Origin of the sequence: Erwinia magellanica (assembly GCF_039023495.1) — a bacterium.
In the GTDB taxonomy this organism is placed as follows: Bacteria; Pseudomonadota; Gammaproteobacteria; order Enterobacterales; family Enterobacteriaceae; genus Erwinia.
Window position 1 is genome coordinate 276,532 of record NZ_JBCHVC010000002.1, and the last position, 226,523, is coordinate 503,054.

218 protein-coding genes, 8 tRNA genes and 6 pseudogenes (2 of these 232 only partly in view) are annotated in these 226,523 nt (G+C 53.6%); 108 read left to right on the forward strand and 124 right to left on the reverse strand.

Annotated elements, in window-relative coordinates; genetic code table 11:
- From AAH450_RS08520 to AAH450_RS08540, 5 genes are all read left to right on the forward strand, one after another.
- Window positions 1-226: the 3' portion of a DUF6024 family protein gene (locus AAH450_RS08520; protein ID WP_342909845.1), read on the forward strand. The gene continues 650 nt to the left of window position 1, outside the view; the window shows 226 of its 876 coding nt (coding positions 651-876); the start codon falls outside the window, past its left edge; its stop codon occupies window positions 224-226.
- On the forward strand, window positions 223-1,125 hold the full coding sequence (locus tag AAH450_RS08525) for a DMT family transporter (protein WP_342909846.1): 903 nt from the start codon (window positions 223-225) through the stop codon (window positions 1,123-1,125). Before AAH450_RS08520 ends, AAH450_RS08525 begins: the two co-directional genes overlap by 4 nt.
- A gap of 93 nt (window positions 1,126-1,218) precedes the next feature.
- The gene (gene adk, locus AAH450_RS08530) at window positions 1,219-1,863 is read left to right on the forward strand and encodes an adenylate kinase (RefSeq protein ID WP_342909847.1); all 645 of its coding nucleotides are present in this window, start codon (window positions 1,219-1,221) and stop codon (window positions 1,861-1,863) included.
- Window positions 1,864-1,978: 115 nt separating this feature from the next.
- The gene (gene hemH / locus AAH450_RS08535) at window positions 1,979-2,938 is read left to right on the forward strand and encodes a ferrochelatase (RefSeq protein WP_342909848.1); all 960 of its coding nucleotides are present in this window, start codon (window positions 1,979-1,981) and stop codon (window positions 2,936-2,938) included.
- Window positions 2,939-2,942: 4 nt separating this feature from the next.
- Complete coding sequence (locus AAH450_RS08540) at window positions 2,943-4,247, forward strand: inosine/guanosine kinase (RefSeq protein ID WP_342909849.1); 1,305 nt, start codon at window positions 2,943-2,945, stop codon at window positions 4,245-4,247.
- A 45-nt stretch (window positions 4,248-4,292) separates the two neighbouring features.
- Here AAH450_RS08540 and ybaL read toward each other — a convergent pair whose 3' ends face one another.
- The gene (gene ybaL / locus AAH450_RS08545; protein WP_342909850.1) at window positions 4,293-5,975 is read right to left on the reverse strand and encodes a YbaL family putative K(+) efflux transporter; all 1,683 of its coding nucleotides are present in this window, start codon (window positions 5,973-5,975) and stop codon (window positions 4,293-4,295) included.
- 217 nt (window positions 5,976-6,192) lie between these two features.
- Window positions 6,193-7,395, reverse strand: a complete 1,203-nt coding sequence (locus tag AAH450_RS08550; RefSeq protein ID WP_342909851.1) for an MFS transporter — start codon at window positions 7,393-7,395, stop codon at window positions 6,193-6,195.
- Between the two features lie 216 nt (window positions 7,396-7,611).
- On the opposite strand from AAH450_RS08550, the pseudogene ushA reads away from it, so the two are divergent.
- A pseudogene (gene ushA / locus AAH450_RS08555) lies at window positions 7,612-9,288 on the forward strand (bifunctional UDP-sugar hydrolase/5'-nucleotidase UshA); the annotation flags it as partial.
- A 156-nt stretch (window positions 9,289-9,444) separates the two neighbouring features.
- Here the strand turns inward: ushA and AAH450_RS08560 are convergent.
- Window positions 9,445-9,876: a multidrug/biocide efflux PACE transporter gene (locus AAH450_RS08560; protein ID WP_342909852.1), complete on the reverse strand. Its 432-nt coding sequence runs from the start codon at window positions 9,874-9,876 to the stop codon at window positions 9,445-9,447.
- A gap of 88 nt (window positions 9,877-9,964) precedes the next feature.
- On the opposite strand from AAH450_RS08560, the gene AAH450_RS08565 reads away from it, so the two are divergent.
- A complete protein-coding gene (locus tag AAH450_RS08565; RefSeq protein WP_342909853.1) occupies window positions 9,965-10,834 on the forward strand; it encodes a LysR family transcriptional regulator in 870 nt (289 codons plus the stop codon).
- A 78-nt stretch (window positions 10,835-10,912) separates the two neighbouring features.
- On the opposite strand, the gene ybaK is transcribed toward AAH450_RS08565, so the two are convergent.
- The 3 genes from ybaK to copA all read right to left on the reverse strand — a co-directional run bounded on the left by ybaK (window position 10,913) and on the right by copA (window position 14,963).
- Complete coding sequence (gene ybaK / locus AAH450_RS08570) at window positions 10,913-11,392, reverse strand: Cys-tRNA(Pro)/Cys-tRNA(Cys) deacylase YbaK (protein ID WP_342909854.1); 480 nt, start codon at window positions 11,390-11,392, stop codon at window positions 10,913-10,915.
- A 173-nt stretch (window positions 11,393-11,565) separates the two neighbouring features.
- The gene (locus tag AAH450_RS08575) at window positions 11,566-12,366 is read right to left on the reverse strand and encodes a TraB/GumN family protein (RefSeq protein ID WP_342909855.1); all 801 of its coding nucleotides are present in this window, start codon (window positions 12,364-12,366) and stop codon (window positions 11,566-11,568) included.
- Between the two features lie 92 nt (window positions 12,367-12,458).
- A complete protein-coding gene (copA, locus tag AAH450_RS08580) occupies window positions 12,459-14,963 on the reverse strand; it encodes a copper-exporting P-type ATPase CopA (protein ID WP_342909856.1) in 2,505 nt (834 codons plus the stop codon).
- Between the two features lie 96 nt (window positions 14,964-15,059).
- Between copA and cueR the strand changes: the two genes are divergently transcribed.
- Window positions 15,060-15,470, forward strand: a complete 411-nt coding sequence (gene cueR / locus AAH450_RS08585; protein WP_342909857.1) for a Cu(I)-responsive transcriptional regulator — start codon at window positions 15,060-15,062, stop codon at window positions 15,468-15,470.
- Window positions 15,471-15,481: 11 nt separating this feature from the next.
- On the opposite strand, the gene AAH450_RS08590 is transcribed toward cueR, so the two are convergent.
- A complete protein-coding gene (locus tag AAH450_RS08590) occupies window positions 15,482-16,489 on the reverse strand; it encodes a GntR family transcriptional regulator (protein ID WP_342909858.1) in 1,008 nt (335 codons plus the stop codon).
- 230 nt (window positions 16,490-16,719) lie between these two features.
- On the opposite strand from AAH450_RS08590, the gene AAH450_RS08595 reads away from it, so the two are divergent.
- Window positions 16,720-17,910, forward strand: coding sequence for an ABC transporter substrate-binding protein (locus tag AAH450_RS08595; RefSeq protein WP_342909859.1), 1,191 nt, complete (start codon window positions 16,720-16,722; stop codon window positions 17,908-17,910).
- Here AAH450_RS08595 and AAH450_RS08600 read toward each other — a convergent pair.
- The 5 genes from AAH450_RS08600 to tesA all read right to left on the reverse strand — a co-directional run bounded on the left by AAH450_RS08600 (window position 17,879) and on the right by tesA (window position 21,705).
- Window positions 17,879-18,346: an NfeD family protein gene (locus AAH450_RS08600; protein WP_342909860.1), complete on the reverse strand. Its 468-nt coding sequence runs from the start codon at window positions 18,344-18,346 to the stop codon at window positions 17,879-17,881. The genes AAH450_RS08595 and AAH450_RS08600 overlap by 32 nt on opposite strands.
- Entirely contained in the window at window positions 18,343-19,260 is a 918-nt protein-coding gene (locus AAH450_RS08605) for an SPFH domain-containing protein (protein WP_318789970.1), read from the reverse strand. Before AAH450_RS08605 ends, AAH450_RS08600 begins: the two co-directional genes overlap by 4 nt.
- A gap of 81 nt (window positions 19,261-19,341) precedes the next feature.
- The gene (locus AAH450_RS08610; protein WP_318789971.1) at window positions 19,342-20,199 is read right to left on the reverse strand and encodes a co-chaperone YbbN; all 858 of its coding nucleotides are present in this window, start codon (window positions 20,197-20,199) and stop codon (window positions 19,342-19,344) included.
- Between the two features lie 71 nt (window positions 20,200-20,270).
- Complete coding sequence (locus tag AAH450_RS08615) at window positions 20,271-21,050, reverse strand: SDR family oxidoreductase (protein WP_342909861.1); 780 nt, start codon at window positions 21,048-21,050, stop codon at window positions 20,271-20,273.
- 31 nt (window positions 21,051-21,081) lie between these two features.
- Window positions 21,082-21,705: a multifunctional acyl-CoA thioesterase I/protease I/lysophospholipase L1 gene (tesA, locus tag AAH450_RS08620; protein WP_342909862.1), complete on the reverse strand. Its 624-nt coding sequence runs from the start codon at window positions 21,703-21,705 to the stop codon at window positions 21,082-21,084.
- Between tesA and ybbA the strand changes: the two genes are divergently transcribed.
- The 3 genes from ybbA (at window position 21,676) to AAH450_RS08635 (ending at window position 25,622) form a co-directional block, all read left to right on the forward strand.
- Window positions 21,676-22,362, forward strand: coding sequence for a putative ABC transporter ATP-binding protein YbbA (ybbA, locus tag AAH450_RS08625; protein ID WP_318789974.1), 687 nt, complete (start codon window positions 21,676-21,678; stop codon window positions 22,360-22,362). The two genes, tesA and ybbA, sit on opposite strands and share 30 nt — an antisense overlap.
- Window positions 22,359-24,776: a putative ABC transporter permease subunit YbbP gene (gene ybbP / locus AAH450_RS08630; RefSeq protein ID WP_342909863.1), complete on the forward strand. Its 2,418-nt coding sequence runs from the start codon at window positions 22,359-22,361 to the stop codon at window positions 24,774-24,776. The genes ybbA and ybbP overlap by 4 nt, the downstream gene beginning before the upstream one ends.
- 186 nt (window positions 24,777-24,962) lie before the next feature.
- Window positions 24,963-25,622: an acyl-homoserine-lactone synthase gene (locus AAH450_RS08635; RefSeq protein WP_342909864.1), complete on the forward strand. Its 660-nt coding sequence runs from the start codon at window positions 24,963-24,965 to the stop codon at window positions 25,620-25,622.
- Here the strand turns inward: AAH450_RS08635 and AAH450_RS08640 are convergent.
- The 5 genes from AAH450_RS08640 to ppiB all read right to left on the reverse strand — a co-directional run bounded on the left by AAH450_RS08640 (window position 25,581) and on the right by ppiB (window position 29,703).
- Window positions 25,581-26,327, reverse strand: a complete 747-nt coding sequence (locus AAH450_RS08640) for a helix-turn-helix transcriptional regulator (RefSeq protein ID WP_342909865.1) — start codon at window positions 26,325-26,327, stop codon at window positions 25,581-25,583. The genes AAH450_RS08635 and AAH450_RS08640 overlap by 42 nt on opposite strands.
- A gap of 435 nt (window positions 26,328-26,762) precedes the next feature.
- Entirely contained in the window at window positions 26,763-27,833 is a 1,071-nt protein-coding gene (gene purK, locus AAH450_RS08645) for a 5-(carboxyamino)imidazole ribonucleotide synthase (protein ID WP_342909866.1), read from the reverse strand.
- Window positions 27,830-28,339 (reverse strand): 5-(carboxyamino)imidazole ribonucleotide mutase, encoded by a 510-nt coding sequence (gene purE / locus AAH450_RS08650; protein WP_342909867.1) that lies wholly within the window; start codon window positions 28,337-28,339, stop codon window positions 27,830-27,832. The genes purK and purE overlap by 4 nt, the downstream gene beginning before the upstream one ends.
- A 144-nt stretch (window positions 28,340-28,483) precedes the next feature.
- Window positions 28,484-29,209: a UDP-2,3-diacylglucosamine diphosphatase gene (gene lpxH / locus AAH450_RS08655; RefSeq protein ID WP_342909868.1), complete on the reverse strand. Its 726-nt coding sequence runs from the start codon at window positions 29,207-29,209 to the stop codon at window positions 28,484-28,486.
- The gene (ppiB, locus tag AAH450_RS08660; RefSeq protein WP_342909869.1) at window positions 29,209-29,703 is read right to left on the reverse strand and encodes a peptidylprolyl isomerase B; all 495 of its coding nucleotides are present in this window, start codon (window positions 29,701-29,703) and stop codon (window positions 29,209-29,211) included. The genes lpxH and ppiB overlap by 1 nt, the downstream gene beginning before the upstream one ends.
- Before the next feature lie 458 nt (window positions 29,704-30,161).
- Between ppiB and cysS the strand changes: the two genes are divergently transcribed.
- Complete coding sequence (gene cysS, locus AAH450_RS08665; protein WP_342909870.1) at window positions 30,162-31,550, forward strand: cysteine--tRNA ligase; 1,389 nt, start codon at window positions 30,162-30,164, stop codon at window positions 31,548-31,550.
- Window positions 31,551-31,641: 91 nt separating this feature from the next.
- On the opposite strand, the gene malI is transcribed toward cysS, so the two are convergent.
- The 4 genes from malI to folD form a co-directional block, all read right to left on the reverse strand.
- Window positions 31,642-32,658 (reverse strand): Mal regulon transcriptional regulator MalI, encoded by a 1,017-nt coding sequence (gene malI, locus AAH450_RS08670; RefSeq protein ID WP_342909871.1) that lies wholly within the window; start codon window positions 32,656-32,658, stop codon window positions 31,642-31,644.
- A gap of 81 nt (window positions 32,659-32,739) precedes the next feature.
- Window positions 32,740-34,242, reverse strand: a complete 1,503-nt coding sequence (locus AAH450_RS08675; protein WP_342909872.1) for a PTS transporter subunit EIIC — start codon at window positions 34,240-34,242, stop codon at window positions 32,740-32,742.
- A 270-nt stretch (window positions 34,243-34,512) separates the two neighbouring features.
- A complete protein-coding gene (gene ybcJ / locus AAH450_RS08680) occupies window positions 34,513-34,725 on the reverse strand; it encodes a ribosome-associated protein YbcJ (RefSeq protein ID WP_342909873.1) in 213 nt (70 codons plus the stop codon).
- The gene (folD, locus tag AAH450_RS08685) at window positions 34,725-35,591 is read right to left on the reverse strand and encodes a bifunctional methylenetetrahydrofolate dehydrogenase/methenyltetrahydrofolate cyclohydrolase FolD (protein WP_342909874.1); all 867 of its coding nucleotides are present in this window, start codon (window positions 35,589-35,591) and stop codon (window positions 34,725-34,727) included. The genes ybcJ and folD overlap by 1 nt, the downstream gene beginning before the upstream one ends.
- A 183-nt stretch (window positions 35,592-35,774) precedes the next feature.
- Between folD and AAH450_RS08690 the strand changes: the two genes are divergently transcribed.
- From AAH450_RS08690 to AAH450_RS08705, 4 genes are all read left to right on the forward strand, one after another.
- Window positions 35,775-35,851: transfer RNA gene (locus AAH450_RS08690), tRNA-Arg, on the forward strand.
- A 165-nt stretch (window positions 35,852-36,016) separates the two neighbouring features.
- The gene (locus AAH450_RS08695; RefSeq protein WP_342909875.1) at window positions 36,017-37,198 is read left to right on the forward strand and encodes a tyrosine-type recombinase/integrase; all 1,182 of its coding nucleotides are present in this window, start codon (window positions 36,017-36,019) and stop codon (window positions 37,196-37,198) included.
- A gap of 19 nt (window positions 37,199-37,217) precedes the next feature.
- The gene (locus AAH450_RS08700; protein WP_342909876.1) at window positions 37,218-37,457 is read left to right on the forward strand and encodes a DUF2442 domain-containing protein; all 240 of its coding nucleotides are present in this window, start codon (window positions 37,218-37,220) and stop codon (window positions 37,455-37,457) included.
- Window positions 37,458-37,616: 159 nt separating this feature from the next.
- Window positions 37,617-42,464 carry a DEAD/DEAH box helicase gene (locus AAH450_RS08705; protein WP_342909877.1) on the forward strand — a complete coding sequence of 1,616 codons (4,848 nt, stop codon included), beginning with the start codon at window positions 37,617-37,619 and terminating at the stop codon, window positions 42,462-42,464.
- A 254-nt stretch (window positions 42,465-42,718) separates the two neighbouring features.
- Here AAH450_RS08705 and AAH450_RS08710 read toward each other — a convergent pair whose 3' ends face one another.
- The 9 genes and pseudogenes from AAH450_RS08710 to AAH450_RS08750 all read right to left on the reverse strand — a co-directional run bounded on the left by AAH450_RS08710 (window position 42,719) and on the right by AAH450_RS08750 (window position 49,710).
- The gene (locus tag AAH450_RS08710; protein WP_342910370.1) at window positions 42,719-43,816 is read right to left on the reverse strand and encodes a helicase RepA family protein; all 1,098 of its coding nucleotides are present in this window, start codon (window positions 43,814-43,816) and stop codon (window positions 42,719-42,721) included.
- A 51-nt stretch (window positions 43,817-43,867) separates the two neighbouring features.
- A pseudogene (locus AAH450_RS08715) lies at window positions 43,868-44,737 on the reverse strand (primase-helicase zinc-binding domain-containing protein); the annotation flags it as partial.
- Window positions 44,734-45,240, reverse strand: coding sequence for an ash family protein (locus AAH450_RS08720; protein ID WP_342909878.1), 507 nt, complete (start codon window positions 45,238-45,240; stop codon window positions 44,734-44,736). The pseudogene AAH450_RS08715 and the gene AAH450_RS08720, both read right to left, overlap by 4 nt.
- Entirely contained in the window at window positions 45,240-45,437 is a 198-nt protein-coding gene (locus AAH450_RS08725; protein ID WP_089561175.1) for a helix-turn-helix transcriptional regulator, read from the reverse strand. The genes AAH450_RS08720 and AAH450_RS08725 overlap by 1 nt, the downstream gene beginning before the upstream one ends.
- A complete protein-coding gene (locus AAH450_RS08730) occupies window positions 45,434-46,318 on the reverse strand; it encodes an integrase domain-containing protein (RefSeq protein ID WP_342909879.1) in 885 nt (294 codons plus the stop codon). Before AAH450_RS08730 ends, AAH450_RS08725 begins: the two co-directional genes overlap by 4 nt.
- A gap of 1,027 nt (window positions 46,319-47,345) precedes the next feature.
- A pseudogene (locus AAH450_RS08735) lies at window positions 47,346-47,706 on the reverse strand (tyrosine-type recombinase/integrase); the annotation flags it as partial.
- A gap of 12 nt (window positions 47,707-47,718) precedes the next feature.
- Complete coding sequence (gene mdtI / locus AAH450_RS08740) at window positions 47,719-48,048, reverse strand: multidrug/spermidine efflux SMR transporter subunit MdtI (RefSeq protein ID WP_342909880.1); 330 nt, start codon at window positions 48,046-48,048, stop codon at window positions 47,719-47,721.
- The gene (mdtJ, locus tag AAH450_RS08745; protein WP_342909881.1) at window positions 48,035-48,379 is read right to left on the reverse strand and encodes a multidrug/spermidine efflux SMR transporter subunit MdtJ; all 345 of its coding nucleotides are present in this window, start codon (window positions 48,377-48,379) and stop codon (window positions 48,035-48,037) included. Before mdtJ ends, mdtI begins: the two co-directional genes overlap by 14 nt.
- A 1,121-nt stretch (window positions 48,380-49,500) precedes the next feature.
- The gene (locus tag AAH450_RS08750; protein ID WP_318789987.1) at window positions 49,501-49,710 is read right to left on the reverse strand and encodes a hypothetical protein; all 210 of its coding nucleotides are present in this window, start codon (window positions 49,708-49,710) and stop codon (window positions 49,501-49,503) included.
- Window positions 49,711-50,561: 851 nt separating this feature from the next.
- On the opposite strand from AAH450_RS08750, the gene AAH450_RS08755 reads away from it, so the two are divergent.
- The 3 genes from AAH450_RS08755 to AAH450_RS08765 all read left to right on the forward strand — a co-directional run bounded on the left by AAH450_RS08755 (window position 50,562) and on the right by AAH450_RS08765 (window position 52,819).
- Window positions 50,562-50,798 carry a hypothetical protein gene (locus AAH450_RS08755; protein ID WP_463322724.1) on the forward strand — a complete coding sequence of 79 codons (237 nt, stop codon included), beginning with the start codon at window positions 50,562-50,564 and terminating at the stop codon, window positions 50,796-50,798.
- A 341-nt stretch (window positions 50,799-51,139) separates the two neighbouring features.
- Window positions 51,140-51,559 (forward strand): translesion error-prone DNA polymerase V autoproteolytic subunit, encoded by a 420-nt coding sequence (umuD, locus tag AAH450_RS08760; protein WP_342909882.1) that lies wholly within the window; start codon window positions 51,140-51,142, stop codon window positions 51,557-51,559.
- Between the two features lie 1,080 nt (window positions 51,560-52,639).
- Window positions 52,640-52,819 (forward strand): con-10 family general stress protein, encoded by a 180-nt coding sequence (locus tag AAH450_RS08765; protein ID WP_342909883.1) that lies wholly within the window; start codon window positions 52,640-52,642, stop codon window positions 52,817-52,819.
- Window positions 52,820-53,414: 595 nt separating this feature from the next.
- Here AAH450_RS08765 and AAH450_RS08770 read toward each other — a convergent pair.
- Complete coding sequence (locus tag AAH450_RS08770; protein WP_342909884.1) at window positions 53,415-53,981, reverse strand: diguanylate cyclase; 567 nt, start codon at window positions 53,979-53,981, stop codon at window positions 53,415-53,417.
- A 409-nt stretch (window positions 53,982-54,390) separates the two neighbouring features.
- Between AAH450_RS08770 and AAH450_RS08775 the strand changes: the two genes are divergently transcribed.
- A complete protein-coding gene (locus AAH450_RS08775) occupies window positions 54,391-54,561 on the forward strand; it encodes a hypothetical protein (protein WP_342909885.1) in 171 nt (56 codons plus the stop codon).
- A gap of 654 nt (window positions 54,562-55,215) precedes the next feature.
- Here AAH450_RS08775 and AAH450_RS08780 read toward each other — a convergent pair.
- The 3 genes from AAH450_RS08780 to AAH450_RS08790 all read right to left on the reverse strand — a co-directional run bounded on the left by AAH450_RS08780 (window position 55,216) and on the right by AAH450_RS08790 (window position 57,546).
- Window positions 55,216-55,542 carry a four-helix bundle copper-binding protein gene (locus AAH450_RS08780; protein WP_342909886.1) on the reverse strand — a complete coding sequence of 109 codons (327 nt, stop codon included), beginning with the start codon at window positions 55,540-55,542 and terminating at the stop codon, window positions 55,216-55,218.
- Window positions 55,543-55,631: 89 nt separating this feature from the next.
- Window positions 55,632-55,919 (reverse strand): hypothetical protein, encoded by a 288-nt coding sequence (locus AAH450_RS08785; RefSeq protein WP_342909887.1) that lies wholly within the window; start codon window positions 55,917-55,919, stop codon window positions 55,632-55,634.
- Window positions 55,920-56,460: 541 nt separating this feature from the next.
- Window positions 56,461-57,546, reverse strand: a complete 1,086-nt coding sequence (locus tag AAH450_RS08790) for an aldo/keto reductase (protein ID WP_342909888.1) — start codon at window positions 57,544-57,546, stop codon at window positions 56,461-56,463.
- Between the two features lie 403 nt (window positions 57,547-57,949).
- Here AAH450_RS08790 and AAH450_RS08795 point away from each other — a divergent pair, with 403 nt between their 5' ends.
- From AAH450_RS08795 to AAH450_RS08805, 3 genes are all read left to right on the forward strand, one after another.
- The gene (locus AAH450_RS08795) at window positions 57,950-58,354 is read left to right on the forward strand and encodes a DUF2382 domain-containing protein (protein WP_342909889.1); all 405 of its coding nucleotides are present in this window, start codon (window positions 57,950-57,952) and stop codon (window positions 58,352-58,354) included.
- A gap of 26 nt (window positions 58,355-58,380) precedes the next feature.
- Window positions 58,381-59,277, forward strand: a complete 897-nt coding sequence (locus AAH450_RS08800; RefSeq protein ID WP_342909890.1) for a YsnF/AvaK domain-containing protein — start codon at window positions 58,381-58,383, stop codon at window positions 59,275-59,277.
- A 167-nt stretch (window positions 59,278-59,444) separates the two neighbouring features.
- Complete coding sequence (locus AAH450_RS08805) at window positions 59,445-59,963, forward strand: sterol desaturase family protein (protein WP_342909891.1); 519 nt, start codon at window positions 59,445-59,447, stop codon at window positions 59,961-59,963.
- Here AAH450_RS08805 and crtB read toward each other — a convergent pair.
- The 16 genes from crtB to AAH450_RS08885 all read right to left on the reverse strand — a co-directional run bounded on the left by crtB (window position 59,917) and on the right by AAH450_RS08885 (window position 73,768).
- Window positions 59,917-60,873: a 15-cis-phytoene synthase CrtB gene (gene crtB, locus AAH450_RS08810; protein WP_342909892.1), complete on the reverse strand. Its 957-nt coding sequence runs from the start codon at window positions 60,871-60,873 to the stop codon at window positions 59,917-59,919. The two genes, AAH450_RS08805 and crtB, sit on opposite strands and share 47 nt — an antisense overlap.
- Window positions 60,870-62,351: a phytoene desaturase gene (locus tag AAH450_RS08815; protein ID WP_342909893.1), complete on the reverse strand. Its 1,482-nt coding sequence runs from the start codon at window positions 62,349-62,351 to the stop codon at window positions 60,870-60,872. The genes crtB and AAH450_RS08815 overlap by 4 nt, the downstream gene beginning before the upstream one ends.
- Window positions 62,351-63,517 carry a lycopene beta-cyclase CrtY gene (gene crtY / locus AAH450_RS08820; protein ID WP_342909894.1) on the reverse strand — a complete coding sequence of 389 codons (1,167 nt, stop codon included), beginning with the start codon at window positions 63,515-63,517 and terminating at the stop codon, window positions 62,351-62,353. The genes AAH450_RS08815 and crtY overlap by 1 nt, the downstream gene beginning before the upstream one ends.
- Complete coding sequence (locus AAH450_RS08825; RefSeq protein WP_342909895.1) at window positions 63,511-64,779, reverse strand: glycosyltransferase; 1,269 nt, start codon at window positions 64,777-64,779, stop codon at window positions 63,511-63,513. Before AAH450_RS08825 ends, crtY begins: the two co-directional genes overlap by 7 nt.
- A complete protein-coding gene (gene fni, locus AAH450_RS08830) occupies window positions 64,776-65,819 on the reverse strand; it encodes a type 2 isopentenyl-diphosphate Delta-isomerase (RefSeq protein WP_342909896.1) in 1,044 nt (347 codons plus the stop codon). Before fni ends, AAH450_RS08825 begins: the two co-directional genes overlap by 4 nt.
- 40 nt (window positions 65,820-65,859) lie before the next feature.
- Entirely contained in the window at window positions 65,860-66,759 is a 900-nt protein-coding gene (locus AAH450_RS08835; RefSeq protein WP_342909897.1) for a polyprenyl synthetase family protein, read from the reverse strand.
- A 183-nt stretch (window positions 66,760-66,942) separates the two neighbouring features.
- Window positions 66,943-67,497 carry a YtfJ family protein gene (locus AAH450_RS08840; protein WP_342909898.1) on the reverse strand — a complete coding sequence of 185 codons (555 nt, stop codon included), beginning with the start codon at window positions 67,495-67,497 and terminating at the stop codon, window positions 66,943-66,945.
- 143 nt (window positions 67,498-67,640) lie between these two features.
- Window positions 67,641-67,907: a hypothetical protein gene (locus AAH450_RS08845; RefSeq protein WP_463322717.1), complete on the reverse strand. Its 267-nt coding sequence runs from the start codon at window positions 67,905-67,907 to the stop codon at window positions 67,641-67,643.
- Between the two features lie 55 nt (window positions 67,908-67,962).
- Window positions 67,963-68,865 carry a manganese catalase family protein gene (locus AAH450_RS08850; protein WP_342909899.1) on the reverse strand — a complete coding sequence of 301 codons (903 nt, stop codon included), beginning with the start codon at window positions 68,863-68,865 and terminating at the stop codon, window positions 67,963-67,965.
- 68 nt (window positions 68,866-68,933) lie between these two features.
- A complete protein-coding gene (locus AAH450_RS08855) occupies window positions 68,934-69,440 on the reverse strand; it encodes a ferritin-like domain-containing protein (protein ID WP_342909900.1) in 507 nt (168 codons plus the stop codon).
- A gap of 14 nt (window positions 69,441-69,454) precedes the next feature.
- A complete protein-coding gene (locus AAH450_RS08860; protein WP_306207246.1) occupies window positions 69,455-69,931 on the reverse strand; it encodes a YciE/YciF ferroxidase family protein in 477 nt (158 codons plus the stop codon).
- 397 nt (window positions 69,932-70,328) lie between these two features.
- Complete coding sequence (locus AAH450_RS08865) at window positions 70,329-70,493, reverse strand: con-10 family general stress protein (protein WP_342909901.1); 165 nt, start codon at window positions 70,491-70,493, stop codon at window positions 70,329-70,331.
- A 56-nt stretch (window positions 70,494-70,549) separates the two neighbouring features.
- A complete protein-coding gene (locus AAH450_RS08870) occupies window positions 70,550-70,804 on the reverse strand; it encodes a hypothetical protein (protein ID WP_342909902.1) in 255 nt (84 codons plus the stop codon).
- Between the two features lie 21 nt (window positions 70,805-70,825).
- On the reverse strand, window positions 70,826-72,019 hold the full coding sequence (locus tag AAH450_RS08875) for a zinc-dependent alcohol dehydrogenase (RefSeq protein WP_342909903.1): 1,194 nt from the start codon (window positions 72,017-72,019) through the stop codon (window positions 70,826-70,828).
- Between the two features lie 197 nt (window positions 72,020-72,216).
- Window positions 72,217-73,125: an SDR family oxidoreductase gene (locus AAH450_RS08880; RefSeq protein ID WP_342909904.1), complete on the reverse strand. Its 909-nt coding sequence runs from the start codon at window positions 73,123-73,125 to the stop codon at window positions 72,217-72,219.
- Window positions 73,126-73,270: 145 nt separating this feature from the next.
- Window positions 73,271-73,768, reverse strand: coding sequence for a CinA family protein (locus AAH450_RS08885; protein WP_342909905.1), 498 nt, complete (start codon window positions 73,766-73,768; stop codon window positions 73,271-73,273).
- 196 nt (window positions 73,769-73,964) lie between these two features.
- On the opposite strand from AAH450_RS08885, the gene AAH450_RS08890 reads away from it, so the two are divergent.
- Window positions 73,965-74,216 carry a two-component-system connector protein YcgZ gene (locus AAH450_RS08890; RefSeq protein ID WP_342909906.1) on the forward strand — a complete coding sequence of 84 codons (252 nt, stop codon included), beginning with the start codon at window positions 73,965-73,967 and terminating at the stop codon, window positions 74,214-74,216.
- Between the two features lie 137 nt (window positions 74,217-74,353).
- Complete coding sequence (locus tag AAH450_RS08895; RefSeq protein ID WP_342909907.1) at window positions 74,354-74,608, forward strand: hypothetical protein; 255 nt, start codon at window positions 74,354-74,356, stop codon at window positions 74,606-74,608.
- A gap of 124 nt (window positions 74,609-74,732) precedes the next feature.
- Here the strand turns inward: AAH450_RS08895 and AAH450_RS08900 are convergent, their stop codons facing one another.
- Both AAH450_RS08900 and AAH450_RS08905 read right to left on the reverse strand, forming a co-directional pair.
- Window positions 74,733-75,491 carry a DUF977 family protein gene (locus AAH450_RS08900; RefSeq protein ID WP_342910372.1) on the reverse strand — a complete coding sequence of 253 codons (759 nt, stop codon included), beginning with the start codon at window positions 75,489-75,491 and terminating at the stop codon, window positions 74,733-74,735.
- Between the two features lie 149 nt (window positions 75,492-75,640).
- A complete protein-coding gene (locus AAH450_RS08905) occupies window positions 75,641-76,906 on the reverse strand; it encodes a YbiU family protein (protein WP_342909908.1) in 1,266 nt (421 codons plus the stop codon).
- Window positions 76,907-77,210: 304 nt separating this feature from the next.
- On the opposite strand from AAH450_RS08905, the gene AAH450_RS08910 reads away from it, so the two are divergent.
- Both AAH450_RS08910 and mqo read left to right on the forward strand, forming a co-directional pair.
- Window positions 77,211-77,339, forward strand: a complete 129-nt coding sequence (locus AAH450_RS08910) for a hypothetical protein (protein ID WP_342909909.1) — start codon at window positions 77,211-77,213, stop codon at window positions 77,337-77,339.
- A 386-nt stretch (window positions 77,340-77,725) separates the two neighbouring features.
- The gene (gene mqo, locus AAH450_RS08915; protein WP_342909910.1) at window positions 77,726-79,375 is read left to right on the forward strand and encodes a malate dehydrogenase (quinone); all 1,650 of its coding nucleotides are present in this window, start codon (window positions 77,726-77,728) and stop codon (window positions 79,373-79,375) included.
- Window positions 79,376-79,471: 96 nt separating this feature from the next.
- On the opposite strand, the gene AAH450_RS08920 is transcribed toward mqo, so the two are convergent.
- Window positions 79,472-79,720, reverse strand: coding sequence for a hypothetical protein (locus tag AAH450_RS08920; RefSeq protein ID WP_342909911.1), 249 nt, complete (start codon window positions 79,718-79,720; stop codon window positions 79,472-79,474).
- 592 nt (window positions 79,721-80,312) lie between these two features.
- Between AAH450_RS08920 and AAH450_RS08925 the strand changes: the two genes are divergently transcribed.
- On the forward strand, window positions 80,313-80,411 hold the full coding sequence (locus AAH450_RS08925) for a YoaK family small membrane protein (RefSeq protein ID WP_342909912.1): 99 nt from the start codon (window positions 80,313-80,315) through the stop codon (window positions 80,409-80,411).
- Between the two features lie 266 nt (window positions 80,412-80,677).
- Window positions 80,678-81,040, forward strand: coding sequence for a hypothetical protein (locus AAH450_RS08930; protein WP_342909913.1), 363 nt, complete (start codon window positions 80,678-80,680; stop codon window positions 81,038-81,040).
- Between the two features lie 137 nt (window positions 81,041-81,177).
- Here AAH450_RS08930 and budC read toward each other — a convergent pair whose 3' ends face one another.
- Window positions 81,178-81,942, reverse strand: coding sequence for a meso-2,3-butanediol dehydrogenase (budC, locus tag AAH450_RS08935; protein ID WP_342909914.1), 765 nt, complete (start codon window positions 81,940-81,942; stop codon window positions 81,178-81,180).
- Between the two features lie 249 nt (window positions 81,943-82,191).
- Here budC and AAH450_RS08940 point away from each other — a divergent pair, with 249 nt between their 5' ends.
- From AAH450_RS08940 to AAH450_RS09000, 13 genes are all read left to right on the forward strand, one after another.
- Window positions 82,192-82,329: a hypothetical protein gene (locus AAH450_RS08940; RefSeq protein ID WP_342909915.1), complete on the forward strand. Its 138-nt coding sequence runs from the start codon at window positions 82,192-82,194 to the stop codon at window positions 82,327-82,329.
- A 115-nt stretch (window positions 82,330-82,444) separates the two neighbouring features.
- Window positions 82,445-82,879 carry a 6,7-dimethyl-8-ribityllumazine synthase gene (locus tag AAH450_RS08945; protein WP_318790032.1) on the forward strand — a complete coding sequence of 145 codons (435 nt, stop codon included), beginning with the start codon at window positions 82,445-82,447 and terminating at the stop codon, window positions 82,877-82,879.
- A gap of 232 nt (window positions 82,880-83,111) precedes the next feature.
- The gene (lldR, locus tag AAH450_RS08950; RefSeq protein ID WP_342909916.1) at window positions 83,112-83,867 is read left to right on the forward strand and encodes a transcriptional regulator LldR; all 756 of its coding nucleotides are present in this window, start codon (window positions 83,112-83,114) and stop codon (window positions 83,865-83,867) included.
- 9 nt (window positions 83,868-83,876) lie between these two features.
- The gene (lldD, locus tag AAH450_RS08955; protein ID WP_342909917.1) at window positions 83,877-85,022 is read left to right on the forward strand and encodes an FMN-dependent L-lactate dehydrogenase LldD; all 1,146 of its coding nucleotides are present in this window, start codon (window positions 83,877-83,879) and stop codon (window positions 85,020-85,022) included.
- A 193-nt stretch (window positions 85,023-85,215) separates the two neighbouring features.
- Window positions 85,216-86,181: a chemotaxis protein gene (locus AAH450_RS08960; RefSeq protein WP_342909918.1), complete on the forward strand. Its 966-nt coding sequence runs from the start codon at window positions 85,216-85,218 to the stop codon at window positions 86,179-86,181.
- Window positions 86,182-86,812: 631 nt separating this feature from the next.
- The gene (locus AAH450_RS08965) at window positions 86,813-87,301 is read left to right on the forward strand and encodes a DUF1198 family protein (RefSeq protein ID WP_342909919.1); all 489 of its coding nucleotides are present in this window, start codon (window positions 86,813-86,815) and stop codon (window positions 87,299-87,301) included.
- A 414-nt stretch (window positions 87,302-87,715) separates the two neighbouring features.
- On the forward strand, window positions 87,716-88,441 hold the full coding sequence (locus AAH450_RS08970; protein WP_342909920.1) for a gluconate 2-dehydrogenase subunit 3 family protein: 726 nt from the start codon (window positions 87,716-87,718) through the stop codon (window positions 88,439-88,441).
- A gap of 40 nt (window positions 88,442-88,481) precedes the next feature.
- Complete coding sequence (locus AAH450_RS08975; RefSeq protein ID WP_342909921.1) at window positions 88,482-90,251, forward strand: GMC family oxidoreductase; 1,770 nt, start codon at window positions 88,482-88,484, stop codon at window positions 90,249-90,251.
- 11 nt (window positions 90,252-90,262) lie between these two features.
- Complete coding sequence (locus AAH450_RS08980; protein ID WP_342910373.1) at window positions 90,263-91,516, forward strand: c-type cytochrome; 1,254 nt, start codon at window positions 90,263-90,265, stop codon at window positions 91,514-91,516.
- 322 nt (window positions 91,517-91,838) lie between these two features.
- A complete protein-coding gene (locus AAH450_RS08985; RefSeq protein WP_342909922.1) occupies window positions 91,839-97,169 on the forward strand; it encodes an AvrE-family type 3 secretion system effector in 5,331 nt (1,776 codons plus the stop codon).
- Between the two features lie 2 nt (window positions 97,170-97,171).
- Window positions 97,172-97,582: a type III secretion system chaperone gene (locus tag AAH450_RS08990; protein ID WP_342909923.1), complete on the forward strand. Its 411-nt coding sequence runs from the start codon at window positions 97,172-97,174 to the stop codon at window positions 97,580-97,582.
- A 193-nt stretch (window positions 97,583-97,775) separates the two neighbouring features.
- Window positions 97,776-98,237 carry an RcnB family protein gene (locus tag AAH450_RS08995; RefSeq protein ID WP_342909924.1) on the forward strand — a complete coding sequence of 154 codons (462 nt, stop codon included), beginning with the start codon at window positions 97,776-97,778 and terminating at the stop codon, window positions 98,235-98,237.
- A gap of 257 nt (window positions 98,238-98,494) precedes the next feature.
- Entirely contained in the window at window positions 98,495-100,141 is a 1,647-nt protein-coding gene (locus tag AAH450_RS09000) for a methyl-accepting chemotaxis protein (protein WP_342909925.1), read from the forward strand.
- A gap of 159 nt (window positions 100,142-100,300) precedes the next feature.
- Here the strand turns inward: AAH450_RS09000 and AAH450_RS09005 are convergent, their stop codons facing one another.
- Both AAH450_RS09005 and AAH450_RS09010 read right to left on the reverse strand, forming a co-directional pair.
- A complete protein-coding gene (locus AAH450_RS09005; RefSeq protein ID WP_342909926.1) occupies window positions 100,301-100,708 on the reverse strand; it encodes an RcnB family protein in 408 nt (135 codons plus the stop codon).
- A gap of 149 nt (window positions 100,709-100,857) precedes the next feature.
- Entirely contained in the window at window positions 100,858-101,760 is a 903-nt protein-coding gene (locus tag AAH450_RS09010) for a LysR family transcriptional regulator (RefSeq protein WP_342909927.1), read from the reverse strand.
- Between the two features lie 97 nt (window positions 101,761-101,857).
- Here AAH450_RS09010 and AAH450_RS09015 point away from each other — a divergent pair, with 97 nt between their 5' ends.
- Window positions 101,858-102,712 carry an aldo/keto reductase family oxidoreductase gene (locus AAH450_RS09015; RefSeq protein ID WP_342909928.1) on the forward strand — a complete coding sequence of 285 codons (855 nt, stop codon included), beginning with the start codon at window positions 101,858-101,860 and terminating at the stop codon, window positions 102,710-102,712.
- Window positions 102,713-102,879: 167 nt separating this feature from the next.
- Here AAH450_RS09015 and AAH450_RS09020 read toward each other — a convergent pair whose 3' ends face one another.
- Entirely contained in the window at window positions 102,880-104,019 is a 1,140-nt protein-coding gene (locus tag AAH450_RS09020) for an iron-containing alcohol dehydrogenase (protein ID WP_342909929.1), read from the reverse strand.
- Window positions 104,020-104,078: 59 nt separating this feature from the next.
- Window positions 104,079-104,417, reverse strand: a complete 339-nt coding sequence (locus AAH450_RS09025; protein WP_342909930.1) for a hypothetical protein — start codon at window positions 104,415-104,417, stop codon at window positions 104,079-104,081.
- A 501-nt stretch (window positions 104,418-104,918) separates the two neighbouring features.
- Here AAH450_RS09025 and pqqU point away from each other — a divergent pair.
- The 4 genes and pseudogenes from pqqU (at window position 104,919) to fetB (ending at window position 111,184) form a co-directional block, all read left to right on the forward strand.
- Window positions 104,919-107,073, forward strand: a pseudogene (pqqU, locus tag AAH450_RS09030) (TonB-dependent receptor PqqU).
- Between the two features lie 147 nt (window positions 107,074-107,220).
- Entirely contained in the window at window positions 107,221-109,611 is a 2,391-nt protein-coding gene (locus tag AAH450_RS09035) for a glucose/quinate/shikimate family membrane-bound PQQ-dependent dehydrogenase (RefSeq protein ID WP_342909931.1), read from the forward strand.
- Window positions 109,612-109,770: 159 nt separating this feature from the next.
- Entirely contained in the window at window positions 109,771-110,439 is a 669-nt protein-coding gene (gene fetA, locus AAH450_RS09040) for an iron efflux ABC transporter ATP-binding subunit FetA (RefSeq protein WP_342909932.1), read from the forward strand.
- Entirely contained in the window at window positions 110,426-111,184 is a 759-nt protein-coding gene (gene fetB / locus AAH450_RS09045) for an iron efflux ABC transporter permease subunit FetB (protein ID WP_342909933.1), read from the forward strand. Before fetA ends, fetB begins: the two co-directional genes overlap by 14 nt.
- 44 nt (window positions 111,185-111,228) lie before the next feature.
- On the opposite strand, the gene AAH450_RS09050 is transcribed toward fetB, so the two are convergent.
- The gene (locus AAH450_RS09050) at window positions 111,229-112,569 is read right to left on the reverse strand and encodes a carbohydrate porin (protein WP_463322718.1); all 1,341 of its coding nucleotides are present in this window, start codon (window positions 112,567-112,569) and stop codon (window positions 111,229-111,231) included.
- A gap of 512 nt (window positions 112,570-113,081) precedes the next feature.
- On the opposite strand from AAH450_RS09050, the pseudogene AAH450_RS09055 reads away from it, so the two are divergent.
- The 6 genes and pseudogenes from AAH450_RS09055 to AAH450_RS09080 form a co-directional block, all read left to right on the forward strand.
- Window positions 113,082-113,779 (forward strand): annotated as a pseudogene (locus AAH450_RS09055) (IS6 family transposase); the annotation flags it as partial.
- Between the two features lie 497 nt (window positions 113,780-114,276).
- Window positions 114,277-115,614: a fructoselysine/psicoselysine transporter FrlA gene (gene frlA, locus AAH450_RS09060; protein ID WP_342909934.1), complete on the forward strand. Its 1,338-nt coding sequence runs from the start codon at window positions 114,277-114,279 to the stop codon at window positions 115,612-115,614.
- A 21-nt stretch (window positions 115,615-115,635) separates the two neighbouring features.
- On the forward strand, window positions 115,636-116,658 hold the full coding sequence (gene frlB, locus AAH450_RS09065) for a fructoselysine 6-phosphate deglycase (protein WP_342909935.1): 1,023 nt from the start codon (window positions 115,636-115,638) through the stop codon (window positions 116,656-116,658).
- A 52-nt stretch (window positions 116,659-116,710) separates the two neighbouring features.
- A complete protein-coding gene (gene frlC / locus AAH450_RS09070; protein WP_342909936.1) occupies window positions 116,711-117,541 on the forward strand; it encodes a fructoselysine 3-epimerase in 831 nt (276 codons plus the stop codon).
- On the forward strand, window positions 117,538-118,323 hold the full coding sequence (gene frlD, locus AAH450_RS09075; protein ID WP_342909937.1) for a fructoselysine 6-kinase: 786 nt from the start codon (window positions 117,538-117,540) through the stop codon (window positions 118,321-118,323). The genes frlC and frlD overlap by 4 nt, the downstream gene beginning before the upstream one ends.
- Before the next feature lie 107 nt (window positions 118,324-118,430).
- Entirely contained in the window at window positions 118,431-119,165 is a 735-nt protein-coding gene (locus AAH450_RS09080; RefSeq protein ID WP_342909938.1) for a GntR family transcriptional regulator, read from the forward strand.
- A 334-nt stretch (window positions 119,166-119,499) separates the two neighbouring features.
- Here AAH450_RS09080 and AAH450_RS09085 read toward each other — a convergent pair whose 3' ends face one another.
- Entirely contained in the window at window positions 119,500-120,246 is a 747-nt protein-coding gene (locus AAH450_RS09085; RefSeq protein WP_342909939.1) for an SDR family NAD(P)-dependent oxidoreductase, read from the reverse strand.
- A 137-nt stretch (window positions 120,247-120,383) separates the two neighbouring features.
- Between AAH450_RS09085 and AAH450_RS09090 the strand changes: the two genes are divergently transcribed.
- Both AAH450_RS09090 and AAH450_RS09095 read left to right on the forward strand, forming a co-directional pair.
- Window positions 120,384-120,983 carry a TetR/AcrR family transcriptional regulator gene (locus AAH450_RS09090; RefSeq protein ID WP_342909940.1) on the forward strand — a complete coding sequence of 200 codons (600 nt, stop codon included), beginning with the start codon at window positions 120,384-120,386 and terminating at the stop codon, window positions 120,981-120,983.
- Window positions 120,984-120,999: 16 nt separating this feature from the next.
- A complete protein-coding gene (locus tag AAH450_RS09095) occupies window positions 121,000-121,392 on the forward strand; it encodes a VOC family protein (protein WP_342909941.1) in 393 nt (130 codons plus the stop codon).
- 139 nt (window positions 121,393-121,531) lie between these two features.
- On the opposite strand, the gene AAH450_RS09100 is transcribed toward AAH450_RS09095, so the two are convergent.
- Window positions 121,532-122,482, reverse strand: a complete 951-nt coding sequence (locus AAH450_RS09100; RefSeq protein ID WP_342910375.1) for an AraC family transcriptional regulator — start codon at window positions 122,480-122,482, stop codon at window positions 121,532-121,534.
- Between the two features lie 96 nt (window positions 122,483-122,578).
- Between AAH450_RS09100 and AAH450_RS09105 the strand changes: the two genes are divergently transcribed.
- From AAH450_RS09105 to AAH450_RS09120, 4 genes are all read left to right on the forward strand, one after another.
- Window positions 122,579-123,322: an SDR family NAD(P)-dependent oxidoreductase gene (locus AAH450_RS09105; RefSeq protein ID WP_342909942.1), complete on the forward strand. Its 744-nt coding sequence runs from the start codon at window positions 122,579-122,581 to the stop codon at window positions 123,320-123,322.
- A gap of 17 nt (window positions 123,323-123,339) precedes the next feature.
- Entirely contained in the window at window positions 123,340-123,744 is a 405-nt protein-coding gene (locus AAH450_RS09110; protein WP_342909943.1) for a VOC family protein, read from the forward strand.
- Window positions 123,741-124,724 (forward strand): saccharopine dehydrogenase family protein, encoded by a 984-nt coding sequence (locus tag AAH450_RS09115; protein ID WP_342909944.1) that lies wholly within the window; start codon window positions 123,741-123,743, stop codon window positions 124,722-124,724. The genes AAH450_RS09110 and AAH450_RS09115 overlap by 4 nt, the downstream gene beginning before the upstream one ends.
- A gap of 92 nt (window positions 124,725-124,816) precedes the next feature.
- Complete coding sequence (locus tag AAH450_RS09120) at window positions 124,817-125,515, forward strand: EamA family transporter (RefSeq protein ID WP_342909945.1); 699 nt, start codon at window positions 124,817-124,819, stop codon at window positions 125,513-125,515.
- 78 nt (window positions 125,516-125,593) lie between these two features.
- Here the strand turns inward: AAH450_RS09120 and AAH450_RS09125 are convergent, their stop codons facing one another.
- From AAH450_RS09125 to AAH450_RS09155, 7 genes and pseudogenes are all read right to left on the reverse strand, one after another.
- The gene (locus tag AAH450_RS09125; RefSeq protein ID WP_342909946.1) at window positions 125,594-126,085 is read right to left on the reverse strand and encodes a nuclear transport factor 2 family protein; all 492 of its coding nucleotides are present in this window, start codon (window positions 126,083-126,085) and stop codon (window positions 125,594-125,596) included.
- A gap of 208 nt (window positions 126,086-126,293) precedes the next feature.
- Window positions 126,294-127,040 carry an SDR family NAD(P)-dependent oxidoreductase gene (locus tag AAH450_RS09130; RefSeq protein WP_342909947.1) on the reverse strand — a complete coding sequence of 249 codons (747 nt, stop codon included), beginning with the start codon at window positions 127,038-127,040 and terminating at the stop codon, window positions 126,294-126,296.
- A gap of 259 nt (window positions 127,041-127,299) precedes the next feature.
- Window positions 127,300-128,459 (reverse strand): annotated as a pseudogene (locus tag AAH450_RS09135) (IS30 family transposase).
- Between the two features lie 446 nt (window positions 128,460-128,905).
- Window positions 128,906-129,160, reverse strand: a complete 255-nt coding sequence (locus tag AAH450_RS09140; protein WP_318790056.1) for a CsbD family protein — start codon at window positions 129,158-129,160, stop codon at window positions 128,906-128,908.
- A gap of 157 nt (window positions 129,161-129,317) precedes the next feature.
- Window positions 129,318-129,476 (reverse strand): DUF2474 domain-containing protein, encoded by a 159-nt coding sequence (locus AAH450_RS09145; protein ID WP_318790057.1) that lies wholly within the window; start codon window positions 129,474-129,476, stop codon window positions 129,318-129,320.
- A gap of 51 nt (window positions 129,477-129,527) precedes the next feature.
- Complete coding sequence (cydB, locus tag AAH450_RS09150; protein WP_342909948.1) at window positions 129,528-130,535, reverse strand: cytochrome d ubiquinol oxidase subunit II; 1,008 nt, start codon at window positions 130,533-130,535, stop codon at window positions 129,528-129,530.
- A gap of 1 nt (window position 130,536) precedes the next feature.
- Entirely contained in the window at window positions 130,537-131,961 is a 1,425-nt protein-coding gene (locus tag AAH450_RS09155) for a cytochrome ubiquinol oxidase subunit I (RefSeq protein ID WP_342909949.1), read from the reverse strand.
- 720 nt (window positions 131,962-132,681) lie between these two features.
- On the opposite strand from AAH450_RS09155, the gene AAH450_RS09160 reads away from it, so the two are divergent.
- Both AAH450_RS09160 and gntT read left to right on the forward strand, forming a co-directional pair.
- Window positions 132,682-133,311, forward strand: a complete 630-nt coding sequence (locus AAH450_RS09160) for a LysE family translocator (protein WP_342909950.1) — start codon at window positions 132,682-132,684, stop codon at window positions 133,309-133,311.
- A 230-nt stretch (window positions 133,312-133,541) separates the two neighbouring features.
- Window positions 133,542-134,858 (forward strand): gluconate transporter, encoded by a 1,317-nt coding sequence (gntT, locus tag AAH450_RS09165; protein ID WP_342909951.1) that lies wholly within the window; start codon window positions 133,542-133,544, stop codon window positions 134,856-134,858.
- A 109-nt stretch (window positions 134,859-134,967) separates the two neighbouring features.
- On the opposite strand, the gene AAH450_RS09170 is transcribed toward gntT, so the two are convergent.
- Window positions 134,968-136,041, reverse strand: a complete 1,074-nt coding sequence (locus AAH450_RS09170; protein WP_342910376.1) for a malate/lactate/ureidoglycolate dehydrogenase — start codon at window positions 136,039-136,041, stop codon at window positions 134,968-134,970.
- A 340-nt stretch (window positions 136,042-136,381) separates the two neighbouring features.
- Between AAH450_RS09170 and AAH450_RS09175 the strand changes: the two genes are divergently transcribed.
- Window positions 136,382-137,485 (forward strand): hypothetical protein, encoded by a 1,104-nt coding sequence (locus AAH450_RS09175; RefSeq protein WP_342909952.1) that lies wholly within the window; start codon window positions 136,382-136,384, stop codon window positions 137,483-137,485.
- Here AAH450_RS09175 and AAH450_RS09180 read toward each other — a convergent pair.
- The 3 genes from AAH450_RS09180 to AAH450_RS09190 form a co-directional block, all read right to left on the reverse strand.
- Window positions 137,463-138,104 carry a response regulator transcription factor gene (locus AAH450_RS09180; RefSeq protein ID WP_342909953.1) on the reverse strand — a complete coding sequence of 214 codons (642 nt, stop codon included), beginning with the start codon at window positions 138,102-138,104 and terminating at the stop codon, window positions 137,463-137,465. The two genes, AAH450_RS09175 and AAH450_RS09180, sit on opposite strands and share 23 nt — an antisense overlap.
- Window positions 138,105-138,162: 58 nt before the next feature.
- Window positions 138,163-139,620, reverse strand: a complete 1,458-nt coding sequence (locus AAH450_RS09185; RefSeq protein ID WP_342909954.1) for a PAS domain-containing sensor histidine kinase — start codon at window positions 139,618-139,620, stop codon at window positions 138,163-138,165.
- A gap of 200 nt (window positions 139,621-139,820) precedes the next feature.
- The gene (locus AAH450_RS09190; protein ID WP_342909955.1) at window positions 139,821-140,354 is read right to left on the reverse strand and encodes an RNA polymerase sigma factor; all 534 of its coding nucleotides are present in this window, start codon (window positions 140,352-140,354) and stop codon (window positions 139,821-139,823) included.
- Between the two features lie 300 nt (window positions 140,355-140,654).
- Here AAH450_RS09190 and sctW point away from each other — a divergent pair, with 300 nt between their 5' ends.
- The 13 genes from sctW to AAH450_RS09255 all read left to right on the forward strand — a co-directional run bounded on the left by sctW (window position 140,655) and on the right by AAH450_RS09255 (window position 151,789).
- On the forward strand, window positions 140,655-141,800 hold the full coding sequence (gene sctW, locus AAH450_RS09195; protein ID WP_342909956.1) for a type III secretion system gatekeeper subunit SctW: 1,146 nt from the start codon (window positions 140,655-140,657) through the stop codon (window positions 141,798-141,800).
- Window positions 141,801-141,810: 10 nt separating this feature from the next.
- Complete coding sequence (sctV, locus tag AAH450_RS09200) at window positions 141,811-143,919, forward strand: type III secretion system export apparatus subunit SctV (RefSeq protein ID WP_342909957.1); 2,109 nt, start codon at window positions 141,811-141,813, stop codon at window positions 143,917-143,919.
- Window positions 143,920-143,929: 10 nt separating this feature from the next.
- Window positions 143,930-144,829 (forward strand): FHA domain-containing protein, encoded by a 900-nt coding sequence (locus AAH450_RS09205; RefSeq protein ID WP_342909958.1) that lies wholly within the window; start codon window positions 143,930-143,932, stop codon window positions 144,827-144,829.
- The gene (sctN, locus tag AAH450_RS09210; RefSeq protein ID WP_342909959.1) at window positions 144,829-146,187 is read left to right on the forward strand and encodes a type III secretion system ATPase SctN; all 1,359 of its coding nucleotides are present in this window, start codon (window positions 144,829-144,831) and stop codon (window positions 146,185-146,187) included. The genes AAH450_RS09205 and sctN overlap by 1 nt, the downstream gene beginning before the upstream one ends.
- Window positions 146,165-146,629: a type III secretion protein gene (locus AAH450_RS09215; RefSeq protein ID WP_342909960.1), complete on the forward strand. Its 465-nt coding sequence runs from the start codon at window positions 146,165-146,167 to the stop codon at window positions 146,627-146,629. Before sctN ends, AAH450_RS09215 begins: the two co-directional genes overlap by 23 nt.
- On the forward strand, window positions 146,626-147,279 hold the full coding sequence (locus tag AAH450_RS09220) for a type III secretion system HrpP C-terminal domain-containing protein (RefSeq protein ID WP_342909961.1): 654 nt from the start codon (window positions 146,626-146,628) through the stop codon (window positions 147,277-147,279). Before AAH450_RS09215 ends, AAH450_RS09220 begins: the two co-directional genes overlap by 4 nt.
- Window positions 147,276-148,316 carry a type III secretion system cytoplasmic ring protein SctQ gene (gene sctQ / locus AAH450_RS09225; RefSeq protein ID WP_342909962.1) on the forward strand — a complete coding sequence of 347 codons (1,041 nt, stop codon included), beginning with the start codon at window positions 147,276-147,278 and terminating at the stop codon, window positions 148,314-148,316. Before AAH450_RS09220 ends, sctQ begins: the two co-directional genes overlap by 4 nt.
- Before the next feature lie 3 nt (window positions 148,317-148,319).
- A complete protein-coding gene (gene sctR / locus AAH450_RS09230; RefSeq protein ID WP_318790073.1) occupies window positions 148,320-148,973 on the forward strand; it encodes a type III secretion system export apparatus subunit SctR in 654 nt (217 codons plus the stop codon).
- Between the two features lie 7 nt (window positions 148,974-148,980).
- Complete coding sequence (sctS, locus tag AAH450_RS09235) at window positions 148,981-149,241, forward strand: type III secretion system export apparatus subunit SctS (RefSeq protein WP_342909963.1); 261 nt, start codon at window positions 148,981-148,983, stop codon at window positions 149,239-149,241.
- 1 nt (window position 149,242) lies between these two features.
- Window positions 149,243-150,046, forward strand: coding sequence for a type III secretion system export apparatus subunit SctT (gene sctT, locus AAH450_RS09240; protein ID WP_342909964.1), 804 nt, complete (start codon window positions 149,243-149,245; stop codon window positions 150,044-150,046).
- Window positions 150,046-151,131 (forward strand): type III secretion system export apparatus subunit SctU, encoded by a 1,086-nt coding sequence (gene sctU, locus AAH450_RS09245; RefSeq protein ID WP_342909965.1) that lies wholly within the window; start codon window positions 150,046-150,048, stop codon window positions 151,129-151,131. Before sctT ends, sctU begins: the two co-directional genes overlap by 1 nt.
- A 131-nt stretch (window positions 151,132-151,262) precedes the next feature.
- The gene (locus AAH450_RS09250; RefSeq protein WP_306207136.1) at window positions 151,263-151,505 is read left to right on the forward strand and encodes a hypothetical protein; all 243 of its coding nucleotides are present in this window, start codon (window positions 151,263-151,265) and stop codon (window positions 151,503-151,505) included.
- Window positions 151,506-151,591: 86 nt separating this feature from the next.
- Window positions 151,592-151,789, forward strand: a complete 198-nt coding sequence (locus tag AAH450_RS09255; protein WP_342909966.1) for a hypothetical protein — start codon at window positions 151,592-151,594, stop codon at window positions 151,787-151,789.
- 274 nt (window positions 151,790-152,063) lie between these two features.
- On the opposite strand, the gene AAH450_RS09260 is transcribed toward AAH450_RS09255, so the two are convergent.
- From AAH450_RS09260 to AAH450_RS09305, 10 genes are all read right to left on the reverse strand, one after another.
- Complete coding sequence (locus AAH450_RS09260) at window positions 152,064-152,369, reverse strand: hypothetical protein (RefSeq protein WP_318790078.1); 306 nt, start codon at window positions 152,367-152,369, stop codon at window positions 152,064-152,066.
- 8 nt (window positions 152,370-152,377) lie between these two features.
- Window positions 152,378-152,563 carry an HrpT family type III secretion system protein gene (hrpT, locus tag AAH450_RS09265; protein ID WP_318790079.1) on the reverse strand — a complete coding sequence of 62 codons (186 nt, stop codon included), beginning with the start codon at window positions 152,561-152,563 and terminating at the stop codon, window positions 152,378-152,380.
- Between the two features lie 17 nt (window positions 152,564-152,580).
- On the reverse strand, window positions 152,581-154,644 hold the full coding sequence (gene sctC, locus AAH450_RS09270; RefSeq protein ID WP_463322725.1) for a type III secretion system outer membrane ring subunit SctC: 2,064 nt from the start codon (window positions 154,642-154,644) through the stop codon (window positions 152,581-152,583).
- Between the two features lie 70 nt (window positions 154,645-154,714).
- Entirely contained in the window at window positions 154,715-155,110 is a 396-nt protein-coding gene (locus tag AAH450_RS09275) for a hypothetical protein (protein WP_342909968.1), read from the reverse strand.
- Window positions 155,097-155,324 (reverse strand): HrpF protein, encoded by a 228-nt coding sequence (locus tag AAH450_RS09280; protein ID WP_318790082.1) that lies wholly within the window; start codon window positions 155,322-155,324, stop codon window positions 155,097-155,099. Before AAH450_RS09280 ends, AAH450_RS09275 begins: the two co-directional genes overlap by 14 nt.
- A gap of 105 nt (window positions 155,325-155,429) precedes the next feature.
- Window positions 155,430-156,047: a type III secretion system stator protein SctL gene (gene sctL, locus AAH450_RS09285; RefSeq protein ID WP_342909969.1), complete on the reverse strand. Its 618-nt coding sequence runs from the start codon at window positions 156,045-156,047 to the stop codon at window positions 155,430-155,432.
- Window positions 156,013-156,621, reverse strand: coding sequence for a hypothetical protein (locus AAH450_RS09290; RefSeq protein WP_342909970.1), 609 nt, complete (start codon window positions 156,619-156,621; stop codon window positions 156,013-156,015). Before AAH450_RS09290 ends, sctL begins: the two co-directional genes overlap by 35 nt.
- A gap of 3 nt (window positions 156,622-156,624) precedes the next feature.
- Window positions 156,625-157,407 (reverse strand): type III secretion system inner membrane ring lipoprotein SctJ, encoded by a 783-nt coding sequence (gene sctJ / locus AAH450_RS09295; RefSeq protein ID WP_342910377.1) that lies wholly within the window; start codon window positions 157,405-157,407, stop codon window positions 156,625-156,627.
- Between the two features lie 8 nt (window positions 157,408-157,415).
- Window positions 157,416-157,787, reverse strand: a complete 372-nt coding sequence (locus tag AAH450_RS09300) for an EscI/YscI/HrpB family type III secretion system inner rod protein (RefSeq protein ID WP_342909971.1) — start codon at window positions 157,785-157,787, stop codon at window positions 157,416-157,418.
- Between the two features lie 211 nt (window positions 157,788-157,998).
- On the reverse strand, window positions 157,999-158,919 hold the full coding sequence (locus tag AAH450_RS09305; protein WP_342909972.1) for a sigma 54-interacting transcriptional regulator: 921 nt from the start codon (window positions 158,917-158,919) through the stop codon (window positions 157,999-158,001).
- Window positions 158,920-159,354: 435 nt separating this feature from the next.
- Here AAH450_RS09305 and AAH450_RS09310 point away from each other — a divergent pair, with 435 nt between their 5' ends.
- Window positions 159,355-160,173 carry a hypothetical protein gene (locus AAH450_RS09310; RefSeq protein ID WP_342909973.1) on the forward strand — a complete coding sequence of 273 codons (819 nt, stop codon included), beginning with the start codon at window positions 159,355-159,357 and terminating at the stop codon, window positions 160,171-160,173.
- 137 nt (window positions 160,174-160,310) lie between these two features.
- Here AAH450_RS09310 and AAH450_RS09315 read toward each other — a convergent pair whose 3' ends face one another.
- Window positions 160,311-160,556: a hypothetical protein gene (locus AAH450_RS09315; protein ID WP_342909974.1), complete on the reverse strand. Its 246-nt coding sequence runs from the start codon at window positions 160,554-160,556 to the stop codon at window positions 160,311-160,313.
- Between the two features lie 333 nt (window positions 160,557-160,889).
- Here AAH450_RS09315 and AAH450_RS21120 point away from each other — a divergent pair, with 333 nt between their 5' ends.
- The 4 genes from AAH450_RS21120 (at window position 160,890) to AAH450_RS09330 (ending at window position 163,408) form a co-directional block, all read left to right on the forward strand.
- Entirely contained in the window at window positions 160,890-160,973 is an 84-nt protein-coding gene (locus tag AAH450_RS21120) for a small membrane protein YohP (RefSeq protein WP_445084017.1), read from the forward strand.
- A gap of 662 nt (window positions 160,974-161,635) precedes the next feature.
- On the forward strand, window positions 161,636-162,208 hold the full coding sequence (gene pagP / locus AAH450_RS09320; RefSeq protein ID WP_463322719.1) for a lipid IV(A) palmitoyltransferase PagP: 573 nt from the start codon (window positions 161,636-161,638) through the stop codon (window positions 162,206-162,208).
- A 151-nt stretch (window positions 162,209-162,359) separates the two neighbouring features.
- Entirely contained in the window at window positions 162,360-162,569 is a 210-nt protein-coding gene (gene cspE / locus AAH450_RS09325; RefSeq protein WP_004156612.1) for a transcription antiterminator/RNA stability regulator CspE, read from the forward strand.
- A 410-nt stretch (window positions 162,570-162,979) separates the two neighbouring features.
- A complete protein-coding gene (locus AAH450_RS09330) occupies window positions 162,980-163,408 on the forward strand; it encodes a GNAT family N-acetyltransferase (protein WP_342909975.1) in 429 nt (142 codons plus the stop codon).
- Here AAH450_RS09330 and AAH450_RS09335 read toward each other — a convergent pair.
- Window positions 163,389-164,747, reverse strand: coding sequence for an aminotransferase class I/II-fold pyridoxal phosphate-dependent enzyme (locus AAH450_RS09335; protein WP_342909976.1), 1,359 nt, complete (start codon window positions 164,745-164,747; stop codon window positions 163,389-163,391). The two genes, AAH450_RS09330 and AAH450_RS09335, sit on opposite strands and share 20 nt — an antisense overlap.
- A gap of 136 nt (window positions 164,748-164,883) precedes the next feature.
- On the opposite strand from AAH450_RS09335, the gene AAH450_RS09340 reads away from it, so the two are divergent.
- The 6 genes from AAH450_RS09340 to tatE all read left to right on the forward strand — a co-directional run bounded on the left by AAH450_RS09340 (window position 164,884) and on the right by tatE (window position 169,604).
- The gene (locus AAH450_RS09340; protein WP_342909977.1) at window positions 164,884-165,840 is read left to right on the forward strand and encodes a substrate-binding domain-containing protein; all 957 of its coding nucleotides are present in this window, start codon (window positions 164,884-164,886) and stop codon (window positions 165,838-165,840) included.
- 2 nt (window positions 165,841-165,842) lie between these two features.
- Window positions 165,843-166,631 (forward strand): deaminated glutathione amidase, encoded by a 789-nt coding sequence (locus AAH450_RS09345; protein WP_342909978.1) that lies wholly within the window; start codon window positions 165,843-165,845, stop codon window positions 166,629-166,631.
- 23 nt (window positions 166,632-166,654) lie between these two features.
- Window positions 166,655-167,542 (forward strand): ABC transporter substrate-binding protein, encoded by an 888-nt coding sequence (locus AAH450_RS09350; protein ID WP_342909979.1) that lies wholly within the window; start codon window positions 166,655-166,657, stop codon window positions 167,540-167,542.
- Window positions 167,539-168,510, forward strand: a complete 972-nt coding sequence (locus AAH450_RS09355) for an amino acid ABC transporter permease (RefSeq protein WP_342909980.1) — start codon at window positions 167,539-167,541, stop codon at window positions 168,508-168,510. Before AAH450_RS09350 ends, AAH450_RS09355 begins: the two co-directional genes overlap by 4 nt.
- Window positions 168,507-169,277, forward strand: coding sequence for an amino acid ABC transporter ATP-binding protein (locus tag AAH450_RS09360; RefSeq protein WP_342909981.1), 771 nt, complete (start codon window positions 168,507-168,509; stop codon window positions 169,275-169,277). Before AAH450_RS09355 ends, AAH450_RS09360 begins: the two co-directional genes overlap by 4 nt.
- A gap of 120 nt (window positions 169,278-169,397) precedes the next feature.
- Window positions 169,398-169,604, forward strand: coding sequence for a twin-arginine translocase subunit TatE (gene tatE / locus AAH450_RS09365; protein ID WP_342909982.1), 207 nt, complete (start codon window positions 169,398-169,400; stop codon window positions 169,602-169,604).
- Window positions 169,605-169,705: 101 nt separating this feature from the next.
- On the opposite strand, the gene lipA is transcribed toward tatE, so the two are convergent.
- The 13 genes from lipA to leuS form a co-directional block, all read right to left on the reverse strand.
- Window positions 169,706-170,671, reverse strand: a complete 966-nt coding sequence (lipA, locus tag AAH450_RS09370; protein ID WP_318790098.1) for a lipoyl synthase — start codon at window positions 170,669-170,671, stop codon at window positions 169,706-169,708.
- Window positions 170,672-170,830: 159 nt separating this feature from the next.
- The gene (gene lipB, locus AAH450_RS09375; RefSeq protein ID WP_342909983.1) at window positions 170,831-171,490 is read right to left on the reverse strand and encodes a lipoyl(octanoyl) transferase LipB; all 660 of its coding nucleotides are present in this window, start codon (window positions 171,488-171,490) and stop codon (window positions 170,831-170,833) included.
- Window positions 171,491-171,569: 79 nt separating this feature from the next.
- Window positions 171,570-171,833: a DUF493 family protein YbeD gene (gene ybeD / locus AAH450_RS09380; protein WP_342909984.1), complete on the reverse strand. Its 264-nt coding sequence runs from the start codon at window positions 171,831-171,833 to the stop codon at window positions 171,570-171,572.
- A 129-nt stretch (window positions 171,834-171,962) separates the two neighbouring features.
- A complete protein-coding gene (gene dacA, locus AAH450_RS09385) occupies window positions 171,963-173,171 on the reverse strand; it encodes a D-alanyl-D-alanine carboxypeptidase DacA (protein WP_318790100.1) in 1,209 nt (402 codons plus the stop codon).
- A 129-nt stretch (window positions 173,172-173,300) separates the two neighbouring features.
- Complete coding sequence (rlpA, locus tag AAH450_RS09390) at window positions 173,301-174,431, reverse strand: endolytic peptidoglycan transglycosylase RlpA (RefSeq protein ID WP_342909985.1); 1,131 nt, start codon at window positions 174,429-174,431, stop codon at window positions 173,301-173,303.
- Window positions 174,432-174,442: 11 nt separating this feature from the next.
- A complete protein-coding gene (gene mrdB, locus AAH450_RS09395) occupies window positions 174,443-175,555 on the reverse strand; it encodes a peptidoglycan glycosyltransferase MrdB (protein ID WP_318790102.1) in 1,113 nt (370 codons plus the stop codon).
- A 2-nt stretch (window positions 175,556-175,557) separates the two neighbouring features.
- Window positions 175,558-177,462: a peptidoglycan DD-transpeptidase MrdA gene (mrdA, locus tag AAH450_RS09400; protein ID WP_342909986.1), complete on the reverse strand. Its 1,905-nt coding sequence runs from the start codon at window positions 177,460-177,462 to the stop codon at window positions 175,558-175,560.
- 34 nt (window positions 177,463-177,496) lie between these two features.
- The gene (rlmH, locus tag AAH450_RS09405; RefSeq protein WP_318790104.1) at window positions 177,497-177,967 is read right to left on the reverse strand and encodes a 23S rRNA (pseudouridine(1915)-N(3))-methyltransferase RlmH; all 471 of its coding nucleotides are present in this window, start codon (window positions 177,965-177,967) and stop codon (window positions 177,497-177,499) included.
- A 3-nt stretch (window positions 177,968-177,970) separates the two neighbouring features.
- Window positions 177,971-178,288, reverse strand: a complete 318-nt coding sequence (rsfS, locus tag AAH450_RS09410; protein ID WP_306207024.1) for a ribosome silencing factor — start codon at window positions 178,286-178,288, stop codon at window positions 177,971-177,973.
- Between the two features lie 116 nt (window positions 178,289-178,404).
- Complete coding sequence (gene nadD / locus AAH450_RS09415; protein ID WP_342909987.1) at window positions 178,405-179,061, reverse strand: nicotinate-nucleotide adenylyltransferase; 657 nt, start codon at window positions 179,059-179,061, stop codon at window positions 178,405-178,407.
- Entirely contained in the window at window positions 179,054-180,085 is a 1,032-nt protein-coding gene (holA, locus tag AAH450_RS09420) for a DNA polymerase III subunit delta (protein WP_342909988.1), read from the reverse strand. The genes nadD and holA overlap by 8 nt, the downstream gene beginning before the upstream one ends.
- Window positions 180,082-180,678: an LPS assembly lipoprotein LptE gene (lptE, locus tag AAH450_RS09425; protein WP_342909989.1), complete on the reverse strand. Its 597-nt coding sequence runs from the start codon at window positions 180,676-180,678 to the stop codon at window positions 180,082-180,084. The genes holA and lptE overlap by 4 nt, the downstream gene beginning before the upstream one ends.
- 14 nt (window positions 180,679-180,692) lie before the next feature.
- Window positions 180,693-183,275, reverse strand: coding sequence for a leucine--tRNA ligase (gene leuS, locus AAH450_RS09430; RefSeq protein WP_342909990.1), 2,583 nt, complete (start codon window positions 183,273-183,275; stop codon window positions 180,693-180,695).
- Between the two features lie 213 nt (window positions 183,276-183,488).
- On the opposite strand from leuS, the gene AAH450_RS09435 reads away from it, so the two are divergent.
- Window positions 183,489-183,971, forward strand: coding sequence for a zinc ribbon-containing protein (locus AAH450_RS09435; protein ID WP_342909991.1), 483 nt, complete (start codon window positions 183,489-183,491; stop codon window positions 183,969-183,971).
- A 35-nt stretch (window positions 183,972-184,006) separates the two neighbouring features.
- Here the strand turns inward: AAH450_RS09435 and AAH450_RS09440 are convergent, their stop codons facing one another.
- The 9 genes from AAH450_RS09440 to miaB all read right to left on the reverse strand — a co-directional run bounded on the left by AAH450_RS09440 (window position 184,007) and on the right by miaB (window position 193,342).
- Complete coding sequence (locus AAH450_RS09440; RefSeq protein WP_342909992.1) at window positions 184,007-184,732, reverse strand: amino acid ABC transporter ATP-binding protein; 726 nt, start codon at window positions 184,730-184,732, stop codon at window positions 184,007-184,009.
- Window positions 184,733-185,410, reverse strand: coding sequence for a glutamate/aspartate ABC transporter permease GltK (gltK, locus tag AAH450_RS09445; RefSeq protein WP_342909993.1), 678 nt, complete (start codon window positions 185,408-185,410; stop codon window positions 184,733-184,735).
- Window positions 185,410-186,150, reverse strand: coding sequence for an amino acid ABC transporter permease (locus AAH450_RS09450; RefSeq protein ID WP_342909994.1), 741 nt, complete (start codon window positions 186,148-186,150; stop codon window positions 185,410-185,412). The genes gltK and AAH450_RS09450 overlap by 1 nt, the downstream gene beginning before the upstream one ends.
- A 194-nt stretch (window positions 186,151-186,344) precedes the next feature.
- On the reverse strand, window positions 186,345-187,247 hold the full coding sequence (locus AAH450_RS09455) for an amino acid ABC transporter substrate-binding protein (protein ID WP_342909995.1): 903 nt from the start codon (window positions 187,245-187,247) through the stop codon (window positions 186,345-186,347).
- A gap of 419 nt (window positions 187,248-187,666) precedes the next feature.
- Window positions 187,667-189,202: an apolipoprotein N-acyltransferase gene (gene lnt, locus AAH450_RS09460; protein ID WP_342909996.1), complete on the reverse strand. Its 1,536-nt coding sequence runs from the start codon at window positions 189,200-189,202 to the stop codon at window positions 187,667-187,669.
- Between the two features lie 6 nt (window positions 189,203-189,208).
- Complete coding sequence (corC, locus tag AAH450_RS09465) at window positions 189,209-190,087, reverse strand: CNNM family magnesium/cobalt transport protein CorC (protein WP_306207003.1); 879 nt, start codon at window positions 190,085-190,087, stop codon at window positions 189,209-189,211.
- Between the two features lie 87 nt (window positions 190,088-190,174).
- Complete coding sequence (ybeY, locus tag AAH450_RS09470) at window positions 190,175-190,648, reverse strand: rRNA maturation RNase YbeY (RefSeq protein WP_342909997.1); 474 nt, start codon at window positions 190,646-190,648, stop codon at window positions 190,175-190,177.
- Window positions 190,645-191,706 carry a PhoH family protein gene (locus AAH450_RS09475; protein ID WP_318790116.1) on the reverse strand — a complete coding sequence of 354 codons (1,062 nt, stop codon included), beginning with the start codon at window positions 191,704-191,706 and terminating at the stop codon, window positions 190,645-190,647. Before AAH450_RS09475 ends, ybeY begins: the two co-directional genes overlap by 4 nt.
- Window positions 191,707-191,917: 211 nt before the next feature.
- Window positions 191,918-193,342, reverse strand: coding sequence for a tRNA (N6-isopentenyl adenosine(37)-C2)-methylthiotransferase MiaB (gene miaB / locus AAH450_RS09480; RefSeq protein WP_342909998.1), 1,425 nt, complete (start codon window positions 193,340-193,342; stop codon window positions 191,918-191,920).
- Between the two features lie 197 nt (window positions 193,343-193,539).
- Between miaB and ubiF the strand changes: the two genes are divergently transcribed.
- On the forward strand, window positions 193,540-194,718 hold the full coding sequence (gene ubiF, locus AAH450_RS09485) for a 3-demethoxyubiquinol 3-hydroxylase (RefSeq protein WP_342909999.1): 1,179 nt from the start codon (window positions 193,540-193,542) through the stop codon (window positions 194,716-194,718).
- 223 nt (window positions 194,719-194,941) lie between these two features.
- Here the strand turns inward: ubiF and AAH450_RS09490 are convergent.
- The 12 genes from AAH450_RS09490 to nagB form a co-directional block, all read right to left on the reverse strand.
- Window positions 194,942-195,016 (reverse strand) — tRNA-Gln (locus AAH450_RS09490).
- A 40-nt stretch (window positions 195,017-195,056) separates the two neighbouring features.
- A tRNA-Gln gene (locus AAH450_RS09495) sits at window positions 195,057-195,131 on the reverse strand.
- A 7-nt stretch (window positions 195,132-195,138) separates the two neighbouring features.
- Window positions 195,139-195,215 (reverse strand) — tRNA-Met (locus AAH450_RS09500).
- Between the two features lie 38 nt (window positions 195,216-195,253).
- Window positions 195,254-195,328 (reverse strand) — tRNA-Gln (locus tag AAH450_RS09505).
- Between the two features lie 37 nt (window positions 195,329-195,365).
- A tRNA-Gln gene (locus tag AAH450_RS09510) sits at window positions 195,366-195,440 on the reverse strand.
- Between the two features lie 24 nt (window positions 195,441-195,464).
- Window positions 195,465-195,549 (reverse strand) — tRNA-Leu (locus AAH450_RS09515).
- Window positions 195,550-195,557: 8 nt separating this feature from the next.
- A tRNA-Met gene (locus tag AAH450_RS09520) sits at window positions 195,558-195,634 on the reverse strand.
- Window positions 195,635-195,854: 220 nt separating this feature from the next.
- Window positions 195,855-197,522, reverse strand: a complete 1,668-nt coding sequence (asnB, locus tag AAH450_RS09525; protein ID WP_342910000.1) for an asparagine synthase B — start codon at window positions 197,520-197,522, stop codon at window positions 195,855-195,857.
- 277 nt (window positions 197,523-197,799) lie between these two features.
- On the reverse strand, window positions 197,800-198,585 hold the full coding sequence (locus AAH450_RS09530; RefSeq protein ID WP_342910001.1) for an HAD-IIA family hydrolase: 786 nt from the start codon (window positions 198,583-198,585) through the stop codon (window positions 197,800-197,802).
- A complete protein-coding gene (nagC, locus tag AAH450_RS09535) occupies window positions 198,585-199,805 on the reverse strand; it encodes a DNA-binding transcriptional regulator NagC (protein WP_342910002.1) in 1,221 nt (406 codons plus the stop codon). Before nagC ends, AAH450_RS09530 begins: the two co-directional genes overlap by 1 nt.
- A gap of 7 nt (window positions 199,806-199,812) precedes the next feature.
- Entirely contained in the window at window positions 199,813-200,961 is a 1,149-nt protein-coding gene (nagA, locus tag AAH450_RS09540; RefSeq protein WP_342910003.1) for an N-acetylglucosamine-6-phosphate deacetylase, read from the reverse strand.
- Between the two features lie 29 nt (window positions 200,962-200,990).
- The gene (nagB, locus tag AAH450_RS09545; protein ID WP_342910004.1) at window positions 200,991-201,791 is read right to left on the reverse strand and encodes a glucosamine-6-phosphate deaminase; all 801 of its coding nucleotides are present in this window, start codon (window positions 201,789-201,791) and stop codon (window positions 200,991-200,993) included.
- 337 nt (window positions 201,792-202,128) lie between these two features.
- Between nagB and nagE the strand changes: the two genes are divergently transcribed.
- Together nagE and glnS are read left to right on the forward strand one after the other, a co-directional pair.
- Complete coding sequence (gene nagE, locus AAH450_RS09550) at window positions 202,129-204,153, forward strand: N-acetylglucosamine-specific PTS transporter subunit IIBC (RefSeq protein WP_342910005.1); 2,025 nt, start codon at window positions 202,129-202,131, stop codon at window positions 204,151-204,153.
- 152 nt (window positions 204,154-204,305) lie between these two features.
- Window positions 204,306-205,973: a glutamine--tRNA ligase gene (glnS, locus tag AAH450_RS09555; RefSeq protein WP_342910006.1), complete on the forward strand. Its 1,668-nt coding sequence runs from the start codon at window positions 204,306-204,308 to the stop codon at window positions 205,971-205,973.
- A gap of 288 nt (window positions 205,974-206,261) precedes the next feature.
- Here glnS and fur read toward each other — a convergent pair whose 3' ends face one another.
- The 4 genes from fur to ybfF form a co-directional block, all read right to left on the reverse strand.
- Window positions 206,262-206,705, reverse strand: a complete 444-nt coding sequence (fur, locus tag AAH450_RS09560; protein WP_318790126.1) for a ferric iron uptake transcriptional regulator — start codon at window positions 206,703-206,705, stop codon at window positions 206,262-206,264.
- Between the two features lie 339 nt (window positions 206,706-207,044).
- Window positions 207,045-207,575 carry a flavodoxin FldA gene (gene fldA / locus AAH450_RS09565; RefSeq protein ID WP_342910007.1) on the reverse strand — a complete coding sequence of 177 codons (531 nt, stop codon included), beginning with the start codon at window positions 207,573-207,575 and terminating at the stop codon, window positions 207,045-207,047.
- 161 nt (window positions 207,576-207,736) lie between these two features.
- Window positions 207,737-208,018, reverse strand: a complete 282-nt coding sequence (gene ybfE, locus AAH450_RS09570; RefSeq protein WP_306206974.1) for a LexA regulated protein — start codon at window positions 208,016-208,018, stop codon at window positions 207,737-207,739.
- A 147-nt stretch (window positions 208,019-208,165) separates the two neighbouring features.
- Window positions 208,166-208,927 (reverse strand): esterase, encoded by a 762-nt coding sequence (ybfF, locus tag AAH450_RS09575; RefSeq protein WP_342910008.1) that lies wholly within the window; start codon window positions 208,925-208,927, stop codon window positions 208,166-208,168.
- 247 nt (window positions 208,928-209,174) lie between these two features.
- On the opposite strand from ybfF, the gene seqA reads away from it, so the two are divergent.
- Window positions 209,175-209,723, forward strand: coding sequence for a replication initiation negative regulator SeqA (seqA, locus tag AAH450_RS09580; protein WP_342910009.1), 549 nt, complete (start codon window positions 209,175-209,177; stop codon window positions 209,721-209,723).
- A gap of 30 nt (window positions 209,724-209,753) precedes the next feature.
- A complete protein-coding gene (gene pgm / locus AAH450_RS09585) occupies window positions 209,754-211,394 on the forward strand; it encodes a phosphoglucomutase (alpha-D-glucose-1,6-bisphosphate-dependent) (RefSeq protein ID WP_342910010.1) in 1,641 nt (546 codons plus the stop codon).
- A gap of 60 nt (window positions 211,395-211,454) precedes the next feature.
- Here the strand turns inward: pgm and kdpE are convergent, their stop codons facing one another.
- Entirely contained in the window at window positions 211,455-212,135 is a 681-nt protein-coding gene (kdpE, locus tag AAH450_RS09590; RefSeq protein ID WP_342910011.1) for a two-component system response regulator KdpE, read from the reverse strand.
- A 320-nt stretch (window positions 212,136-212,455) separates the two neighbouring features.
- Between kdpE and AAH450_RS09595 the strand changes: the two genes are divergently transcribed.
- The 11 genes from AAH450_RS09595 to nei all read left to right on the forward strand — a co-directional run bounded on the left by AAH450_RS09595 (window position 212,456) and on the right by nei (window position 221,693).
- On the forward strand, window positions 212,456-212,662 hold the full coding sequence (locus tag AAH450_RS09595) for a YbfA family protein (RefSeq protein ID WP_342910012.1): 207 nt from the start codon (window positions 212,456-212,458) through the stop codon (window positions 212,660-212,662).
- Between the two features lie 121 nt (window positions 212,663-212,783).
- On the forward strand, window positions 212,784-213,740 hold the full coding sequence (locus tag AAH450_RS09600) for a YbgA family protein (protein WP_342910013.1): 957 nt from the start codon (window positions 212,784-212,786) through the stop codon (window positions 213,738-213,740).
- A gap of 17 nt (window positions 213,741-213,757) precedes the next feature.
- Entirely contained in the window at window positions 213,758-215,179 is a 1,422-nt protein-coding gene (gene phrB / locus AAH450_RS09605; RefSeq protein ID WP_342910014.1) for a deoxyribodipyrimidine photo-lyase, read from the forward strand.
- A gap of 90 nt (window positions 215,180-215,269) precedes the next feature.
- On the forward strand, window positions 215,270-216,013 hold the full coding sequence (locus AAH450_RS09610) for a type 2 GTP cyclohydrolase I (protein WP_342910015.1): 744 nt from the start codon (window positions 215,270-215,272) through the stop codon (window positions 216,011-216,013).
- Window positions 216,014-216,133: 120 nt separating this feature from the next.
- Window positions 216,134-216,790, forward strand: coding sequence for a 5-oxoprolinase subunit PxpB (gene pxpB, locus AAH450_RS09615; protein ID WP_342910016.1), 657 nt, complete (start codon window positions 216,134-216,136; stop codon window positions 216,788-216,790).
- Window positions 216,784-217,716, forward strand: a complete 933-nt coding sequence (gene pxpC / locus AAH450_RS09620) for a 5-oxoprolinase subunit PxpC (RefSeq protein WP_342910017.1) — start codon at window positions 216,784-216,786, stop codon at window positions 217,714-217,716. The genes pxpB and pxpC overlap by 7 nt, the downstream gene beginning before the upstream one ends.
- Window positions 217,706-218,443 carry a 5-oxoprolinase subunit PxpA gene (pxpA, locus tag AAH450_RS09625; RefSeq protein ID WP_342910018.1) on the forward strand — a complete coding sequence of 246 codons (738 nt, stop codon included), beginning with the start codon at window positions 217,706-217,708 and terminating at the stop codon, window positions 218,441-218,443. The genes pxpC and pxpA overlap by 11 nt, the downstream gene beginning before the upstream one ends.
- A 72-nt stretch (window positions 218,444-218,515) precedes the next feature.
- Complete coding sequence (locus AAH450_RS09630) at window positions 218,516-219,244, forward strand: DUF969 domain-containing protein (RefSeq protein ID WP_342910019.1); 729 nt, start codon at window positions 218,516-218,518, stop codon at window positions 219,242-219,244.
- A complete protein-coding gene (locus AAH450_RS09635) occupies window positions 219,244-220,233 on the forward strand; it encodes a DUF979 domain-containing protein (protein ID WP_342910020.1) in 990 nt (329 codons plus the stop codon). Before AAH450_RS09630 ends, AAH450_RS09635 begins: the two co-directional genes overlap by 1 nt.
- Window positions 220,234-220,240: 7 nt before the next feature.
- Complete coding sequence (pcp, locus tag AAH450_RS09640) at window positions 220,241-220,888, forward strand: pyroglutamyl-peptidase I (RefSeq protein WP_342910021.1); 648 nt, start codon at window positions 220,241-220,243, stop codon at window positions 220,886-220,888.
- Window positions 220,889-220,901: 13 nt separating this feature from the next.
- Window positions 220,902-221,693 (forward strand): endonuclease VIII, encoded by a 792-nt coding sequence (nei, locus tag AAH450_RS09645; protein WP_342910022.1) that lies wholly within the window; start codon window positions 220,902-220,904, stop codon window positions 221,691-221,693.
- 197 nt (window positions 221,694-221,890) lie between these two features.
- Here nei and AAH450_RS09650 read toward each other — a convergent pair whose 3' ends face one another.
- Entirely contained in the window at window positions 221,891-223,171 is a 1,281-nt protein-coding gene (locus AAH450_RS09650) for a citrate synthase (protein ID WP_318790143.1), read from the reverse strand.
- Window positions 223,172-223,799: 628 nt separating this feature from the next.
- On the opposite strand from AAH450_RS09650, the gene sdhC reads away from it, so the two are divergent.
- The 4 genes in view from sdhC to AAH450_RS09670 are tightly spaced (at most 16 nt apart) and all read left to right on the forward strand, a layout consistent with a single transcriptional unit that may run on beyond the window.
- Window positions 223,800-224,189, forward strand: coding sequence for a succinate dehydrogenase cytochrome b556 subunit (sdhC, locus tag AAH450_RS09655; RefSeq protein ID WP_342910023.1), 390 nt, complete (start codon window positions 223,800-223,802; stop codon window positions 224,187-224,189).
- Window positions 224,183-224,530, forward strand: coding sequence for a succinate dehydrogenase membrane anchor subunit (gene sdhD, locus AAH450_RS09660; RefSeq protein ID WP_342910024.1), 348 nt, complete (start codon window positions 224,183-224,185; stop codon window positions 224,528-224,530). The genes sdhC and sdhD overlap by 7 nt, the downstream gene beginning before the upstream one ends.
- Window positions 224,530-226,296, forward strand: a complete 1,767-nt coding sequence (gene sdhA / locus AAH450_RS09665) for a succinate dehydrogenase flavoprotein subunit (protein WP_342910025.1) — start codon at window positions 224,530-224,532, stop codon at window positions 226,294-226,296. The genes sdhD and sdhA overlap by 1 nt, the downstream gene beginning before the upstream one ends.
- Window positions 226,297-226,312: 16 nt before the next feature.
- On the forward strand, window positions 226,313-226,523 hold the 5' portion of the coding sequence (locus AAH450_RS09670) for a succinate dehydrogenase iron-sulfur subunit (RefSeq protein WP_318790146.1). 506 nt of this gene lie beyond the right edge of the window; only the first 211 of its 717 coding nucleotides appear in the window; its start codon is at window positions 226,313-226,315; its stop codon lies beyond the right edge, outside the window.

A 226,523-nucleotide genomic window follows, 5' to 3' on the forward strand; every position in this document is an offset into this window, starting at 1 on the left:
CATGGATTTCACTTCAGTCAGCCATCCCGGTTTGCCGTTCAGCTGCTTTAACGTACCGCGCTTAAGCGAGACGCTACAGCAGAAGGTGAAAGCTGCGGGGGCCAGTTATTTCCCCCACTCCGGTACCCTTCGCCTCTCTTGCTGGGCAAGAGGAGACGGCAGAAAAGCTGTTGATATGACCGAACAAGTCGAACAACAACTCACAGAGTTATGGGAGCGCGAATGAAACCGAACTCGCCTGTTAACGGCAATATGATTGGTATCCTGGGCGGCATTATCCTCAGTACCGACTCCCTGTTCATCCGGATGATGAATATCGAAAACTCATGGACGATTGTGGCGCTGCGCGGCTTTTTTATGTGGGCAGTCTGCCTGCTGGTTTGGGCCTGTTGGCGCAAAAGTCGTCGCACGCTGGGTCAGCCATGGCTCACCAGGGAGAATGCGCTCTCCACGCTCTTTTTCTGCATCGCTTCAGCCTGCTTCGTTAATGCACTGAACCGGGGAAATGTGGCTACCGTGCTGGTAATCATCTCCTCAACACCCTTTATCTCTGCGCTGATATCGCGGCTGTTTTTCCACATCAAAAGCGACCGAAGCGTGATGATTGCCGCTTTAGCCGGCATTGTGGGGGTGATCATCGTTATGTCCGGACGAAGTGAGGAGCATTCTGCCCTGGCCAACCTCTATGCGCTGGTGACGGCTGTTTCCATGGCGCTGGCCTTTATATTCACCTCCAGGGTGAAAGGGGGCACGGTGGGGCTGCCTTCGCTGGGAGGGCTGCTGGCTTCCATTGCAATCCTGGTTTGTATGGGGCCGGAGCTGGGCGCCAGTCTGAAAATGCTGACTTTTGCGCAATATGGCTGGTCACTGGCCGAAGGGGCGCTGATTATGCCGCTGGCTATGGGGTTGATCGCCTTATCCACCCGTTACGTTTCCCCTGCCAGTGCCGGGCTGTTTCTGCTGCTGGAAACCGCGCTGGCACCCTTATGGATGGCGCTTTTCCTGGGCGAAAAGCCTACAATTCAGGCAGTTATTGGCGGCGCGGTGATTATCAGCGCGGTGATTGCGCAAACGCTCTATGCACGTCGTCAAATCGCGCATTCCCGCTATGCCGATGCAGGATAGACGCTGCGTTCCTTGTGGATAAAGAACCATAATGGTATGGTTCCGGGTTAGGATAAACAGTTAATTTAAGCGATTCGCAAGGGGATTTACGCAATGCGTATTATTCTGCTCGGTGCACCGGGTGCAGGTAAAGGGACTCAGGCTCAGTTTATTATGGAGAAATACGGTATTCCGCAGATCTCCACGGGCGATATGCTGCGCGCAGCGGTAAAAGCTGACAGCGAGCTGGGTAAACAAGCCAAAGAGATCATGGACGCCGGTAAACTGGTTACCGACGAACTGGTTATTGCGCTGGTCAAAGAGCGTATCGCTCAGGAAGACTGCCGTAACGGTTTTCTGTTGGACGGCTTCCCGCGTACCATTCCTCAGGCTGATGCCATGAAGGAAGCGGGGATCAAAGTGGATAACGTGCTTGAGTTTGCCGTACCTGATGAACTGATCGTTGAGCGCATCGTGGGCCGCCGCGTGCACGCGCCTTCGGGCCGTGTGTATCATGTCACCTTCAATCCACCTAAGGTGGAAGGTAAAGACGACGTGACCGGCGAAGAGCTGACCACCCGTAAAGACGATCAGGAAGAGACCGTCCGTAAACGTCTGGTGGAATATCATCAGATGACCGCACCGCTGATTGCTTACTACAGCAAAGAAGCCGAAGCCGGTAACACCGCGTATCACAAAATCGACGGCACCCGTAAAGTGGCTGAAGTCAGCGCTGAGCTGGCAAAAATCCTCGGTTAAGTTGTCAGGGGCCAGGTTTTCCTGGCCCCTACTACAGCAATTGGTTTTTCCCCCGCCTTTTTCCGCTAGAATGAGTCTCGTTTTCATCATCCGAAATGCCCGATAAGGAACAGTAATGAGGCAAGACAAACCCGGTGTGCTGTTGGTGAACTTAGGCACACCAGACGCGCCTACCACGCCTGCCGTTAAACGCTACCTGAAACAGTTTCTCAGCGATCCTCGCGTCGTGGATACCCCGCGCTGGTTATGGTGGCCACTCCTTAATGGTGCGATCCTGCCGATCCGCTCTCCGCGCGTTTCAAAGCTTTATGCTTCCGTGTGGATGGAGGAGGGGTCTCCGCTGATGGTCTACAGCAAGCGGCAGCGTGATGCGCTGGCGGCTCGTGTGGATATGCCGGTTGCACTGGGCATGAGCTATGGCAACCCCAGCCTGGAAAGCGCGCTGGACAGTCTGATGGCGCAAGGTGTGACCCGCCTGATCGTGCTGCCGCTTTATCCTCAGTTTTCCTGCTCCACCGTGGGCGCCGTCTGGGATGGCATTACCCGCGTCTTCTCCGGCTATCGCAGCCTGCCATCGGTCGACTTTATCCGCGATTATGCAGAACATCCTGCCTATATTGCCGCGCTGAAAGCTTCTGTAGAACGCTCTTTCGCCACGCACGGTAAGCCGGATTTGCTGGTGATGTCCTTCCACGGTATCCCGCAGCGTTTCGCCGATCAGGGCGACGATTATCCGCAGCGCTGCTACGACACGGCTGAGGCGCTTAAGACCTCGCTGGGGCTGACCAGCCAGAATGCGTTGTTGACCTTCCAGTCCCGCTTTGGCCGCGAGCCATGGCTGATGCCCTATACCGACGAAACCATGAAGGCGCTGCCGGCAAAAGGGATTAAGCATGTGCAGATCATGAGTCCGGGGTTTTCGGCCGACTGTCTGGAAACGCTGGAAGAGATCAGCGAACAAAACCGCGAGTTCTTCCTGCATGCGGGCGGCAGCAAATTTGAGTACATTCCTGCCCTGAATGATGATGCATTGCATATCGATATGATGGTCGAGTTGGTTAACGGGCGGAGATAGCCAGATGAAATTTCCCGGTAAGCGCAAATCCAAGCACTATTTTCCGGTAAGCGCCCGCGATCCGCTGCTGCAACAGGCGCTGCCTGAGCAGGAAGTGACCGGCAGTTGGATCGTGGGGATCGACCAGACGCTGGTGGATATTGAAGCCAAAGTCGATGATGCCTTTGTAGCCCGTTACGGCCTGAGCAGCGGTCATTCACTGGTGATCACTGATGAGGTGGCGGAAGCGCTCTATGCTGAGCTGGTCCGGGAAAATCTTATCACCCACCAGTTTGCCGGTGGCACCATCGGCAACACGCTGCATAACTATTCGGTGCTGGCCGACGACCGGTCGGTACTGCTTGGCGTGATGTGCAGCAGCGTGCAGATTGGCAGTTACGCCTATCGTTATCTCTGTAACACCTCCAGCCGGACCGATCTCAACTATCTGCAAGGTGTGGATGGCGCTATTGGTCGCTGCTTTACGCTGATTGGCGAGAATGGCGAGCGAACCTTTGCTATCAGTCCCGGACTGATGAACCAGCTGAAGAAAGAGAGCATCCCGGAAGAGGTGATTGCGGGCGCATCGGCGCTGGTGCTGACCTCCTATCTGGTGCGCTGCGCGCCAGGCGAGCCGATGCCGGATGCGACAATGGAAGCGATCGGTTTTGCTAAAAAGCATAACGTCCCGGTGGTGCTGACGCTGGGCACGAAATATGTGATTGGGGATAATCCCCAGTTCTGGCGTGAATTTCTGCATGAGCACGTTTCGATCCTCGCGATGAACGAAGATGAAGCGGAAGCGCTGACAGGGCTGAGCGACCCGTTAATGGCGGCAAACATGGCGCTCGACTGGGTAGATTTAGTGCTCTGCACCGCCGGCCCCAACGGTTTATTTATGGCGGGCTTCACGGAAGAACAGGGCAAGCGCGTTACGCAGCATCCTCTGCTGCCGGGCACGATACCGGAGTTCAACCAGTACGAATTCAGCCGGGCGATGCGTCACCAGGATTGCCAGCAGCCGCTGCGCATTTTCTCGCACATCGCGCCCTACATGGGCGGCCCGGAAAAAATCATGAACACCAACGGCGCGGGCGACGGGGCGCTGGCGGCGCTGCTACATGACATTACGGCGAATAATTATCACCGTCTGAATGTCCCTAACTCCAGCAAGCATGGGCGCAATTACCTGACCTACTCTTCGCTGGCGCAGGTCTGCAAATATGCCAACCGCGTCAGCTACCAGGTGTTAAACCAGCATTCGCCGCGGCTGACGCGAGGTCTGCCGGAGCGGGAAGACAGTCTGGAAGAGTCTTACTGGGAGCGGTAATCTCCCGCCTCCGGTCTTCGCATGGCGGACGCCGGAGGCAGCTGTTCAGACCGGACAGTGGCCGCTTACCTCCTCTGCATCCGTCTGCATTAACAGATGCATGCTTTGCGCAATTTCCCGTTCCCCCATCACCACCCGATCGGCTCCACGCTCGGTAATATAATCCACCTCTGCGTCATAGTGCGCGCGAGCAATAATCTCAATAGTGGGGCGCTGTTCCCGCGCGGCGGTAACAATTTCTCCCGCTTCATACCCGTTAGGAATGGTAAGCAGCAGCCAGCGGGCGCAGTCCAGACGCGCCAGATCCATTGTTTCTGCACGTGCGGCGTTGCCCAGAACGGCATGGATCCCTCGCTCCCGCAGCGCCTCTACCCGGTTACGGCTGTTCTCCACCACCACAATGGGAACACCTTCTTCCATCAGTTTCTTGCCAAGCAGGCTGCCAACCCGGCCAAATCCCACCACAATGGCGTGATTGCAAAGGTTCACCGGGATCTGCTTCTCTTCCTCTATCGCCTCTTCAAGAAGACGATCGTCCAGGGCGCCGGTTTTATCCAGATAACGCTGCAACAGCGCAAACAGAACCGGGTTAATCATGATTGAGAGGATCGCGCCCGCCAGCACCAGATTACGGCCTTCCGCCGGGAGCAGATTAAGCGAAACACCCAGCCCGGCGAGGATAAAGGCGAATTCGCCAATCTGGGCCAGGCTGACGGAAATAGTCAGCGCTGTACGGCTTGAATGGCCGAACAGCCGCACCAGCAGCAGCGCCACCAGGGATTTTCCCAGGACAATAATCGCCAGTACGCCCAGCACCGCCAGCGGCTCATTGAGCAGGATCATCGGGTCGAACAGCATGCCTACCGAGACAAAGAACAGCACGGCGAACGCATCGCGAAGCGGCAGCGTGTCATGGGCGGCGCGGTGGCTTAGCTCAGATTCATTCAGCACCATACCGGCAAAGAAGGCACCCAGCGCAAAGGAGACGTCAAAGAACTCGACGGCGCCAAAGGCGATCCCTAACGCCAGGGCAAGCACCGAGAGGGTAAACAGCTCGCGCGAGCCGGTTGCCGCACTGCGGGCGAGGATCCACGGCACCACGCGTTTCCCTACCACCATCATCAGTACCATAAAGGCCACGACTTTCCCGATGGTGATCAGCAAGTCGAGCAGCACCATGCTGAGGCTGGCATTGCCCTCTTCAAACATGCCGGCAATGGCAGGCAACAGCACCAACGCCAGCACCATCACTAAATCTTCCACAATCAGCCAGCCGATGGCGATCTGCCCACGCTGGCTGTCGATAAGCTGCCGCTCTTCCAGCGCGCGCAGCAGCACCACCGTACTCGCCGTTGAGAGACACAATCCGAACACCAGACCCGTGAGCCAGGGCCAGCCCATCGCCCAGGAAAGCCCCATTCCCAGCAGCGTCGCCACCGCAATCTGCGCAACAGCGCCGGGAATGGCAATCGCCTTTACCGCCATCAGGTCCTTCAGAGAAAAATGCAGACCAACACCAAACATCAGCAGGATCACCCCCAGTTCGGCCAGCTCAGGAGCCAGATTGGTATCCGCTACAAAGCCTGGTGTAAAAGGGCCAGCCAGAACGCCCGCTATCAAGTACCCCACCAGGGGAGAAATACGCAGACGGTTGGCCAGCATACCCAGGAGGAAGGCAAGAACAAGGCCTCCAACCAGGGTGGTGATAAGCGGGGTGGTGTGGTGCATGCTCTCTCCTTTGTGTGCAAATGTATCCGGTTGTAATTTTTAAGTGTATGGCATAATTCGCCTCAGTGCCTGATATAAAGGGTAATAACAAGGATAAAAAGAGGGTATGTGGTAAAAAAGAGAGGTAATCGACTTTTCGCAATGTTTAACGCTGGGGGGCCAGATGCCTTGCAGAAAATACACGGCGCGGATCGCAATTATCCCGCGCCGGCAGCGGCTATTTCTGGCGATTATCAGGCAGGAACAGGGTAAGAATGCCTAATAGCGGAAGATAAGCACAAATTTGATAAACCATATCAATACTGCTGTGGTCGGCCACTACGCCTAAAACCGCAGCGCCAAGACCGCCCATGCCGAAAGCAAAGCCAAAGAACAGCCCCGATACCATGCCGATACGGCCAGGCATCAGCTCCTGGGCATATACCAGGATGGCGGAAAAAGCGGAGGCCAGTATAAAACCGATAATGACCGACAGCACGCCTGTCCACGCCAGCGAAGCATGCGGCAGCAGCAGAGTGAAGGGCGCAACGCCAAGAATAGAAACCCAGATAACCCGCTTACGGCCAACTTTGTCGCCAATCGGCCCGCCAATCACCGTTCCCGCCGCTACGGCAAACAGAAAGGCAAACAGGTGAAACTGGGCGTTTTGCACGGAAAGGCCGAACTTCTGCATCAGATAAAAGGTGTAGTAGCTACTGAGGCTGGTGAGATAAAAGTATTTTGAAAAAATCAGCACCAGCAGAATTGAGATGGCGAAGGCAACTTTACGGCGGGGTAAAGTAGTTATCTCCTGAGGCGCTGCGCTGCTTTTAGCGACCCGTTGCTGAGCCTGATACCAGCGGCTGATTTGCAGCAGCACCACAATGGCCAGCAGGGCAGCCAGGGTAAACCAGGCGACGTTGCCGCGGCCATAAGGCGCAATAATCAGTGCGGCCAGCAGCGGCCCCAGCGAACTGCCAAAGTTACCGCCTACCTGAAACAGGGACTGCGCCAGACCATGCCGTCCCCCGGAGGCCATACGCGCCACACGGGAAGATTCGGGATGGAACACTGAGGAGCCGGTACCCACTAACGCAGCAGCCACCAGAATGGTGGGAAAGTTGCCCGCCATTGCTAACAGAACCAGTCCGCCAAGCGTAAACCCCATGCCAATCGGCAGCGACCAGGGCTGAGGATGCTTATCGGTGTAGTAACCGATCACTGGCTGAAGCAGCGAAGCGGTCACCTGGAAAGTCAGGGTGATCAGTCCTACCTGCACAAAACTCAGCGTGAATTCACTCTGCAATAGCGGATAGATAGCCAGAATCAACGACTGGATCATATCGTTCAGCAGATGGGCAACGCTGATTGCGCCCAGGATGCCAAAGGCTGTTCGCCTGGCGGGAAGAGAAGAAGAGGATAAAGTACGTTCGCTTGCCATGAGAAACCTGTGTATCCAGACATTTAAGAGGATAATGACGTTTATTTTGCTGGCGGGCCGTTAAAACCAGCAGAGATAAGAGATCAGCATTAGCCCGCCCGATTATCCTGCGGCATAATCGACGAATAGTCACAAATTAATGAGATTAAAGCCGTAAATTTTGACAAATGCTTTACGCTTGCGCGATTCATAACAAGGAGATTCGTTGTGCTTTCAATGAAAAAAAAGCTTGCCCTGACGCTGGTCCTGCTTACTACGCCACTGCTGGCTCAGGCCTGGGTTAAAGATCGGGTCTACAAATTTACGGTGCTTCACACCAACGATCATCACGGCCACTTCTGGCAAAACGATCGTGACGAATATGGTCTGGCCGCACAGAAAACCATGATGGATCAGATCCGTTATGACGTTCAGGCGCACGGCGGGCAGGTGCTGATCCTGTCGGGTGGAGATATCAATACCGGCGTGCCGGAATCCGATCTCCAGGATGCCGAACCCGATTTTCGCGGCATGAATCTGGTGGGATACGATGCGATGGCTATCGGTAACCATGAATTTGATAATCCGCTCTCCGTGCTGCGCCAGCAGCAAAAATGGGCGAAGTTTCCGCTGCTTTCGGCCAACATTTATCAGAAAAGCACCGGCAAGCGCCTGTTCCAGCCCTACGCCTTGTTTAACCGCGTCGGGCTGAAAATTGCGGTTATCGGCCTGACTACCGACGACACGGCAAAGATCGGCAATCCTGAATTCTTTACCGATATGGTATTTCATAAACCTGCCGCTGAAGCCAAAGCGGTGGTGGAAGAATTACGTAAAAAAGAGAAGCCGGACGTGATTATTGCGGCGACCCACATGGGTCACTACGATAACGGCAATCATGGCTCCAACGCACCGGGCGATGTCGAGATGGCGCGTGAGCTGCCCGCCGGCTATCTGGATATGATTGTTGGCGGCCATTCGCAGGACCCGGTCTGCATGGCAAAAGAGAATGTCAAACAGGCTGACTATGTTCCCGGCACCCCGTGCCAGCCCGATCGCCAGAATGGCACCTGGATTGTTCAGGCCCATGAGTGGGGCAAATATATCGGCCGCGCCGATTTCACTTTCCTTAACGGTAAGCTGACTCTGGAACATTACGAGCTGGTACCCATCAACCTGCGGCATAAAGTAAAAAATGCAGACGGCAGCGAAACCTGGATCAATTACACCCAGGAGATTGCCAAAAATACGGCGATGATGAAGCTGCTGACGCCCTTCCAGAAAAAAGGGGAGGCGCAGCTGGGGGTGAAAATTGGCAGCGTCAACGGCCATCTTGAGGGCGACCGCAGCAAAGTGCGCTTTGTTCAGACCAATCTTGCCAGAGTGATCCTTGCCTCGCAGATAGAAAGGACTAAAGCTGATTTCGCCGTGATGAGCGGCGGCGGCGTCCGGGACTCGATTGAGTCCGGTACCATTACCTATAAAGATGTGCTTAAGGTACAGCCCTTTGGTAACACGCTGACCTATGTAGAGATGAAAGGCAGCGAGGTAGAGAAATATCTCGCGGTGGTGGCGAACAAGCAGGTGGATTCGGGTGCCTATGCCCAGTTTGCCAACGTCAGCCTGATTGCTTATGGCAGCGGCGTGAGCGATATCAAAATCAAGGGCGAGCCTTTAGATCCAGAGAAAACTTACCGCATGGCGACGCTGAGCTTCAATGCCACAGGGGGCGATGGTTACCCGCCTGTTAACCAGTTGCCCAGCTATGTGAATACCGGCTTTATTGATGCGGAAGTGCTGAAGCAATATATTCAGAACCATTCACCGCTGGAAGCCGCAGCCTATGCGCCGAAAGGAGAGATTGTTTATCAGGAAAAAGCGCCTGAGCCGGTAAAAGAAAAACCGACGAAGCCGAAAATCTGGCGGCTGTTCAGAATCGATACGGCAATGAATCAGCGTCTGGAGAAAGAGGGAAAACCTCGTCCGGGGCTGCCGTCTGAACTCCATACGGCTTTAAGATAGCGGATAAGCAAAACGGCACCTGTCACGGTGCCGTTTTTGTTCTGAGGATTAAACCTCACACTCTTTTCGTTCTGTCAGTCTGGCGCGCAGGGCGTCATACACCCAGTTATAGGCTACCGTGTAGGGCAGGAAGAAGAGGAAGAAAGAGACCTCCAGTAAAAAAGCCTGCCACAATCCAGTGCCCAGCATCCAGGCAGCAATCGGCAGGCCGATGACGATAAAGCCACCTTCAAAGCCCACGGCATGCAGGATACGCAGCTTCAGCCCACGCTTTACCGTAGGGGGCACCAGCCGATCGAAACCTGCGTTATAAAGCATGTTCCAGCCCATCGCTACCGTCGAGAGCATAATGGCTAACGCACCCATCTGAAACAGCGGCTTCTCCATGATCCAGGCGGCAAGCGGGGAAACCAGCAGGATCGCCAGCACCTCGAAGCCTGCGGCATGACAAAAACGTTCTTTCAGCGTTCTGGTACGCATAAACCCTCCTTAATGGTGACTGAATGCTATTTTCCCTGTTTTCTTTGCTAAGATAAAATGATGTTCTATCGAAAAAAGCGATACTTCATTGCGATACTCACCGGAATCTTTACTGGCCTTTGTGCAGACTGTGGAAAGCGGTTCATTTTCTGCCGCCGCCAGGGCGCTGCGCAAAAGTCAGTCCACCATCAGCACCGCCGTGGCGAATCTGGAAACCGATTTAGGCTTCGCCCTGTTCAGCCGGGAGGCCCGTTCGCCAGTTCTTACTGACAACGGACGACGGGCGCTGGTTCAGGTACGGGAAATTTTACGGGCAAGCGCGCAGCTTGATGAGCTGGCTGTCAGGCTGGCGGGAGAAGTGGAGCCTTGCCTGAGCCTCGCTATTTCTGACTTCTGGCAGGCGGATTACCATGAATCCTTGCTGAAGCGTTTTGATGCCCGCTATCCGGAGATAGAGTTTGAATGCATGATCGCTGAAGATGCCGATGTGATCGATCTGCTACAGGCGGGAAGGGCGCATATAGGGGTGATCCGCGTGCAGCCTGATTATCCGGAAGAGATCGCCACGGCGAGGTTGCAGGTGGAAGCGCAGATGGCGATCTATCTTCATCAGGATCATCCGCTGGCGCAGGAGCAAAGTGTCAGCGAGCAAAAGCTGAAGCATGTGCGGCAGCTCTGCCTTAATACCTGGACCGAGAGCGAACGCTATCAGTCAGGAAAAGGGATCTGGTCTGCGCCGTCCTATCTGCTGCTGCTGGAGATGGCGGAGCAGGGGTTTGGCTGGAGCATTCTGCCGCGCTGGCTGGTGGAGCAGTTTGGTCATCAGCTTCTGCGTGAGCTTCCCGTGACCGGCTGGCCGCAAAAAATTTCGGTGGATGTGGCCTGGTCACGAAGATCGCCGCCTGGCCCCGCCGGGCGCTGGATGATTGACCAACTGCTGGCCCAAAGGGCGGAGTGACTCATCTCTCCCGACCTGCTGGTTTCCCAGAGGCTACCCACTCTGTTCAGCGGCAAATATGGGAAGCTTCCAAGGTCGTTATGGTTTGCGGGCAATATCCGCAAAGCGGGCATTCAGCAGGCGCGCTAAATCCGCAGGAGAGAGTTCAATTTCCAGACCGCGCTTGCCGCCAGAGACAAAAATGGTCGGGAACTGCTGCGCCAGACTGTCTACCACCGTGGGCAGCCGCTTTTTTTGCCCCAGCGGGCTGATGCCGCCAAGCAGATAGCCGGTGGTGCGCTGGGCAATCTGCGGATCGGCCATATCTGCTTTCTTCGCCCCCAGCGCTTTCGCCACCTGTTTTAAATCGAGCTGGCTGGCAACGGGCGTCACTGCCACCGCCAGGGTTTTATTGTCCCCGTTCAGCGTCACCAACAGCGTTTTATAGACCTGTTGCGCATTCTGGTTGAGTTTACGCACCGCTTCATCACCAAAATGAGTGTCATTATTGTCATGCTCGTAGGCGTGCAGTTCAAAGCTGACCTGCTGTTTTTCGAGAAGTTTTACGGCGGGCGTCATAGCTGCTCTCCTTCTGCGGCGATAGTAGTGACCCTTTCAGGGTGAAAAATAGTGGCGAAAATCCAGGCTTTAGGCGACAATCTGCACCCCGTCAGCAACCTGATTGCTGGCGGATAACTAAAATCATAAAAAAATTCTTTTTTGACGGGCCGATAGCGATATTGGCCTTTTTTTTATCTGCCGTTCAGTAAATCGGGCAGATTGCCGTCGCCATAGAGATGTAGCGCGCCTACGGCCACCACGTATTTTCCCTGGGGTAACGCCGCTAATACCTCCGCCCAGCGCTGGTTTCTTTGCAGCATCAGAACGTCGTTCAGCGTGCTGTTAAAGGTTGTGGGAAGCGCCGTTTGCTTCTCTCCCGGTGGGCTTTCCAGCCACCAGCCAATCATAGTCTGGAGCAGCCTGGCATTGGTATGCCAGTGGATCAGCGTGTCCTGAAGCAGCGTCAGTCCGTTATCCGGCAGCGCTTTCAACAGGGCCAGCTGGGTTTCGGGGCCTTCCAGCTCAATCACCGGTTTTTGCAACGTCCTGGCTGCCTTCAGTAACTGGAAGTCGATACCATACTCCGCCCGTAAGCCCAGACGCTGTGCCTGCTGCGCCTGGAGCATCAGCGCAACCTGCCAGGCGGGCAGCGTGTCGATCGCTTCCGGGCTGACAGCTACCTCATGGCAGAAATGTTGCAGGCGGGCCAGCTCATCAGCCGTTAAACGCTCCGCCAGCGGCGCGCAGATCTCACTCTCTCCGAAGGGAGAGGCGCTGGCCGTGATATCGGCTTCAACAATTAGCGCATCTGCCTGCGCTAACCGCGTTTGCAGTAAAGCAGGCAGGGGCATCATCTCCTGGGTGCCCATATGGATACTGCCGACCAGGTGCAGCTGGCTCTGGCCGCTGGTGGCATCCTGTGCCGGATAGACGTAGCGCGTTGGCGACAGTTTCTGCCAGAGCGCAGCCACCTTTCGCAAGAATTTTCCCATACTTTCCGCCTTCTCAGTGTTCAGCCCATGCTAACGGTTTAACTGACTGAGGAACAGGTAAAAAAGGCGCAGAGGTGCGGGATAAACCGCCGCTATTCCGCTGGTGGTTTATACCGCACCAGGCGATTTGCGTTGCTGACGACAGTAATCGACGAGAGGGCCATCGCCGCCCCGGCCACCACCGGATTCAGCAAGGTGCCAGTCAGCGGATAGAGAACCCCGGCAGCAATCGGGATCCCCAGTGCGTTATAAATAAACGCGCCCAGCAGGTTTTGTTTCATATTGCGTAAGGTCGCTTTGGCTATTGCCAGGCCATCCACCACAGCATTTAAATCCTGACGCATCAGCGTCATTCCGGCGGTTTCAATCGCCACATCGCTGCCGCTGCCCATGGCAATCCCCACATCTGCCTGGGCCAGAGCAGGGGCATCATTGATGCCGTCGCCCACCATCGCTACCCGGTGGCCCTGCTTTTGCAGATCGCGTATGGCCTCCGCTTTGCCCTCTGGCAACACACCCGCGATGACCTTATCCACGCCCGCTTCTTTCGCGATGGCCTGCGCGGTGATTTTGTTATCACCGGTCAGCATCACCAGCTGGTAACCGCGCTGGCGGAGGCGTTTCAGCGCAGAGACGCTCTCGCTACGCAGCGGATCGCGAACAGAGAACAGAGCCACTATCTCGCCCGCTGCCGCCAGCATCACCGGGGTGATGCCTTTGGCCGCCTGGGTGTAAATTTGCAGGCGCAGCTCGTCTGTCAGTGTATGATTCTGTTCCATTAACGCGCTGTTCCCCAGCCACAGCTCACTGCCGTTAACATTACCGCTCACGCCCATTCCCGGTATTGTACGAAATTGCTCAATTGCAGGCAGAGAAGCGTCACCTGCTTTTTCCAGCAGGGCACGGGCCAAGGGATGGGAAGAACCCTGCTCCAGCGCGGCTGCCCAGGCGATCGCCTGTTGTTCATCAGCGCCGTTAAACAGAGTGATATCCACCACGCGCGGCGTTCCCTCTGTCAGCGTTCCGGTTTTATCAAATACCAGCGTGGAGAGGGTACTGGCCCGCTGCAACGCATCGGCATCACGCACCAGCACGCCATACTCAGCAGCACGTCCGACGCCAGAAATGATCGACATCGGTGTCGCCAGCCCTAAGGCGCAGGGACAGGCAATAATCAGCACGGTGGTGGCGATCACCAGGGTGTAGACCAGCTGCGGTGCCGGCCCCACAAAGAACCAAACCGCCGCGCTAAGCAGGGCAACAGCCACTACGGCAGGAACAAAGACCGCGGAAATTCTGTCGGCCAGCCTGCCAATCTCTGGCTTGCTGCTTTGCGCCTGACGCACGCTGTTAATAATGCGCGAAAGGGTGGTGTTCTTACCCACCGCACTGGCGGTAAACAGCACGCTACCATCCTGTAACACCGTTCCGGCATGAATATCGTCGCCGATCTGCTTCTGCTGCGGCATCGCTTCACCGGTCAGCATCGCCTCATCCAGCCAGGCTTCACCCTGAGTGATGCTGCCATCAACAGGCACCCGGTCGCCGGTGGTCAGGCGCAGGGTCATACCGGGCTGAACGTCGCTGAGCGGCAGGACTCTTTCGCCCTCATCGGTGATAACGCGGGCTGTTGGCGGCGTTAAATCGAGTAATTTTTCCAGCGCCTTTGATGCCCGCTGGCGACCACGCTGTTCCAGCATATGGCCAAGATTGATCAGGCCGATAATCATGGCGCTGGCTTCATAGTAAAGATGGCGCGCCTCAGCAGGAAAGGCGTCAGGCCACAGGTTCACGGTGATGGAGTAGAGCCAGGCCGCTGCGGTGCCCAGCGCCACCAGCGTGTCCATTGTCGCCGTGCCTTTCATCAGGCTGCGCCAGGCGCTGCGATAAAAATGGCCGCCAGCCACTATCATCACCAGCAGGGTAACAATCCCTACGGCCAGCCAGCCTGCGCGGTTGCTCTGGGTGAGCATCATGTTGTCGCCCGCCATTCCCCAGAGCATCAGAGGGATACCCAGCGTCAGCGCAACGGCCGCCTGCCAGCGAAAGCGGCGTACAGCCTGTTGGGCTGTTTTTTGCTGCTTCTCACGGCGCTCAACGTCATCTTCAATCACCTCCGCGCCATAGCCCGCCTCCTGTACGGCGCTAACCAGTGACGCAGGCGAGGCATCGCCCATCACCAGCGCGCTGCGCTCGGCAAGGTTAACTCGCGCCTGGCTGACGCCGCTTACCTTCTGCAATGCATTCTGGACACGGCTGACACAGCTGGCGCAGCTCATGCCATCAATCAGCAGATGAAAGCTCTGGGTTGCCGGAAGCTGTTGAGGGGCCGCTGCCAGCGCTTCCGGCTCAGATTCTGTTTCTGCCAGCGGTTCACACTTTGGGAAAGCAGAGGCCTCTGCCAGGCTGGCGTGATAGCCCGCCTGCTCAACCGCAGCAATCAGATCGCTCGCCTGGGCGCTGCCGCTGACCCGGGCTTCAGTAATGGAGACTTCTGCCTGTTCCACATCCGCACGCTGTTCCAGCGTCTCTTTCACGCGTTTTACACAGTGGCCGCAGGACAAGCCTTCCAGCGCCAGTATCGTAGTGTGTGACATGATTTAAACTCCCGTTTATCTGGTTTGACCCCACTGGGGTTTTACAGTAGTAATAAAGAATAAACCTTCCATCAAGGTTAAGGTCAAGGAGTGAAGATGAATATCAGCGAGGTGGCAAAAAAAACCGGTTTAACCAGTAAGGCTATCCGTTTTTATGAAGAGAAAGGGCTGGTTACGCCGCCGTTGCGCAGTGAAAACGGCTACCGCAGCTATAGCGCGAAGCATCTGGAAGAGCTGATGCTGTTACGCCAGGCGCGGCAGGTTGGGTTCAACCTGGAAGAGTGTCGCGAAATGGTCCAGCTGTTTAACAATCCTCAGCGCCACAGCGCCGATGTTAAAGCGCGCACGCTGGATAAAGTAGCGGAGATCGAAGCGCATATTCAGGAGCTGACGCTGATGCGCGAACGCCTGCTGGCGCTGGCGGCCAGCTGCCCTGGCGATGAGAGCGCCGATTGCCCGATCATTAATGATCTGGCGGGTTGCTGCCACACCACTAAAAGGGTGTGAGTGATGTTTGATCAGCTAAGCCGTATCAGGTAGGGCGGCAGCTCCGGCACGGGAAGGATCGAAAGCACCTTCAGCTTTTGCAGCGTCCTGATCTGCGAGCGTTCCAGATGTTCCCGCAGCGCCTGAGCGGCTGGATCCCATTTCTCCTGTAACAACAACTCATACACCCTGCGGTGCTCGCTGATAATGGCGTCATCTATCGGGATGGCCAGCCTTTCGTAAAAGATCAGCGTCACAATCAGGGGCGACTGGCTCTGGCGGAGGATCTGCATCATCGTGCGGTTTCCCGCAGGTGCCAGGCAGAACAGGTGCAGATCGTCTTCAATCTGCTCAAGCTCTGCGGAAGTGACCCGTTTTCCTTCAAGCTGATCCAGACGCGCAAGGTTTTGCAGGATCTGCTGCTGCGATAGTTGCGGTGCCGCTTTACGCAACGCTGCTGATTCAAGGCTGGCGCGGATCTCGTAATGGTCACTGATTTCTCTGGCGGTCAGCGGGCCTGCCAGCCATTGCGCATAAGGCTCTTTTTCCACTAATCCTTTATCGCGCAGGCGCATCAGGCTTTCGCGGATGCTGTTTCTGCTGACGTTGTAAAAGTTGGCGGCCCTGGCTTCATTCAGCTGGTAATGACCAAAGACCATACAGGTTGCAAGCGCCTCCTGTAGGCTTTGCAGCACTTTTTCGCCTGTGCTGCGGGTATCAACCAGTTCACTTTGCTGATCCAGCCCCAGCACGCTGCGGGTCAGCGTGATACGTTGCGGATCAACCGCTTCATTCTGGCGGGCAGCAATATAGCCCCGGCCTTCAAACCGGGTAATCAGCCCCTGTTCATGCAACAGGCTCAGCGCCTGCCGCACCGGCACGCGGCTGGTGCCAAACAAAGTTGCCAGCGGCCCTTCAAGCAGAACCAGCCCGTGGGGAACCTGCTGGGAAGTGATGGCATCATGCAGGATCTGGCGGATCGTTTCATAACGCGCCGCTCCCCTGGCCGCAATATTCACTTTTTCGCTGTCGTTGACCATGCCGAATCTTGTTCTCCCGCTGCCGAAAAAAACATTATGCCACAGGAGTATCGGGACGTTGAGCAGCGCGCCGCAGCGTTTCTGTTAATCAAACCTGCACTTAACCCCGTAAGACAATAGTTGCTGGCCTTTGCCGTCTGGCCGTTGCTGCTATTACACTGTCATGGCAGTTTATTACTGCACGTGCGCCGTGATGCGTTTCTGCTCTCCTTTCCTGATGGTGAAATGTCATGAACTCCGCTGTTATGGCGACAAACCAGCTCACACTGCGCGTACTGGGAACTTCTGTCACTCTGCTGGAGCAGCTCCGGTTGCGTGCAGAGCAGGATCTGGGCATCAAAATAACGTATCAGATCCACAGCGTGGCCGATGCCCAGCGTATCGCGGTCATGGAGCCAGAAAGCTACGATCTCTACGATCAGTGGTTCCACAATATCGATTTTGTCTGGCCCGGCCGCGCTATCCAGCCGCTTGAGATTAGCCGTCTGGAATTCTGGGATGAAATTAACGCCCTGCCCAAGTTGGGTACGCTTATTCCGGGCGGAAAACCGGGCAAGGGCAGCATTCCGGTGAACCGGCTCTATGTGCAGCAGGATGGCACTCTGTCCGGGCAGCCCAGCGGGCTTATCAGCATGCTGCCGCTGACTCATAACGCTGACAGCTTTGCCTGGCGACCAGACCGGCTGCCCGCCGCGCTGAGCCGCGAAGAGGAGAGCTGGAGCTGGCTGCTGCATCCCGCTTTCTCCGGACAGGCCGCGCTACAGGATGATGCGGCAATTGGCGCGCTGGACGCGGTGCTGGCCGTGCAGGGAGCGGGGCTGGCTGAGTTTGCTGACGTTGGTAATCTGAGTCTGGAAGAGATCGATCGCCTGACCAGCGTGCTGGTGCGTTTACAGCGGCAGGGGCATTTTGCTTTCTGGTCTACGCCGGAGCAGGCTTTTGAACTGGCTGAGCACCATCAGATCGGTATACAGAGTCTGTGGGCGCCCACCTGGTTTCGCCACCATTTTCGGCAGAGCGGCTACCGGCTGGCTACGCCGCGTGAGGGCTATCGCGCCTGGTACGGGGGGCTTTCTCTGTCGCGCTGCGCCACGGGAAAAAACAAAGATGCGGCTTATGCTTACCTGAACTGGTGGCAATCGGGCTGGCCCGGCGCGGTGATGGCGCGACAGGGCTATTACATCTCAAATCCACAGCGATCCCGTGCGCATCTCTCCGCCGCAGAATGGGACTTTTGGTATGAGGGGAAACCGGCCCCTGAAGACCTGCCTGATGCCGACGGAAAACCGCTTATCACCAAAGGTGAACGCCGCGACGGCGGTAGCTACCACCAGAGGATGAGCCATATTGGCGTCTGGAACTCGGTAATGGATGAGCATAACTATCTGGTCAGACGCTGGCACGATTTCCTGCGCGCCTGACTATTCTCAGGGTTACGCCTTCCACGGCCACCACCCTGACCGGCGTGCCGGCCGGCAGGTTTTCTGTCGCCTGTACGCGCCAGCCGCTGTCGCCAATTCTCACATGGCCAACGCCATCAATCAGCGTCTCCTCCAGCGTCAGCTCGCGACCAATCAGCTGATTGCCGCGCTGATTCAGCGAGGAGGGCGGCTGCTGACGATCGCGCCCTTTCAGCCATCTGTACCACCAGAGCGCGGAAAGGATGGTCAGCAGGGCAAAGCTCAGCCCCTGCCACTCCCAGGGTAGCGGCACCAGCCACACCAGCAGGCTGACCAGTACCGCCGCCACGCCGCTCCAGAGCAGATAGCCGCTGGCACCCAGCATTTCGGCTGCCAGAAGAATGCCGCCCACCGACAGCCAGAGCCACCACGGGTTCGCTATCAGCTCGGCGATCATTTTACGCCCCGATCTTTTTTAGTTTCGCTTAGTAGTTCCGAAATTCCGGCAATGGACCCCATCAGACTGCTCGCTTCCAGCGGCATCAGCACCATTTTGCTGCTGTTGGATGTGCCGATTTTTTGCAGAGCATCGGTGTACTTCTGTGCCACGAAGTAGTTGATGGCCTGGATGTCGCCAGCGGCAATCGCTTCAGAGACCATTTTGGTGGCGCGCGCTTCCGCTTCGGCGCTTCGCTCACGGGCTTCAGCCTGTAGGAACGCGGACTGACGTTCCCCCTCGGCTTTAAGGATCTGTGACTGCTTTTCACCTTCTGCCCGCAGGATTGCCGCCTGACGTACGCCCTCGGCTTCCAGAATGTCGGCGCGCTTGGTGCGTTCCGCTTTCATCTGCGCATTCATTGAGGCTATCAGCTCCGCCGGTGGCCGGACGTCACGTATCTCGATGCGGGTAATTTTTACCCCCCAGGGATTGGTCGCTTCATCCACGATCCGCAGCAGCCGGGTGTTGATGTTATCGCGCTGCGAGAGCATCTCATCCAGCTCCATTGAGCCGAGCACGGTACGCATATTGGTCATGGTGAGGTTAACGATAGCCAGCTCAAGATTGCTGACCTCATAAGCGGCGCGCGGCGCATCCACCACCTGTGTAAAGCAGACGGCATCAATGGTCACGCTGGCGTTGTCTTTGGAGATGATCTCCTGAGAGGGGATATCCAGCACCTGCTCCATCATGCTGATCTTGCGACCCACACGATCCATAAAAGGCACCAGCAAATTCAGGCCGGGTTGCAGCGTTTTGGTATAGCGGCCAAAGCGCTCCACCGTCCACTGATAGCCCTGCGGAACAATTTTGATCCCTGACCAGACAACGATCAGGGCCAGTACAATAATAACGGGGATTACAGTCAGCATATAACCGCCGGATTGATGTTATAGGGGCCGATTCATTCGGCCCGGTTCCGCCCGGCAGGAGGCTGAGCGGTGGATGACGTTTTAGTAGAGCAGGGCGTAGAGTTGACGACGGTATTTCGCCGCCAGTGCATCGCCTGTCCCCAATGCTGCCAGAATTTCCTGCAACATTTTGCGCGCATGACCATCAGCTGCGCTTAAATCTTTTTTCAGGAAGCTGAACAGCAGCTCCAGCGCCTCTTCATTACGCCCCACATGGTGCAGCTGTAACGCCAGCTTGGTCGCCAGCTCGGCATTCTCTGGCTCTTGTTCCATCTGCTGCTGCAACTGCTGAATTTCTGGGGTGTCTGCGGCCTGTTTCAGCAGGTCGATCTGCGCCATCAGCCCCTGATAGCGGGTATCTTTATCCTGTAGCGGCACCACGGCCAGCACGGCTTCAGCTTCTTCGCTGCGGTTCAGCGCAATCAGCGCTTCTGCCAGCAGGAACCCCATTTCACTGTTCTGATTGCTCAGCTGCCAGGCCTCTTTCAACAGCGGCAGCGCATCCAGCACTTTGCCCTCTTCCATCAGCTGCATCCCTTCCTGCGCCTTCAGCTCCTCTTCCTTCGGCAGCACTTTTTGCAGCAGGGCGCGGATCGCCTCTTCAGGCTGTGGCCCCTGGAAGCCGTCAACCGGCTGGCCATTCTGGAACAGATAGACGGTAGGAATAGAACGCAGGCCAAACTGCTGCGCTACCGCAGGCTCTGCATCGCAATCCAGCTCTGCCAGTACAAACTGCCCGGCATACTCCTGCGCAAGTCGCTCCAGAACGGGCGTCAGCTCCTGGCAGTGCTGGCTGCGGGCAGACCAGAAATAGAACAGCACCGGTACCTGCATTGACTGCTCAAGCGTCTGTTGCAGGTTGGTTTCGTTAATTGTAACTATTGCAGCTTGTGGTGACATGAATTCGTCTCTTTAACAGGGTTTCTTACTTTATTGGGGCACACCGCAGCGCTTCAAGGTTTATTGCCGCTTTATGCCTGTTTCCCGCGCAGAATGCGATCCAGCATCCAGCCCGGCAGCAAACGGCGTAACACCGTCATAGCATGCGCGACCAGGGTCACCGGGTAGCGCAGGCGGGGATGCCTGCTCTCTAAAGCATGGCGTAATTTCGGTAAAATTGCCTCGGGAGGCAGCGTGAAACGGGCGGCGATGCCGGGATTTTTAACCGGTTTATCCTGCTGAGCCTGGCTGACATTATCGGTAAAGCGGGTGCTGACAGGGCCAGGCTCAATCAGACTGACGCGGATACCGCTGCCGTGCAGCTCCATGCGTAGCGCATCTGACCAGGCTTCCAGCGCATATTTACTGGCCGCATAAGCGCCCCGTCCCGGCGTGGAAATAAGCCCCAGAACGGAGCTGGTGTTAATAATCCGCGCCTCGCCGCTGGCACGCAAAGCGGGCAACAGCAAGGTTGTTAGCTGGTGCGTGCCAAAAAGGTTAGTGGCAAATTGCTGTTCCATCTGCTGGCGGCTGACAGATTCCAGCGGACCATAAACGCCAAAGCCGCCATTGTTGAATAAGCCATAAAGACGGTTCCCGCTCAGCTCGATAATTTTCGCGGCAGCCTGTTCCACGCTCTGGCTGCTATTCAGATCCAGTTCTATGCCGGTAAAGCCGAGATCGTTCATGCGCAGCACATCTTCCGGCTTGCGGCAGGCGGCCAAAATCTGGTAGCCCCGGCGTAATAAATCGTTGGCAGCCACCAGCCCAATACCGCTGGAACAGCCGGTTATTACTATGATTTTTTGCATAACTTTACCTGTAAACCGTCTGAAAACCCCGTTACTCGTGCTTAACTAAGGGAGCCAGTTCTTTTGCCATCAGACCAGCAATAAAGGGCTGCGCATCGGGATTAGGGTGGATCCCATCCTGTTGCATCCATTCCGGCTTCAGGTAGACCTGCTCCATAAAGAAGGGCACCAGCGGAACAGAAAACTCTTTCGCCAGCTTCGGGTAAATGTCACTGAAAGATTCGGTATAGCGGCGGCCATAATTGGCCGGTAAACGGATTTGCATCAGCAGCGGCTGGGCATTGGCAGCCTTGATCTGAGCAATAATTTTACTGAGATCCTGCTCAATATTTTGCGGTGGGAAGCCGCGTAATCCATCGTTTCCACCCAGTTCAATCAGTACCCAGCGCGGCTGATGCTGCTTCAGCAAAGAGGGCAGGCGCGCCAGCCCCTGGGTGGCGGTATCGCCACTTATGCTACCGTTAATAATGGCCGGGGATTTCTGCCATTTATCATTGAGTAACGCAGGCCACGCGGTGGTGGCAGACATGCGGTAACCGGCACTTAAACTGTCGCCCAGTACCAGCAGCTTGTCTGCCGCCGTCGCCATATGCGTCATTAAAGCCAATAATAACAGGACAGAGTAATGCCAGCGGAAAACATTCTTGAAGTTCATCGTCTTAGTAAGTCCGTCGGTCAGGGTGATCATCACCTTTCCATCCTTACCGGAGTTGAGCTGGTTGTCAAACCGGCTGAAACCATTGCGCTGATCGGCGAGTCCGGCTCCGGGAAGTCCACTCTGCTGGGGATCCTGGCTGGTCTGGATGACGGGTCTGAAGGCGAGGTGTTTCTGCTTGGCTCGCCGCTGCATCAGATGGATGAAGAGCAGCGCGCTGAACTGCGAGCAAAGAGCGTCGGGTTTGTTTTCCAGTCCTTTATGCTGGTGCCGACGCTAAATGCGCTGGAAAACGTTCAGCTTCCTGCCTTGCTACGAGGCGAGAGCGATCGCCAGAGCCGTGAGCAGGCTCAGGCGCTGCTGGCCCAGCTTGGCCTGGCTGAGCGACTGACGCATTTGCCGTCGCAGCTTTCCGGCGGGGAGCAGCAGCGTGTCGCACTGGCCAGAGCTTTTAACGGGCGGCCCGCACTGCTGTTTGCCGATGAGCCAACGGGCAACCTGGACCGCAAAACGGGCGATCGCATCGCCGATTTACTCTTCTCCCTTAACCGCGATTTTGCCACCACGCTGATCCTGGTGACCCATGATGAGCAGCTTGCCGCCCGCTGCGACCGGCGGCTGCGGGTGCGTGACGGCAAGCTGTGGGAGGAAGCATGATCTGGCGCTGGTTCTGGCGTGAATGGAAATCACCTTCGCTGCTGATAGTCTGGCTGGCGCTGACCCTGGCTGTCGCCTGCGTGCTGGCTTTAGGTTCGCTCAGCGACAGGATGGAGAAGGGGCTGACCCAGCAAAGCCGCGACTTTATGGCCGGTGACAGGACGCTGCAAAGTTCACGCGAAGTGCCACAGGAATGGCTGGATGCGGCACGAAAAGAGGGGTTGCAGGTGGGGCGTCAGCTCACCTTTATGACCATGACCTTTGCTGCTGACACGCCGCAGCTGGCGTCGGTCAAAGCGGTGGACGATCTCTATCCAATGTTCGGTAAGCTGACAACGGAACCGGCAGGAGTGAAGCCCGCTGCGGGAACGGTGCTCGCGGCTCCGCGCCTGCTGGCGCTGTTAAACCTGAAAACAGGGGCGAACCTTGATGTGGGCGACACCACGCTGCGGGTGGCCGGCGAGGTGATTCAGGAGCCTGATTCGGGCTTCAACCCTTTCCAGACCGCGCCAAGGCTGCTAATGAATCTGGCCGACGTGGGCAAAACCGGGGCGATACAGCCCGGCAGCCGTGTCACCTGGCGCTATAAATTCGCCGGTACGCCAGCGCAGCTCAGCGCCTATGACCGCTATATCGAAACCCGCATCAAGCCGGAACAGCGCTGGATAAGCGTTGAGAACTCGGAAGATGCGCTGGGGAAATCGATGCAGCGGGCGCAGCAATTTCTGCTGCTTTCGGCGCTGCTGACGCTGATGCTGGCAATAGCTGCCGTGGCGGTGGCTATGAGTCACTATTGCCGCAGCCGCTACGATCTGGTGGCGGTGCTGAAAACGCTGGGAGCAAATCGTGCAGCGTTAAGAAAACTTATTGTCGGCCAGTGGCTGGCGGTATTGCTGCTGGCAGCCGTCTGCGGTGGCGCGATTGGCATGGGCTTTGAAGTATTGCTGCTGCGGATGCTGAAGCCTGTTTTACCGGGTGAGTTACCGCCAGCCAGCGCATGGCCCTGGCTGTGGGCCATTGGCTCGCTGTTTATTATCTCTCTGCTGGTGGGGCTGCGGCCTTACCGTTTACTGCTGGCGACGCAGCCCTTACGCGTGCTGCGGCGCGATGCGATTGCCAACGTCTGGCCGCTGAAATATTACCTGCCAGCGATGGCGCTGGTAGTGATTGGGCTGCTGGCGATGCTGGTGGGCGGCAGCAAGTTACTCTGGGCACTGGTCGCAGGCATCGTATTGCTGTCGCTGTTGCTGGGCGCTATCGGTTGGGGAGGATTACTGCTGCTGCGTCGTCTTAGCGTCCGTAATCTGGCGTTCCGGCTGGCAATCAACCGCTTACTGCGTCAGCCCTGGACCACGCTCAGCCAGCTGGCGGCTTTTTCGCTGTCGTTTATGCTGCTGGCGCTGCTGCTGGTCATGCGGGGCGATTTGCTCGATCGCTGGCAGCAACAGCTTCCGCCAGGAAGTCCGAACTATTTCCTGCTCAATATGACCCAGGAGCAGGTGCCGCAGGTCAAAACGTTCCTGGAACAGCATCAGGTCAGGCCGCAAACCTTTTATCCGATTATCCGGGCCAGGCTGACCATGCTGAATGGCAAGCCAACCGATCCGGCGATGGATAATGCACTTAACCGGGAACTGAATCTGACCTGGCAGGCGCAATTACCGGATCACAATCCGCTGACGGCAGGAAGCTGGCCGCCGAAAAAAGGTGAAGTTTCAGTGGAGGAGGAGTTAGCAGGCAGGCTGGGGGTGAAGCTGGGCGACACGCTGACGTTTACTGGCGATACTCAGGAGTTCTCTGCCAGGATTACCAGCCTGCGTAAAGTGGACTGGGAGAGCCTGAAACCCAACTTCTTCTTTATCTTCCCTGTGGGTGCGCTGGAGGATCAACCAGCCACCTGGCTGACCAGTTTCCATCTTGCTGGGAATAATGCATTGCTGGCCCAGCTAAACCGGGAGTTCCCGACGCTGAGCTTACTCGATATTGGCTCTATTCTGCGCCAGATTGGTCAGGTGCTGGCGCAGGTCAGTCAGGCGCTGGAAATTATGGTGGTGCTGGTTACCGCCTGCGGTGTTCTGCTGCTGCTGGCACAGATTCAGGTCGGTATGCGCCAGCGCCGGCAGGAGCTGGTGGTATATCGCACGCTGGGGGCCAGCAAAAAGCTGCTGCGCGGGACGCTGTGGTGCGAATTTGCGCTACTGGGCGCAGTGGCAGGAATGGCCGCCGCAACGGGTGCGGAAGCGGCATTATGGGGATTACAACGAAAGGTGTTCGACTTCCCCTGGGAGCCAGACTTCCTGCTGTGGTTAGCGCTGCCGCTAACCGGCGCGATCCTGCTCTCCCTGTGCGGCGGCTGGCTTGGCGTCCGGCTGTTGAAAGGCAAAGCGCTGTTCCGCGGCTTTAACGGGGCTTAGCCTGCAAAGAGCCATTCCTTCTTGTAAAGGCCGGTGCAAACCGGCCTTTTGCTTTTCAGCCGGGCGCACTTCCTCTGACCCACCTCTTTTTACCTGCTCAGGGAGGAAAGACAAAAGATAAACTCTGGTGACTGATGAATGATAAGGGTATTATCGACAGCAAGCTAAGCTAAGGATAGAATGATCATGTTGCATTTGCTTGATGTGAATTATAGTTTTCTTTCTGAATTAAAATCAAAAGAGCTGTTCACCCTGAGGAAGAAGGTGTTTAAAGATCGGCTTAACTGGCTGGTCAATGCTGAAAATAATATGGAGTCGGATGAATATGATAATTCCCGCACGACCTATATCTTCGGTGTCTATAAAGAGATCTGCATCTGTAGTCTGCGCTTTATAGAAATTAAATACCCTAATATGATTACCGGCACATTTAAGAGCTGGTTTAAAAATGTTGAGCTGCCGCAAGGGAATTATGTGGAAGCCAGCCGTTTGTTTATCGACAAAGAACGTGTCCAGGCTCTGGAGCTTCGCCAGCAGCCGGTGAGTGCTCTGCTGTTTCTTTCGATGATTAATTATGCCCGCCACTATGGCTATGCAGGAATTTACGCCATTGTGAGTCATCCCATGTACCTGATCTTCAGAAAATCAGGCTGGGCTGTTTCGGTAGTAGAGCAGAGCAAGTCAGAGAAAAATGAAAATATCTATCTGATTTTTATGCCGGTAGATGAAGACAACCAAAAAACCCTGATTTCGCTGGTGGAATCCAGGGCTCCTTCACTCCGCTGTCAACTGGATAGCTGGCCGCTAACTTTCCCCGTCAGGAAGAACAGGCCTGATCAGATTTAGTTCAATACCAAGCCGGATGGCGTGTCTTGCATTGGTCACGCCCAGCTTCTTCACCGCGTTGCCCATGTGATACTTCACCGTGGTCAGCTTGATACCCAGGATCAGGGCGATCTCCTGATAGGATTTTCCCACGCTTGCCCAGTAGATGATCTCATTTTCCCGGTTAGAAAAAATCTCACGGGTATTCATCTCTTCAAAATCGGCTTTTCTGGCCTGCTCCTGATAAAGCTGAGTCAGTTTTTCATGGGTGGTGAGTAATAGCATCTGCAACTTGTTTTTATTAATCTGAATCAACTCTTCAATATTATCGTCGCAATCTTTATCCAACATGATCGATAACACCACCAGGTTATTGTTATGATCATGCAGCACAAATGTATAACCATTGATAATATCGTGGTTACGCGCCATATCAAAAAGTTTTGGCACCTTCACTCCCTGATTCAGCATCAGGTTTTCATCCCAGGAGAAAGGCGTCAGTCGGTAAAGGGCGGTCATTAACACTGGATCGATAAACTGGAAGTTATTGTCTATATAAACCTTAAACCACTCTTGCCGGTTAGAGATAATGCTGAAATCCGCAGGATTCCTTTTACTCATAATGGCATAAGCGTATTTGATATTATTGAACTGAACAAGCTTCCTTTCCAGATAATCCTTTATTGACGTGTTAATAGCGTGATTATTAAAAAATAATTTAGCCATGTCATTATCTCCCTGGGAAAATAGTGCTTCCATCGATGATTCGGGACTTTAACATATATTTAATTTTTCGCATAACCCTAAGGGCAGCAAACAGGGGGCAACAGCACGGGCTGATCAAGCGTCAGCAAGGAGGAACAACAGTGAGGAAAAACGCGGTGTCACGGGCAGATTTAGAGGGTGAACCAGTCCGCGCTCGTGAAGCAAAAGGAAAGATTACTTTACCTTTTGTAACGCTTCTGGCTTGGTACTGGTTCCCTTGGTGTTGGCAAATTAAATCTAATGTACTAATAATCAAGAATATTTATATTTTTGGTTCGCTTATAGAATACGATTTTCAGAAACGAATAGATAGCCATACTTAAGTACAGTAGCGCACTGTCCTTTATCTGCCCTGGCAGGAAAATCGCTCCTGAGAGCGATTTATCGAGATCAGATTCAGGCTTCCAGCTTCTCTACTGCCCAGGCGATGCCGCTGGCATACTCTTCCGGCAGCTGAGTAACCAGGCTGTTCAACGCGCTTTGCAGAGAAGGTTTACTGCTATCCGAAAGGTTCAGGTGGCCCACTTTACGCCCCGGACGCACCTCTTTTTCATACCAGTGCAGATGCACCAGCGGCTGCTGCAACCAGGCCAGATTCAGCGCGGTGCCAATCAGGTTCACCATCACCGAAGGGGTACTGACAACCGGCGTGGGCAACGGCAGGTCCAGGATAGCCCGCAGATGCAGCTCGAACTGGCTGATGGAGGCGCCATTTTGAGTCCAGTGGCCGCTGTTATGAACGCGGGGAGCGAGTTCATTAATCAACAACCCTTCCGGCACCACGAAACACTCCATCGCCATCACGCCGACATACTGCAACTCCTGCATAATGGCTGACAGCATAGTCTCTGCCTGTTTTTGCAGGGCAGCATCGGGTTCAGGCAACACAACGCTGGTGCGCAGGATCCCCTCCTGATGCAAATTGTGGGTCAGCGGATAAAACACGGTGCTGCCATCGTGGGCGCGGGCGCCAACCAGAGAAACTTCACCTGAGAAGTTAATACCCTGTTCAACAATGCACTCGCCGTAACAGTCAGCTGGCAGGCTGTCTGTTTCACCGGCCCGTAAACGCCACTGTCCCCGCCCATCGTAACCCCCTGTACGGCGCTTAACGATCGCCAGTTCGCCCAGGGAGGCAAAGAGCTGCGGCCATTGCGCCTTCTCTGCCAGCAGCTGCCAGGGCGCTGTCGCCAGGCCCAGCTGATCAAGCAGCTGCTTTTGCGTCAGACGGTCGGCTAAACGTGGGAAAATGTCGCGGTTCACAAACGCCGAATGGTTCGCCAGTTCGCGCGTCAGGGCAGTTTCGGGCCAGCGCTCAATTTCTGCGGTAATCACGCTTTGATGGATCGGCAGCGCTTCTGGCTCCGCGTCCAGCCCGACAGGATAAACAGCGATACCCAGCGGTTCACCCGCCTGGCGCAGCATACGGCCAAGCTGACCATTTCCTAATACGCAAACCGGCTTCATGCTTCCTCCCGCGGGTCCGGGTTATTCAACACTTCATCCGTCTGCGTCTGACGCCAGATGGCCAGGCGCGCAGAGAGATCGGCATCATGGATAGCCAGAATTTGCGCCGCCAGTAAAGCAGCATTGGCCGCCCCGGCTTTACCGATTGCCAGTGTGCCCACCGGAATGCCGCGTGGCATCTGTACAATAGAGTAGAGGCTGTCCACGCCGCTCAGTGCAGCACTCTGCACCGGCACGCCCAGTACCGGCACCAGCGTTTTTGCTGCCAGCATTCCCGGTAAATGCGCTGCCCCGCCTGCGCCCGCGATAATCACCTGAATACCGTTATCCGCAGCCTGTTCGGCAAAGCTGAACAGCTTGTCCGGGGTACGGTGCGCGGAAACCACTTCACACTGGAAGGGCACGGCCAGGCTGGTGAGAATATCGGCGGCAAATTGCATGGTTGCCCAGTCACTTTTGGAACCCATAACAATAGCAATGCGGGCCGGTGCGGCGTTGGATGACATGCGGGTCTGACTCCTGTGATTTGACATACGTCATCTGACTGCCCAGGCACTCAGATGGGAAGGGCAAAGAGGATAGCATGACTGTGCAGCAAGGAAAACGTTTGCCCAGGCTTCAGGCGGGCATTTGCCCCATTTTTTTGCGGGTCAGAAAGGGAAGGAAATGAGCGTGGTTTCATGCTCGCTGACGCGGATCATTGAGCCTTCACTATGCCATGCGCCCAGCACCAGATGTTCAGCAAGCTGACCGTTTACCTCAAGCTGATGCACAGCGGGGCGATGAGTGTGTCCGTGGATTAAAACATTCACCCGATGTCGGGCCATCGTCTCTGCTACAGCCTGAGCATTCACATCCATGATGGCACTCTCTTTACTGCTGTTAGCCTGTTTACTGCCTGCACGCATTTTTATCGCAATACGCTGGCGGACAAACAACGGCAGAGCCAGAAACAGCCTTTGCAGCCAGCGCTGCTGCACCTTGCGCCGGAAGCGCTGATAACCTTCATCATCGGTACACAACGTATCGCCGTGCATAATCAGGATCTGTTTATTGTAGATCGTCACTACCTGCTCTTCCGGCAGCAACGTCATGCCGCTGGCAGCCGCAAAGCGCTGGCCTATCAGGAAGTCACGATTACCGTGGATAAAGTAGCAGGGGATATTGTGCTGCTGAAGCCCAAGCAGCGCGGCTGCGATTTCAGCGTGCAGCGGGTCAGGATCGTCATCACCAATCCAGGCCTCAAACAGGTCGCCGAGAATATAGAGCGCGTCAGCTTTCAGCGCATCACGGCGTAAAAAAGCAAGAAAACCGGCAGTAATTGCCGGTTCTTCTTTGCACAGATGCAAATCTGCAATAAACAGCGTGTGAGGCATTATTCGCTGACGATGACTTTCTGGATCACAACGTCATCTTTAGGCACATCCTGATGCATGCCGCTACGGCCAGTAGCCACCGCTTTGATTTTCTCTACAACATCCATGCCTTCAACAACTTCAGCAAACACGCAGTAACCCCAGCCTTGCAGGCTTTCGTCACGGAAGTTCAGGAAGTCGTTGTCTGCCACGTTAATGAAGAACTGGGCGGTAGCAGAGTGAGGTGCCTGAGTACGCGCCATAGCCAGCGTACCTTTGGTATTTTTCAGGCCGTTGTTGGCTTCGTTGCGGATCTCGTCTTTGGTTGCTTTCTGGATCATGCCCGGCTCGAAGCCGCCGCCCTGAACCATAAAGCCATTGATAACACGGTGGAAAATGGTGTTGTCGTAGAAACCTTCACGGCAGTAATCCAGGAAGTTTGCAACGGTAGCTGGCGCTTTGTCATCGAAGGTTTTGATAACGATATCGCCATGATTTGTCTGGAAAGTGACCATATTCTCATCCTGTAAAGGTTGGAGTGGTGAATGGGAAGGCGGTGCCGGTGACCCTGTGAGCCGGGCACGCTATTAACAGAGGGCTTTTATATCACAAAATGTGATGACGAGTCAGCATCACTGCATAAACCTGGCGGGGCCAAAAGTGACGTCATTCGCTACAGAATAAAGCGTATATCAGGCTTTATTCGGTTATCAGCGCCTGAACGGCAGCGCTTTTTTAAATCCAGGCTACCGACAGGTGCAGGCCTCTGAGCGTGCGAATGGCAGAGCAGGCAGAAAAGGATAAGGTTAACCGATGGCTCCTCTGGGGATCATGCTTATTCAGAACCTGGCCCGGCGTCAGGCGTTCAACACCTTGCGGTCTGGAGCAGCTTGCTTTGCGTGGCGCTTACGATAACAATACGGCAGAATATGCCACTGGTTTTAACCCGCACACGTCAAAACGGAATGTCTCAATGCTAAAGATTTTTAATACCCTGAGTCGTCAAAAAGAGGAATTTAAACCTATTCATGCTGGTCAGATCGGCATGTACGTGTGCGGCATTACCGTTTACGACTTGTGTCACATTGGCCATGGCAGAACCTTCGTCGCGTTTGATGTGGTGGCTCGCTACCTGCGCTATCTCGGTTACTCGCTGAAATATGTGCGTAATATCACCGATATCGATGACAAGATCATCAAACGTGCGAATGAAAACGGCGAAACGGTGGAAGTGCTCACTAACCGGATGATCGCAGAGATGCATAAGGATTTCGCTGCGCTGAATATCCTGCCACCGGATCAGGAACCCCGCGCCACGCGCCATATCGCAGAGATCATCGAGATCGTCACTAAACTGATCGATCGCGATCACGCTTATGTTGCCAGCAATGGTGATGTGATGTTCTCTGTCACCAGCGATGCCGATTACGGCCTGTTATCCCGCCAGGATCTGGAGCAGCTCCAGGCTGGCGCCCGCGTGGAAGTGGAGGCCAACGTCAAGCGTAATCCCATGGACTTCGTATTGTGGAAAATGTCCAAAGCTGACGAGCCAAGCTGGCCTTCTCCGTGGGGCGCAGGCCGTCCGGGCTGGCATATCGAGTGTTCAGCCATGAACTGCAAACAGTTGGGCGAGCATTTTGATATTCACGGCGGCGGCTCCGATCTGATGTTCCCGCATCACGAGAACGAAATTGCCCAATCTTCCTGCGCCCATGATGGCCCGTACGTGAACTACTGGATGCACTCCGGCATGGTGATGGTAGACCGTGAAAAGATGTCCAAGTCGCTGAATAACTTCTTCACGGTGCGTGACGTGCTGGAATATTTTGATGCAGAGACCGTGCGCTACTTCCTGATGTCCGGCCACTATCGCAGCCAGCTGAACTATGGCGAAGAGAACCTGAAGCAGGCCCGTTCTGCGCTGGAGCGTCTCTATACCGCAGTACGTAACACCGACGTTCAGGCACTGCCAGCAGGCGGCGAACTCTTTGAAGCCCGTTTCCGTGAGGCGATGGATGATGACTTCAACACGCCGGAAGCCTATTCCGTGCTGTTTGATATGGCGCGTGAAGTCAACCGCCTGAAAGCGGAAGATATGACGGCGGCTAACGGTCTTGCGGCAAAATTGCGCGAGCTGGCTGGCGTGCTGGGGCTGCTGGAGCAGGATCCGGAACTGTTCCTGCAAAACGGCGCGCAGAGTAATGATGACGAAGTGGCCGAGATCGAAGCGTTGATCAGAATGCGGCTGGACGCCCGCAGAGATAAAAACTGGGCGCAGGCAGATATGGCCCGCGATAAGCTGGTGGCGATGGGCATCGTGCTGGAAGATGGCCCGCAGGGAACCAGCTGGCGCCGCAAGTAATCTCAGCGCAAATCACTGTCAGGGGCGAAAGCCCCTTTTTTATTTCAGCCTGATTAGCCCATTTACCCTTGTTACCTGAGAATGCTGCGGCTTAGGCCGATTCCCGTGCAATCAGTTGCCCGGAAAGCGTAATCCGTTGCGTTTGCAGTTGCGGATCCTGTAGCTTGCGGATCATCAGCGCGGCAGCCTGGCGTCCGGACTCCTCACTGGCAGAAGAAACATAGGTAAACGACGGCGAAGTCAGATTAACGTGCAGCATATCCTCAAAGCCGATCAGCGCCACCTGCTGGGTTAAAAACACATCTTTGCCTACGGTGCGCCCCACATAATGAATACCGGCAATTGAGCCAATCATGGCATCGGGAGAATGGCAGAGCAGGGCGGTGAGAGTGTTATGTTTTTCCAGCAGCTGCCGGGTGACGATGCCCGCTGCACGGGTATCATCGCTACAGGCGGGGGTCGCGTCCTCTCTCAACACCAGACCATACTGGTTCATGGCGCTGCGGAATCCTGCAAGCCGCTGCTGGCGTATCAGATCGCCTTCGGTACCGCCAATATAGGCGATCTGACGATGGCCGCGCTCTATCAGGTAGCGTGCAGCCAGATTCGCCGCCTGCCGGTTGTCGCGCATCACCAGATTGCACTCTTCTTCCAGCTTCAGTTGAGAAACCACAACCAGCGGTAGCGAGCAGTCGCGAAGTTGTGCGGGCAAATGTGATGACCGCACGTCACAGGAGAGATAAATCACTCCGGCAACGCCCTGCTGCCTGAAGGAAAGCAGGCAGCGCTCAAGATGTTCATCCTCGTTAAGCGGCTGGCCGAGAAAAACCATATAACCCTGTTTCTCCAGCTCCTGCACCAGGCTTGCCATCACTTTAATTGAAAAGCTGTCGCTGAAATCCCGCAGGATCAGGCCGATAAGATTGGAGGTATTGGAACGCAGGTTTGCGGCGGCAACGTTGTGAACATAGCCAATATCGTTAATGACGGCCTGAACTTTCTCTATCGTCGCATCCGAAATTTTCCCTTTGCGGCGCAGCACCAGCGAGACGGTCGAAACCGATACGCCCGCGCGTTTTGCGACATCTGTGATACTGACTTTCTTCAAATCCCCTCCCTGAAATCGCGCCCCTGTCCGCCTGAGATGAAAACGTCCCCGGCATTACCGGGGACGTATCAGGGTGACATCTTATATTTTGCCTGTCCTTTCAGACATGCTTTGGGCAATAAACTGTGCTCTCGCGCCGAAAATCACCTGAATGCCATTGTCACCGACAAACACCACGCCGCGCGCCCCAAGACTGTTCAGCCCGTCTTTGTCTACCTTCTCGCTCTGTGCGACTTCAAGGCGCAGACGCGTGATACAGGCACCCACGGAGTCGATGTTTTTCGCGCCGCCCAGCAGCGTAATGATTTCGGTAGCCAGTTCGTCATCGGTTTTATCATCTGTTGTGGCGGTCACTTCTGAACGTCCCGGTGTTTTAACATCTAAGCGACGGATAACAAACCGGAAAGTGAAGTAATAGATCAGCGCCATTGGCACGCCGACAATCACGGCGTCCAGATAGTTGGTCTGATAGCCGTTAAACGAAGGCAGAATGCCGAAGGAGATATAGTCAATCAGGCCTGCGGAGAACGATTTAGCGATATGTGCATGCAGCAGATACATAGACATATAAGCCACGCCAGCCATGATGGCGTTAAAGACATAAAGGACTGGTGCAACAAAAATAAAGGTAAATTCTACCGGCTCGGTGATCCCCGTCAGGAAGCAGGTGAGGGCCGCGGAGAAGAGAATACCGGAAGCGATTTTCTTATTTTTGGTGTGCGCCTCATGATACATCGCCAGACAGGCGGCAGGCAGCGCGAACAGCATCAGCGGGAACTCGCCCTGCATAAACTTACCGGCATTCTGGTAGGTATCACTACTGAAGGTTTTACTTCCCTCTTCCAGCATTTTGAACCAGATAGTTTGATCGCCGTGGATCACCTGGCCGCTCAGGGTTGTATAGTCGCCAAACGAGTACCAGAAAGAGGGATACCAGATATGGTGCAGGCCGAGCGGGATAAGCGCACGTTCAACCAGGCCAAAAATAAAGGTTGAGGCGGCCTGGTTATTGCCATTAACGACCACGGAGAGCGCATCGATTCCGTTCTGAACATGTTCCCAGACATAGGGCAGCAGCAGCCCCAGAATGGAGGAGAGAAAGGCCGTTGCAATGGCGACGAAGCGCTTACCGGAGAAGAAGCCAAGGAATTCCGGCAGTTGCAGGGTGTGGAAACGGTTATAGCACCAGGCAGCAAGGATGCCGCAGATTAACCCGCCAAACACGCCCATTTGCAGTGTCGGAATGCCCACCACCATGGCGTATTTCCCGCCCTGGGAAGCCATCTCTGGCGTTATGCCTAACAGCGTCCCGATGGTGATATTGGTGATAAATACCGATACGGCGGCCGAAAGGGCGGCGATACCCGATTCAGAAGCCAGACCTACAGCGGAACCGATAGCAAACAGTAGCGGCAGGTTATCGAAAATCACTCCCCCTGCGTTCATCATTAGCGGCAGGTGAAACTTGTCGCCGAAGGCCAGTAGCAGCCCTGCGGCCGGAAGCAAAGAGATTGGCAGCATTAACGCGCGACCAATCATGGATAATTTTGATAACGATCTCACAAACCCTGATATCAGACTCATGCTGCCTTCCCCCGGTGGTGCTTTCCACACCCTGTTATTGTAAGTAGAACGTTTTAGTAGAACGTTCTACCTATCGTGAGAGAAGCGTGATTTTGCTGCAACAAGATTTTCATCTTCAGCAAGAGGAAATAGTGATACTTTGAAGTCGATCGGCTATTGCCCTACGAGCTGTAAGGGTTAGCAAGTGAAGAGGGGAAGAGACTGTACCGGATTCGGTCTGAGAAGGTTAAGAGAAAACCGGCAGCGAAACGCCGCCGGTAACGGGCAGGCTTATGCTGTAACCGCTATGCTTTGACCCGCAAATACCACGGTCTGGCCCGCTACGATCTTGCAGCGCTTGCGGGTTTCCACCACGCCATCGACGGTGACATTGCCTTCTGCAATCAGCGTCTTGGCGCGCGCGCCGCTTTCCACCAGCCCTTCGAGCTTCAGCAGATCGCACAGATCGACATGGGGATGTTTACCTAAAGAGAACGTTGCCATTATTTTACTGCTCCATCATGAGATTCTTCGCAGGCTTGCAGGGTATTCTGAATCAGCGTTGCCACTGTCATCGGGCCTACGCCGCCCGGAACTGGGGTGATATAAGAGGCGCGCGCTGAAGCCGCCGCAAAATCGACATCACCCACCACTTTGCCGCTTTCAAGGCGATTAATACCCACGTCAATCACCACCGCCCCTGGCTTGATCCAGTCACCCGGAATAAAGCCAGGTTTACCAACCGCGACCACCAGCAGATCGGCGTGCTCCACATGGAAGCGCAGATCTTTGGTAAAGCGATGGGTAACGGTTGTGGTGCAGCCAGCCAGCAGCAGCTCCATGCTCATCGGCCGTCCGACAATGTTAGAGGCGCCAACCACCACGGCATTCATGCCAAAGGTATCGATGTTGTAGCGCTCCAGCAGCGTCACGATGCCGCGGGGCGTACAGGGACGCAGCTTGGGCGCACGCTGGCACAGGCGACCAACGTTATAGGGGTGGAAACCATCCACATCTTTCGAAGGCGAGATGCTTTCCAGCACTTTTACGTTATCGATGCCTGCCGGCAAAGGTAACTGCACCAGGATCCCATCAATTTCGCTATCCTTGTTCAGCTTGTCGATCAGCTCTAACAGATCCGCTTCGCTGGTGGAGGCGGGCAGATCGTAAGAGCGGGAGAGGAACCCGACTTCTTCACAGGCGCGGCGTTTACTGCCGACATAAATCTGCGAAGCGGGGTTCTCACCAACCAGAACAACTGCCAGGCCCGGCGCGCGCTTTCCGGCTGCCAGACGCTGCCGGACTTTTTCCGCAACCTCTTGACGCACCTGCTGCGCAATCGTTTTACCGTCAATAATCTTTGCTACCATCAGAGAGGGGATCCATCTGTGTTGAGTTAATACGGGGATTGGTGCCTATTTTGTCAGAAGCGGGCGCTGCTGTCAGGCACAGTTTCAGGCAAGACTGTTCAATAGTGCAGCAACAGACCGCTTCCGCCCGATAAATCGTTGACTCAGCAGGTTCGCACCGTATAATTCGCCTCAGTTCTCCATGCGCCCTTAGCTCAGTTGGATAGAGCACCGGCCTTCTAAGCCGTAGGTCACAGGTTCGAATCCTGTAGGGCGTACCATCTCTTCTTCTGCTAGTGTCTCCTAAAGTCTACAAATACCTCCTAACCCCTTGCCAATACTGGTTACTACATCCAAGGTTGTATCTGTTTGTCTATTGAAAGCTACACTCGATTGGGGGCATCATAGGGGGCATTGTCCCGTTCAATAGATCACGATGCCCCCACATGAAGCTAAATGCCCGTCAAATTGACTCTGCTAAGCCGAAAGAGAAAGCCTATAAACTGGCTGATGGAGCTGGCTTGTATCTCGAAATTTTCCCCAGTGGTAGCAAAAGCTGGCGATTAAAGTACCGCTTTGCAGGGAAAGAAAAGCGCGTGGTGTTCGGGCTTTATCCCGCCATATCACTTGCCGAGGCGAGGGGTAAGCGCGAAGAGGCCAAAAAGATACTGGCAGCGGGCGGAGATCCAGGCCTTGCCAAACAAGAAGCCAAGCAGGCTAAAATCCTCGCCATCAACAACAGTTTTGAATCACTGGCGCAAGAGTGGCACGAACACAAACGACCCAACTGGTCTCAAGGCTATGCAGACGACATCCTTGAATACTTACGCAAAGATGTTTTCCCCGCGCTAGGTAAACGCCCGATTGCTGAGATTAAAGTGGCTGAGATGCTAGCCGTGCTGCGTAAAATGGAACAGCGAGGTGTGCTGGATAAGCTAAAGAAAACGCGCCAGGCATGTCGGCAGATATTTACCTATGCCATCATCACCGGCAGGGCAGAGCATAATCCAGTAACTGATCTCGCGGGGGCATTGAAAGCACCCAAGCAAAAACACTTTCCGCATCTATTAAGTCATGAAATCGGTGGTTTCTTGCGTGCGTTAAGTGGCTACAGCGGCAGCCGTATCACACATCACGCAACACACTTGCTTATGCTAACTGGTACTCGGACCATCGAATTACGTGCCGCTGAGTGGTGTGAGTTCGATTTGAAGAAGGGAACCTGGCAGATTCCAGCAGAACGCATGAAGATGCGGCGTCCGCATGTTGTACCACTATCTAGCCAGGCACTTTCACTACTTGAAGAAATGCACGAGCTTAGCGGTCGGGGTAAATTTGTGTTTCCAGGCCGAAATCATGCAGGTAAGCCCATGAGCGAGGCGAGTATTAACCAAGTGATCAAACGTATTGGATTCGATGGGAAAGCGACAGGGCACGGCTTCCGACATACAATGAGCACCATCTTGCATGAGCAGGGCTACAACACGGCTTGGATCGAGACTCAACTGGCGCATGCGGATAAAAACACCATTCGCGGGACTTACAACCATGCTCAGTACCTCGATGGGCGGCGTGAAATGCTTCAATGGTATGCCGATTATCTCGGTACGCTTCATGACAATGCTTGATAGTAATAAGGAATAAGGCATGACAGCACCTAAAGTGACTCTCTGCTTCTCTGATGAATTTATGCATGTGCAACTAGAGGGGAAAGAGCAATTGGACATCCCATTGCAAAATTTCCCAAGATTGCTGCTCGGTACACCTGAGCAGCGGAATCAGTGGGAGCTGACTGGATCGGGGCCGGGGATTCATTGGGATGAATTGGATGAAGATATTTATGTGCCTGCTCTATATGCAGGATCCATCAAAGGCATAACTAACTAAACATTTGATGGTGCAAGAGTCGATGATCTGACGTTCTATGGGATGAAATATTGTGTGCCGATTGCATTCCCTCCGATGTAATGGTGTATGCGGAGATAGTATGTTTTATAAACAAAATAAACTAATTAAATAAGTGAATGATTCAAAAGGACATAAGTAATGAATGCGCTTTCTCAGCTGTTAACTAAAATTGAAAATGCTTCCCCCACTCAAAGGGATAAAGGAACCACTTTTGAAAACCTTTGTGTTCAATATTTCCTTAACGAGCCCAAGTACGCCGAACTATATACTTACGTGCTGAGCTATGCTGCATGGGTCGAGCAGTATGGTAATTCAGTTGGAATCACGCATAAAAAAGATGCAGGCATCGATTTAGTTGCTGTCACAAAAACCGGCGAGTTTCATGCAGTTCAGTGTAAAAACTATAATCAAACAAAAATATCTAAAAAAGACATTGATAGTTTTCTCGCGGCATCTGATAAAACATATTTTACCCTTCGCTATATTGTGGCATCCACGGATAACTGGACAGAAGAAGCGAAGGATATGCTCAAGGATAAGGCTACCCCTGTAACGGCATTAAGTTTAACTGACCTTGAACAAAGTGCTCTAGACTGGTCTCAGTTTGATTTTGACTTAGCACACCGGCCTGCAATGAAGGCTAAGAAGCAGCTCCGTCCCCATCAAGTGCCGGCGCTTAATGCAGTGAAAAATGGCTTAAGAACTGCAGATCGCGGAAAGCTCATAATGGCATGCGGAACGGGAAAAACCTTTACCTCGTTGCGAATTGCTGAAGCTGTTGCAGGTCGCGGTAAAACCGTCCTGTTTCTTGTGCCGAGTCTGGCATTGCTGAGTCAGACGCTGGATGAATGGACACAGGATACGCTGATTGACCTACGCTGTTTTGCTGTCTGCTCTGACAGTGATGTCGGCAAGAAAAACCATGATGACAATGTTGTCGTCGGCATCAGTGACCTGAAATATCCGGCGACCACGAATGCGAACAGTCTCGTAAAAGCCTTTAATCAGCCGGATATTTTCGGCAGTGGCAAGCCGCCTTACATGAACGTGGTGCTTTCTACCTATCATTCTGTTGAGGTTATTCATCAGGCGCAAAAACTGGGCTTCCCTGCGTTTGATTTCATCATTTGCGATGAAGCGCACCGTACAACGGGCGCGACTTTTGAAGGTGATGATGAATCTGCTTTTGTGCGTATTCATGACAACGCGTATATCGCCGGTCACAAACGGCTGTATATGACAGCAACGCCGCGTATTTTCGGGGACGATGCGAAAGAGACTGAAGGTGTCACCTTATGCTCAATGGATGATAAAAGCCTTTATGGAGATGACCTGTATGTCATTACGTTCTCAAAAGCTGTACAGCTTGGCATTTTGTGTGATTACAAAGTCATTGTGCTTGCCGTGGAAGAAAAGCATATCAGCCGCCGCATTCAGTCTCTGTTGAAGGACGAAAATAATCAGCTCAAAGTGGACGATGCGGCAAAAATTGTGGGTTGCTGGAAAGCACTGGCAAAACAGGGACTGGCGGGTTCTGATGGTGTTCATCCTGATGCGATGAAGCGGGCAGTAGCGTTCTGTCAGGTAATCGAAGAGAGCAAAGGTAAAGTCCATAAAGTCAGCTCTAAACTCATCACGGAAATGTTCGGAGCCGTTGTTGAAGCCTATCAGGCATCGGAGATTGAATATCTCAGTGAAACGGCACCGGATAAGGCGATTGATCCGTCATTAAAACTTCAGTGTCAGGTTAAGCACGTTGACGGCAGCATGAATGCCACTGAGAAAAAATCTAAAATTGAATGGCTGAAAGCAGATACGGATGACAATGTCTGCCGGATATTGTCTAACGTCCGTTGTTTATCGGAAGGCGTGGATGTGCCTTCACTGGATGCCGTGCTGTTTCTCACCCCGAGAAGCTCTCAGGTGGATGTTGTGCAGTCTGTCGGACGTGTTATGCGCCGTGCTGAAGGTAAAGAGCTGGGCTATGTCATTCTTCCGGTGGTGATCCCTGCCGGTGAAGAGCCGGAAAATGCCTTAAACAATAATCAGGCATACCGCGTTGTCTGGCAGGTGTTGAATGCACTCAGGGCGCATGATGACCGCTTTGATGCCATGATCAACAAACTGGAATTTAACGGGAAAGACAACGCCAGAATGGAAGTGATTGCCGTTGCCGATAAAGTGGTGAAGAAAACCAAACGGCAGACGAAAAAATCGGAGCTGGCAGGGAAAGCGCGCAAAAGTAATGGCATTGGTTCAGCTGTAACCCCACCACCTGAACAATTGGATATTGAATTTTCCGTCGGAGAAATTGAACGGGCACTGTACGCTAAAATCGTCAAAAAATGCGGCAACCGGCATCACTGGGAAGACTGGGCGAACGATATTGCTAAAATTGCCCGTACCCATATCGACCGTATTCGCGGGATCCTCGAAAATCCGGAGAATAAAATAGAGATCAGTGCCTTTAGGGCATTTGCAGATGAACTGCGTGACGACTTGAATAACAGCGTTTCCGACGATGAAATCACCGAAATGCTGGCACAGCATCTGATAACCAAACCTGTCTTTGATGCCCTGTTTGCGGACTACAATTTTACCGACCATAACCCGATGAGTATGGCGATGCAGAATGTCCTGAACACGTTGCAGGAGCATCATCTCGAAAAAGAGGCGAGCACGCTGAACAGCTTCTATGAGTCGGTAAAAATGCGCGCTGACGGCATTACTACGGCAGAAGGTAAGCAGCAGATTATCGTGCAGTTATACGATAAGTTTTTCAGAAACGCGTTTCCGAGAATGACGGAGCGTCTGGGGATAGTGTATACCCCTGTCGAGGTGGTAGATTTTATTATTCACAGCGTGAATGACGTGCTTAAACAGGAGTTCGGACAAACACTGGCAGATAAAGGCGTCCATATTCTTGACCCGTTCACCGGAACCGGTACGTTCATCACCCGCCTGCTGCAAAGTGGTCTGATCCCGTCAGATAAACTGGCTTACAAGTTTAAAAATGAAATTCATGCCAACGAAATTGTCCTGTTAGCCTATTACATTGCAGCCATTAATATTGAAGCCGTATATCACGGTATCACTGAAGAATCAGAGTACACGCCGTTTGAGGGTATCTGTCTGACAGATACCTTTGAAATGTATGAGAAGGATGATCTGGTCAGTGCTGTGCTGGTTGATAACAGTGAGCGCCGTAAGCGTCAAAAAGCATTAGATATTCGGGTTATTATCGGTAACCCACCGTATTCCTCCGGTCAGGAATCAGCAAACGACAATAATCAGAATGTAAAATATCCGCTTCTCGATAAGCGCATATCGGAAACGTATGCTGCCCATACAACGGCGACAAATAAAAATGCACTATACGACTCCTATATACGGGCAATTCGTTGGGCGAGTGACCGTATCGGTGAGCAAGGTGTTATCGGTTTTGTGACTAATGGCGGATATATCGACTCTAACTCAGCTGATGGTCTGCGTAAGTGTCTGGCAGATGAGTTCAGTAGTCTGTATTTCTTCCATCTGAGAGGTAATCAGAGAACATCAGGTGAAAAATCACGGCAAGAAGGTGGTAAAATTTTTGGCAGTGGGAGCCGAGCTCCGATTGTCATTGCGATTCTTGTGAAGAATCCTGCTGCAACTCAGACGGGTAAGATTTATTTCCATGATATTGGTGACTATCTGACTCGTGAGGAAAAACTGGAAACGATTTCTGACTTTGTCAGTATAAGCGGCATTAAAAAAGCACATGGCTGGCAGTCAATTACACCAGATGCCTACAATGACTGGCTGAATCAGCGTGATGACAGTTTTTATGACTTTATCGAAATTGGGAATAAAAAATCTAAAGACGGAAATGTTCTTTTTTCTAATTATTCCAGAGGTGCTGAATCAGGTCGTGATGCATGGGTCTATCAAAGTAGCAAAAGAAAATTATCTGAAAATGTAAATGGTCTTTTGGATTTCTATAAATCATCGCTAGGTTTAGATCTTGATGGTCGAATGGATCCAACTAAAATTAGTTGGACAAGTAGTTTGATTTCCAGTCATCAAAAAATGATTGAGTTAAATTTTGATCAATCATATATGCGTAAATCAGTATATAGACCATATCAAAAGCAATGGTTATATTTTGGTAGTGGGTTAATTCATCGTGTTGGGCAAATTCCAAAAATGTATCCAGCCATAGATACTGATAACATAACGATATCATTAACTGGTGTAGGTACATCAAAGGGTTTTTCTTGTATTGTTACAAATGTAATGCCTGATATTCAGTTGCATGGTAATGGTCAATGCTTCCCTCTTTATTTGTATGAAGAGATTTCTGATGGGAAATATGAGAAGAAAAGTGCTATCAGTGATTTTGGACTAAATTTATTTAACTCTTTCTATTCATTATCTAGCATTAGCAAAGAAGATATTTTTTATTATGTATATGGGGTGCTACATAGTAATGATTATTTGTCATTTTATGCTGATAACCTCGCTAAAGAGTTACCGAGGATTCCATGCGTCAAAAATATAGAGGGTTTTTTGGCCTTTTCTAAGGCTGGGCGTGAGTTGGCTGAAATTCATTTAAACTATGAAGCCGTTGAGCCATATAAAGCTACTATTGATACTGGTACTCTTGGTTATTCTCAGTTAGGTAAAGATGATTTTTATGTTGAGAAGATGAAGTTTGCCAAAAAAGGTGAAAAAGATACTGTTATTTACAATAATAAAATTCGGATAAAAAATATTCCTGTTGAAGCCTATGACTACATTGTTAATGGTAAACCTGCTCTTGAGTGGGTGATGGAACGACAAGGTGTATCTATCCATAAAGACAGCGGGATTGTGAATGATGCTAATGACTGGGCAATTGAAACAATGGATAACCCTCGATACCCGTTAGAATTGTTCCTGCGTGTTATTACGGTCAGTCTTGAGACTCAGAAAATCGTCAACAACTTGCCTAAACTTGATATATAAGTCACTCAAAATACAGGATGGTGTTATTACCATCCTGTATATAAATTATCATACGCCCGCAATGATTTCCCCCATATTACCCCCACCGCATCAATCTAAGTTAGCATCCATTTTCAGATTGTTAAAAACGCATAACTTATTGTTTGCTAATGGGTAAACTAGCTTCCCCCATTTGCCGGGTATATACAGACTGCAAGTGGGGGAGTTAGTCCTAGAAGTAGCATCAAAAAAATCTTCCCCCACATCTTCCCCATTCAATCCCCCATCTTAAACTCTAAAAGAACCGGCCTAATATGTTCACCGTCACAAATGACACGGCCTTCCTTTTCCAGCTTATCCAGCCAGCGAGTGAATTTCTTAGAAACATCGAATCCCATCGCTCGCATGTCATCTCTAACTAGCGCGCGAGTACAAGCGTCACCGTTGGCGGTTCGGGAGCGAATGGCTTGCCAAAGGGCAACGTGATTGTCGGTAAGACGTGTAATGCCGGTTAGCTCGGGATCGGTATCATCCATAACAGGTCGTCCTTCATCATTCAAAACTAGCGAAGTAATTTGGTCACCATCATTATCAGTGTAGAGATCTACCGGCACCAAGTCATAAGCCTGCCGTGGTGGCTCCTCGGCATCCTTCATTTTGGTACAGCTAAGAATCAGCGCTCCGCCTTCACCTTCGCGGCGGACGTTAAATTCAACATCAAGGGCAGCACGGAATGCACTGGAACCTCGCGCACCCTTGTCCTGATCTTTACCAGAGTGATGAATGACTAAGACACTAGCTTCGGTAGCTGCCTTAATAACGTCGCAACCCTGAATAAATGCACCCATATCTTTGGCAGCATTCTCATCAGAGCCACCAAAGCAGCGTGCGAGAGTATCTAAAATAATCAATCTGACAGGCATGCCTGAAGCTGCTTTAACATCATTGGCTGCCCTGATAACTTGCTGCACGCTTTCGGAGCTAGCAGGAAAAATGGGACAGTCGATGCGGTAAAGTGTTTCGATTGGCGAGCCGTTATTGAGAGTTTCTTCCCAAGCACGAATTCGGCGTGGAACCCCAATTCCGCCTTCGCCAACGACATAAATTACAGCACCCTGCGTAACCGGCCTGCCTGCCCAAGGTTTGCCAGTGGCAATGTGGCATCCCCAAGAGACCGCCAGAAATGACTTATAAGAACCACTTGCGCCGTATGCGCTGGTTACTGACGCGCTGGGGAGGTAGCCTTTGATAAGGTAATCCTGTCGGGTATCAAAACCATCGGAGCCCTTGCGTAAGGGAAGGGAGGTGCTGAGGTCTGGATTGCGTTCTCGAATGCGCGAGATGAATGAGAGCTTTGAGCCTGGCTGATACATTTGCTGATGAAATGCTTCGTTAACCGCTGCCTCATTATGGATTTGGCGGTAATCATCCCAATCGCTAACGTTTCCATCCGGGGGTAAAGAAACCCAGCCATTCACGGTTACTGCCGCTTTTTCTGCTTGAACCAAACCAACGTTATTTGCCTCAATAGAATCATTTTCAGCAGCAATAATGATGTTGCTGTTCGGATATTTATGCCTCGCAGTGACAGCAGTATTCAGTAAGTTATTTGCAGACATCGCGGCTAAAGCCAAATGACCTGTTGCAAGGTTGACCGTTAATGCAGTGGCATAGCCTTCTGTGATGATGATATTTGCTGTATTACTCGAATCGCCAACCTTGATGAATCCACCATTTTGACGAGTACCTGGCAAGTATCGTTTCTCACCGTCGGCGTTGATCAATTGTGCGCTAATCAACGTCCCATCAATATCTTGAATTGGTAGGACAATTGAGTCGTTATCAAAACTGACCCCGCCTATTGTTAGTGCTTTCTGAATGCTGAGCATTTGCACAGATGCGGATAACCCTTTGTTTTTCAGGTACGGGCTTGTAGCAAAGTGCGATGAGTTAAGCAGTCTCATTGCTTCAATTGATGCACAGGGCTTTGATGCTTTTTCCCTGGCAGGCGCAGTTTGGCAGGTCAGACTGAGTTCTGAAATGAATTTTGTCGCCTGTAGTGGGTTGCACTTTTTTACCTTAGCAATCAAATCTAAACCATCGCCATTTCCACATTGATTGCAGAACCATGTACCACGGCCATCTTTATCATCAAAGCGAAAGCGGTCTGTTCCTCCGCAGCATGGGCAAGGGCCATGTTTGTTCAGCCCGGGTAAGTCGATACCTAGTTGAAGAAGGATTTCCTCCCAACGATGACGAGATGCGGAAATGGTCTCAGTTACGCAACAACTCATAATTTGCCTCCTGCTTTCATCTTTTCATTCAGTAGGCTAAGGCGTTCACATAGAACATTGGCGAGCAATTCATCGGCAATAGCATTACCTATTTCAATGATCGCAAAGGCTAACGCACGGCAGTGGTCGAGAACTGATTTGCCAGAAAGTGATTCTGGTTCATACATATAGCACCCCCATAGGCACAGGGATGGATTGCGGGTGCAAACAAGGAAGGGTAGTAGCCATAGGGCCGCCTCCAAGAAGTAGTTGTGTTGACTACCACCAGAGACGCTAACCCCTTGGGTGGTAGCCCAGGCGGAGTTAGCGTTACCGGCCTTCTTGGAAACCGGCGCTTCTTGCGAAGCCCCCGCCTGAGCCACCATTGACAGGCGAGCGCAAGCATTGCCCAAATATTTGGGCATCAAGAAGAATTTCGGAACGCTAATTCCGACTACGGATTTTGCCGCAGTGCGCGGATTATACTCAAAATCGCCTACCAGGGAAAAAATTGAATTCAACATTACTGTGCTCCATCACGTTGGTTGATTTTACTTGAGATCCATTCATCAACTTCGCTCTCTACCCATGCCACTGAGCGCGAACCAAGCTTGACGGCTTGAGGAAATTCATTTTTTTTCATTAGCTTGTAAATCCAGGCTCTTTTGACACCGGTTTTATTCATCACATCGCAAAGTCGGATTAAGGTGAGGGTGCTCATGCTTGATCCTCCTGAAGGCCATAGACACGTTCGACATAGCGACCACGCCCATCGCCGTGACCGAGATCCATTGAAGTGAGGGCATTAGCTTCTTTGCGGCTAAAACCTTGCTCCTGATAAAAGCGAATAGCATCTTGTGCCCAGGCATAGCGGAGGCTGTGTGGCGAGTAGGACCCGACCAAACCAATACGTGTTGTAGCTGAGCGCCAGTAATTCATAGCCGTTTTGAGATCAGCGCGGTCAATAAGTTTGCCACTGCGCTGTTTAGCAATAACCAAAGCTTGAGCGATTACATTGCTAACTGCTGCGCGATCCAAAATGCGTGTTTCGCGCGGCCTACCGCCTTTGGTGCCGAAGACAATACTTAGTCTTTCAGCTCTTTGGGCGAGTTGCTTTTGCCAGGTCTTAAGGGAGGCGCTGCATTGGACAGCCTCTTGTGAACGCAAGCCCAGTAAGCGTGATAGCTGAAGGGCAATTGCTAATCCTTCATCAAGCTGTCGTGCTTGATTAATGGTTTGCTGATATTTTTCTATTGGGATAGCGAATTTAGTGCCAGCTCGGCTACTACCACCGAGCCCCAGCGCTCGATTAGTTAATCGTTCTGAAACTACTAATTTTTCCCGTCCAGCCTGATGTAAAACTGAGCGCAGAGCAGCCATCTCATTTTGCAACGTGCGCAAGGCGATACCTTGCCCCCGACGTGCAGCGATGTAACTTTCGATATGCCTCGCTTTCAAATACTGGACGCTGCGAATTTGAATATTCAACGCCAGCAAGTGATTACAAAATCTGTCAGCAATACGAATGCGATCATGTACCGTCTTGTGACTGCCGCCAGCCTGTTTCGCTAGCTGCTTCATTTCTCTACCTGTTCGACTCATCTGATACTCCAATCTGCTTCTCTGGCGCATGGCTAATAACGGAAACAGCGCTGCCGTTCCGTACTGAAAGTTGCCTGTGCGCCAGAGCGGGTGCAGTTGAGGTATTACGGGGTGTCAGTGATGCACTCAGTGCAACTGCCTGCTATTGCAGGTAATCCCCAGGCTTATGCCTGCCTCGGCAACAATTCAGATCTCCTTAAAAAATGGATATTTGGTGTATGAAAACGTGGTGTCAGATTCAGATACCCGTTTGAAACGGGCGCAGGTAGAGGATGGGCAGCGGTTTACGCTATGGCGTCACTTTCAGGCGTTGGCACGCAAAAAGTGACGCCATGTATTGCACGCAGCACGACTGCCGTTTGCCCATGCCTAACGGCATAAGCAAAGCGCAGCCTGCAGCGTTTAATACGCGCCATGATTTTTTCAGAGAGGATGGAGCTAACTCTGTATGGTCAAATAGTACATAACGTGTCAGTAGTGGCACATTAGTATAGGGAAATGATTAAAGGTGCTGGCAGCAAATTGCTGACAGCTTAGTTAATAATCGAAATATTCCCGTTCAGGAATGGTTTCGATGTGGAAGCACCTTGTTAATAAGGCGTTCGTTTGTTTAATGTACCCTCATCGTCACGCAGTAGGAGCGGTTCTATTGACGATATTTGCTTCCAAGGGCGAGCAAATGTACCGCTATTTAGCTTTACCTTTCAGGCTACAGTAATTTTGGGTGATCACCCGAAGGCGTTTCTCTCAGATCACTGGCATCTATTCGATGCTCGAAACATTGGTGGCTGTCTTAGACAGCAGAGTTACAAAATTGAATCTACGTTAATGAAATTGATTTTTCAAGGCATCGGAAGATGAATTAGGCGAATCATGCTCAGGATTGGCTATGATTTGAGCGCCAGAAAAAATTTTGGGGGCATTAATGGGGGCATGGTAGTAAATTGAATGAAAATTAATACTATTTAATCATGTGGTTAGGTTTTTAAGTTGAATCCTGTAGGGCGTACCATTACTTTTCAAGCAGTTACGCTAGTTCCAATCCCCCCTGATTTCCCCCTGTGTCGTATTTGTGTCGTTGTCACCCAAAAGTGAGTCAGTTTTGCGCGCATGCTCAGTCAGATGATTGGATGCGAGGTGTGCGTACCGGCGAACCATCTCTATCGATTCCCAGCGCGCATTTCCTGTAGCGCGGATAACGGCACCCCAGCCTGAATCAGCCAGCTTGCCCACGTATGTCGCAAGTCATGAAAACGGAAGTCTTCTATTCCTGCCCGAACGAGTGCCGCCCGCCAGGTAGTATTTGAATCAACCCGCATTTTGCGAATTGCCGGTGTCTTTGTTCCGTCAGCTCGCGTTCTCGTCCTGGTATGGGCAAACACCCCTCTTACAGCGATAACTCAGGAAAACTTGATCATCACCATGCCTGCGAGAAGCAGAACCACGCCCAGCCAGCCTTTATGATCCAGACGCTGGTCGAACATGATCCACCCTGCGGCGATGGTCGCGGCCAGCCCGAACCCGCCCCACAGGGCATAGGCAACGGACAGATCAATGCCTTTTACCGCCTGAGAAAGGGCGCTGAAGGCGGCCAGCACTGCCAGTAATGACAGTAGCCCGTAAGCCTTACGCCTGAATCCATCTGATAGCTTAAGGAAAATATTGGCGGTGATTTCCAGCAGCGTCGCCGCAGACAGCCAGGCGGCATGAACCCATTCAAAGGACTGCATGAGGCCTCCTGCTGCAAGTGCCTGACTTAATCAGGGCGATCCCAGCGACCAGCGTGACCAGACCGGCTATTTTTGCCAGCGAGACGGACTCATCGAACAGCAGCACGCTGAAGAGCGTAATAAACAAAATGCCAAAGCCTTCCCACATTGCATAGGCAACGCCGAGAGCAATTTTTTTGATGGAAACAGACAGGGCTATATAGGAGAGGGCGATCATCACCAGCATCAGGACATAGCCTGTTTGATTGCCGCTGATACCCGACCATTTCATTAATAGCGTACCGGTGATCTCAAGCACGATCGCCAGGGCAAGTAACATCCAGTAAAGCATGATTTTTTTCTTCCAGATAATACGTCTACGCGCCAGCCTGAAGCGATATGAGACGGCAATAATTAAAAACAGACAGTATGTGGAAGAAACTAAAGCGCGTTGCGCCAGTGTTGTTCGCCAGAGAGGCAATAAGCAGGAGAGAGCAGAGGAGAGCGGTTTTTCCAGATCTTACAGCTATTATCCATAATATTTACAACTTATCCGCGTTGTTGCTTCTCGTCAGTGCGGAAAGAAAATTGTCCTCAGTAGTGGTACACGCCTCTTTTTTACCCGAGCACTGGCGGTTAAGCCCGCTTATTTTCACTTCTTTACGGTGAAAAGAGAAAAATATGGCCTGCAAAGCGGTGATACGCCAGGGTTCTGCTCCGCAGCGAAGCAGCAAGAGCGGGGGCTTATACTGGTCAGGCAGAGTATAAGACGACTGTTTTATGTTTGAACAGGAAAGCCCCCGGTGGCCTTCGCTATCTGCTGACCCTACTTTGCGCCTCCAGTTCTCCAATACGCAGCTGTACCGCTTTAGCTCTCAGCCTGATCCGTTCGCCTCGACAACAACACTTCCTGTATTTCCAGGATCATAATTGCTCTCCTGCGCCTAACCGAGCGGCGAACTCTTCCGCTACATCGCATGGGTGCCAAAGCTCACTGGCTCCCTTTAAGCTGGATACAAACTCATCCCCACCTTTAGCCTGCATCTCGCGCATAGCGGCGTCAGTGGCGAATGAGTCTGGTTCGGTCGCTGGTCCTCCCAATGCTTGAGGCTGGAGTTTGAGCGTCCGGCTTTATTACGTGAATGGCTTCATTATCTGCTCGCGCTGGAAAAGCTCTGGGGCAAAGAGAGCGACTTTGATAAGGACTTCACGCTGGAGTGATTCGTAAGTGACAGGTTCTAATCCTGTAGCGCGTACCATTATTTTTCAGTGAATTACCCGACTTAGCCAGACTTCATTTTTTCCGTGGGGAGGAGTTTGGGAGGGATTTATTAAAAAATAACGGCAGTTTCTGCTCTTCACCGCCACGCCGCTCTCTAAGTTCAAAAGCTTTCTGCGATATTGCACAGGATCCCCCCTGAATCCCGACAATAAAAAACCCCGCCAGGGCGAGGTCGGACGCTATTTAACACGCTACTGAAGAGTAAAATGCCATGAGCCAATCGGGCTTCTGGTGAGCACCATAATTCTCTCCTCGCCGTCAATAACGACATAAAACTGATCTTTTACTTTAAGACGCTTAGGGAAGTCTTCATTTTCATCGTATCGCACCTTTATTTTATCCCCAACGATATGCGCCTCAGCTTTTTTATCGTATTGAGGTAGATATATTGTCTTCTTCACGTTTAGCCTCCTTCTGATAAACCGGGATTACCCTGCGGATTGTCATCAACTCGTTGCGGTAGTAGGGGAACCGCTCTGAAAAGTCATCATGCAGTTGCGCCAGCTTGCACTTCATGTGTTCTACGGGTTTATACGCCGCTGTAAGCATCTTCTGGCGCAGCCAGACTGACACTAATCTTTCCCCGCACTTCTTTGCTATGTACTGCTTCGGTGTAGGGCACAGGTTACCCTCCTGATTGGAGTATATCGCGGGGGCGCTGTTCTGGTAGCTCTGATTTGCGACAGGGGGAAGGGGCGTTGAGTTTTTTATACGCCTTATGGTCATCACCAGCAGAGGCCGGTTGTTTCAGAAACACGCACAAAAAACCCGACCATGATGGTCGGGAAAGGAATCAATATTACTCTTGTATCACACACGCATTCATCCGCATGTGTAGTTTATTTAGCCTACCAGGCAGCCACGATGATTACTGTAGGGACATTCTTAGGTTTGAAACTTCGGAATTTTCTGGTGATTGAGTTTACTCCTGATGAAGAGCCAGGAGCCGGATAACAGGCACAATAAAAATAACGCGATGACCGCCAGGTAGACCTGCTGATTACTTTTACAGTAGGCGTTAGAAGGATCCTTCACGATCGCAGGCGCTGACAATCGCTACAACCCCTCTACACATTTGAGCGGGTGCCAGGATGCAAGTGAACGGTAAACAGGCATGAAATCATGCTTGATTCACCCATTGGATCGTAACGCCACCGGTTACCTTTTAGCCTCCACTCTGGAGGAAACGGTCATGCTTCTCAGAACTGTCTCGCTGACGGTAATTATCTTATACGGACTCATTTCTTCCGAAATGGTGCTGGCTAAAACTGCTCATCTGAGTGACGATCAGATTAAACAGCAGCTTATTGATCAATCCATTGCATCGTATCCAGGCGTATGCGCTTGTCCATTCAACTCAGCAAGAAATGGCAGCAGCTGCGGCAGACGAAGCGCATGGAGCAAAGCTGGTGGCTATGCGCCACTTTGCTATAAAAAGGAAGTTACCAGAGAGATGATCCTGCAATGGCGGCAAAGCAACGATGCCTGACTGTCCCTCTCTGCGGGTATTTATTTTCAGGCTTATTCACTAGTTACAGCGTTGTGGGGTTACCTGCATATAGGCGCCATGGCTATATAGTGCAAAGCTTGCTGGCGCATCCGGGCGTTATAAATATTTTTAATCACAGGCTTTCCCCCCTTCAGCAGTACTGTGGCTTATGTTCTTTAGTTTAATCATCCGTTCAGCAATGATCATGATTATTAAGCAATAATGGCTGCAATGCCATCCGGGGCAACCGCGCAAAGTGCACGAGCGCTAAAATTTTCCTTGATAGCCAGTACCAACCGATATTACTGTATATATATACAGTAATTAACCGGGGGCTTGTTATGGAATTTTTAAAACCTGCTGAAATCAGAGCTGTCATTACTCTGCCATTGTTCATCGACCGCGTACCCTGCGGTTTACCCAGCCCCGCCCAGGACTATGTTGAGCAACGCATTGACCTGAATAATCTGCTTATACAGAAGCCCAGCGCGGCATACTTTGTTCGCGTAAGCGGGGATTCGATGATTGATGTCGGGATAACCGACGGCGATATGCTGGTGGTAGACAGCTCTCTTACCGCCACGCATGGCGATTTTGTAGTGGCTTCCGTTTCAGGCGAGTTCACCGTTAAGGAATTACGTACACGCCCCTTTCTGCATCTTCTGCCGCACAATAGCCGATACTCCCCAATCACCTTTAAATCTGAGGATGAGCTGGAGATATTTGGTGTGGTGACCTTTACCATAAAAGCGTGCCGATAAGATGCCTTTAATGATGTCTACGGCGAATCGTTACTCCGTTCGGGCCTCTCGGGTGCGGCATATCCCGGATCTGTCTGGGCGGCATATCCCGGATCTGTCTGGGCGGTGTATCACCCGTTGTTCAGGAGAGAGTAGTAGTTCGCCGCCTGACCATTACGGGGTTTGATGTTAACCCGCTTAAGAGAGCAGAGGCTGTGGTCGGAACCCATTGCCCCGTGGCGAAAGTCAGTATCAGTTCACTTGCCTGCTTCCGGCCTTAACGGAGTATGGGTGCAGCGATTGTCTGATGCACCTTTTTCCATCGTCACGGTAATGTCATCTGCCTGACACCTGACACCTGACACCTGACACCTGACACCTGACACCTGACACCTGACACCTGACACCTGAAACCTGAAACCTGAAACCTGAAACCTGAAACCTGAAACCTGAAACCTGAAACCTGAAACCTGAAACCTGAAACCTGAAACCTGAAACTGAGCTTTTAGCGCGTCCGGAACGTTCCTGCTCCCCCGCGACTGGCGGTGAAGGTTTTGTTACTCACAAATCCCTTAGTGGGAAGCCCACGGATAGCCAGAGGCACAATCAGGAACAGCACTATCGTTCCGGCACATACACTCCCCGGTATTGCCAGCGCATCTGATTAGCAACCGGCTGCTCACTCCTTGAGGTACGTTTTTTCCTTCGTTCTCTGCATTGATAAAGAACGCCTTAACAGGTTTTATATTTTTTTGATTTATAAGGCCTTTAACAGAATGACTTCTTACCTTGCTGCGATTAATACTTCAGGTAATAACTTTTTTCATCTTAATACATTTGTCAGCTTCTGTTTAAACGCTGCTATCAGGTAGAACGTAAATATTTAATTTAAGTGATAATTATTCCCAGGTCGCAGTAATAAGCATGGTCGCCACGCTATTTATTCGATGATTATTCAGCGCTTCGCTTATAAATTTTTTTTTGCATAAAAAAGCAGAGTGGCTAAGCTTAATAACTGAGTGACGGCACACAGGATAACTCCCTGATAACCTGCCGTTGGTCTGGAAGTTAAAACTAGTACATTCAAAATGAGAGGTATTTATGACTGAACATCGCGGTGGATCCGGTAACTTCGCAGAAAATCCTGAAAAAGCTTCTGAAGCGGGCAAAAAAGGCGGCAAGAATAGCGGTGGTAACTTCGCAAACGATCGTGAAAAAGCCTCCGAAGCCGGTAAAAAAGGTGGTGAACACAGCCACGGTGGCGGACGCAAAGAAAAGTGACAGCTTGTCACTTCTTAATATGAAACAGCCAGCCCGTAATTAAATCAGGTATACTCAGGCTCTCTGTTTCTCATTAAGCCGACCGTATGTGTATAACTGCCTGGGGCGTATAAATAAAATTATACGTTCCGGGCAGTTTTGTTTTAATGCGCAATAGCCCGCCTCCCTGTTTTATCGTCTTAATCAAAAGCCTGCTCCTCAACGATATATTATTAAATGCTCACAATGCTGCGTTCTGCTTATGCTTTTATTTGCCGGGCATGATTTTAATTAATGATGTAAGTGCCATCATGGGGTAAATTTTTAGCGCAATTGTTGCCAGCGTTATTATTTTAACCCGCTGAAACTATTCGCGCAGCGCGTTACAGATGAATTGTCGTTTTATAAGTGGGTAATTATCCTGATGCCGAATTAGTCGGCTGGCGCTTCCTTAGGTTGAGGGGCAGTCAGGCCCGTATTTTTAGCCCATGCCGTTGTGCGGCGCGGCGCGTCAGGAGGTCGCTGAAGCGCGCGGCTTCGCAGCATGTAATCAGGGTAACAGAGTCAGGCTGTAAAACGGTGAGAGCCTGAATCGCCCGCTGGCTTTGCCTTCTTTTTAACCTCTTCCCGATCCGCCTTTCCTGGCTTTTTTCCCACGCCAGTATTCCTCCAGATAAGGCAGCACCTCCAGAAAAAAGATGCCCGAAAGCACGGCAGTAATGTAACCAGCAGGCAACGGGTCATCCCTTTGTTTCAGCTCAAATCGTGCAGGTTCATCCCCCAAACCGAATAATGCCAGGAACTGTGGCCAGTGACGTGAAATGACCAGCAGTAGCGCCATAAGAGGGACCATTTCCAGGAAGCTGTGCACATGTTGCTCAATGGGGGAAACCCGCCTTGCTGTCACGGCATAGCTGACATCCCATAAGGCGGTCGCCTCATGACAGAAAAACAGCACAATCATAAAGGCGATAACCAGCGAGTTGACGTCCAGAAACAGAGCCGCAAGTAATGGCAGGCCCATCTCTAGAAACATCAGAATATGTATGTAAGTTTCTTTAAGCCCCGTTGTCGTTTCAATATCCGTTGCCCTGTGGCAAAGCCAGTCGGCAAAACCGGCAATAAGCCAGACGGGCAGAACAAAGTACAGCAGCAGAAGCATCTGTGGGTCGGAATGATACATTCTGTTTCCCCTTTTTTGACGGCAGGAGATAAAGCTTAGACTCGGGCAGACCATATGCAAGAAATCAGCGAATGACCCTGACCCGAACTCTGGCTCCCTGCAAAACAGAACGCCGGCACGCTCACCCCTCTGAGCGGAGATTGTGCCAATGAAAAATCACGATTTACCGAAGAGCGGCTTGTCCTGACCTTAAGCTGGGCGGGCACGCCGATGGCGGATCCCCTGCCGCAAGCTGGGTTTCTCTGATACCCCTTTCGGAAATGGGCGTAAGAAACAGGGCGGGATTACTCTGGCTGCCCTTAAGTTTTAATCTCAGTATGTGAGGCTCTACCTGTTGATATTTAAGGGTATTTATTTTTCGCCTGGTTTGCTTTATGGTTATAACTCAACCAGAGGAGGATTGACGGAGATGGCTAACGCGCAAGATGATGTAGTGAAAGTACTGGGCGAGGCCGTGTATCAGGTTCTGGCAGAGGGCAGGGAACTGTCAAACGATAGCGTGCGTGAGATGGCACTCTTGTTAAGTGAGGTTGATGAAGATGTGTCAGTGGAATCCGCAGTGGGTGAGCTGCGGCTCTAGCCACAAAAAACCCGACCATAAAGGTCGGGAAAGGAGTGATTATTACTCTTGAACCACACCCGCAATTCTCTGCGTGCGTAGATTATCCAGCCTACACGCCAGCCCAGGGGATTACTCCAGGGGCATTCTTAGGTTTGAAAGTTCAGAGTTATCTGACACCTGCTTCAACTCTTGCAGATAAAAACGGGTGCTGTGACAGCGACAAAAAAGCCCGCAACAAGGCGGGCTAAGTTTTGCTGTGGTTCGTCTTTTTTAGTTTTCATCCGTCAGCTTGCAGCATCAGGTGAACACATTATCGACAATTCCCCGTAAAACTTTAGGGATAAAACACGCGCCTCTGAGATCGTCACTTATTTGATATGAAATTCACTATCTGACGAAGAGGGTTAATAGCACGCAAGAGATTGTTTTGCGTGTCGCCGCGGGATTCAGGCAATTTTTTCTGCTTACAGCTATCTGATCCAAACAGCTATCTCAGTCATTTCATCATCTGCATCTTTAGCCGCTGTGCGCTGGCGCGGGCGAAAGAGCAAGTCACAGGCCTCATAGAAGGAGAACGCTATCTGATCTCTGAGGCGGCCCACAACGGTACTCCAGGCGATTTTCGCGCAGAAAAAAGCCCGCATCTGGCGGGCTGTATCGGCTGGCGGCTGGTCAGGCGGCCATTTTTCGGCAGGCTTCAGCACAGTTATGGCACGCTTTGGCGCATTGCTGGCAGTGATCATGCTGATGCTTACCGCATTCATCACCGCATTGCTGGCAAATCTCTGCGCAGAGAGCGCACAGTTTTTTGGCTGAGTCGCTCTCAAGCGCCATAAATTGTGCCGAAAGACGACAAATATTGGCGCACTGCATATCCAGCCGTATGCAGTCGCGCATCATTTCAAGGTTCTCCTCATTAAGGCATGAGGCCGCGCAGTTATCGCATGCCGCAGCACACAGGTAACAGGCATCAATACACTCCTGATATTGCGTAAGCATAATTTCTCCTCAGTTAAAAAGTACTTTTTAAGCCTGGAAGAAAATTATGATTATTCAAATATCGCAGGTCTTATAACTGTTTTTGATAACTAACCATGAGGCTGTAGCCCGGCCGCAATAGCCTGCTGCAACGCAAGATGCTGGGACTCGATGCGGTCGCTTTGCGTACCCAGAAAATAGGTTTTACCCTGATCGTGGACGGCGAGGGTATTGTATTCCGGCACTGTGGGATGCTGCCCCGGCGGTCTTCTGCCACCCAGACTTTGTATCTCTGATTCAACCGGCGAAACTTTTCCGCCATCGCTGAGGGGAGTAGGGAAGGCTCTTACCTCGCCTTTATTTTGCCCATCCAGAAAGTAACACTGATAATTGCTCATCACGCCTCCAAAATCGTTAGTCAGGTAATGATTATAGCGTGCTATTTCAGGGCCGGGCGGGTGACGCACAGGGGCCGGCCTTCCGCATCTTTTTACAGGCAAAGCAGTGTAAAGGAGCTGAAAGAGATAATTTCTGTTCATCTTAAACAGGCAAAATCGCAGGCGCTATGATGTGGAAAGCCGCTATTGCTGCACTGAAAACAGTCGTGGATGGTTCAAATTTCTGGCTACTGTTACACCCATTCCTGCAAGTATTCACCGCAACGCTTTCTGAAAGACGAAAAAAAGCCTGCTCAAAAGCAGGCTTCTTCTCACTCGCAGGATAGTAGGAGTATCCTGCTTGTTCATAAATTCTGTATGTACAAAAAAACCTGCGTTACACAGGTATATAATCGGTACAAGGGGTTATCAAATTCTCAACTCATCTGAGATGAGAGGCCCCACCATACAGTGATATAACCAGATAGATACAGCAAATTAACAACCAGCCAGCAATGCGCACGATAGGTATCTTTTAGCATTTATCGCGCGCAGTAGATTGCTACTTAGCTTCCAGATCTTTCCTGTTATCCAGCGTCTCTTTATATTCATCCAGGAACACTTTTTCAGCGGGATCGATTCGATCCATACCGCTGGTAAAGCGATGCCAATAGGGATAGCGGGGCGCCGGGCGCGTAACCTGTTCGATCCGTTTACGCTGCGCTTCGCTCAGCGTCAGGTTGGCAGCGGCGAGGTTATCCTGGAGATGTTTTTCGGTGCGGTTGCCCACAATCAGTGAACTGATGCTTGGACGGGTCAGCAGCCAGGCCAGGCAGACCTGCGCCGTAGAGGCGTTCAGCTCTTTCCCCACCTCACCCAACACCTCAATCACGTTCCAGGCATGCTCCATGTCGTGAACATAGGGTTCAGGCCAGCCGTTGCCCTGGCGCGAGCTGTCCGGCGTTTTTTGATGACGCTGTACGGTGCCTGTCAGCAAACCTTCGCCCATGGGACCCCAAATCAGCGTACCGATATTCTGGTCCAGCGCCATAGGCAGCAGCTCAAATTCTGCCTCACGTGATTCCGGTGTGTAGTAGATCTGTTGGCTGACAGGGCTGTTAAGATGGTTGCGTTCAGCGCTGCCCAGCGTTTTCATCATCTGCCAGGCGCTATAGTTAGAGGTGCCAAAATAACGGATTTTACCGCTCTGGATCAGCTCTTCAAGCGCCCGCAACGTCTCTTCAACCGGCGTCACGCCATCCCAGTTATGGATCTGGTAGAGATCGATATGGTCTGTTTTAAGACGGCGCAGGCTGTTTTCGCACGCTTTGATCAGATGAAAGCGACTGGCACCGCTGTTATTCGGGTCATCACTTAACGGGCTACGCGCTTTGGTGGCAAGAATGACGCGATCGCGCACTCCTGCCAGCGCTTCACCGACCACTTCTTCAGCACCGCCCAGCGAGTAGAGATCGGCAGTGTCTACAGTATTGACCCCCTGTTCCAGCGCGATATCCAGGAAACGTCGTGCCTGACGGGCATCGACGTTGCCCGTTTTCTCAAAACCCGATTTCCCGCAAAAGGTGAGCGTGCCCAGCGTCAGTTCTGACACCAGTAAACCGGAACGGCCAAGTTGCCTGTATTTCATTGCTTTCTCCTGTTTTTTAAGTCAGGAAAAAAGCATAGTTCATTCAGCGTACCTGTCAGACCAAAGCAGCAGAATAATTCTGGTGGCAGCTATGAGTAGCGCCAGTAATTTTATCATTTATCTGACTTACTAATATCTGTTGCTGTCATGCGGTATCAATTTCTCGCGACAATAAGACGAGTGATTTGTTCAGATTAACCAGAGATAAAATTATTTATCTGTTCTCCTACATTAAGATAATACCCTCATTAAATTATTGTTACATTTCTACATCTTCAAATCACAATATTATTTTTTAGCTCGTCTAACATTGTAAGGGTGAAAACGAAGTGTGTAGTGCAGGACGCAAGAAAGATGCTCAACCACTGGCGGATTAAAATTTTCTCTGAAGGAGTTTCTATATATGGGAAAGAGTGAAAAGCCATTGGCCGAACAGACTTACAGCGAGACGTTACCTTTAGCTGAAGAGCAGGCGGAGATTATCAGGCACCGTCATGTGGATGCTAAAATTCAGGTAAGCCGCACTACTCACACCCGGCAGGAAACGCTGGCTTCTGAACTGACGCAGGAAGAAGTTCATATCAGGCATATACCTTTTAATAAAAGGTTAGCCGATGATGAAATACCGCAAATGCGCCAGGAAGGAGATCTGCTGATTATTCCTGTTATTGAAGAAGAAATTGAAATTGTTCGTCGGAAAGTTCTTAAGGAAGAAATCCATATCCTTAAAAACACCACATCGGAAAAATATACGCAGGATGTCACTCTGCGGCATCAGGAAGTCACTATTACCAAAGACGAAAACTGATTAACCAAACTACGAGGATCTATTTTATGGCACACGAAAAAATCGTAACCGCATTCAACCAAATTCAGCAGGCAGAATCGGCCAAAGAAAGATTGATCGTCGAAGGCATTGCAGAAAACAATATCGACATTATTTCAGGCGAACGCCTGAAGGTGGAAGGGAAAGAGATCCGTCACCCAAGCTTCTGGCAGCGACTGTTCGGCGATGATGTAGATGATAATAACGCAGCCGAATACAGCAAAGCGATACAGTCAGGCGGCGTCCTGCTGACCGTAAGAGCGCCTAAAGATCAGGCCAGCCATATTGAAGATGAGCTTTCAGCCTTTGCAGCGGATTATGCCTCTACCGAAAACGAGCGTGGGCCGCTAACCGGTGGCGAGTTCGCTGGTGAGACTGACGATCGTCTGGGTTCCCCGACAGGTAGTCTGGCATCGAAAAACAATACACTAACAGGCACCAGTAACCTGTCAGCTACCGGCAACGCTTATGCTACCGAAGGTGATCCCCTGAAGGGCACTGATGCGGGACGTGATGGCTTAAAACTGGCTGAAGAGAATATTGAAGTTGGTAAACGTCAGGTGAGCGATGGCGCAGTGAAACTCCGTCGTTATACGGTTGAAGATGAAGTGGCTGAAGATGTTTCCCTCTACGAGCAGCACGCTGAAGTCTTCCGCAGAGCGGTTGATGAGCCAGCTTATCTCAACGATGTCGACTGGTCCGACAAAACGGTAGTGGTGGAAGAGTCCCACGAAGTGCCAACCGTGGCGAAAACTGCCCGCGTTAAAGAAGAAGTTGGTCTGCGTGGTGAAGAAACGACCCGCGTCGAGACGGTTAAAGACAGTGTACGTCGTCAGGAAGTGGAAGTTGAACGCACTGGTGAAAACCGCCTGACAGATGATGTGACCAGAAAAGAGAAGTTCTGATCTCTACGTGATGACAGAGGCTGATGCTCAAATTTAGTCCTCAGCAACGTAAACAGTAAGAGGCGCCGTGCAAACGGCGCTTTTTTTTGCTCTTTATTGCCACTATTCCTGTCAGGAGCAGATGAATGCATTACGCTTTAGGCATGTGAAATATCTGCGAGAGAATTATGCTTCTGCTGTGCAACGTTTTGATTGTCCTGGTCACCATTATCGCTATGGAGATTGTCGCTGCCGTTTCTCACAAATACATTATGCACGGCTGGGGATGGGGCTGGCATCACTCACACCATAAACCGCATGAAGGTGGGCTGGAGCTGAACGATCTCTATGCCGTGGTCTTCGCGGTGCTGGCTGTGGGACTTATCTGGCTGGGCAGCATCGGTTACTGGCCTCTACAGTGGATTGGCGCAGGCATGACGGCCTATGGCGCGCTCTATTTTATTGTGCACGACGGGCTGGTTCATCAGCGCTGGCCTTTCCGTTATATTCCCCGCAAAGGCTATCTGAAAAGATTATATATGGCACACCGGTTGCACCATGCCGTGCGGGGCAAAGAGGATTGCGTCTCTTTTGGTTTTCTCTATGCGCCGCCGCTGTCGAAGCTCCAGCAGGCGCTTCGTCAGCGGCATGCCAGACCGCTTAACGAGGACGCTGCCACAAATTCGCAGGACGAGAAGAGGCCTTAGCCCTGCGTGAAGCCACCGCCTGACCTGCGCCAGCAATCAGCAAGCCGATTTTTTCCGCTTTGCTGGTTCCCTGGCGCTGCTGCCAGGCAGCCGCTCCGGCGTTTCTGACTTTCACCCCAATTTCCCGGTAAACGCCGCGCGCGGTAGCAATCGCCCAGGCTGAACGCAGCGGAAGCCCGTGCAGGCCCGCCTGCGCAGAGTGATAGTAGGGTTCCGCTTCCTTAATCAGCCGCTGCGCCACACGGGCCAGCTCGCTGCGCCGGGAGGGATCAACATAGTTTTCCAGCGTCAGGTTTTCTTCCGCCAGCCACGCCAGCGGAACATAACAGCGCCCAACATGGGCATCCTCCACAATATCTCTGGCGATATTGGTTAACTGAAACGCCAGCCCCAGATCGCAGGCGCGATCCAGCACCGCTTCATCACGTACGCCCATCACCTGCGCCATCATCAGACCGACCACGCCCGCCACGTGATAACAGTAGCGCAGGGTGTCGTCGAAGGTGAGGTAGGTTTCTTCCCGCACATCCATGGCATAGCCTTCAAGATGATCAAACGCCAGCCGCGCCGGAATGCCTTGTGCCAGCGCGACTTCCTGAAAAGCGGCAAAGGCTGGTTCACTCATCGGGGCGCCGGCAAAAGCCTGGGCGGTCTGCTGCCGCAGCTCCTCCAGACGTAACTCCGGCGTGGTAACGGGCGCGGGGGCAGGGAAAGGCTGCTCTGGTATATTCACCGGGGCGGCAAATCCTAATTCCTGACCGTCGATCACATCGTCGCAATGACGGCACCAGGCGTAGAGCATCAGCGCGCTGCGGCGGGTTTGGGGATCAAACAGTTTTGCCGCGGTGGCGAAACTTTTAGAACCAGCCTCAATGGTTGCCGTGGCATGGGTCATTAACGGCTGATTCATCGGGCTGCATCCTCCAGCATCAGACTGGCCGTTGCCTTCGCTGAGCCAATCACGCCGGGTACGCCCGCGCCGGGATGCGTGCCTGCACCCACCAGATAGAGATTGTCGAAGTGGCTGTCACGGTTGTGCGGACGGAACCAGGCACTCTGCGTCAGGATAGGTTCTATCGAAAACGCCGAGCCGTGATGGGCATCCAGCTCATCGCGGAAGTCGTAGGGCGTAAACATGCGCTGGGTGACCAGCTGCGACCGCAGACCAGGCATATAGCGCTCTTCAAGATAGGCAAAAATACGGTCACGCAGCCGCGGCCCTTCCACTTCCCAGTCTATATCTGCCGTACCCAGATGCGGTACCGGAGCCAGCACGTAGTAGCTTCCGCAGCCGGGAGGAGCAAGAGAAGGATCCGTTACGCAGGGCGCATGCAGGTAGAGTGAGAAATCCTCAGAGAGCATATCGCTGTTAAAAATATCGCTAATCAGCTCTTTATAGCGTGCGCCGAAGCAGACCGTGTGGTGCGCCAGCTGGGTATGCGCGTGATTAAGGCCGAAGTAGAGCACAAACAGCGAGTTGCTCATCCGCTTACGTTTTAGCGCACCGGCCCGGCTTTTCCCCTGTGGGGTATGACCAAGCAGTTTTGCGTAGGTATTGACCACGTCAGCATTTGAAGCCACGGCAGCGGCGGGAAGGGTACGACCATCGGCAAGCGCTACGCCGGTGATTTTATTTTCGCTGGTTTCCAGCCGGGTGACCCGTGCGTTAAGCTCAATTTCGCCGCCCATCTCTTCAAACAGTTTTACCATGCCCTGCACCAGCGCGCCGGTGCCGCCACGGGGAAACCAGACGCCCCATTCCCGTTCCAGCGCATGGATAAGGGTATAGATGGCAGAAGTGGCGAACGGGTTGCCGCCCACCAGCAGCGAATGGAAAGAAAAGGCCTGACGCAGGTGATCTTCTTCAATAAAGGAAGCGACCATGCTGTAGACGCTGCGCCACGCCTGCAAACGGGCCAGTTGCGGGCCAGCTTTGATCATATCGCGGAAGGAGAGGAAGGGTACCGTGCCAAGTTTAAGGTAACCCTCTCTGAACACCGCCTGCGAGTAGCTCAGAAAACGCCGGTAGCCTTCCACATCAGCCGGGTTGAAGCGGTGGATCTGCGCTTCGAGTTTCTCCTGGTCATTATCATAGTCCAGCACTTTGCCGGACTCCCAGCAGAGCCGGTAAAACGGCGTGACCGGCATCAGCTCTACATAGTCAGCAAGCTGTTTTCCGCACAGGCTGAACAGCTCTTCAATGGCAGTCGGGTCAGTGATCACCGTAGGGCCAGCGTCAAAGGTAAAACCCTGATCCTGATAAACGTAAGCGCGCCCGCCGGGCTTATCCCTGGCTTCCAGCAACAGCGTGGGAATGCCGGCTGCCTGTAAGCGAATGGCCAGAGCCAGCCCGCCAAATCCGGCGCCCATAACAATCGTTTTGTTCATTAAAAAGCTCGCAAACGGGGTGTTTTCTTCAGCACGGCGCTCAACGCTTCACCAACCGGAACCGGTGGTTTTCCCGTGAGCACGCGGGCCATATCAAAGCAGGTGGGTTTTCCCGCATAAAAGCGGGCAATCAACCCCTGATCAAGGCGATAAAAACGCTGCATCACCTGCCAGCGCTGTGCCGGAGAACCGGCCAGAAAAAGCATTCTGTTCAACAGGCGGAAAAAGCGCTGCTGCCGCCACTGCCGCAGCGAAAAGGTTTTGATCGTCTTATACAGCGTTCCGCTTTCCAGTACCGGCTGGCTGGCGATGAGATCTGCCAGCGCTACGGCCAGCGGCAGCGAATAGCCGGTGGTGGGATGGAAAAGCAGGGCGCGCAGGCCGCTGCATGGCTGCTGCCGTTCCTGTTGCCAGACATTCTCCGGCTTACCGGCCAGGGTAATCGGCAGGTTTCCCTGCTCTTCACGCTGTAATGTTTGCAGTCTCCACCCTTTTTCAGCGGCATAGTGCTGAATGCGCTTCCGTCCTTCATCGACATCAAACGCTTTACTGTCGATGTAGTGCGTATCCTCAATCAGTAACGTGTCGGGCGTCAGCGGCAGGGTGTAAACAAACCGGTAGCCGTTGAGCTGGTCCACCGTGGCATCCATCAGAATGGGGCGCTTCAGGCCATGCGGTTGTGTAAGCTGCCACTGCTGGCCCAGAAAGGACTGATAGCCAATCTGCATGGCAGGATTGGGCTGATAGCCGCGACCATCAATGACCGTGCGGGCATAAAAAACCTGCCCGTCGTCCAGTTCAACGTGTTCGGGTGAAAGGTCAGCAATCTGGCTGTTAAGGCGAAGGTTTTCACCCAGCGCCTGGCTCATCATCGCGGCAAAATGATCCGAGGTGAGACTAAGATATCCCCCAGGCAAAGTGCGATTAAGGTCAGGAAAGGCTACCTCGTAACCATCCCAGCGATGGGCCACCAGCGGCAGCAGCCACTCAAGCTGATCGGGGGTGAGATCGCTCTGATGAAATGACCAGGTATGGTTACCGCCTGCCTGCTGGCCCGCCTCCAGCATCAGAATGGATAACGCAGGCTGACGCTGCAACATACGCCAGGCGATAAGCCCGTTTGCCAGTCCTCCACCGGCAAGAATGAGATCCCATTTTTTCAACATAGAGCCTCAGTGGCCGGGCTGAGCGCCTGACTGGCGATCTCGGCGGCTCTGGTGACGCCGCCAGCAGCAGCAAGCTGCTTTTGCATGGCCGATAAACGCTGCTGATAAACTTCATCACCCAGCACTTTACGCAGATTTGCCGCCAGCGTTTCGCTGGTACAGAAGCGGGAGACCCGGCGGCCAATGCCGCTCCAGGCCACACGGGCAGCCACGCCGGGCTGATCGAACGCCAGCGGAACCGTGATAATCGGCGTTTGGGTGCTGACCGCATCGGCCACCGTATTCAGCCCGCCGTGGGTGATCACCGCCTGTGCCTGTTTCAGCACGGCAGATTGATCGGCAAAGTCGGTTACCCAGGTTGCCCCAGCCTGTTGCAGCTGTTCGCTTTGGGCGCTGTTGAGTCCTCCGCAATGAGCAATCAGCAGCTGGGTATCCAGGCTGCGGCACGCTTTAGCGATAGTTTTGAACAGCTTGAACCGGTGCCCCTGTAGCGTACCAAGTGAGGCAAAGACAAAAGGGCGCTCCGGAGAAGCGGGCCAGAACTGGCTGGTAGTAGCACTCTCTTTTTGGCGCAACGGGCCAACGGCATAGAAGTTCTCTGGCGGTGCCTTGCGGGGAAAATCGAGCGCCGGAATGGTCTGGCTGATTTGCGCCAGCGAAGAGAGGCACTCATGTAATCCTTCCCGCGAAGGCAGGCCAAAGCGGCGGGCCTGACGATTGATAACGTTATTATGACTCCGCATCATCCAGTCATAGACGCGCTGGCTGGAGTGATAGATTTTCTGGCTTCTGCTGCTGGTGGTGTAGTTAAACGGCATCACGGGTAGCGGCAGGCCCGACTCCCGGTTAACCGGGAGCGCGCAGGCAACAGAGACAAAAGGCAGGCCCAGCGCTTCCGCCACCAGGCCTCCCGCAGGCTCCATTTGATCGACAATTAAGCCATCTACCGCAAGCTCATTCAGCACCCCAGGCAGCACTTCGCACAGCATATCGGTATGGCGGGCCATATCTGCAATCAGCGTCAGTACCGCCATGCCGCCCGGATGAGAGGCGAGATGCAGCGTGCGGGCGAGCGTCTTTTCAGGCCGGGGATCGGCTTTAAGCGTATAGAGAGCCGGGCCTTTTTCTCCTAACCAGGGCATGGTGCCAGCCTGCTGGATAAAAGTTACCTTGTGGCCATGCAGCATTAATTCCTGCGCCAGCGCCTCCAGCGCATGAAGGTGGCTGTAAAAAGGGGGAGAGATCACCGCATAGTGACTCATAAGTCGCCTCCCGTGTAGACGATCTCTGCCTGACGCAACGCTTGCAGATCGGCGCTGCCGGTGCAAAAACAGACCGTTTTCAGCTGATCGATAAGGATGAGGAAAGCCTCATTCAGCGCCTCGCTGGAGAGGGTCGCGCTGGGTAATATCGCCGCTGCCACACCAGCCAAATCAGCACCAAGGCGCAGCGCTTTGGCGATATCGATGCCGTCACGAATGCCGCCGGACGCCACAAGGGGCATCTCTGGCAGCGCTTTTCTTACGCCAATCAGCGCCTGAGAAGTAGGAAGCCCCCAGTTGGTAAAGGCCATAGCAACGGCACGCTGGCGAGCGTCCCGCGCGCGCTCCCCCTCCACTGCCGCCCAGCTGGTGCCACCCGCGCCCGCCACATCAATCATTGCCACGCCTGCTTCAGCAAGCCGCAACGCTACTGCGGGTGAAATGCCAGCGCCCACCTCTTTGACTACAACCGGAACGGCCAGCTTGTTTACCAGCTGGCTAAGAGCAGTCTCTATCCCGCGCCAGTCGCGGTCGCCATCCGTTTGCAGCACTTCCTGTAGAGGGTTGAGATGCACAATCAGCGCATCCGCATCGATCATCTCTACCGCCCGGCGAGCATAATCATAGCCGTGGGGGCCGCTGATCTGCGCCGCACCCAGATTCGCCAGCAAAGGAATATCGGGAGCGACAGCGCGCAGCTTTCTGTTGAGGCCATAATCCTCTTTACTCTCCAGGGCGACACGCTGCGATCCCACGCCCATCGCCAGGCCCAGCGCCTGTGCAGTGGCAGCAAGATGCAGATTGATCGTCTGCGCACGCCGGGCGCCTCCGGTCATGGAGCTGATCATCAGCGGCGCCTTAAGAGATTTACCGAACAGTGAGGTGCTGATATCAATAGCGTTGAAATCAAGCTCCGGCAGCGCACAGTGTGAAAAGCGCCACTGCGCAAATCCCGTGGCAATCTGACTCACCGCTTGCGCGGGATTTAATACTATATCCAGGTGATCGTTTTTTCGCTGGATCAGTTCCGCGTTCTTCATTGACTCTCCGGTGAACAAATCCTGTAGGGCATGGCTGGCATTAACGGAACGCGGCCAGCTGCTGGTTAAACCAGCTGTGCATGAAGTGCCGGGTTGCCTGACCGTGGTGACAAACACCCTCAAAATAGTGGTCGGCATTCTCAAGATGCTTCCGCAAACGCTGATGAACCTCCTCCACTCCCAGCAAAGCAACCAGCGTTGATTTGCCCGCATCCTGATTAATATCTTTTCCCGTGCCATCATGGCAGTCGGAGAGATCGTCAAGCAGCTGGAAGGCCTGGCCCAGTTCGCGGGCGATGTGACGAAGCTGCTGAGAGACGGCAGGCGAGGCGTCGGCAGCCAGAGCGGCCAGTTGCAGCGCAGCTTCAAAAAGCACGCTGGTTTTGAGATCATTGGTGCGCGTTATCGCCTCCCCGGAACGCTGGCTTGCGCCCTCGCTGAGATCCTGATATTGCCCCTGAACCAGCCCCTGAAGACCCACTGCGGCTGAAAGTTCCGCCACCGCTTCAGCCCGGCATCCGGCAGAAAGCCCTTCCGCTGAGGCCACCGTTCCAAAGGCTTTGGTGAGCAGCGCCACGGCAGCCAGAATGGCCACATCCTGGCCAAACTGTAGATGAACAGTCTGCCGACCACGGCGCGTTTGAGCATTATCCATGCAGGGAATATCATCCAGCATCAGCGAGGCGGCGTGGATCATCTCCACGGAGCAGGCGAGATCCAGAAGCCCTGTGTGCGCCTGTTGGCAACCCATGTCGCGGGCCACCAGCAGCAGGAGCAGGGGACGAATGCGCTTGCCGGGCGTTAACGTGCCTTCACGCATGGCGGCGCTGACGCGATCGCCCGATAAGGGCAACAGGCAATCAAGACGAAGGTTCACTGCCTCACGCATTGCCAGCAGTTCGCTGTCAGAATAAAAAGATTGTTCTGCGGTTAAGCTCATGGTCACTCTTATTAGCATCAAAAAAGGGTTAAAGCCGGTGCTAAATTTCTGGCCATATCGGAAAAATGTATGTTGCTCAGTGATAAGGCTAGAATACTATTGCGCTTCTGTACTGATTCCATGGCAAAAAAAAGTACAGAGAGACGATTCACTAGCCGTTGGCGGAAAAAAGAAGCAGAAAGGTCAGGACAATAAGGTGCTGAGCAAGGAGATGACCTGGTTCACTTCCAGAGAGGTTAATGCGCCCTCTTTATAAAAGCGAATATTCCCTGATTTATCTAAAACTACCACGGCCGATCCCCCTTCCTTCAACTGCCATGTGCGGCGTGCCTCGCCTGAGTTATCAATAATGAACTGTGACCACGGCGACTGCTTCTTGCTGGATTTCAGGCTGGCACGAACGAACAGAGCGCTGCCGGGGATAGCGTCCTGAGTATTCACGATAAGCGTGGTCTGAAAGCGTTCCCTGGGCAAATTCGCCGCCTGTAACTTCTCCGTTAGCGACGCATTCTCCTCTTTGGCAGAGAGGCGGCCTGCCATATGCAGCACCACCCGTACTTTTCCGGTTAATGTCGCACTGTTCCAGGGCTGATAACTGAACTCTCCGCCGGAGTAGTGGATCACGCCATCATCAATAATAACAGCCAGAGGGAGATGCTGACCCATCACAAAGGTGCTGGCAGAAGCGATAAAGGGGAAAAAGAGGAGGCTCAGAAGCAGGCAGAGGTGGCGAAGCATAGGATTCCCTTTTTAAAATTTATTCATCCTTTAGAACCTTAGCCTAACGATCGGGTTTTGCAGAGGTAACTGTAGCGGGGAAGAGGGGAGGCATATTACTGGCACTGCATGCAGAAAGGGAGATAAATGGCAGTGCCACGATTTTACTGCGGTAAATGGTTGTTGCCGGGGGGGCTTTTGTGATTTTCCTTCCCTGACAGGGGAGGAATAATTTCTACCCTTTGCAGGGCCATAACATGGCGGGCAAAATCTTGATGCACCTCGGGGCTTTCAAGATTAACGGCAGCATTACCATCTTCATCGATCAGGATGCGGTCCTTATCATCTTTAGCCTCCTGCATATCGCCGCGCGCCATAACGCTCAGCAGCTTTTCAGGACTGTTGAAGAGGTTTTTTATCATTTTTAACATATGAAATCTCTGAAAAGGGCGGCCAGAGCTGGCCGCCTTTTAGACAAAGTAGTGCTTACTTGGGTTTGGTATCTGACTGAGCGTTATTCTCAATCGGGGCGACAGATCCAAGGTCGGAGCCTGTGACCGGATTGACAGAAGGATCGGAAGCGGTACGGGTAACCATACTGTCCAGATTAGCCTTCTGCTCAGCAGGCAGCATTACGCTGGCGCTGCCGTCGCCGCCATCCACCGCCGGTGTAGGATTGGCCACGTAGTTGAAGTTTTCATCCGAATTCCAGCTACCGCGAACTTCTCCACCTTCCGACATGTTGTAATACACATTGGAATATTGCTCAATCGGTGGCAGTTTACCCGGTGGGAAATTGTTGCGGATAGAGTAGAGCGCTTTTTCAAACGACATCTGGTGGGCGACCTCACGGGTCATCAGGAAGCCCAGGGCATCTTTAACACCTGGATCGTCCGTCATATTGATCAGGCGCTCGTAAAGAATTTTCGCGCGGGCTTCCGCAGCAATGTTGGAACGCAGGTCAGCGGTAACTTCGCCAATGGTATCAATGTAGGCGGCTGTCCACGGAACACCGGCTGAGTTAGTCAGCGGTGGGCCACCGCCGTAAAGCAGCTGGGTCAGGTGACTGTCATTACCTTTGCCGCTAATCGAGCGATAAAGTTCACCTTCTTCTTCGGTGCCTTCCGCCAGATCGCCTTTTGCCCCTTTATTCAGCATACCGACCAGCGAACCAATAATTTCAAGGTGGCTCAGCTCTTCAGTTGCGATATCCATCAGCATATCTTTACGCCCTGGATCATCATCGCCCAGCCCCTGGGTGAAATAACGGCACGCTGCTGCCAGTTCACCCTGAGGTCCGCCAAACTGCTCAAGTAAAAGGTTTGCAAGGCCCGGATTAGGCCCCGCAACACGTACGGTATACTGCAATTGTTTTACATGTCTGAACATGGCTCACTCCGGTTGTTTAATCGACAAATCGGCCTGCGTCAGGGCAGGCCGTCCGCTGGTGCTGCGGATTATTTTTTTGCTTCCACACCGGGTGCGGCTGAGCGCACCATAAACTGTTCCGTCACGTCCGGAAGATGCTTCAGTGACCAGTCGGCCATTGCCACTTCCTGTTCGCGGATCTGTTCAAAAATACGAGCGCCTTCCTGGTCACCCACCAGCTCCGCCGCCGCAATCAGTGAGGTATAGCTGGCGATTTCCAGATTCTCAAAAACGTAACCGCTGATAGCACCCTTCACCACTTCGTCGTCGGCCATCATGCCGCCCATCGCCTGGCCAAAGGCGGCTACCTTGCCCATGGTATCTTTCAGCGTCGAACTGGAGGTGTCATAACGGTCAATAACCGATTGCACCAGGGTCTGCTGCTGACGGGTTTCTTCAATATGCTGCTCGATACGGGAGCGCAGGTCAGGATAGTGCTCAAGCCGTGAGGCCATTTTTTCGAGCATGCTTTCTGCCTGTTTCTCCATTGCGTGAGCATCTTTTACCCACATCAGATAGTTCTCTTGGTGTGTCATAGCGAACTCCTCTCTTAAGCCTGGCTTTCAGCGATAACGGTCAGCTTTTCATCCGTCGCTTTCTCTTCTTTCAGCGTCTCAGCCAACAAATTAGCGGCCTCTTTGTAGCCCAGTTTGGAAGCCAGCGCGTACAAGGTGCCGTAGGTGGCAATCTCGTAGTGTTCCACTTTCTGCGCTGCCCCAATCAGGCCCGCATCACGCACGGGGCCGGCTTCTACAGAATCAATAATCTCCTGCGCCTCTTCCACCAGGCCTTCCAGGGCGTGGCATTTCATTCGTTTAATTTTCACGCCATCAGTAATTTCTACCAGCTGATCGAGGCGTTCAATTTGGCCCTGGGTTTCTTCAAGATGCTGTTTAAAAGCAGCAACCAGTTTTTCATCAGTAGCAGCGCGCGCCATTTTTGGCAGAGCACGGGTTATCTGTTTTTCCGCGCTGTAGACGTCTGATAAATCGTGGATAAACAAGTCTTCCAGAGTTTTAATTGTCATTTTGATCTCCATCACAATACAAGAGTTAATATTTTTACGCCCAGCGTTACGCTATGGGTGACTACAGCTAAAGGATAGACGCTAAATATAAAGTGTGGGGAAACTATTCAGGCTTAAATAATATTAGGATTATTCCTGGTTATAATTTTTTGGTACATAACCAACAGGAATCAAGAGAGGTTTAAGGTAATGATTCTGGGAAGTTTGTACAGCGAGTTAGCCTGTTGTACATCTATTAAGGCAGTGAGATGGCGGTATTGTTAAATAATTTTTTTTACCTGTTGTCCTTCGCTTCTTGCCCGAGGCCAGACAAAGCAAAGCCCGCCATTACACTCAGGTAATGGCGGGCTGCGTTCGGGCTTATCTGCGCCCGACAGGCGCTCATGCGCCTGGGTGGCTAGCTGCGTTTGCTGTTCTGTCCACCTTTTTTACCGGCCTCGGACGCTTTTTCGCGGTCGTTTTTAAAATTGCCGCCGCTGCTCTGTCCGCCTTTTTTGCCAGCTTCTGATGCTTTATCTCGATCTTCTGCGAAGTTACCTGAATTGCCACGATGCTGAGTCATAAATAATCCTCTTCGTGATTAAGGTTCTCACTGAAAATATCCTCAGAAAAAATATCTCATATTTCTAAAGCCAGTGAACGTCTTGCGTTATTAAATCTAGCAAAGGTGGGCGACCTTGCAAGTGAGATATCCGAATTTTTTTCCTCTTCGCTATCTCCTTGCAGGAAGCCCTTGATAAAGGAGCTTTTATCGGACCAGTCATTATTAAAGTTGTGCGATGTTTTACACAGCAGGGAAATAAAACTGCACTGGTTTTGTAAGCTGATGTTAATAAGCGCGGCAAAGCGTTGGTTTCCTTCCGCCTCCAACACCTTTCCGCACCTGCTGGCGGGTCAGACTGTCGCCCTACTGGCATGCATTCCCGGCACCAGAATGACCTTACGGCACTCCTCTTCACGCTTTTCAAAGATCTTATAACCACGCGCCGCTTCCTCAAGGGGAAGATGATGGGTGACGATCTCTTCAGGCGTCAGGTGGCCTTTTTCAATCAGCGTCAGCAGCTCCGGCAGGAAAGCGTGAACGTGCGTTTGCCCCATTTTAAAGGTCAATCCTTTGTCGAAGGCGTCTCCGAACATAAAGCCGTGAATAAAGCCGGCATAGACGCCAGGCACGCTGACAATGCCGCCACGACGCACGGCAGCGATGCACTGGCGTAATACCTTGCCGCTGCTGCCTTCTATTTTCAGATTGCTTAACACCGTTTCGGTAAGGCTGCCTTTGGCCTCAAACCCTACGGCATCAATCACAGCATCCACGCCGCGATGGCCTGTGGTGTTGTCGATAATCCAGGATGCAGGATCATCATTCTCATCAAAATTGATGGGGATAATGCCGTAGCGTTCGCGGGCAAAGGCGAGCCGGTAATCATTGTGATCGATCATAAATATCTGCTCTGCTCCGGCCAGCCGTGCGCAGGCAGCGCTGAGCAATCCTACCGGGCCTGCGCCATAAATCGCCACGCTGGAACCCTGTTTAACCTCCGCATTTTTCACCGCCTGCCAGGCCGTAGGCAGGATGTCGGAGAGGAACAGCACTTTTTCATCCGGTAGCGAGTCGGGAACTTTGAACGGACCGGTATTGGCCTTGGGAACCCGAACGTATTCAGCTTGCCCGCCCGGTATCCCGCCATAGAGCTTGCTGTAGCCAAACAGCGCGGCGGGAGGGGTGATGCTTTTCCGGTTGAGCGTAGCTCCGCCACCGCTATTGGTGTTTTCACAGGCTGCATACTGATGCAGGTGGCAGAAAAAACAGTCGCCACAGGCGATCACAAAGGGGATCACCACCCGGTCTCCTTTGGCCACGGCGGTAACGTCTCTGCCTGTCTCGACGACTTCGCCCATAAATTCGTGGCCGAAAATATCGCCATGTCCGGTGCCGGGGATTTTGCCCCGATAGAGATGCAGGTCAGAGCCACAAATTGCCGTAGCGGTCACCCGGAGAATAATGTCGTCAGAGGCTTCAATCGTCGGGTCAGGCATGGTGTCCACGCTGACTTTATGCGGGCCGTGATAGGTTAAGGCTTTCATTAGATCTGCTCCAGAGTAAGGGGAAAACCATGCAGAGTGGTTTTCTGTGGCAACAAAAGTCTTCCGGCGGGTAGGGGGAGGCGCTCACGGGAGGTGATTGCCAGGAACCACCTGCCCAAACAGCAACAGTGGGGAAGGAAAGGTAACCGTTACGGCTACACCTGAGGCTCTCTGCGGAGAGCCTCAGAAAGGGAACATTAAAGCGTGCCGGTACCGCCATCAGAACACCAGACCTGGCCGGAGCTGTAGCTGCTTTCCGTAGAGGCGAGGGTGACATAGAGCGGCGCAATTTCTGCCGGTTGTCCCGGACGGCCCAGCGGCGCAGAGCCACCGAACTGCTCAAGTTTCTCCTGTGGCTGCCCACCGCACGCCTGTAGCACTGTCCAGTATGGGCCAGGCGCTACCGCGTTTACCCTGATGCCTTCCGGACCAAGCTGTTTAGCCAGTGCTTTGGTGAAGGCTGCAATCGCTGCTTTTGTCTGGGCATAATCCAGCAGAGTATCGCTTGGCTGATAAGCCTGCACCGAGGAGGTATTGATAATTGATGCCCCGCGCGGCAGATACTCCAGCGCCGCTTTGGTTATCCAGAACATGGCATAGACGTTGGTTTTAAAGGTGGCATCGAAATCTTCCGTGGTCAGGTCGCGAATAGACTCACGGAACTGCTGACGGCCCGCATTGTTCACCAGGATATCAAGGCCACCTAATTCCGTTGCGGCCTGTTTGACCAGCTGCTGGCAAAAGGCTTCTTCTCTGATATCACCCGGAATAGCCACCGCTTTGCGTCCGGCCGCGCGGATGAGTTCAATCACTTCGCGGGCGTCTTCTTCTTCGGCAGGCAGATAATTTATCGCGACGTCGGCCCCTTCACGGGCATAAGCAATAGCCGCTGCGCGGCCAATACCGGAATCTCCCCCGGTAATCAGTGCTTTTCGACCTGCAAGGCGACCGCTTCCTTTATAGGTGGTTTCACCATGATCGGGACGCGGAACCAATTTACAGGCAAGGCCCGGGAAAGGCTGTTTTTGACGTTCAAACGGCGGTGCAGGGAAACGATCTGCATCGGTCTGATTCAGTGAGGCGGGGATGCCATTCTTGCTGCTCATCGTTTACTCCTTCTGTGCGGCTTGTTTGGTGTATAAAGCATAGAAAAGAGTTTCAGGATTTAGCAAATCTCTTATTCCTTTCCCGGCGCGCTTAATGTCCGGGAAAGGGAAATAACCGAAAGGCGTGTTATTTACTGGGATTCAGTTAAGAGGAAGTGTCAGACAGCAGCGTGGTCAACTTCTGCAAAGAGAAGAGGGCGGCTTCTCTGACCACCGTTTCCGGGTCGCCGCTAAAACGGCGCACCTCAGCGTGCACCTGCTGGTTGGGAAGGTGCCAGGCGAACCAGATAGTGCCCGCAGGCGTGCCGTCCTCTCCGCCATCCGGTCCCGCATAGCCACTTACGGCCAGGCTGACCGCTTCGCCGGAAACCGTTACTGCCCCTTTCACCATCTCTCTGACCACGGCTTCGCTGACGGCGGTGTGAATGGCCAGCGTCTCCTTATTCACCCCCAGTAACTTGTGTTTGGCGTTATCGGTATAAGTAATAAAACCGCTGGTAAAATAGTCACCGCTGTTCGCGGCGGCCCCCAGAGACATGCCCACTAATCCTGCTGTACAGGATTCTGCTGTAGCAACTTTGCACTCTGCTTTAAGCAGAAGTTCACCTGCTTTTTCTGCTGCTTGTTTCAGTTCAGTGTCCACTGTGACTCCTTATGTTATCGCTAAAATAAGCCTGTTCTAAAACTAGGTCGAAAAAGTAACAAAATGGTAACCAGATAGCACAAAATGATAAAATTTCTGTCGCCTTTTTTAATATTTTGTACAGGTTTTTGGAAGCTGTACAAAAAATTTCCTATTCCTTTTAAGTGCTAATTCATCTGATAGAAAGGATCCGGCCATGCATCACAACAGGTTAAAAGCGGAACTCAGCTCTGATTCAGCTACGGATTTCAGCGTAAATGAGGGAGAGTACTTTTCTCTGGAGCAAACGCTGGGCCAGGTGGTGATGGAAATTCTTCAGGGGGGAATGACGGTAAGCAGGCCTAATATCTGCACCAAATTACTGGCGCGTTTATCGGAATCCACGACCCCCGATCAGGAAAATCATCACAAGGAACTGATCAGCCTGCTGTTTGGTCGTGAAAAATAACCTGACCAGGCGAGGGAGCAATTTCCTGCTGATTGACGGGTTTCAGCATGATGAGCCGACAGCAGGAAATTGATAAGCACCTGAGTAAGACCCCACTACCCAGGGGCTTTTTTATATCTTTATTCTGAGACAGATTTATGAGTAATGACGAGATCCGACAGCTCAGGGATGTCGTACTGGGTGAGGCAGTGATGGCTCTTTTCGCCGATCAGCGTCCCCTGAGTAACGAAAGCGTGATCAAGCAACTGATGCAGATGGCAGCGAGTGAATCTGACACTCACAGACGTAAGGCATGTCTTGAGGCGGTCCGGCAAGTGCGTAAAAACAGCACCTTGATCGACCGACAGCATGAAGTGAAGAAAAAGCAGAGCGGCGATAACACGCTTCACTGATTAACAGCAAAATCCGCAGTAATGAGTTACCTCCCACCTAGCGTTGTGAACGACGTCGTCCACTGCGCCTCAGACCTCCTGTGCTCTTGTTTTGTAAAATCTTTCTCTTCTCTCTGAAACAGATTTACTGCTGTTCATTAAGCGGAACCAGAGTCAGAGGAATGTTTTCAAGCTTCAGCGCTTCACGGAGTGCTTCTGGCAGGCCCTCATCAGTGATCACCTGATCGAAAGTATGTTCTGGTGAAAGAGGATAGGGGTGGATCACGCCAAATTTTGATGAGTCTGTCAGGGCAATGGTATGGGTGCTCTTTGCCATCACGGCATTCACCACATCACAGCGCAGCATATTGCGTCCGGTAAAGCCGGTCTCCTGATGCCAGCCATCCACGCCGATAAACGCCTTATGAAAATTCAGCTGTTGCAGGCAATAACGCGTCAGCGGCCCTACCACAGACTCGCTGCTCTTTTGATACTGGCCGCCCAGAATAATCACTTCACATTCTGAGTCGCGTAACAGGTGGGCGATAGCGTGACTGACGGTAATAATGGTTAAATCTTTGCGGGAAGCAAGCGAGCGGGCAAGAAGGGCATTAGTGCTGCCGCCTTCAATAAAGACCGCTTCGCCTTCGGTAATGAGCGAGGCCGCAAAGTCAGCCAGTGCCTGCTTGATTTTGTAGCGGGTGCGCATCCGGGAATTGACGTCTTCACTCTCCGGAGCCACAGCAGAGCCATGCACGCGCCTTAAAAAATCACCGCGTTCAAGGGTGTTGAGATCCTGACGAACGGTAACTTCAGAAACGCCCGTAAGCTGAGAGAGTTCATTAACGCTGACGCTGCCTCTTTCGTTGACCAGCTGAATTATCTTTTCATGGCGACTGTTCATCATTGCTGCAATAAGACCTGTGAGGAAAACCCACTCAGTTTATCAGAGAACCCGATGCGCTGGCAGATTGCCCGCCAACGATCTGCTTACTGGGACCTGAACCTCGGGCAGGTTGCCCGACCGGTATCCACCGCACCGGGCGACGCCTGCTAATCTTCCAGCCCTAAGCTTTTGCGGCCAACAGCATTAAGGTCAGAGGGCATAAAGCGGTTTTTCCACGCCTGCTCATAATTTTCACGGGGGAAATCCGCCGGAGAGCGTCCCCCGGCAAAAGCCTGCGCGACCTTAGCGGCGTAAGCGATGTTTTTAGGGCAACGCGGAGCCGCAGGAATATACATCACATTTCCCCAGCCTTTTTGATCTTTCACCGGTGCCACCGCATGGATAAGATCACAATGCCACCACACGGAGTCGCCCGCCTGTAGGGAGGGAATGGAACATAACCCGGCCATTAATTCGGGATGCCATTTTTCTGATACAGGCAAAACTTTGCCCGGCTCAACGCCACAAAGCTCATCTTCCGGCACGTCATTCAGTAAGGGACGCAAAAGGACCCAGGCCATCGCTTCCGGTACGGGGAGAACGTGCAGCAGACCCTGGCCTTTCTCCATATCTGAGAGCGCTGTCCAGCCCTGGAAGGTTCTGAAGGCCGAGCATTTTGTGGTGTTATCCACATCATATTCGTGAACCTCAGGCCGGTAGGAGGCGTCCCAGGGATCGTAATCATCAAACTGATTGGTGAAAATGTTGCGAAAGACTTTCTGATATTCAGGCAAAAGCCAGCGCTCGAGCGCGCCGGAATCGGTATGTGCCCCCAGACCTGATGATGTCGTTCCCGGCGGGCGGCGACGGATGCGGTCCGGGTAGAGAATATTGCTGTCGGGATCAAACCAGCGAATGCCGCCCGCTTCAAACTTCCACAGCCTGTTCAGAAAAGATTGGGTTACCGCCATCTCTTCGCTCTGTCGCGCTTCCATTTGCGCTGCTGACCAGTAAATGGGGAATATTTCCGGTCTTGCCGCCTGGAGGCTGCCAAAAAAGGCGTCGCCCGGCCCACGGTACTGCTGGTCAAAGTCATTCAGATCCAGATAGTCCAGCATTGACCGATCCCAGTTAAGTGCCTGCTGGCGGTCAAAGTTTTGCCGTACCACTAAACAGCCACGGCGATGGATGGCGGCAATTTGCTCCTGAGAAACCTTTTTACCGGCAATATCACTCCAGTTAATCACCGGCCACGCGGTTCCCTTTGCTGCCTCCTCTGCTTTGGCATCAGCAATAGCCTGCTGAACTTTAGCGTTAACCTGCTGAAACAGCCCTTCAACATCACCGATCTGTTTACGCAGCTGCTGCTTCATCAGGCGAATACTCGCTTTATGATCCGCAGGCAGTTTCGCAGAAGTAAATGTACCGTCCATAACCGCACCTCCAGGTTGAGTAACTTTGCTTCGAACGAAATTTATTAACTTTCATTCGTAACCCGCAAGGACTTTAACAAAGCAATAACAATACAGGCGTGACCGCTCTCACAAAGCGCACTTTTATGGCGTCTTATTGACCGCCAGATTTTAAAAAGGGCTGATTAGTGCGATAAAGGAGGATCTTATGGCAAATCCCCCTTATAAATGTCTGGTGGGCTTCAGATGCTGATGGTGGGGAAGGGGACAACCTTACCGGTACGCATGGGCACCCCTCAGAACTCCGTTTCCAAAAAAGGTATTTATGAAAATCATCATGATGTTGTTCACCTGTCTGATCCTGTCAGGCTGCGCATCGGGTTTAGTCACCTTACTGCCTTCTGGCGATGTCTGCCCCAATGGCATCGACAGCGTTACCGGTCAGTGCCGCTAACTTTGCGGCGCAAAAATTATCCGGGTCGCCTGAGGCGGCTTTAGGGCCTTTCCTCTTTTTATTGCGGCGCTGACAGGCTGCCTGTTACTGGCCGGGGCGCTCTCTGTCAGTTCTGCCTGAATTTTATAGAATGTTTTGCGCAGTAAGAGATATATAACCCTGAGAAAGGCGCTCTTATTTTTTTATAAATTATCCGGGCAGATATTTACTTATCTCAAATGACAGGGCTGGAGAGTCTTAATAATATAACTTATTGTTTTAATTTGATTTATAGTTAAAGTAACTAAAGAAATCTATTTGTAGCTAAATGCGTCTGGGATTTGTTAATGATTTGGTTAAAATAAATGACTATTTTTTTTCATTTATTGCTTAAGTAAGTTGCCAAAATGTCACAGACAAAAAAAGCTCTTCCCGTAGTCTCTCTTCTGGCCCTGCTCGTCTGCTCCAACGTTCACGCTGAAGCGCCTGCTGAAAAAACTGACGTCCTGCTTATTGGCGGCGGCATCATGAGTGCCTCGCTCGGTACGCTGTTGGAAGAGCTGCAACCAGACTGGAAACAGGTGATGGTTGAAAAGCTTGATGGCGTCGCGCTCGAATCCTCTAACGGCTGGAATAACGCCGGGACAGGCCACTCGGCGAACATGGAGTTAAACTACACGCCTGAGCGTCCGGATGGTTCTATTGACTACAGCAAAGCGCTGGAGATCAACGAAGCCTTTATGATCTCCCGTCAGTTCTGGACCTCCCAGGTTCAGCGTGGCGTGCTGCAAAATCCTCACTCTTTTATTAACTCCACGCCGCACATGAGCTTTGTCTGGGGCGACAAGAATGTCGATTTCCTGACCAGGCGTTATAAAGCGCTACAGGAAACCACCCTGTTCCAGGGAATGAAATTCTCTACCGATCAGAACCAGATTAAAGAGTGGGCGCCGCTGATTATTGCAGGGCGCGATCCTCAGCAGAAAGTAGCCGCCACCTGGACGCCGGCAGGGACCGACGTTAACTACGGTGAAATTACCCGTCAGCTGGTTGGCAGCCTGAAGAAAAATGATAACTTCAGGCTCGAAACCTTTACCGAAGCCACTGACTTTTCCCGTAACGCGGATAACTCCTGGCACGTCACGGTTAAAGATGTAAAAAGTGGGGAAACTCACGCGGTTGATGCAAGATATGTCTTTATCGGCGCAGGCGGCGGTGCGCTGAAGCTGCTGCAAAAAACCGGTATTCCGGAAGCGGATAACTACGCTGGCTTCCCGGTTGGCGGCTCGTTCCTGGTGACCGAAAACCCGGAAATTACCCGTCAGCATGCTGAGAAAGTCTATGGCCAGGCTTCTGTTGGCGCACCGCCGATGTCCGTTCCGCATCTGGATGCTCGCTTCCTTGATGGCAAGCGCGTGGTGCTGTTTGGGCCTTTCGCCACCTTCTCGACCAAGTTCCTGAAGCAAGGCTCTTTCCTGGATCTGCTGAGTACCACCACCACCAAAAACGTTATTCCGATGACCGACGTGGGAATGGATAACTTTGATCTGGTGAAATACCTGATCGGTCAGGTCATGTTAAGCGATGATGACCGCTTTGCCGCGCTGAAAGAGTACTATCCTTCAGCCCGTAAAGAGGACTGGAAGCTGATTCAGGCTGGTCAGCGAGTGCAGATCATCAAAAAAGATGCTGACAAAGGGGGCGTGTTGAAGCTGGGCACCGAGATTGTAACCGATCAACAGAAAACGCTGGCGGCGCTGCTTGGCGCTTCACCTGGCGCTTCTACTGCGGCACCTATCTCTATCAACGTGATAAAAAAACTCTTCCCGGAGCAGTTCAACTCTCCTGAGTGGCAGAGCAAGATCCGCACTATTGTTCCAAGCTATGGTCAGACGCTGAACGGAAACGTGGCGCTGACGCAGAAGGTCTGGGATGAGACCGCCGCTGCGTTGCAGTTGACCAAACCACCGGTTATTGAAATGCAGGCTGGCAAGCCAGCGACAACTGAGGCAAAAGCGCAGGAAAAACCTGCTGCTCAGCACGATATGGCGCTGTAAGAGAGCCTGATGCCCTTACGCTGAAAGTAAGCTGAGCGGGCGATAAGCAGGGCCTGGGTTTGGCAAGTCGCCGGACTCAGGCCTTTTTTATTTCGTTTACTCTACGGAAGGCTGGTATTTGATGTATTCACGAATGGCGTCGTGGATCTGACGATTATCAAGTTCGCCCGTTTCCCGTTCTGCATACTCTTTTGCCAGTGCCTCCAGGACATCATCAAACTTGCCCTTATAGTTAAGATTGTTCAGCGCAATTTGCTGCCCCAGAATCTCCTTAAGCACCGTAGTTTCAACTCTCAGTCGGTTTACCGTTTCCTCTAAATTTTTGATTCTCTCTTCTTCGGACATAAAACCTTTCCTCAGGTCATTTGCAGCAAATCGTGTGCAGTGAGCTTAAGATCAGAATTATAAGATCGCAATAATAACGATGTTTATTAGGGGCTTCAGCCCTTGAGGTTTTATATAATTAGCCTGTTTATAATAACAATAGCAACAATCGCTAAGTCTGGGGCTGATTTTTACGGGATACTCTCTCTCGCCCCCTTCAAGAGCTAAGCCATTAAGAGTGCCGGAGATAAGCGCCGGGTGGGGAGCAGTATTTCAGAGGTCGCCCCCGGCGGCCTCTTTCTGTTTATAGCGATGAATACCTTAACCCTGTATCTGGTAACCCGCTGATGCGCCTCAGGCACAAATGGCTGGCCCGCTGTGAGTTGCGGCGCGCCGTTTGTGCTATTATCTGCTGGTTTTTCTGTGGCGACGGAAGCGTTCCGGCGTCACTCTGGCTGAACACACAAATCGTGAAACTGGGGGTGACAGTGAAACACTTACTGATACCTGCGTTACTGGTGATTGTGGTTTTTTTTGCTCTGTTTATGGTGATGACCGACGGTAATTATCCCTGGTGATCCCCATCCCACCCTGAGAGGCTGACGAGGAAAGCATGAAAATTGGCTATATCTTTCCGGCAATGGTTGGCGTTGCCGGCATCGCGTTACTGGTTTGGTTTATCGCCAGTGGGGCCTGGATGCCGGGGGCATAGCCTGTTGCCCGGTCAGAATAAACCCCTCCGTTACGTCAGGGTTGATGCAGTTATAAATTGTTCTACACTCTCATTGCTATACACACTGTGGGTGTGTAGATGAGAGTACTGGTTACCCAGTTTTGATTTTTTCAGCCCGGCCCAGTGCCGGGCTTTTTTATGTCTGATGTAAAGGCGAGGGGAGGGCGACGGGCGCTCTCGGAATTATCCGTGGTCAGTTGCGGGGCAACCTCTGCTACCCTTAACAGAGACTTTAAGGGAGGCCTATGCGCACAAGAAATGCACTTTTCATCATGATCCTTTCCGCTGTTTCACTGTCAGCCTCTGCGGCGCAGTCGTTTACCTGTAGCCTGACACACAGCGTTGAATCACCAGGCCAGCAGCCGAAAGTTTCCATTGTTAACACCCATTCGGCCGTAACGGATGAGGGAAAAAGCTTCACTTTCTCCACCGACGGACAGAAAAGAATCACCAGCCCGGAGCTTCAGCCGCTGAAGATGGATGACGGTGAAACGGCTATGGCGGCGAAAGTGAAAGATGTCACCTTCGTTAAGCTGAAAGAGAGCTACGTGTTGCGAAACAAGAGCGAGAGCTACGTTTACTCAAACTGTAAACCCGCTGCTGATTAATCTCAGCATCTGCTCAGATGAGAAAAAGACCCGGCCTGAGAGCCGGGTCTTTTTTTGTCCCTGAACCGGCACCCGCTTTACCGGTAAACAAGGAGACAGGGGAACAGAGTAGCGGGATAAACCTTCAGAAAAGGTTATCAGGCCTGCTTAGGCTGGCCATTTGAAGCCATAATCCCGCCGTCTACCGGCAGATTCACGCCGGTAATATAGCTGGCATCTTCGCTGGCGATAAAGGCGATGGCGCTGGCAATATCCTCCGGCTGACCCGCTCTCTCCAGCGGAATACGCTCGTAGAATTTCTCCAGCAACGGCTGGTTATCCTTCATATCTTCGGTGAGATCGGTCAGCGTGAAGCCGGGACAGATGGCGTTAACCCGCACGCCTTCAGAGCCGTAATCCATTGCCAGGGAACGCGTGAAATTGGTCACCGCGCCCTTGGCTGCGTTATAAACGCTCATGCCCCAGTCCCCGCCCAGGCCGGAAACGGAGGAGATATTCACTACGTTGCCCCGGCTCTTCAGCAGCGCTGGCATAAAATAGTGCACGCAGTGGAATACGCCATCTAAATCCACGCTCATTAATTTTTTCCAATCATCCAGAGCAATTTCATGAATGCGGCCCTGCACCACCACACCGGCGTTGTTGACCAGCACATCAACTTTGCCAAATTGCTTCAATACGGTTTCTGATAACGCTTTGACCTGGTCAGCTTCGGCAACATCGCAGGGAGCAACCAGGTGTTCTCCCTGAGCAAGAGTAGCCAACGTCTTTTCGAGTTTTTCACGGGTGCGACCAACCAGCACCACAGAGGCACCTTCGCTGGCGAATCGCTTAGCCGCAGCGGCACCAATTCCTGAACCAGCTCCTGTGACCACCACTACTTTTTGCTGAAAACGTTTCATATTGTCCTCCTTTCAGGCTTTAATCCTATTAAAAAACATCGTGTTAACTGTGGCATGCCGCATCAGGAGTGCAAGGCGGTAAAGAAAGGTTTTTCATAACCTGTTGTTATGGCAGAGGCTTTAAGCGCCATAAAAGTGTAAACAAATGGGTCATTTGTGGCGTTTTCACCCTTAAAGAAAGGCAAAGAGACCGTTGCAAGGCGGTGCTTTCGACTACGCTTAGATAACAAAACGTTAAAGGAGAATGCCATGAGTAATGAAGAGAAAAAGCCCCAGCCTACAGAACAGGATCATCCGGCAAAAGATGCGCCAGACCAGCATGGTGAAATCCCCCGCACCCGCGACGACAGTGACGATGACAAGCACGATCCCTTCCAGGATAAGTAGCTTAGCCACCAACAATTATGAAATGTTTTAGAAACAGGCTTTCCGATTGCGGCGACGAGGCTTAAACTAGCCCGCTTCAGGGTGGTCATCGTCGCCCGTTTGACAGGAGTAATGAATGGTTTCCTCGCTGAAAGTGGCTTTTATCAAAGCTAACTGGCATGCCGATATCGTTAATCAGGCACTGACCGGCTTTAAAAATGAGATGGCAGCACGAGACGTAGACTGTCAGATCACCGTGCTTGATGTGCCGGGGGCTTTTGAAATGCCTTTGCTGGCACAGCGCCTGGCAAAACGGGGTGATGTGGATGCGATTGTCTGCGCCGCGCTGGTGGTGGATGGTGGAATTTATCGTCACGACTTCGTGGCTCAGGCTGTGGTAACCGGTTTGATGGATGTTCAGCTCGCCACGGATGTGCCGGTCTTCTCTGTTTCTCTGACGCCGCATAACTTCCAGCCTGCCGATGAGTTCACCGGTTTCTACAGTGAGCATTTCATCAAAAAGGGTGCTGAAGCTGCCCGCGCTGTCTGCATGATCAGCGAACTGAAATAAGATCTCTCCCTGCCGGGAGGCCTGCTCTCCCGGCATCGCTTTACTCACTTTCAAACTCCCCCTTATTTCTGCCATTCTGTTTCGCCCACAATGCCATTTTTGGTCCTACCAATTGCGCTTCTTTGTGACTTTGCTAATGCTTTCAACCTGTAATGTTACGCAGTTGTTGATCCCTGCGCGGTAAAAGAGAAACAATCGTCGGGAAATGCCCTTTTTGGTAGGACCAATTCCAATGAGCAACCCGCTTCTTGTTGAGCGCTTACAGGCCTGGATTTCTGACAATCAGCTTCAGCCTGGCGCACGGTTGCCGGCTGAACGCCAGCTGGCGCAACAGCTTGGCGTCTCACGCTCCTCGCTGCGTGAGGCGATGCAGCAGCTGATAAGCCAGGGCATGCTGTTCAGCCGTCGCGGTGGCGGCACCTGGCTTCAGAGAGAGAAAGGTGACTGGAGCGAAGCGCGGCTGGTTACGCCCCTGAGCGCGCTGCTGGCTGACGATCCCGGTTATCGCTATGACGTGCTGGAGGCGCGTATGACGATTGAGCCGGGTACGGCCTGGCACGCCGCCCGCCGGGCCACCGTAGAGGATAAAGCCCGGCTGAAGCTCTGTTTCGAGGCGATGCAGACTATCTCCGACCGTGACGATCCTGACCTTGCTGCGCATGCTGACGTGCGTTTTCATCTGGCAATTGCTGAAGCTGCCCACAATCTGGTGCTGCTCCAGGCAATGCGCGGCCTGTTTGATCTTCTGCAATCTTCAGTGATGCAGAGCCGTCAGAAAATGTATGCCGAGCCAGATATCCTGGAGCAGCTTTCCGCCCAGCACCTGACTATCTACCAGACCATTGCCGCAGGTGAGGCTGATGCGGCACGCGAGGCAATGCTGCTTCATCTGGAATTTGTCGCCAGGACGCTGCATAGCCTGACCGAGCAGGAAGCGCGCCATGCCCGCAGCCTGCGTATCCCAGACACTCATCCCCCTATGAAGTGAGGCACACCTGTGATTATCTCCTCATCCAAAGATTACCGCGCAGCGGCCAAAAGCAGGATCCCGCCGTTTCTTTTTCACTATGCCGACGGAGGCGCCTACGACGAGCAGACGCTACAGCGCAACTGTGAGGATCTGGCTGATATTGCGTTGCGTCAGCGTATTCTGCGCAATATGTCTTCTCTGAGTCTTGAGACCCGGCTCTTTAACGAAACGCTGTCGATGCCGGTTGCGCTGGCTCCCGTGGGATTATGCGGCATGTATGCCCGGCGTGGTGAAGTCCAGGCTGCGCGTGCTGCGGATAAAAAAGGCATTCCTTTTACCTTATCAACCGTTTCCGTTTGCCCCATTGAAGAGGTCGCACCGGCGATGAACCGGCCCATGTGGTTCCAGCTTTACGTGCTGCGCGACCGTGGGTTTATGCGCAACGCGCTGGAGAGGGCGCAGGCCGCAGGCTGCTCCACGCTGGTGTTTACCGTCGATATGCCGGTACCTGGCGCACGCTATCGTGATGCCCATTCCGGGATGAGCGGGCCAAAAGCCGCCATGCGCCGCTATCTTCAGTCGGTAACGCACCCGCAGTGGGCCTGGGATGTGGGGCTGAACGGCAGACCGCACGATCTGGGCAATATCTCTGCCTATCGCGGCGAACCGACAAATTTGCAGGATTATATTGGCTGGCTGGCGACAAACTTTGATCCCTCTATCTCATGGCAGGATCTGGAGTGGATCCGCGATTTCTGGCAAGGGCCGATGATCATCAAAGGTATTCTCGATCCTGAAGATGCCCGCGATGCGGTGCGTTTCGGGGCCGATGGCATTGTGGTCTCTAATCATGGTGGCCGTCAGCTTGATGGCGTTCTCTCTACTGCCCGCGCGCTGCCTGCCATTGCAGATGCGGTAAAAGGGGATATCACTATTCTGGCCGATGGCGGCGTGCGCAGCGGGCTGGACGTACTGCGCATGATTGCGCTGGGAGCAGACACGGCTCTGCTGGGACGCGCTTTTATCTACGCCCTGGCGACAGCGGGGGAAGCGGGCGTCACCAATCTGCTTAACCTGGTCGAAAAAGAGATGCGCGTTGCCATGACGCTGACCGGTGCCAGCAGTATTGCCGAAATAACCCGCGATTCGCTGGTGGCTGCGGCAAGACAGTAAAAACCTTCAGGAGTGACGTTGTTCATGGTTCTCTCACAGGGGAGAAAGCTCCCCTGTACTTTTCTCGTGCGCTGCCGATAACGCATTAAGCATGATTTGACGCGCGCAACGGCGTTCAGGAAGCAAGAGTACGATCCCTGACCTGCGTGAGTGCATAACACCGCGGCGTACACTGTTAACGTAGAGGGTAACGATGGATAACTTTCAGAAAGAGATCGACGAGCGGGCTAACCTGGCCTTATCGAATAAATTTGAACTGCTGGTGTTTCGCTTAGGCTCCGATCTCAACGAAGAAAAATCTGAGTTATTCGGCATCAACGTCTTTAAGCTGCGTGAAATTGTTCCCATGACCACCATCACCAAAGCGGCCGGTATGAAGTCGCCGCTGTTGGGAATGGCCAATATTCGTGGGCAGATTATCCCGGTTATCGATCTTCCCGCGGTGGTGGGCTGTACGCCAACAACGGGTCTGAACCTGATCCTGGTTACCGAGTATGCCCGCAGCACCCAGGCCTTTGCCGTGGAGTCTGTTGAAGATATCGTGCGTCTGGACTGGAGCCAGGTGCATGCTGCGGAAGCGGGCGTAAGCAGCCGGAATATCACCAGCATCGCCTGTCTGAACAGCGACAAGCAAAACACCACTATGGCGTTAGTACTGGATGTTGAGCAGATCCTGCATGACGTTATCCCTTCAGTGCGCGAAGTGAAAGAGGGCGATATCAAGCTGAAAGAGTTCGCTATCAAACCGGGTTCGGTGGCTATTGTGGCGGAAGATTCAAAAGTGGCTCGCCAGATGCTGGAGCAGGGGCTGAAAGCGATGGGCATCCCGGCGAAGATGCACAACACCGGTCTGGAGGCCTGGGAGCAGATTAAAGTGATGGCGCAGCAGGCTAAAGAAGAGGGCGTCCCTATCCGCGATAAAATTTCCATGGTTCTGACCGACCTGGAAATGCCGGAGATGGATGGCTTTACCCTCACCCGTAATATCAAAACCGACATTACCCTGCGGGAAATCCCGGTGGTGATCCACTCCTCTTTATCCGGCAGCGCTAACGAAGATCACGTTCGCAAAGTGGGGGCCAACGGCTATGTGGCGAAATTTGAGATCAATCAGCTCTCCGCAGTGATCCACAAAGTACTGGAAGAAGCACCTCGCTGATCCGCTGCAAACAAAGGGGATGGGGCAAAAACCGCCCCTTTGTTATTTCAGTAAGAAGAGCCAGGCTGCTTTTATTTGCTGGCGTTGCGGCAGCATAAGCCTGGCGCATCACGACCTCTTCGGCACCGCTGCACAACGACGAAGCCTGAAAAAGCCCCCTCCGCCCTGCGCCGTTGACCTGAAGTTTTTCCTGGTAATAGTTCTGAAACTGGCTAAAAGCTGAACATAAAGGCATTTTTATCCTCTTCACAGGTGTACTGTTCCTTTGTCGGGCCTTTATGACAAAGAGATAACAATGGGCGATTACTATTATCTGGAGCAGAAACCGCGCCAGGATACTCTCAAAGTTGTCCACCGATCCGGATGCCTGAAGCTAAGTATCCTGAACAGACAAAGAGAGTTTTTAGGCACGTTTTACACTTCAGCAGATGCACTCCTTACAGCAACCAAACGGTATGGCGGCAGCCGGTTATGTCCGCTCTGCTGCATGAAAAAACAGTGATCTCAGGGCTGCCTCAGGGCAGCCTTTTCTCATGGTTGCCAGGCCCGATGGAGTGCTGTTACTCTGACGCCCCGCTGACAGCGCAGCCCGGATGAAACGAGGCGGCGCACGCCTGAAACAGGATAGTGAATGATTTGGCTGATGCTTGCGACCCTGGTCGTGGTTTTTATCGTTGGATTTCGCGTGCTTAATTCAGAGACACGCCGCGCGACAAAGGCGCTGACAAAACGGCTTAACCTGGAGCCGGTTCACGTGGAGTCGCTTATCAGCGCCATGGGCCGAACCGCAGGGGAGGAGTTTGTGCGCTATCTGGCCCGCGATAATGAAGCGCATATTGCGAATGGCGCCAGCGTTCTGCTGATCTATCAGGTGTTTATTGTGGATGAGTCAGAAGAGAGCCTGCTGTTCTGGCGTGGGGTGCTGCGCAAGGCTTATTTACCTCTTGAGCTGAGCAATGAGCATGTTCGTCTTGCTATGACTTTCCTGCGTGAGCTGGAACCGGATGCCCAGGAGATGCAGGCGTTTCGTCTGCGTTATAACGCCCGTTTTGCTCCCCCTGAAGAGAGCGATCCTGAAAATAATGTTTACTCTCTCCATTCCCGCCTTAATCGCCCCTGATCCCCCACGCTATTTCTGATTCCCCGCTGGCCGGGGATCAGAGCGTAATAATGTTTTTTATTTGTTAAATAAGTGTTTGTGCAAAGTTAAGGTTAATAATGACTCTTAGAAGAGTTTTTTCCATTTATTCAGGGTGGTCATTGTCACGCTTATAAATTATAACCGGGCAATTTATGCGGAATTCAGCTTCTAATCAGCATAAAGATAAGGGATAAGCGGTTTTTTTAACCATAACATGGCATTATCATTAGTAATATAAAATTTAACAGAGTGATAAAAACTTAACTATATATATGCTGAATATAAAATTTACATTTTGTAACTCTTGTATCCATAACATTACGCGAAGATTCGTCGATAACGATACTAATTAACTCAAATTACATTTTATTAGCATGTGAGAATCGTGGTGTTATGCTCCTTCAAAAAGAAACTACCCGTCGTAAGTTTTTAATAGGATCGCTTTTAGCCTTACCGCTGGGCGATATGGTACTTAAGGGAATAACTGCAGCTCAGGCTGCGGAAATGGCCGCCCCTGAATTAGTTGATTATAAACCTGTTTTCTTTAGCGCTGATGAGTGGCAATTCATCATGGCCGCCTGCGATCGTCTGATCCCCGCTGGCGGTAACGGCAAAGCGCCCGGCGCTCTGGAAACCAACGTGCCGATCTTTATCGATCAGCAGATGCAAACCGATATGGGTACAGAAATCTATATGCAGGGGCCGTTTAATACTAACGCTCCCGCCACTATGGGTTATCAGATCCCGTTCCGTCCGCAGCAGATCTATAAAACCGGTATCAAACTGGTTGAGAGCTGGTGCCAGACGAACCATCAAAAATCCTTCCACGAACTCTCTGATGCGGACAAAGACGCCGTACTGACTCAGGTTCAGAAGAACAAGATTAGCTTCTCCGAGCTGGGCGAAAGCTCGCTGAAAGGATCGCAGTTCTTTAGTGGACTGCTGAGCGATACCAAGCATGGTTACCTCGCCGATCCTATTTATGGCGGAAACAAAGGCATGAAGGCGTGGATCGCCATCGGCTTCCCTGGCGCACGGGCCAGCTTTACCGAGTGGGTAAAGCAGCACAACGTGCCTTATCCGCTTGGCCCGGTCAGCCTGTTGGGCCTGCAAGCCTGAGTAAGCGATTTCCGTTTTTTTTGAGAGTGATTAATTTAAGATGGCAACTGTAAATAAAGAAGAAGTCGACGTTGTAGTCGTCGGCCTGGGCTGGGCTGGCTCGCTGATGAGCATTGAACTGGCGATGGCCGGTCTGACAGTCCGTGCGCTTGAGCGCGGCGGTGACAGGACTTACGAAGATTTCGCCTACCCGAAACCGGCGGATGAATACGCCTACGGCGTGCGTAACAAAGTGATGGCAACCCCGGCTGAAGCCGCTGTTACCGTTCGCTACAACATGAGCGAAACCGCACTGCCAACCCGTAAGTGGGGGGCTTTTGCACCAGGCACCGGCGTAGGCGGATCGGGCCTGCACTGGACTGGCGTTTTACTTCGCCCAACCCCCATCGATCTCAAACTGAAAACCTATGCAGACGAAGCCTACAAGCCAGGTATTCTGCAGGAAGATATGCGCATCATGGACTTCCCCTTCACCTGGGATGAAATTGAGCCTCATTACACCAAGTTTGAGCGTATCTGCGGTCAGTCTGGTAATACAGGCAACCTGCGCGGCAAAATCCTGGAAGGGGGCGACCCGTTTGAGGGGCCTCGCTCTGAGCCATACCCACTGCCTGCGCTGGAAGATACGCTGAACACCAAAATGTTCGCCGAAGTGGCAAAGAAAATGGGCTATCACCCGTTCCCTAACCCTTCTGCCTGCGTTTCCCGTGCCTGGACTAACCCTTACGGCAACCAGATTGCGCCGTGTAACTACTGCGGCTATTGCAGTAAATATCCTTGCCTGAACTACTCCAAAGCCTCGCCGCAGACTGCGGTAATGGATGCGTTAAAGCGTATGGATAACTTCTCTTATGAAGTTCACGCCAACGTAATGAAAGTGGTGCTGCATGACGATAAGAAAACCGCGAAAGGGGTGATCTATATCGACGAGCAGGGCAACGAGTGCTTCCAGCCGGCGAAAATTGTGGTGCTGAGCAGCTTCCAGTTCTGTAACGTGCGTCTGATGCTGCTCTCCGGCATCGGCAAACCTTACAACCCGATCACCGAAGAGGGTGTGGTGGGTCGTAACTACGCCTTCCTGAGCAACGGCGGCTCCACGCTGTTCTTTAAAGATAAGAACTTCAACCCGTTTGCCACCGCTGGCGCTACCGGACAGATGTTTAACGATATCTCGCCAGGCAACTTTGATGGTCCATCGCTGGGCTTTATCGGCGGAGCAAAAATCCACAGTTCTCAGGCAACCGGTACGCCTATCAGCACCTCATTGCCTAAAGGCACGCCTACCTGGGGCACGGGCTGGAAAGAGGGGATGGAGGAGTGGTATGGCCATTCCATGAAGATCAGCATCACCACTACTTGCCAGTCCTATCGCGATATCTATCTCGACCTGGATCCGAACTACAAAGATGAGCATGGCTACCCGCTGCTGCGCATGACCTTCGACTGGAAAGAGAATGAACTTAAGCTACAGCAGTATCTGAAAGGGATCGTGGGGAATATCACCAAAGAGCTGAACCCGGACAGCTACAGCGAAAGCTTCCTGCCGATGGATGCGCACTTTGACCTCACCAAATATGTCTCTACCCACAACGTGGGTGGCGCGGTAATGGGTGACAATCCGAAGACTTCCGCGCTGAACAAATACCTGCAAAGCTGGGACGTGCATAACGTCTTTGTGCCGGGCGGTAATGCGTTCCCGCAGAACTTCCAGGCGAACCCGACCGACACCATTGGCGCAATCACGCTGATGGCAGCGCAGGCTATCAAAGATCACTATCTGAAAAATCCCGGTCCACTGGTACAGGCATAAGCGATATGAAGATGAAATTAAAGCGTTTTTTAATCGCCAATGCGGTGCTGTTGGGTGCCGGTTTTATGCAGATGGCACAGGCAGAAGATGCAGCGCTGGTAAAGCAGGGCGAGTACATTTCCCGGCTGGGTGACTGTAGCGCCTGTCACTCTCTCCCCGGTAAACCGGCTTTCTCCGGCGGGCTGGCGATAGAGTCAAATCTGGGCACTATCTATTCAACCAACATCACGCCGGACAAAGAGCACGGCATCGGCAACTATACCGAGCAGCAGTTTAATGATGCGGTCCGTAAAGGCGTGCTGCCTGATGGCACGCGCCTTTATCCGGCAATGCCTTATCCTGATTACGCCAAAATCAACGATCAGGATATGCATGCGCTCTACACCTATTTTATGCAGGGTGTAAAGCCTGTTGCAGAAGCAGCGCCTGAAACCGATCTGAGCTTCCCGTTCAGTCAGCGTTGGGGGATGCGCTTCTGGAACTGGGCCTTTGCTACGGATAAGCCGTTCCAGCCTATAGGCGGCGCCTCTGCTGAGGTTAACCGTGGCGCTTATCTGGTTGAAAGCCTGGGGCACTGCGGCAGTTGCCATACGCCTCGTGGTTTCGGCATGAATGAGAAAGCGCTCGACAGCAGCGACAGCAGTTTCCTGGCGGGCGGTAATCTGAACGGTTGGGAAGTGCCTTCTCTGCGCGGTCTGCCGCGCTGGACCGAGCAGGAGACGGTGGATTATCTGGCTACCGGACGCAATGATAAAGCCGCTGTAGGTGGCGAGATGACTTCCGTCGTTGAGCACAGCACTTCGCATATGAGTGATGCGGATCTGAAAGCTATTGCGGCCTACGTGAAGTTCCTGGGCGGCAATCCTGCGGCTCCGGCTGCGCAGGAAACGGCAGTCAGCCCAACGGAAGCGAAGCTGACGGCAGCCAAAAATCTCTCTGCTGGCGAGCGTCTCTATCTGGATAACTGTGGTGCCTGTCACTTCGTGACCGGTAAAGGAGCGCCAGGCGTGTTCCCTGAGCTGGACCAGGCGACGATTGTCAACGCGAGCGATCCGGGTGGGTTGATCCATACCATTCTCGCCGGTGCGCAGCAGCCTTCCACAGCGAAAGCACCTTCGACGCTGGCGATGCCAGGGTTTGCTAAACGTCTGAGCGATGATGAAGTGGCGAAGCTGGCTACCTTTATTCGCCAGGGCTGGAGCAACAAAGCCTCTGCCGTTACCGCAGATGAAGTGGCGAAAGTCAGAAAAACGCTGAAAAAATAGGCCTGCCTTGTTTGGGGCATGTTCAGAGAGAGGTGCAATACCTCTCTTAAGGACAAATTTTAAGCACGGCTGATATTTCGTCATCCTGTACAGAGGGGCTTAAAGCCTCTCTTTTTTTTCTCTTCTTTGCTCTGTTCCCCTTCTTTCCTCAATTTGTGGCCAGGATCTCGTCGCGACAGCGCCACTCTTATCTGTAATTGTCATTAATATTTCACGGAACCGACCCGGTTTTCTGCCCACCTAAAACCAGCTAAAAACGCTTTCATTCGCCGGGGAGAACATCGTGGTATCGGGGATCAGAACAGCATTGAACGCAGCAGGCATGCAAAACGTGCAGCGAACGGGCAGGGTTCAGCAGCGGCAGGGAGCCGTGGCGCAGCAGGATGTGCGGGCCAGGCAGACAGGCGGTGGCTCGCTCGCGGGCCAGGCCCGTGAACAGGGCGCACCAGCAGAAGAGGAGGTTCATCAGGGCAGCAGAGAGCGTGCCACGGGAGGGGGACGTTTCAAAGCTTTTACGCAACATCGGTTTTTCCGCCGCAGCCCGCCGGGTAACAGTGCAGGGAGTGCGGTTCCGGCAGCTATAGCCGGAGCGGAGGGACAAAATGGCGCAGCAGCTATCGGAATGCAGCCCGTTGCTCGACTGAATGTTTCCCTTCCCGTCTCGCAGGCGGGCTGGCTGGACAGGGAATTGCAGGCGGGACTGGACTCCCTTAATTCGCAGCCCTCCGCGCAAAACAACGCGCCGAGCGTAAGTGCACAGCCCTCCGCGCAAAACAACGCACCGAACGTAAGTGCTCAGCCCTCTGCGCAGGAGGTGACAGCGCCTGCTCAACCTTCACTCCCGCCCGCGCAGCCCGGCAATCAGCATACTGCTCCGGCGTCTGGCGTGGCGACCTCGCCCGTCACTCTTCGTCTGGACAGCAAACGCCAGCTTCTGGTTGCGGCTCCGGCAACGCGCAACCCTCAGAGTGCTTTAATCAGGCAAACGCTGGGCCACGCCAAAATGCACTATCAAAGCGTGGTCGCCAGTGCCGACAGTCAGCAGCACACCCTGCTGGATGACAGCGGTCGGCTTCTTTCGCTGCACTCCTCCCCCGGCAGTCTCATCGGGTTATCGCACAGTAAAGCGGAACCAGGGTGGCAGCGGGAAGAGACGCCGGGAACCACCTTCCCAGCAAGACGTCCCGCGGTAGTGACTGACCATGCGCTGACCCTGAGCGAGCATCAACAGAAGGTGCAAATCCAGCGTAACGGCGCGTCTTCAGGGCGTCCTGCCACTGAGATCCCGCTGCCCGATAAGGGGATACTCAGCCAGCTTTCTGGCGTTTATCAGCAGACAACAGCCAGCGGTACGGCGGAGTTTCGCCTGCATAAAGATAAGCTCTGGCAGATGACATCACAGGAAGAGGGGTGGAAGCAGGCAGAGTTTCCACTGCTGGATAAAGAGAAGGATCAGTCAAAACTCACCCGTCAGGCTGATAATGCTCTTTACCTGGTCCATGACAGCCACCATCTGCACAATCTGCAAACCCAGACGCAAAGCGCTCGTTTCGAAGAGAAAATCAGCCACTTTTCCGTTGCGCAGGATGGCCAGGCGCTGCTGCTGCTGACCGGGGAGGAGAGCAAAGAGCAAAGCGTGAAATGGCTGGCCCAGACAGATAGCCCAGCAGAGACGCATCGTACGCTCAACCTCTTCCCATCCGGCACCACGCTGGCAAGCCTGACCCAAACTCCCCGCCAGGTGATTGCTGCCGATCATAACGGTCGTCTGTTGGTTGCCAGCCGCCCCGGCACACAGGGGACGGCGCTGGATTTCGGCAGAGAAGAGAACCAGGAATTGCGTAATCAGCTGCACCAGCAAATTGCGGCGGTGACGGGCGATCGTTTTCACGTCACCGACTTTATTCAGGGAGAAGGCGGGCGCCTGCATGCGCTGGTGAAAGATGGCATGGATCGGCAGCATGCCGTAGCGCTGAACCTCACGCCGGGTCAGCCAGAGGCTGCATCGGGCTGGAATCTCAGCGACAGCCTGGTGATGGACTTCCAGAAAGGGCTGCCGTCGGTTTCGCCCGGTCGGATGGATAGGGTGAATATCGGCATGGCGGGCAAACTGGCCCTACAGGAGGGCAAAGTCCATTTCTTTAATGAAACCACTCTCCGGTGGGAAGCTTCAGAAGTGAAGGCGGAGCGTCTTATCGCCGGGCAGGATGGACAGGCCTGGGTGCTGAACGATAATCAGATCAAGCGCCTTAAGGTGAATCTCTCCAGTAACAAACTCAACTTTAACCAAAATGTTTTTGCTCTTCATCAGGTTAAGAAAAACGTCAGCGACGAGCTGGCGCTGCCCGGTCTGGATAAAAATCAGAAAACGCTGGCCGCTGCGGTGCTGGACAGCGGGCGATACCTGACACTACAGGATAGCGGCGAGGTGCATTTCCATCAGGTAGACAGCGAAAGCCGCCGCGATAAAAAAATGAGGCATACGCTGAGCCATCAGGCGCTGAGCCAGGCGATGAACCGGCCAGTGAACCTTATCGACTCGCGTCAGCCTCTCCTGGAACACAAACTGGCTGATATCGCCCTGGGGCCGGACAATCAGCTGTTTCTGCTGAGCGACCAGGGCAAGCTTTTCAGCCTGCCGCAGCAGGCGTGGGAAAAGGGGCAGGTTTCGTCGATGCGTGAAGAGCGGATGCCCGCGCTGCCAGTCGGTGATGAGGCCGCTTTCGACGAACCTGGCGAAGCGGCGAAGCCAAAGAAGCTTCATGGCAATCAGAAAGGCTCTCTGCTGCTGGAAATGGATAACGGCAAGATGCTGAGGCTGAACAGAGATAGCTGGGAACGCCTGAGTGGCGACCCGTCGCCGGGCGTTAGTGAGGCAGAAAGTCTGGCCGACCAACATTACGATCGGCTGAGCGCGGCCACCCGTGACGCAAAATTAGGGAAAACCGGGCTGACCTTCAAACGTGAAGTTAACACCTTTGGACAGTCCGGCCATGATGGTCATAAAGTTCATACGCCTTTCCGGACGCGCCTCAGCACCTTTGTTTTTCGCCCCACCATGGCGACACCCCGTCCGCTAAAGAATATGGGGCATCTTATCCAGCATGCCCACGGCGGCAGGCAGGGCCTCTCAGTGATTTATCAACAGCAACAGCAGCAGATGCGGGATCTTAACCAGCACTTACAGCAGCTACAGCGTCTTAAGGCGCCGGGCGCGCTCAGGCCGGAAGAGCCGTTGAGCCTGAAGCTTAAAACCCTTGCCGCCAAACCTGACCTGCCCGACTGGTTCGGCGAAATGCAGAAATTTAACGCCACGCTGGCCGACAGCGCAGCCCATCAGGCTCGCCTGTTACAGCAGCATTATGGTAAGCCGTCGGGCGGGGTGAAGGAGCAGCTTGCTTCAGTAACTGGCCGCATGAATCCGGCCAGCACCCAGCGTGAAGATTTAACCACAAAACTGACCCAGCTGTTTTCATTACAGCCCAGCGGCAAAGGGAATCTGGCGCAGCTGGCGCTCTCCTCGCTACAGAGTGAAGGCGTCCAGCTTTCGCACCAGAAACCCACGGATGAGATCCCCCTCGGCCTGCATCGTGATAAACATGACACCATGGGACTGATCAAATCACGTCTGATCCTTGATGGTCTGACTAACGCCAAATTGCACGATCTCACCGGACGGCTTGCCACAGCAATGGCGCTTCAGGGCGAGACTCGTGAAAAAGCGTTAAATGCCCTGGGCAGGGAGTTTCGCGAGCTGCGGGAGAGTGAATGGGAAGGCAATCCACTTAAGCAGGTTACCAGCCAGGGGTTTACCGGTAACGACAAGCTGGAGTCCAATTACGACGCTATCAAGTCCATGACCAAAGCCTTTACCAAAGAGAATCATGCCATGAATGTCACCACCCGCACGGTGATGCAGGCTGAAGATCAGCAGACGCTGGCTCGCCGTATGGAGGGGACTGTGCTGTCGATGGAGAAGGGGGAGAGCATCTCCTTCAGCCGGGCTTATGGTGCGGCCACCACCATCACCGGGGTGCCAGGTACTCAGGTAATAGCTGGCGTGGGCGGCAGGGGCAATATCGATCGCGGCTACAACATGAGCCTGACGCGCGGCGAAGGCGGCGTCACGGTCAGCTTTGGTCGTGATGGCGGTGGCGGCGTGACAGCCTTCAGCGGGTTTGGCTATAACCTGCTCACCGATTTTATGAAAGACTCTGCGCACACCGTGCCGATCGATCATGAGCGCAATCTGGCTCCGGCAGTGCGTCTGGGCGGCGTGATCTCGGCAACGCCGCTTGATGTGAAAAAGCAGAACAGTATCAGCTTCGACATCACCGAAGCGGAGCTTCCTGCTTTTATTCAGGGGCTGACCGAAGGAACGCTGGATCCGCTGACGCTGATGAATCGTGGCATCAACCACAGCGTTAAGCATGGCGATGTAATGAACGTCAGCCTGGATGCCAATGCGGCGGCCCTGGCCTCTGCCGGTATTCCGCTGACCAGCAAGCATGAGAAGGAGACGCCCGCCAGCTTCCGGGTGGGTGGCGGCGCTTATGCCGGGGTAAATGTCCTTTCAGGAACCCGCGAGCGCGGGACTACCAGCAAAGAGGAGAGCAGCACCTTCAGCCGCAGCAACAATCGCCCGCGCGGCTTAAATAAAGCCTCTGTCGGGGCTAACTTTGCGCTGCCCTTAGGGGTGCTGGTAAGAGGCGACGACGGGCGCCTGCCGCTCTTCGCCGGCCCTGCCGCCAGCGTTCAACTCTCTATCGATAACCGCACCAAACAGAGCCTGTCGCTGGAGACGAAAAATGCCCGTCCGCTTGAGCCGGTGCATATCGACAAGCTGATGGAGACATTGGGAAAAAGCTTCAGCGATCCTGCCAGCGCCGGGCTGCTGGAAAAACTCAAGGACAAAAGCGATGACGAACAGGCCATTCCCCTGACGCCCCGGCAAAAGCTCGACAGGCTGGTAGCGCATTTTGCTCCACGCGACCGGACCACGCTCAATAATGGGCAGCAGGCGGTGCTACGGGATCTTGATAAGCATCTCCGGCAGCAAAAAGCGGCGGAACAGGGCAAGAGACTGCTGCAAAACGGCGAGTACCAGACCACCTATGCCAATCTCAGCAAGGTCAACAGCAACGGCCTGTGGCACCAGCTTTCTCACCTGCTTGATGGTCAGCTGAATGCCAGCAACGCCACCAAAATCCGTGAGTTGATGAGCAGCGACCATCAGCTTCAGTCGCTGATTGCCACCTTGCAGGATAACGTCAGCACCGACGCTACCGTCACGCTGGAGCTGAAAGATGAGGTCAGGGAGCAGCTTGAGGAGCGCTGGCTGGAGCAGGGCAACAGCCCGGAGGAGATGATGGCAGAGCTGATCAACCGGGATAATCTGCGGCTGAAATCGATCGCTTTTACCAAATCACAGATCAAAACGGATGGTTTCGCCACTCCCGCTTTTCTGCTGGGCGGCTCCAATAACGCCTCGGTTTCTATGAAACGTAACCTGGGCAAAATCACTTTCAGCTACGGAGAGAACCAGAACACGCCAACCCAGTACGCGCTGGATGGGCGCATTGCCAAAGCCACCTCAGAACTTGCCGCCGCCTTGCAGCAAGGGCAGGAAAACGATTTTGTACTCAAGGGATAATCATGTCAGCAGCTGAACAACTTAACCATTTTCTGCATTTTTATGGCCGCAAGATAGGGGCGCAGTTGAGTTTAAAGCAGGGGGTGTGCGCCCTGTTTGATAACCATCATCAGGAGGTGGCAATTGTAGAGCTGCCGCAGGGAAGCGACAGCGTGCTCTTTCATTGCAGGATTGAGACGTTACAAGGCGATGCTGCTCCGCAGATGCTGAAAACCCTGCTTGCGCTGAACTTCGAGATGAATGCCATGCGGGGATGCTGGCTGGCGCTGGACGCTGAAGAGAGCCTGAGACTGTGCAGTCAGCTTGCCGTAGCGACCCTGGATGAGAGGCTGTTTACGCAAAGCCTGGAGGGATTTATTTTGCAGGCGCAGCAGGTCAGGGAGTTCATCAATGAGGTTGTCCAGGCAGCGTAAGCCGCCCTAACACAAATCATTGCCGTCAGCCAGCTCCTTAATTCGTTCATAGTGTTAAGGAAGTGATAAGAAGGAGTAAAAGAGCGTAAGTCTCTGGGTTTTAAGATATTTGGCGCTATTTTTCCGGGCCAGAGTAGTCGATAGTCTTCTTCAGCGGCGCAACAGAAGCCGTGAGCAAAATGAGGTAAGACCCATGAAAAAAACGACTCTGGCACTTTTAATGACCGTCCTTACAGCGAGCACCCTGTTCTCTCCCCTGAGCCAGGCTGAAGGGCCTCCGGGACAGCAGTGGCATCAGCAGGGTGGTCATGACGGACACGGCGGCCATGATGGGCACGGTGCTCCAGGGCGTGGCCCGGAACATGGGCACGATGGCCGTGGCGACTATCATGGTCATGGCGATCGTGGACGGGGTCCCGATCATCATTATCAATCGCGCGACCGCTTTGCCTGGCAGGGCCATGACTTCCGTCGTGGTGAACGCATGCCACCACGCTTCCGCGGTGACGATTATCGCGTCAGTAACTGGCACGAGCGTGGCCTGCGTGAGCCGCCTCGTGGCGAACACTGGGCTTACATTGATGGCAACTATGTACTGATTGCCGCAGCAACCGGCATCATCACCTCTATCCTGCTGAATAACGCCTTTAACTAAGTTTCCCGGACGGCTGGTACAGTATGTGCCAGCCGTTTTTGATCCTTCACTCCTTTCTTCCTCCGCCTCTCTCGCCGCGCTAATGAATATAACTTAAGCGGGGTAAAGTTTATCCTCATCACTACCGATAACCTCAACTAAGGCCGTTCTCTGGCCTTGATTCCAGCTTCGATTCGACCCGGCTTTCATTCATTGGATGGGGGGCGCTGTCCGTCAGCTATTTAAAGCAAGCCAGTCATTGATGTTGAGGTTTCCGCATGACTATTACCAAAAGATTGTTCTCTATTTTTTCCCTGCTCGCGCTGGCGATGTGTTTGCTGGCCGGTTTTTCTCTGTATGCCATCAATGGCTTCCAGAGCAGATTTGAATATGTCCAGCTGAATGCTATTCCAAGTATCAAAGATTTGGATAAGACCATCAGTACTGCCAGCAAGCTTAATGTGGCGCTCTATGAACATCAGAGCGAAATGGAGAGCGGGAAACAGGATCTGGCGGAGAAAAAGGTCGAGGTTCTGCTCGACGATCTCAAAACGCAGGTGAATTATTATATTGAAAACGACGTTTCTAACGAGCGGGATAAAGCGATGAGCGAAGGTGCGCTGGCCGATATCGTGGCTATTCAGAGCGTACTGCCAGGTTACATCACCGCATCCCTGGCGCACAATGATGCCGTCACGCTGCCGATGTTGCAGGGGGAAACGGGCATTGGCGCTGCGGTGCGTAAATTAACGCAGGATCTGAAGGCGCAGATTGAGTTCAATATTCAACTGGGGGATGAGCTGCGTGAAGTAAATAACGCTCTCTACTCTCGCGTGTTCTGGGGGCTGATGAGCTTTTCTGCGGTAGTGATCCTGCTGATGGGCGCGCTGGCCTGCAAAACGATTTTTGGCGTTCGCCGCAGCCTGAATAATATTCAGCAGGTGATGGTGGAAACCAGTGAGTCGCTGGATCTGACCCGCAAGGCTGACGACCACCGTAGTGATGAAATTGGTAAAACCGCCTTTGCTTTTAACGCCCTGATGGAGCGTGTTGCCGCAGCGATGACAGCGGTAACCGCGTCTGCCCAGTCGGTGAGTTCAGCTTCCTCGCAGATTGCTGCCGGTAACGAAGATCTCTCTGCGCGGACAGAAGAGCAGGCTGCTTCCCTTGAGCAAACTTCCGCCAGCATGAGCGCGCTCAATGATACGGTGAAGCAGAGCGCCGAAAATGCCAAACAGGCCAGCCTGTTGGCGAGCAGTGCCAACGAGATGGCGGAACAGAGCGGTAATGCGGTATCGGCAATGGTCAACACCATGGAGAACATCAAAGCCAGCTCCAGCAAGATTTCCGATATTACCGGCCTGATTGAAGGGATCGCTTTCCAGACCAATATTCTGGCACTGAACGCAGCGGTAGAAGCGGCCCGTGCCGGTGAACAGGGGCGTGGATTCGCCGTGGTAGCCAGCGAGGTCAGAAACCTTGCTCAGCGCTCTTCAACCGCAGCGAAAGAGATCAAGGATCTGATTGTCACCTCTGCGCAGCTGGTGCAGAGCGGTGCCGTTCAGGTGGCGAACGTTGGGGATAATATGGCCAAAGTGCAGGGATCTATCCGCCAGGTTGCTGACATTGTTGGGGAGATGGCCGCCGCCACCTCGGAACAGAGCCAGGGTATTGAACAGGTGCACCTTGCCGTAGGCCAGATGGATAGCGTCACCCAGCAAAACGCCGCGCTGGTGGAGCAGGCTTCTGCCGCATCACAATCGTTGCAGGAGCAGGCAATTACGCTAAGCAATCTGGTCGGCGCATTTAAAGTCCAGAGCGGCAGCAAGATGTCAGCGGTAAAACAGCCTGCACTGGCGAAACCGCAGCCTAAACCGGCAACGCTTAAAGCTGAACTGGCAACGGATAACTGGAGCTCGTTCTGATCCTCAGCAACGTGGAGGATTTGCGTCCGCACTGAAGAGAAGGCGCTGTCAGCCGTGCGCGGTATATCCCCCACGGCGCAACGCTGTTCCGGCAGTAACAAAAAGGCCCCGCCAGTTTCTGGCGGGGCCTTTTCACCTTCCCTTAACAGAGAAAAGTGGTTACTGCTGCGTGATGATGGAGGTGATCACGCCAGTAGCAACCGCAATCAGCACGTAGTTGCCGTTGACGTTCTGCCAGCGATGACCAGCCGGTGGTGCTTTCAGTCCACGTTTATGCCAGTCGGTAACCTGATAACCTTCACCACGATACTTCTCCGGCAGCGGGCGGCCACGGTGGAAATCTGCATGGTGCGGCTGCTGAGGGTTTGAGTGCTGGCGCTGCGGTTCGCGATGCTCAGCCTGGCGGGACTGTGCGTGATGCTCCTGGGGCTGGCCAGGCTGCTGGCCGCCCTGTGGTGGGCGTTTTACCGGTTGCTCGCCATGAGCCTGCTGCGGCCCCTGCGCAAATGCGCCCAGGCTGGTGGTAAACAGCAGCGCAGAAAGGATCGCCATAGCTGATTTTTTCATCTTTTTCCCCTGTTGGTATCGCCCAACTTGTTGTTGATAAAGCCAATTTGGCGGCTGAGCCACCAAAGAACAAGATGAATAGTCTTAAGAACGGCGCGCTTAACGCTAAATTTACGCTTAGCTTGCAAAAAGCTGACTAAGGGCGGGCGCTAGCTGCCATTTTCACGCACAAAATCGATAAAGGCACGCAGAGGGGCGGGGATCAGACGGCGGTCAGGATAGTAGAGCCAGGGGCCGGGAAAGGTGAGCCACCAGGGCTGCATAACGGGTTCAAGCTTACCGCTCTCAAGCAAAGGCTTCAGCCACTCTTCAAACAGGTAGATTATGCCTCCGCCCGCAACGGCGGTATCCACGGCCAAATCCATGCCGCTGCCGATGCTCACCAGCAGCTGGCCCGCAGGTTTGACCTTTAACCGTTCGCCCTCTTTTTCAAACTCCCATTCCGGCACCACGCCGCTGGCAAAACGACCCCGAATGCAGCGGTGCTTTATCAGCTCGTGCGGGTGGGTGGGGCGTCCAGCCTGGTCGAGATAGGCCGGAGAGGCAGCCAGGGCGAAACGCTGCTGGCGCGGGCCGATGGGCAGCGCTATCACATCCTGCTCCAGCGTTTCGTCATAGCGGATCCCCGCGTCACATCCGTCGCGGAAGACATCCTGAACGTTGCTCTCCGCTACCACTTCCAGCTGAATGTCCGGATAGCGGCCCAGGAAGGCGGGTACCAGAGTGGGCAGGATCAGCCGGGATGCGCTGACCGGCACGTTGAGCCTTAAGGTGCCTGCGGGCGTTTCACGGAAACGATTAATATCATCCAGCGCAGATTCCACCTCGTTCATGGCGGGCAGCAGCCGTTCCATCAGCGACCTGCCAACCTCAGTCAGCGCCACGGTTCGGGTAGTGCGATGAAACAGCCTGACGCCAAGCTGCTGTTCCGCGCGCCGTACCGCATCGCTCAGACGGGAGGGGTTACTGCCGGTAACGCGTGCGGCCTCACGGAAGCCCCCCGCTTTGGCCACCGCCACCACCGCATGCAACAGCGTGATATCCAGCTTCATTGTCCGCCTCTCCGTACAGTGTGTCGTTATTTTACCGGATAGTTGCACAGTTACGGGGTCGCTACAATCAAGGGGTCACTTACTCAGGAGATCTGCTATGACTGCTTCACTTACTTATACGCTCGGCGATCGCCAGCTTAACCGGATGGGCTATGGCGCTATGCAGCTCGCCGGTCCTGGCGTTTTTGGCCCTCCTTCAGACGAAGCGGCTGCCCTGGAGGTCCTGCGTGCCGCCGTAGCTTCCGGCGTTGAAATGATCGATACCTCCGACTTTTACGGCCCGCATATTACTAACCAGCTGATTAAAAAAGCGCTGCACCCTTATGCCAGTTCACTCACTCTGGTCACCAAGGTGGGCTGCCGTCGGGATGAAAAAGGGGGCTGGCATCCCGCTTTCAGTGCGCAAGAGCTGACCCGTGCGGTGGAGGAGAATCTGCAAAACCTGGGGCTGGAGAGGCTGGAGGTGGTTAACCTGCGCAGTATGTTAAATGTGCATAAACCGCAGGAAGGCTCCCTTGAGGCACCGCTGGCGGCGTTACTGGAACTGAAAGAGCGTGGCCTGATCCGCCACATTGGGTTAAGCAACGTTACGCCAAAACAGGTTGAAGATGCTCAGCAGATGACGCCAATAGCCTGCGTGCAGAATCTCTATAACCTGGCGAACCGGCAGGATGATGAGCTGGTGGAGACGCTGGCGAAACAGGGTATCGCTTATGTGCCGTTTTTCCCGCTGGGGGGATTTACTCCGTTGCAGTCTGCCGGGTTGTCTGAAGTCGCTCAGGCGCTAAAGGCGACGCCAATGCAGGTAGCGCTGGCCTGGCTGTTGCAGCGTTCGCCAAATATTATGTTGATCCCCGGAACCTCTTCGGTAGCGCATTTGCAGGAAAATATGGCGGCGGTGAAGCTGACTTTACCTGCTCAGGCACTTGAAATATTAAACGAAATGGGCTGAGAGTTGGGTGTGAGAAATGACGTCCGGAAGGCAACCCGGACGCCCTGTCTGGCTAAGTGTTGAAGCAGAAGTGGGCGGGCATTACTGCGTAGCCCGCTCTGTAACAGAACGGGCGTTTTGCCGGGCTAAGCCAGAGTTTGCCAGGCGACGGAATAAGCCGGTTCTTGTTAAGCGATCAAATAAGCCTGCTCCAGCATAAAGCGCTGCTCCTCTTGGCTGTAGCTGACCAGCGAGTTTTTGCTGTTGGAGCGGGAGAGGATCCAGTCTGCTTCCTCTGCCGTAAGCGGCTGCGCATCGTGCCAGAAGGGGGTAATAGCGTTGTCCCTGATCCAGTGTTGCAACATTCGGGCTGGCGGCAAGGTAAACCCTGGGAAGAGGGCCGTGGCTAAATCCTCCATTAATAGCTGCTGCTGTTCATCTTCCGTCTTGTTGAGTATTGTCAGGAAGGGCAGCAGTAACCGTCCGCACACCTCACCATGATGGTAATCCTTTATCGCCCCCAGCTCTCCGGCAATGCCGTGGATCACCCCTAAACCAGCCATGCTCAGCGACAATCCTCCTTGCCAGGAAGCAAACATCATCTGCTCGCGTGCTCTGTCACCCTGTTCATCATCGCGATTCAGATGCGGCCAGGCGCTGATAAAAGCACGCATTCCCGTCAGGGCTGTCTGGCGGCTGAAGAAATTGCCTTTACTGGAAAGGTACGCTTCAAACAGATGGGTGAAGGCGTCAATCGCACAGCACGCCAGCACATGATCGGGCGCGCCCTGTAGCAGATCGGGGTCCAGAATCGCAATATCAGGGACGAAGTTGGCATGGCGCAGCGAGGCTTTAACTTTGATCTCTGCTTTGTCTGTAACCACGGCGTTCTGCGTCACCTCGCTGCCGGTGCCCGCAGTGGTAGGCACAGCAATCAACGGCAGCGTTGCGCCAGTCAGCGGCGTGTCGCCGACTTTTTCCAGATAGCGCAGCGTGTTGAGCGGATGCTGGCTCAGCGCCGCAAAGGCTTTAGCTGCATCCAGCACGCTGCCGCCGCCAATAGCGACCACCCGTCCTGCCTTGCCACGCCAGCGTGTAACCCATTGATCGATCTCAGCAGGCGAAGCCTCGTGGCTGACAATCTCATGCCCCAGCAGCAGCGGCGCCAGATCGGCTTTCAGCGCCTCCCAGCTCGCGCTTTGCAGAAAGGAGCGACCACAAAAGAGTAAGGTAGGCTGAACCTCTTTATGCAGCAACGGCAGCAGTTCACGCAGGCTTCCGCGGCCAAAAAAGGTATGACGGTTAGCTATCATCTGGCTGGTGCTCATGGGTTTTCCCGTAGGGTCAGAAACAGAGCAGACAGGCTACCTTGCCAGCAGGCTAAAGATCAAATAGAGCGGGAAGGGCAGCTAAAGGTAAAAACTTTGTCCTGCGGCGCATTTACCACCATAAAACGGGTATCGGAGAGGCGCATCGCCAGCCAGCCCTCTTTTGTCACCGCAGCAGGGACATATTGCTGCCGGTCGGCCGAGTGCAAAGGGCCGCTTTCCACTACCTTTTCCGGCAGCGTAACGCTGAAAGAGGTAAAACGGTCAACAATTTTCCCTTCAAGATCGCCCAGGTTGCGGCCATCCAGCGTCTGTAGGTTGCCCTGACAGATCATTCCCTGCTCACCGCCTGAACAGGCTGTCAGCAACACTAACGCAGCGGCGACGGAAATTCGCACTGCTCTGCGGCTGAATCCCGTCCTGTTAAAAATGGCCCTATCCTGCCACACCATAATGCATCCTTTTCATCGGGTAATGGATTGAGTATAGCGGGGAGTTTGTTTAATTTCCCCTGGCAGAAAACCCCCGACAATTAAAGGGTGAAAGCGCGTCTTAAGCGCCTTTGTAAGCCTCTTGTTATCATTTTGTGGGATAAAACTGAATCAATTCAGCCAAAGAGGTAACAACGGTTCGCAAAGCGATTATTGAGTGCTACACTCTTGGCCGATTTTGACACTTTCCCCTTATTCTCTGCATTTGAACAGCCGTTTTACTCGACTGATTGCGCTAATGCCTTCTATTTTGTAGGGGGAAGCAGCGGGCAAGTTTCAAAACTGCTTGTATACTTTTTCAGCATTGCTGTGTGCGTTTCTCAACGGCGATGGGTTGTACAAAACGTTTTTTGTGCAGACCCGTTGGGGAGCTTTTGACGGATAAACTTTAAACAACGAACCGATCCTGTGAACAACAAAACCTCTGCCTTGTTAATTACGCCGCTGTTTTTACTACAGCCTGCCGTGAGTTATGCTCAATCGCCAACCGCTCAGCGCGGAGATGCTGCTGCGCAGGGCAACACCCTGATGGTTGTTAAGCAGCGTAGCGGATTATCTGAACTGGACACGCCTGCCGCCGTCAGCGTGGTCAGCGGAGAGGATCTGCGCAACAGCACGGCGCAGGTCAATCTTTCGGAAGGGTTAGGCAGCGTCCCTGGTTTGCAGATCCAGAACCGTCAGAACTATGCACAGGATCTACAGCTTTCCGTGCGGGGCTTCGGCAGCCGTTCAATGTATGGCGTGCGCGGCGTGCGGGTCTATGTGGACGGCATCCCCGCCACCATGCCGGACGGGCAGGGGCAGACCTCTAACATTGATATTTAACTCTATCGATAAGGTCGACGTGCTGCGAGGCCCTTACTCCGCTCTGTATGGCAATGCCTCCGGCGGCGTGGTCAATATCGATACCCAGACCGGCAGCCAGCCCACCACGCTGACTGCGGGAACCTATTACGGCAGCTACGGCAGCTGGCGTAACAGCGTAAAGGCCAGCGGCGCTACCGGTGACGGTACTCACGCGGGCGATCTCAATTACACTATTTCCGGCTCGCGCTTTACCACGCACGGCTATCGTGACCACAGCGGCACCCAGAAAAATCTCGGCAATGCAAAGCTGGGCGTGCGCCTGGATGATGTCAGTACGCTCACCCTGATGCTGAACAGCGTTTCTGTTGATGCTAACGATCCGGGCGGCCTTACCCGTGAAGAGTGGCAAGCGAATCCCCGCCAGTCGCCACGCGGTGATAACTTCAATACCCGCAAAAGCCTCGACCAGACTCAGGTTGGCCTGCGCTATCAGCGTGAAATGAGCGAAAACGATCGGTTGACGCTGACCACCTGGCACGGGGAGCGGCATACCACGCAATATCAGTCTATTCCCCTGGCTCCCCAGCTTAAGCCCGCTTACCCGGGCGGCGTGATTGTGCTGGAACGTAAATATTCCGGCGTCGATACCCGCTGGCAGCATCAGGATCAGCTTGGTTCCGTGCCGTTCAGCATTACTGGTGGGCTGGATTATGAAACCATGACCGAACGTCGTCAGGGGTTTGAGAATTACAATCTTGTGAATGGCGTACCGGAGTTTGGCGAGAAGGGCAGCCAGCGCCGCAACGAAAAGAATGTGATGTGGAACCTTGACCCCTACCTGCAAAGCAGCTGGGAGCTGACCTCAAAATGGACGCTGGATGCAGGGGTGCGTTACAGCACGGTGAGCTTTGATTCTGAAGATTACTATGTCACTTCCGGCAACGGGGATGACAGCGGCAGCAAGCGCTACCACAAGCTGCTGCCAATGGGCTCGCTGAACTATGCGGTAACCGATGCCTGGAACCTGTATGCCTCGGCAGGGCGTGGCTTTGAGACGCCGACCATTAATGAACTCTCCTACCGCTCGGTAGATGGCAGCCAGACCGGCCTGAACCTGGGCCTGAAACCTGCCACCAGCGACACCGTTGAGCTGGGCAGTAAAACCCGCCTCGGTTATGGCCTGCTGACCGCGGCGCTCTTCCAGACCAACACCGATAACGAGCTGGTGGTGGCACAAAGCAGCAACGGACGCTCCGTCTACAAAAATGCCGGTAAAACCCGCCGCCGTGGCGTGGAGCTTTCCTTCGATCAGCAGTTTGCTGAAAACTGGCAGATGAAAATGGCCTGGACCTGGCTGGATGCCACCTATCGCAATGAAACCTGCGATAACAATGGCAACTGTACTCCTTCCGGCAATTGTCTGCCGGGAGTAGCAAAGAATATGGGTTATGCTTCGCTGGGCTGGCTGCCCGAACAGGGTCTGCATGCGGGCGCCGATATTCGCTATATGAGCAGCATTCAGGCTGATGATGAAAACGACGCAAAAGCGCCATCTTATACGGTGGTGGGCCTGAACGCGGGCTATAAATTTGGCTGGGATAAGTGGTCTCTGGATCTGTTCAGCCGCGTCGATAATCTTTTTGACCGGGAGTACGTAGGCTCGGTGATCGTCAACGAAGGCAATGGCCGTTACTACGAGCCGGCACCGGGGCGTAATTACGGCGTGGGCGCGACGCTCTCCTGGACGTTCCTGTAACAAAGTATCCAGCACAGCCTGCCGTTTAGCGTAAATCTGACGGCGGGTTCAAAACACCGGGGTGGATAAGCGATATTAACCGAGTGTTTTTTGCGATTTAGCATACGATCTAAATTGAAGACGTTAAATTTTGGTAAGGTCCATACTATGCAAAGTAAAGCACCGTTATCACGGATCCTCGTGATTATTACGGCTGTGTTCGCCGTCCTCAGCGGGTTGTACCTGTTGATTGGCGGTATCTGGCTGGCAAAAATCGGCGGCTCGTTCTATTACATCATCGCTGGTGTGATTGAGCTGGTTGTCGCCTGGCTGCTGTTCCGTCGCCGCTCTTCAGCGCTGCTGTTGTACGCGGTATTCCTGCTGGCGACGCTGGTCTGGTCGCTGTGGGAAGTGGGGTCCGATTTCTGGGCGCTGACGCCGCGTCTTGACGTCACCTTCTTCCTCGGCCTGTGGCTGGTTCTGCCGTTTGTGTACCGTGGCCTGAGCCAGGGCAAATTTGCCCGTGGCGCGCTGAGCCTGGTGCTGGTGGTGACCGTTATCGCGCTGGCCTACTCGGTCTTTAACGATCCGCAGGAAATCAACGGTTCCCTCAGCCCTGAACAGGCGGCGAACATTGAGAAGTCTGGTGAAGGCATCGCTGCCGGAGACTGGCCTGCTTATGGCCGTACTCAGGCCGGAACACGCTACTCGCCGCTGAAGCAGATCAACGACAAAAACGTGGGTCAGCTGAAGGAAGCATGGACCTTCCGTACCGGTGACATGAAGCGCCCAACCGATCCGGGTGAAATTACCGATGAAGTGACGCCAATCAAAATCGGTGATTCCCTCTACCTCTGTACGCCGCACCAGATCCTGTTTGCGCTGGATGCCGCTACCGGTAAAGAGAAGTGGAAATTTGATCCACAGCTGAAAACCGATCCTTCCTTCCAGCACGTGACCTGTCGCGGTGTCTCTTACTACCAGACACCTGAAGTGGCCACCCTGCCAGCGGGCAGCAAACCTGCTATGTGCGCACGCCGCATCATCCTGCCGGTGAACGATGGTCATCTCTATGCGCTGGATGCGGAAACAGGCGCGCTGTGCCCGGAATTTGGCGAAAACGGCAAGCTGAACCTTCAGCAGAACATGCCTAACGCCCGTGCCGGCGCTTACGAGCCAACTTCACCGCCAATCATCACTGATAAAGTGATTGTGATTGCGGGTGCCGTGACCGATAACTACTCCACTAAAGAGCCTTCCGGCGTCATCCGTGGCTTCGATGTTAACAGCGGTAAACTGCTGTGGGCCTTCGATACCGGCGCTAAAGATCCTAACGTGCTGCCGGAAGCTGACCAGCACTATGTAGCTAACTCGCCAAACTCCTGGGCGCCTGCTGCTTACGATGCCAGTCTGGATCTGGTTTACCTGCCAATCGGTGTGGCCACGCCTGATATCTGGGGCGGCAACCGCACCCCGGAAATGGAGCGTTTCGCTACCGGTTTGCTGGCGCTGAATGCCACTACGGGTAAACTGGCGTGGTTCTATCAGACGGTGCACCACGATCTGTGGGATATGGACGTACCGGCGCAGCCGACTCTGGCTGACATTACCGATAAAAACGGCAGCAACGTTCCGGTCATTTACGTCCCAACCAAAACGGGCGATATCTTTGTTCTGGATCGCCGTAGCGGTAAAGAAGTTGTTCCGGCTCCGGAAACGCCGGTGCCGCAGGGCGCGGCGAAGGGTGACCATGTCAATCCTACTCAGCACTTCTCGGAGCTGACCTACCGTCCAAAAGCCAAACTGACTGGGGCAGATATGTGGGGCGCCACTATCTACGATCAGTTGATCTGTCGTGTGATGTTCCACAGCCTGCGTTATGAAGGTCCGTTTACTCCGCCTTCCGAGCAGGGCACACTGGTGTTCCCTGGTAACCTGGGCATGTTCGAGTGGGGCGGTATCTCTGTGGATACCGACCGCCAGATTGCCGTGACTAACCCAATGGCGCTGCCGTTTGTTTCCCGTCTGATCCCACGTGGTCCAAATAACCCACTGTGGCCTGGCGAGAACGACAAGGGCGGCAGCGGGACAGAAACTGGCGTTCAGCCACAGTATGGTGTGCCATACGGCGTGACCCTGAACCCGTTCCTGTCGCCGCTGGGCTTCCCTTGTAAGCAACCTGCGTGGGGCTATATCTCTGCGGTGGACCTGAAAACCAACGATATCGTGTGGAAAAAACGCATCGGTACCGTTCGTGACAGCTCACCTGTGCCACTGCCGTTCAAAATGGGTATGCCTATGCTGGGCGCGCCAATCTCTACGGCGGGTAACGTGATGTTCATTGGCGCAACCGCAGATAACTACCTGCGTGCGTTTAACGTCACCAATGGTAAAGCGCTGTGGGAAGCTCGTCTGCCCGCTGGCGGCCAGGCGACCCCAATGACCTACGAGGTGAACGGCAAGCAGTATGTGCTGATCGCCGCGGGTGGTCATGGCTCCTTCGGCACCAAGCTTGGCGACTACATTGTTGCCTACGCGCTGCCTGACGACGCGAAGTAACAGCATTTCCCGGCATCCGCAGACTGGATGCTGAAGTGAGCAGGGCAACCGTTTCGGCGGTTGCCCTTTTTTTGTCTCTCTTCCACCGCAAAAAACGCCTGCTTTTTTCCCGCCAGGCGTTATCATTCGGGCGTTTATTTCAATCAGGTTGACTGACTTATGTCGCAAACTTCTCCCCTGCTGGATGTGCAGGATATTGGCTACGCTCAGGATGGCACGACGCTGCTGGCCCCCGTTTCACTGCGCCTCAGTCAGGGAGAGTTTCTCCTGCTGACCGGCCCTTCCGGCAGCGGTAAAAGCACATTGCTGAAAATCATCGCCTCACTACTTGAACCCTCTCAGGGCGAGATCCGCTTCGCAGGGCGGCCTGTTAGCGAACTGAAGCCGGAACACTATCGTCAGCAGGTCTCTTACTGTTTTCAGACTCCCGCGCTGTTTGGCGAGACGGTATATGACAATCTGGCGCTGCCGTGGCACATCCGGCAGAAAAAATCTGACAGGGCTGTGCTCAGCAGGTGGCTCACAAGCGTGAATCTGCCCGAAGAGATGCTGGATAAAAAGTGCGAGCAGCTCTCTGGCGGTGAGAAACAGCGTGTCGCTCTGCTGCGGAATCTGCAATTTTTGCCGCAGGTGCTGCTGCTGGATGAGATCACCAGCGCGCTGGATAAAGAAAACAAACGGACGATTAATCAGCTGATCCACGGACTGGTAAAGGAGAAAGGGGTGGCGGTGATCTGGATCACTCATGATGCAGCGGAAACAGAGCAGGCACACCGGGTAATGACATTAACGCCACCTTCAGGGAAGAGAAACGATGAGCCAGCATAATATAACCAACGAGTCGCTGGCACTGGCGCTGGTTCTGGTGCTGATTGCCCTGCTGGTCAGCAAGCGAGAGAAGCTCGGGCTGGAGAAGGATATCGTCTGGAGCGTTGGCCGCGCCATCGTTCAGCTGATTATCGTTGGCTATCTGCTCAAGTACATTTTCGAGGTGAACAACGCGATACTGACGGTAGTGATGGTGCTCTTTATCTGCGTGAATGCTGCGCTTAACGCCCGCAAGCGCAGCCGTAATATCGGCAACGCTTTTGTGCTGTCGTTTATCGCCATTACCACCAGCACCACGCTGACGCTGCTGGTTTTGGTGCTGAGCGGGTCAATTGAGTTTATGCCGATGCAGGTTATCCCTGTTTCAGGGATGATCGCCGGCAATGCGATGGTGGCGGTGGGGCTTTGCTACAGCAATCTTAATCAGCGTTTTGCCGATAACCGGCAGAAAATCCAGGAGATGCTGAGCCTGGGCGCCTCAGTGAAAGTTGCTTCAGGTAAGCTTATTCGCGACAGCATTCGCGCCGCAATGATCCCAACGGTGGATGCCGCCAAAACGGTGGGGCTGGTGAGTTTACCGGGCATGATGTCGGGGCTGATATTTGCCGGTATCGATCCGGTAAAAGCGATTAAGTATCAGATTATGGTGACGTTTATGCTGCTGGGCACCGCCAGTCTCTCGACGATTATCGCCGGTTATCTGGCATACCGCCGCTTCTTTACCTCGCGGGCGCAGCTGCGTTAAACGTAAAAGAGAGGCGGATCGGACGATCCGCCTGTGGGGCCAAATCAGAAGTTGATATTGGCGCTGATGCCGCCGACAAAGGCATCTTTTACTTCGCTGACCGCACCTGGTGAAGTGACATATTGCAGGTTTGGACGCAGTTTCAGCCAGTTGGTGACCTGAGCGTTGTAGTAGATCTCATAGTTATATTCAGATCCGCTCTGTATCGGCAGGTAGGTAGGGTTGTCGTAATCGTTTACCCCATTTTCCCGGTTGGTTTCGCGCAGCATATTGCCATAGTCATCGTTGACGTGAATACGGGCGGCGCCAATGCCGATCTCATCTTTCGGACGCGCGTCAAACGGCCCCTTCCAGACAAACGCTACCGACTGGTAGTTGTCGGTTTTCGAGGTTTTATGGTCGTTCATAACGGCCTGAACATTAATGCCCAGCCCTCGATTGTTGTCGCCATCCATCGCCGTCAGCTGTTGTTGCAGCAGTAAATATCCGCCGTAAGCGTGGTTCTCCTCGCCATATTCTCCGTTGCTGTAGGAGCTGTAGTTGTCGCCTTTCACCGAAGAGTAATACATGCCGATGCGATAGTTACCCGGCAGCTTGTCAGCACCCAGGAAAGGCCGCCAGCCTAATTCGACCGGCACCATATTGCCAAGCGTCGGGCTGGTATCCAGACGGAAACCGTTGGCGGTGTCGTAGTTTGACGCTGTCTGGTTGTAGAAGCCCACCTGGAAGAAAAGCTCTGGCGTGAAGTTAAACTTCACGCGGCCACCCCACTGGGAGACTGGCCAGTTGAACCAGCGGTCGCCGCGCCAGTTCCCTGCCTGACCACTGCCAAACGCCAGGTTCTGGAAATTACTGTCGAAGGTATCAAAATCCTCACCCACGGTGACGCGTCCGGCCTTCACTTCTACAGCGTTATCAAAGAAGCCTTTATTCAACCAGAACTGCGTCAGACGCCAGGTTTGCCCGCGCCCCCACACTTCCTGTACTGAGGAGAGGCCACCTGAACGGGGATCGTTAATCTGATCCGTCAGGTTCTGACCATTACGGCTGGTGATGGTGGCCTGGAACTGGGTGTCTTTCCAGTTCAGCAGCTTGTCCAGATCCAGCGTGGTGCCAAAGCCCCACTGATCAGTGTAACGGGCCGTGGTCGAGTCCCGGTAACCGCCGGAGAAATTACTGGCGGATTCCATGGTGTAGTTCACCTGGAATTCTACGCCGTCCTCTTTGAGCTGGCTGCGGTAACCTTCCCAGTCACCAAATGCATAGGGGGAATCCAGGCTTAGCGGCGTAAAATCTGCCAGCGCAGAGCCGGATGCCAGCATCAGTCCAAAACCACAGAACGCCACCGATCTTTTTAACGTGGTTTGCGGGAGCTTGCTTTTCATGGTGAAACACCTTCTTTTTATAGGGATAACACTGTCCTTCATAACGTCGGGCAGGGAACGTTACGGCCTTGCTGCTTTTTAAGCATTTTCTCCTGCTCAGGGCATCTGTGTAGGGGGGAAGTGCTGACATAAGCCTGAACCTGCGGCCTTAACAGCGCGAATAAGAGCATTAAACAGCGGTTTAGTTGTTTTAATTAGTGCTGAAATGATTAGCAAGGTATCGAATAAATGCAAAAATTCTACGTAGATCACACTTTATTGGAAACAGGCGGGAGCAGAGCGGGGGAACGGCTTTCTAAAAAAGAGGTTTGCGGAAAAGCAGGCATAAAAAAAGCCGAAAATTAATAACCCCAGTAGCCCTGAAGGAATTGTTTTGCGGGGTTATTGTTAATTGATCGGACATAACAGGGCAAGAGGATGGACAGCAGGACGCTAATGGCAGAAATCACGGCACTGTTGCAAAGATCTGGCGATGGTAAATTGATGCCACTGTTTAGTTGAAGGAGCAGCACATGAACCCATTTAAAGGCCGACATATTCAGCGAGACATCATCCTCTGGGCAGTACGCTGATACTGCAAATATGGCATCGGCTATCGTGAACTCCAGGAGATGCTGGAGGAGCGAGGGGTAAATGTCGATCACACCACCATTTATCGCTGAGTTCAGCGATATGCACCGGAAAAGGAAAAACCACTGCGCTGATACTGGCGTCAGCCTTCCGGATTTGGCTCATGGCATCTCGATGAAACCAAAGTGAAGGTCAAGGGACGCTGGGCTTACCTGTACCGGGCTGTTGACAGCAAAGGCCGCACCATCGATTTTTATCTCTCTTCACGTCGTAACAGCAAAGCTGCATATCGTTTCCTCGGGAAGATTTTAAATAACGTGAAAGGCTGGCAGGTCCCGCGCCTCATCAACACAGATAAGGCTCTCCCTTATGGCCGTGCGCTGGCGTTATTAAAAGGGGAGGGCCGGTGTCTGCCCGGTATTGAACACCGACAGATAAAATACCTGAATAACGTCACTGAATGCGATCATGGCAAGCTGAAAGGATAATCAACGCCATGCTGGGATTTAAATCCATGAAGACGGCATACGTCACAATCAAAGGGATTGAAGTGATGTGCGCGCTACGGAAAGGTCAGGCCGAATCATCTTATTTTGGGCATCCCCTGGGCGAGGTGCGTCTGGTGAGCAGGGTCTTTGAAAGACAGGACCTTTCAATAACACGAAAGGCTAACTCATCACTAACTTTGCAAAAGTACCGGGGGCAGAATGATGCCCGGAACATTGAGAAAGCATGTTTACGCCGCCAGCGCGGTGGCGCAGAACTGCATCAGGTGGCGCACAAATTACGCTGGTTTTAATTATCTCGGGCAGGCTGTGAGCCTGCCCGCTCCTGCTGCCCTCCCGAAATTTTCCTTGCTGGCCGTTGTCATCCTCAAGTGCGCCAGATATTTTAAATCATTTATTTTCAATAACTTAAGCCATTAACTCGTAACAGCCTGCTCACAAATGGCGATTTTGTGATCTACCTCGCCAATACAATTCATCATATGTTGTTATATTCATTATGAGTCATCTCATGATGAAGTCATCAAGGCGAAACCCCACGATCTCCCCTCAGGATCGTGCGGCGACCTAATGCCTTCATTCAGGGGTACTGAAACCTACAACTCCATTTGATAATTAAAAAGGTAACGATATGGAAGGTCAGGAACTCCAACGCAAGCTCGGCTTTTGGGCCGTGCTGGCCATATCCATCGGAACGACCGTCGGTTCCGGTATTTTCGTTTCAGTTGGTGAAGTAGCAAAAGCGGCAGGCTCTCCGTGGCTCACGGTGCTTGCTTTCGTAATTGGCGGGCTGATTGTTATCCCGCAGATGTGCGTGTATGCGGAGCTGTCCACCGCGTATCCCGAAAACGGTGCGGACTATGTGTATCTGAAAAACGCTGGTAGCCGTCCGCTGGCGTTTCTCTCCGGCTGGGCCAGCTTCTGGGCAAACGACGCGCCGTCACTCTCTATTATGGCGCTGGCGATTGTCAGTAATCTGGCCTTCCTGGTGCCGATCGATCCGTTTGCCGGGAAGTTCGTCGCCACCGGTCTGATTCTGGCATTTATGCTGCTGCACCTGCGTTCGGTTGAAGGCGGCGCAACCTTCCAGACGCTGATCACCATCGCCAAAATCATTCCGTTTGCCATTGTGATTGGCATCGGCGTGTTCTGGTTGAAAGGCGATAACTTTAGCGCGCCGGCGACCGCCACCACCAGCGCGGCGGCAGGGATTATGGCACTGCTGGCCGGGGTTTCCGCCACCAGCTGGTCCTACACCGGTATGGCATCTATTTGCTATATGACCGGAGAAATCAAAAACCCCGGCAAAACCATGCCACGTGCGCTGATCGGCTCCTGTTTACTGGTGTTGGTGCTCTATTCGTTGCTGGCGCTGGTGATCACCGGGCTGATGCCGTTCGACAAGCTCGCCGCCTCGGGAACGCCAATTTCCGACGCGCTCACTTATATTCCGGCGCTCGGCAGCGTGGCGGGCATCTTTGTCGCCATCACCGCCATCATCGTGATCCTCGGCTCGCTTTCCAGCTGCGTGATGTACCAGCCGCGCCTCGAGTACGCGATGGCGAAAGATAACCTGTTTTTCAAAAGCTTCGGGCACGTTCATCCGAAATACAACACGCCGGATGTCTCCATTATCCTACAGTGCGCCCTCGGCATCTTCTTTATCTTTGTCTCTGACCTGACCAGCCTGTTGGGCTACTTCACGCTGGTGATGTGCTTCAAAAACACCCTGACCTTCGGCTCGATTATCTGGTGTCGCAAGCGAGAAGACTATAAACCGCTGTGGCGCACCCCGGCGTTCGGCTTGATGACTTTTGCCGCTATCGCCTCGAGCTTGATTCTTGTGGCCTCCACCTTCGTATGGGCGCCAATCCCAGGGCTGATCTGCGCCCTGATTGTTATCGCCACCGGCCTGCCCGCTTACGCCTTCTGGGAAAAGCGCAATCGCCGTCTGGCTCATATTTCTTAACCCTGTCTGGAGAGTTGTTGCATGTTGAATATTGATAAAAACACGGTGGATTTCCTGGTAACCGAAAACATGGTCAAGGAAGTGGAGAAGGTTCTCGATAAAGACGTTCCCCGCGTGCATGCCATTGTTGATAAAATGATCGGACGTGGAGTGGATCGCATTTACTTTGTCGCCTGCGGTTCCCCGCTTAATGCGGCGCAGACGGCAAAACATCTGGCGGATCGTTTCTCCAGCCTTCAGGTTTACGCGCTTTCCGGCTGGGAGTTCTGCGATAACACCCCGCACCGCCTGGATTCGCGCTGCGCGGTGATAGGCGTCTCTGATTACGGCAAGACCGAAGAAGTGATTAAGGCACTGGAACTGGGCGCGGCTTGCGGCGCGCTGACCGCCGCCTTTACCAAACACCCGGACAGTCCTGTTACTCAGGCCGCCGAACATGTGGTGGCGTATGAAGCCGACTGCATCTGGGAAATTCATCTGCTGCTGTGCTACAGCGTGGTGCTGGAGATGATTACCCGCCTCGCGCCGCATACCGAAATCGGCAAAATCAAAAACGATCTGCACAAACTTCCGCAGGCGCTCGGGCATCTGGTGCGCATCTGGGAAGACAAAGGGCGTCAGCTTGGCGAGCAGGCCTCGCAGTGGCCGATGATCTATACCGTTTCCGCTGGTCCGCTGCGTCCGCTGGGTTACAAAGAGGGGATTGTCACGCTGATGGAGTTCACCTGGACCCACGGCTCGGTGATTGAGAGCGGCGAATTCCGCCACGGCCCGCTGGAAATCGTTGAGCCGGGCGTGCCGTTCCTGTTCCTGCTTGGTAACGACGAAAGCCGTCACACCACCGAGCGCGCCATCCGTTTCGTGCGCGAGCGTACCGATAACGTCATCGTGATCGACTATGCCGAGATCTCTCAGGGGCTGCACCCGTGGCTCGCGCCCTTTTTGATGTTCGTACCGATGGAATGGCTCTGCTACTACCTCTCCATTTACAAAGACCACAACCCGGACGATCGCCGTTACTACGGCGGTATTGTCGAGTATTAATTCCCTCACCCGGCCTCCATGCAGGCCGGGCATCACAGCAAGGAGCAGACAGATGAAAACGGGTATGTTTACCTGTGGGCATCAGCGTTTACCGCTGGAACACGCATTTCGCGACGCGCATGAATTAGGGTATGACGGGCTGGAACTGTGGGGTGGTCGTCCCCACGCTTATGCACCGGACCTCAACGCGGGCGGCATTAAGCACGTTAAAGAGCTGGCGCGGGTGTATCAGATGCCGATTATCGGCTACACGCCAGAAACCAACGGTTATCCGTACAATATGATGCTTGGCGATGAGCGGATGCGCCGAGAAAGCCTGGATATGATCAAGCTCGGTATGGATATGGCTAAAGAGATGGATGCCGGTTTCACGCTGATTTCCGCCGCCCATGCCGGCTATCACACACCGCCCGACGCCATCTGGCAGCGGCTGGCGGATAATCTGCGCGAACTCTGCGCTCACGCAGAAAACATAGGCATGGATCTGTTGCTGGAGCCGCTGACGCCTTATGAGTCCAACGTGGTATGCAACGCCAACGATGTGCTTCGTGCGCTGGCGCTGGTGCCCTCGCCGCGCCTGTTCAGCATGATTGATATCTGCGCCCCGTTTGTTCAGAGCGAGCCGGTAATGAGCTATTTCGATAAACTTGGCAACAAGCTGCACCATCTGCATATTGTCGACAGCGACGGTGTCAGCGACAGCCACTATATTCCGGGCGAAGGCAAAATGCCGCTACGCGAGTTAATGCGCGATATTATCGACAGCGGGTATAACGGCTATTGCACTATTGAGTTGGTGACGATGTATATGAATGAACCGCGGCTTTACGCTCGCCAGGCGCTGGCGCGTTTTCGCGAGCTGTTGTCACAGGAGGCGCAATGAAACGGCTGGCAACGGTAGGCGATAACTGCGTGGATATTTATCCACAGTTGGGCAAAGCGTTTTCCGGCGGCAACGCCGTTAACGTGGCGGTCTACAGCACACGTTACGGGATGCAGCCCGCCTGCGTCAGTTGGGTAGGTGAAGACGATTACGGTGCCATGTTGCGCCGCGACCTGGCGCAGCACGGCGTGGATATTTCCCACCTGCGAATGATGCCCGGTGTAACCGCGCAAACCCAAGTGGAACTGCGCAATAACGATCGCATTCTCGGTAACTATACCGAAGGCGTGATGGCGGATTTCAGCGTCGGTGAGCAGGAACTTGCGTGGCTAATGGAGTTCGACATTATTCACTCCGCCATTTGGGGCCATGCGGAGTCCGCTTTTCCTGCACTGAAGGCGGCGGGCAAAATCCTGTCGTTTGATTTTGCCGATAAATGGGAAAGTCCGCTGTGGCACACGCTGCCGGAACATCTTGATTATGTTTTTGCCTCGGCAAATCAAGATAATCCGTGGCTGCGCGACCGGCTGCAAACCGTGGTTCAATGTGGCGCGGGGGTGGCGATCGCCACGCTTGGTGAAAACGGCAGCCTGGCGTGGGACGGCACGCAGTTCTGGCTGATGCCGCCGCAGCGCGTCGAAGTGGTGGATACCATGGGAGCCGGGGATTCATACATCGCCGGGTTACTGTGCGCTATCGCTAACGGCTTGCCGCTGCCGGACGCCATGAAACAGGGTACCAGGTGCGCCGAATTCACCATTGGCTATCATGGTGCCTGGTGAGGGTTGGCGTTGGCGTTGGCGTGACATTACACACGCCAACGCCTGTTACTCATCCAAAAACGCTCATATAATCAACCCTACTCCTCTTACAACTTCAGGGTCGATTCATGCCAGCTACGGAGCGCTACTCACATCAACTCCTTTACGCCACCGTGCGCCAACGCCTGCTTGATGATATCGCGCAGGGGGTTTACCGGGCTGGTCAACAGATCCCGACAGAAAGCGAGTTATGCACGCTCTATAACGTCAGCCGTATCACCATTCGCAAAGCGATCAGCGATCTGGTCAACGACGGCGTGCTGCAACGCTGGCAGGGGAAAGGCACGTTTGTGCAAAGTAAAAAGGTTGAAAACGCGCTGCTGACGGTAAGCGGCTTCACCGACTTCGGCGTTTCCCAGGGTAAGCCGACCCGGGAAGAGGTCATCGAACAGGAGCGCATCAACGCCGATTCTTTCTGTGAAAGGCTGAATATCCCCGGCGGCAGCGAGATTTTTCGACTGATGCGGGTCATGTACCTCGACGATGAGCCACTGTTTATCGACAGCTCCTGGATCCCGCTTTCCCGCTACCCGGCATTTGACGAAATTTATACCGCAGGCGCATCCACCTATAAGCTGTTCCAGGAAAAATTCGACACCCGCGTGGTGAGCGATAAAAAGACCATAGATATCTTTATGGCCACCAAAGCCGAGGCCCAGAGGCTGAAGTGTGAACTGGGCGAGCCGCTGTTCCGCATCAGCAAAATCGCTTTCGATCAGAACGCAAAACCGGTGCACTATTCCGAACTGTTCTGCCGCGCCAACCGCGTTAGCCTGACTATCGATAATCAGCGCCAGAAATAAAAAAGAGGGCCGAAGCCCTCTTAACGTTTTTCGCAGCCAGACTTACGCGCAAGCCACTGAGAACAGCCCGCAAGGGAGGTTGTGATGATTTCTTGCTCTGAGAATATCAGCGTCTGGCACAAAGTGGACGGATACGAGTGCAATGTCCGCTATGAGCTGTGAGTTCAACCGATGGATGCAACACACTGGTTAAATCGTTCTGTGAATGACTCATAGCGGACAGTAAACGACCAGTACCGATCGGCTTGGTGCCAGAAGCGGACATCTGCACTCGGGGCTAACACAAACGGTGAGCCAAAGTACTTTTGTGTTAAACCAACGCATCCACCATCTGTCAGGTCTGAGAGGCGCCCCCGTCAGCGAACAGCTCTACACCATTCACATAGCTTGAGGCATCACTGGCCAGGAAAGAAACAACAGAGGCTATTTCTTCCGGCTCTCCGATACGTCCTAACGGACTTTTAGCGGTGAGGAAGGCGATTCCCTCTTTGGCATTATCGCCAAATGCGGCTCTGAGCGACGCTGTATTCACAGGACCCGGGCTGACAATGTTTATGCGTATACCCGATCCGTGCAGCTCTGCAATCCAGCTTCTCACCATGTTTCTGACTGCAGCTTTGGTCGCACCATAAATACTCATGGTGGGTCCCGGGTCTGTTGACGCCGTTGAACCAATGATAACCACGCTTGAGCCCTTCCCAAGCAGGGGCAAAGCCTGCTGAACAGTCAGCACAACACCTTTTACATTTGTGGCAAACTGGTCGTGGATCTGTTTTTCAGTGATTTCACCAAGCGGAGCATGGACCCCACCGCCGGCATTAGCGACAAGAATATCAATGTGGCCGAATTCCGCTTTAACCTGTTCATAAAGCGCATCAAGACTAACCTTGCTGCTGACGTCAGCAACAATACCTTTTACATTTATCCCCAGCGCCTTTACCGCCTCCTGAAGGGTTTCTGCATTCCGGCCGGTGATAATGACATCTGCGCCTTCATCGCTCATACTTTTCGCTATAGCCAGACCAATGCCGCTTCCGCCACCAGTGATAACGGCGACCTTTCTCTTAAATAACTGATTCATAATTGCACCATGTGTTTTTTTGTAGTGGTCACTATATGAAAGCCTGAACAGGCTGTCACTAACTTATTATAGCGATCACTACAAAAAAGTTTTAAGATGGCAGTCAGAAACACTTCTGATGCAACGGAAAAAAACCTATGAGCGATACCGAAAAAACGATAAAAGCACCCCGGCGGGTATTTGACAGAGAGTCCGGCGTACAGACGGCTAAAGCGCTGTTTCATCAGCGTGGTTATGATGCTGTAGGTATCACAGAACTGACAAAGACGCTGAATATAAATCCTCCCAGCCTTTACGCCGCTTACGGTAGTAAAGCAGGGCTGTTTGAACGCTGCCTGGATCTGTATGTTGCAGAAGGAAACCTGCCGGCTGACAAAATTCTGACTCCGGGCAGGCCGCTGAATGAGGCGATTGCAGATCTTTTTATGACTGCTGCACGTTTATACGCCCGATCCCCAGTCCAGCGGGGCTGTCTTGTGGCTGAAGGTATGCGTGCCGATGATCCGCAGGCCCGGGAGCTGGCAAGTCGCTATGGTGAGGCAGGAATTCAGTTCATCAGAAATTATATCCGGCAGTATGAACCTGCACGGGACCGCGAGCTTTCTGATTATGTCGTGACAACGCTGCGGGGCTTTTCTGCAGCCGCAGTAACGGGACTGTCAAAAGCCAGGTTAACTGCCGTGGCTCAGCTCGCCGGACAGACATTCGGCGCTCTCCTGACGCCAAAAAATGTTTAACCAGGAGGTAAAAGTTATGTCTGTTATCGACCATGTTGAAATTGCTGTGAAAAATGCTCAGGCATCGCTCAAATTCTATGAAGCAGCCCTCGCTCCGCTGGGGTTCAGCCTGCTTATTTCTGTGCCTCCGGAACGTACTTTAACAGGTGGTGCCCGGTACGGGTTGGGCCCGGAGGGATACCCGAGGCTCTGGCTTCATGAAAAAGACCTGACAGGCGCTTCAACACATCTGGCTTTTGCTGCCAGTGAACGGGCCACAGTCGACGAATTCTGGCGTACCGCTGTACAGGCGGGCGGTAGAGACAATGGCGAGCCGGGAATTCGCAACCATTATCATTCACACTACTATGCGGCTTTCATCCTTGATCCTGACGGTAATAACATTGAGGTCGTCTGTCAAAACGCATAAGCAGGCAGACGACTGGCACTTTACGAAACTGAACCACGTCTGAGTTACAGCCTGCCGGGTATGCCTGGCTGCTATTCACTGAATAAAATATTGTGAGGTGAATTATTGCTTCGTTACGGCGGCAAAATTTACTGCCGCATTAAACATAATGATTCTGAGAGCTTTCTGCATCTTCAGCCTTATTCCGGAGGCTTGCAGCATCTTTTAAAGGCGAGCGGCCAAAGAAACGGGCGTACTCACGATTAAACTGGGGCACGCTGCGATAACCCACCTCCATGGCAACAGACGTGACGCTCTGCTGACGCGCCAGTAATTTGGTTCTGGCATGAAGAAGACGGACGCGCTTCTGATACTGGACCGGGCTCATGTTTGTCACGGACTTAAAATGGCGATGAAAGGCCGATACGCTCATAGCTTCCTGTCCGGCCAGCGATTCAACCAAAAACTCATCAGCAAAATTATGTCTTATCCAGCGAATAGCATTACCAATCCGCGCCAGCATAGTTCCCGGTGAAGCAATGTCTCTCAGCATCCAGCCGTGAGGACCTTTCAGAACATGATAAAGGATTTCACGTTCATACACCGGTGCAAGGGCGGCGATATCTTCAGGATTTTTCATCAGGCGAAGCATTCTCACCCAGGCATCCAGCAGTTCGGGCGTGACAGCAGCAACGGAAAAAGCACCCGACTGTGAATCAGCCTTCACGGGAGGTAAATCAGCCAGCAGTGTCGCAATCCTTTCCGGCGTCAGGGTCAGGCTGACCGCGAGATAAGGAGCGCCGGTGGTATCTGGATGGACTTCGCCTACGGCTGGCAGATCTACTGACATGACAAAGTAAGAAGCAGGATTGTAATTGAATACCCGGTCACCTACCGTCATGGATTTACTTCCACGCAGTATGAGATTAACCATCGGCTCATAGACCGCAGCTAGCGCATGTGCGGGAACGTCACCCTGCACCATTGCCACGCGGGGGATACCGGTTTCGGTTCGCCAGTTTCGGGCATGAGCAGCCAGAAGGCGCAGCTCGTCAAGCAGGGGTTCCAGTGTCAAAATCGGCCTCCTCAGTATGATGATCAAAGTGAGCATAAAGCAGAAAAAGGCAAGAATCGAGCAGGAACACAGAGGCTGACCGCTACGGGTTACTTTATCCTTTTTCATATCGCAGACAGAAAGGATGAAATCATGAAAATTGTACTGATAACCGGCGGCAGTGGCGGGATCGGCGCCAGCGTGGCGCAGCAGTGCGCGGCCAGAGGGATGGGGGTGATTGTGACTTACAACAGCCATCCTGAATCTGCCCTGAAGGTGGTGAAGGATATTGAAGCATCAGGCGGCCGTGCCGTTGCGCTGCATCTGGATGTGGCTCGCACCGAAACCTTCGGCACTTTCCGCGACGCCTTACTGGACACAGTCAGTGTCACCTGGGGGCATGAGCAGATTGACGTGCTGGTCAACAACGCGGGGTTTGGGCTCTTCAACCTGATTGAAACGGTGACGGAGAGTGAGTTCGACGGCCTTTTTGCCGTACACCTGAAGGGGCCGTTTTTCCTGACCCAAAAGCTGCTGCCTCTGATTTGTGATGGAGGACACATCATCAACGTTACCAGCGCCACTACGCGGGTAGCCACGGCAGGCGTGGCACCCTACGCCGCGTTTAAAGGGGGGCTTGAAGTACTGACCCGCTACATGGCCAAAGAGTTCGGGCCGCGACGTATCCGGGCAAATGCAGTTTCACCAGGCGCAATCCGTACGTTGCTTGGCGGAGGATTGAATGATGAATTTGAGGCTCTGCTCGCCTCACAGACCGCGCTGGAGCGCGTGGGCGAACCGGATGATGTGGGCCGGGTTATCGCAGGCCTGATCTCTGATGACAGCGCCTGGATTAACGCACAATCCATCGAGGTTGCCGGCGGCTACCAAATCTGAATCCTTCCGGAGGTTTTATGCTTGATCATCTTTTTTTAACGGTCAGCGATACAGACCGTTCTGTCCGTTTCTATACGGAAGCGCTTGCCCCTCTCGGCATCACGGTTCGTCATGATTATGACGGAAAAGAGGGGCCGCCCGGCCATCCGGATTTGAAAGGCTTCGGTGCTCAGGGCCGGATCTTTTTCTGGCTACGCGAAGGAACTGTTGCGCCAGCTGCTGTACATGTCGGGTTTATCGCGCGAAATCAGACAATGGTGAATGAAGCCTATGCTTCAGCCATGCGTGCCGGCGCGTCTGACAATGGTGCACCCGGTGCCCGGCTTCACTACGATCCCCGCTACTACGCCGCCGGCGTTTTCGACCCCGATGGCTACAGCCTTGAATTTGTCTATAAAGAATGGCAGCACCCCCAACCATGAAAACATTACTGATTTATGGCGCCACCGGTTACACGGGACGCATGACCGCCGCACAGGCTAAAAATGCCGGTCTGAATATTATTATTGCCGGCAGAAATACACAGCGGCTGGCCGCACTTGCCGATGAACTTGACGTCAGTATGCGGGTATTCGGCCTGGAGGACGCTGCTGAAACCGCGCTGCAGCTGGCAGGCGTCGGCGTTGTGCTGAACTGCGCCGGGCCGTTTGCCGCTACGGCAGAACCGCTGATGAAAGCCTGTATAGACCAGGGTATTCATTACCTTGATATCACAGCGGAAATTAACGTTTACCGGCTGGCTGAGTCACTGGGAGAAAGAGCGGCGCGGGCCGGGAGTATGCTACTGCCGGGCGTGGGCTGGGACGTGGTGCCAACCGACTGTCTGGCCGTTCGCCTTGCACGGCATGTACCGGAACCACGACGGTTGCGTATAGCATTACAGGTGGCCGGCACGATGTCCCGGGGGTCAGCCGTCAGCGCAGGCGAAATAATCGCAGCCGGCCTGCTGGAACGCGTTAACGGTATTCTGATGACAAAAGAGGATGCGCAGCCCGGCTGGTTTGATTTTGGTGAAGGCCCTGTTGCCTGTGCGCCGCTTTCCTTTGGCGATCTGGTGACGGCATGGCATTCAACCGGTATTCCGGATATTGAGATGTTTGTACATGTAACAGGGGATGCCTTTCCGCAGGGTGATTTGTCCCTGCTTCCTGAAGGGCCCGGGCAGGATGAACGCGATGCAAATCACGCACGCGCTGTTGCTGAGGTCACCGGGGCTGACGGGAGGGTCCACCGGGCTGTGATCGGGACGGTTAACGGATATTCCTATACGCCGCTTGCGGCCACAGAGGCTGCAAGGCGTGTCCTGAACGGTGACAGTTTCCCCGGTTTTCAGACGCCAGCGATCGTTTTTGGTAGTGAGTTTGCGCTGAGTATTCCGGGTACTTGGCTCCAGCTCTCCTGACTCTGTTAATATGCTGCACTGGTCAGCAATGAGCTGGCCGGTGCCCCGCATTACGTCACTGCTTTATTTTTGATACACGGTCGTGGGGAAATATGTCTGCACGCAAGGGCATCACGCTGTCATTACTGTCGTCAGTACTGTTTTCTGTACTCTGCTATTACAGTGCTTTTTTGTATCCGCTGAACGGATGGCAGATAGCCGGATGGCGTGCAGTAACCACTGCATTGTTGCTGGTGCTGGTTTTTCGAAGAAAGCTCAGGCCTTTCTGGCACTATTTATTGTCAGTGGTAAAAAGTATGCGGCTGCTCGCTGCAGCGTGTGTCTGCGCCATGCTTCCTGGCCTGCATCTTGTGGCTCTTATCGTTATGCTGGGATATCCGCCTTATTTTATTATCAAACGTCAGCTTAAAAATGATGCGCTCTTTAGCGTTATTGCAGAAAATTTATTGCTTGTGGTACCTGCAATTGCTGTTCTGGTTTATCAGGGAAGCGGAAATGAATGGTTACCGGCCGGGCCGGCCGGCGGATGGGGTACTCTCACAGGACTGGGATTACTGAGCAGTTCTGCATTACTCTGCTTTCTGCTTGCCAGCAGCATTCTCTCGTTTACGCTGTTTGGCATGCTGTCTTATGTCGAACCCTTATTGTTATTTCTGGTATCACTTTTTCTGCCAGGAGAAAAACTGACTCTGGCATCGCTGTTAACGTATGCCCCGATATGGCTCGCCGTACTGGCACTGATGGCTGAAGGATATAAAAAAGTGAAATCCACTGCACACCGCAGTGGATAATGAGCATCTTCACTCGCCGTCAGAAAGCCTGTATTGGCATTCTAATTGGTTCGTACGAGCGCGTTTTTTTCCTGTCAATTACGTCCCCTCAGTCTGCGAACTGTCGATGGGTATACCCACGTGAAACTGAAGTTCGCCCATCAGCCGGGGAACAACGTTGCGCGAAGTAAAACGCCACTGACCGTCATGTTTTTCAAAACTGTCGTAATACCGGCCTGTGCATATTGGCTGCAAGGGAAACCCGTCCAGTTCCTGATGTACGGTGAAATAGCTGACACAGGTGGCTGAATCACCGGAAGGTGAAACATCTGTCAGCACATTAGAAACGTTATGCCACGTCCGTGGCGTTCCGTCCTTATGGCGCTGAACGCCACGGTTAAAAAACCGCTCGACTTCTTCACTACCGTGAGCAGTATCACTGAGAACAATAAATTCAGCATGTTTAAACAACTCGGCATTCTCAGCAAATTTCCCGTCATCCAGGTTGTGGACGTAGGCAGCAAGTAACCGCTGAATTTTTAATTCATCGAAATAGCGTTGTTCATTTTCTGCGTGAACGGAATTAATCATAATTTGAACTCTTCAGGTCAGGGTTGAAAGGGAGCCACCACGTATAAAGCCGGCGAATCACGTTTAATAATGCCGCTGAAACTCAGCGCAACAGGTACACTCCCGGCAGGAAGCTCTGTGCCGGACCAAATAGTGGCAGCAGGACCGGTTCCCGTAAAAAGGAGGACTGTCATGCTGCTCAAAAACATTTCTTTTTCAGTAGCAACGGTCAGATCTGAGAGGCGCCGCCATCGGCAAAAATTTCCGCTCCGTTGATATAACCGGCATCGTCACTGGCGAGGAAGACAACAGCTTTTGCTATTTCGTCAGTCTGCCCGATGCGACCAATCGGACTACGGTCGCGCAAAGACTGCAGGATGGCGTCAACGGGTTCGGGAAGGAAATCGCGTAAGGATTGAGTGTCAACCGGTCCGGGGCTGAGAATATTAATGCGAACCCCGGCACCTTTTATATCCAGAATCCAGCTGCGTACCATTGCGCGTAAAGCGGCCTTGGTGCCACCATAAACACTGAGGCCCTGGCCTGGATTAATGGAGGCTGTTGAGCCTGTAATAACAATGCTGCTGCCTGGTTTCATAAGTGGTAATGCTTTCTGAACGGTAAACGTGATACCCCTTACGTTCGTTGTGAACTGACGATCGAACTTCTCCGGGGTAATCTGCCCGAGGGGCTCAAATTCGCCCATGCCGGCATTGGCTATCAGAATGTCGATACGACCAAACCGGGAATGGATTTGCTCATAAAAATCATCCAGTTCGGAGAGGCTGGATACATCTAACTTAAACTGACTCGCATCCGGTCCAAGAGTACTGAGTGCAGATTCAAGTTTATTCTTGTCCCGCCCGGTAATGATCACCGTTGCACCGAGTGCTGCTAATTCCTGTGCGATCCCAAGACCAATGCCAGATGATGCGCCGGTCACAACCGCAATTTTGTTCTGAAAAGAGTGAGTCACTGTGTATTCTCCTGATTGCTGTGGGTTAGATATATAGTGATCACTACAGGTAAAAGTAAAATATCACAAGTTAAAATTTAACCTATATTTAATAAAATCATTTATATCAACAAGATAAATCTATCGCTTGATGTTTATTATTTTAGTGGTTACTACATAAATTTATTCATTCTGCAAGATGAAACAAGAAAACAGGCTGGACTGCCCCCTAAATATTGTTACATCTCGGGCTAAACAACGTCTGCTCTTGGCTGTGAGTTCAACTGATGGATGCAACACATTGATTGAACCGCTCTGCGGGTAATTCATAGTCTAGTGTTTTTCTCGGTCTTTCGTTGAGCTGTCTGGCAACAGTGTTTAGCCTTTGCTGGCTGTGAACCGATAAATCGGTTCCTTTTGGAAAATACTGCCTGAGTAATCTGTTCGTATTTTCATTGGAGCCGCGTTGCCAGGGGGATTGAGGATCGCAGAAGTAAACCTGAATATCTGTGGCTACAGTAAACCGGGTGTGGCTGGTCATTTCAGCACCCCGGCCCCATGTTAATGTTTTATAAAGTTCAGCAGGTAATTCCCGGGCTTGTTTGATGAGTGCAGATATAACCGTTATGGTCTTGTTGTCCCTGACTTTGGCCAGCATAACAAAACGGGAATGACGTTCTACGAGGGTGACGATACAGGAGTTTTGAGAGCCCTGGATCAGGTCACCTTCCCAGTGCCCTGGTATAGCTCTGTCAGCAACTTCAGATGGCCTTTCGCTGATAGAAATCGTATCCGGGATTGACCCTAATCCTTTCCCTTTAAGCGATGATGTTCTGGATCTACGCACGACTCTTCCGCTTCTGAGGCATTGCTGCAGTTCTTTTTTAATGCACCCCGGGTTTGTATAAAAAGCGTTTTATATATCGTTTCATGTGACACATGCATTTCCTGATTATCCGGATAACAGCGTTTCAGCCAACCGGCGATTTGTTCCGGCGACCAGTCCTGATGCATCTTCTCTGCGATGATTTTACACAGTGTGGGTCTTTCAATTAGCTTGCAGGGTTTTGGTCTCAGAGCATTTTCCCACGCAGCAGTATCCGCTTTTGATGCACGGTATTGTTTTGCACCACCGTGCCTCTTGATCTCGCGGCTAATCGTTGAGGGGGCTCTCGATAGTTTGTTTGCGATCGCCCTGATGCTGATTTTTGCTACCAGCGCTCTGGATATTTCCTCTCTTTCATCAAGTGAAAGCGCTAACGGATGCCGCTTTCGGACAGGGGGCGGTATCCACCAGTCTGGTGGATAGTGGGCATAATAGAAGAATGATATCTGTCGAACATATCTGGCGATATCATGCAGGGAATCACCTTGCTTATACCTGTCCCAGATAATCGCTTTCTGTTCTGGTGTGAAGTTAATGCGCGTTCTTCGTTTCATGGCAACGTCCCCCTTGATTAAGGATAGCGTTGCATCGACCCGTTGAACTCACAGCGAAAAGCGGACGTTAAACTCACATGGATTTAATCAATTTGTCGGAATTACGCTGAAGATAAATGGTTCAGATTACATAAGCACTCAGATTTCAAGTGCAGCAAGGATGATGGCTTCCATTTTCTCCGCAGGGGAGATCGGTGCAAAACGCCTGAGTGGTTTACCGGACATATCGAATTATCCGTTGAGCCTGGGGATAAGGATCACAACCAAAAAAACAGCCCGATAGCTCTTTTTTGATAACCCCGATTTTTGGACTGATCTCCAATGTGTGGTCAATAAGTGGACACGGCAGGAGAGAAAATGCCTGTTTTCAAAAGATTGCAGGCATAAAAAAAGGCCGAAAATGTCGGCCTTTTCTGGAGGGGCAGCTTTAAGCCGCCCTGGGCTGATTAACGGCGACCAAAAATCTTCGCCGCCAGGAAGCCCACGCCAGCGGCAATCGCCAGCGAGACAAACGGCGCGTCCTGCGTTTTGGTTTTCACGCAATCCAGCGCATCATCCACCGCATAAGTCGCTTTTGCTGCGCCCTGGCGCACACGGCCTTTGAACTCATGCTCTGGAGAATCGACAGCTTTACCAAACTGCTCCTGACCTTTGCCCAGCGCTTCGTCTGCTTTATCGTTCGCTTTATCTAAAAGACTCATACTGTCTCCTTTGTGTTGGCATGATTCCTCATGGAAGAACTCTAAGCGTAGACCATCCGTGGCGTTATACCGCCCCGGTTATGTGACTATTTATGACGAACGTAAAGAAAAGGGCCGACAAGTGTCGGCCCTTTACGCATAACTGGCAGTCAGAATATCAGTGTGACTTCATGCCGGCAGCGGTCATCATAAAGCGGAACAGGGTCGCCACAACGCCCAGTGCCATGACGCTACAGGCATAGATAACAATCATCCACAGCAGGCGTTTCCACGCCGGGGATTTTGTCACTTGCTGAGTTTCGGTTGCAACTCTCATCGTTTCCTCCCAATAGCTGTTATCTCACGGCGTTTACACACCGCTGGTTAATCAATGGTAGCCTTCGTCCGGGTTAATTTTCCCGCGGAATACGTAATAGCTCCAGAAGGTATACGCCAGAATAAACGGAATAATCAGCAGGCCGCCAACCAGCATAAAGCCCTGACTCTGCGGCGGAGAAGCCGCCTGCCAGATAGTGATATGCGGTGGAATAATATTGGGCCAGATGCTGATGCCAAGACCGGTAAAGCCAAGGAAGACCAGCGCCAGCGTCAGCAGGAACGGCGAATAGTGCGCATGACGTTTCAGCGAGCGCATCAGCGCCCATGAGGCCAGAGCAACCAGTACCGGAACCGGAACAAACCAGAAGACGTTTGGCAGCGTGAACCAGCGCTTCATGATGTCCGCGTGTGCCAGTGGCGTCCAGATACTCACTATCACAATGATCGCCAACAGAACGAGCAGCAGCGGTTTGGTCAGCGCGGTCATTTTGCGGTGCAGTTCATTTTCAGTTTTCATGATAAGCCAGGTGCTGCCCAGCAGAGCATAGGCCACCACCAGACCCAGCCCGCAGAACAGCGAGAAGGGCGTCAGCCACAGCAGCTCAGGGCCGCTGTAGGCGCGGTTAGTGACTTCAAAACCGTTGATAAAGGTGCCCAGAACCACACCCTGGCTGAAGGTCGCCAGAATCGAGCCGGCAATAAAGGATTTATCCCAGAATGCGCGGTGCTCTTCCGTGGCTTTGAAGCGGAACTCAAACGCCACGCCACGGAAAATCAGGCCGATCAGCATGGCGGTCAGCGGCACGGACAGCGCGTCCAGAATCACCGCGTAGGCCAGCGGGAAGGCGCCATAAAGCGCCGCGCCGCCCAGCACCAGCCAGGTTTCGTTGCCATCCCAGACGGGGGCAACGGTATTCACCATCATATCGCGTTCGGTGGCATCTTTGTTGAACGGAAACAAGATGCCGATACCGAGGTCGAACCCATCCATCACGATATACATCAGGGTCGAAAAGACGATGATGGTAAACCAGATAATTGAAGTATCAATACCCACTTTATTTATCCTCTTCCGGCGTGGCTAACTTTTCTTTCACGGCAGACAGCGGACGTGCCTGGGTGTGTCTTGTCCCCGGACCGCCTTCGTCATCATGATTCCCTTCCCCTGGTTTTGGTCCTTTCTTAATCAGATTGATCAGATAGATATAACCCACCCCGAATACGGATGAATAAACCAGAATAAAGGCCAGCAGGCTGATGCTCATATGCATTTCGCCATGCGCCGAGACGGCATCTTTGGTACGCAGCAGGCCATAAACCACCCACGGCTGGCGACCAATTTCAGTTGTGAACCAGCCTGCCAGCAGCGCAATCAGACCGGACGGCCCCATCAGCAGCGCAAACCACAGGAACGGACGCGAAGTATAGAGGCGCTGGCGGAAACGCAGCCACAGGCTACAAACGCCCAGCAGGATCATCAGCATCCCCAGACCGGCCATTATGCGGAAGGACCAGAAGACGATGGTGGAGTTAGGGCGATCTTCTTTCGGGAAAGTCTTGAGCGCAGGAACCTGTTTGTCCAGGCTGTGGGTCAGGATCAGGCTGCCCAGATAGGGAATTTCCAGCGCATATTTGGTTCTTTCCTGCTCCATATCCGGCACGCCGAACAGGATCAGCGGCGTTGGCTCGTTTGGTGGGTTTTCCCAGTGGCCTTCAATCGCCGCAATTTTAGCAGGCTGGTGCTCAAGCGTATTCAGGCCATGCGCATCGCCCAGTACCGCCTGAATCGGTGCCACAATCAGCGCCATCCACATCGCCATAGAGAGCATTTTGCGGATAGCTGGCGTGTCATTTTTGCGCAGCAGGTGCCAGGCAGCAGAAGAGCCGACAAAGAAGGCACTGGCCAGGAAAGCGGCGGTAGACATATGCAGCAGGCGGAACGGGAAGGAAGGGTTAAAGATGATCTTAAACCAGTCAACCGGGATCACCATACCGTTCTGTATTTCAAAGCCCTGAGGCGTTTGCATCCAGCTGTTAGAAGCCAGGATCCAGAAGGTAGAGATAAGGGTTCCCAGGGCAACCATGCAGGTGGCGAAGAAGTGCAGGCCACGGCCTACGCGGTTCCAGCCAAACAGCATTACCCCCAAAAAGCCCGCTTCAAGGAAGAACGCGGTAAGCACTTCATAGGTCAGTAACGGACCGGTTATGCTTCCGGCAAACTGCGAGAAGCCGCTCCAGTTGGTACCGAACTGATACGCCATGACCAGGCCGGACACCACGCCCATCCCGAAGTTAACGGCGAAAATTTTCGACCAAAAATGATAGAGGTCGCGATAGTCCTCATTTTTGGTTTTCAGCCATAAACCTTCCAGCACCGCCAGGAAGCTGGCAAGCCCGATGGTAATAGCCGGGAACAGGATGTGGAAGGAGACGGTAAACGCGAACTGTATCCTTGCCAGGTGGAACGCATCTAATCCAAACATTGCTTACCTCGATCTAACATAAAAAAATTGCCTTTCTTTTTATTTACCAACTATTAACAACAGGGCTACATAAAGGCTTTATGAAGCTGCCGTTAAGCGGATATTTCATCGAAGGTTTGATCCTAAGACCAAATCAGGTGAAGGAGTAGCAACAGTAATCGGGAACACGCCTATAACAGCATAGATCTTTGCGATGAATTGTTTCATCGCCGCGTTAAATTATTTTGAAGATCTGTTAACTCATTCATACCAGATGATGCTGTGATGTAAAAATAGTGTATTTTTCTGCCCGGTCATCCTTTTTTTACGGCGCAGGTAGTGGGTAGGGTGAAAAAGAAGTGTGAAAATTACTTTTCTTTTATTTATAAAAGCACCTGGATATATAACTTTTTCGCACATAATAATGTGGCGTCAGGGCACAAATTGGAAATTAATCGCCAGATCAGCAGCTTTGCAAACATTAATGTTGTTTTATTGTTAACAAGTGGTAGGGCGATTTTTAATTATTTTCCCCTGGATTGTTATCAGTAAACAACCGCAGGCAGGGCATTCGGGGCAAATATGAAAAACCCTGTAAATGTTAAAGCTGATTTTCTTATTTTGATTCATTAAGAAATATTTTGTTACCTTTGTGCGGCAATCTCCCCCCATTTTTTTGTCGAAGGTCAATACCTGGTCAGTTAAGGTGTGATTCAGAGATATGTTAAAGGAATGATAAAGATGACCCTTCTGCTGTCGCTATTGCCCGTCTATGCCGCTTACTTTCTTGGAACGGCAAGTCCGGGTCCCAGTAATCTTGCCATTATGGGCCTTGCTATGCGTCAGGGACGGCTTCCTGCCTTGGCCCTGGCTGCTGGCGTTATTACCGGCTCGCTGTTTTGGGCACTGATAGTGGCAACGGGAATTTCATCTTTATTATTAGCTTATGCTCATGCGCTTATTGCTATTAAGGTGGCAGGCGGCTGTTATCTTCTTTATATGGCCTTTAAGGCAGCGAAGGGCGCCCGAAGAAAAGGGGAGGCTGAAATACCTGACCCTAAAATATCTGCCGTGGTGCCATTAAGAAAATATTATCTACGCGGTCTGTTTTTGCATCTCGCCAATCCCAAAGCCATTTTAGTCTGGCTGGCTATCATCTCACTTGGCATTCACGCTGACGCCTCGCCCTGGGTATTGTCATTTATAGTAGGCGGTTGCGCTTGTATAGGCGTTGTGGTGTTCAGTAGTTATGCCTTGCTTTTCTCCACCCCCACCCTGAGCCGGGCTTACCTGAAAACTCGCAGGGGAATTGAAGGTTTCTTTGCGCTATTTTTCACTATTGCGGGCATTAAGCTTCTCCTCTCCAGGTGAAATGCTCACCACTCTCTCTGCTGTGTCAAAAGTTTGATCTTCATCTCAAAATGTAAATTCACCGTTGCGGGGGCGTATCAGCCTGGCGGTGTTACCGTTAACATGTTCCCGGTAACACCTCGTCAGCCCAGGCTGACAGCCCTGAAACTGATACCCGTCACGCATAAGCAAGGCGGGAGAAAATTTACGTGATCCTGACTGCGGTCGGGAGCATGCACCGGAGAGAATTTATGCCATTAGTCATCGTTGCGATTGGCGTAGTACTGTTACTGCTGCTGATGATCCGCTTTAAACTGAATGGATTTATTGCCCTGATCCTGGTCGCGCTGGCGGTCGGCGTGATGCAGGGAATGCCCGTTAATAAGGTGGTCGGCTCGATCAAAGCTGGCGTTGGCGGCACGCTGGGCAGCCTGGCCCTGATTATGGGCTTTGGCGCTATGCTGGGTAAACTGCTTGCCGACTGCGGTGGGGCACAGCGTATTGCCACGACCATGATTGCCAAATTCGGCACCAGATATATTCAGTGGGCCGTGGTGCTTACTGGTTTTACCGTGGGGTTTGCACTGTTCTATGAAGTGGGGTTTGTGCTGCTGCTGCCGCTGGTACTGACTATCGCCGCTTCTGCCCGCGTTCCTCTGCTCTATGTGGGCGTCCCGATGGCTGCGGCGCTCTCTGTTACCCACGGTTTTCTGCCTCCGCATCCTGGCCCGACCGCTATCGCCACGCTGTTCCATGCTGATATGGGCAAAACGCTGCTGTTTGGCACGCTGTTGGGTATCCCAACCGTTATTCTTGCCGGTCCGGTTTATACCCGCTTCCTGAAAAGCATCGATAAGCCGATCCCGGAAGGTTTGTATAACAAGAAAACCTTTACCGAAGCTGAGATGCCAGGCTTTGGCGTCAGCGTCTGGACCTCTCTGGTGCCGGTTATTCTGATGGCGCTGCGAGCCGTGGCCGAGATGATACTGCCAAAAGGCCATCCGCTGCTGGCTTACGCAGAATTTTTCGGTGACCCGATTATCGCCACGCTGATTGCCGTGCTGATTGCGCTCTTCACCTTTGGCCTTAACCGTGGCCGTACCATGGATGAGGTGATGGGCACCCTGACCGATTCAATCAAAATCATCGCCATGATGCTGTTGATTATCGGTGGCGGCGGGGCGTTCAAGCAGGTGCTGGTGGACAGCGGCGTGGACAAATATATCGCTGGCCTGATGGAAGGCAGCACGATTTCTCCGATCCTGATGGCCTGGTCCATCGCTGCTGCGCTGCGTATCGCGCTGGGTTCTGCCACGGTGGCCGCAATTACTGCTGGCGGCATCGTGGCGCCAATTATCGCCACCACCGGCGTCAGCCCGGAGCTGATGGTAATTGCGGTAGGGTCTGGCAGCGTGATCTTCTCTCACGTTAACGATCCGGGCTTCTGGCTGTTCAAAGAGTACTTCAACCTGACCATTGGCGAGACCATGCGCTCCTGGTCCGGCCTGGAAACGGTGATCGCCGTGTGCGGACTGATTGGCTGCCTGCTGTTGCAGATGGTGGTGTAAACCGGTTCGTTCAGCATTTTCTCTATAGCCGCAGCCTTCAGGCTGCGGCTGTTTTAACATCTTCCGCTTGCCACCAGCCTCTGAACAGCGAGCAGGTTCTGATCTATCCTCAGCGTAAAAACTCCGCCACTTCGGCTTCCGGCATTCCCGCCTCGCGGGCCGCAGTCAGGATCTGCTGCCAGGTATTGGCATCAATCGGGATACCCTTACTTAACCGCTCTGCACGTTGCGCCTCTTCAAATTCACCCGGTATCTGAACAGGCTGGTCGCCAGACTGCGGTGAGGCTTTCGCCCAGTCGATAAAGGCCTGCGCCTCCTGCTGCATCTGCGGCGCGTCAAAGGCTTGCGGATCAAGAATGATGGTGGTCATGCTGTTGAAAATGGCCTCCACGCTGTTTTGCAGTGTGCTTTTATGAGTGGTTTGGCCGCCCGATAACGCACCGCCCAGAATTTCGCACATCACGGCCAGGCCATACCCTTTATGCAACCCAAAAGCTAACAGCGAACCGTAAGGCGTCTCGTGCATCACGGCCGGATCGGTGGTTGCCCTGCCCTGGTCATCAATTAAATGGCCGGGCGCAACCGGAACACCTTTGTTATAAGCGACTCTGGTTTTACCGAATGCGATACCGCTGGTGGCAAAGTCCAGCAACAAAGGAGGCTGCCCGTCACGGGGGAAGATAGCGCAAAACGGGTTAGTGCCAAACCGACGATCGCTGCCGTTGAACGGTGCCACCATTGGGTCGCCGACGACATTAACGAAATGGAAAGAGATAAACCCTGCGCGGGCGCACTGCTCAGCCCAGTGACCAATACGCCCGATATGGTGCGAATGGCGCAGCGCGATTGCGCACATACCCAACTGTCGCGTGCGTTCAATCCCCAGCGCCATCGCCTCGCTGGCGGCAACCTGACCAAAGCCATTATGTCCATCTACGGTGAGGACGGCGCCTGCATCCTTCACCACTTCCACATGCTGGTTTTGTTGCAGATGTCCCTGCTTACGGGAAACCATATAACTCGGGATCATTCCCACGCCGTGGGAATCATGACCCGCCAGATTTGCCTGCACCAGATGCTCTGCCACCAGGCGGGCTTCCTCCTTGCTGCTGCCCGCATGCTGCCAGAGTGCCTGGACTAAACGTTGAAGCCTGCTGCTCTCAATGCGAATTTCACCTGTTATACGATCCATTCCTCTCTCCTGCGTCACTGATTACTCTCTATTTTTAAACGAATAATTCGCCGCTGTCGTTAAAATATCCCTGAGCGGGTCATGAGTATTTGCCTGATAATAGCGCGATTTCTGTTGTGGGAGTTGCCATGAAAGCCGTTTGCTAAGTATACTATCGCCTTGAAAGTACTTGATTTTTTGACTAAACCCAAATTTTATACTGATAATTATAATAACCACTTAAGCCTCTTTGCCCCTTTTGGCGCAGGCCACCCAGTACCTTTCTTTTTTACGGTTAATTATCCTTTTTTATTAACAGGTCTGCGGGCAGTTGCCTTTAGGGATGGAGAGTATGGAAATTGAAACAGAACAGGCGCAGCTGCTTCCTGAGCTGCCGCTGAAGGGGATCCCGCAGGAGATACTGCGGCTGGGCAAACGTCTGGCGGATACCAAATACCAGATCGATATGCTGGGCAAAACAGGGTGGGGCGAACTGACGGCCAACCTGCATGGCCTGGAAGCAAGCGGTGAGTGGGACGGGCCGGATGATGCCTTAACTTTCTTCAGCAAAATCTTTCCCTTTGCCATGCTGCCTGCTGAAACGGAACCGCTGGGGATTTTCCGCGTCCCTACCGAGCGGGTTATCGGACGAAGCTGGCGCTGGTGGCCCGATCATCTCAGCGCCACCAGTGAAACCAAACTGCTGGAGCATCTGAATGGGCCTCATGCCGCAGAAAGCACGTCGTGGTATTTTCTGCCTGCTCTGGGCGTGCTGCTTGCCGCTCAGGGGCAGAGCCGGGTAAATTACTGCCGCCAGCGCCATATTCCTTTTATTACCGCGCGCGTCAGTAATCTGAATTACCCACCAGCAGACCGCTTTCGCCTCTATCACGTCACTAAAGGGCAGACGCGGCAAAGTTGGGTGGTGCTCAACGACCGCTATCTGCAACCTGTTCTGTGGCCACGGATCACTCTGCCCGCGTTGACCACCTATGGCGTTCACAGCGGCAGCTGGCCGCTGACGTTCCCGCCCACGGACCGCATCTTCAGCGAGCTGTATAATCCGGCGTCCGCCGGGGATTTCGTCGCGCCCTGTATCGATCTGCTGGCTGTTAATGAAGCGATAAAAGCTGAGGAGCTGGCGGCAAAACAGGCGCAAAAACCGGTGAAAATGGCGTTAAGCGATATGGATATCACCAATATCTGGCCGGTGAGCCTGACCCTTTCGTTTTTCTTTATTTTGTCGCTGGTGATTGCGGGCGTGACGGCAGGAGAGGGTTGGGCAGGCTGCATCAGTCTGTTAGTGTGCGGCATGGCTGGCAGTCTGCTGCTGTTTCTGGCTGCGCCGGTGTTTCTGGTCAGTAAGCGTTTACGAAGAGATTTCCAGCCGGAAACGCCTGAAGAGGAAGCGGCTGAAGCTCAGCCGCCTGAGGTTACTGCACCAGCTGGTGGTTGATGGCGTATTTCACAATATCGGCGTTGCTTGAGAACTGCATTTTTTCCATCATGCGCGATTTATAAGTGCTGACGGTTTTATTGCTGATCGACAGCGCATCGGCGATGGCGTTGATGGTCTCACCGTGTGCCAGCATCAGCAGGATCTGCCGTTCTCGGGTGGTTAAGGTTTCGTGCAGCGCGCGGTTGCCGTTCTGGTATTCGGCAAAGACAATCTCCTGGGCTAAATCGTGATCGATATAGCGAGACCCTTTGGCTACGCTGCGGATGGCGGCCAGCAGCGCATCCGGGTTCTTATCTTTGGTGATATAGCCCAGCGCGCCGCAGTTCAGCACGCGACGGGCGATTTGCGGCTCATTGAACATACTCAATACCAGAATCGGCAGTGAGGCATATTGAGAATGGATGCGGTTGATTAAATCTTCGCCGCTGATCCCCGGCATCGAAATATCCAGCAGCAGCAGATCCAGCCCGCCGAGGCGCAGCCGTTCCAGCACCTGGCCGCCATCACCCGCTTCGCCGACCACATCAATCATCTCATCCAGTGCAAAAATTTGTTTCAGCCCCTCGCGCATCAGCGCGTGATCGTCGGCAATCACTAACCTTATTACTTCACTCATGCTGGTTCCCTGGTTGGAGATGCCTGATTCGAGCGCAGAATATAGCAGCTCGCTGTGACTATTTTGCTGAAAGGGGGAGGGTGATCTCCAGTTGCGTGCCCTGGCCGGGTTCGCTGGTGATAGAGGCAAAGCCGTTCAGCATGTCGACCCGCTCTTTAATGCCCAGCAGGCCGAAAGCATCTTCACGCACCGCCTGCATTTTAAAGCCCCGGCCATTATCGCGGATTTGTACCACCACCGACTCGCGGCTCGCCTGCACGATAATCGAGACTTTACTCGCTTTTGCATGCCGGGAAATATTGGTCAGCGACTCCTGAACCACCCGGAAGACCGCCGTAACGGCCTGATCGCTCAGCGCAACAGGCTTGCCTTCCGGCACGATTAGCATGCAGGCGCAGTCGCTGTTTTTCACAAACTCATCCCGTAACCATTCAAGCGCAGGAACCAGGCCCATGTTTAGCATATTGGGCCGCAGCCGGGTGGAAACATCTCTGACTACCTGAATGGTGCTGTCGATCAGCGTCATCAGATAATCCGCCTGTTGTATCACGCGGGCTGGGTTATCAGCCTGCATCCCCATCACCGACAAACCGGCGCGCAAACTGGTGAGGTGCTGACCCAGCTCATCATGGATTTCACGGGCGATATGCTTGCGTTCATCTTCGGTGCGCTGCTGCTGATTGCTCGCCAGCAGCCGCATCTGTTGGTGGGCGGCCCGCACCTCATTTTCCACTTCACGCAGGCGGCTGATATCACGCCCTACCGCCAGGATTGAGATCACATCTCCCTGCAAATCATATTCCGGTACGCAGCGAACATGCAGCACCCTGGCACGGTCGCCAAAGCGCGCTTCCAGCTCCGCCTCGCTTTTTTCACCGCTGGCCAGCGTATTGGAGACCAGACGGAACAGACGCATGCCCACTTCATCAAAGGGGATGGTGTCGGTTAAGCGCCAGCCGCGCGCCTTTTCTTCACTACAGCCAATTACTTCCAGTACCTGCGGATTCGCGTACTGGCAGCGCATACTGGTATCGAAGCGGGCGATAAGGTCGGGAGAATTTTCAACCAGCGAGCGAAACTGCTGCTCCTGCTGAAGATAGCGTTCGGTTCGCTGTTTCAGCTCCCGCACGTCACGCACCACGTTAAGCACCAGGGTCTCTCCCTGGTGTTCGTAGGTACTGGAGCTGACCTCAACCGGGATCAACTCGCCAGAGCGCATCCGGTGTTGAGAGGTAAAGCGGATCCCTTCCGGGCGCATGCTGAGCTTCCACCACAGCCCCGCTACGTCAGGATCCAGCAGCTCTCCATCAATATCGGCGTAGCTTAAGCGGATCAATTCCTGATATTTATAGCCCAGCATTTCGCAGGCTTTATTATTGATATAGGTTAGCGCGGCATCTTTGCCGACTAAATAGATAGCGTCATTGACCTTGTCAAGCGCAAAGTCGGGCAGGATAGCCCGACTCTCATCAGGATTTTTACTCACATTGAGGCTGAATATTTCAGACGAAAGCATTTCTCTCTCTGAAGGTTAAAAAATGTCGTTACGCTAAGCATAGATTATATTACCGCAGAGAACAGTTCACCCGACAATTTGTCAGTAAGGGACAATTACAACAAATAATTTCTCTGCTGACCATTGTTATTCATCTGAAAGTTGAGGCAGCGCGCAGATAAATAACCAGAACGTTATTCAGTCTGAAAAATTTACTTTATTCAGCTTATTGTGCTTTTCAGCGCTTCACGCACGCGGGACAGGCGGGATTTTACTGTCCCCAAAGGGATGTCGAGAGAGGTGGCGACATCCTGATAGCTGCCGTTACGCTCTACCAGAATGGTCAGCATCTGCTGCGTCTCTTCAGGCAGTTTCTCTATTGATACCGCCATAACGTCCAGCAGCTCGTCGTTGGCAATAATGTCACTGGGATCACACTCTTGGATCAACTCCAGCAGATTATCTTCATTCAGACTGTCAAACAGAAAACGGTTCTGATTGGTCTTGTAGTAGTTGCGGATCAGATTGGCGGCGATGCCGAACAGCCAGGTTTCCGGTCGGGAAGCTCCCAAAAATTTATGGCTGTTGCGCAGCACTTCCAGGCAGGTCATCTGTGCAATATCTTCAACATCCTCACGATTAGAAACACGCTTACGAATAAAGTTGTGCAGTTTACGATTTTGCTGGCAAAGGATCTCCTGCCATAAAACTACAACGGGGACTTCAGCTATTCCTGCGGTTGAAGAAGTTAACATTTTTACGCTCCTGAAATTAATGAACAGCCTGAGAGTTGTCATATAGCAAGGAGCGTGCCAGAAAAGAAAAAGCCTGCGGCGCCAGCTTATTCCAGCGTTTTTTATTTGAGTTAAGAATTATCTGAGACAAATAGTGACCCATTGCCAAAAATAACTGTGCAACATTTGACACTAATAACGGCGGTTTAATGTTTCAGCTGAATCAGACTTTTTAAATAGGTGTTAAAAGGCATTTTATTCGGGAACTTATTGCGCAGCAGAGCCACGTAAGGGAATCGCGAAATCAATGATGAGCCAGAGATGATAAAAGTTCAGTCCTCCTTTCAGTATCAGCAGGCCCTGGCAAAAACGCTGCTCAAGCAGGATAGCCCGCGGGCAATGGGTTCAGAGCTTCGCGCCCGACCGGTGAACACCCAGTCGGCGGCCGCCTCGCTAAGCGATTCGCTGGAAGAGATCGGCATGATGTTCAGCGAAAAGGTAGAGAAAAAAACCAAAGGGCTGAACCGTCGGCAGATCAATACTCAGCATCTGCGTAGTAATCGCGGGGCTGTGGAACGCATTGAACGGCTGGGTGAGCTTTATCAGATGCTGGACGGGCAGCAGCAGGACAGGCTGGAAACCCGCCTCAGCGCGCTGAAAGATGTGCTCAGCAAGGAGAGTGAACCGGAAGCGGAGACGCTGGTAGAGGCGGCGGATAATGACCCCGCGCGGTGTGATCTACTCCTGCGCATGACGCTGCGTGAAGCTGACCGTACTGGCGATTTAGAGACTGCCGCCGCCGCCAGTAATGGGCTGGACGCCCTGCATGAAAAGTTTGGCGACAAAGTGCGTGCGGGCCTGAATACTGCGCCAGCAATTGCCAGCTTCACTACCGATCCCACTGAAAAGCAGGGGATGCGGGATCTCTACTATCACAGCATTGTGAAGCATCAGTCGCCAGCGGTGATGCTTGACAGTCTGCTGGAACGTTTTGGCCGGGAGCAGTTTAAACCCGGCCTGCGTACGTTACAGCGCGCGCTCTCGGAAGATATTGCCGCCCTGACCCCTTCCATCTCTGCCCGTTCGCTAAACAAAATCCATCATGCCCTGAGCGAGGCGGGGCAGATCACGCATGTGCTGGCTGGCAGTGACAAGCTGCTGAGCGACCTGCGCTCTCGCGGCAAAATTCCTGCCTCCGCGCTGGATGGTATTGAGATGACGCGCCGGCTGCTGAACGTGGCCGAAACCGGATTGCAGGGGCGCGACATTACCAGCATGGGCAAAGAGTTCGCCGGAGAAAATCCCGCCTCAAAGATGCTGTTTTTCAACGGGCTTCTGCCGCTGATGAACGCCATGCCACGCATGCTGTGGCGCGATAGTAACGAACGCCCGGCGGCGGCGAAGCTGTTACGAAGCGCGATCGGCATGATGGTGGATAACGAGCACAAAGCCGCGGCGAAAGGGTGAGGGCGAACGAATGAACAGCATGTTTCTGATCCTGAACCGCATCGCACTGGTGGCGATGCAACGTTCTGAAATTATCGGCGCGATGTTTGCTATGGCCATCGTGTTTATGCTGATCATTCCGCTGCCGCTGGGGCTGATTGATACCCTGATTGCGCTGAATATCTGTATCTCCTCGCTGCTGGTGGTGCTGGCTATGTACCTGCCCAAGCCGCTGGCCTTCTCCAGCTTTCCGGCGGTGCTGCTGCTGACCACCATGTTCCGCCTTGCGCTCTCTATCTCCACCACCCGTCAGATCCTGGTTCAGCAGGATGCCGGCCATATCGTAGCGGCTTTCGGAACCTTCGTGGTTGGCGGCAACCTGGCGGTGGGGATGGTAATGTTCCTGATCCTGACGGTGGTGAACTTCCTGGTGATCACCAAAGGCTCTGAAAGGGTAGCTGAAGTGGCGGCCCGCTTTACCCTGGACGCCATGCCCGGCAAGCAGATGTCCATCGACAGCGATCTCCGTGCCGGGATGATCGACGTGAATACCGCTAAACGCCGTCGTGTGGATCTGGCAAAAGAGAGCCAGCTGTTCGGTGCAATGGATGGCGCAATGAAGTTCGTGAAGGGGGATGCCATTGCCGGGCTGGTGATCCTGTTTATCAACCTGATTGGCGGTTTCAGCATCGGCGTTATGCAACTGGGCATGCCAGCCGGGGACGCCATGCACACCTACTCGGTACTGACCATTGGTGACGGACTGATTGCGCAAATCCCGGCGCTGCTTATCTCCCTGACTGCCGGGATGATCATCACGCGCGTCTCTTCCGACAGCGACACCAGCCTGGATAACAATATTGGCCGTGAAATTGCCGAGCAGCTGACCAGCCAGCCCAAAGCCTGGATCCTCTCCTCAATCGGCATGTTCGGTTTCGCCGTGCTGCCAGGGATGCCCACCGGCGTGTTTATCGTGCTGGCAGTGCTGACGCTGGCGACAGGCAGTTTTCAGATCTGGCGGGCGAAACGGGAACTGACTTCCAGCCAGCCGCAGATGGAGAACGAAGTGATCCCCCCGGAGCTGAACGGCACGGAGGATCTGCGCCAGTTCAACCCGACGCGCCCCTATCTGCTGCAATTTCCCAGCAGCGCGCGCGGCACGGCACAGACGCTGGAGCTGGTTCAGGCCATTCGTCGGATGCGCAACAGCATTGTCTACAACTACGGCTTCACGCTGCCCGCCTTTGATATCGAATTTCAGGATTCGCTGCCTGTCGACGAATTCCGCTACTCAGTCTATGAAATCCCCAGGGTGATCGGCACTTTCAACGTGGGACTGTTCGCCGTCAACCGTCAGGGACATGAGCACCTGGCGGAGGAAGAGGGCGTGGTGGTTGGGACGGAAGCGCGGCGTGAGGCGGATCTTATCTGGCTGCCTGCGGAGCATCCTCTTTTAGAAAACGACCAGGTGCAACGCCGGAGCTTCCATGACCTGCTGATGCAGCGCATGGAAAACGCCATCCACGCCAGCGCGCCTAACTTTATTGGTTTGCAGGAGACGCGGGCATTGATGGGCTGGCTGGAGTCGGAACAGCCGGAACTGGCGCAGGAGCTGCAACGGGTAATGCCCATTGCCCGTTTCTCTAACGTGCTGCAAAACCTGGTAGCGGAACGTATCCCGCTGCGCTCGGTTCGCGCCATCGCCGAAGCGCTGATTGAACATGGCCAGCATGAACGGGACATCAGTCTGCTGAGCGACCTGGTGCGTATCTCGATGAAAGAGCATATCTGCTACCAGTACACCAGGGAAGATGGCCTGCACGTCTGGCTGCTGACGCCGGAGATGGAGGAGCAGCTGCGCGATTCGCTGCGCCAGACGCAAAGCGAGGTCTTTTTTGCCCTGACTCAGGAGAAGAGCATGGCTATCCTGGCGCAGCTTCGTCACGCTTTTTCGCCGGAAAATCCCGCTTATGCCGTGCTGCTGGTGGCGCAGGATCTGCGTAGCCCGCTGCGGGGCCTGCTTCAGGACGAATTCCATCAGGTGCCGGTGCTGTCGTTTGCGGAATTACAGTCCAGCCTGTCGATTAATGTAGTGGGTCGCCTCGATCTGGAAGATTCAGCCGAGTCCTTTGATGCATAAGGAGCTGATTATGTTTGAGCTACGCGTACTTTCAGGTCGTCATCAGGGGGCGGCCTTACCGGTTACTGGCGGTCAGTGGACGTTAGGCAGCGCCGAAGAAGCTGACCTGCTGCTGAGCGACGGTGGCGTACTGGCGCACCACGCCACGCTGATCTTTGCTGAAGATCGCTGGCTGTTGCAGCCGGTGGAAGGCAAGATCCGCACGCTTCAGCAAGAGATGGCGGAGCCGATAGATCCCCTTCCCGCAGATACGCCTTTTGCCCTGGGCGAGGCCTGGCTGAGTTTCGTCCCGGCGGATCGGCCCTGGGAAGCGATGAACCGTGAGCCGCAGCCTGTTGCCACTGCCCCCGCTGTGGCCGCAGTGGCAACCACGGAAAGCCCGGTGCCTTCGCGCACCTTCTCACGCGGTGTTCAGGTGCTCTCCATCAGCCTGATTTTACTGCTCAGCTTCACCATTATCAGCTGGATCCTCCAGCCGACCGTGGCGCAAACCTCCACCACCGGCTCCAACCGTCAAGTGCTGGAGACGCTACAGGAGGTTCGCCCGCCGCTGGTAGCGATGCTGCGGGATCGGGGACTGACGCCCGGCGTCAAGATTGATATGGGTAAAGGTACGCTGATCCTCAACGGCGAGCTGAATAAAGAGCAGCTGCAAATTCTGGAACGCATGCTGGTTCGCTTTCAGGCGCAGTACAACGTGTTACCGAAGCTGGTCAACAACACCCGTCTCTATAATGCCAAACTCCCTTTCCGCATCGTGCAGATCACCACAGGGAAGCGGGCGAACGTGGTGACCGATGCCGGAGAACGGCTGTTTATCGGCGATGAGGTCGATGATCTTCGCCTGGTCGCCATCACCTCCAGCGAGATCGAATTCGCCGGTCGCGAACATATCAAGGTGAACTGGTAATGCAGGCAGAGCTGGAAAGCTGGTTTCATGGACACCAACAGCGGCTGGCACGTTTCGCGCCGGTGGAGATCTTCGGACGTATTACCGGCATCAGCGGCATTCTGCTGGAGAGCAGCCTGCCAGGCGCAAGGATAGGCGACCTGTGCCGCATTGAGGGCAAAAACAATACGCGCGTGCTGGCCGAAGTGGTGGGGTTCAATCCACACCACACGCTGCTTTCCGCGCTGGGACAGCTGGATGGCATTGCGCAGGGTGCCAGGGTAACGCCGCTCTATCAACCGCACAGTATTCGGGTCTCTGAAGCGCTGCTGGGCAGCGTGCTGGATGGTTTTGGCCGTCCCATTGAAGTGGGAAGCATCAGCGCTTTTGCGCAGCCGGGAGAGGTTGACGGGGTGAAACCGGTGCTGGGGGATGCGCCGCCGCCTACTGAACGGCCAAGAATCGACACGCCGCTTCCTACCGGCATGCGGGCTATCGACGGCTTGTTAACGCTGGGGGTAGGGCAGCGCGTTGGCATATTTGCCGGTGCGGGCTGCGGAAAAACGACCTTACTGGCGGAACTTGCCCGTAATACGCCGTGCGACGTGATTGTTTTCGGGCTGATTGGCGAACGTGGCCGCGAGCTGCGCGAATTTCTCGATCATGAACTGGACAGCGAATTGCGCAGCCGCACGGTGCTGCTCTGCGCCACCTCCGATCGCAGCAGCATGGAGCGCGCCCGCGCCGCCTTTACCGCCACCGCCATTGCAGAAGCGTTCCGTGACCAGGGAAAAAGCGTGCTGCTGATCCTGGATTCGCTGACCCGTTTTGCCCGTGCCCAGCGCGAAATTGGCCTGGCACTGGGCGAACCGCCAGGACGCGGCGGTTTGCCGCCTTCCGTCTATACGCTGTTGCCAACGCTGCTGGAAAGGGCCGGACAAACTTCAACCGGTGCCATTACCGCGCTCTATTCCGTGCTTATCGAGCAGGATTCAATGAACGATCCGGTGGCTGATGAGGTGCGGTCGCTTATCGACGGACACATTGTGTTGACCCGTAAACTGGCGGAGCGGGGTCACTATCCCGCCATTGATGTGCTGGCCAGCCTCAGCCGTACCATGACCAACGTGGTGGCCAGGCAGCAGGTCAGCGAGGCCACAGCAGTACGCCGGTTGATGGCCGCCTGGCAGCAAGTGGAGATGCTGATCCGGCTTGGAGAGTATCAGCCCGGCAACGACAGCCTGACCGACGCCGCCGTAGAGGCGCAGAGCGCTATCAACGGCTATCTGCAACAGTCGATGCGCGACCCGTCAGCTTTTGATCAAACCTGTCTGCACCTGTCGGAGGTAAGCCGCTATGCGCCGTCACTTACCGCCTGAACCAGAAGCTGAAATCGATGCCGCTGCGGCAGAACTGCAACGCACCCTTAACCTGCTCCTGCCCATTCGCCGCCAGCGGCTGAGCCGCAGCGAGCGTCAGCAGCGGGCCGAGGAGCAGGCGTTGCAGGCCGTGGTTGAGGAAACCCAGCAGACGGAGCAGCGGCTGACGGAAAAACGGGGTGCCTATCAGCAGATCCGCGCCACCTTTATGCAGAATAACGGCGGCGTGCAGCAGCAAAAATTTCTTCTTGAATGCGCGTTGCAGACAGAGCAGCAGGCGGCGGAGCAGGTGGATAACGAACGCCTGAGCCTGCATCAGCTGGCGCAGCAGCAAAGTGAGCAACAGCAGCGCCTGGAGCAGGCCCAGCAGGAAACCCGGCTGCGGCAGCGCGACGTTGAGAAACTGGAATATCTTCTTGAGCAAAACGAGGTAACAGGATGATCCGCTCTCTCTCTCAGAGCGCTGCACAGCAGCAGGCCTCTGAACGCCAGGCACAGCAGCAAAGGGATAAACAGCGCCAGAGCCGCCAGCTTTTTTTGCAGAACCGCGAGGCCCGACGTAACGATCCGTGCGCGGCACCCCAGCCTTCACAAACTCAGGCTCAGGATGCTCCCTCTGCCGGCAAGCGCCTGCAACCTGAAGATACCCGCCGTCCCGCCGCAGAAGATCGCTCGTTATTCAGCGCGCTGCTTGAAGCTGACGACGTGATGGCCCCCCGTCTGATGCTGGACCAGGGGTCGGATCAGCAGCAGGGGTTTGCCCAGCTGGAGGAGTCGTCGCTCTCTGGTGCGCCTCCGGCGATGGCGTTGTGGCAGGAGATAGAGCCTGCGCTGGCAGGCGCTCTGGCAGAGCAGCCGCCAGGGGAGATGATGCTGACGCTGATGCTGCCAAAGCTGGGAAATGTGCAGGCGCAGATGGCTGCGCTGCCGGGCGGAGGCTGGGATATCGCTCTGCATTTGCAACCCGCCGCATGGCAGGCCCTGCTGCCCCACCAGGAGCGCTGCCGTTTCTCGCTGCGTCAGAAAATGGCCTGCCGGGTGAAGTTACGCTTTGAGCGCCGTGCGGATGAGGATCGGGAGTCTGTAGGATGAATGCATTGCGTCTGCGAAGCCTGAGTAGTGAGGAAGCGAACCTGCGTCAGTGTATCGGCGCAGGCTGTTTCTACCCTTTTGAGCTGGCGGGAGAGCAGGGCGTGCTCTCTCTGACCCTGGCGGATGGACGTCAGCCGGGCGAGATGAGCCACTGGCAGTCAGAAGTGGGCAGGCTGCATTTTTCCGATGCGCAGTCCGTGCTCGCTTTGATGTCGCAATGTCCGACGTTTGCTCCCTCCGCCGACCTGCCGGAGCAGGAATGGTACTGGTCCAGGTGGCATCAACAACTTTCAGCCGAACTTCTTGCGCTGTTCGGCCACTTAGCTAATAAGCGAGACCAAACGGAAGCTGGCGACCTGCTGCTGACCCTGTCAGTGACGTGGGGCGGCCAGCAGGGGCGAAGCCTGTTAGCGCTTCCGGCAGCCAGCCTGTCGGCATTGCTGGCAAAAAGCGGCTGGCAGCAGACCCTATGCCCGTTACCGGAAAGTTTGACGCTGACTTTGCCGCTGGCTGTTGGCGATATCGTCCTGTCATCAGACGCGCTGCTGGCGCTGCGTAAAGGCGATGTTCTGCTGCCGCCCGCGCCCTGTTTCACCCCTGATGGACGCGGCGTTATCCGTTGTGCTTCTCATCTGCTTTATGGGGAGATCCAGCTGCAACCTGGCCAGATGGCCCATTATATTCTTACAAAGATGGAGAGATTGAACGTGACCCTTACCCCTGAAGAGTTTGAGCACGCGCCCGTACCGTCCCCTGATCCTCACTGGGATGCTGAGCCGCAGGCGGCAGAAACTGATTTTGCCCCGTTACCGCTCTCCCTGTCGGTTCGTTGCGGACAGCTGAAGCTCACGCTGGGGGAGCTTCAGCAACTTGGACCAGGCTCGATGGTCATGATCAACAATGTGACGCCAGGTGAAGCGGTTCTCTGCCACGGCGACTATCCGTTAGCCAAGGGTGAGCTGGTGGATGTGGAAGGCAGGCTGGGCTTGCAAATCACCCATATGCTCCCCGCCAGCCAAAATCCGCTGGCTCGTTAGCCAATGGAGAATATGTCACTGAATCCGATGACGCTGGCCCTGTTTCTTGGGGCCTTGTCGCTGGTGCCGATTCTGATGATTGTCTGCACCTGCTTTCTGAAGATATCGATGGTGCTGATGCTGACCCGAAACGCAATGGGGGTGCAGCAGGTGCCGCCCAATATGGCGATTTACGGCATTGCGCTGGCCGCTTCACTGTTTGTCATGGCACCGGTGTTTAACGAGATGAGCCAGCGGGTGAAAACGGTGCCGATTGATACGCAATCTGCCGACCGCCTCGATTACACCGTCTCTAACGGCGTTGAGCCTTTAAAGCGCTTTATGGTGAAAAATACCGATCCCGATATTCTTACCCATTTGCAGGAGAACGCCCAGCGTATGTGGCCGAAGGAGATGGCCGACTCGGTCCAGCATGACAGCCCGCTGCTGCTTATTCCCTCTTTTGTGCTCTCTGAATTGCAGAACGGGTTCAAGATCGGCTTCCTGATCTTTATCCCGTTTATTGTGGTGGATCTTATTGTCTCTAACGTGCTGCTGGCGCTGGGTATGCAGATGGTATCGCCTATGACCATCTCGCTGCCGCTGAAAATTTTGCTGTTTGTGCTGGTCAGCGGCTGGACGCGCCTGCTGGATGGCCTGTTCTACAGCTATATGTGAGGGACGAATGGATATTTTGACGCTGTTTCGTCAGGCGATGCTGCTGGTGGTGGTGCTCTCTGCGCCACCGTTGATTGTGGCGGTGATTGTGGGCGTTGTTGTCTCGCTGCTGCAAGCAGTAATGCAGTTGCAGGATCAGACTCTGCCGTTTGCCATTAAGCTGGTGGCAGTGGGCGTGGCTCTGGCGCTGTCCGGGCGCTGGATAGGCGTGGAGCTGATGGAGCTGACACAGAGCGCCTTTGCCATGATGCCCAACGTGAAGTACTGATATGGGGCATAACACCCTGTTTGATGGCTACCATTTTATCCTTGCCGTCACGCTCGCGATGGCGAGGATCTTCCCCTGCCTGCTGCTTTCTCCCGTCTTCTCCTTCAACGCCATCAAAGGGGGGCTGCGCTCCGGTATAGTGCTGGCGCTGGCGCTGTTTCCTGCCCCGATAATCCAGCAGCAGCTCTCGATTGACGATCCCTCCCTGTTCCTGCTGGCGGCGCTGGCGGTGAAAGAGGTGATTATCGGCATCCTGATTGGTCTGCTGATGGCGATGCCTTTCTGGCTGTTCGAGTCCGTGGGCGCGCTGTTTGATAACCAGCGCGGGGCGCTGATGGGCGGGCAGCTCAATCCGCAACTGGGGCCGGACGTCACGCCGCTCGGCTTTCTGATGCAGCAATCCATCATTCTGCTGCTGGTGGTGGGGCTGGGACTTTCAACCATCACGCAAATCATCTGGGACAGCTATCGCCTCTGGCCCGCCATGCAGTGGATGCCGTTCCCCAGCGAGGCGGGCTTCCAGGTTTACCTTGACCTGCTCGGCAGCGTGTTCACCCATATGGTGCTCTATGCCGGGCCGCTGGTGGCGCTGCTGCTGCTGGTGGACTTCAGCGTCGGGATCCTGAGTATTTACAGTCCTCAGTTGCAGGCAACGGTGCTGGCGATGCCCGCCAAATGCCTGCTGGGAATGCTCTTCTTTGTGCTCTATCTGCCGATCCTCAACTATGTGGGCGGTGAAAAACTTTATGAACTCAAGGATTTGATCCCGCATCTCGCCGATATGTTTGGTCAGGGGAGCAAATAATGTCAGAGAAAACCGAAAACGCCACGCCGCAAAAGCTTAAAGAGTCGCGAAAAAAAGGGCAGGTGGGGCAGACGCCAGATATTCCTAAATTGCTGATCTGTATCGGCGTGATGGAAACGGTTTTTGCTCTGGTCGATGGGGGAATGCAGCGGCTTGAGGCGATGATTATGCTGCCGCTGGGCAGACTGAACGATCCCTTCGGCCATGCGATTCAGGAGGTGGCGCTGGATGGGCTGATGGTGCTGCTCTACTTTTGCGGCATCGTTTGCGCCCTGATTTTTTTGCTGCGGATACTTGGTGGCTGGATCCAGTTTGGCCCGCTGTTTGCCACCGAAGCGCTACAGCCAAAATTTGATGCCATCAACCCCGTAGGTCACCTTAAAAACATGTTTTCAGCCAGGCAGATGACCACCTTGCTGACCAGCGTGCTGAAATCGATCGCCATTGGCACCGTCTTCTATCTGGCGATCAAACCTGATTTAGGGCCGCTGGCTCAGCTGGCGTACGGTGACGATCTTAACGGCTTCTGGCTTTCCGTGCTGGCGCTGTTTAAGAAGATCGTACGGGAAACGTTGATGCTGCTGCTGGTGATGAGCGCGATGGATTTTGGCCTGCAAAAATATTTCTTCCTGAAGCAGCAGCGTATGAGCCATGAAGATATCCGCAACGAGTTCAAACAGAGCGAAGGTGACCCCCATATGAAAGGGCACCGCCGATCCATGTCGCAGGAAATTCTCAATGAAGCGCCAAAACCTAAGCGGGAAGTTGCGCTGGAGGATGCTGATATGGTGCTGGTCAATCCTACGCACTATGCCGTCGGGCTTTATTACCGGCCGGGCGAAACGCCACTGCCCAGTATGGTGTTCAAGGCGGCAGGCTATGAGGCGCAGGATATTATTGCCGAAGCACAGAGTCGTAACATTCCGGTGATCCGCTTTATCTGGCTGACGCGCACGCTTTATCGCACTGTAGAAGAAGGGGAATATATTCCGCGTGAAACGCTGAAAGCGGTAGCGCAGGTTTATCGTCTGCTGAAGGAGCTGGAGGACCAGCAGCTGGATGGAATTATGGAGATAGAGGATTAATTTTTCAGGTGAGCGGCTGCAATTAAAAAAAGTGAATTTAGTTTACTCTTTTTTGGAACCATTCTGGCCAGTCACCCACTTAAATTACGAATGCATGGGTATTCATACTTTAACAGCGAGAGGATAATAACATGTCAAGTATTTCATCCAATGTGGCACAAGGCATCAGCTCTGTTTCTTCTGCAAAAAACCAGATCGAGACGGCGACCAATGGCGCAGACTATGCTTCGCAAATGACTGATATTATGAAGAAGTCACAGGAAGATAACCTGCAAAAAGCAGAAACGGATCGTATCCTCGCTAAATCTAACGGCCAGGCGAACAGCGCAACAACCGCTGCTTCAGCGGCTAACCAGAACAAAATCCAGTATTAGTAAAAAAAGGGCCTTCGGGCCCTTTTTTATCAGCTTTACTGCATAACGCTTTTCTACAACCAGCCAAATGATGAAGGGAGAATGTTATGACATTTAAATCATTAAACTCAACAAATAATGCCCAGTCCGATTATGCACAGCAAATGAAAAATATTCAGATGAAATCCCAACAGGATATGCTGGAGAAAATGAAAACGGATTTCACTAATTATCTGACCAATGCGGTAGCGGATGCCTCCTCTAAAGAATCAACCGCCGCCTCACAAAGTAAACTGCAATTCTGATTGCTCCCTCGTTAAGACAAGTTGCCATTATTCATTAAGGCAAGAGATCAAACCTTTATTCTCTGACAGACCACACCACTGCTTAACGATCCCTCTTCTGCTAACCCGAACTGCGATCTCTCCGGCAGATCGCAGTCAGCCGCCCGCCAGAACGCTTCCCTTTTGTAACCGATATCCTCTTCCGACTCTGACTTACCCACCGCTATAGCTTGTGAGAAGAGGCTGTAAGCCCCGGTGTAAGGTATCAGGAGAAGGGAAGGCAAACGGAAGAGGGCTACTGTAAATCCAGCAGGGAGCTGAGCTTACCGATTAATGCATAGGCTTCGTCATCGGGCGTGGGGTGACAGAGCACGGCCAGAGAGCCGTCGGCCTCCATGCTGATAAAGCAGCCGTCGTAGCGGCCAGGATGCTGGAAACGCCAGGTGAGAACCTGGCGTATAAGTTTGTCGTGCAGGAAAGAAGGGTGAATACGCAGCGTAAGAGTAGGTCGCGGCAGCGGTGAAAAGCTCAGCTCACTGCCAGGCCGGAACGCCTGGCAGCAGGCATCACCGCGCTGCCAGGCATCCAGAAAGGCCGCCATGCTCATACTCATTCGTTAACCGAAGCCTGGGTGTAATCGAACGCGCCATTACGCATATCGGGCTGCCACCAGATAGTCATAGTATGGTCGTCCGACACTGGCCGGCAGGAGACATCGTTACAGCCGGGCAGCTTTGGTTTCGCACAGGCGGTCAGCAGCATGGCCAGCGCCAGGATCAACAGCGATTTTTTCATTTTCTCTCTCTCTATTCTCAGCGCGAAAGCAGGCGGGTGGACGATTTGCCGCCCGACACCCCTGATGCCGCAGGCAGATAGCCATCCTGCGATTTCAACAGCGAAACGCGTGAAGGTCGGGCCGGGATCTGCGTATCGTAAGCAACGTAAACCTCGGTCGACTCTCCGGGTTTAAGAGAGGTATGCGGCCAGGCGGAGACGGCCAGCGTACGATCGTTACGGCAGGCCGCTTCATCAAAACGTGCCTCTTCAGTGCTGGTGTTAGTGAGCACGCCGACGGCGATCTGCATAGATGCGTTGCCGTACCACTGATGCCTGGCGCTGCTGCGGAAGGTGAGCGGGACATTACAGAGCGAGCTGAGCGTCAGACCATTCTGGCTGGCCTGAAGTCCACCTGGCACACGGCCTTCCGCCAGATCCTGCATCGCGCTTTCAATGGTGCGCTTCATATCTCCAAACTGATGACGACGGCTGATATCACGCAACGTGTCGTTTACCTGATCACGGTTTTCTGCATCGACATAGCGGGAAGGATCAACCTGGTCACCAATCAGATGCGGCGTGATGATAAACAGGCGCTCACGCTGTGACGCGGTGCGGTTGTTCGAGGTGAACAGCTTGCCGATAAAGGGGATTTTTCCCAAAATGGGTATCCGCTCTTCATCATCACCGCTCTGCTTGGTGTGGAAGCCGCCCATCACCAGAGAACGCTTCTCCTGCACCAGCGCCTGCGTGCTTATCACGCCGTTTTCCGTGCCCTGCGCGCTGCCGTCGGTGTTTTTATTCAGCTTGCCATCCTCCACATCCACCACCAGCTGGACCGACGCCTTACCTGGCGTATTGCCGATAGATCGTGGGGTAACGCGCAGGCTGGTGCCCGCCGTGATTTCGCGAATATCCGCCACGCGCTCACCGATAGCGGTGATAAACGCCGTGCTGCTGAAGTCGATTACCGCCGGCTGGTTTTCCAGCGTCAGCACCGAGGGATTAGCGATAATTGACGCCGTACCTTCCCCTTCCAGCGCCTCAATATCAGCGAAGAAACGATTAAAATCGGTGACAAAAAGTGTACTGGTGCCGCCCAGCATTGAGCTGCCGCTGGTGACGTTGCCAAAGCGACCTGACCAGTTAGAAGAGAGGCGCGCCAGCTCGTTACGATCGATATCGATAATCACCGCGTCGATCTCAACCAGCTTCTGTGGGACGTCGATCATCTGCACCAGCTGCTGATATTCGCTGCGCAGTTTCTTGTTGTCGCGAACCAGCAGGGTGTTGTTACGCACGTCGGCAGAAACTTTACCCTGTAGCTCTCTGCCTTCAGACCGCGCTTCATCCCTGTTACGGCCAAGACGGGTATTGCGGCCTATCATCTGGTTGAGCAGGCTGCGACTCTCACTCTGCATCGCCTGAGAAGTGCTGTCGCCTTCATTCTGGCTGTTTGTGCTCAGCGTCATACCGCTTGCAGAGCCGCCTGAATTCTGGCCCAGCAGTTCGTTCAGCATGGTAGCCACGCCCGGCACCACCAGCGTCTGGTCGCGGAATTTTATCGTGCGATCCGCCACATCCGCATATTTCAGCGGGAAGGCCATCATCTGTTTATCTTCTTTCGGCTCTTCCGGTTCCGATTTTTTGCTGAAGTCGGCAATCAGATCGACATATTTCGGCGGGCCGGAGACCAGCACCACCCCTTCGTCCGGCAGCTCGCCCCAGCCGAAACGCGGTTCCAGCAGCCCCACGCCCTCCAGCGCCTGTTTGAGATCCGGCGCGGCATCGGCGCTGATCTTCAGGCGGCGGGAGGTCTGTTCAGATTGCGGGCTGACGTAAAGGGTGTTGTTGTAAACGAACCACTGAAAGCGATATTCCAGCGCCAGACGATTAAGGAAGGCTTCCGCAGAGTCGGAGCGGAGACGGGCAGTAATAAAGGTACCCGGCAGGCCGGTTACGTTGGTATCCACACCGTGACTGCTGGCAAAATCCTGCAAAATAACGCTAAGCGGCGTGTTATCGGCAGAGTAGGCGTATGCGCCATCTTTCCATTCATCGGGGGTGTTGGCATAGCTGTATGAAACGGATAATCCCATCGCCACTGCCAGTAAAAGCGGGCGAAACGGTCGTAAAGCAGTCAGCGTTTTGTGCACGCTTCTCTCCTTGTTATACGGGCATCTTAACGCGTAGCTGCGTTAACATACTTTGCAGAGTTTCCTGCCAGACTTCACACTGGTTGCAGAGGCTTTCCAGTTGAGAGACGGCATAATCAGTCCGATCGTTTTTCAGACGGAAAATCAGATTTAACGTCTCGTTCTGTGGATTAAAGCAGAGCGCGGCGCTCTCCTGGTCAAAATGGGTCAGCCCGGGGGCGGTAAGGCGCAGCGCGAGTTCCAGTACCTGCCCGCTAATCACCACCGGCAGAGCCATTTCAATAATGTAAAACCAACCGCCGGGTTGGCGCTGTAGTCTGACAGGCATCTCGTCAATCCACAGCGCCAGCTCGCCGCTGCCCTGATCCAGCTGTTGCTCAATCAGTGCGGCGACATCAGTTGATGGCATCAATAATTGCCTTGCGAATACCATGCTTGAACTGGGTATACTGCGAACTTGCCCAGTTGGCGCTGGAAACCTGCATCATTTCATTCTGAAAGGCGTAGATATCGCCCACATTTAATGTTTGATTCTGGCTTTCCTGCGCAAACTGATACATATCATTTCGGGCATGGGTTAACTGATTACTTAAGCGACGTTGGATTGCATCGTTATTGCTCATCGTTGTGTCTCCTGTGGGGGTCTGGAGTTGAGTGGCGCTAAACGATGACCGGTTCCCGTAAACGGAAAAAATGTTAACAGCGAGGAAAGGTGCCGGGAGAGAGAGTTATTGCGTGGGTAACAGCGTGTCCCGAATATGTGACCAACTGAGGTGAAGCTCTCCCTTCTCTGTGGTGAGGATTAACTGGTCAGAGGCCAGCGCAGCATCAGCGCTGATCTCCCATAGCAGCTGTGGACGCCCGGCAAGCCAGGCTTCAACAGCGGCCTGGTTAGCCGGTGCACAGATCAGCATGGCGGCTGCCTGCCTTCCCTGCGCCTTCAGTAATTGCGCGAGCATCGCCTGAAGGCGGGCCGCCTCCGGCTGTTGATCAAGAAGCTGGCTCATGGCCTGGTTCAGCAGCGCTTCTGCCCGTGGGATCATTGCCTGCTGCCACTGCTGTTCCTGCTCCTGCCACTGCTCAAACAGCTGCTGCGCCTGTTGATAAAAATCGTGCTGCTGCTGCTCTGCCTGAGTTTTTAACTCTTCTTCAATGCGCCGTTGCGCCTCTGCAATCAGCCGATCCGCCTCGCGTTCAGCCTCTTCCAGACGCTGTTGCGCCTGCCTTTCAGCATGCTGCACCACCGTCAGCGCCTGCTGATGTTCCGCTATCGCTTCACGCGTCAGCACCGTGCTCTGTGCCAGCTGCGGATCACTCAGCAGGGTTATTTTCTTGCGGATCCACATGTGTTGGACTCTCCGGTTGCTGAATTTGCCAGATTGCGGCATCCCACAGCGCAGTCAGGCGGGAGAAGGGCAGGGCGACAGCGGGATACTCATCAACCTGTTTTACCCATTCCTGCGGAAAAAGCAGCCGCAGACGGGGCCAGCTTTCCGCTGATAACCCGCGCAGCAACAGCAGACTGCCGGTCGTCCAGGGAAGAAAACAGTCAGCGCTCAGCCAGCTTTCACAGCGCAGCGCTTTGGCCAGCCGTCGACACCAGATAAGGCTGGCAGCGGAGAGCGTCTCCGGCGCGGCCTGCGGCGCACAAATCCCGGCCAGCAGCGCAAGCAGTCTGGTTCGCTCACCGGCAGGTAAATCGATAAAAGCAAGCAGCCGCGGCTCCGGCTCCGGCGGCAGATCGGGGCTGATGCCAAAAGCTGCGGCTACCGCCTGTGGATACTGCCACGCGAGACTCTGCTGCTGCTCAACGGGCAGGGTGAAGAAACTGTTCTCCTGCCAGCTGCTTTCTGCCTGCTGCCAGTAGCCTACTTGCCACCAGTTGAGCCAGCGATCGGCCTGCTCCTCGCTCCAGCTCATCCTTTACTTACCAACTGTAGCGGCGGCATCTTTCGCTTTGCCCACCTTCAGCTTACTGCCGGGTTTCAGCAACATGATGGCAAAGGCGATCATCAGCAGGATGGCGAACAGTGAGAAGACCCACTTCACCGTCGAATATTCATCCGGCGTTAACTGGAACGGCCCCATCTGTACCACTTCAATGCGGTCTTCATAGGTCTGCGCCGGAACAAATACAATTGCCAGATCCTTACTGGTTTTTCCGGCCAGGCCGGGAATGCTGGTGGCCACCATCTGCCGGATACGCGGTTCAATACTGTCGGGATCGAGATTGCTGTGATACTTGATAAATACCGATGCTGAAGCGGGCTGCACCGGCTCGCCGGGGGCCAGCCGTTCTGGCAACACCACATGGACGCGGGCGACTACAACGCCATCAATCTGCGCCAGCGTCGATTCCACCTCCTGCGACAGCGCGTAAATATAGCGGGCACGCTCTTCCATGGGACTGGAGATAACGCCGCTCTTCTGGAAGACTTCACCCAGGTTGGTACGCGCTTTGCGCGGCAGTCCGGCAGAATCGAGAATTTTTACGCTTCGCTCAATATTTTCCGTATCCACCGAGACGGAAATGCCGCTTTTCTCAATCAGTTTTTGTGCCGCAATCTGATGCTGGTTCAGTTCAGCAACAATGTCGTTGGCGTCATTTTCAGCCAGGCCGCTGAACAGCACGGTTTTGTCACCGCAGCCTGCCAGCAGCAGCATCAGAGAGAGGAGCGGCAACCATTTCAGTAGAAGGGTTTTCATCATAGTCGCTACTGTAGGTTGGTCAGTTTATCAATGCTCTGCACGCCTTTAGAGACAATCTTGGCATTCATAAGATTTTCAATGTAGTAATCAGAGAGCGCGGAGCTGGCCTGGCTGAAGTCGGCCAGATTGTTAGAGCGAGCGGCAGTTTGCAAATCTTTAACGGTCTCTTTTCGGTGCTGCTCATTGCTTTGCATCGAGTTAGCCAGACCGTTAAACAGATTTGTGACCCCTGAAGGCGCGGCAATTTTTTCCACCTGGGGTTCTTCTTTCAGCTGTGCAGAGAAAAAGTCGATATCGGTCTGCTCGGGCTGGGGCAGCGCTGAGTTCTCAGCAAAGTCGTTTTGTGCTAACCCTGATTGTGAGGAGGCTATTTTCATGGTTTCTGGCTCTGCTGATAGGGGAGGAAGGGGAATGTCGCAGTCTCTTTTGCAGAGCGCGCAACCCTGTATTTGCGCTGGTAGCCATCATGCTGTCTATTTTTCTCTCCGCAGAAGGGAGATGGCGCCAGCGCATTCACAGGTTAAGTGGGAAAGAAATTCAAAGGGTTCCAAACTATTTTATTTTTATCTTTGCAAAGGGGCCGCGGTATCAGGCGACAATATTCAGTAACTTAATGCGGTGATATAAGGTCCGGCGCGGGATCCCTAACTCATGCACAACATCATCAATTTTGTGTCCGTGGCGGTGTAAACAATCTTTGATCAGGCTGCGTTCAATCCGGCGTAACCTGTCTTTCAGCAGCGTGGCCTCTCCCTCTCCTGAGGAGATGTGGCATAACGGAGGCATCCGCAGAACATGACGTTCAGCCGCTGCTTTCAGCTCACGGATATTCCCCGGCCAGCTGTGCATTAACAGCGCCTCATCCAGTGCCAGAGAGCGTGGCGGAATAGCCTGTTGCAGGCGCATTGCCGCTTCCTGGGTAAAACGCCGGAACAGGGGGATAATCAGCTCCGCATGAGATCGAACCGTAGGCGTTTCGATCTTGATTGTGGAGAGGCGGAAATAGAGATCCCGGCGGAACCGCCCCTGTTCAACCAGCTCCGCCAGCGGCGTTTGTGAAGCGGCAATAACGCGTAAATCCAGCGGAACAGGCTGCGTGGAGCCTAACCGATGGATAGAGCGGGTTTCTAAAACGCGAAGCAGTTTTGCCTGCAAAATAAGCGGCATACTGTCAATCTCATCCAGAAACAGAATGCCCTTGTCTGAAGTTTCAATGTAGCCGGCACGCGAGTGGCTTGCACCGGTGTAGGCACCGGCCATCACGCCAAAAAGCTCGCTTTCGGCAAGGTTTTCCGGAATGGCGGCACAGTTTACCGGCACCAGCGGCCCCTTAGCACCGGAGAGCTGATAGATCCTGCGCGTCAGCGTGTCCTTGCCGGTGCCCGTTTCCCCTTCCAGCAACAGATCGACCTTAAGTGGGGCCAGCGTATTGACCATCGGATGCAGTTTTGCATGAATATCGCCGCTTACCAGTTCACTTTTCACGCTTGTTTCACTACCCGTTAGCATATTTTCTCCTGTCTTCCCTTAGAGGAATTTTTACATCATTCAATCTGATGCGAAATTAGAGACAAAAAAGAACCTGGCTGCTGTCGGCCTGACCAGCGGTGAACCTTCAATTTCATTCACTATTTACTAGCCTGGTATGCGGCGGCTATCAGTTTCCTCTGAAGTTGTTGTGGGGATCTACGTGGTGCAAGGTAGGGAAATCCCTACATAAATCCTCTTTTTTGAAGGTAAGCCAATGTAAATATGATCATTATTTCGATTGCTAAACGTTAAGTATTCCTAAATTTAATTACAGGAAATCAGGCTTTATGACGTTCCAATGGAACCCGGAGCCTGTGCTCCCCACCTATCTGATGAGAACAAGTCCTTTTGTCTGGCTAATCATTAGCCAGGGCTGGCTCATAACAACAGGCGTTTCAATCACTGGAGGTTTCCATGAGTGGCATGAAAATAGGTGGCGGCGCTAATGGCGCATCGGGCGGAGGTCTGGAAGGTATTGGATCGAAATTTACCGATGTGGCGCAAAAGTTTGATGGCGGGGGCGCCTCTGCCGGGAAAAACGGATCTAATGGCGCGCTAAGTTTTGGCAACGGCGTGGTCAGTAAAACTTTCGACCCTGGCATAGAGTTTGGCAACAAGGGAGGAAGCCCGCTTCTTCCCCAGGCGAAATCCAGCAACGGTAGCGAAGGCGGAGAGGGAGTAAGCAGCGATCAAAACAGCACCCTGAACAGCATTACCCAGCTGTTGAATGCCATTGTGCAGTTGCTGAAAAGCAAAGGCGGTGAGGAGGGGGGTAAAAGCGGTACGGATGCAGCCAGCGGAAGCGGCAGCAACAACGCTCAGGAAACGTCAGGCAACAGCGATATGCTGACCCAGATCATGGAGATGATTAAGAAAATGTTGGGGCAGACTGACGGTACCGATAAGGGAGAGAGCGCTGGTAAAGAGAACGGCAGCGGAACCAGCGGCTCTGAAGGCACTGCCGGCAGCGGCGATATCATGACCCAGATAATGGATATGATTAAGAAATTGCTGGGGCAGTCTGCTGAGGGTTCAGAGTCGGCGAGCGGCACTGGCACTGGTAGCGGCACACCTGTTGCGCAGAGCAGCAGCGGTGAAGGGCAAGGCGGTCAGGATGGTCTGGTCGGCAAGTTAGGCAGCGCGTTACAGATGCTTGGCCTGGGGGCGATCCTCTCTGCTATACAGGGGAGCGGTGGCGCAGGTGCGCAAGGCGGCAATGAGAGCAGTAAATAAGTTTTTCTCCGGCGGCGGTCTCTTAATCCAGAGCGGCCTGCCGGATTTTCCATCAGCAAAGGGCAGCCCTTTTAATCGGCTCCTGCCAGCAGAAAGAGCAGGATAAAAGGGCCCCGGAGGGCCCGATACGCAAAGCGTTAATGATGTTGAACAAAACCGGCTTTTACCATCTCCTCTCTGAAGGCATTGGCGATAATCCTGTTGCCGCCAGTGACGGGGTAAATCACGTTGTTTACCACGTCGTCGAGATAATGCTCATTAAATTCCTGAAGGGTTAGTTGCGACCCACCCTCATCGTTAATGGCAATGGAGCCTTTAATGTGGTTGCCGGTATAGTTTGCTTTCAGGCTGTAGCGACCCAGGCTGCTGTTAATCGTGCTCATAAGATCTCCTTGTTAACCGTCATGGATACGTCATAGCAAGTGAGTCCATAGCAAATGACACCCTTTAGTCTAGCCAGCCCGGCTCTATCCATCTAAGAATTGTCTGTAAAGAAAGCGCAGATCGTGACCCCCGTCGCGAAAAAAACAGCACCAGCCGCTTGCAGAGTGAAGGGGGGCAACTCAATGAAAAATATGGATTTTATAGAGTTTATTTCCCGGGCTGAGCGGGTGTGTTCAGTAGAGTAGGATTTTCAACGGGTTAAGCATAATAAACATTCTTCTTCTATACTGGGGGCACTATGTCGTTTTTTTATTATGGCTTAAGGAAATGGAATGAAAATTATTCTCTGGATTATTGCAATTATCTTTATCGTAGGCTTACTGACTCTCACCGGCGTCTTTAAAGTTCTGTTCTGATCGACCCCCAGGTGGCAGACTGACTTTTTGTACTGTCACCTTCTCCTTCATAGCGGCATGCGTAATGAAAAACAGATCTCTCACAGAGAGAGGATTGTTACAGGTTGCGCAACGTGCACCATGATGTTCACCAAAGCGATCCCCCTTCGTCGTAAAGATAATTTTATGCGATCCGCATTGGCAGCAGCAAAATCTCATGCTTAACACCTCCCTGTTGCTAGTTTCCAAAGATTTTATCAAAAAAAACTTTCTCAATGATAAATTCTATTAATCAATAAATTTGCGTGATATTCACCTGCAACAACCTGATTTCAAAGGTTAGCCCTCTCTGTTAAGCGGTTCTGAAATTACGAGGACGATTAAGGATTTTTCTTATGACTTAACTAAAAATGACAATATTTTATCTGGTAAAAAAACATTGCCTCTGCCCGGACTCAGACCTTTCCCTGGCAAAGGTAAATAAAAATAAGTAATTCCGCGCGTAATTATCTCTTTTCCTGCTGTCTGGACGTTTTGCATAACGGGCTTTTTAGCGCGCCATTCAGGGTACGTTTAATCCACCAGCGTAAAATACCCCTCCATGACGACGTAATAACGCTACGAAAGGACTTCTTGCTGTTTAACAACGTCTTTCCAATACTTTGTAGAACGGTAGATATCCTGTGAAATTCATCCAATATTCCCTTCTGTTTCTTACGCTTGCCAGCTGTGGTTTTGCTAACAGCGCGCAGGCGGCAACTGTTGCCACCGCCGTTTCAAATACCTGGCAGGCCTTAAGCGATAACGTCAGCGAGACCTGGCATAATCCGGAGAACTACGATCTCTACGTACCGGCAATTACCTGGCATAACCGTCTGACCTATGACAGCGAGAAAACGGATAAATACAACGAGCGCCCCTGGGGGGCTGGTGGTGGTATTTCGCATTATGATGAGAAAGGAAACTGGAACGGCCTCTATTTGATGGCCTTTAAGGACTCTTATAACAAGTGGGAACCCATTGGCGGATATGGTTGGGAAAAGACCTGGCGACCTCTTAGTGACCCGAATTTTCGCCTCGGCCTGGGCTATACGGCTGGTGCAACGGCACGCAATAACTGGAAGTATATCCCGGTACCTGTCCTCCTGCCCCTTGCATCTATTGGTTACCACAAGGCGACCTTCCAGATGACTTATATTCCAGGGACTTACAACAACGGCAACGTCTATTTCGCCTGGTTTCGCTGGCAGTTTTAGCTGCGGGAATGGCAGTAAAAGAGGAGCGAATCGGCAAAAAAGTCGATATTTATCACTTTTTCGACAGACGCTACTGGACAAAAGCCTCGGCAATTGCTGTACTAACTGCCGACACAGTTTAGTGTCCATTTTTCATGTAAAGGTAATATAGATGTCTAAGATTAAAGGTAGCGTTAAGTGGTTTAATGAGTCCAAGGGATTCGGTTTCATTACTCCTGAAGATGGTAGCAAAGATGTATTCGTACACTTCTCTGCCATCCAGAGCAATGGTTTCAAAACTCTCGCTGAAGGTCAGCGCGTAGAGTTCGAAATCACCAACGGCGCCAAAGGCCCATCTGCTGCTAACGTTGCCGCTATTTAAGTTATCAGACAGAATTCTAAAAACCCGCCGGACGGCGGGTTTTTTTTCGCCTTTTTCCGCCGCCCCGCTGGCGGAGAGGGCGGAAGAAAGTCAGTGGCTAAGAAACTGCGTTAACCAAAGCGTCACAGCCAGCAGGCTAATTGCTACGGCTAAAGCTTCACTCAGCGTTTTCGGTATCAGATGCATGGCGTTATCTCATTGGCCCGGTTTACCAAAGAGTGTGGCGACATATTATTAAGGATACATTAATGCCGTGACAGCAGGCGTGAATAACGCTCCACTGCGGAACGCCCCTTTCCACTCATCATTGTCACACTATCCTGCACTTAAACACTTGCTAATTCTGCCATGCAAGCTATACAGATAGGCGAAAGAGCCGCGGCGTGGCTGGCTCATCTGGAGAATGCGTGATGAAGATCAGACTTGCGGAAGCGGAAGACAGTTTTGCCCTGAGCGCCCTGTTAACGGAGCTGGGGTATGATAATACTCAAACCTTTATCGAACGCCGACTGGCTCAGCTGATGGATGATCAGACTGAAGAGCTGCTGGTGGCCGTTGACGGCAACACCGTGCTGGGCTTTCTCTCTTTACACTTTATTCCGCAACTGGCTCTGGCGGGGGATTTTGCACGCGTCAGCTACTTCTGCATAGCAGAAGGAGAGCGAAGCAAAGGGGCAGGGCAACAGCTTTTAAAGCATGCTGAAAACCTGGCTAAACAGCGCGGCTGCGACAGAATGGAAGTACACTGCCACGAGCACCGCATTAAAGCCAACGCCTTCTATGCCCGAGAAGGTTACAGCGAATCACCCCGCTACATCATTAAAGATCTGAGATCGTAGACCGCGCCTCGTGTCCGCAGGCTAATATCAGAGCGTCGGCAATGCTCTCAACCTGTTCACTGGCGAGCATGGCGATACTCACCCGGATAAACTGGCCTCCTCCGCTGCGGCAACGTTCTCCCGGCAGGACGGCAATTCCTCTTGCCGCCAGGGTAATCATCGCAAATTGTTCCGATACCACCGGGATGTAAATGCTCAGCCCATCGCGCTCAGAGAGCAGCAGCCCACGCCTGGCCAGCGCCGCCAGCAACAGGCGACGGCGCTGGGCATAGACCCGCTTCGCCTGCTGAATCTGCTGCTGGGTGGCGGGATCGGTCAGCATCCAGGCCACGGCCTGCTGTAAGATACGGCTTGTCCAGCTGGCGCCAAAATTGCGCCAGGATTGTATGCGTTTGATCAGCGGCAGAGGCCCCGAAAGCACTGCAAGCCTGAGATCGGGGCCGTAGGCTTTAGAGTAGGAGCGCACATGTAGCGTACGCTCCGGGAAATAGCGTCCCAGACTCCAGACCGGGTGCGCTGAAAGTTCGCCAATCCCATCATCTTCCACAATCAGTGCCCTTGTGCCGGTCAGCACTCTGGCCAGCTCCTCACTGCGCGCTTTACTCACGTTATGACCGGTAGCGGAATGCGTCGAAGGCTGATAAATCAGCGCCGTGGCACCTTTGTTCAGCAGCAGTTCAAGCGCGCCGGGCAATGGCCCCTGCTCATCGCAGGCCAGCGGCATGATCTCGGCTCCCACGTTATCCAGCATATCCAGTAAACGGGTAGCGGTGGGATCCTCAATAATGACCTTCTCTCCGGGCGAAAACAGCGTCTGCATTATGCAGTTCATCGCATCAAATCCCCCATCCGTAGCGAGCCAGGCTTCAGCGGGATAGGGCCAGCCTGGCTTTACTGCCTCCAGCAGAGGTAGCGATATCGGGTCGCGCTGATAGCTGTTGAGCTGCGGGCACTGCACCCCTTGCTGCATCGCCTGATGCAGATCCGGCAGCAGAGCAGGATCGGGAGAGGCCATCGCTAAATCGGCAAGGATGTTGTCGCCATAGTTACCGATCTTCTCGAAACGGACCGGTCTGGGGGTAACGTTGTCGCCACAAACCCAGACGCCGCTGCGGCCTTTTCCGGCTATCACTTTTTGCTTTTTCAGCTGGCCCCAGGCGGCTGAAACCGTAGCCGGGCTGATCCCTAAAGCTTCTGCCAAATCACGTACTGAAGGGAGATGCGTCCCGACAGGGATCTGCCCTTCACGGATCAATCCTGCCGTCACGCCTGCAATACCTTTCACAGAGGCGTCCGTCAGACGTTCAGTAAACCATTGCAAATCCAGCGTCGGGGTCATAAGAAATCCATTTGTTCAGTAACAAAGAAAATATTGTACAGCTATTATTATCGATCTAGTATCGAATTCAAGCAGGTTTTGTATACATTTTATGCGCCCCGTTCCGGCGCGCAGTTCCGGGCACAGAGAGAGAAGCATGATCACCATCAGACTGGCTGTACGAGACTGGGATTACTTCACGCCGCTGGCACTTGGCGATATCAAACCGCAGGGGTTTGCCCTGAAGATTGATCGCGTAGGAACGCTGGTCGACCTTGCCGCAAGCAACGACTACGACGCAGCCGAGATCTCCTTCAGCCGCTATGCGCAGGGGCGGGCGAAAGGGGAAACGGCTCTGCTGGCGCTGCCTCATTTCCTGATGCGCGGCTTCCGCCAGCGCTGCATTATCACCAGCGAAGATAATCCGATTGTTAAGCTGGAACAGCTGAAAGGAAAAAAAGTGGGGGTGACGGGCTGGCAGGACTCCGGCAATACCTGGACCCGCGCGCTGCTCCGTGAAGCTGGGGTCAATATTGATGATGCGTACTGGTATGCCGGACGGCTGACTGCCGATCATCCCGTTGTGGATCGTCTGAGTGGGTTTGGTCGCCCTGGCCGCATTGAAGCCGCGCCGGGAGAACATCCCCTGATTGACCTGCTGCGGGTGGGTGAACTGGACGCGGTGTTTACTCCCTTTATGCCTCAGGGCTTTTTCCTTAAGGGGTCTGGTCTGCGCCAGCTGCAAACCGATTTCCGTCAGGCTGAGCTGGAGTACTTTAACCGCGTGGGCTATATCCCCGGCCACCATCTGTTGGCATTCAAATCTTCTTTTACAGAAGCACACCCGGAACTGCCACAGCAGCTTAGCGAGCTGATTGAGCAGTCGGCAAAAATGTGGCATGACAAGCGCGAGAAATATGCCGACACCACACCCTGGCTGCTGGATGATTTGCGACGTACCGCGCAGGATTTACCCGCGGACTGGAATGCAAACGGTTTTGACGCTAACAAGAAGATGATTGCCGATTTTGGTAAAGAACTTTTTGCGCAGGGTATTACTTCCCACTGTCTCACGCCTGAAGATCTGTTTCCGGCCGTGAAGAAAGGAGCATAACGATGAAAGTTGCATTAGGACAGTTCGCGGTGAGCCGCGAGTGGCAGGAGAACGCCGTTACCTGTACCGGCCTGATGGCGCAGGCTTTAGCGCACGGCGCGGATTTACTGGTGCTGCCGGAAGGGGTGCTGGCACGTGATATCGCCGATCCGGATCTGGTGCTGAAAGCCGCCCAGCCGCTGGATGGCCCTTTCCTGACGGAAGTGTATGCCGCCAGCCGTGGGAATAATTTAACCACCATGATGACCGTACATGTTCCCACCGAAGATGGCCGGGCGCTGAATGTGCTTATCGCCATTCGCAACGGGGAAATTGTTGCCCGCTACGACAAACTGCATCTTTATGACGCCTTTGCGATGCAGGAATCACGCAACGTCACGCCGGGCAATGAGGTTCCGCCACTGGTTGAGGTCGCCGGGATGAAAGTCGGCCTGATGACCTGTTACGACGTGCGTTTCCCTGAGCAGGCCAGGCGACTGGTGCTGGACGGTGCCGATCTGCTGGTGCTGCCTGCTGCCTGGGTCAAAGGCCCGCTGAAAGAGATGCACTGGGAAGTGCTGGTCACCGCCCGTGCGCTGGAAAATACCTGTTATCTGGTGGCCGTAGGCGAATGTGGTCCACGCAATATCGGCAACAGCATGGTGGTCGATCCCCTTGGCGTGGCCATTGCCAAAGCGGCGGAAGCTCCGGTGCTGCTCTTTGCTGAGCTGGATCCGGCCCGGATTGCCCATGCGCGAAACGTTCTGCCGGTACTGGAGAATCGCCGTTTTGCACGTCCTGAACTGAAATAACAACAACATCGGGGAAGAGGATAATGAAAAAAATCGCCACTGCCATTGCACTGGTGCTGGGCGTCACTGCCGGCCTGGCCCAGGCCGCCGACGCCATTCCCGTGCAGAAAGTTAATCAGGCCCTGCATGATCGTTTGCCAGCGGAGATTAAATCTGCGGGGAAAATGACTTCCGTTAATAACGGCTCTTTCCCACCTTATGAGATTGTGGAAGGGCCAACCTCAATGAGCGGGGCGTCTGCCGATTTGACCTCGGCACTGGCGCAGCTGTTAGGGATTAAGATTGAGCATGCCACGGTGAGCGGCCTCTCCGGCGTGCTGGCCGGCATTAAATCTGGCCGCTATCAGCTGGCGATTGGCCCGATAGGGGATTACCCGGATCGTCAGGCGAAAAATGACTTTATCGATTTCGTGCAGGAGTTTGTGGTGTTTGCCGTGCAGAAAGGCAATCCCGCCCAGATAAACGGCCTGGAGGACAGCTGCGGCAAGCGTATTGCCGTGATGGCCGCTGGATCGGCAGAACAGGTGATCCGCAAACAGTCTCAAGCCTGTACCGACGCCGGAAAACCGGCGGTTACCGTGCAGTCGTTTACCGACCAACCTTCATCAATTCTGGCGGTGCGCTCTAAGCGTTCAGACGCTTTCTTCTCTTCACAGGCACCGCTGGTCTATTTCGTTGACCAGTCACACGGCCAGCTCGAACTCACTGGCCTGGGCAAGAAAAACGGTTTTGGCGATATCTTCCAGGGAACCGTGGTACCCAAGGATTCTGAGCTGGGTAAAGTGGTGCTGGATGGCTATAAGGAGCTGTTCGCCAACGGCACCTACGCCGCCATCATGAAAAAATGGAAGCTGGACGGCAATAAAATTGCGGAGCCGGGGGTTAATCTGGCGAAAGGGGCAGCGAAATGACAAAAAGTACCACTGATTCACGAGCCAGGGAGAGGGCAGAGGTGCAGCAGCGTGACGTGGCCTCTGCCCGCAGCGCACCGCGTTATGGACGCCTGGTTTCATGGATTGTGGTGCTGGTGATCGCCGCCAACGTGAGCTGGCTGGTGGCCACCAATCCCAATTTTGAGTGGCATGTGGTGCTGGAGTGGTTTACGGAAGGATCGGTGCTGAAGGGGTTGCAGGTCACGCTCGGTCTGACGGTAGTCTCGATGATCCTCGGCACGCTTTTAGGGCTGCTGCTGGCCGTGGCTCGCCTGTCAGATAATCGTTTATTGCGGGGGCTTTCCGGTCTCTATATCTGGTTTTTCCGCGGCACGCCGCTGCTGGTACAGCTGATTTTTTGGTACAACATGTCTACGTTGTTTCCCCACATCACGCTCGGCATCCCGTTCGGTGGCCCGCTCTTCGCCAGCTGGGATACTAATGACCTGATCACGCCATTAACGGCCGCTATTGCCGGGCTGGCGCTGAATGAAGCGGCCTATATGGCGGAGATAATCCGCGCCGGATTGCAATCGGTAGATAGCGGCCAGGTGGAGACGACTCAGGCCTTTGGCATGAGCCGCGCCCGTGCGCTGCGGCGCATCATTATTCCACAGGCGATGCGTTCAATTATTCCGCCGACGGGTAATCAGCTTATCAGCATGATTAAAGCGACCTCGCTGGTGAGCGTTATCGCGATGGGCGATCTGCTCTACTCGGTGCAGTCCATCTATAACCGCACTTTTGAAGTGATCCCCATGCTGATGGTGGCGGTAATCTGGTATCTGTTTATCACTTCAATTCTTAATGTAGGGCAGTCCGCTATAGAACGTTACTACTCCCGCGGCGTGCGGCGAACCGTCACCGTTGCCAGGCGCCGCGCGCCGCCCGAAAGTAAAACGACGCCAATAATTAATCGCCCGCTGGTTCGTAAGGAGGATCTATGAGCAGTGTTCAGCCTCTGGTACGGGCGCGCAACGTGCAGAAACGTTACGGCGATAATGAAGTGCTGAAGGGTATCGATCTTGATGTGATGCCGGGTGAGGTAGTGGTGATCCTTGGCCCTTCCGGCTCGGGTAAATCAACCTTTCTGCGCTGCATTAACCATCTGGAAGATATGAATGCGGGTTCCATCATGGTGGGCGAACAGCAGATTGGCTACGAGCTGAAAAACGGGCTTTTGCAGCGCCTGTCAGCACGTAAAATAGCCCGCCAGCGCCAGGAAATCGGCATGGTATTTCAGCAGTTCAACCTCTACCCCCATATGACCGTGCTGCAAAACATCATTGAAGCGCCAATTGGAGTACATAAAGAGTCGCGTGAAGCGGCTACGCGCCACGCCAGGGAGCTGCTGGCAACGGTAGGGCTTAGCGACAAAGCAGATGCCTGGCCTCGCCATCTTTCCGGCGGGCAGCAGCAGCGTGTCGCCATTGCGCGCGCGCTGGCCATTCGTCCCAGGCTGATGCTGTTTGATGAGCCAACCTCAGCTCTGGATCCTGAACTGGTGGGTGAAGTGCTGGCAACGATGCGCACGCTGGCAGATCAGGGGTTAACCATGGTGGTGGTGACGCATGAAATAGGCTTTGCCCGTGAGGCCGCTGACCGCGTGGTCTTTATGGATGGGGGAGTGGTGGTGGAGCAGGGGCCGCCGGAAGAGGTGCTGGTTAACCCGCAGCAGCCTCGTTTCCAGGCTTTTCTGAGCCGCTTTATCTGATATTATCACGGCCTGCGCGTACTCTGTTACAGATTGCGGTTGTAAAGATCCGCAATCTGCGCGTTAATATTCATTACGTCATTGACCCTGTTTCTGGTCAGGTTAAATAAGAAGGTAAGTATGGAAGGTATCAGTATTGCAAAACTGCTGATTATTGGTGCTCTGATCGTATTGCTGTTCGGAACCAATAAGTTACGTTCTCTCGGTGGCGATCTGGGATCGGCAATCAAAGGCTTTAAAAAGGCTATGAGTGACGACGACACTGCCGCCAAAAAAGCACCGGTTGCTGAAGAAACACCTGCCGCGCAGGTTGTTCATAAAGACTAATTGCCAGCAGGTGAATAAAAAAAACGGATGACCTGGTCATCCGTTTTTTGTTTGTACTGAAAACTGTAAATGAGTGTAACCGGGCTGCGCGCCTCGCGGCACTATTTCACTTCCAGTCCTTTTGCCTGCATATCGGCATGATAGGAAGAACGCACAAACGGGCCGCAGGCTGCATGGGTGAAGCCCATATCCATCGCCGCTTCTTTCATCTCATCAAATTCTGCCGGGCTGACGTAGCGCTGCACCGGAAGGTGATGGCGGCTTGGCTGCAAATACTGGCCCAGCGTCAGCATGGTCACGCCGTGGCGGCGCAGATCGCGCATCACTTCCACGATTTCAGCGTTAGTCTCACCTAACCCTACCATCAGACCCGATTTCGTTGGCACTTCCGGATGCGCTTCTTTAAAGCGTTCCAGCAGTTTTAATGACCACTCATAGTTGGCACCTGGGCGCACCTGACGGTAGACACGCGGCACGTTTTCCAGATTGTGGTTAAAGACATCCGGTGGTGTGGCGTTGAGGATCTCCAGCGCGCGATCCATACGACCACGGAAATCGGGAACCAGCGTCTCAATTTTGATGGTGGGGCTTTTTTCACGGATGGCGGTGATGCAGTCGGCAAAGTGCTGGGCACCACCGTCGCGCAAATCATCACGGTCAACGGAAGTGATCACCACATAGCGCAGGGCCATATCGGCGATAGTCTGAGCCAGCTTAAGCGGCTCATTACCGTCTGGCGCCACCGGACGACCGTGCGCCACATCGCAGAAAGGACAGCGACGGGTGCAGATAGCCCCCAGGATCATAAAGGTCGCGGTGCCGTGGTTAAAACATTCTGCAAGGTTAGGGCAGGAAGCCTCTTCACAGACGGAGTGCAGGCCATTTTTACGCATGGCAGCTTTAATTCCCTGAATGCGGCTGGAATCCGCAGGGAGTTTGATTTTCATCCACTCCGGCTTACGTAAAATCTCCGTGCGCTCGGTCACCACGGTTTTTACCGGGATCAGGGCCATTTTGTCTGCGTCACGGTATTTAACACCGCGTTCCATCTGAATGGGTTTACTCATAATCTTGCAAGTTCCAGGTTGGCGAGCGCATAAAACTCAAGGAGTTGTGCTTGTTTTCAACTTTTCTGATAAAAGCGCAAAAATTATATCATTCTGACGACGCAGTTTCAGCCAGCCAGCGCGATAAAATGTGACGGAATTGTAAATCCGCACACAAGGCTACTTCTCAGCCAGGGCTTCTGCCGTTTCCCAGCTTACTGCGGTAATGCCCAATACTCTGGCAAAATGGTCGATCAGCTGCGGCTGGACATCAGCAAGCGTAACGCCCGGCTTCAGCGCGCTGAGCTGAGTCATCTCCATACCGGCATAGCCACAGGGATTGATACGTAAAAACGGAGTCAGATCCATATCGACATTCAGCGCCAGGCCATGAAAAGAGCAGCCGTTACGGATGCGCAGTCCCAGTGAACAGATCTTTTTATCCTGCACATAGACGCCAGGCGCATCGGCTTTTGCCGCAGCCTGAATGCCAAAGTGTGCCAGCGTGGCGATGACCGTCTCTTCCAGGGCGGTTACCAACTGCCGAACCCCAATTTTCCGGCGTTTGAGATTTATCAGAACGTACATCACCTGCTGACCCGGACCATGATAGGTTACCTGTCCACCCCGGTCGCTCTGCATAACCGGGATCTCGCCCGGCCCCAGCAAATGTTCCGCTTTCCCGGCCTGACCCTGAGTAAATACCGGCAGATGTTCTACCAGCCAGATTTCGTCAGCAGAGGTTTCTCCGCGCTGGTCAGTGAAGTCATGCATAGCCTGAGAGATGGGCGCCCAGGGCTGTAAACCCAGCTGGCGGATAATTAAGGTGTTCTGAGACAAAACGCGTCGTCCGGTTGGAAACAGAAAGGGGAGTATAACGCTGACAAAGAGCAAAACCCACGCCCTTTGTCAGTTAAGGCTACAGAACCATACGGACAATTTCGATTTTGCCCAGTTCATCATAGAGCGTTTCCACTTGTTCAATGTGGGCCGCGGTAATGGTGATGGAGACAGAATGGTAGTTGCCTTTGCTGCTTGGCTTGACGTCCGGAGAGTAGTCGCCCGGCGCGTGGCGCTGAACCACTTCAACTACCTGATCAACCAGCTCCGGCTGCGCCAGACCCATTACTTTGTAGGTAAAGGGGGTTGGAAATTCCAGCAGTTCTTTAAGATTGGTTTTCATAAGTGCTCCGGTAACGCTAAAACAAAGACTCCCGACGCTGCGGGAGTCTGGTGATATTTCAAATATGGGGTGCATTCACGCCGAAATCAAGTGGCAGTGCAGAACCCAGGGCTTAAGAGCCAGTGGCGCTTAGCCAAACCAGTGATGGAACATCAGCTTAATGTAGTCAACGATGCGGCCAAAGAAACCGCCCTCTGGCATTTCGTTCAGCACTACCAGCGGATGCTGTTCAATGGTCTTGCCATCAAGCTGGAAATTAATGGTCCCTACTACCTGGTTTTTCGCCAGCGGCGCATGCAGCTCTGTATTGCTCAGCGTGTAGCTCGCCTTCAGATCTTTCATACGGCCACGGGGAATGGTCAGATAAACGTCTTTTTCCACGCCCAGCTGAACGCGATCGTTGTTACCAAACCAGACCGGCTCAGAAGCGAACTCTTTACCCGCTTTCAGTGGTGCAACGGTTTCAAAGAAGCGGAAGCCCCAGGTCAGCAGTTTTTTACTTTCGGTTTCGCGACCTTTATAGGTGTGTCCACCCATGACGGCGGAGATCAAACGCATCTGGCCTTCGGTTGCGGAAGCGACCAGGTTATAGCCTGCGGCTTCAGTATGACCGGTTTTGATGCCATCAACGTGCAGGCTGGTGTCCCACAGCAGGCCGTTACGGTTCATCTGACGAATGTTGTTAAAGGTGAACTCTTTCTCTTTATAAACGGCGTATTCGTCCGGCACATCGCGGACCAGCGCGCGACCAATCAGCGCCATGTCACGCGCGGAGCTGTACTGCCCCTCTGCGTCCAGGCCATGTACGGTCTGGAAATGGGTATTTTGCAGGCCCAGCGCTTTAACGTAGTTGTTCATCAGACCAACAAACGCGTCCTGGCTGCCCGCAACATAATCGGCCATGGCCACACAGGCGTCGTTACCCGACTGTAGCACGATACCGCGCGTCAGTTCAGAAACAGGAACACGATCGCCAGGCTTCAGGAACATCAGAGAAGAACCCTTAAACACCGGGTTGCCGGTAGCCCAGGCATCTTTACCCACGGTTACCACATCATCCTGCTTGATTTTTCCAGCTTTCACCGCCTGACCAATGACATAGCTGGTCATCATTTTTGTCAGGCTGGCGGGATCGCGACGGGCATCCGCATTTTTTTCTGCCAGCACTTTGCCTGAATTAGCATCGATGAGCACATACGCTTCTGCATCAATATCCGGCACGCCTGGGATCATCGTTTTAATATTCACGTCGTCGGCGTGGGCGAAGGCGGTCAGACTGAGGGCAATCAGCGTACCTGCCGTCAGGCGTTTGATCAGGGGAGAGGTCAGATTGTTCATGTTAAGGACTACAACATCCATCGGCTAAGTTAAAAAAGTGACTCACTATAGCAAAAGCAGTCCTGCCCGGCATCCGTCTTTACCTGCGAAAATGCACAGGATTTACGGGCAACGCATGCCGGAACAGCATTACATTTCGTTAGGTGCGACCGTGATAAAAGAGGATTGCTGCGCTTCATTGGTCAGACGTTGCTGTAGGGCAGCCGCCTGCTGACGAGAGGTGAAACGGCCAAGCTGAACCCGATACACGTTCCCGCTAGCCGCAACCGTGCCCGGCACGCCAAACTGCTTGCTTAGCGTATTCATCCATTGTCTGGCGCGAGCCGGATCGCTCAGCGCACCAACCTGAACCACATAGGTTCCGGCTGCGGGGGAAGAGCCGTTTGCAGCCGCAGCAGCGGGTGCAGCGGCAACCGCAGAAGGTGGGTTGCTGGCGGTGGATGCAGCAGCGGCCGCCGCTACGGGCACGGCAGGCTCACTGCCTTCCAGCACGCCGGAGGGCAGTGGCTGAGCGGCACCTAAAAAGCCGCTGCTGCGCACAGGCGCGCCCAGACCCTCGCTGTTCAGGGTGGCATTATCAATTGCATGGGTCTCTACTGGCTGGCTGGCAACAGGTTCAGCAGGGGCGCTGTTAGCGGCACCGTCACCCATTATGGTCATGCCGCCTCCAATATCGGGGCGAGGCGGCAGGGCGTAACTCTGTTTCGCCACCGTCGTGCCAATTGTGCCGGGGCCGGAGAGAGAGCCATCTGGCGCAACCTTGATATAGTCCACTTTGACCCTGGTATTATTGGAGATATTCAGGCGGTCGCCTGCCGCGCGGGAGAGATCGATGATGCGTCCCGGCGTGTAAGGGCCGCGGTCATTTACCCGCACCACAATTTGTCGGCCATTGGCAAGGTTGGTGACGCGCACGTAAGCGGGTAAGGGCAGAGTGGGGTGCGCGGCTGTCAGGGCATCGGGGTCATACTGTTCGCCAGTCGCCGTGCGATTGCTGCCCGCTTCTTCCCCATACCAGCTTGCCAGCCCGGTTTCGCTAAAGTTAGCCGGATCTTTAATGATGCGGTAAGTCTTGCCGTTCACCGTATAGTCCTGGCTGGTACCAGGGTTCAGCGGCTCATAACGCGGCTCCACGCCACCAATCTCCACCACCGGGCCATTATAGGCCGGTTGCTGTGGCACGGGCGCCTGTTGTTCGTTAGTGGTACAGGCAGCCAGCAGTGCCGATGCCAGAGCAATCCAAAGCCAATCCTTACGCATGTTTACGCCTCTTAAACGCTTTTCGACAACAGTTTTCGGTGGGTGTGAATAGACATAATGATGCCAAATCCGGCCATCAGGACTATCAGAGCCGAGCCGCCATAGCTGACCAGCGGCAGCGGAACCCCTACTACCGGCAGAATGCCACTTACCATACCAATATTAACGAAAACATACACAAAGAAGATCAGCATCAGGCCACCGGCCATCACGCGACCAAAGGTGGTTTGCGCACGGGCGGCCATCATCAGGCCCCGCATAATCACCAGAATATAGAGCACCAGCAGTACCAGGACGCCCACTAATCCCAACTCTTCAGCCAGTACCGCAAAAATAAAGTCGGTATGACGCTCGGGAAGAAACTCCAGCTGAGACTGGGTGCCATGCAGCCACCCTTTACCCCGCAACCCACCGGAGCCGATAGCAATTTTAGACTGAATAATGTGGTAGCCTGCGCCCAGCGGGTCGCTTTCAGGATCGAGCAGCATCATCACGCGGTCGCGCTGGTAATCATGCATCAGGAAGAACCAGAGGATCGGCACGAAGGCGGCGACCATCAGCACGGCTACGCCTATCAGCTTCCAGCTCATACCGGAGAGGAACAGCACAAACAGGCCGGAGGCGGCAATCAGGATAGAGGTTCCCAGATCCGGCTGCGCCGCGACCAGCAGCGTCGGCATAAAGATCAGCACCAGAGCAATGGCGGTGTTTTTCAGCGTTGGCGGGCAGACATCACGGTTGATAAATCGCGCCACCATTAATGGCACCGCAATTTTGGCTATCTCCGAGGGCTGGAAGCGCACAACGCCCAGGTCGAGCCAGCGCTGCGCGCCCTTACTGATATGGCCGAAAGCATCTACGGCAATCAGCAGGATCACACAGAGGATATAGAGATAGGGCGCCCAGCCTTCATAAACGCGGGGCGGGATCTGCGCCATCACCAGCATGATAACGATACCCATCGCAATCTGCCCGATTTTGCGCTCCATCATGCCAGGGTCCTGGCCACTGGCGCTCCAGATAACCAGTGCGCTGTAGACCAGCAGGGCAAAAATCAGAATAAAGAAGGTGGGATCAACGTGGATCCGCGTCCAGATGGTGCGTTTTTGGTGACGATCGTTCACGACTATTCACCCTCATAACCTGACGGCACAGGCGCGGCGTCAGGCAGGTTGGTATTGTTATCCCCAAGCATAATATGGTCGAGGATCTGACGCATGATGGTGCCAACGGCCGGACCGGCGCCGCCGTTTTCCAGAATCATGGTGACAGCCACGCGAGGCTTGTCATAAGGCGCAAAGGCGGTCATTAACTTGTGATCCCGCAGATGTTCAGCGATTTTATGCGCATTGTAAGTCTCGTTGGCTTTCAGGCCGTAAACCTGGGCCGTACCGGATTTGGCGGCAATTTTGTAGGGCGCGTCGGAGAAGCTTTTCCTCGCCGTGCCGTTAGGGCGGTTTGCCACGCCATACATGCCATCTTTGGCAATTTCCCAGTAGCCAGAATGAATATCCGCAATCGGCGGGTTCTCTGGCTGACGGTAGGGGACGCGGACATTGTTCACGGTGCTGGACTGCATCAGGTGCGGCGTTTTTACCACGCCGTCATTAATCAGCGTCATCATCGCTTTGTTCATCTGCACCGGCGTAGCCGTCCAGTAGCCCTGGCCGATACCCACCGGTATGGTGTCACCCTGATACCAGGGTTTTTTAAAGCGCTTCATTTTCCATTCACGGGTTGGCATATTGCCCGGCGTCTCTTCCACCAGGTCAATGCCCGACAGATGGCCATAGCCGAACTTGTTCATCCATTCGCCCAGGCGATCGATGCCCATATCATAGGCGACCTGATAGAAAAAGGTGTCCGCAGACTCTTCCAGCGATTTAGTGACGTTCAGGCGGCCATGGCCCCAGTGCTTCCAGTCGCGGAAACGCTTTTCAGACCCTGGCAGCTGCCACCAACCCGGATCGAACAGGCTGGTATTTTTATTAATGACGCCAGCCGTCAGGGCAGAGACGGCAATATAGGGCTTAACCGTGGAGGCGGGAGGATAGGCACCCTGTGTGGCACGGTTTATTAACGGACGGTTCGGATCGTTCAGCAGCATATTGTAATCTTTGCTGCTGATGCCATCGACAAACAGATTGGGGTCATAGCTGGGCATCGACACCATCGCCAGAATATCGCCGTTACGCGGGTCGGTAACCACCACCGCAGCGCGGCTGCCCGCCAGCAGCGTTTCAATATATTGCTGCAACTTGAGGTCGATGGTCAGATAGATGTCCTGACCAGCCTGCGGAGACTGTTCATGCAGCTGGCGGATCACGCGGCCACGGTTGTTGACCTCAACTTCTTCGTAACCGGTTTTGCCATGCAGCATATCTTCGTAATAGCGCTCGATACCCAGCTTGCCTATATCATGAGTTGCCGCATAGTTGGGCCATTTGCCCTCTTTATCGAGCCGCTCTACGTCACGATCGTTGATTTTAGAAACGTAGCCCAGCACGTGTGTCAGCGCTGAGTTATAGGGATAGTAGCGGCGTTGATAGCCTTTGACTTCCACGCCGGGAAAAGCGTATTGATTAACCGCGAATCGGGCGACCTGCACATCATTCAGGCCGGTCTTAACGGGAATAGAGGTAAAGCGGCGCGAGCGTTTACGCTCTTTTTCAAAGGCGACAAGGTCTTCGTCACTTAAATCGACAATGGGGCGCAGCGCCTGTAGGGTTTGTTCCAGGTTATCGACTTTTTCCGGCACCAGCTCAATCTGATAAATGGTTCTGTTAAGGGCCAGCGGAAGACCGTTACGATCAAAAATAATGCCGCGGCTGGGCGCAACGGGCACCAGTTTGATGCGGTTTTCATTAGAGCGGGTACTGTAATCGGTATAGCGAACAATCTGTAGGTGATAGAGATTAACCACCAGGATACTGGAAAGCACAATTATGCCAAAAAAAGCGATCAGCGCACGGCGAACAAAGAGTGTCTGTTCGGCGGTGTAGTCACGAAAAGAGTTACGTTGTAATTTCATCCGCTGCTTTTGTGTATCCGGTTGATCTTATTGCCTATTCCCGATGATAAGGGTGATTTGCCGTAATGCTCCATGCGCGATACAGGCTCTCCGCAACCAACACGCGAACCAGCGGATGGGGCAGGGTCAGCGAGGAGAGAGACCAGCTCTGCTCGGCTGCCGCCTTACAGGCGGGTGAAAGCCCTTCCGGCCCCCCAATCAGCAGGCTGACGTCGCGGCCATCCTGCTTCCAGCGTTCAAGCTGGGTGGCAAGCTGGGGTGTTTCCCAGGGCTGACCCGGAATATCCAGCGTAACGATACGATTGCCTTTGCCGGTTGCGGCCAGCATCAGCTCGCCCTCTTTTTCAAGAATGCGTTTGATATCGGCATTTTTGCCACGCTTGCCCGCAGGGACCTCCGTCAGTTCCAGCGGCATATCTTTAGGAAAGCGACGCAGGTATTCGAGAAATCCGGTTTGCACCCAATCCGGCATTTTGGTGCCGACGGCGACCAGCTGCAACTTCACCGCTTAGCTCCAGAGCTTTTCGAGTTCGTAGAGTTCGCGGCTCTCTTCCTGCATCACGTGGACAATCACATCGCCCAGATCCACAACCACCCAGTCTGCGGTCGCTTTGCCGGAGATGCCTAACGGCTTCATTCCTGCTGCACGGGTTTCCTGTACCACGTGATCGGCTATCGATGCCACGTGACGTGTTGAAGTACCGGTGCAGATAATCATGCAGTCGGTAATACTGGATTTGCCCTGAACATCAACAGCAACAATATCCTGGCCTTTCAAATCGTCGATTTTATCAATGACGAAGTCTTGGAGTGCTTGACCTTGCAAAAGGTTCCCCCTTGGGTTTTAGTCGGAGCGGTTCTCGTTCACCTGGGGCGACGACAACCAAAATAGGATCTCTCCAGATATCCTGGAAAAAATGAGCGGCGAAGTATACCACGTGGTCAGAGCTTGCGATATAAACCCGCGTCAGAGATATAGGCTGAAACAGCAGAAGGCAGAAGATCGTCGCAGGACAGCCCCTGATGAAGACGGGAGCGGATCTCCGTAGCAGAGAGAGAAATCAGCGGTGTCTCTGCCAGAAAAATCTCGCCGCAGGGCTTCTGATGCAGCGATGTTGCAGAAACCGTCCGATGCTCCTCCAGCCAGCGCTGTAAATCTGGCGTCTCCATGCTGATGGCGTACCCCGGACGACGGCATACCAGCACGTGGCAAAAGGTTAAAATCTCTTCCCAACGGTGCCACTTAGGCAGAGAGAGCAGCGAGTCCTGGCCGATAATAAATGCCAGAGGCTGCTCAGCGCCTCGTTCGGCGCGGAGTTCCGCCAGCGTCTCAATCGTCCAGGAGGGCGTATCGCGCTGCATCTCTCGTCGATCAAGATCAAAAAGAGCGTTGCCTGCTATCGCCAGTCTGACCATTTCAACGCGTTGTTCAGGGCTGGCTTCAGGCTGAGGTCGGTGGGGCGGTACGTTATTTGGTAACAGTGTGACTTTTTTCAGGCCAACCTGATCGGCAAGCGCTTCAACCGGCTTTAAATGACCATAGTGAATCGGGTCAAACGTCCCGCCAAACAACGCCTGTAGCTGCTGATGTTCAGACATCGCAAAAAGTCTCCGGGAAGCCGCGCTGACAGAGCATTAATGAGAGCGTCTCAAGTTCTGACCAGACTGACTGACCATAATCCTGTTTCAGGGTGAGTTCAATACGCGTCAGTAAATGAATGGCCTGCGTGAGCTGCCTGGCGGAGAGGCGCTGTAGCGCTTCGGTGAACAGTGGCCGACGGTTTTGCCAGACGCGATGCTGGTCAAACAGCGTGCGTATTGGCGTTGCTGCCATCTGCCGCTGTAGTGTCAGCAACAGCATCAACTCTCTTTGCACCGTCCGTAACAGAATGACCGGTTCGCCGTCCTCCGCCTGCATCTGGCGAAGGATATGCTGCGCCCGCTTGCTTTTTCCGGCCAGCAGGGCGTCAACCCAGTGAAACGGCGTGAAGTGCGCCGCCTCGTTGACAGCCTGTTCAACGCGCGGCAGCGTCAGCTTGCCATCCGGCCAGAGCAGGGAAAGGCGTTCCAGCGCCTGAGCCAGCGCCAGCAGGTTCCCTTCATAGCAGTAACAGAGCAGCTGAATGGCGGCATCATCCACGTTCAGCTTAAGATTTTTTGCCCGAGTAGCGACCCAACGGGGCAATTGAGCCTGTTCAGGCGTCTGGCACGGCACCAGCACGGCATGGGTACTCAGCGCCTTAAACCAGGCGCTGTTTTCCTGAGCCTTAGTGAGTTTCGCTACCCGCAGCAGCAGCAAAATATCTGCATGAAGCAGGGAGGAGAGGGTGACAAGGTGTTCAGCCATGGCGGCATTGGGGCCATTATCTGGCAGCGTCAGCAGCAAAGTCTGGCGGCTGGCAAACAGGCTCAACGCCTGACAGGTTGAGTAGATGGCGTCCCAGTCTGTTTTGGCATCCACAGCCACGCTGAAATGTTCAGTAAAGCCCTGCTGCTGGGCAGCAGCACGCACTGCATCCTGCGATTCCTGAAGTAACAGAGGTTCGTTACCCGCCAGAATATAACAAGCGCGCAGCCCCTCATGGAGCTGCGCGCTTAATTGCTCAGGATAGATCCTGATCATCTGCTGTAAGAGTCGTCTGGCAGCATTGAGTCTGACGATCTCTGCTCGATAGCTGCCGGGGCGCTGTCCAGAGTGTTGATGGAAGCGTCATTCTCGGCGGCGTGCACGGTCAGAAGCTTACGTACCAGTTGCTGCGCAGCCTGGGTACGCATTTCGCTGTAGATGATGTTCTGCTCTGAGTCTTTCGCCAGCGCGGCCAGCGGGTTGTCAAAGAACGAACGGTAGACCGTTGCGCTGATTGGGTAGATCCCTTTATTTGGGATCAGTACCTGCGCACGAACCGTCATCATCAGAGAATACTCTGCTGTTTTACCATCCTGGAAAATAGAGGCGGTATCGCGGCCCTGGGTCGCTCCCTGCAAGCGGAGTGAAGGAAGATCTGTCCGCAGACCGGGATCGTCCAGCACGGTGACGTTATTCAGGCGCAGCTCTTCACGCACGGCACGCGTCAGCGGGCCGTAGGGATCAGAGGTATCCAGCACCATGGTTTTCATTTCTGCCGGCACCGAGGTGGTGCCGCGCAGGTGGAAACCACAACCTGCGGTGATTAACACCGCAAGACCCAGCATCACAGACAAAATCGGATGTCGCACAATTCCTCCTGACATCAACCCACGACCAGGTTAAGCAATTTGCCCGGTACGTAAATCACTTTACGAATGGTGACGCCATTAAGATACTTGGCGACCAGATGCTCCTGCGCGGCACGAGCCTGAACCTGTTCCTGCGTGGCATCAGCCGGAACGGTAATTTTGCCACGTACTTTACCATTAACCTGCACTACCACCAGCAGAGAATCTTCCACCATCGCTGCTTCATCAGCCTGCGGCCACGGCGCGTTGTCCACATCGCCTTCGCCCTTCAGCGCCTGCCACAGGGTGAAGCAGGCATGCGGGGTGAACGGATAAAGCAGACGGACTACGGCCAGCAGCGCTTCCTGCATCAGCGCGCGATCCTGCTCGCTCTCCTGCGGCGCACGGGCCAGCTTGTTCATCAGCTCCATAATTGCCGCGATGGCGGTGTTGAAGGTCTGACGGCGGCCGATATCATCGGAAACTTTGGCGATGGTTTTGTGCAGCTCACGACGCAGCGATTTCTGCTCGTCGTTCAGGCTGGCGATATCCAGTGGGGCTGTCGGCCCTTTCTCGCTGTGCTCGAAGGCGAGTCTCCAGACGCGTTTCAGGAAGCGGTTGGCCCCTTCCACGCCAGACTCCTGCCACTCCAGCGTCATTTCAGCAGGCGAAGCAAACATCATAAACAGACGCACGGTATCCGCACCGTAGCGCTCCACCATGACCTGCGGGTCGATGCCGTTGTTTTTCGACTTCGACATTTTGCTCATGCCCGCGTAAACCAGCTCGTGTCCCGCTGCGTCGGTGGCTTTAACAATGCGGCCTTTCTCGTCACGCTCGACGGTAACATCAACCGGAGAGACCCAGTTGCGTTCGCCGTTAACGCCCAGATAGTAGAACGCATCGGCCAGCACCATGCCCTGACACAGCAGGCGTTTAGCTGGCTCATCAGAGTTAACCAGACCAGCATCGCGCAGCAGCTTATGGAAGAAGCGGAAGTAGAGCAGGTGCATGATGGCGTGTTCGATGCCGCCCACATACTGATCTACCGGCAGCCAGTAGTTAGCTGCCGCCGGGTCCAGCATGCCTTTATCGTAATCCGGGCAGGTGTAACGCGCGTAATACCAGGAAGACTCCATAAAGGTGTCAAAGGTATCCGTTTCACGCAGAGCTGGCTGACCGTTAACGGTCGTTTTCGCCCACTCAGGGTCGGCTTTAATCGGGCTGGTAATGCCATCCATTACCACATCTTCCGGCAGAATAACCGGCAGCTGATCTTCTGGCGTAGGCATCACGGTGCCATCTTCCAGCGTCACCATCGGGATAGGCGCACCCCAGTAACGCTGACGGGAAACGCCCCAGTCGCGCAGACGATAGTTGACCTTGCGCTCGCCAACGCCTTTAGCGGCCAGGCGCTCTGCAATGGCATTAAAGCCCTCTTCAAAAGAGAGGCCGTCAAACTCGCCAGAGTTAAACAGGGTGCCTTTTTCGGTCATCGCGGATTCGGTCAGTACCGGCTCGCTGCCATCTGCGTTGAGGATCACCGGCTTGATGGCGAGATTGTATTTGGTGGCGAATTCCCAGTCGCGCTGGTCGTGACCAGGCACGGCCATAACCGCACCGGTGCCATATTCCATCAGCACAAAGTTGGCTACCCACACTGGCAGCTTTTCACCAGAGAGGGGGTGAATGGCAAACATGCCGGTCGCCATGCCTTTCTTCTCCATTGTCGCCATCTCTGCTTCAGCAACTTTGGTATTACGGCATTCGGCAATAAAATCTGCCAGCGCAGGGTTAGAGGCAGACGCCTGAGCCGCCAGCGGATGACCCGCGGCAACGGCCAGGTAAGTCACGCCCATAAAGGTATCGGGACGGGTGGTATAGACGCTGAGCTTTTCGCTGCTCTCCGCCACGTCAAAGGTGATCTCTACCCCTTCTGAACGGCCAATCCAGTTACGCTGCATGGTTTTCACCTGCTCAGGCCAGCTCTCCAGCGTGTCGAGATCGTTGAGCAGCTCATCGGCATAAGCGGTGATTTTAACGAACCACTGAGGGATCTCTTTGCGCTCGACCTTGGTGTCGCAGCGCCAGCAGCAGCCATCGATAACCTGCTCGTTGGCCAGCACGGTCTGATCGTTCGGGCACCAGTTCACCGCCGAGGTCTTTTTATAGACCAGGCCTTTCTCATACAGTTTGGTGAAGAACCACTGTTCCCAGCGGTAGTACTCGGGCTGACAGGTCGCCAGTTCCCGGCTCCAGTCATAGCCGAAGCCCAGCAATTTAAGCTGGTTCTTCATGTAGGCAATGTTGTCGTAGGTCCATGGTGCAGGTGCGGTGTTGTTTTTCACCGCCGCGCCTTCAGCGGGCAGGCCAAAGGCATCCCAGCCGATAGGCTGAAGAACGTTTTTGCCCAGCATACGCTGGTAGCGGGAAATCACATCACCGATGGTGTAATTACGAACGTGGCCCATATGTAGGCGGCCAGAAGGATAGGGCAGCATGGAGAGGCAGTAGTACTTCTCTTTACCTTCCTCTTCGGTCACTTTGAACGTTTGCTTCTCATCCCAGTGCTGTTGAACATGGGATTCTATCTCTTCCGGGCGGTATTGCTCTTGCATGGCAGCCAGTGGTCCTTTGTAAACTTTATGAGTTCGTTCAGATCCGCATAGCATAGCTGATTCGGCCCCGACGCAACAACAGTAACCGCCCTGACAAGCACCATTTCTCTTTAAGCTGGAATATCACAGGCAAATTTTGCCAACGCCTGGTGGCAAAAAGAGGAATGAGGCTAGACTTAGAGACGTAACGTATTGGTACGTTCAGGAGAAAAAATGAACAAGGTTGCTCAGTACTATCGTGAACTGGTTTCTTCACTGACGGAGAGGATCAATCGGGGGGAGCATGATATCGATGCGCTGGTAGAGAGTGCCAGGCAACGAATGAATAATCGGGGCGAGTTGACCCGCAGTCAGATTGATGACGTCACCCGTGCGGTGCGCAGAGATCTGGAAGAGTTTGCCCGCAGCTATACGGAAAATCAGGATGATACCAGCGACAGCGTGTTTATGCGGGTCATCCGCGAAAGCGTCTGGAAGGAGCTGGCCGACATTACCGATAAAAGCCAGCTTGAATGGCGCGAAGTGTTCCAGGATCTCAATCACCACGGCGTCTACCAGAGCGGGGAAGTGGTAGGGCTGGGAAACCTGGTCTGCGAGCAGTGTCAGTTTACGCGAGCAATCTATACGCCGGAAACGCTGACGCGCTGTCCAAAGTGCGGCAACGATCAGTTCCAGCGGCAACCCTTTGAGCCGTAAGAGCCGGGGCGGAGGTTTCCGCCCCGAAACAGGGTTTAATGCAGAATTTTAGCGAGGAAATCTTTTGCGCGGTCAGACTGCGGATTGTTGAAGAAGTCATCTTTGGCTGAATCTTCCACAATTTTCCCTTCATCCATAAAGATAACCCGGTTAGCCACTTTACGCGCAAAGCCCATCTCGTGCGTTACCACCATCATGGTCATGCCTTCATTGGCCAGCTCCACCATCACGTCCAGCACTTCATTGATCATTTCCGGATCCAGGGCTGAGGTTGGCTCATCAAACAGCATGGCTATCGGGTCCATGCAGAGCGCGCGGGCGATGGCCACACGCTGCTGCTGGCCGCCGGAAAGCTGGCCGGGATGTTTATTGGCATGGGCTGACAGGCCCACCCGCTCCAGCAGCTTCAGGCCTTTCTGACGCGCTTCTTCTTTATTTCGCTTCAGCACTTTCACCTGCGCAATGGTCAGGTTTTCAACAATAGTCAGATGCGGGAACAGCTCAAAGTGCTGGAATACCATGCCGACTTTTGAACGCAGCTGAGCAAGGTTAGTGCCTTTGTCGTTGACGCCGGTGCCATTGACTTCAATCCTGCCTTCCTGGATCGGCTCCAGCCCGTTAACGGTTTTGATCAATGTCGACTTGCCCGACCCGGAAGGGCCGCACACCACCACCACTTCGCCTTTTTTAACTTCGGTTGTGCAGTCGGTCAGCACCTGAAAGTGACCATACCACTTAGAAACGTTTTTCAGGGTAATCATTTAAGCCGTCCTTTTTCTTTTTAAATAGCTGACCAACAGCGAAGCGCTAAGGCTGATAACAAAGTAAACCGCACCGGCAAACAGCACCATTTCAATTTCGGTACCGTTGTTGATGCCGATGGTGTCGGCGGTACGGAAGAAGTCAGCAAGGCTGAGTACGTAAACCAGGGAGGTATCCTGGAACAGAACGATACCCTGCGTCAGCAAAAGTGGCACCATGGCGCGGAAGGCCTGAGGCAGAATGATAAGCTTCATTGACTGCCAGTGGGTCATGCCCAGCGCCAGCGCGGCGCTACCCTGCCCACGGGCAATACTGAGGATGCCGGCACGGATGATTTCGGAATAATAGGCTGCTTCAAACAGAGAGAATGCCACCATGGCCGAAATCAGACGAATATCGGTTTTAGGCGACAGGCCAAGCACCTGTTGCAGGAAGCTCGGCACCACCAGATAGAACCACAGCAGTACCATCACCAGCGGCACAGAGCGGAACAGGTTGACGTAGAGTCTGGCAAACCAGCTGATGGGCTTAAAGCTCGACAGGCGCATCACCGCCAGCAGGGTTCCCCAGATAATGCCAAACACAATCGCCGTGATGGTGATTTTAAGGGTGACCACCATGCCGTTGAGCAAGTAGGGAAGGTTGGGAGCAATGGTGCTCCAGTCAAATTCGTACATTATTTTCCTCCCATGCCGCCGGGCAGGCGCACTTTACGCTCCACCAGACTCATCAACAGCATAATGACGATGTTGATGCCGATATAGGCGACGGTGATGGCGGTAAATGATTCGTAGGCGTGAGCAGAGTAGTCCAGCAGCTTCCCGGCCTGTGCGGCCATATCCACCAGACCAATAGTGGAGGCGATGGCTGAGTTCTTGACCAGGTTCAGCATCTCTGAGGTCATCGGCGGCACAATCACGCGGTAGGCATTTGGCAGCAGCACATAGCGGTAGGTCTGCGGCAGCGTCAGGCCCATCGCCAGACCTGCATTCTTCTGGCCTGAAGGCAGTGACTGGATCGCGGCGCGTACCTGTTCGCAGACGCGTGCGGCGGTAAACAGACCCAGACAGAGAACCGAGCAGGTAAAGAACTGAATATTGGGGTCCAGCTCAGACTTAAACCACATGCCGATATTTTCCGGCAGCAATTCCGGCACCACCAGATACCAGATAAAGAACTGCACAATCAGCGGTACGTTACGAAACAGCTCGACGTAACAGGTACCCAGGGTGGAGAGCAGACGGTTGGGGACGGTGCGCAGAATACCAAACAGCGATCCCACTAAAAGGGCGATGATCCACGCGCACACGGATACGGCGATAGTGACCTGAAAGCCAGACCACAGCCAACCCAGATAGGTGGTGTTTCCGAAAGGGGCTTCTTGCAGAAAAATGCCCCAGTTCCAATCGATTGACATAAATCACTCCGGGAGAAAAAAAGGGTAGCGACGCTACCCTGAAGATTGATGAGAGGCCCTGCCGTGCGTTGTGGGGAACGACCACTTCACACCTTCGCCGCCTTCCCGCTTTACGCTGGATAAGCCAGGCTGTTGTCTGTCCGGGCCTGATTTCAACAATCAGAGGGCAACCGGGGTTGCCCTTATTTTCATTATTAGTTCAGTGCCTTATCGTTTGGCGTCTTGAATGTTGCTTTCATGTCGTCTGACAGCGCAAAGTTCATGTTGAGGTTTTTAGGTGGAATAGGCTGGCTGAACCACTTACCAAACCACTTCTCCGCTTCGCCCGAAGTCTGGGCTTTGGCAATGGTCTCATCCATCAGCTGCTTGAAGCCGGTATCGTCTTTACGCAACATACAGCCATACGCTTCTTTCGACTGCGGCGTGCCGACAATTTCCCAGTTAGCTGGTTTTTTCGCTTTGGCACGTTCACCAGCCAGCAGAGCATCGTCCATCATAAAGGCCACGGCGCGACCGCTTTCCAGGGTACGGAAGGAGTCACCGTGATCTTTGGCGCTGATGATACGCATCTCCATTTTCTTGTCGTCGTTCAGCTTATTCAGCAGGATTTCAGAGGTGGTGCCCGAGGTGACCACCACGGTTTTGCCTTTCAGATCCGCGAAATCTTTAATCGGGCCGCCTTTTTTCACCAGCAAACGGGTGCCGATAACAAAAATGGTGTCGGAGAAGGCAGCCTGCTTCTGGCGCTCCAGATTGTTTGTCGTGGAGCCGCACTCAAAATCGTAGGTGCCATTCTGCAACAGCGGGATACGGTTCTGCGAGGTGATCGGCAGCATTTTGACTTGCAGATCGGGCTTATTCAGTTTGGCTTTGATCGCAGCCACAATGGCATTGGAGTAGTCTTGAGAATAACCGACTACTTTTTGCTGATTATCGTAGTAAGAGAAAGGAACAGAAGACTCACGATGCCCCACGACAATAACGCCATTCTTAGCAATTTTGTCCAACGTGGATGATTGTGGTGCATCTTCTGCGTGGGCGATACCGGATGCAAGACCAGCCAGTGCCAGGCACAGCCCCAATTTCCGTAATTTCATCTCCAACTCCTTCGTTGAGTGGCGTCAATTTGTTGCGCCGGTTGTAGTTTTGTCCTGCTGCTTTTCTTTATTATCCTGAGACGTCATCGCACTCTGAACAGCCCTAACATAGCCGAATGTTAACGCAATGAAACAAGAAAGTTTCTATTCTGCGAAGCATGCCGCACCAAAGAGAGGCAATTTTTAAACAATGCTCCGCCATGGGGCGTTCAGTGTGCCTCAATGGTGCGAAGGCGCTCTATCCGTGGCGCGGTGCAAACTGTTCAGCGATTTCACACTAATCTTTTGCAATCATCGTGCCAAAAGTTTTCGATAAAGCGCCGGGGGATGAGGGGCTTAGTGGCGGTTGGCGGGAAAAGGGTTCCAAAAAAAACGCTGAACCGGAAAGGTTCAGCGCGAGAGAGTGACAGTTAATGGCGCTATTTACGACGCTGACGGAGCGTCATTATCGCTGCCGCCAGGCCAAACAGCAGGGTAATGATCCATACTGGCCAGTTGCCGAAGCGGGCATAAGGCGTAAGCCCCTGCGCAGGCGTCATTTTAGTGGAGAGAACGCCAGCCACGAACTGAGGGATCATCTCTTCAGCATCGCCATCGGCATTGATCACCGCGGTTACACCGTTATTGGTATCACGCAGCAAGGGTCTGCCCAGCTCCAGCGCTCGCATCCGTGCCATCTGAAAATGCTGCCACGGGCCTATAGAATGACCAAACCAGGCGTCGTTAGAGATGGTCAGCAGAAAATCGGTATCCGGGCGGAAATTATCCCGCACCTGCTGGCCCAGCACAATTTCATAGCAAATCGCAGCCGTAAGATTGTAGCCCGCCACTTTCAGCTGCGGCTGGATATAGGCGCCACGGCTGAAGGAGGACATCGGTAAATCAAAGAAGGGGGCCAGCGGGCGCAGCAGAGTTTCCAAAGGTACGAACTCGCCAAACGGAACCAGATGGTTTTTCTGATAACGGTTTGAGCTGCTGTAGTCATAAGGCTTTTCGCCGCCGAGCACGATAATCGAGTTGTAGTCATGGTAGCGGTTATCTTCCAGCCGCGAGTCGACAATCCCGGTAATCAGGCTGCTGCCACTGGCGCGCAGTTCTGCATCAATCGTTTTCAGGAAGGGCTGCTGATTAGACTCAAGATCGGGAATAGCGGATTCCGGCCAGATAATGATCGGCGCTTTGCCTACGTAAGGACGGCTGAGCGAGGTATAGGTCTTCAGCGTAGTGATTAACTGCTCGGGGTCCCACTTCAGCGACTGGGGAATATTCCCCTGCACCATGGCAATGTTCACCTCGCGGTCCGGCATCGCCTGATACCAGCTTATCTGGCGCAGCGGCCACGGCAGCAGCAGCAGGGCCAGCGCAACAATCCCCGCCACCCAGTGACGCTTGATCGCCGCATAGACAGCCAGCCCAGCCACCATCATCAGGACAAAGGTGATCCCCTCCACGCCAGCCAGCGGCCCCAGCCCTTTAAGCGGCCCATCAATCTGGCTGTAGCCAAACTGTAGCCAGGGGAAGCCGGTCAGAACCCAGCCGCGCAGAAACTCGGTGATTTGCCACAGCACAGGCGCGGCGATCACCAGTCTTACCAGCGAGGTTGCGGGGAACAGCCGATTAAGCAGCGCGGCAAACAGCAGGGTAAACAGGGAGAGCCAGGCGGCGAGCAGCACCACCAGCAGGACGTTAACCGGCCCAGGCATGCCGCCAAAGGTGGCAATGCTGACATAAACCCAGTTGATGCCGCTGCCAAACAGCCCCATGCCCCAGACAAAACCAATAGCGGTTGCCTGGCGGGTGGAACGATCAAGCGTCAGCGACAGCAAACCTGCCAGAGAGACCAGGGCGGCGGGCCAGAAGTCGTAAGGGGAAAACGAAAGGGTGCCAAGGGCACCCGTAATCAGCGCTAAAAGCAGGCGAACCCGCTGACGCTGGTATAATGAGGCAATAGCCATTGCGAATTATTCTTCCAAAATCGGTTGCGGCGAGTTTTCCGGAATTCTGACGTGAACCTGAATGATACGACGGCTGTCGGCCATAGCGACCTTGAACTGATAGCCCTCAATCTCAATGCTCTCACCACGTGCAGGCAGATGACCAAACGCCTGCATCACCAGACCGCCGATAGTATCCACCTCTTCATCGCTGAAGTTGGTTTCAAAGACCTCATTAAAGTCCTCAATCGGGGTAAGGGCGCGAATAGTATAGGTGTGACGGCTCAGCTGGCGGATATCACGATCTTCTTCATCGTCATATTCATCTTCTATTTCGCCAACAATCAGCTCCAGAATATCTTCAATGGTGACCAGGCCTGAAACCCCACCAAACTCATCGATCACAATGGCCATATGATAGCGCTGTGAGCGGAACTCTTTCAGCATACGGTCAACGCGCTTGCTTTCCGGTACCACTACCGCCGGACGCAGCACTTTTTCCATACTAAAGGGAGAAGATCCGCTGCTCATAAAGGGCAGCAGATCTTTAGCCATCAGAATGCCTTCAACATGGTCTTTATCTTCGCTGATAACCGGATAACGGGAGTGGGCAGACTCAATGATGACGTCCAGGCACTCTTCCAGTGACTGGTTACGCTTCAGGGTGATCATCTGCGAACGGGGGATCATGATGTCACGCACGCGCTGCTCGGCGATATCCATCACCCCTTCAAGCATGTCGCGGGTATCCGGATCAATCAGATCGTTTTGTTCAGAATCGCGGATCAGTTCCAGCAGGTCGTCGCGGTTTTTAGGCTCACCGTGAAACAGCTGGTTGAGGATAAGGGTGAAAAATCCCTTTTTACTACTGGGACTGTCATTGTTTTGTGAATGGTCATCGCTCATGGCGTTTTTGTTTCTGTCACTCTTGTTGTGTGAAGGGATCCCTGCCTGCGGTTACGCAGCCAGGGAAATGTCAGGCCAGCGGCCCGTTTACGGTAACTCTTTCTCCGAAATGTACGGGTCGTCATAACCAAGAGCAAGCATTATCTCGGTCTCGATCGATTCCATCTCTTCGGCTTCGTCATCTTCGATATGGTCATAGCCCAGCAAATGCAGGCTGCCATGCACCACCATATGCGCCCAGTGGGCCAGCAGAGGCTTCTCCTGCTCTGTGGCCTCTTTCTCTACTACCTGGCGACAGATAATCAGGTCGCCCAGCAGTGGAAGCTCGATGCCCGGCGGGGCTTCGAACGGAAAAGAGAGCACGTTGGTGGGTTTATCTTTGCCGCGATAGGTGTGGTTCAGCTCATGGCTTTCAGCTTCATCCACCACGCGGACAGTGACTTCACTCTCTTCCTGGAACTGCGGCAGCACCGCTTCCAGCCAGCGACGAAAATCAGATTCTGCCGGTAAGCCCTCTGTTTTTTCGCAGGCGAGTTGTAAATCCAGGATCACGGTGCTCATTTTTGCTCCTGCGCGGCCTGTTGCAGGGCCAACGCTTCACGTTTACGTTCTTCAGCCTGAGCATCACGCCGTTTTTGATCGGCCGCCTCCCACGCTTCATAAGCGATGACGACACGCGCCACCACCGGATGACGGACAACATCTTCGCTGTGGAAGAAGTTAAAGCTGATCTCTTCTACGTCAGAGAGCACTTCAATGGCATGACGCAGGCCAGATTTCAGATTGCGGGGAAGGTCAATCTGCGTGACGTCGCCCGTAATTACCGCCTTGGAGTTAAAGCCAATACGGGTCAGAAACATCTTCATCTGTTCGATGGTGGTGTTCTGGCTCTCATCCAGAATGATAAAGGCATCATTCAGGGTGCGGCCGCGCATATAAGCGAGCGGCGCCACCTCAATCACGTTGCGCTCGATAAGCTTTTCCACGCGCTCAAAGCCCAGCATCTCAAACAGCGCGTCATACAGCGGGCGCAGATAAGGGTCGACTTTCTGACTCAGATCTCCTGGCAGGAAGCCCAGCTTTTCACCCGCTTCAACCGCCGGGCGCGTCAGTAAAATCCGGCGCACTTCCTGACGCTCCAGCGCATCGACAGCAGCGGCTACGGCAAGATAAGTTTTACCCGTACCAGCAGGCCCGACGCCAAAGGTGATGTCGTGGTCGAGCACGTTAGCAACATATTGTGCCTGATTCGGCGTGCGGGGTTTAATGACGCCCCGCTTGGTTTTGATATTTACCGCTTTACCATACTCCGGCACGCTGTCTGCACTCTGCTCCAGCACGCGGCTCTCTTTTATGGCCAGATGAATCTGCTCGGGATCGATATCCGGAATATGGCCGCGCACGGGCGCAGTATCCACATAGAGATCCCGCAGGATGCGGGCGGCCGCATCAACGATCAGCGCTTTCCCTACCAGCTTGAAAGCGTTATCGCGTCGGTTGATCTCTATTCCCAGGCGGCGCTCCAGCTGCTTGATGTTGTCATCAAAGGGGCCGCAAAGGCTCAACAGACGAGTGTTGTCAGTCGGCTCTAACGTGATTTCGCGTGTTTCAATATTCAAACTAATCCTTTGGGTCGCTCGGGGCCAGTTGAGGATGGCAATTCAGAGATAGTGGACGGCCTTTACAGGCGAACCATAAGCAAAGTATTTATGGCGCAGGCCAAAGGCGCAAGCGCTGTAGGAAATATTTGGGCACCCTTTCCAGAAAGCAAGGGTAACCCAGGGATTTGAGGCGGCGCTTTTGCGAGACGCGCCGCAATTATTAGGGGATTCAGGGCTGGAAAATACCCACGCCAGACTCATTCTCTTTGCGGGTGCGCGCAATCACCGAGGCTGGCGTCTCTGCCGCGCGCAGTGCCATCTGCTCTTCTGTGCGTACCACAACGCCGCGCAGCGAGTTGGTGTAAACATCGACGATTTTAACATCGACGAATTTACCAATCATCTCTGGCGTGCCTTCAAAATTGACCACGCGATTACACTCTGTACGCCCTGTCAGCTCCATCACATTTTTACGCGAGGTACCCTCGACCAGAATACGCTGTATGGTGCCCAGTTTGCTGCGGCTCCAGGCCATCGCCTGCTGATTGAGACGATCCTGAAGGATCCACAAACGCTGTTTCTTCTCTTCATCGCTGACATCATCCGGCAGATCGGCTGCGGGAGTACCAGGACGGGGAGAATAGATAAAGCTGAAGCTGGTGTCGTAATTGACTTCGCCAATCAGCTTCATGGTTTGTTCAAAATCCTGCTGCGTTTCGCCAGGGAAACCGATGATAAAGTCTGAACTCATCTGCATAGTGGGTCTTGCGGCCAGCAGCTTACGAATAATTGCTTTGTATTCAAGCGCCGTATGGGCACGCTTCATCATCGTCAGGATGCGGTCTGAACCACTTTGAATGGGCAGGTGCAGGAAACTGACCAGTTCAGGCGTATCACGGTAGACATCAATGATATCGTCAGTAAATTCAATGGGATGACTGGTGGTAAAGCGGATGCGGTCAATGCCGTCAATGGCGGCCACCAGCCGAAGCAGCTCGGCAAAGGAGCAGATGCCGCCGTCATAGGTTTCGCCACGCCAGGCATTAACGTTCTGGCCCAGCAGATTAACTTCACGTACGCCCTGAGAGGCCAGTTGCGCAATCTCAAACAGGATATCATCACTTGGCCGGCTGATCTCTTCGCCACGGGTGTAAGGTACCACGCAGAACGTACAGTATTTGTTGCAGCCCTCCATGATAGAGACAAACGCGGTCGGGCCATCGGCACGCGGTTCCGGCAGACGGTCAAACTTCTCGATTTCCGGGAAGCTGATATCCACTACCGGGCTTTTTGTTCCCCGTACGCTGTTGATCATCTCCGGAAGGCGATGCAGAGTTTGTGGCCCGAAAACAATATCCACGCAGGGGGCGCGCTGGCGAATAAGCTCCCCTTCCTGAGACGCCACGCAGCCGCCCACGCCAATAATGATATCGGGATTTTTGGCTTTCAGCACTTTCCAGCGGCCAAGCTGACTGAACACTTTTTCCTGAGCTTTTTCTCGGATTGAACAGGTGTTGAGCAGCAGCACATCTGCCTCTTCAGCAATCTCAGTCAGGGTATAGCCGTGGGTGCTGTTTAACAGGTCCGCCATTTTGGATGAGTCATACTCATTCATCTGGCAGCCCCAGGTTTTGATCAGGAGTTTTTTTGTCATCTGCTTGCCATTAATCATACTGGAGGGTGTGCGGGGGCATATCGTCAGGCTGTGCGGGCGTTGTGAACAACACGCTGGCTTTTCTGCTGGTTATGCCAATCGGCCCCCAAAAATCCGGTACACTAAGGGTAACAGAATTAGCCCTGACAAGGGTAGGTGTAGGGCGCCCGGATCGCTTTCAGTACAGGAAAAATTTAATGATCAGGACAACGCAAAAATGGGATGTCGTTATTGTAGGCGGCGGAATGGTAGGCGCGGCGCTCGCCAGCGGCCTTACAACCCAGGGATTCAACGTTGCAGTGTTAGAGCAGCAGGAACCCGCTGAATTTGACGCGGCCAGCAATCCTGATATCAGGATCTCCGCCATCGGCGCCGCTTCGGTAGAGTTGTTGAAGCAGTTAGAGGTGTGGCCGTTGGTTCAGGCTATGCGCAGCACGCCTTACCGTAAGCTGGAAACCTGGGAGTGGCGTAGTGCTCAGGTTGGCTTCGACGCGCAGTCGCTCGGCCTGCCTGAACTGGGTTATATGGTTGAGAACAGCGTGTTGCAGCGCGCACTCTGGCAACGTCTTCAGCAGCAGAAGGTAACGTTACTTTCTCCGGCCTCGCTTGAAACGCTGTCGCCCTGCAACGGGGGCTGGCAGCTGACACTGAACAATGGCGACAGCCATACGGCAAGACTGGTGGTGGGGGCCGATGGCGCGAATTCTAAAGTACGGCAGCTGGCAGGTATGGGTATCCGCGGCTGGAACTACGCCCAATCCTGTATGTTGATTAGCGTGCGTTGTGAACAGGAGGCGGGCGACTGCACCTGGCAGCAATTTACGCCGGATGGCCCAAGGGCATTTCTTCCGCTTTTCGATCGCTGGGCCTCGCTGGTCTGGTATGACAGCCCGTCCCGCATTCGCCAGCTTCAGGGAATGTCCATGACGCAGCTCAGTCAGGAAATTTCAGCGCATTTCCCCGCGCGGCTGGGACATGTCACCCCGGTGTCAGCCGGCTCCTTCCCGCTGGTTCGCCGCCATGCCACTCGCTATGTCTTGCCGGGGCTGGCGCTGGTGGGCGATGCGGCGCACACCATTAATCCTCTGGCAGGGCAGGGCGTCAATCTGGGCTACCGCGATGTGGATGCGCTGATTGATACGCTCGTGGCCTCACGCGATCGGGCGGAAGAGTGGGCCTCTGAAGGCGTACTGAAGCGCTATCAGCGCAAACGGCTGAAGGATAACCTGTTGATGCAAAGCGGTATGGATCTGTTCTACTTTGCCTTCAGTACGCCGGTAAAACCGTTACGGATTATACGTAATCTCGGGCTGATGGTGGCAGAGCGATCCGGCGTGTTAAAACGTCAGGCGTTGAAATACGCGTTGGGATTGTAGCCTCGAAGCAAGCTCTGCTTCAGCAGGAAAAGTACCAGTAAGCGGACAGAAGAGGTCATAGCGGGCCGCAGCAGACGCAGAGAGGCAGGAAGTCAGCAGCGCCCGCCAGCCGCAGCAACGCCGTCAGAAGCAGGAACTCCGCGACGGCATTCCCGCATAAAGCAGTAAGGTCTGCCAGACGCCAGACGCAAAAAAGCCCGCAAAAGCGGGCTTCTTTACTTATTGGCTGGGGTGCAGGGATTCGAACCCCGGAATGCTGGTATCAGAAACCAGTGCCTTACCGCTTGGCGACACCCCAATTGTGGTGTTGCGATCTGCGCTGCAAATCGTCTTTTTTATGGCTGGGGTGCAGGGATTCGAACCCCGGAATGCTGGTATCAGAAACCAGTGCCTTACCGCTTGGCGACACCCCAATAAAATTGGTGGCTACTACGGGAATCGAACCTGTGACCCCAGCATTATGAGTGCTGTGCTCTAACCAGCTGAGCTAAGTAGCCTAATTTTACTGCTTACAACGTTAAAACCTTTCCCTGACTGGCTGGGATACCTGGATTCGAACCAGGGAATGCCGGTATCAAAAACCGGTGCCTTACCGCTTGGCGATATCCCAATGTCCGTTTCAAAGCACAATAACCATCAGAAAAAACTGGCTGGGGTACCTGGATTCGAACCAGGGAATGCCGGTATCAAAAACCGGTGCCTTACCGCTTGGCGATACCCCATCCGTGCAAAGCCGTTTACGGAAATGGTGCGGGAGGCGAGACTTGAACTCGCACACCTTGCGGCGCCAGAACCTAAATCTGGTGCGTCTACCAATTTCGCCACTCCCGCAAAAAAGATGGTGGCTACGACGGGAATCGAACCTGTGACCCCAGCATTATGAGTGCTGTGCTCTAACCAGCTGAGCTACGTAGCCATCTTTTTGCGCGTTACCTTCATCGGCGTTGCGGGGCGCATTATGCGGAGTTGACCTGGAAGCGTCAACAAGTTTTTTCCCGTTTTTGACCTGAAACGTTTTGTTTGACTGGCTTATAACCAGCCTGGCGAATAAAGCAACAAATCCTGAAGGTAATCCACAAATTTCAACGCAATGACGGGCCAGTAAAGGCCCGTTTATTTACCTGTGAAGCTACAGATTACTTATAAGCAGACTGGTGAACGCCTACCGCGCGACCGGAAGGGTCGTCCATGGTTTTGAACGCTTCGTCCCATTCGATAGCTTTTGCCGAGGAGCAAGCCACGGAAGGGCCGCCAGGCACGCATTCTGCCGCACTTGGCAGCGGGAACAGCTCCTCAAAAATTTCGCGGTAGAGATATCCCTCTTTCGAACCTGGGGTGTTGTACGGGAAGCGGAAATGAGCCGTTTGCAACTGCTGGTCAGTGACCTGCTTTGCCGCCACCTCTTTCAGCGTATCAATCCAGCTGTAGCCCACGCCGTCAGAGAACTGCTCTTTCTGACGCCATGCCACGCTTTCCGGCAGGTAGGAGGAGAAACATTCACGCAGGATATGTTTTTCCATTTTGCCGTTGCTGCCGCACATTTTGTCTGCCGGGTTGATGCGCATCGCCACGTCGAGGAATTTTTTATCCAGGAAGGGAACGCGAGCTTCAACGCCCCAGGCTGACATCGCTTTGTTAGCACGTGCACAGTCAAACATATGCAGAGCCAGCAGCTTACGCACGTTTTCTTCGTGGAACTCTTTCGCGTCAGGTGCTTTATGGAAGTAGAGGTAACCGCCAAAGACTTCATCAGCGCCTTCGCCTGAGAGCACCATTTTAATGCCCATCGCTTTGATCTTGCGTGACATCAGATACATCGGCGTGGAAGCGCGAATGGTCGTCACATCATAAGTTTCAATGTGATAGATAACGTCACGGATAGCATCCAGACCTTCCTGCACGGTGAAATGGATCTCGTGGTGCACGGTGCCCAGGTGCTCAGCAACGGATTTCGCTGCCTTCAAATCTGGTGAGCCTTCCAGACCTACCGCAAACGAGTGCAGCTGTGGCCACCACGCCTCGCTCTTGTCTTGATCTTCAATACGCTTGGCGGCATATTTTTTGGTCACGGCAGAGATAATAGAGGAATCCAGGCCGCCAGAGAGCAGAACGCCATAAGGTACATCGGACATCAGGTGGCTTTTCACCGCCTCTTCCAGCGCATCTTTCAGGGCTACGGCATCCGTTTTGTTATGCTCAACCGCTTCATAGCTGAACCAGTCACGCTGCCAGTAACGGTGGATTTCACCATCGGTGCTGGACATGTAGCTTCCCGGAGGGAACTCTTTAATCGATTTGCACACCGGCACCAGCGCTTTCATTTCTGAAGCGACAAACAGGTTGCCGTGCTCGTCGTTGCCCATATAGAGGGGAATGATACCAATATGGTCACGGCCAATCAGCCAGGTTTTCTTCACGCTGTCATAGAGGATAAAAGCAAACATACCTTGCAGATCGTCAAGGAAATCGACCCCTTTTTCCTGATAGAGCGCCAGGATCACTTCACAGTCTGATTCGGTCTGAAATGCGTAACGGTCGCTTAACTCTGCACGCAGCGCCTGGTGGTTATAGATTTCGCCGTTCACCGCTAAAACATGCGTATGGTCAGCGTTGTAGAGAGGCTGTGCGCCATTGTTCACGTCAACGATAGAGAGACGCTCGTGGGACAGGATTGCATGGTCATCGGCATAGACGCCAGACCAGTCCGGGCCGCGGTGACGCATCAGACGGGAAAGCTCCAGCGCTTTCTTACGCAGTTCGACAGCATCGCTTTTGAGATCCAAAACGCCAAAAATAGAACACATAGCTAACTCTCCTACAACATCCCTGAACAGTGATGATCATTGTTAATAAGGAGGGCGACTGTTCCGCCCGATACATAAGAAAATGCTATATCCAGAGGCGATGAGCAAGCATTTTAGCCTTTCTCTGAAAAATAGTCTGTTGCTGTGCGCTAATCTTTAATGGATATGCAACAGAATAAGGTGATTATTAGCGAATCGATAATTTTGCGCGGAAATCGGTTAAATTATGAGCAGAATGCAGAGAATAAAAACCCGACGCTAAGGTCGGGTCAGGAGATCAGATGATATCGATATCGGCGACAGAGGGGTAGATCCAGCTTGGCCGGAATGGCATAGCATCCACATCACTGAGCGTGGAAACGCCAGATAAGACCAGTATGGTTTCCAGACCTGCCTGGAAGCCTGCCAGAATATCGGTACGCAGGTTATCCCCCACAATCACCGTCTCTTCGGAATGAGCCTGCATTTTGTTCAGCGCGGCACGCATAATCCACGGACTGGGCTTGCCCACGTAAAAGGGCTGGCGACCAGAAATTTTCTCTATGCCAGCACAGAGCGCGCCACAGGCGGGAACAAAACCCCTGGCATGCGTATCAGGGTTGGTGGCAATAAAGCGCGCGCCATTTGCCACAAAGTAGGCTGCTTTATGCATCATGTCCCAGTTAAAGGAGCGGGTTTCGCCCACGATAACGAAGTCCGGATTGATATCCGTGATGGTAAAGCCAGCTTTATAAAGCTCATGGATCAGCGCACCTTCGCCCACCACATAGGCCTTTTTCCCTTCCTGACGACGCAGGAAATCCGCTGTGGCCATCGCCGAGGTATAAAATACGCTGTCGGGGAGATCAATTCCTGCTGAAGCAAAACGGTTGGCAAGATCGAGCGAGGTCTGAGAAGGGTAGTTGGTGAGAACCACCAGCGGCATCCCTTTTTCCAGGATACGTTGAAGGAACTCATTCGCACCCGGTACGGCGGTATTGTCATGCATCAATACGCCATCAATATCGCAAATTACATTCTTGATTGTGGCAGTTTCACTGTCCGTCAGGGTCAAAGCGCTCATTAACCTTCCAGTAAATGTTGTAATAAAATGCCGTTAAGCATGGCACGTTTTGCCAGCGCGAACGCACCAATTGCAGAACGATGATCGATTTCTGAGCGTACCACCGGGAGATTTTTGCGGAAAGCTTTCAGAACCTGAGTATTAATACAGCCCTCAATGGCAGCCAGTAAAACTTTATCGGCTTCGGTGATCTCACCGGCAATGACGACTTTTTGTGGATTAAAAAGGTTGATGGCAATGGCAACGGTCTTGCCCAGATGGCGACCTACGTAATCAATGACTTCCACCGCCAGCGCATCGCCGCGATTAGCCGCTTTACAGATTTGATGCATCTGGCACTCATCAAGGGTCAGCGAGCTGGGGTAGCCTTGCGTAAGGAGATGGCGAACCCGGTTCTCGATGGCGCCGTTTGCGGCGATGGTTTCCAGACAGCCAAAGTTGCCGCAGTGGCAGCGCTCACCCAAAGGGTCGACCTGAATATGCCCCAGTTCACCCACGTTGCCGTTGCTGCCGAGGAAAATATGGCCGTTGGCGATGATACCTGCGCCGGTACCGCGGTGTACGCGCACCAGAATGGAATCTGCGCAGTCGCGTGATGCACCGAAATAGTGCTCTGCAAGCGCCAGGCTGCGAATATCGTGTCCGACAAAACTGGTCACGTTGAACCGTTTTTCCAGATTGGCGATCAGTGGCCAGTGGTGCACATGAATATGGGGCATATAGCGGATGATGCCGCTATTCGGGTCAACCAGACCGGGCAGGATCACCGAGATGGCAATCAGCTCCCGCACCTTGCGCTGATGCAGTTCGCTGAAGCTGGCGATGGCGTTAAACAGGGCGTTTTCCAGGGTTTCCTGGGTGCGTTCAGGCAGGGCGTAATCTTCCTGGGCCAGCGACTTTCCGCTTAAATCGAACAGCGTTAATGTGGCATCGCTGCGCCCGAGACGCACGCCGATAGTATGAAAACCGCGGGTTTCGGTGACGATAGAGATAGCGCGGCGGCCTCCGGTAGAGGCCTGCTGATCCACTTCTTTAATCAGGCCGCGTTCTATCAGCTGACGAGTAATTTTGGTGACGCTGGCGGGGGCTAGCTGGCTGTGCTCAGCAATCTGAATGCGCGAAATTGGCCCTTGCTGGTCAATAAGCCGGTAAACGGCTGCGCTGTTGAGTTGCTTAACTAAATCGACATTTCCTATTTGAGCCTGGCCGCCAGTGGTCATTCAGATTCTACTCGCTTAAGACTTCGTCACCATTAACGATAGTCTGGATTATTTTATAGTCACGGGTGAATAGCGTCAGGTTTGCCACTTTGCCCGCTTCGACAGAACCTAACTTCTTCTCCACACCCATAGCCCGCGCGGGGTAAAGCGTTGCCATGCGAAGCGCTTCATCCAGGGAGATACCAACATGTTCAACGCTGTTTGCCACAGCTTCAATCATAGTCAGTGCCGAACCGCTGAGCGTACCCTTCTCATCGACGCAGAGTCCATCGCGATAGTATATTGTTTTTCCTGCGAAAATGAACTGGTCAATCTGCGCGCCGGCGGGGGCGGTGGCATCCGTCACCAGGATCAGCTTTTCACCTTTAATGCGTTTGGCATTGCGGATGTTAGCGTAATGAACATGTAAACCGTCAGCAATGATGCCGCAGTAAACTTCTGGCGAATCAAACAGCGCGCCAATCAGGCCAGGCTCACGTCCGGTGATAGTTGGCATCGCATTGTATAAATGCGTAGCAAAGCTTACCCCAGCCGCAATGCCGCGGCGGGCTTCATCATGGGTGGCATGAGAGTGGCCGGCAGAAATGATAATCCCCGCATCGCTCAACTGACGAATCACCGCAGCATCCACCTGCTCAGGAGCAAGGGTGATTTTTGCAATGACATCCGCATTCTCGCAGAGAAAATCGACCAGCGCCTGATCCGGAGTACGAATCAAGGCCGGATTATGGGTGCCGGGCTTACGGGGGCTTAACCACGGCCCTTCAAGGTGCAGGCCTAAGGCGGTATTGGCATTTTGCGCCAGATAAGCGCGCATAACCTCTACGGCGCGGTGCATCATCTCGTCGGTGCTGGTGATAAGCGTCGGCAGGAAGCTGGTACAGCCCGATTTCTCATTGGCGTGCTGCATGGTGTTCAGCGTCTCTACGCTCAGCGCCGCAAGATCGTCGTTGAACTGCACACCGCCGCAGCCATTAAGCTGTAGGTCAATGAATCCGGGAGCAATGAGTGCGCCACCCACGTCACGCGTGGTGACGCCGGCAGGAAGATCGCTCAGGGCGCAGACGCGCTCAATCAGGCCGTCAGCAATGACCACAGCATGATTATCAAGAACTTCGTGGCCGGTGTAGAGGCGGCCGTGGGTTAAAGCGTACATAATTTTCTCCCGGCTGTTACCGATATGGCTTACAGATTTTTCACGTTTTCCGCTTCCATCTCGCGGAAATATTTAACAGTTTTGACCTTCAGTTCCATGGTGGCGGGTTCGTCACAGACCACTACGGATTTGGCATGAAGCTGCAAACAGCTGATGGTCCACATATGATTCACATTGCCTTCTACGGCGGCCTGTAAAGCCTGTGCTTTCACATGGCCCGTCACCAGAATCATCACCTCTTCAGCGTCAAGCAGGGTGCCCACACCAACGGTCAGCGCATATTTCGGCACCTGATCCACATCGCCATCAAAGAAGCGGGAGTTAGCCACGCGGGTATCATGAGTCAGGGTTTTGATGCGGGTACGGGAAGCCAGCGAAGAAGCGGGTTCGTTAAAGGCGATATGTCCGTCGTTGCCAACACCCCCCATGAACAGATGAATTTTGCCGTAGGAGCGAATCTTCTCTTCATACTCGCGACATTCTGCGTCAATATCCGGGGCATTGCCATTCAGAAGATTGATATTTTCAGGTTGAATATCAACGTGATCAAAAAAGTTACGGTACATAAAACTGTGGTAACTTTCCGGATGCTCTTTTGGCAGCCCGACATATTCGTCCATGTTAAAGGTGACCACATGCTTGAAGCTAACCTGGCCTGCTTTATGCATATCGATAAGGTGCTTGTAAGCTTCCAGTGGCGTTCCACCGGTAGGCAAGCCAAGAACAAAGGGGCGATCGGCGGTAGGGTTAAAAGCATTAATGCGGTTGACGATATGGCGGGCGGCCCATTTTCCGACGTGGGTCGGCGTAGCCAGGGGAATCAGTCTCATGTATCACCTCATATAAGCAAAATTAAGAAGGAGTTCCACGGTCTCTGTGGCGCAGATTGACTAAAGCGTAACGTGTCATGACCGCTATCCGCGAGGGATAAATCCGTGTTAATAATTCGGATCATAAAATAAGTTTGCGTTGATAGCCAGCAGCAGGCGAACAATAGTCTCTATTTTGGTGATAAAAGTCACAAACAGGAGGGTTTTAATTTGCGAAGCGAATTAATTTCTTTTTACACTCCGTGCGTGGTTTTACTGTCATTCAGAAACCAACCAGTCGTGATAAAAAAAGAAAACGACTACTGGCGCCATAACGGGTCTCATAGGGGGAAGGGTAATGTTAAGTTATTTACAAAAAATAGGTAGGGCGCTGATGGTGCCGGTAGCAACGCTGCCCGCCGCCGCCATTTTAATGGGGATCGGTTACTGGCTGGACCCTGATGCATGGGGAGCCGGTAATGCATTAGCCGCTCTGTTTATTAAGTCCGGTTCGGCAATTATCGAAAATATGTCGGTGCTTTTTGCCATTGGTGTGGCTTACGGCATGTCAAAAGACAAAGACGGCGCAGCAGCGCTGACCGGCTTTGTGGGCTTCCTGGTGGTGACCACGCTCTGTTCGCCAGCCGCAGTCTCGATGATTCAGAAAATTCCCGTCGAACAGGTGCCCGCTGCCTTCGGCAAAATCAACAATCAGTTTGTGGGCATTCTGGTGGGGATAATCTCCGCCGAAGTCTATAACCGCTTCAGCCATGTTGAGCTGCCTAAAGCGCTCTCGTTCTTCAGTGGTCGTCGCCTGGTGCCTATCCTGGTTTCGTTCCTGATGATCCTGATCGCCTTTATTCTGATGTATATCTGGCCTCTGATTTTCGGCGGACTGGTAAGCTTTGGTGAAAGTATTCAGAAGCTTGGCTCTGCGGGCGCGGGTGTTTACGCCTTCTTTAACCGCTTACTGATCCCTGTGGGTCTGCATCACGCGCTGAATTCCGTGTTCTGGTTTGACGTGGCGGGTATCAACGATATTCCTAATTTCCTGGGCGGCGCAGAGTCTATCCAGAACGGTAAGGGTATTGTGGGTATCACCGGTCGTTATCAGGCTGGCTTCTTCCCGATTATGATGTTTGGTCTGCCGGGTGCGGCGCTGGCTATCTTCCACTGCGCGCGTCCGGAAAACCGCGCTAAAGTGGGCGGTATTATGTTGGCTGCTGCTTTTGCTTCCTTCTTTACCGGGATCACTGAACCGCTTGAGTTCTCCTTTATGTTCGTGGCACCGGTGCTGTATGTGATCCATGCTGCTTTAACCGGCGTCTCGGTCTTTATTGCCGCAAGCATGCACTGGATTGCCGGCTTTGGCTTTAGCGCCGGGCTGGTGGATATGGTGCTGTCAACGCGAAACCCGCTGGCAACCCACTGGTATATGTTGATCCCGCAAGGGGTAGTGTTCTTTGCTATCTATTACGTGGTGTTCCGTTTTACCATCAAAAAATTCAACCTGATGACGCCGGGCCGCGAGCTGTCGGTCGACGGGGATGAATCTGATGGTTACGACGTTAACGTTGATCACTCCGGAAACAAAGAAACGGAAACTGAATCGCTGGCCCGTCGTTATATTGGCGCTATTGGCGGTTCAGATAACCTGACCCACATTGATGCCTGTATCACGCGTCTCCGTCTTAACGTAAAAGACAGCAGCGCGGTCAACGAATCCGTAGCCAAACGACTGGGCGCATCTGGCGTGATCCGTCTGAACAAGCAGAGCGTACAGATTATTGTCGGCACCCGTGCTGAAACTATTGCTTCCGCCATGAAAACGGTGCTGAGCAAAGGCGCTGTCGCTGCGGCAAGTTCCTCTGCTGCACCAGCGGCACCCGTTGCGGTTCAGGCGGTGCCTGCGGCGGCGAAAGGGATTATCGCAACGCTGGTTGCGCCGGTCAGTGGTGAAGTGGTGGCGCTGGAGCTGGTTCCGGACGAAGCCTTTGCCAGTAAAGCGGTAGGGGATGGCCTGGCGATCAAACCTTCCAGCAGTACGGTGGTTTCTCCTGCGGCGGGAACCGTGGTGAAAATCTTCAACACCAATCACGCCTTCTGTCTGGAAACAGAGAAAGGGGTTGAAGTGGTGGTGCACATGGGCCTGGATACCGTGGCGCTGGGCGGCAAAGGCTTTACCCGTCTTGTTGAAGAAGGTGCGCAGGTTACTGCCGGACAACCCGTTCTGGAAATGGATCTGGCCTTCCTGAATGCTAACGCCCGCTCGATGATCAGCCCTGTTGTGGTCAGCAACATTGAAGATTATACCGGCATCACGCTGGTGGCAGGTGAAACGGTTGTTGCTGGCGAAAGCCGGCTGTATGAAATTAACGGCTAACCTCTGATTGCGTTACAATGACAGGGTGGGAAGCAATTCCCGCCCTTTTTTTATCGTATTCCCCGAACAAACGGTTGTTTCCCTTCCCGGCTTTGTGGATCATACTCCGTTATTTCACGTACTAATTTGATAGCATTACTGAGGAAATTAAGATGAGTGAGGCAGAAGCCCGCCCAACTAACTTTATTCGTCAGATCATCGACGAAGATCTGGCGACCGGCAAGCATGACAGCGTGCATACCCGCTTCCCGCCGGAACCCAATGGTTATCTGCACATTGGCCACGCCAAATCTATCTGCCTCAACTTTGGTATTGCACAAGACTATCAGGGGCAGTGCAACCTGCGTTTTGATGACACTAACCCGGTGAAAGAAGACCTGGAATATGTAGAGTCTATCAAGCATGACGTGCAGTGGCTGGGCTTTGAGTGGTCGGGCAACGTTCGTTACTCCTCTGATTATTTCGATCAGCTGCATCACTATGCGGTTGAGCTGATCAACAAGGGCCTGGCCTATGTTGACGAGCTTAGCCCTGAGCAGATCCGTGAATATCGCGGTACCCTCACAGCGCCGGGCAAAAACAGTCCTTTCCGCGACCGTTCAGTAGAAGAGAACCTGGCGCTGTTTGAAAAAATGCGCAACGGCGGCTTTGCTGAAGGCACCGCCTGCCTGCGTGCAAAGATTGATATGGCCTCCAGCTTTATCGTCATGCGCGATCCGGTTCTCTACCGCATCAAGTTTGCCGAGCATCATCAGACCGGCAACAAGTGGTGCATCTATCCGATGTATGATTTTACCCACTGCATTTCCGATGCGCTGGAAGGGATCACCCACTCACTCTGTACCCTGGAGTTCCAGGATAACCGCCGTCTGTATGACTGGGTGCTGGATAACATCACCATTCCAACCCATCCGCGTCAGTACGAATTTTCTCGTCTGAATCTTGAATACGCCATTATGTCCAAGCGTAAGCTGAACCTGCTGGTAACAGAGAAGGTTGTGGAGGGCTGGGACGATCCACGTATGCTGACCGTTTCCGGTCTGCGCCGTCGCGGTTACACCGCCGGTTCTATCCGCGAGTTCTGCCGCCGTATTGGCGTGACCAAGCAGGATAACATCGTGGAAATGGCCTCGCTGGAGTCCTGTATTCGTGACGATCTGAACGAGAACGCCCCGCGCGCGATGGCGGTGATGGATCCGGTGAAGCTGGTGATTGAAAATCTGCCTGCTAATCATGAAGAGATCATCACCATGCCTAATCATCCGAACAAGCCGGAGATGGGGACGCGTGAAGTGCCGTTCAGCCGTGAAATTTATATCGATCGTGCTGATTTCCGCGAGGAAGCGAATAAGCAGTACAAGCGTCTGGTGCTGGGTAAAGAAGTGCGTCTGCGTAACGCCTACGTGATCAAAGCGGAGCGCGTGGCGAAGGATGAAGAGGGTAATATTACCTGCCTGTTCTGCACCTGCGATACAGAGACGTTGAGTAAAGATCCGGCCGATGGCCGTAAAGTGAAAGGGGTCATTCACTGGGTCTCTGCCATTCATGCCTTACCGGCAGAGTTTCGCCTGTATGACCGTCTGTTCAGCGTGCCAAATCCGGGTGCGGCAGAAGATTTCCTGACAACTATCAACCCTGACTCGCTGGTTATTCGTCAGGGCTTTGTGGAGCCAGGATTGCAGCAGGCAGAAGCCAGCAGCCCGTATCAGTTTGAGCGCGAAGGTTACTTCTGTGCTGACAGCCGATACTCATCTGCCGGTAACCTGGTGTTTAACCGCACGGTTGGCCTGCGTGACACCTGGACGAAAGCGGGAGAGTAGCGCTGCCGGGTTTTCTGCAAGCGACGCAGCCTCAGGGCTGCGTTTTTTTTTGCGCTTTATCAGGGGGTAACACTCTTTATTAGCGACGGGCGTAATAAAAGTCGCAAGAGCCAGCGAGAGCTGGCACCAGCCAGCAGCAGGAAAAGTCAGGGTAGGGAGGGAAATTTTCGCTGGCAAAGGCTTCAGCCGTGCGGAATCGCTCTGACTGATCCAGTTTTTTCACGCGGGCTTTACGGGTTCAGGCAAAAAAAAACCGGTGAAAATCACCGGTTTTTTCAGGAATGCAGATTATTTGTCGTGCAGCGTTTCGTCTTCGCGGCAGTCGCCAGTAGAACAGTGACCATAAAGGTACAAACTGTGGTTACTGAGCTTGATACCATGACGCGTGGCGATATCACGCTGGCGGGACTCGATCGATTCATCTCTGAATTCGATCACTTTGCCGCAGTCCAGACAGATAAGGTGGTCATGGTGATGTTGCTGAGTCAGTTCGAAAACGGATTTGCCACCTTCGAAATTGTGACGGGTAACGATCCCCGCGTCATCAAACTGGTTCAGAACGCGGTAAACCGTCGCCAGACCAATCTCTTCGCCCATATCAATCAGGCGCTTATACAAATCTTCCGCACTGACGTGATGGCCTTCAGGTTCCTGAAGCACTTCCAGAATTTTCAGTCGCGGAAGCGTGACTTTCAGGCCGGCCTTCTTTAATGCGGTGTTATTGTCAGTCATGCGGATATTGTCCTGTTACTTTGCTTGTCACTGTGCGGCTGAAAAGCCCTGAACATCGGTCGACGCAAAACGCCTCATTATAGTACTCACGCTTGGAAATGAACACCTCGGGCGTTGCGAATCTGTAAAGGGAGGTAATGATGATGTCTTTACGTCCGGAAAGCAGGCGCTGGGTTAACATTTCGCTTTGCCATGTTTTTAACAAACATGAAGTAAGCGGGGTGACCGATGGCGATATTCTACAGTTTTGCAGATGAAAGTTATGAAATTGTGCCTATTACTTCTATAGGAAAAATTACAGGCCTGATGTGAGTTACCTCCCACATCAGGCCGTTCTCCTTAAGCTTCCAGAATTTCCTTCAACTGGAGCTCATCGTAAATCTGTTTTACCCATTTTTCAGTACGTTCGCGGGTCAGTTCCGGCTGACGATCTTCATCAATAGCCAGGCCCAGGAAATGCGTGTCGTCAGCAAGTCCTTTGGACGCTTCAAAATGATAACCTTCAGTTGGCCAGTGACCCACGATAACGGCGCCTTTCGGTTCAATGATATCGCGAATGGTGCCCATCGCGTCACAGAAATACTCTGCGTAATCTTCCTGATCGCCACAGCCAAAAAGCGCAACCAGTTTGCCATTGAAATCGATCTCTTCCAGGGTAGGGAAGAAATCATCCCAGTCGCACTGGGCTTCGCCGTAGTACCAGGTTGGGATACCCAGCAGCAGGATATCAAAGGCTTCAAGGTCTTCTTTGCTACTTTTAGCGATATCATGAACCTCAGCCACCTCGTTACCGAGCTGCTTTTGGATCATTTTTGCAATATTTTCAGTATTGCCCGTATCGCTGCCAAAGAAAATGCCTACGAGTGCCATGCGCTTAATAACCTCTTGAAACTGAATTTTAGGGTAACGACTTTACTGCAATTAACGGCAATGATAGCAGACAGCACAAGGGGGATAAATGAGTAATCCGCCAGCTTTTGTCGCTTTGTGCTTCACCAGCAAGAGGTTGAAGAGCCGGGTTTACCCCTTTTTCAACGCTTCTGGCTGGCTAACATCGCCATCACCATCTCTTCTATCAGTTCGCCGCGGCTGATATTTCGCTGCTCGGCAAGCTGGTTCAGGGCATCCACGGCGTCGCTGTTCATTTTCAGCTCCACACGCTTTAACCCGCGCACTTTGTCCCGCTTGAGCTGATTGCGTTTATTGATACGCAGTTGCTCATCACGCGTCAGCGGATTTGTTTTTGGTCGCCCCGGACGACGGTCATCTGCGAACAGATCGATCGTGGTGCGGTCCGTGTTTTCTTTTGCCATAGAATCGTGATACTGAAAGGCTGGAGTTCTGATGGTTCAGGCCTGATGACGGCTGAAATTCGTGCTGCGACAAATTTTAAGCGCGCCATCATACCCCAGTAAAAGTCATGACGACAATGATTTAGGCTGAACGGGATAGATTTGTTTTCACCGCGCAAGAAAACGACGGATTGCGCGTAAAACGGCATCAGGTTTCTCAGCATGAACCCAGTGACCAGCACCGGCAACAACATGCGCCCGCGCGCCGGGAAATTGTGCCAGCAGTGCTTCACGATGCGCGTCAGCCAGGTAGGGGGAAAGCTCACCCCGAATAAACAACGCCGGATGAGACCATGGCGGCAGCGGCTGCCAACCAATAATCCTGTCGTAGTTCTCCCAGAGAACCGGAACGTTGAAGCGCCACTCTCCCTGGTGGAAAGATTTTAGCAGAAACTGAATAACGCCTTCTTCTATTGTCTCTCGCATAAGCGCGGCCGCATCTGAACGGGAGGTGAGGTTTGCGGCGGTGACGGCCTTGAGTGCGGCAAAAATGGCGTCATGATGGCGCTCAGGATAGGCAACAGGCGCCATATCAATCACCACCAGTTTTTCAACCCGCTCAGGCGCGAGCGCAGTGAGCAGCATCGCCACCTTGCCGCCCATTGAATGGCCGACAGCGATAAAGCGATCGATCCCTTCGGCATCCAGCGTTTCCAGCACATCTTCTGCCATGGCCTGGTAAGTCATCTCACTCTCTTGCCCCGATAAGCCGTGGTTACGTAAATCAAGCTGTACCAGCGGATGCTCATCCCTCAGCCCTCTTGCCAATACCGCAAGATTATCAAGACTGCCAAACAGACCATGGATCAACACTACCGGCGATGCGGAGCAGGCGGATTGTTCAGATTGCAGGCGGATATTCAATTTCATAACAAAGTTCTTACTGTTGAAACCAGGGGTTAGGTTATCATAGATTTACTTTTTCCTGCCGTGACGGCCAGATACCGCCCGCCAGAGTTTTTGCGGCATATTCTGACTTTTACCGCTATCAGGGGCTGGCGCTACTCCCCGGCAGGATTTAACTTTATAATCCTCGTGTTAGAGCTGGATGGTCATGCAGGGCCTTTTTCATACCGTGCAAACCGGCTCTTATCAGCAATAATTGTACTGGATCAAGATGAAAACTATTGAAGTCGACGAAGAGCTCTACCGTTATATCGCCAGCCACACTCAGCATATTGGTGAAAGCGCCTCTGACATTTTGCGCCGTATGCTTAAATTTACTGCCGGTCAGAGTGCGCCTGCCGCACCCGTAGCGCCTGCCGCTGTGGGCGGGACGAAAGAGACCGCGTCTGTGAAAGCGGATTCTCGCCCACAGGATCGCGTTCGCGCTGTGCGTGAGCTGCTGCTGTCTGATGAATATGCAGAACAGAAGAAAGCGGTTAACCGGTTTATGCTGATTCTGTCGACTTTATATAACCTGGATCCCAAAGCATTTGCCGCCGCAACCGAGTCTTTACTTGGCCGGACGCGCGTCTACTTTGCAGGCAATCAACAAACACTGGTACAGAATGGCACCCATACCAAGCCGCAACATATTCCCGGCACGCCGTATTGGGTGATAACCAACACCAACACAGATCGCAAACGGAGCATGATTGAACATATCATGCAGTCAATGCAGTTCCCTGCGGAACTCGCTGACAAGGTTTGCGGTACCCTCTAACTGATTAAAAAGCGTCAGGGAGAATCGCCAATGGCCAATCACCCCCGTGCCGGGCAACCAGCCCAGCAGAGTGATTTGATTAACGTTGCACAATTAACGTCACAATATTATGTCCTGCAACCCGATCTGGGTAACGCAGAGCATGCGGTGAAATTCGGCACATCTGGCCATCGCGGCAGTGCAGGGCGTCAGAGCTTCAACGAGACGCACATTCTGGCCATTGCTCAGGCAATTGCTGAAGAGCGCAAAAAGAACGGCATCACCGGTCCCTGCTACGTAGGCAAAGATACCCACGCGCTCTCTGAGCCAGCCATTATTTCCGTACTGGAAGTGCTGGCCGCTAACGGCGTGGATGTTATCGTACAGTTGGATAATGGCTATACGCCGACCCCTGCGATTTCAAACGCTATTCTTGAGCACAACAAAGCGGGTGGCGCGCAGGCCGACGGGATTGTCATCACCCCTTCACATAACCCCCCTGAAGATGGCGGTATCAAATACAATCCGCCAAACGGTGGACCGGCCGATACCAACGTTACCAAAGTGGTGGAAGACCGTGCCAATGCGTTGATTCAGGATGGCCTGAAAGGTGTTAAGCGCATCGCGCTGGACAAAGCCTGGGAAAGTGGCCATCTACAGGAAAAGGATTTGATCCAGCCTTACATTGAAGGCCTGGCGCAAATTGTTGATATTCCTGCTATTCAGAAAGCAGGCCTGAAAATCGGCGTGGATCCGCTGGGCGGCTCCGGTATTGCCTACTGGCAACGTATCGCTGAGTTTTATAACCTGGATTTGACCATCGTTAATGATTCGGTGGATCAGACGTTCCGCTTTATGCATCTCGATAAAGATGGCGTGATCCGTATGGATTGCTCATCAGAAAGCGCGATGGCTGGTCTGCTGGCCTTGCGTGATAAATTCGATCTCGCTTTCGCTAACGATCCAGATTATGACCGCCACGGTATTGTTACCCCGGCGGGTCTGATGAATCCAAACCATTATCTTGCCGTGGCTATCAACTACCTGTTCCAGAACCGGCCACAGTGGGGCAAAGAGGTTGCCGTCGGTAAAACGCTGGTATCCAGTGCGATGATTGACCGCGTGGTAAATGACATCGGCCGCAAGCTGGTTGAAGTGCCGGTTGGCTTCAAGTGGTTTGTCGACGGCTTGTTTGATGGCAGCTTCGGTTTCGGCGGCGAGGAGAGTGCGGGTGCATCCTTCCTGCGCTTTGACGGCACGCCGTGGTCTACCGATAAAGATGGCATCATCATGTGCCTGCTGGCAGCGGAAATCACTGCGGTGACCGGCAAAAACCCACACCAGCACTATGACGAGCTGGCGGAGCGCTTTGGCGCACCAAGCTACAACCGTTTGCAGGCTTCGGCGACTTCCGCACAAAAAGCGGCGCTCTCTAAGCTTTCACCAGAAATGGTTAGCGCTGATACGCTGGCGGGCGATCCCATCACTGCACGTCTGACTGCTGCACCAGGTAATGGCGCATCGATCGGCGGATTAAAAGTGATGACGGAGAACGGCTGGTTCGCTGCCCGTCCTTCGGGTACCGAAGATGCCTACAAAATTTACTGTGAAAGCTTCCTCGGTGCTGAACACCGTGAGCAGATTGAGAAAGAAGCAGTAGAAATTGTCAGTGAAGTGCTGAAAAACGCATAATTGCGGTAATGTCTTATCAAGGCGCTGATTCAGCGCCTTTTTTTATGGTTTCTCGCCAGCTTAAGGCATAAAACGGTAGCCTACGCCCGTTTCGGTAATTAAATGGCGGGGTTGTGCCGGTTTTTCTTCCAGCTTTTGCCGTAAATGGCCCATATAGATCCGCAGGTAGTGGCTGTGCTCAACCGCATTTGGCCCCCACACCTGATTCAACAGCTGGCGCTGGGTCATGACTTTACCAGCATGATTAAGCAGGCTCACCAGCAAACGGAACTCAATGGGCGTCAGATGTAAATCCGTTCCGCCCCGCGTGACGCGTCTGCCCGCAATATCTACCCTGACATCACCAAAAGCGATCTCTTTCGAGGTGGCAGAACTGGAGGTGTCCCGGTTTCGGAGCGCCACACGGACTCTGGCCATCAGCTCCCCGATACCAAAGGGTTTAGTGAGAAAATCATCTGCGCCTGCATCCAGCGCGGCAATTTTATCCTGCTCGTCGCTGCGGGCGGAAAGCACAATAACCGGCATGGTACTCCACTGGCGTACCTCGCGGATAAACTCGCTTCCATCGCCGTCCGGTAAACCCAAATCCAGGATTACAAGATCGGGTTTGCGCGTGGCGGCCTCAATCAGACCCCGTTGCAGGGTATCAGCGTCAAACACGCGCAGCGATTCCCCCTCCAGCGCAATACGCAGAAAGCGGCGGATCTCTTTTTCATCTTCAACGATCAGCACAGTAGTCACGGTTATCTTTTCATCCTGTTGCACTGCCAGCCCGTAGATTCAGACATGGGATTCAATTTACCAAATATGCAGGGTATTGACTGCAAACCTTCTCGCTATCGTTTCCGGAATGGCCGATATCCGGTGAACGAAGGGAGGATGCGTTGAATAATTGTTAACTTTACGGCTGCAATTAACCTTTCTGTAACTTAATTACGCTATAACGGCCAGGTTGCACTTTTTTTCACCAGATTGGTGGTCGGATGAGTAGTAAAATTACACAGTAAGCGCTATTATTTTGCTCAGATAACTTGATGATTATTTCACTTCCTGGAGGGCGTATGCATCTTTACCAGCATTACTCGTTAACCCGAATCGTCCTGCGTCGTGCAGGGGTTCTTGTGGTGGGCCTGCTTGCCTTACCTTTTATGCTGTTTCGCCGCGATCGTGCGCGCTTTTACAGCTATCTGCACCGCATCTGGCTTAAAACCAGCAGTCAGCCTGTCTGGCTGGCGCAGTCGGAAGCCGCCGGTTGTGATTTCTACTAAAAAGTCCCGCTAACGCGGGATTTTTTTTGCCAGAGATCGATCTTTCCTCAGAGACATCGCGCTTATTGGCGAACTTTCAGCTACACTTAAACCTCTACAAGAAGTTGGAGGTTGTACAACTATGAGCGAGAAAATCCCCGTCGGTATCAGCGCCTGTTTGCTGGGCGATACTGTCCGTTTTGATGGCGGCCATAAACGTTGTGCTTTTGCCGCAGAAGATCTCGCCCCGTTTATCCGTTATGAACCTGCCTGCCCTGAAATGGCTATCGGTTTACCGACGCCTCGTCCGGCCCTGCGCCTGACAGAGAGAGAAGAGGGAACCCCTGCGCTCTGCTTCAGTAACGGTAAAGGGGAGCCGCTTACCGAGGAGATGCAGAGCTGGTCGGAAAAGCGTATTGCAACGCTACACCATCTTTGTGGCTACATCGTCTGTGCCAAATCCCCAAGCTGCGGAATGGAGCGCGTGCGGGTATACCAGCCGGACAACAACAATAATCGCAAAGAGGGCGTGGGCATATTTACCCGCGAACTGATGGCGCAGATGCCGTGGCTGCCGGTGGAAGAAGATGGTCGCCTGCACGATCCCGTTTTGCGCGAAAACTTTGTCGAGCGGGTCTATACGCTGCATGAATTTAACGAAATCTGGCGCAGTGGACTCACGCGCGGAAAGCTGATGGCCTTTCACAGCCGTTACAAACTCTCGCTGCTGGCACACTCCCAGCCGGAATATCGTGAAATTGGGCGCTTTGTTGCGGCCATGGCCGACTGGGCCTCCCTGGAGGAGTATGCCTTTGAATACCGCCAGCGCCTGATGGATCTGCTTAAAAATCAGGCTACTCGTGGCAACCACACCAATGTGCTGATGCATGTACAGGGCTACTTCCGCCCGCAGCTGACCTCCAAACAGCGGCAGGAGCTGGCCTCGCTGATTGAGCATTACCGTCAGGGCCTGCAACCGCTGCTGGCGCCTCTTACCCTGTTGAAACACTACATGGCCGAGTTCCCCGACCCCTATCTGGCGCAGCAGCGTTATTTTGAACCCTATCCCGAAGCGCTGCGCCTGCGTTACGGACATTAGTTTACTCAGGAATATTCATGGCAACCCATTTAGTCTGGCTGCGCAACGATCTGCGCAGCCACGATAATTACGCTCTGCATGCTGCCTGCCGCAACGCCGATGCCAGGGTGCTGGCGCTGTTTATCGCCACTCCAGGGCAGTGGGAAGCGCATACCATGGCCCCGAAGCAGGCAGCCTTTATCTACCAGAGCCTGCTGGAACTCCGGCAGACGCTGGCTGATAAAGGCATCGCGCTGCATACCGCTGAGTGCCACGATTTTGCGGCTTCTGTCGGGGTGCTGAAGGACTTTTGTCAGCAGCATCACGTTGATCGGCTGTTCTACAACTATCAGTATGAAGTCAACGAGCGTGAGCGGGATGCGGCAGTGGAAAAAGCGCTGGGCGATCTCGATATCATTACTCAGGGCTTTGATGACAGCCTGCTGCTCCCGCCAGGCAGCCTGTTAACCGGCAACCGTGAGATGTACAAAGTCTTCACGCCATTCAGCCGGGCGTTCGTGAAACGCCTGCTGGAGGGATTGCCTGAGTGTGTTCCCGCCCCCAAAGTCAGAGAGAGTGGCCCCTTAACCGACATTCCTGCTATCACACCTTTCAGCTATCCCTGTGAGGAGTTCGACGGTTCGTTGTTTGCCGCCGGGGAAAAAGCGGGGCTTCAGCAGCTCAGGCAGTTTTGTCAGCAGCCGGTTATGCACTATCAGGAGCGCCGGGATATCCCATCCCTTGACGGGACCAGCCGTCTTTCTGTCTATCTGGCGACCGGCGTATTATCGCCCCGTCAGTGCCTGCACCGCCTGCTGGCCGGGCATCCGCAGGGGTTAGAAGAGAGCAATATCTTCACCTGGCTGAACGAACTTATCTGGCGGGATTTCTACCGCCATCTGCTGGTCGCCTGGCCGAAGCTTTGTAAAAATCAGCCCTTTATCAGCTGGACTAAAAAAGTGCAGTGGCAGCAGGATGAAAAGCTGCTTCAGGCCTGGCAGCAGGGCAAAACAGGTTATCCCATTGTCGATGCGGCAATGCGCCAGCTAAACAGCACCGGCTGGATGCATAACCGGCTGCGCATGATCACGGCCAGCTTCCTGATCAAGGATCTGCTGATTGACTGGCGGAAAGGGGAGCGCTATTTCATGTCGCAACTGATAGATGGCGATCTGGCCGCCAATAATGGTGGCTGGCAATGGGCTGCCTCTACGGGGAATGATTCCGCGCCCTATTTTCGCATCTTTAACCCTACCACTCAGGGCGAACGTTTCGATAAAGAGGGGGAATTTATCCGTAAATGGCTGCCTGAGCTGAAAGAGGTGCCGGTAAAGCATATTCATCAACCCCACATCTGGGCGGAAAATAATCAGCGATCGCTGGATTATCCGACACCGATTGTGGATCACAAAGAAGCACGGCAACGTACGCTTGCGGCGTTTGAAGCGGCACGCAAATAATTTTGCTATTGTTGCCTGTAACATTTACCGCACGCCTGGCGCGATGATAGCGGCCAGGCTTGTGGCATCACGAACAGGTCAGGAATTGTTATGCGTAATACAGAACTTGAAGAGATTGTGAACCAGCAGTTGAATAGCGCCGCTTTCAGCGACTATGGCCCCAACGGGCTTCAGGTGGAGGGACGCGCTGAGGTGAAGAAGATCATCACTGGCGTCACCGCTTCGCAGGCTTTGCTGGATGAAGCGGTTCGCCTGAAAGCCGATGCGGTAGTGGTTCATCACGGCTATTTCTGGAAAAATGAACCTGCCGTCATTAAGGGCATGAAGCGCAACCGCCTTAAAACGCTGTTAGCTAACGATATCAATATGTTTGGCTGGCATCTGCCGCTGGATGCGCATCCGCAACTGGGCAACAACGCCCAGCTGGCCAGGCTGCTGGGTATAGAGGTGCGTGGGCAGATTGAACAGCTGCTTCCATGGGGAGAGTTAACGGATCCGCTCTCTGGTGAACAGCTGGCACAGCGTATCACTCAGGTGCTGGGGCGCGAACCGCTGCACTGTGGCGATAATGCGCCGAAGGTTATTCGCCGCATTGCCTGGTGTTCTGGCGGCGGTCAGGGTTATATCGACGCTGCCGCCGCGTTCGGCGTGGATGCGTTTATCTCTGGTGAAGTTTCTGAACAGACCATTCACAGTGCCCGTGAGCAAGGGCTGCACTTCTTTGCCGCTGGCCACCACGCCACCGAACGCTGCGGTATTCAGGCACTCGGCGAGTGGCTCGCAGAGCGCTACGATCTGGACGTAACCTTTATTGATATCCCTAATCCTGCCTGATTTTATGCAGGCGGTGGCCAAACCGCCTGCAACAGAGTTGACACCTCCCTGACATTTCAGCATAACTGTTTGCCTTACAGAGCATTTATATGGCCTTGATTTCAGGTCAGGAGGAGCGTTTTGCAACGAGCTCGTTGTTACCTGTTAGGCGAACGTGCAGTAGTGCTTGAGCTGGAACCCCCAGTTACGCTCAGCGCTCAGCAACGAATTTGGGGGCTTTCAGCACGACTGACTGCACGCCCGGAAGTGATTGAAGTGGTGCCGGGAATGAACAACATCACCGTGCTGCTGAGCGATCCGCAGAAAACAGCCCTTGATGCCATTGAGTGGTTGCAGTCATGGTGGGAGAGCAGTGAGGCGCTGGAAATGACCTCACGTGAAGTAGAGATCCCGGTGATTTATGGCGGTGCGGCAGGACCCGATTTAGAAGAGGTTGCCCGGCTGAGCGGCCTTTCTCCCCGACAAGTGGTCGAGGCACACGCCTCTGCGCACTACGTAGTCTATTTTATCGGTTTCCAGCCTGGCTTCCCCTATATGGCTGGGCTTGATGACCGCCTGCATACGCCGCGGCGGGCTGAGCCTCGCGTTGCCGTACCTGCGGGTTCGGTTGGCATCGGTGGCAGTCAGACCGGGGTCTATCCCTTTAGCGCACCCGGCGGCTGGCAGCTTATTGGCCAGACGGACATCACACTGTTCAATCCTCTTCTTCAGCCTCCCACCTTCTTCAGGCCTGGCGACAGTGTCCGCTTTGTTCCGCAAAAGGAGGGGATATGCTGAAAATCATTCGTGCCGGTATGGCGACAACGCTACAGGATGCCGGGCGTACCGGCTGGCGTCAGTATGGCGTGGGTCTCAGCGGCGTGCTGGATCATCCCGCAATGGAAACTGCCAATCTGCTGGTGGGCAATGCCAAAACCAGCGCAGTGCTGGAAATTACCCTGGGTCAGTTTTGCGCAGAGTTCACCCGCGACGGCTGGATAGCACTGACCGGGGCAGGATGCAGTGCAGAGATAGATAACCAGCCCGTCTGGACCGGCTGGCGAACGGCGGTGAAAAAGGGACAGCGCCTGACATTAAAAATGCCTCAGCGCGGAATGCGCAGCTATCTGGCGCTGGACGGCGGATTTGATCTTGAACCGATGCTGGGTTCCTGTAGCACCGATGCAAAAGCGGGCTTCGGCGGCCTCGAAGGTCGCCTTCTTCAGGATGGCGACCAGCTTCCACAGGGGACCCCGCTGAAAACCTTCACCAAGCCGGTTGGCGTTCGTCAGCTGCTCTTTGGCAACCGGATTCGCGTGATGATGGGGCCGGAATTCCACGAGTTCAGTTTTGAAAGCCGCGAGGCCTTCTGGCGTACCAGCTGGAAACTCAATCCGCAAAGTAACCGCATGGGCTATCGTTTACAGGGCAGGCCGCTTACCCGAACTGTCAAACGTGAAATGCTGTCGCACGGGCTGATCCCCGGCGTGATCCAGGTGCCGCCAAACGGACAGCCTATTGTGCTGATGGCGGATGCGCAAACAACCGGCGGCTACCCGCGCATTGGCTGCGTAATTGAAGCCGATCTCTACCATCTTGCACAAATTCGCCTCGGTGAGCCGATTCATTTTGTCTACTGCACGTTAGACGAAGCGCTGAAAGCCAAACGCGAGCAGCAGCTTGCCTTAGAACAAATGGCGTGGGGAGTAGAGCATGAAAATTGATTTGAATGCCGATCTGGGCGAAGGGTGTGAAAACGATCGCGCGCTGTTGCAGCTGGTTTCTTCCGCCAATATCGCCTGCGGCTTTCATGCTGGCGATGCGCAAACCATGCGGCAAAGCGTCCTGTGGGCGCTGGAATTTGGCGTGGCGATTGGCGCGCATCCCAGTTTTCCGGACAGGGAGAACTTTGGCCGGACGGAGATGCAACTGCCCCCGGAAACCGTTTACGCCCAGCTGGTTTATCAGATTGGCGCCCTACAGGCGATTACCCATAGCGAAGGGGGCAAGCTGGTTCACGTGAAGCCGCACGGCATGTTGTATAACCAGTCCGCCCGTGAGCCGGAGCTTGCTGACGCTATTGCCCGCGCGGTAAAAGCGGTAGATCCACAGCTGGTGCTGGTGGGGCTGGCAAACAGTGAATCCATTCTTGCCGCTCAGGCACAGGGATTGAAAACCCGTGAAGAGGTCTTTGCCGACCGTGGCTATCAGGCCGATGGTTCGCTGGTGCCGAGATCGCAGCCCGGCGCGCTGGTAGAAAGCGATGAGCAGGCGATAGAACAGACCTTGAGCATGATCCAGCAGGGGCAGGTTAAGAGCCTCTGTGGGAAATGGGTAAAAGTGAAGGCTGAAACCGTCTGCGTACATGGTGACGGTGCGCATGCTCTGGCATTTGCCGCTCAGCTGCGTAAGGCCTTTGAACAGCATCAGATTCAGGTTACCAGCCGTTAAGGCAACAATAACGCGTAAAAACGCGACGACCGCCTCCGGCAATGCCGGAGGACTTTATACCCGGGAGGATGAATGGAAAGTGCAGTAAATTTATGGCCGCTGGCAGGCATTGTCGCCATTGTGATCGGTTTTTTACTCCGGTTTAACCCGGTGCTGGTAGTGATCGTCTCTGGCCTGATTACCGGACTGGCTGCCCATATGCCGCTGGGCGATATCCTGGAAAAACTGGGATCCGGTTTCCTCAATACCCGTAACCTTCCGCTGATCCTGCTGCTGCCGCTGGCGGTTATCGGTCTGCTGGAGCGTCACGGCCTGAAAGAGCGCGCACAGGCATGGATTGCCCAGATCAAAACCGCCACGGCGGGACGCCTGCTGATTGTCTATCTCTTTGTGCGGGAAATCACTGCCGCCATGGGTTTAACCAGCCTGGGCGGCCACCCGCAGATGGTGCGTCCGCTTCTGGCGCCCATGGCAGAGGGCGCTACGGAAAACCGTTATGGCGAATTGCCCATTGAGGTGCGTCATCGGCTGCGGGCTATGTCTGCCGCGACCGATAACGTCGGCCTCTTTTTTGGCGAGGATATCTTCGTCGCCTTTGGCGCGATCATCTTTATGCATAACTTTATGCAGGAGTCAGCCGGCATCCAGACCGAACCGCTGCATATTGCCCTCTGGGGGATCCCGACCGCGCTTTCCGCCTTTTTAATCCACGCCGTGCGCCTGAGGCGTCTGGATAAAACCATCGCTGCCGAACTGGCTGCGCTGAATAATGATGCGTTGAAAGCGAAGGGAGGCCGCTAATGTTCCAGCAACAATATCTGTTCTGGCTGGCCGGGGTTATCCTGCTGGTGGTTGCGGTGATGTCATGGCGGGACAAGGCGAATCCGCGGCGTCTCACTACTGGTCTGTTCTGGGCACTTTATGGCCTGGTATTTTTTATTGGAGACTGGGCCGTAACGCTGCTCGGCACACGCTCGCTGCATATCGTCGTTGGCGTTATGGTGGTGGTGATGGCGCTAATCGCCGGGCTGGGCGGGGTGAAACTTGGCTCCTATCATCAACGTACCAGCGAGCAGCGGGAAGCGAGCGCGAAACGCCTGCATAACAAGCTTTTCCTGCCCGCCTTAGCCATTCCTGTGGTCACAGTGATTGGCGTGCTGGCGTTTAACAATATTCCGGGATTACAGGAAAGCGTATTTGGTGCAGGCAATCACTCCACGCTGGTCACGCTCTTCTCGATGATGACAGGCTGTGTCATCGCCTGGTTGATAGCGTTGAAGCTGACCCGTGAAGGCCCGGCGCAATCCCTTCAGGAGACGCGTCGTCTGCTGGACTCCATCGGCTGGGCCTTTATTCTGCCGCAAATCCTGGCAACCCTGGGCCTGCTGTTTACCAGCGCAGGCGTGGGAACGGCAATTTCCCATCTGACCGAAACCTATCTTGCGGTTGATAATCGCTTTATCGCCGTTGCCACTTATGCCATCGGGATGGCGCTGTTAACGATGGTGATGGGCAACGCTTTTGCCGCCTTCCCGATCGTCACCGCCGGGATCGGTATTCCGATTCTGGTGCTGCAACATCACGGCAATCCGGCGGTGATGGCGGCTATCGGCATGTTCTCTGGCTACTGCGGTACGCTGATGACGCCTATGGCGGCCAACTTCAATATCGTGCCTGCGGCCCTGCTGGAGTTGCCCGACCGCAACGCAGTGATCAAGGCTCAGGTGCCAACGGGCGTGCTATTGTTAATAGCCAATATTTTCCTTCTCTATTTCCTGATGTTCCTGTGAGGCCGCGATGAAAACCGTATTGATTACCGCGTTCGAACCTTTTGGTGGCGATCAGATCAACCCCTCCTGGGAGGCCGTCAGCCATCTGCATGAGCGCATGCTGTGCGGCGCGAAAATCGTTGCCAGACAGCTGCCGTGCGCTTTCGGGGCTTCGCTTGAAGCGCTTTACGCGGCGATAGAAGAGGTAGAGCCAGAAATGGTGATCGCCGTAGGGCAGGCGGGAGGGCGAACCGACGTGACTATTGAACGCGTTGGCATCAACGTTGACGACGCCCGCATCCCGGACAACGCAGGCAATCAGCCAATTGATGAAGCTATTGTAGAGGGCGGCCCGGCGGCCTACTTCTCCACGCTGCCGATCAAAGCCATTGTGGAGGGGATCCGGGAAGCGGGCATTCCCGCGTCGGTTTCGCAAACCGCGGGTACTTATGTCTGTAACCATGTGATGTATGGGTTGTTGCACTATCTGGCGCAGCATAAAAAAGCGGTGCGCGGCGGATTTATTCATATTCCCTATCTGCCAGAGCAGGCGGTAAAACATCCTGGTGCCGCCAGTATGCCGGCCCAGACGGTGATCCTGGCGCTGGAGATGGCGCTGAGTATTGCGCTGACCGTCGAACAGGATATCCGTGCAGAAGGCGGAGCCACACACTAATCAGTAGGTAATTATGCCAGAAGGACCTGAGATTCGCCGCGCGGCGGACAAACTGGAAAAAGCGATCAGAGGGAAAACCCTGACCGACGTCTGGTTTGCCTATCCGCAGATGAAAACGTACGAACCGGCGCTGGTAGGTGAGCGGGTAGAGGCGATTGAAACGCGCGGCAAAGCGATGCTGACCCACTTCTCTAACGGCCTGACGCTCTACAGCCATAACCAGCTGTACGGCGTCTGGCGGGTAGTGAAAAGCGGGTCTGAACCCGCTACCAGCCGTATTCTGCGCGTTCGCCTGGCGGCAGAGGATAAAACAATCCTGCTTTACAGCGCATCAGAGATCGAGCTGCTGGATCGGGATACGCTGGCGGCTCACCCGTTTCTGCTGCGGGTTGGGCCGGACGTGCTGGATATGACGCTGACCAGTGAAGTGGTAAAGGAGCGGTTGCTCTCGGCTCGTTTCCGCCGTCGGCAGTTCAGCGCGCTGCTGCTGGATCAGGCTTTTCTGGCGGGTTTGGGTAACTATCTTCGGGTGGAGATCCTCTGGCAGGCCGGGCTGGCACCACAGCATCGGGCGCAGGATCTTACCAGCGAGCAGCTTGACCTGCTGGCAGAGGCGTTGTTAGCACTGCCACGGCTTTCCTATCATACGCGGGGCGTGAGTAAGGAGAATAAGCATCATGGCGCACTGTTCCGCTTCCGGGTTTTCCATCGGGCAGGGGAGAAGTGCGAACGCTGCGGCGGCATAATTGAGAAAACGACGCTCTCATCCCGCCCCTTTTACTGGTGCCCTGGCTGCCAGCTTTGAGAGTCTTGCTGGCATCCCGCTTTATGTGATGATTTTTAACAGTTGAGGGCCTTATGCTGGTTGCTTATCCCTCCGCTTTTGCTGCTTGTCGGCGGCTTCAGTTGCAAAGATGCAGATTGATCCCTCGGTCTGGTTCTGGTTCAGCCCATAAAAAAAGCGCCGCAGAAGCGGCGCTTTTCTATTAAGTGCAGCAATTATCACTGAGTTTTGGAAGTGAAATCACGCTTGTCGTAGCCGGTATAAAGCTGGCGAGGACGGGCAATTTTAATGCCGTCGTCGTGCATCTCTTTCCAGTGTGCAATCCAGCCTACAGTACGCGCCATCGCGAAGATCACCGTAAACATGGAAGAGGGGATGCCCATCGCTTTCAGAATAATGCCAGAGTAGAAGTCGACGTTAGGGTAAAGTTTACGTTCAATAAAGTAGGGATCGTTCAGAGCAATATCTTCCAACTGCATCGCTACTTCCAGCAGATCGTCCTTCATGCCTAATTCGTTCAGCACTTCATGACAGGTTTCACGCATTACGGTGGCGCGCGGGTCATGGTTTTTATAAACACGGTGACCAAAGCCCATCAGGCGGAACGAGTCATTCTTATCCTTGGCACGTTTCACAAATTCAGGAATGTGTTCAACGGTGCTGATCTCTTCCAGCATACGCAGGGTGGCTTCATTGGCACCGCCGTGCGCTGGCCCCCACAGGGAAGCGATCCCCGCAGCGATACAGGCAAACGGGTTAGCGCCAGAAGAACCTGCGGTACGCACGGTAGAGGTGGAAGCATTCTGCTCATGGTCTGCATGCAGGATCAGAATACGATCCATCGCACGTTCCAGAATCGGGTTCACCACATACTCTTCACACGGAGTCGAGAACATCATATGCAGGAAATTACCGGCATAGGAGAGGTCATTGCGTGGGTAAACAAACGGCTGACCAATGGAATATTTGTAGCACATTGCGGCTACTGTCGGCATTTTTGACAGCAGACGGAATGCGGCAATTTCACGGTGGCGCTCAATGTTCACATCCATAGCGTCATGGTAAAATGCTGCCAGCGCACCGGTCACACCGCACATCACAGCCATTGGATGCGAGTCACGACGGAAACCGCGGAACAGATGATGGATCTGCTCGTGGATCATGGTGTGACGGGTGACGATGGTTTTAAATTCTTCAAACTGCTCTTTGGTTGGTGCTTCGCCGTTCAGCAGGATGTAGCACACTTCCAGATAGTTGGAGTGCACGGCAAGTTGATCGATAGGGTAACCACGGTGCAGCAAAATGCCTTCATCACCATCAATATAGGTGATTTTGGACTCGCAGGACGCAGTAGAAGTGAAGCCTGGGTCAAAGGTGAAATACCCCTTGGCTCCAAGGGTGCGGACGTCTATTTCATCCTGGCCCAACGTGCCTTGCAGCACATCAAGTTCAATAGGAGCTTCGCCTGGTAGGGTTAGCGTTGCTTTTTTATCAGCCATTTACTGTCTCCTTTGCGCCTTGTCTATGGATCTTTGACACCTGAAAAGCGCATTGTGTCCGCGCCTGCGTCACAACGGCAAAATATCGACTCTGTGGCATCTTTTTAGCGTGCAGGGTACAGAGTGACGGGGCGTATGCGCAGGCCGGATGGGCACAACACTACTGCGTTTCGCGGTTGTTAAAGATCCGGTCTGGTCGTAACTTGTTGGTAACCGTTACCTGATACTTTATGTGACACTATCTTCAATGTTACATAACTTGTGCTTAGGGGAAAGTGTAGCCCCATAACTTTTACGCATCATAGAACTTTTAAGCGTCCGTTTGTAACAGGAATGTTGAAGTTTTGTCAAATCAGATAATTAAATTTGTATAAAATGTGAAAAATGTGAGTGCGATCACTGTTCCACCTAAATATGCCCAAGAAGTTTGTAGGGGAATTGTAATGAGTTTGTGAACCCCCTATACTTCCGCCAGGTCTCCGGAATACCCTGACACCAGGAGCCACCCAGCGTTTTACCGCTTCAATTAACACTGGATGTTGCTGTTTTGGTGCCTGTGCATAGTCTGACCACACCCGTGATCGGCTTTCACCTTCAGGCCCGGAGGAAGCAAAATAAGAAAGGCTGTGTGGGCAAAACCTTGAAAAAACAAAGACCTGTCAACTTGGATCTCTCAACGATCCGGTTTCCCGTTACTGCAATAGCGTCTATTCTCTATCGCATATCTGGCGTGATCACTTTTGTGGCCGTTGGCATATTGCTCTGGTTACTGGGCCTGTCACTCTCTTCACCCGAAGGCTTCCTGCAAGCCGCTGCCGTTATGGACAGTTTTATTGTCAAATTCATTATGTGGGGCATTTTAACCGCACTGGCGTATCACATCGTCGGTGGCGTACGCCATATGTTAATGGATTTCGGTTATTTGGGTGAAACGTTGCAGATCGGAACGCGCTCTGCGCAAATCTGTTTTGGTATCACTGTCGTGCTTTCAATTCTGGCGGGAGTCCTCGTATGGTAAGCAACGCTTCTGCACTGGGTCGCAACGGCGTCCATGACTGGCTGCTGCTGCGCGCATCGGCGATTATCATGACGCTGTATGTGCTCTATATCCTTGGTTTTGTTGTGATGTCAGACACGCTGACTTATGAAATCTGGCACGGCTTCTTTGCCTCCTCCGTGACGAAAGTGTTCACCCTTCTGACGCTGCTCTGCATTCTGGTGCATGGCTGGGTTGGGATGTGGCAGGTACTGACAGACTATGTGAAATCAGTTGCGATGCGCCTGGTGATGCAACTGCTGGTGATCGTAGTGGTGTTAGTCTATGCAATTTATGGAACTGTCGTAGTGTGGGGTGCGTAATGAATTTGCCAGTCAGAGAGTTTGACGCCGTTGTAATCGGCGCTGGTGGTGCAGGCATGCGTGCCGCGCTACAAATTTCCCAATCGGGCCAGAGCTGTGCTCTGTTATCAAAAGTTTTCCCTACCCGTTCCCATACAGTTTCTGCGCAGGGTGGTATCACTGTGGCGCTGGGTAATACCCATGAAGACAACTGGGAATGGCATATGTACGACACGGTGAAAGGCTCCGATTACATCGGTGACCAGGACGCCATTGAATATATGTGTAAAACCGGGCCGGAAGCGATTCTGGAGCTGGAGCACATGGGCCTGCCTTTCTCCCGTCTGGAAGATGGTCGCATCTATCAGCGCCCGTTTGGCGGCCAGTCAAAAAACTTCGGCGGTGAGCAGGCTGCCCGTACTGCGGCTGCGGCTGACCGTACCGGCCACGCCCTGCTGCACACCCTCTATCAGCAGAACCTGAAAAACAAAACCACTATCTTCTCCGAATGGTATGCGCTGGATCTGGTGAAAAATGCTGACGGCGCCATTGTGGGCTGTACCGCGCTGAATATTGAAGATGGCGAAGTGGTCTATTTCAAAGCCCGCGCAACGGTGCTGGCGACCGGTGGCGCAGGACGTATCTATCAGTCCACCACCAATGCCCACATTAATACCGGTGACGGCGTAGGCATGGCGCTGCGCGCTGGCGTGCCGGTGCAGGATATGGAAATGTGGCAGTTCCACCCAACCGGTATCGCCGGTGCGGGCGTACTGGTCACAGAAGGGTGTCGTGGCGAGGGTGGCTATCTGCTGAATAAGCATGGCGAACGTTTTATGGAGCGTTATGCGCCTAACGCCAAAGACCTGGCCGGTCGTGACGTGGTAGCGCGTTCGATGATGATTGAGATCCGTGAAGGTCGCGGCTGCGAAGGGCCGTGGGGTCCCCATATCAAACTGAAACTGGACCACCTGGGCCATGAAGTACTGGAAGCGCGTCTGCCGGGTATCCTGGAGCTTTCACGAACCTTTGCTCACGTCGATCCGGTGAAAGAACCGATCCCGGTTATCCCTACCTGTCACTACATGATGGGCGGTATCCCTACCAGAGTAACCGGTCAGGCGCTGACGGTTAACGAGCAGGGCGAAGATACGGTGGTACCGGGTCTGTTTGCCGTCGGCGAAATTGCCTGCGTATCCGTACACGGCTCTAACCGTCTTGGTGGTAACTCGTTGCTGGATCTGGTGGTGTTTGGCCGTGCGGCTGGTCTGCATCTGCAAGAGTCAATTAAAGAGCAGGGCGAGCTGGCAGACGCCACAGAAGAAGAGATCGAAGCTTCTCTGGCGCGTATGAACCGCTGGAACAATAACACCACCGGTGAAGATCCAGCTGAGCTGCGTAAAGCGCTGCAAACCTGCATGCAAAACAACTTCTCGGTGTTCCGTGAAGGCGATGCGATGGCGAAAGGGCTGGAAGAGCTGAAAGTGCTGCGCGAGCGCCTGAAAAGCGCCCGTCTGGATGACCGTTCAAGCGACTTCAATACCCAGCGTATTGAGTGTCTGGAGCTGGATAACCTGATGGAAACGGCTTACGCCACTGCCGTTGCCGCGAACTTCCGTACCGAGAGCCGTGGTGCACACAGCCGCTTCGATTACCCGGAACGTGATGATGCAAACTGGCTGTGCCACAGCGTCTACCTGCCGCAGAGCGAAAGCATGACCCGCCGTGAGGTGAACATGCAGCCGAAACTGCGCGCGGCATTCCCGCCGAAAGCACGTACTTACTAGTTTGCGGAGATAAGCGATGAGACTCGAATTTTCTATTTATCGTTATAACCCGGATGTGGATGACGCCCCTCGCATGCAGGAATACAGCCTGGAGTCGGAAGAGGGCCGCGACATGATGGTGCTGGATGCCCTTATTCGCCTGAAAGAGAAAGACCCTACGCTGGGGTTCCGTCGCTCCTGCCGTGAAGGTGTTTGTGGCTCCGACGGCATTAACATGAACGGCAAAA

What these genes read in the sequence shown, in the direction of transcription:
- AAH450_RS08525 (WP_342909846.1), top strand. Translation starts at nt 223, where the DNA reads ATGAAACCGAACTCGCCTGTTAACGGCAATATGATTGGTATCCTGGGC.
- adk (WP_342909847.1), top strand. Translation starts at nt 1,219, where the DNA reads ATGCGTATTATTCTGCTCGGTGCACCGGGTGCAGGTAAAGGGACTCAG.
- hemH (WP_342909848.1), top strand. Translation starts at nt 1,979, where the DNA reads ATGAGGCAAGACAAACCCGGTGTGCTGTTGGTGAACTTAGGCACACCA.
- AAH450_RS08540 (WP_342909849.1), top strand. Translation starts at nt 2,943, where the DNA reads ATGAAATTTCCCGGTAAGCGCAAATCCAAGCACTATTTTCCGGTAAGC.
- ybaL (WP_342909850.1), bottom strand. Translation starts at nt 5,975, where the DNA reads ATGCACCACACCACCCCGCTTATCACCACCCTGGTTGGAGGCCTTGTT.
- AAH450_RS08550 (WP_342909851.1), bottom strand. Translation starts at nt 7,395, where the DNA reads ATGGCAAGCGAACGTACTTTATCCTCTTCTTCTCTTCCCGCCAGGCGA.
- AAH450_RS08560 (WP_342909852.1), bottom strand. Translation starts at nt 9,876, where the DNA reads ATGCGTACCAGAACGCTGAAAGAACGTTTTTGTCATGCCGCAGGCTTC.
- ybaK (WP_342909854.1), bottom strand. Translation starts at nt 11,392, where the DNA reads ATGACGCCCGCCGTAAAACTTCTCGAAAAACAGCAGGTCAGCTTTGAA.
- AAH450_RS08575 (WP_342909855.1), bottom strand. Translation starts at nt 12,366, where the DNA reads ATGGGAAAATTCTTGCGAAAGGTGGCTGCGCTCTGGCAGAAACTGTCG.
- copA (WP_342909856.1), bottom strand. Translation starts at nt 14,963, where the DNA reads ATGTCACACACTACGATACTGGCGCTGGAAGGCTTGTCCTGCGGCCAC.
- cueR (WP_342909857.1), top strand. Translation starts at nt 15,060, where the DNA reads ATGAATATCAGCGAGGTGGCAAAAAAAACCGGTTTAACCAGTAAGGCT.
- AAH450_RS08590 (WP_342909858.1), bottom strand. Translation starts at nt 16,489, where the DNA reads ATGGTCAACGACAGCGAAAAAGTGAATATTGCGGCCAGGGGAGCGGCG.
- AAH450_RS08595 (WP_342909859.1), top strand. Translation starts at nt 16,720, where the DNA reads ATGAACTCCGCTGTTATGGCGACAAACCAGCTCACACTGCGCGTACTG.
- AAH450_RS08600 (WP_342909860.1), bottom strand. Translation starts at nt 18,346, where the DNA reads ATGATCGCCGAGCTGATAGCGAACCCGTGGTGGCTCTGGCTGTCGGTG.
- AAH450_RS08605 (WP_318789970.1), bottom strand. Translation starts at nt 19,260, where the DNA reads ATGCTGACTGTAATCCCCGTTATTATTGTACTGGCCCTGATCGTTGTC.
- AAH450_RS08610 (WP_318789971.1), bottom strand. Translation starts at nt 20,199, where the DNA reads ATGTCACCACAAGCTGCAATAGTTACAATTAACGAAACCAACCTGCAA.
- AAH450_RS08615 (WP_342909861.1), bottom strand. Translation starts at nt 21,050, where the DNA reads ATGCAAAAAATCATAGTAATAACCGGCTGTTCCAGCGGTATTGGGCTG.
- ybbA (WP_318789974.1), top strand. Translation starts at nt 21,676, where the DNA reads ATGCCAGCGGAAAACATTCTTGAAGTTCATCGTCTTAGTAAGTCCGTC.
- tesA (WP_342909862.1), bottom strand. Translation starts at nt 21,705, where the DNA reads ATGAACTTCAAGAATGTTTTCCGCTGGCATTACTCTGTCCTGTTATTA.
- ybbP (WP_342909863.1), top strand. Translation starts at nt 22,359, where the DNA reads ATGATCTGGCGCTGGTTCTGGCGTGAATGGAAATCACCTTCGCTGCTG.
- AAH450_RS08635 (WP_342909864.1), top strand. Translation starts at nt 24,963, where the DNA reads ATGTTGCATTTGCTTGATGTGAATTATAGTTTTCTTTCTGAATTAAAA.
- AAH450_RS08640 (WP_342909865.1), bottom strand. Translation starts at nt 26,327, where the DNA reads ATGGCTAAATTATTTTTTAATAATCACGCTATTAACACGTCAATAAAG.
- purK (WP_342909866.1), bottom strand. Translation starts at nt 27,833, where the DNA reads ATGAAGCCGGTTTGCGTATTAGGAAATGGTCAGCTTGGCCGTATGCTG.
- purE (WP_342909867.1), bottom strand. Translation starts at nt 28,339, where the DNA reads ATGTCATCCAACGCCGCACCGGCCCGCATTGCTATTGTTATGGGTTCC.
- lpxH (WP_342909868.1), bottom strand. Translation starts at nt 29,209, where the DNA reads ATGCCTCACACGCTGTTTATTGCAGATTTGCATCTGTGCAAAGAAGAA.
- ppiB (WP_342909869.1), bottom strand. Translation starts at nt 29,703, where the DNA reads ATGGTCACTTTCCAGACAAATCATGGCGATATCGTTATCAAAACCTTC.
- cysS (WP_342909870.1), top strand. Translation starts at nt 30,162, where the DNA reads ATGCTAAAGATTTTTAATACCCTGAGTCGTCAAAAAGAGGAATTTAAA.
- AAH450_RS08675 (WP_342909872.1), bottom strand. Translation starts at nt 34,242, where the DNA reads ATGAGTCTGATATCAGGGTTTGTGAGATCGTTATCAAAATTATCCATG.
- ybcJ (WP_342909873.1), bottom strand. Translation starts at nt 34,725, where the DNA reads ATGGCAACGTTCTCTTTAGGTAAACATCCCCATGTCGATCTGTGCGAT.
- folD (WP_342909874.1), bottom strand. Translation starts at nt 35,591, where the DNA reads ATGGTAGCAAAGATTATTGACGGTAAAACGATTGCGCAGCAGGTGCGT.
- AAH450_RS08695 (WP_342909875.1), top strand. Translation starts at nt 36,017, where the DNA reads ATGAAGCTAAATGCCCGTCAAATTGACTCTGCTAAGCCGAAAGAGAAA.
- AAH450_RS08700 (WP_342909876.1), top strand. Translation starts at nt 37,218, where the DNA reads ATGACAGCACCTAAAGTGACTCTCTGCTTCTCTGATGAATTTATGCAT.
- AAH450_RS08705 (WP_342909877.1), top strand. Translation starts at nt 37,617, where the DNA reads ATGAATGCGCTTTCTCAGCTGTTAACTAAAATTGAAAATGCTTCCCCC.
- AAH450_RS08710 (WP_342910370.1), bottom strand. Translation starts at nt 43,816, where the DNA reads ATGTATCAGCCAGGCTCAAAGCTCTCATTCATCTCGCGCATTCGAGAA.
- AAH450_RS08720 (WP_342909878.1), bottom strand. Translation starts at nt 45,240, where the DNA reads ATGTTGAATTCAATTTTTTCCCTGGTAGGCGATTTTGAGTATAATCCG.
- AAH450_RS08725 (WP_089561175.1), bottom strand. Translation starts at nt 45,437, where the DNA reads ATGAGCACCCTCACCTTAATCCGACTTTGCGATGTGATGAATAAAACC.
- AAH450_RS08730 (WP_342909879.1), bottom strand. Translation starts at nt 46,318, where the DNA reads ATGAGTCGAACAGGTAGAGAAATGAAGCAGCTAGCGAAACAGGCTGGC.
- mdtI (WP_342909880.1), bottom strand. Translation starts at nt 48,048, where the DNA reads ATGCAGTCCTTTGAATGGGTTCATGCCGCCTGGCTGTCTGCGGCGACG.
- mdtJ (WP_342909881.1), bottom strand. Translation starts at nt 48,379, where the DNA reads ATGCTTTACTGGATGTTACTTGCCCTGGCGATCGTGCTTGAGATCACC.
- AAH450_RS08755 (WP_463322724.1), top strand. Translation starts at nt 50,562, where the DNA reads ATGGTGCTGGCTAAAACTGCTCATCTGAGTGACGATCAGATTAAACAG.
- umuD (WP_342909882.1), top strand. Translation starts at nt 51,140, where the DNA reads ATGGAATTTTTAAAACCTGCTGAAATCAGAGCTGTCATTACTCTGCCA.
- AAH450_RS08765 (WP_342909883.1), top strand. Translation starts at nt 52,640, where the DNA reads ATGACTGAACATCGCGGTGGATCCGGTAACTTCGCAGAAAATCCTGAA.
- AAH450_RS08770 (WP_342909884.1), bottom strand. Translation starts at nt 53,981, where the DNA reads ATGTATCATTCCGACCCACAGATGCTTCTGCTGCTGTACTTTGTTCTG.
- AAH450_RS08775 (WP_342909885.1), top strand. Translation starts at nt 54,391, where the DNA reads ATGGCTAACGCGCAAGATGATGTAGTGAAAGTACTGGGCGAGGCCGTG.
- AAH450_RS08780 (WP_342909886.1), bottom strand. Translation starts at nt 55,542, where the DNA reads ATGCTTACGCAATATCAGGAGTGTATTGATGCCTGTTACCTGTGTGCT.
- AAH450_RS08785 (WP_342909887.1), bottom strand. Translation starts at nt 55,919, where the DNA reads ATGAGCAATTATCAGTGTTACTTTCTGGATGGGCAAAATAAAGGCGAG.
- AAH450_RS08790 (WP_342909888.1), bottom strand. Translation starts at nt 57,546, where the DNA reads ATGAAATACAGGCAACTTGGCCGTTCCGGTTTACTGGTGTCAGAACTG.
- AAH450_RS08795 (WP_342909889.1), top strand. Translation starts at nt 57,950, where the DNA reads ATGGGAAAGAGTGAAAAGCCATTGGCCGAACAGACTTACAGCGAGACG.
- AAH450_RS08800 (WP_342909890.1), top strand. Translation starts at nt 58,381, where the DNA reads ATGGCACACGAAAAAATCGTAACCGCATTCAACCAAATTCAGCAGGCA.
- AAH450_RS08805 (WP_342909891.1), top strand. Translation starts at nt 59,445, where the DNA reads ATGCTTCTGCTGTGCAACGTTTTGATTGTCCTGGTCACCATTATCGCT.
- crtB (WP_342909892.1), bottom strand. Translation starts at nt 60,873, where the DNA reads ATGAATCAGCCGTTAATGACCCATGCCACGGCAACCATTGAGGCTGGT.
- AAH450_RS08815 (WP_342909893.1), bottom strand. Translation starts at nt 62,351, where the DNA reads ATGAACAAAACGATTGTTATGGGCGCCGGATTTGGCGGGCTGGCTCTG.
- crtY (WP_342909894.1), bottom strand. Translation starts at nt 63,517, where the DNA reads ATGTTGAAAAAATGGGATCTCATTCTTGCCGGTGGAGGACTGGCAAAC.
- AAH450_RS08825 (WP_342909895.1), bottom strand. Translation starts at nt 64,779, where the DNA reads ATGAGTCACTATGCGGTGATCTCTCCCCCTTTTTACAGCCACCTTCAT.
- fni (WP_342909896.1), bottom strand. Translation starts at nt 65,819, where the DNA reads ATGAAGAACGCGGAACTGATCCAGCGAAAAAACGATCACCTGGATATA.
- AAH450_RS08835 (WP_342909897.1), bottom strand. Translation starts at nt 66,759, where the DNA reads ATGAGCTTAACCGCAGAACAATCTTTTTATTCTGACAGCGAACTGCTG.
- AAH450_RS08840 (WP_342909898.1), bottom strand. Translation starts at nt 67,497, where the DNA reads ATGCTTCGCCACCTCTGCCTGCTTCTGAGCCTCCTCTTTTTCCCCTTT.
- AAH450_RS08845 (WP_463322717.1), bottom strand. Translation starts at nt 67,907, where the DNA reads ATGTTAAAAATGATAAAAAACCTCTTCAACAGTCCTGAAAAGCTGCTG.
- AAH450_RS08850 (WP_342909899.1), bottom strand. Translation starts at nt 68,865, where the DNA reads ATGTTCAGACATGTAAAACAATTGCAGTATACCGTACGTGTTGCGGGG.
- AAH450_RS08855 (WP_342909900.1), bottom strand. Translation starts at nt 69,440, where the DNA reads ATGACACACCAAGAGAACTATCTGATGTGGGTAAAAGATGCTCACGCA.
- AAH450_RS08860 (WP_306207246.1), bottom strand. Translation starts at nt 69,931, where the DNA reads ATGACAATTAAAACTCTGGAAGACTTGTTTATCCACGATTTATCAGAC.
- AAH450_RS08865 (WP_342909901.1), bottom strand. Translation starts at nt 70,493, where the DNA reads ATGACTCAGCATCGTGGCAATTCAGGTAACTTCGCAGAAGATCGAGAT.
- AAH450_RS08875 (WP_342909903.1), bottom strand. Translation starts at nt 72,019, where the DNA reads ATGAAAGCCTTAACCTATCACGGCCCGCATAAAGTCAGCGTGGACACC.
- AAH450_RS08880 (WP_342909904.1), bottom strand. Translation starts at nt 73,125, where the DNA reads ATGAGCAGCAAGAATGGCATCCCCGCCTCACTGAATCAGACCGATGCA.
- AAH450_RS08890 (WP_342909906.1), top strand. Translation starts at nt 73,965, where the DNA reads ATGCATCACAACAGGTTAAAAGCGGAACTCAGCTCTGATTCAGCTACG.
- AAH450_RS08895 (WP_342909907.1), top strand. Translation starts at nt 74,354, where the DNA reads ATGAGTAATGACGAGATCCGACAGCTCAGGGATGTCGTACTGGGTGAG.
- AAH450_RS08900 (WP_342910372.1), bottom strand. Translation starts at nt 75,491, where the DNA reads ATGAACAGTCGCCATGAAAAGATAATTCAGCTGGTCAACGAAAGAGGC.
- AAH450_RS08905 (WP_342909908.1), bottom strand. Translation starts at nt 76,906, where the DNA reads ATGGACGGTACATTTACTTCTGCGAAACTGCCTGCGGATCATAAAGCG.
- AAH450_RS08910 (WP_342909909.1), top strand. Translation starts at nt 77,211, where the DNA reads ATGAAAATCATCATGATGTTGTTCACCTGTCTGATCCTGTCAGGCTGC.
- mqo (WP_342909910.1), top strand. Translation starts at nt 77,726, where the DNA reads ATGTCACAGACAAAAAAAGCTCTTCCCGTAGTCTCTCTTCTGGCCCTG.
- AAH450_RS08920 (WP_342909911.1), bottom strand. Translation starts at nt 79,720, where the DNA reads ATGTCCGAAGAAGAGAGAATCAAAAATTTAGAGGAAACGGTAAACCGA.
- AAH450_RS08925 (WP_342909912.1), top strand. Translation starts at nt 80,313, where the DNA reads ATGAAAATTGGCTATATCTTTCCGGCAATGGTTGGCGTTGCCGGCATC.
- AAH450_RS08930 (WP_342909913.1), top strand. Translation starts at nt 80,678, where the DNA reads ATGCGCACAAGAAATGCACTTTTCATCATGATCCTTTCCGCTGTTTCA.
- budC (WP_342909914.1), bottom strand. Translation starts at nt 81,942, where the DNA reads ATGAAACGTTTTCAGCAAAAAGTAGTGGTGGTCACAGGAGCTGGTTCA.
- AAH450_RS08940 (WP_342909915.1), top strand. Translation starts at nt 82,192, where the DNA reads ATGAGTAATGAAGAGAAAAAGCCCCAGCCTACAGAACAGGATCATCCG.
- AAH450_RS08945 (WP_318790032.1), top strand. Translation starts at nt 82,445, where the DNA reads ATGGTTTCCTCGCTGAAAGTGGCTTTTATCAAAGCTAACTGGCATGCC.
- lldR (WP_342909916.1), top strand. Translation starts at nt 83,112, where the DNA reads ATGAGCAACCCGCTTCTTGTTGAGCGCTTACAGGCCTGGATTTCTGAC.
- AAH450_RS08960 (WP_342909918.1), top strand. Translation starts at nt 85,216, where the DNA reads ATGGATAACTTTCAGAAAGAGATCGACGAGCGGGCTAACCTGGCCTTA.
- AAH450_RS08965 (WP_342909919.1), top strand. Translation starts at nt 86,813, where the DNA reads ATGATTTGGCTGATGCTTGCGACCCTGGTCGTGGTTTTTATCGTTGGA.
- AAH450_RS08970 (WP_342909920.1), top strand. Translation starts at nt 87,716, where the DNA reads ATGCTCCTTCAAAAAGAAACTACCCGTCGTAAGTTTTTAATAGGATCG.
- AAH450_RS08975 (WP_342909921.1), top strand. Translation starts at nt 88,482, where the DNA reads ATGGCAACTGTAAATAAAGAAGAAGTCGACGTTGTAGTCGTCGGCCTG.
- AAH450_RS08980 (WP_342910373.1), top strand. Translation starts at nt 90,263, where the DNA reads ATGAAATTAAAGCGTTTTTTAATCGCCAATGCGGTGCTGTTGGGTGCC.
- AAH450_RS08985 (WP_342909922.1), top strand. Translation starts at nt 91,839, where the DNA reads ATGCAAAACGTGCAGCGAACGGGCAGGGTTCAGCAGCGGCAGGGAGCC.
- AAH450_RS08990 (WP_342909923.1), top strand. Translation starts at nt 97,172, where the DNA reads ATGTCAGCAGCTGAACAACTTAACCATTTTCTGCATTTTTATGGCCGC.
- AAH450_RS08995 (WP_342909924.1), top strand. Translation starts at nt 97,776, where the DNA reads ATGAAAAAAACGACTCTGGCACTTTTAATGACCGTCCTTACAGCGAGC.
- AAH450_RS09000 (WP_342909925.1), top strand. Translation starts at nt 98,495, where the DNA reads ATGACTATTACCAAAAGATTGTTCTCTATTTTTTCCCTGCTCGCGCTG.
- AAH450_RS09005 (WP_342909926.1), bottom strand. Translation starts at nt 100,708, where the DNA reads ATGAAAAAATCAGCTATGGCGATCCTTTCTGCGCTGCTGTTTACCACC.
- AAH450_RS09010 (WP_342909927.1), bottom strand. Translation starts at nt 101,760, where the DNA reads ATGAAGCTGGATATCACGCTGTTGCATGCGGTGGTGGCGGTGGCCAAA.
- AAH450_RS09015 (WP_342909928.1), top strand. Translation starts at nt 101,858, where the DNA reads ATGACTGCTTCACTTACTTATACGCTCGGCGATCGCCAGCTTAACCGG.
- AAH450_RS09020 (WP_342909929.1), bottom strand. Translation starts at nt 104,019, where the DNA reads ATGAGCACCAGCCAGATGATAGCTAACCGTCATACCTTTTTTGGCCGC.
- AAH450_RS09035 (WP_342909931.1), top strand. Translation starts at nt 107,221, where the DNA reads ATGCAAAGTAAAGCACCGTTATCACGGATCCTCGTGATTATTACGGCT.
- fetA (WP_342909932.1), top strand. Translation starts at nt 109,771, where the DNA reads ATGTCGCAAACTTCTCCCCTGCTGGATGTGCAGGATATTGGCTACGCT.
- fetB (WP_342909933.1), top strand. Translation starts at nt 110,426, where the DNA reads ATGAGCCAGCATAATATAACCAACGAGTCGCTGGCACTGGCGCTGGTT.
- AAH450_RS09050 (WP_463322718.1), bottom strand. Translation starts at nt 112,569, where the DNA reads ATGAAAAGCAAGCTCCCGCAAACCACGTTAAAAAGATCGGTGGCGTTC.
- frlA (WP_342909934.1), top strand. Translation starts at nt 114,277, where the DNA reads ATGGAAGGTCAGGAACTCCAACGCAAGCTCGGCTTTTGGGCCGTGCTG.
- frlB (WP_342909935.1), top strand. Translation starts at nt 115,636, where the DNA reads ATGTTGAATATTGATAAAAACACGGTGGATTTCCTGGTAACCGAAAAC.
- frlC (WP_342909936.1), top strand. Translation starts at nt 116,711, where the DNA reads ATGAAAACGGGTATGTTTACCTGTGGGCATCAGCGTTTACCGCTGGAA.
- frlD (WP_342909937.1), top strand. Translation starts at nt 117,538, where the DNA reads ATGAAACGGCTGGCAACGGTAGGCGATAACTGCGTGGATATTTATCCA.
- AAH450_RS09080 (WP_342909938.1), top strand. Translation starts at nt 118,431, where the DNA reads ATGCCAGCTACGGAGCGCTACTCACATCAACTCCTTTACGCCACCGTG.
- AAH450_RS09085 (WP_342909939.1), bottom strand. Translation starts at nt 120,246, where the DNA reads ATGAATCAGTTATTTAAGAGAAAGGTCGCCGTTATCACTGGTGGCGGA.
- AAH450_RS09090 (WP_342909940.1), top strand. Translation starts at nt 120,384, where the DNA reads ATGAGCGATACCGAAAAAACGATAAAAGCACCCCGGCGGGTATTTGAC.
- AAH450_RS09095 (WP_342909941.1), top strand. Translation starts at nt 121,000, where the DNA reads ATGTCTGTTATCGACCATGTTGAAATTGCTGTGAAAAATGCTCAGGCA.
- AAH450_RS09100 (WP_342910375.1), bottom strand. Translation starts at nt 122,482, where the DNA reads ATGCTCACTTTGATCATCATACTGAGGAGGCCGATTTTGACACTGGAA.
- AAH450_RS09105 (WP_342909942.1), top strand. Translation starts at nt 122,579, where the DNA reads ATGAAAATTGTACTGATAACCGGCGGCAGTGGCGGGATCGGCGCCAGC.
- AAH450_RS09110 (WP_342909943.1), top strand. Translation starts at nt 123,340, where the DNA reads ATGCTTGATCATCTTTTTTTAACGGTCAGCGATACAGACCGTTCTGTC.
- AAH450_RS09115 (WP_342909944.1), top strand. Translation starts at nt 123,741, where the DNA reads ATGAAAACATTACTGATTTATGGCGCCACCGGTTACACGGGACGCATG.
- AAH450_RS09120 (WP_342909945.1), top strand. Translation starts at nt 124,817, where the DNA reads ATGTCTGCACGCAAGGGCATCACGCTGTCATTACTGTCGTCAGTACTG.
- AAH450_RS09125 (WP_342909946.1), bottom strand. Translation starts at nt 126,085, where the DNA reads ATGATTAATTCCGTTCACGCAGAAAATGAACAACGCTATTTCGATGAA.
- AAH450_RS09140 (WP_318790056.1), bottom strand. Translation starts at nt 129,160, where the DNA reads ATGAGTCTTTTAGATAAAGCGAACGATAAAGCAGACGAAGCGCTGGGC.
- AAH450_RS09145 (WP_318790057.1), bottom strand. Translation starts at nt 129,476, where the DNA reads ATGAGAGTTGCAACCGAAACTCAGCAAGTGACAAAATCCCCGGCGTGG.
- AAH450_RS09155 (WP_342909949.1), bottom strand. Translation starts at nt 131,961, where the DNA reads ATGTTTGGATTAGATGCGTTCCACCTGGCAAGGATACAGTTCGCGTTT.
- AAH450_RS09160 (WP_342909950.1), top strand. Translation starts at nt 132,682, where the DNA reads ATGACCCTTCTGCTGTCGCTATTGCCCGTCTATGCCGCTTACTTTCTT.
- gntT (WP_342909951.1), top strand. Translation starts at nt 133,542, where the DNA reads ATGCCATTAGTCATCGTTGCGATTGGCGTAGTACTGTTACTGCTGCTG.
- AAH450_RS09175 (WP_342909952.1), top strand. Translation starts at nt 136,382, where the DNA reads ATGGAAATTGAAACAGAACAGGCGCAGCTGCTTCCTGAGCTGCCGCTG.
- AAH450_RS09180 (WP_342909953.1), bottom strand. Translation starts at nt 138,104, where the DNA reads ATGAGTGAAGTAATAAGGTTAGTGATTGCCGACGATCACGCGCTGATG.
- AAH450_RS09185 (WP_342909954.1), bottom strand. Translation starts at nt 139,620, where the DNA reads ATGCTTTCGTCTGAAATATTCAGCCTCAATGTGAGTAAAAATCCTGAT.
- AAH450_RS09190 (WP_342909955.1), bottom strand. Translation starts at nt 140,354, where the DNA reads ATGTTAACTTCTTCAACCGCAGGAATAGCTGAAGTCCCCGTTGTAGTT.
- sctW (WP_342909956.1), top strand. Translation starts at nt 140,655, where the DNA reads ATGATAAAAGTTCAGTCCTCCTTTCAGTATCAGCAGGCCCTGGCAAAA.
- sctV (WP_342909957.1), top strand. Translation starts at nt 141,811, where the DNA reads ATGAACAGCATGTTTCTGATCCTGAACCGCATCGCACTGGTGGCGATG.
- AAH450_RS09205 (WP_342909958.1), top strand. Translation starts at nt 143,930, where the DNA reads ATGTTTGAGCTACGCGTACTTTCAGGTCGTCATCAGGGGGCGGCCTTA.
- sctN (WP_342909959.1), top strand. Translation starts at nt 144,829, where the DNA reads ATGCAGGCAGAGCTGGAAAGCTGGTTTCATGGACACCAACAGCGGCTG.
- AAH450_RS09215 (WP_342909960.1), top strand. Translation starts at nt 146,165, where the DNA reads ATGCGCCGTCACTTACCGCCTGAACCAGAAGCTGAAATCGATGCCGCT.
- AAH450_RS09220 (WP_342909961.1), top strand. Translation starts at nt 146,626, where the DNA reads ATGATCCGCTCTCTCTCTCAGAGCGCTGCACAGCAGCAGGCCTCTGAA.
- sctQ (WP_342909962.1), top strand. Translation starts at nt 147,276, where the DNA reads ATGAATGCATTGCGTCTGCGAAGCCTGAGTAGTGAGGAAGCGAACCTG.
- sctR (WP_318790073.1), top strand. Translation starts at nt 148,320, where the DNA reads ATGGAGAATATGTCACTGAATCCGATGACGCTGGCCCTGTTTCTTGGG.
- sctS (WP_342909963.1), top strand. Translation starts at nt 148,981, where the DNA reads ATGGATATTTTGACGCTGTTTCGTCAGGCGATGCTGCTGGTGGTGGTG.
- sctT (WP_342909964.1), top strand. Translation starts at nt 149,243, where the DNA reads ATGGGGCATAACACCCTGTTTGATGGCTACCATTTTATCCTTGCCGTC.
- sctU (WP_342909965.1), top strand. Translation starts at nt 150,046, where the DNA reads ATGTCAGAGAAAACCGAAAACGCCACGCCGCAAAAGCTTAAAGAGTCG.
- AAH450_RS09250 (WP_306207136.1), top strand. Translation starts at nt 151,263, where the DNA reads ATGTCAAGTATTTCATCCAATGTGGCACAAGGCATCAGCTCTGTTTCT.
- AAH450_RS09255 (WP_342909966.1), top strand. Translation starts at nt 151,592, where the DNA reads ATGACATTTAAATCATTAAACTCAACAAATAATGCCCAGTCCGATTAT.
- AAH450_RS09260 (WP_318790078.1), bottom strand. Translation starts at nt 152,369, where the DNA reads ATGGCGGCCTTTCTGGATGCCTGGCAGCGCGGTGATGCCTGCTGCCAG.
- hrpT (WP_318790079.1), bottom strand. Translation starts at nt 152,563, where the DNA reads ATGAAAAAATCGCTGTTGATCCTGGCGCTGGCCATGCTGCTGACCGCC.
- sctC (WP_463322725.1), bottom strand. Translation starts at nt 154,644, where the DNA reads ATGGGATTATCCGTTTCATACAGCTATGCCAACACCCCCGATGAATGG.
- AAH450_RS09275 (WP_342909968.1), bottom strand. Translation starts at nt 155,110, where the DNA reads ATGCCATCAACTGATGTCGCCGCACTGATTGAGCAACAGCTGGATCAG.
- AAH450_RS09280 (WP_318790082.1), bottom strand. Translation starts at nt 155,324, where the DNA reads ATGAGCAATAACGATGCAATCCAACGTCGCTTAAGTAATCAGTTAACC.
- sctL (WP_342909969.1), bottom strand. Translation starts at nt 156,047, where the DNA reads ATGTGGATCCGCAAGAAAATAACCCTGCTGAGTGATCCGCAGCTGGCA.
- AAH450_RS09290 (WP_342909970.1), bottom strand. Translation starts at nt 156,621, where the DNA reads ATGAGCTGGAGCGAGGAGCAGGCCGATCGCTGGCTCAACTGGTGGCAA.
- sctJ (WP_342910377.1), bottom strand. Translation starts at nt 157,407, where the DNA reads ATGAAAACCCTTCTACTGAAATGGTTGCCGCTCCTCTCTCTGATGCTG.
- AAH450_RS09300 (WP_342909971.1), bottom strand. Translation starts at nt 157,787, where the DNA reads ATGAAAATAGCCTCCTCACAATCAGGGTTAGCACAAAACGACTTTGCT.
- AAH450_RS09305 (WP_342909972.1), bottom strand. Translation starts at nt 158,919, where the DNA reads ATGCTAACGGGTAGTGAAACAAGCGTGAAAAGTGAACTGGTAAGCGGC.
- AAH450_RS09310 (WP_342909973.1), top strand. Translation starts at nt 159,355, where the DNA reads ATGAGTGGCATGAAAATAGGTGGCGGCGCTAATGGCGCATCGGGCGGA.
- AAH450_RS09315 (WP_342909974.1), bottom strand. Translation starts at nt 160,556, where the DNA reads ATGAGCACGATTAACAGCAGCCTGGGTCGCTACAGCCTGAAAGCAAAC.
- AAH450_RS21120 (WP_445084017.1), top strand. Translation starts at nt 160,890, where the DNA reads ATGAAAATTATTCTCTGGATTATTGCAATTATCTTTATCGTAGGCTTA.
- cspE (WP_004156612.1), top strand. Translation starts at nt 162,360, where the DNA reads ATGTCTAAGATTAAAGGTAGCGTTAAGTGGTTTAATGAGTCCAAGGGA.
- AAH450_RS09330 (WP_342909975.1), top strand. Translation starts at nt 162,980, where the DNA reads ATGAAGATCAGACTTGCGGAAGCGGAAGACAGTTTTGCCCTGAGCGCC.
- AAH450_RS09335 (WP_342909976.1), bottom strand. Translation starts at nt 164,747, where the DNA reads ATGACCCCGACGCTGGATTTGCAATGGTTTACTGAACGTCTGACGGAC.
- AAH450_RS09340 (WP_342909977.1), top strand. Translation starts at nt 164,884, where the DNA reads ATGATCACCATCAGACTGGCTGTACGAGACTGGGATTACTTCACGCCG.
- AAH450_RS09345 (WP_342909978.1), top strand. Translation starts at nt 165,843, where the DNA reads ATGAAAGTTGCATTAGGACAGTTCGCGGTGAGCCGCGAGTGGCAGGAG.
- AAH450_RS09350 (WP_342909979.1), top strand. Translation starts at nt 166,655, where the DNA reads ATGAAAAAAATCGCCACTGCCATTGCACTGGTGCTGGGCGTCACTGCC.
- AAH450_RS09355 (WP_342909980.1), top strand. Translation starts at nt 167,539, where the DNA reads ATGACAAAAAGTACCACTGATTCACGAGCCAGGGAGAGGGCAGAGGTG.
- AAH450_RS09360 (WP_342909981.1), top strand. Translation starts at nt 168,507, where the DNA reads ATGAGCAGTGTTCAGCCTCTGGTACGGGCGCGCAACGTGCAGAAACGT.
- tatE (WP_342909982.1), top strand. Translation starts at nt 169,398, where the DNA reads ATGGAAGGTATCAGTATTGCAAAACTGCTGATTATTGGTGCTCTGATC.
- lipA (WP_318790098.1), bottom strand. Translation starts at nt 170,671, where the DNA reads ATGAGTAAACCCATTCAGATGGAACGCGGTGTTAAATACCGTGACGCA.
- ybeD (WP_342909984.1), bottom strand. Translation starts at nt 171,833, where the DNA reads ATGAAAACCAATCTTAAAGAACTGCTGGAATTTCCAACCCCCTTTACC.
- dacA (WP_318790100.1), bottom strand. Translation starts at nt 173,171, where the DNA reads ATGAACAATCTGACCTCTCCCCTGATCAAACGCCTGACGGCAGGTACG.
- rlpA (WP_342909985.1), bottom strand. Translation starts at nt 174,431, where the DNA reads ATGCGTAAGGATTGGCTTTGGATTGCTCTGGCATCGGCACTGCTGGCT.
- mrdA (WP_342909986.1), bottom strand. Translation starts at nt 177,462, where the DNA reads ATGAAATTACAACGTAACTCTTTTCGTGACTACACCGCCGAACAGACA.
- nadD (WP_342909987.1), bottom strand. Translation starts at nt 179,061, where the DNA reads ATGTCTGAACATCAGCAGCTACAGGCGTTGTTTGGCGGGACGTTTGAC.
- holA (WP_342909988.1), bottom strand. Translation starts at nt 180,085, where the DNA reads ATGATCAGGATCTATCCTGAGCAATTAAGCGCGCAGCTCCATGAGGGG.
- leuS (WP_342909990.1), bottom strand. Translation starts at nt 183,275, where the DNA reads ATGCAAGAGCAATACCGCCCGGAAGAGATAGAATCCCATGTTCAACAG.
- AAH450_RS09435 (WP_342909991.1), top strand. Translation starts at nt 183,489, where the DNA reads ATGAACAAGGTTGCTCAGTACTATCGTGAACTGGTTTCTTCACTGACG.
- AAH450_RS09440 (WP_342909992.1), bottom strand. Translation starts at nt 184,732, where the DNA reads ATGATTACCCTGAAAAACGTTTCTAAGTGGTATGGTCACTTTCAGGTG.
- gltK (WP_342909993.1), bottom strand. Translation starts at nt 185,410, where the DNA reads ATGTACGAATTTGACTGGAGCACCATTGCTCCCAACCTTCCCTACTTG.
- AAH450_RS09450 (WP_342909994.1), bottom strand. Translation starts at nt 186,150, where the DNA reads ATGTCAATCGATTGGAACTGGGGCATTTTTCTGCAAGAAGCCCCTTTC.
- AAH450_RS09455 (WP_342909995.1), bottom strand. Translation starts at nt 187,247, where the DNA reads ATGAAATTACGGAAATTGGGGCTGTGCCTGGCACTGGCTGGTCTTGCA.
- lnt (WP_342909996.1), bottom strand. Translation starts at nt 189,202, where the DNA reads ATGGCTATTGCCTCATTATACCAGCGTCAGCGGGTTCGCCTGCTTTTA.
- corC (WP_306207003.1), bottom strand. Translation starts at nt 190,087, where the DNA reads ATGAGCGATGACCATTCACAAAACAATGACAGTCCCAGTAGTAAAAAG.
- ybeY (WP_342909997.1), bottom strand. Translation starts at nt 190,648, where the DNA reads ATGAGCACCGTGATCCTGGATTTACAACTCGCCTGCGAAAAAACAGAG.
- miaB (WP_342909998.1), bottom strand. Translation starts at nt 193,342, where the DNA reads ATGACAAAAAAACTCCTGATCAAAACCTGGGGCTGCCAGATGAATGAG.
- ubiF (WP_342909999.1), top strand. Translation starts at nt 193,540, where the DNA reads ATGATCAGGACAACGCAAAAATGGGATGTCGTTATTGTAGGCGGCGGA.
- asnB (WP_342910000.1), bottom strand. Translation starts at nt 197,522, where the DNA reads ATGTGTTCTATTTTTGGCGTTTTGGATCTCAAAAGCGATGCTGTCGAA.
- AAH450_RS09530 (WP_342910001.1), bottom strand. Translation starts at nt 198,585, where the DNA reads ATGAGCGCTTTGACCCTGACGGACAGTGAAACTGCCACAATCAAGAAT.
- nagC (WP_342910002.1), bottom strand. Translation starts at nt 199,805, where the DNA reads ATGACCACTGGCGGCCAGGCTCAAATAGGAAATGTCGATTTAGTTAAG.
- nagA (WP_342910003.1), bottom strand. Translation starts at nt 200,961, where the DNA reads ATGTACGCTTTAACCCACGGCCGCCTCTACACCGGCCACGAAGTTCTT.
- nagB (WP_342910004.1), bottom strand. Translation starts at nt 201,791, where the DNA reads ATGAGACTGATTCCCCTGGCTACGCCGACCCACGTCGGAAAATGGGCC.
- nagE (WP_342910005.1), top strand. Translation starts at nt 202,129, where the DNA reads ATGTTAAGTTATTTACAAAAAATAGGTAGGGCGCTGATGGTGCCGGTA.
- glnS (WP_342910006.1), top strand. Translation starts at nt 204,306, where the DNA reads ATGAGTGAGGCAGAAGCCCGCCCAACTAACTTTATTCGTCAGATCATC.
- fur (WP_318790126.1), bottom strand. Translation starts at nt 206,705, where the DNA reads ATGACTGACAATAACACCGCATTAAAGAAGGCCGGCCTGAAAGTCACG.
- fldA (WP_342910007.1), bottom strand. Translation starts at nt 207,575, where the DNA reads ATGGCACTCGTAGGCATTTTCTTTGGCAGCGATACGGGCAATACTGAA.
- ybfE (WP_306206974.1), bottom strand. Translation starts at nt 208,018, where the DNA reads ATGGCAAAAGAAAACACGGACCGCACCACGATCGATCTGTTCGCAGAT.
- ybfF (WP_342910008.1), bottom strand. Translation starts at nt 208,927, where the DNA reads ATGAAATTGAATATCCGCCTGCAATCTGAACAATCCGCCTGCTCCGCA.
- seqA (WP_342910009.1), top strand. Translation starts at nt 209,175, where the DNA reads ATGAAAACTATTGAAGTCGACGAAGAGCTCTACCGTTATATCGCCAGC.
- pgm (WP_342910010.1), top strand. Translation starts at nt 209,754, where the DNA reads ATGGCCAATCACCCCCGTGCCGGGCAACCAGCCCAGCAGAGTGATTTG.
- AAH450_RS09595 (WP_342910012.1), top strand. Translation starts at nt 212,456, where the DNA reads ATGCATCTTTACCAGCATTACTCGTTAACCCGAATCGTCCTGCGTCGT.
- AAH450_RS09600 (WP_342910013.1), top strand. Translation starts at nt 212,784, where the DNA reads ATGAGCGAGAAAATCCCCGTCGGTATCAGCGCCTGTTTGCTGGGCGAT.
- phrB (WP_342910014.1), top strand. Translation starts at nt 213,758, where the DNA reads ATGGCAACCCATTTAGTCTGGCTGCGCAACGATCTGCGCAGCCACGAT.
- AAH450_RS09610 (WP_342910015.1), top strand. Translation starts at nt 215,270, where the DNA reads ATGCGTAATACAGAACTTGAAGAGATTGTGAACCAGCAGTTGAATAGC.
- pxpC (WP_342910017.1), top strand. Translation starts at nt 216,784, where the DNA reads ATGCTGAAAATCATTCGTGCCGGTATGGCGACAACGCTACAGGATGCC.
- pxpA (WP_342910018.1), top strand. Translation starts at nt 217,706, where the DNA reads ATGAAAATTGATTTGAATGCCGATCTGGGCGAAGGGTGTGAAAACGAT.
- AAH450_RS09630 (WP_342910019.1), top strand. Translation starts at nt 218,516, where the DNA reads ATGGAAAGTGCAGTAAATTTATGGCCGCTGGCAGGCATTGTCGCCATT.
- AAH450_RS09635 (WP_342910020.1), top strand. Translation starts at nt 219,244, where the DNA reads ATGTTCCAGCAACAATATCTGTTCTGGCTGGCCGGGGTTATCCTGCTG.
- pcp (WP_342910021.1), top strand. Translation starts at nt 220,241, where the DNA reads ATGAAAACCGTATTGATTACCGCGTTCGAACCTTTTGGTGGCGATCAG.
- nei (WP_342910022.1), top strand. Translation starts at nt 220,902, where the DNA reads ATGCCAGAAGGACCTGAGATTCGCCGCGCGGCGGACAAACTGGAAAAA.
- AAH450_RS09650 (WP_318790143.1), bottom strand. Translation starts at nt 223,171, where the DNA reads ATGGCTGATAAAAAAGCAACGCTAACCCTACCAGGCGAAGCTCCTATT.
- sdhD (WP_342910024.1), top strand. Translation starts at nt 224,183, where the DNA reads ATGGTAAGCAACGCTTCTGCACTGGGTCGCAACGGCGTCCATGACTGG.
- sdhA (WP_342910025.1), top strand. Translation starts at nt 224,530, where the DNA reads ATGAATTTGCCAGTCAGAGAGTTTGACGCCGTTGTAATCGGCGCTGGT.